Genomic DNA, 230,686 nt, shown 5'->3' with positions numbered 1-230,686 from the left:
GCTGAAGGCCCTACTGCTGAAGAATTAGCACGGGTGAAGTTTTCAGATGTTGCTAACTTCGTTCGTGGCGCTGAACGTATCGGTGGTTTCGGTGGTAAATCTGATTTGTTAGCAGCCGGCGAAGTTTATCACGGCAACCCAGGCTTCTTTAATCAAGAATTTGAAACGCTACGTAACGCCACACCTGCAAATCTTCAAGCTGCAGCAAAACGTTGGTTATCGGATGGCGCTTTCGTCTTAAATGTTGTCCCACAACCGAAGTTTACTACTGCAGAAGCACAAGCTGATCGTTCTAAGCTTCCCGAAGTTGGTGACTTACCAAAACTTGAACTACCGGCCTTGAATACATTTACGTTATCTAACGGTTTAGAAGTTGCTCTGGCAGAACGTCATGACGTACCTACAGTTCAAATGTCATTGACGTTTGATAGCGGCTACGCATCAGACTTTGGTAACAAAGTTGGTACCGCAAGCTTTGCCATGAGTATGCTTCGTGAAGGTACTGAAACTCGTACTTCACAAGATATTGCCAAAGAGCTTGAAACACTCGGTACTAACCTTTCAACCGGCGCTAGTATTGATACCTCGCGCATCTCGATGGATAGCTTAGTCACTAACTTAGCGCCAAGTTTAGATATCTTCGCCGATATCTTAGAAAATGCGTCGTTTAGCGATGATGAAATTGAACGTAAGCGTGCTAACTGGTTAGAAAATATTAAGCGTGAGAAAGCTAGCCCGAACAGTCAGGCCTTGCGTATTCTTCCTGGCCTGATTTTCGGTGACAACCACGCTTATGGTGTGCCGTTAACTGGTTCTGGTACGGAACAGTCAATCACATCACTTTCTCGTGACGACCTAATTAACTACCGCGATACTTGGTTACGTCCTGACAACGCACGTTTAGTTATTGTTGGTGCAACCACTGAAGCTGAAATTAAACCATTGCTTGAAGAAGCATTGGCAGCATGGCAAGCGCCAGCAACGCCGAAGCCAACCAAGCAATTCACTGATGTAGCGATGCAAACTAAGCCACGCGTTTACATCATTGATCAGCCTGGCACGCCACAATCAACTATCTTCGCGGGTCACTTAGCTCCTGCTGATGATGCACCAAATGCTGAGGTTTTAGATGTTGCCAACACCATTTTAGGTGGCAGCTTCACCAGCCGCGTCAACATGAACCTTCGTGAAGACAAAGGTTGGTCGTACGGCTCACGTACTATTTGGTCAGCCTATGATGAAGCGGGTTTATTCTTTGCTTTGGCACCGGTACAAACCGACAAAACCAAAGAATCAATTCAAGAAATTCTGAAAGAATTGAATCAGTATCAAACCAGCAATCCAGCGACCGCGGAAGAGCTCGAGAAAGTTCAAATGAACAAAACAGCGAAGCTTCCAGGTGCGTATGAAACGAAAGGCGCTCTGTTAGGCGCTATCGTTGATACGTTGGACAAAGGTAAAAACATGGCTTGGTTAGAAAGTTACGGTGAACGTGTGAACGCAATTACGGTCGAAGACGTACAAAGTAATGCGCGTGCACTCATCGATACTGACGCGTTGACTTGGGTTATCGTTGGCGACGCGAAGCAAATTGCTGATGAAGTTCGCTCACTTAACCTCGGTGAAGTAACCATGCTTGATAGCGATGGTAACGCTTTGTAATTAGGTTATTCTGCATGTAAGTGTTGGCCGCTCCTCGGAGCGGCCTTTTTTTTGAGCTTTTTCCAATTTTTATTCGTAGCGGTTACACTAACCTTTCAACTTAAAACCATAAGGGATGTAACTATGGAAATGATCAAGACTCGTGCTGCCGTTGCTTGGGCTCCTGGCGAACCACTTTCAATTGAAGAAGTTGATCTGATGCCGCCGCAAAAAGGCGAAGTTCTAGTACGCATTGTTGCGACGGGGGTTTGTCATACCGATGCCTACACCCTTTCTGGCGCAGATCCTGAAGGTGTGTTTCCGGCTATCTTAGGCCACGAAGGCGGCGGTATTGTAGAAGCTGTGGGTGAAGGCGTCACCTCAGTAGAAGTCGGCGATCATGTTATACCTCTTTACACGCCAGAGTGTGGCGAGTGTAAATTCTGTAAATCAGGCAAAACCAACTTGTGCCAAGCCATTCGCAGTACCCAAGGTAAGGGTTTAATGCCAGACGGTACGACTCGCTTTTCAAAAGACGGCAAACCAATTTATCACTACATGGGCACGTCGACGTTTTCTGAATACACCGTTGTTCCAGAAATCGCGCTGGCTAAAGTGAGTAAAGAAGCGCCACTTGAAGAAGTCTGTTTGCTTGGCTGCGGTGTCACTACCGGTATGGGCGCAGTAATGAACACCGCCAAAGTGCAGCCCGGTGATACTGTCGCAGTATTCGGCCTAGGCGGTATTGGTCTATCGGTCATTATTGGCGCGGTGATGGCCAAAGCGAGTCGGATTATCGCTATTGATATCAATGAATCCAAGTTTGATATTGCCAAAAAGTTGGGCGCAACCGACTGTATTAATCCGAACGATTACGATAAGGCAATCCAAGAAGTTATTGTTGATATGACTGACGGTGGGGTCGATTTCTCGTTCGAATGTATCGGTAACGTCAAAGTGATGCGCTCAGCGCTTGAATGCTGCCACAAAGGTTGGGGTGAATCGGTGATCATCGGTGTCGCTGGTGCCGGTGAGGAAATTTCAACACGTCCATTTCAGTTGGTTACTGGTCGCGTATGGCGCGGCAGTGCATTTGGTGGCGTCAAAGGTCGTAGTCAGTTGCCTGATTACGTGCAACGCTATTTAGATGGCGAGTTTGAACTCAGCACCTTTATTACGCATACCATGGGCCTCGAAGACATTAACAAAGCCTTTGATTTAATGCACGAAGGTAAATCCATTCGCTCGGTGATTCATTATGATAAGTAAGGTCAGCGAAACCAAGGCGTTTGGCGGGCGTCAAGTTCGTTATGAACATCAATCCAAGACGCTGAACTGCACCATGCAGTTCAGTGTCTTTTTGCCACCTCAAGCAGAGCAGCATGCCGTTCCAGCGCTATATTGGTTATCAGGGTTAACTTGTACAGATGAAAACTTCAGCAGTAAAGCTGGTGCGCAACGCGTCGCTGCAGAGTTAGGTATTGCGCTGATCATGCCTGATACCAGTCCCCGCGGTGACGGTGTTCCCGACGATCCGGAGCAAGCGTATGATTTTGGTCTTGGTGCAGGTTTTTATGTCAACGCAACGCAGCAACCGTGGGCCAAGCATTATCACATGTACGATTACATAGTGATTGAACTACCCGAGCTGCTTGAACAAAACCTGCCGCTCTCGCAAAAACGCAGTATCAGCGGCCACTCGATGGGCGGCCATGGCGCTCTTGTCATGGCGCTACGTCATCGCGAAATGTACGCTAGCGTGTCTGCATTTGCCCCAATTTGTCATCCAACGGAATGTCCTTGGGGTCATAAGGCTTTCTCGGGATATCTCGGCGATGACCGTGCCGCGTGGTTGAATTATGATGCAACAGAGTTGCTACTTAAGCTACGCCAAGCTCCGCCAATGCTGGTGTCACAAGGGGAAGCCGATAACTTCTTAGTCGAGCAGTTACGCCCTGACGATTTCGCGGCCGCTATTGCCGAGACAGGTATTGACGCTACTTTTGAGCGCCATCAAGGATATGATCATAGCTATTACTTCATTGCGACCTTCATTGAGCAGCATTTGCGTTTTCATGCGCAATACTTACTCTAGTTGTTGATGTTGTATTAAAAATAAATCTGGTCAAATTTTCTGCTCCTTGCTAAGGTAAATTTAACCCTATTTTGGGAATGGTTTTACGTTTACCGACAAGGAGCAGTATATGTCGCCGCGCCGTGCCGCAGCAGCCATAGCGTTTCTTTATTTATTTCTAGGTTATATCTGGATTAGTTTCTCAGATAGATTTCTGCTAACTATTGCGGCGGAATCAAACTACTTAACCGAACTCCAAACATACAAAGGTTGGGCTTACGTAACAATTACCGCTGCCCTGCTATATATTCTCGCCTATCGAGCACTTCAGCGTGAGCGCAACTTATCTGAACGAGACGGGCTCACACTCCTATTGAATCGCCATATGTTTGAACGCGAGCTTGCCAGCGAAATTCAATATGCGCACGACAATCAACAAAATCTAATCGTCATCATGTTGAATATTGATGGCTTTAAACAAGTTAATAGCCATGTGAGCCTTGAAGCGGGTGATAAATTTCTTATAACAGTCGCAAGTGTGCTTCGCGAAGCGTGCCACCAACAGGCTCTGATTGCACGATTTGGCAATGATGAATTTGCGATCGCCTTACCAGATTCAACATGGCCAGATGATGTCATACCGACGTTACAACAGATTCAGCGCCGAATTGCCCACATTCGTGTACCCGAAGCACCTCAACTCAGTTTTACTGCCAGTGCAGGAATAGCGCTCTATCCTCGCGATGGTTCAGGCGCTAATGAATTAATCGATGCGGCCAGCTTAGCGCTTGATCAAGCGCAGCAAACAGATCGCGGAAGCTACAAGCTTTATAACGCAGAATTAAGCGCCATTATGTCAAACAAGGCAAAATTATTATTTGATCTTAAGGTTGCCATTGATAAACGCCAACTCACAGTAATGTACCAACCGCAATTTTGCGTTAGCGAAAATCGTATGACCGGTCTTGAAGTTTTGGTGCGTTGGAATCACCCAGAGCGAGGGCTCATATCACCTTGCGATTTCATTCCATTAGCCGAGCAAAATGGGCTTATTTGGGGCATTACTGATTTCGTTATGCAGCAGGCAATTACGGAACTTACCGAGCATGAGCTGTTATATCGTGACGTGCAGCGGGTCTCTTTTAATGTGTCAGCCGCCGATTTCAATGGCAGTGAGAGTTGTGACCGCTTTCTAGCAAACCTCTCAAAGTTGCCCGGTGATTGGTCAGTGATCGAACTTGAACTAACCGAGAGTGCAGCGTTACTTAATTTAGAAGGTGTGAAACAGGTTCTTGAGAAACTCACAGCAAGAGGTGTGCAAGTATCGTTAGATGATTTCGGTACCGGTTATTCTTCGTTAAATACGCTGCGTTTGTTGCCAATACAGGAAGTAAAAATTGACCAGAGTTTTGTTAAAGATATTGTGCAAAACAAACAAGACGCAAAATTAGTCAAAACCATTTTGGCTATGGCTCAAGCATTGCATCTGCGCGTTGTCGCTGAAGGCGTCGAAACACATGCACAGGCCAATTATCTTATGAAAGCAGGTTGTGAAGAATTTCAAGGATTTCTCTATGCACGACCAATGCCTATCAACCACTTAGTGACATTTATCAAAAACCTTAAACAGCAACAACGTGCGCAATCTTAATCTGGTTTTTGCCCTGATTTTTAGCTTCATACATGGCCTTATCAGCAGCTTTAAGAATGGTCGCAACGTCATAATCTTCGTTGGCATCGTTACAATGACAAATGCCCATTGACAGCGTCACTGGCCAATCATGTTCCGCAAATTCATGCACTAGCCTTTCGCGAATTCGTTCTAAAGCCGTCATCGCATCCTGTAAAGTCGCGCCAACATGAATTGTTGCGAATTCATCCCCGCCAATACGAGCAACCAGATCGTTGGCACGACATGTTGTCGCAATGACATGACCAATTTGCTGTAATACCTCATCGCCCATCTGATGACCATGCGTATCATTAATTTTTTTAAAATCATCCAAATCGATAAAACATACGGCAAATTCGAGCCCATGTTGCTTCAAATCATGAATTTCATTATCGAGAGCTTCGACAAACGCTCGGCGATTCGCTAACCCTGTCAAATGGTCGGTTTGTGCTAATTTGCGCTCGTGCTCAAGCTCGCGTCGAATTTTATCTTCCGTCATCTGCATCGATGTCGCATCACGAACGAATGCAATTGCAAAGTGTTCGCCATCGAAATCGACATGACTGAGCATAATTTCAACATAGATGGTACTACCGTCTTTACGCTGGCCAATAAATTTAAATCCGCGACCCATTGGCCGATTTTGAGCAGAATTGAAGAACGCTTCAACATGCTTTGCATGGTGAGACCGCACCGACTCAGGTAGCAATATATTTAGCGATTGCCCCAACAGTTCGCGGCGTTGTGAATAGCCGAACATTTCGCTAAGCATTGTATTCACAAGGACGAGTTCATTATTTCGATTTAAAATCAGTGCGGCATCAGGTATTACTTCAAGAAGCTCAGCTATCGTTCTATTCGTTTTCATGTTCTTCGTTTATTTTTGTACATCTTGTGATCAGCACGTTGAATCAGTGCTTCGACGGTTTTCGTATCTTTCCCGAATAAAGCATAACCTAGACTAGCCGTTATCGTTATCTCATTCGATTTATATCGAATCGGCTCAATAATAACATCAGCTATTTTCGCGCATTGCTCTGTCACAGTTTTTTCATCGCTGACGCCCATAAGCACAATTAAAAATTCATCGCCACCGATGCGTGCGACTGTATCTGTCGCACGAGTATTTGTAAACATTCGCTGTGCCGTTGTTTTCAGAACTGTGTCACCAGCCTGATGGCCAAATTGGTCATTAACATTTTTGAACCGATCGATATCAACGACAACAACTGCAAATGGTGTTGGGTGTCGCTCATTAATCTGCACTAATGTTTGCAAACGTTCCATAATCATTCGCCGGTTGGCGACATTGGTCAGCGGATCAGCCATCGCCTCGCTGTAGGATGATCGGTACCATGCAAACAATGTAAAGAGCATGATATATAAAGCGACAACAAATGGATATCCGATCAGTCGAATTCTTTGTTGCTCCCAAAAATTGCCTTCAATATGAGAGTCGGTTGAAAGTGCAACAGACCATGTACCATTTGGGAAACGAATTTTTTCAAGAAAATCAGCCGATGCAAAGGTGGTTTCATTTCCGAAAAACACATCGCCATCGGCACCGGTACCATCTCGCCCGCGAATCGCAAGATCATAAAACGCCGCTAAATTGAGTACACCAGTTGCTTCGAATAATCGATTGCTATCGATCACCAGAGCAAGTAAGCCCCAATAGCGCTCTGCATCGCCCTCATGATTGTAAATTGGAATGCGATATATGAGCCCCTCCCCGCCTTGAACAAGCGCTACAGGCCCGGCTAATAATGTTTTTTTGGTGGTTTGAGCTCGCTTAACGACATCTCGTTGTTCCGGATTCCGTTCATAGTCGTAACCTAACACCGCTTCATTACCAACCGTCGGGTACACAAAAGAAATGATATTATCGGGAGCGATTGCTAGGTTACGAACGAAGGTATTGCCGTCGACAATAGGTTGCGCCATTGCACGCCATTGTTGCGGATCACTTTCAGGATGCGTCGCGAGGTAACTTGCAATACCCCAAGTGCTGTAAAGCGCAGCATTTAGCTCTGATTCTAAATCGGCTCTTACCGCGGTAAATTCCGTTTGAAGTTCACTTAATTGCTGAGACTTTACACGCTCTTTGTTCAGCCCATGCAAGTATTCGATTGCCACTAAGGCAAACAGTAGCGAAGCCAAAACTGCGACAATGAAGGAAGCGCGACGCGTTCGAGTTGAAAACACAGGTTCTCCGACCGTTTATTTACTTTCTTAACCATAAACTAAGCCAAGCAATTCGCAAGCTTTACTAGCAAATTTTCGCTTGTATTCATAAACTGAAGCAATCTTTGATTCTGGAGACACCATGCGTCTGTTAATTACTGGATTAGGTATCATCGTTTTTCTACATATAACAGGTTGTGCAACCTACGGTGTTATTGACAACCAATCGCAAACCGAAAACGATGCGCCTAAGAATTACTCGTTAATGAACTACGATGCGAGTCATTCACGCTCCGATAATATAACCCTTGTACTCGCCTTTTCCGGCGGCGGTAGTCGAGCTGCTGCGCTATCCTACGGTGTACTTGAAGGACTTCGTGATACAACGGTTGTTATCGACAACAAAGAAGTCAAATTGCTTGATGAAATTGACATGATCACATCAGTTTCCGGCGGTAGTTTCACGGCGGCTTATTACGGGTTACATGGCGACAAGATATTTGAAAATTTTGAACAAGATTTTTTACGCCGCGACTACGTTACAGAGTGGATGTATGGTGTTGCTAGCCCATTATTATGGTTTTCTAATAAAGGTCGGACGGATATTGCGACACGCATTTATGAACAACGCTTATTCAAAGGTGCAACATTTGCGGATTTGAGCCAACAAAATGGACCTCTGATTCTCATTAATGCCTCTGATTTAGGTGGCGGCATTCGATTCTCATTTATCCAAGAATATTTTGATTTGCTATGTTCAAATATTGCAAGTTTCCCCATTGCGCGCGCCGTAACTGCTTCTTCAGCTGTTCCAGTAATGCTCAACCCGGTGGTTTTAAAGAATCACAAAGGCTGCTACAACTCCGCTCAGAACTATCTTGAAGAACTGGATGAGTCGCGTATCGAGGAAGCTAAATTAGCGCCGCATCTTGTGGAAACCGTACAAACATTACGTAGCTATAAAGACCGCGAGGCACGTAAATATATTCACTTAGTTGATGGCGGTATCACTGATAATCTGGGGCTTATGGCATTCTATGAACTTGTCGAAATTGGCGGTGGCATTGCCAATTTTATGGAGCGTATTGGCAGTAAACCTTCCAAGCGACTGGTAATCATTTCAGTAAACGCATCAACCAAACCACGTTACAATATTGAACATACAAATGAAATTCCCGATATCGAACCTACAATTAGTGCGGTGACCGATACCCAATTACATCGCTACAACTCAGCCACAATCAGCCTTATTCGGCGCAGCATGGTTAGATGGTCAAAGGAGCTCTCAAGTTTTTGGCAGCCTATTGATCCGTATTTTATCGAAATCAATTTTGATGGGGTTCAACAAGAAACGCGGCGTGGTTTTTTCAATCAAATACCAACCCGATTATCGCTCAGCGAAGAGCAGGCGGATGCCTTGACAAACGTCGGTGTTGAATTATTAAAAAACAACACCGACTTTCAGAAGTTACTCGATGATATGAAAAGTGAACAATAAGTCGCTATTGATTACTCAAACGTTGACCAAAAGAAATAGCGTAAGCTGCTGAGCGCATAGGTAGAACGGGGTCATCACTCGGTTCTATTCCACGCACAACACGCATCGGGTCAAAGTTGATTGGCGTGCAATCTTCGCCACCAGCAGCCGTAATGGTTATTTTACCAACATTGACGCGTTCACGGTCTTCAGGCCACAAAACCGACGGATCATTGGTAGGATCTTCTTCGGCACCTATAGTCCAGTGCCAGTCAAAACTCACCTCGCCATCGGCTTCTAGGCGTTCGACTAATCGCTCAGCTAAAAACGTGGTCGGCAACGATTTTTGCTCTTCTTGCGTTAAATAATCATTGCCTGCACTTGGCACTAATTGCCAACGAAACTTTTCGCGCTGTTGCTCACCAGCAACCCAAAACGCATGAATACCGTAATAATCTGCGTTGGTGTATTCGCTTGAAGGCTGCTTATCTTTGTTCCAATCCACAGCGGCTTGCATAGAAGGGTTAGCGGCAATGTACTTCGCAATATCTTCACGAGTGGCCTCACCACGCATGACTTTTAAATTCCACTGTAATAACCCCAGAAAATGATTAGGTGTGCTACCTGAAAACAATGCTGACGTTATGCCGGCAATATTATGTTGCTGATTATTAGGTAATTGAAATTGTATACCAACACCCCGCGTTCCTTGACGCTCATCAGCCTCTGGGTTACCGCCGCCCATTGAGAAGCGTAGTGTGACAGGTACCTCTCCAGAACCAAACAAAGCCGTATCAAAGCGCTCAGTTACCGCTGCCGCTGGTACAAATGTTCCCGCTGCGCAAACACCTTTCGCGTGTGCTTTGCGAATACCTGGATGAACGCCATTCAGTTCTTTAAATACGGCGATGAAATTTTGAGCATTCGCTGAATCTGGCGGTGAATATTTATGATCATCTGCCACAGCTGCAGGTGCTGCGATCAATGCAAAAGCAACAGCCGTAGCCGAAATTGAAAGTGCGTATTTCATGGAAGTAACCTTATTGTTTGAGTCTCATTACTTTAGACCATCAATTACGCTGCCGCTGTATTTTTCGATCAGTGTGATGAGTGTCGCTGTTCTTCTTCAGCTTCTGCAGCTTTTTTGATAAAGAACACAGCATAAAAAACACATAACCCAAGCAAAATAGCGAGGCCAGTAAATGAGAAAAATAGGACTGGATCAGTGAAGAATTCGCGCAAAATATTCATAACCTTACTCCATTTGTGGTTTTATGAATATCTTAGTTTTCTTGTGGTTTTTGATATTGATACATATCAATATTCTGTACTACACCAATTCTGCATGAATCAAAAAGTTTCGAGGGGTTAATTGGTAATTGCAAAACTCGCGAATGGTCACCTCGTAGCCAGACTCCCGCAGGTATTCTGCGCTATCAAGAATTAACATGCTTTCCAATGGTCGCCGAAATACATGGCGCACTAATTCAATACGAGCAACTCGAGAAGACGCCTGCTGCCCTTTCTCTAAAAATAACTGCCAGTCAATAGTTTCCGGAAGCTGAACCTTATGTTGACCAGCCGCCCACAACGCAAAATCTTTAAACTCACCTGAAAACCAGTGTTTTGGCACTGAAGGTAGCGACCGATAATTAAGATCACCAGTCACAAATTGGTAAATTTCTTGATAGGCCAGACGCCATTGCACTTCCATTTGACGTAGTCGTGCCACCCGAGCGCCAGCTGTCACTTGACCTTGCACAGCCAGTTTCAAATGTTCCCTTGTTAAAACAAGCTCATTTGTCTCAATTAACGACTGCGCGCTTTCCGAAAGTCCTTTATAACTATCTGTGGTGGTCAAATGATAGCAACAAGGTGCTATCATCAATTCAGGACAACGCTTTGATATGCCGTCATGGATAAGTTTTCGGTGCAAGTCACCACATGCATGCAACGCGACAGCGCACTCAACATCACGCCAAACAGTTGATAAGTCATCCTTGAGCACATTAGCGTGAACAAAACGTTGTTCGAGCTCATGCTGCCCTGCCAACACTTGACCAATCTCACAGAGTTGCTGCTGCCATTCGACGCTAATAACTGCACGATTTTGGCAAAACGCTAAAAATCGTCCCAAATGACCTTTACCTGAACACCATTCCAGAACCTTTTTATTTCGTTCCGGAAGCTGACAAATAAACGCCTTAATTTGTTCAAGCTTTCGTCCGCCGATGCCATTTTCTAACCAAAATGGCGCGGGCAACTCTCGGTAATTACTTGTTGTTGAAAAGGAAGGTAATTGCTGTACTTCAGAGAACCATGGCGCAAAAAACTCACGTTGTAAAACAAGGTCATTATCAATGTTTGTCAGTTCTTCATCAGAGATATTATCAAGCGCCTGAATAAGACTTCTTGGCCATGTATACGCCGAATAATCAGTATGTTGAAAGGGCAGAAATTGCCAAAATTGACGATAGTTAGCGAGAGTTTCTATGTACTTCGAAAGCATAACTACTTAGTCATGTGCAGGAACGAATAATCGTGTTGAAACGAGCACTTCACCACGAAACTGCAGCATAAACACATCGCCATAATCACGTTCAGTTAATTCAAATTCATTGCCGCCCAAGAGTTTAACAAGCGCCGGTACGGTATTGCTATGACCAACCACCAATGAATTTCGCCGCTCAGATAACAGCGCCTGCGCCAACAGTTCAGATTCAGCGGCCCCATAAGTTGAAATTGATAAATCGAAGAGCTTGGCGGCCGGTTCAGCGGTTTCCTGAGCGCGACGATATTTGGTGGCATAAATTTGCTCAAGGTCGGTGTGCTGGAGGAGTAGCGCAAGATTCTTTGCCCGCGCACGCCCTTTCTCTGATAACTGGGGATCAGCTTGATCCGGAACCTTCTCAGCATGACGCGCCACATAAACAGTGAAAATATCAGCTGAATTCGCCATCGCGTTGCCTCCATAAACCAGAATACACAGCACAAATAACCAGTTTCGCATTTAATCAGATGCCTTTTTCTCGAGCTGCATTGAAATCATCGCTATCACCGTGAAAAGCTCATCGTTCGCGTTGTCGTCAATTAATTCAACACGGTGCGTATCGCGAATTGAGATTAACTTTTCTGAAGCTTTAGCAATCATTTTGTCATTGTGACTGATAGTAAAAGCAAGATCTAACAAATTACCTTTAAACGATGCGCCATCGTATGGTCCGCCAGTAACCCAATATTCCCGTTTAAGCGAAAAAAACTTACGTTGCAGTACCATTTCACCGAGCTGACCGCTAACCAAAAACGTTGGACGAATAGCAAAGCGTTTATGGATAATTTGCGTAAGCTCGTTATCGCTCTTATCAAATATTCGCCAGCGTCGACGTAGAAGCGAAAATTCGCCTTTCCCGTAATAACAAAGTTGCCCCTGCTCATCACTGATATCTATTCGGCCAAACAATGAAATGACTCGAGTCGAAACTGTTAAAGCCTTTGCCATAATCGCCTCTTTTTATTCTTTTTATTGTCGCTTTCGCTAGTAGCTACGCAAAGAGTGCCACAATTTTAAGCTTTTCGGTAGCGATACAAACAGAGCTGCTCGTTTTCTGGCGATGTCACCGTGCCCACAGAATGAAAGCCAAGCTTTGTTAACAAACCTCGCGACGGCGCATTGTCCGGTTTAACAATCGCGTCTAACACCGGCACTTTGCGGTTCTGTGTTATATACTCAAGCATCGCGCTCGTTGCTTCATAAGCCACACCTTTTCCCCGAGCGTGTTTCAATAAGGCATAACCTAAATCTAGGTGCTCTAAATAATCACGTTGAAGCACACTTACAACGCCCAACGGGCGTTTTTCAGCCTTTGAGTGAATTACCCATAAACCTAAATAATCAAACTTCTGCGGTTTAATAACTTTGGTTTTAAGATAATTTTCTGCTTGCTGTTCAGAGCGAACACCTCGGTCACCGATATTCTGGAGAAAGTCAGGATCGTTCAATAAATCAAGTAAGAAAACAGCATCTGCTAAGGACACCTGTCGTAATTCAAGTTGCTGTGTATCAATACGAATTGGCGACTTTGGGTTGCATGACGTCATGGTATGTTACGACTCGATTATAAGTTAAAAACTGCAGGTCGAAAAAGTACAGCGACCCAAACAACCATCATTAAAACGAGCGCAAAAAATACAGCTGCAGAAGCGATGTCTTTTGCGCGCCCACTCAGTTCATGAAACTCAGCACCCACTCTATCTACCACGGCTTCAACGGCCGAATTAAGTAATTCAGTAATCACAACAATAAACAACGTCATGATAAGCAAGAGGCGTTCAACCAATGTGGCCTCAATCAGGAAGGCGACTGGCAGTAAAATCGCGCACAACAGCGCTTCTTGACGGAATGCCGCCTCATATTTCCAAACCGTGGCAATACCCCGTATCGAGTTAAATGTGGCATGGACAATTCTATCAAATCCAGTTTTGTTAGCTTTCATTTTTGACCTTCGCGTTTTTCGATTCTGCGATATTGAACATTATATTTCTTAAGCCTCTCTTAAGAATTTCTCGATAACTTCAACATAGTAAACTGTCTGGGTTGGAGTTCATGCTAAAAGCGCTTAAATCAGGAACAACAAGTTATTATCCTGTCCTGTTGTTTGCAGGCAGTAGCTTTATTATGCTAAGTCTGTTTCGACTTGGCTATTTCATCTTATTTAGCGAACGTATTTTAGCCGTTACAAACCTATCAACTTATTTTTTGTTAGGGCTTCGCGCAGACGCCATTCAAGTCGGCTACTTTACAATTATTCCTTTACTACTTTTTCCATTACTTAATTTCCATCGCTCACATTACCTATGGCTTCGATTTAGCCTGATTTGGTTTGCTATATGCTTTCTTGTGCTGTTGTTCATGGAAGTATCTACACCGGCTTTTCTACTGCAATATGATTCGCGACCTAATCGGCTGTTTTTCGAATATTTACTTTACCCTAAAGAAGTTTTTTCAACGCTATGGGAAGGGTTTCGTGGTTGGCTTATAGTCGGCACCATTGTCATGTGTGGAGCTGTTTATACACTCTTGTTTTTACAGAAGCGAATGTATCATCAACTTCGGTCACGAAAGCCTCACCATGGCGTTGCGTGGTTATTATGGCCGTTTATAGTTGTCGTTACACTTTTTGGAATTCGCTCAACGTTGGCACATCGCCCAGCTAACCCCGCATTTTTCGCGGTTACGAGTGATGCTATGGTGAATTCGCTATTTATTAATTCAAGTTATTCGGTTGCATATGCAGCTTACAATCTCAGGCATGAAGCTAGTGCTAACCGCGTCTATGGTAATCTTAGCGACGATGAAGTCATCGACGTGATAACCTCAGAACCGCACCTGCGGCACGCGCAATTTCCTTTCTCAGATTATCCGACAGTTCATTATCAACCTGCTACGAATAAACGAGAACGGCCTCTAAACATTGTCATCATTTTAGAGGAAAGCCTTGGCGCTACCTTTGTCGAATCACTGGGGGGAATTGCCGCGACGCCCAATTTAGAGCAACTCAAGCACCATGGATGGTGGTTTGAAAATCTTTACGCGACGGGGATTCGTTCTGTTCGAGGTATTGAAGCAGTCGTTTCAGGATTTCTTCCGTCACGTGCTCGCAGCACAGTGAAACTCTCTAAATCGCAGCGGTATTTCTTTACTATCGCTGATACGCTAAAGCGCGAAGGCTATCACACTGAGTTTATCTATGGCGGCGAATCACACTTCGATAATATGGCATCCTTTTTCAGTGGCAATGGGTTCAGTAATATTATTGATCAAGATGACTTTAAACATCCTAAATTTGTTGGAAGCTGGGGTGTTAGCGATCACGATTTGTTCCAAAAACTACATGAACGTCTCATTTACGCCGAGCAAAGACATCAACCGACATTTACGTTAGCGTTTAGTTCTTCAAATCATGAACCTTTTGAGTTTCCTGATGATGAGATTGTCTTATTCGAACAACCGAAAAATACAGTCAATAACGCAGTGAAATATGCCGACCATGCACTTGGCGCTTTTTTTAAACAGGCGATGACCAGTGACTATTGGCAAAACACAGTATTTTTAGTTGTTGCAGATCACGATACCCGAGTCTATGGCGACGAGCTTATTCCACTCTCAAAATTTCACATTCCTGGGATTATCGTAGGCGCTGGTATATCAGCTCGCACAATTACGGCGGTGGCAAGTCAAATTGATCTCGCTCCAACGCTGTTATCACTTGCTGGCGTAAGCGCGTATCTACCAACATTGGGGCAGGATTTAAGCCAAATTGACGTACCACCATCCAACCGAGCAATGATGCAATTTGGCGACAATTTTGGTTGGTTAGAAGGCGATAACTTTACAATTATAACAACGGCAGGAGAGCATCATCAATTTCGCTACGATAAGGCCAATAAAAAGCTTATTTCAACTACCTTGCCCTTAGAACACCAAGCACTAGAACGAATCCAGGCTCACGCAATGGCTTCGTCGATCTTGTATGAACAGCAGATTTACTATGTTCCTAAGTCCCCTGCCCAATAAATCAACCACAACACAACAGAACTCACGGAAAAACTGACATCTAGGTAGAATTTACCCACAAATAAATTGCTTTATGTAAATAATATGCCATTCTAAACCAATGACTTATTAAAACTTTAAGGTTTATCGGTTATGCCGTGGAAGCGAACGCGTTTGTCGTGTACTTTCTGCCTGCTCGTCGGGTTGCTTTCGCACACATTAAATGCGCAAACCAATAACACCCTCATTTTTACCGGCTCCCAGTATTATCCTCCGCTGCAATGGCTCAACGAAAATAATCAGCCTCAAGGCTTTATCGTCGACCTTGAGCAGGCATTAGCCGAATCCGGTGAATTTAACATTGAACAGCGACTAATCCCTTGGAATCAGGCGCTTGAATCGGTGCAATCTGGGCAAGCTGATGCCGTTGCGTTAATTCCATCAGAAGCGCGAAGCGCCTATTTCGATGTCACGGAACCCTTTTATTACGTTGCTCATGGTATTTTTTCGCATCGCGATGGGGTTCAGTTTGGCAGCTTTTCACAGCTCCACGGGAAACGGGTTGCAGTAGCCGCCGGAGCTTTTGCTGAACAACAATTATCAGACAATCCTCAAGAGTTTGACATTGTTCGTGCAAGTGATGAACTTCATTGCTTGCAAATGGTTCAGTTAAAGCAAGTTGACGCCTGCGTTGAAGTGACGACAACGTCACGTCATTTAATCACCAACAACAATCTCGATCTTAGTCAATCTAGCCCTCCATTTTGGCCACAATCTTATGCTTTTGGTGTCAAAAAGGGGAATACAGCGTTACTTCATCGCCTTAACGAACACCTAGCAATGTTACAAGTTAATGGCACCTATCAAGAAGTGTATCAGCGGTGGGTACAACAATTAGAATGGCAAGAGCGAACACTGTCGGATAATTTACGTGCGTTAGGTTGGTTGCTGATTAGCTTGTTATTAATCGCCTCCCTAGGTTTCTTTTGGAGTTACTTACTTAAGAAACAAGTTGCGCGCAAAACCTACCGTATTGAACAAGAACTTGTCGCAAAAACAAAACTACAAAAAAGACTTCACTACCTTTCACAACACGATGCCATAACTGGATTGCTAAACCGCCCTGCTTTTACCGAAAAGCTGGATCAACAAATTCGTTCAGCACCTGAAATTAGCCCAACTGTAGTGGGTATTCGAATTGCCAATATTGACTCTATTACTTCGGTATTTGGTTACGATATTGCCACCGACCTCATGATTGAGTTCGCTGAACGGCTACAAAAAAATGGATTTAAGTATGCGGCGCACTTTGGCGTAGGATTATTTGCCGCAGTTGCCGACTCGAATTTAACCAATGAACAGATTGTTGATCTTGCGCTACAACCCTTGAAGTTTAAGTCGCTTGATTTCGAACCCTTACTCGCTTTCGGGATTATTCGGAATTCACAGCTCAGTCTCGCTGAACCTGTTGGCGCACAAGAGTTGTTGCGACAAGCATTAACTGCGGTATCTGTATCACAAAAAACCCATAAGTTATGGGTCGTCTACACGCCGGGTCTTGAGCCAAACGCTGACGATTTGCGTTTATTAAAAGACTTTCATCAAGCTGGAACGCGTGACTTTTTCTTACATTACCAACCCAAATATAATCTCGAAGAAAATAAGATTACTGGCGCCGAAGCGCTACTTCGCTGGCAGCATCCAACTCTTGGCTTAGTTCCGCCAAGCAAATTTATACCCCTTTTAGAAGAAACAGGGCTCGTCACACAAGTGACTCGTTGGGTAATAAAAGAGACCATAGCGATGATGGAACGACAAAATTTATGTCGTTCCGGTTTAGTGATCAGCGTCAATGTATCAACCCGTGACCTTACCGAACTTGGCTTTGTCAGTTTCATGCGTAATGCTGTTAAACATATCGACCCACATTGTATTCAACTTGAAATTACCGAGACGGGATTAATAGATGATTCTGAACGCGCCCTTTATGTGCTCTCTAAAATGAATGACCTCGGCATTAGTTGTTCAGTTGATGATTTCGGTACAGGGAATTCATCGTTGTCGTATCTGAGTAAATTCCCGGTGTCAGAAATTAAGTTAGATAGAAGTTATGTCTATGATATTGCGAACAACGAACGCAATAATAAAATTGTCCAATCAACCATTGAATTAGCACACACGTTAGGTTTAGCCGTAACGGCTGAGGGCGTGGAAGAGCAAGAAACTGTTGAGATACTGCGCAAAATGAAATGCGAAACTATTCAGGGGTTCGTGCTATCACGACCTATCTCCGAGCAGGACTTAATGGAATTTTTGAAAAGCTCGCCGAAGCTCAAATTTTCAAGCGAGGTTTAATCCCCAATGTTCTGCCGTGCGCTTTACCGCAGCAACATTTTCCGAAGCAAGAATACGTATTGGCGTTTGTTCAAACTTCGGTTCCAGCTCAAGGTTTTCTCGCAGCCAACTGACCATCGCCTCACCGGAATGAATCGTTTTAACGCCACCCCAAAAATTAGATATTTGCTCAGCAATTAACGGAAAATGAGTGCAGCCGAGTAACACTACATTCGGCGTAGCTAAATCTGAAAAATAATGCCGCATTGTTTGTTCTAAAATAGGACCTGAAAACAAAGCTTCTTCGACAATCGGCACAAATAAAGGTGTGGCAATCGCATCAATTTGCGCATAACCAAGATCCGCTATGTGCTGTTGATAAACACCCGAATTAATCGTCGAACGTGTCGCAATGATTAATACTCTCGATTTATCGGCGTCTAAGTTAAGTTGTTGTAGCGCTAAAACTCCCGGTTCCACCACGCCATACACGGGCTTATTCGAGAACTGACGCATCGCTTCAAGTGCCGTGACGCTTACTGTATTGCAGGCGACCACTAAACAATCGACATCCGCACCATTGAAGAATTCAACGGCTTCTAACGCGTAACGGGTTACTGTATTTTTATCTTTATTACCGTACGGTACGCGCGCTGTATCGCCATAATACAATAACTCACTGAAACAGCCGCTGTGTTGTAATGCCTTAGCAACCGTTAAGCCCCCGACACCACTATCGAAAACACCTACTTTCACGAATTATCTCCCCAATAAATGCGGCAGATAAAATACTGTTGTTGCTGATTAAACTCAACCGATATACCGAGTTGCCGCGCCAAGTTTTGCACAATACTTAAACCGAGGCCCGCACCATCCACATCTAAATGTTTACCACGGTAAAAGCGTTCGCTTAAACGGTCTAATTCGACACGATGGTCTTCAACAATGGGATTCTTTATCTGCAGGGTGTTTTTGCTGGAATTAATCTCAATAATTCCTCCGTTCGGAGAGTATTTAATCGCATTATCAATGATATTCGCTAGCAACACGCGCCAATAATCGTTGCTTCCGGTTGCACGAATGGTTTCTGGTAGGTTGACCTCAAAACTAAGTTCGCGCTGTTCAGCTCGGCTGTAATAGTCGGCTACAATTTGACGTACCTCTCTTGCCACGTTGACGTTTTCAGCCTTGGTCGACGGCAATTCAGTTTTCGATAGCAATAGTAAGCTTTCAACAAGTTGGATTAACCGATCTGTGCTGGTTAATAATGCTTCCAGTTGCGCCGTTTCAATTGCTTTTTTACTCGATATGAGATTCTGCAAACTCGCCTTTAAACTAGCCAATGGCGTTCTCAGCTCGTGCGCCGCATCTGCCGAAAAACGTCTTTCTCGGTGAAATGTCTGTTCAATTCGAGCCAAGTAATAATTCAGAGCCTGCTTGACTACCGCAACTTCTTCATCATCGTTGGCTGGCTCGAAAGCACTGTAATCATCAGGGCGCCGCTTACGAAGGTTCGTTGCCAAACGCTGAAAGCTTAAAAAGCTTTGATTGATTGTCCACCAACCTAACCACAGCATGAGTGGCAATAACAATAGCACTGGAACGACCGTATCGATAGCGAGGTCAGTTCGCAATTCCGATCGAAAGCTATCTTCCTGTAACAACAGTACTTGATAGTTTCCGGATGTCATTCCAAAAGCATGCCATAGTCGACCGTCGAGGTTAAACTCACTGAATCCTATTTGAAAAGGCACGATTGCAGGGGAAGGAGCGCCCCGAGTTTCGAGCGACCATGATGATGTCGTGTTGGTGATGCGATACGATAATTTATCTTCGTATTCATGATCACTCACATCACCTATAATCTGGGCACCCGCCTCTCGCTGTTGCTCGGTTATTTGTTCAGGTAAAAATGCGGCTAAAGTTTTTGCCTGTTGCACCATTTCAGCATCAAACAACTCATCAACTTCGTGACTCACTTCATAATAAATCCACAGGGCAGATAAACCTGAGCTGGTTAAATAAACAGCGGAAACAAAGACTAGTATTCGACGACGAATCGATCGGAATTTGGCCTTTAGCGGCGTTATGAGTTGCATTTTAGACGATACCCGATGCCCCGAATGGTCTCTATCCATTCTTTGTGTCCCAGTTTACGCCTTAAATTTGAAACATGCACTTCTAGCGCATTGCTTTCGATTTCATTTTCACCTTGAAATACAGCCGTTTCCAACCGATCTCGACTGAGCACTCGCTCGGGTGCAGACATTAACGTTTTTAGTAGCTCAAACTCTCGTCGCGATAAACTCACCGGCTCATCAGCTACTCGAACATCACGAGTGCTCGTATTAAGCATAATCGGTCCAACCGTTATAGCCGCCGAGGCTTGGCCAAGTTGGCGCCGACAAAGTGCTCGCAATCGCGCCGCCAATTCATTCATATCAAATGGTTTAGTAAGGTAATCATCTGCCCCGGCATCAAGGTGCGCAATTTTGTCATGCACCTGCTCGCGTGCTGTAAGAACTAAAATGGGAATCATCACGCCACGTTTACGCGAGCTACTCAATACTCGTGAACCATCCAAGTCAGGAAGTCCGAGGTCGAGTATCATCACATCGTATTCATTGTGCTTAAGTTCAGAGACAGCAGCGCCTCCTGTGCGTACCCAACACACCGAAAAGTCTCGATCAGACAGCCCTAACTGAACTGCCTGACCAAGTAGAGCATCATCTTCAACGAGAAGAACTCGCATCTAACCTACCTTCTTCGCTATTTTCTTGAGTAGCGCCTCAATTTCCATGCGCCGCTGTGCATCTGCCAGCGCACGCTGTGGTCGCGGCGGTGCTTGCAGTGCTCGCTCAGCAACCTGTTGAGCCTGTGTATAGTTGCCCTGCTCATACAGATAGTCAGCGTAAAAGTAGTTAGGGTCAATACCAGTTGGGTTGATATCAAGCGCTTTAAGAAGATATTCTTCTGCTTTCTTATCATTACCAAAGCCTAGCGGCCATCCTGGCACTTTATAATAGAGCGTTCCGAGACTTCCGTAAGCCGAGCCTTGCAGCGCGCGCGGATCAAGCTCTAAAGCACGTTCCAGGGATTTTCGTGCATCTTTGGCCAAACCGAGTGCACCGAGGCCTCCTTTCGCACCAGCAAAAGTACTTTGGATAATACCTCGCCAAATAAATGCCTCAGCGTTATTGGGTTCGGCATCAGTCCACGCGTGTGCCTCCTTCAATAATGCCTCAAATGCCTTTTCTTGTGGGTCACCCTCAAGAGTATAATTTACTTCTGCCCAGCGACTTTGAATTTGTGCCAGTGTGGTTGCTTGCGCCTGCAACGTAGTTGATACACCAACCATTAAAACTGTCGCCATAACAATCGATGCTAGTTTCATAATAGGGCTCCTTTTGTGAGCTGTTTAAGAAGTCGTCGAGGTTTTTTCATAGTGCCGTCCACCAAGCTCGGTATCAGCCCATTCAGACGCACAAAGAGCTTCTCAGGCCAACCGATTGTGGTGTTTAGTTCACCCTTTTCCAGTTGCTTTACTATCTGTTGCGCCACAAAGTCCGGACTATCTTGAGGTGCGTTGAGTGCTCGATTCATAGCATCCATGATGCCGTCGTTTAACATTGTCGACATGGCGCGTGGCGCACAGTAAAACACACGTGCTTCAATGGGACTGCGTTCGCGCTGCAATGCTTGTGAAAATCCTCGCAGTCCAAATTTCGACGCGTTGTAGAGTGACTGCCCAGGAAAGCCAATTGCACCGAACACCGAACCAATGTTCATAATCCATCCAGAGTCTGGTAATTGCGGGAGTAACAGACGGCATAGCTGCATTGGTCGAATTAAGTTAGTTTGAATAATCCGCTCAATTTCAGTTGGCGGAGCAGTCTCAAATTGTCCAACGAAGGTTACTGCAGCATTGTTAATGAGTGCCGTGACTGGGTGGTCGGTTTGCGCCTTAACATAAGCATCGATCCGTTCGATAAAATCGTCGGCTAACACATCAGCAAGTAAAAATGGTTGCTGCAACGCTGTCGCAAGCTCTTCCAATCTACCAGCACTTCGACCAATCAGTGTTACCCGTGCTCCTTTCTTTGTCAGCTGGCGGCTTAATTCTTGGCCGAGTCCCCCAGTAGCACCCGTCAGTAAGATATGTTGTTGCTGCCAATTCATGTTCATCATGATGCAAGCTCAACCTTCAAAGTTGACAGCTCGTTCGCCAAAGTGGGAAGTGCACGAAACATATCGCCGTAGAGTCGATAGACATGTTTTGCTGTGGTGACGATGGCACTTTGAGCTGCTTCATCAGTCACTTTGTTCATCAGGGTTGCAAAGAATTCGACATGATCTTGGTCGAGGTCACCGTGAGATAACAAATAACTAAACGCCGCATCAGGAAGGTTCAACTGTTCTTTAATTTTTCCGGCTGCTTGAGTCGCCAGTTTAACGCTAGTTCCCTCTAGAACATGAGCCATACCGAAAAATGACGCGGGGTGAACATCGTCAATGCGATGATAAACCAATGCCACCATGCCTGCTGTGCTGGTATGAGGTTCACTTTGCTCAACCCATTTGGGCGATATTCCTGTCACCTTCAGATCGTTGAGTATCCAGCGCTCATGACCGTACTCCTCGTTGATATATTCAATAATGGCGCGACGCATCCATTCATGCTTATGCGAAATGCGGCTACCGGTACGCATTAATAACGGAGTGGTGTGTTTCACATGGTGAAATGCTTGGGTCAAAAAGGCTTGGTATTGCGCCAAGGTGATACGCCCAGATAGTGCGTCTGCAATAATCGGTGCGCTCAGTAAATACTGCTGTTCAGCTTCAGTAGCCTTACATAATTCATTAAAAAAGTTCATAAAATTACCTCGTGCGGCATGGCATTGACGAAAAGAATGGGTTCATAATGTGCACGAATCACGTCGCGACGCAGTCGACCGGTTCCCGTTAGCTGTTCATTTGCGACAGTAAATGGAGTCGAAAGCAGTTTGAATTGATGTATTTTTGCGTAATCAGGTAAATCTCGGTTTATCCGCTCAATGAGCTTCGCGGCATCCATGCCATCCTGATGCGGAACCAGTAATGCTGTGAGCGGTAATTGTTCATCACCTAACACAACCACTTGCGAAATTTCAGGTTCGAGCGCAATTAAACCCTCTAACCATTCGGGGTCAACATTGCGTCCATAAGCAGTCACAATGGTATTTTTCTTGCGCCCCAATAGTTGCAGGTTGCCGCATGCGTCAAATTGCCCTAAGTCGCCAGTGGGAAGCGCTTCTGGATACCATGTTTGCGGTTGATTAAGGTAACCCAACATGCAATTTCCAGACACCCAAACCTCATTTTCTTTTATCTCAACTTTGGCATGAGCTAGCGGTTTTCCGACGGTTCCTGGGGCTGGGTTGATTGGGCTGTTAAACGTCACAACCGAACCGAACTCAGACAAGCCATAGCCTTGCAATAACGGTAATTGAAGTGCATAGGCACGTTGCTCCAACGGCTCAGGAAGACGCGCTCCACCAACCGCGAGCAATTTAAAAGTAGTCGCATCAAGTTGGTTATTTTCCACGTTATGAACTATCGCCGCCAAAAGAGCAGGAGTAAGAATCAAGCTTTGTGCTTTATAACGCTTCAACGCTACACTAAATGAACTTAAATCGAGTGACGATGACCCTGTTATTCCAAGGTTTTCGGGGGAATCAAGAACAACTTCATGCCCCAACCAAAGGCTTAAATACACTCCGGCAACGTTCTCCAGCAATACAGCTAAAGGCATTAAAACGAGATGTCTTTTTGTATTGACGTGGCCAATGCGCTCCGCAAGAGCAAACACGGTTTTGAGCATATTTGCTGCAGACAAACAAACACCCTTGGGTATCCCCGTACTACCCGATGTATACGTGATTTTTGCAGTACCAGTTGGTAGTTCAGCTGACGTTGTTTGAGATAGCGGCTGCATCTTCCCATTAGCTGAAATCACAACGTCTGCGCCGCAATCCCGCAAGACATCAAGGCGTTGTTGGGGCGTGAAAAATGGCGGTATTGGAATACAAACGCGCTCACTTAGAACGATCGCAAGGTCATAAACAACCCAGTTCACGCTATTTTCCATATCCAAAGCGATGCGTTGATAAGGCGCCTGCCTAATTGTCGCTGTCAGTTGCTGAACTCGTTCCCATAATTGTGAATAAGTTAACGTGATGGATTCATCGGCTAACGCATGATGATTGGGTTGCGTTTCGGCATAATCACGCAATCGCTGTACAAAAAGTTCTAGCATGCGATTGCCTTCACGCGCTCTGGTACACCCGAGTTGAGCTTGCTTGGCACGATCAAGTGCTTGCCCTGCGCTACCCAACCGGCAAAGACCATCGGCTGATGCTGGTAGTAATCACCCCAAATAGATTGCAGTGATATTGGGAGTGCTGACTCTCTCGCGAGAGCGAGCGTGGTTAACGTAATACCCAAGCGAGATAGCTTTAAATGGAGGTAACGCGTTGCGGTAAATATTGCGACCTCACGTTTAAGCTGGGTCAGTGCGTTAATAATGGCCATAAAAAGATCTGGAAGGTAGCTTGCCGAAATTGCCGCCATAGAGCCAACTTCAGCGATTTGCAGACGTGCTGGCATCGATTGGTTCGCTACTTTATAGGATTCAACAGGCTCAGCTAAATAATATTCTGAAAACAACGCACGCTGGTCAGCCAGTTGAATGCCACATGCGGCAACCATTTCATTCTCATCACGAACAATTAGCAGTATATCCGGCAAGTTTTGCAAGCAAGCCTTGAAGCTTACCCAATAACGCTCACAAATAAATTGCTCAACTTCACGGCGGCGACTATGAGAACGGTTAATAAGTTCATACTGCATTGGCAACTCCCCTTGAAGGAATAAGCGCTAACGGGTCATGCAGTAAGATTAGGAGGGAAACCTTAAGGAATTCTTAAAAGAAAAATGGAGATTTTGTTACTAGACAACGCAAAGAGGTTCCCTGCGTTGTCTATTTTTTGGAAAATTATTTTAATGTCTTCAACACATCACGAACGAAATCATGCTCATTGAATCCAGGCTCGCCCGCCATATCGTAGCCCCGACGAACCACTACGAGGTTTTCGCTCGGAATAATTACCAGAAATTGCCCACGGTTACCTCGGGCTGCAATCGTATCATTCGGCAGCTCAGGGAAGCGCTCATTATACAGCCACCACTGCGCACCATAACCCGGCGAGGTTTCAGGTGATTGCGCGGGCGCGGGTGTGCTGATGTACGCCAGCCAGTTCTCTGGTAATACGCGCTGATCGTTCCACATACCGTCGTTCAAGTGCAGAATTCCTAATCGCGCTAAATCGCGCGCAGTCGTCCATACTTGCGATGACATAATAAAATCATCATTCCAATCGGTCTCGAGAAAGGTATGCTGCATACCAATCTTTTCCAGCAACGCATCGTATGGGAATTTTAAGTAATCTTCTACGTTATCAAAGCCTTCTCGCACCGCACGCATCACCAACATCGTATCATTATTGGCATATTTCCAGCGCGTACCCGGTTTCACTTCAAGTGCTGTCGTCGTTGCGGTATCAACCACACGACCGCCTCCCATATACACGCGATCGGTGCGATTACCTGCCGCATTGCTATCTAATCCGGACGCCATATGAAGCAAATTCTCAAGCGTAATATGACGACGCGGGTCAAGTGCTGACTGCCAATTGGCAATTGTTGCAGGCGCTTTCACATCGACATCTCGATGCAGCACAGCCGCGCCAACAACACTCGCCGCAATACTCTTGGCAACCGACCAGGTGCGTTGCGATGTCTCCGGCGTGAAGCCATCGAGATAGTTTTCAGCAATAATTTTCTCCGGCGTCGCAATTAAAATCGCTGTGGTGCGTGCACCCGAGCCGTAATGCTTTGAAAATGCCTTTTGAATCACGCCATCAAGCTCTAAATTGCCTGTTACGTGATTAACCGGTTGACGTTCTTGCCAAGGCTCACCAGTGTCTTTCTCAAATGCCGTTTCTGCAAACGGGCGTGACACTTTATCGGCATCTGCAATGGTTGCGCCAACAGGGAGATCAACACAGCCCAGACGAGGTCGCCACACTGAAATGCGTTCGCGCTGACCATCATCATAGGCAACGCGTACCAACTTTTTTTCACGATCAATAACGGCTTTCATGGTCGCTACTTTGTCGGCAACCAACGGATAAATACCAGTAAGCTCATGCTCACGAATCGCTGCTTCGGATTTATGGGCATTAAAGGTTGCGCTGCAGGTGTAACCCGCAACATAACCTGCCGCATAACTATTCTTCGTTGTCTCAGTCTCGTTTCCGTGTGCTACCCCACTAGCCATAACAAACGGGAGAACAAACGACGATAGAATGCGCTTCTGCATAAGCCTTCCTCTTAATTTATTTATTCTGCGTGAATATGCCCACGACCAAATTTATAGTCGATGGTAAGAATAAAATGTTGCAGAACATCATAACCGATTAAACCATCGACTCGGACACTTCCAACACGCGTATTTAGTTCGGCTTCAGCTTCACCAAAGGTCGCATTAACACCCGCTTCAGGTACCGTAATACCCACATTCTCAAGTAAAAACGGCCCGAAACCTAAGGTTGGAATACGAAACATTTCAACGTTGCCCGTTGTATTTACGCCTCTTGAAATACCTTGCTGTAACGGAAATTTCTCTAGCCAACCATGATCTTCTGCCACTTCACGATTGAGGTAAACACCGCTGGTGCTACCGGTATCAAGAATTAGCCACACCTCAGTGTCACCATTTAAATCGACCTTCACAATCGGATCACCAATACCGCGACGTGGGCGCATTGGCAGATTTTTGACATTGGCCATATCAATTGAGTCGTGATCGATAAAGCGCATACGGCTATTCGGATAGTCGAACTGCAACACATATTGCTCGAGTACGGGCGAGCCAAGGATAATCGCAGTATCCTCGCCGCCAAAGTTTAGTTCAACGTAATCTAACTCAAGATTCTGCCCAAACATCTCAGTTTTGACATCACGGTAGGCAATTCGCTCCTTGACTCCGTGAACACCTTGAACGCGTATTTTTCCGCGGTGTTTTCTGGGAGTAACGCCATGCTTTTCAATGAACGCTTGGTTTATACCGTTAATATTGGCGCCGGAATCCATAATGGCCCAGGCTTCAATACCTTCTACGGTAACCTTGACGCGGATGTGACCGTTGTCATGTTCAAACGGCACCCAAGCGGAAACACCAGCCATTGCCGACGTTGAAACAATGAAGCTGATAATGATAAGTAAGTTACGCACAATGAGCATCCTATTATTGTTGTAATAGTTGGATGCTCGTTAAAATTTAGTTACAAGTCAAGTAAATAAATGCAAAGACCGGCCAGTAACCAAACGACACTTAAACCACTCAACACGTTCATTATTTGTGCGCCAACACCTGATGAGCCACCATGATCATGATGATGTTTGTGGTCACTCTGTTCACGATGCTGTTTCCAAAGTAAAACCAACACCACAGTGATAATTAAAAACAGAATGTTCAAGACGAAACCGTAGTTCACCTTAAAGTGCTCTTGCTCTGCGGGAGATGTCCATTGTGACGCATCGGGGAGTAAATCAAACCAATACAAACCGTAATGCATGAATAACGATGCAGCGACCAAACAGACGAACAACATAAGCGCTATATACAACGCCATTTTCCAGCCATAGTAACGCGCATTGATGCGCAACACCGGCCAGACAATGAGATCAGAAAAAATAAACGCCATGACCCCGGCAAAAGCGACCCCCTCACTGAACAGTACCGCAGCTAATGGGATATTGCCCATGGAGCCAATAAACGTGAAAAATGCTGCAATTGGCCCGACGATGGCTTGCTGCAATAACGCCCAAAAGTTCGCTTCAGCATCACCGCCAACACCTAAAAATAGCCACTCAAAAAAACTACTCGGTACAAACGCTGAAATAATACCAGCGACAGTGAAACCGAGTAAGATGTCCTGCCACACCATTTGCCATTCCATGACATATTTGTGGCCCACCTGGCGCCATGTATCTCGCTCAAGTAAATCCGACCAGGCGTTGCCATGCTCATGTTCATCGTCATCTTCGTCTTGACGCGCTTGCTCGATTAGCTTGGTTGGCTTTGTTACCGTAATGTACAGCCACACGAACAGTATCAGGAGTAAGCCGCCAACATACTCCCCCACGACAAACTGCCAGCCTAAAAATATGGATATGACAAATCCAAGCTCTACCACCAAGTTGGTGGATGCCAACATAAAGGCCATCGATGCGCTAAATGATGCACCTTTATTAAACAACGCGCGGGTGGTGGAAAGCGCTGCAAAGCTACATGAACTGGAGATAAAACCAAAGAATGTGCCTAACGACACTGATTTTAAATTATTCTCGCCCATGGCCTGGCGCATACGTTGCTTGGTAATTAATACTTGAATCAAACTACTGATAAAATAACCAAGCACGAATGCCCACAGCGCCATCCAGAAAAATCCAAAACTGGAATAGGCTGATTGACCCCACGTATTCAGAAAGCTGTCCATGTGCGCGCCTTGTGATTGAAAAGTCGTCTTTTTACCGTATCAATCGCAGCAGATGGGGTCAAATTTGACTATTTATTAGGCAGATTGGCGCTTTACAAACTGCGATTTCAACATCATGTCGCCAGCACCATCAACTTTGCAATCGATGTCGTGATCACCTTCAACAAAGCGCTTAATCACCGCTTTTGTACCTACTTTCAATACCAGCGATGAACCTTTCACTTTCAGGTCTTTAATCAGGGTTACTTTGTCGCCTTCAGCGAGTGGCGTACCGTTCGCGTCTTTTACCTGAATGGCGTCATCTTCAACAACCTCATTCGGGTTCCACTCATGACCACACTCTGGGCAAATTAGTAGCGCTTGGTCTTCATACACATAGCTTGAATCACATTTTGGGCAATTAGGAAGGCTCATGGTTTCACTTCTTATTTAACTTAAGCGGTTAACAGTGGCGTGATCATAGCGCTTCAACGGCAGAAATAGAATGGTTCAACCTGAATTCAGCTGTCACGCCATGTTGCCATGCACTCCCCTGTCGAGAATGGAAACTTAATTGAACTCAACTAGACTTAGATACACAAAGTATATGAAAGCTAAATTTACTCCCTCGAGTTAAGGAGGCGTTATGCGACTCGATGCGATATTACGAGACCCATCAGCGGTTTATGACAAACCTGATGACATTCTGAGTGACAGTAACCTCAATGATGATGAAAAGCTTGAAGTGTTGGAGCAATGGGAATTCGACGCTCGCGAATTGCAGGTGGCGGCCGATGAGAATATGCCAGGCCAACAAGAAGCGCCCTTGGATGAAATTCTTGCCGCAAAGAAAAAACTGAAAAGTCGTCAGTAAATTAATGTCCGTTTGCACAGCAAAGGTTGCAAGCCTCTTTCGATAACTGTATAAATGCACAGTATATTAAAATATCCAAGAGGATGAATCATGGCTGTAGTAACCCAATACGTTGTTGTGCGAAACGGAGAGGAAAAAATGACGTTTAACAGTAAAGCTGAAGCCGACGCCTACGACAAAATGTTGGACATGGTGGACGAGCTTCGCCCTCTGCTTGAACGTAGCGAAACCATCACCGATGAAAAAACCATAGAAGACTTGGCGTTCTTCCTTGCCCGCGAACGCGACCAAGTATTGATTGCCCTTGGCGCAAAGAAGCCAGCGAAGAAAGCAGCGCCGAAACCTGCACCAGCAGTAAGCAAAGTCGCATAGCTTTCAACTGCATCACAACAAGAAAACAAAAACGCCGCTCAATGAGCGGCGTTTTATTTGGCTTTGGTGGAGCTGGCGGGAGTTGAACCCATTATTTATCCTTTCAAAACATCTAATTAAATTTAATTGGTTGAATATGAAATAACGGAAGAACTACTCCATTTATGCCTGCTTTGGACAGTAGACCATAAGTTTGCTCTCGCAAAAATGGATATACAATTAAAGGCGCATTACGCTCTGCAAATGTTTCAACATGTTGTTTTGGAAATTTTTCTTCGTCAACTTTGAAAAAACCCGCAATATCGACTCTCATAGCCACTATATTATCTTCAGACTCAATGATTTCCCCATTATCATCAATACCAATTTCCGCTGAAGCCATAACTATAAAAGTCTTAGTTTCCTCGTTATACTTTGAATGACTATGTGAAAATGTAAAATTCTTAATATCTACTTCAACATTTTCGGTAACAGGTCTTAGTAGATCGACATGCAGCCTACGAACTTTCACATCTATCAGCTGAATAGGATGTATTTTGGGCTTATTTGAATCTACTTGTTCTTGTTGTTGCTCCATTTCAAGTCCTTATGCAGCTATTTGGCTGGTATTCAAACCAAAAAAACAGGGGTATATCCCCCCCTGTTCAGAACTACTTACAACCATTTCTTCCGACCTTTTTGTAATCGGCTCAAAGACCATTACTTGCTCGTATTCTTTGTCGACTAAAATTGTTTCAATCTGGTAATGTGACTCTTTTGAGAATAGCTGATGATAGAACCCAAATAAGTCACACTCATGTTGAAAAGCTTCAGTAAAAACCTTGTTTCGAGTATTATTCAGCCGATGCAATAGCTCTTCCTTAGACAAAAGCTTAACTTTGTCCACCACACTATCTAAAATTTGTGATAAGTCTTTATTATCAGCCATGATACACCTCTCTTCCTAAGTCAAATTCTCAGCAACTTAAACATTTTGGGGATACTCAAAACTCATCTCACCAATACATTCAGAGCTTTTTACAATCAATGCAACTGGATTTCCCAATAATTGAAATCTAGCAGTTCGTTTCAATTTACTATTAATTAATGGTATAGATGCTCTAATAATTTCTAGTTGACACTGGTTGTTTTCTTCATACATATCAATAAATAAGTCATATCTTTGGCACAAATTTTCGCCGCTTGGAGATTCCTCATTCAAGGTTTCTTCTACCGACTCAAGAAAATGTATAAATTTTCCCTTCACTTCCTTAGTTTCAAAATCTAAGTACCTTTCAATTTTTGCCTTCAAATCTGCTTTTATCACTGCGCACGAAGGATCTGGCTTATCTCTAAACTTATCCTTATTGCAGCAATGACGCCACCATTCGATAGCTAATTTCCGAGCAAACTCTGAGTTTTTGTATGACTCCCAAAAATAGTGTCCAGTTCCACGATATTGACTATCACCATTTTCACTTAACACGAAGCCTTCTTGTTCTATACTAACCGCATTACTAACACAGGTTCCGTGCAGTCCGACTGCTTCCATGTACATTATACGCGTGCCTTTCTATTTTAGACTAGTGTTAGCTTTAATAAAGCGATATAGGTAACTTATTGATGCAAATTTGTTAATTTATACTCTCAAATTTTTTAACAATGTCAACCCTACTATCAAACTATAGAATCCATCTGCCGTAAACTTTTCTTATCATGCCCCAGTCTTTATGACCTAATTGCCGAGCAACCCACATAGGATTTCCGCCATTAGATAGCATGGTTGAAGCATAAGTATGCCGACACGCATAAGGTTTTAAGTATCTGACTTTAGACTGTTTTAAGGCGGGTTGCCAATAACGTTCGCGGGGTACGCCATCGTACTTCCAACGTTTGCCAGTTTTGGGATCAAGAAATACATAACCGATGCGGTGAGCTAATCGCTTCAAAACAGCCAATGCGTTCTCATGCAATTCGTGTGTTCGGTTACTGCCAGCGGTTTTCGTACCAGCTTTACGCCCTTTCACGATTGATTCACGAATGAAAATCACGCCTCGTTTAAGATCAACGTTATCCCAACGCAGGCCGATTTGTTCACCTGTTCTTAAGCCTGTCCAAAATGCGAACTCGTAAAAGTCACGAGCATAGCCCTCTGGCAGTGCTGCCAATATTCGTTCACGTTCGTCGGCATTGAATGGTTGAACCTCTTCACGCTCCGTTTTCATACGCTTAACGCTTTTCATCGGATTACGCTCAATAATGTCGTCATACACCAAATAATCGAACGCTTGGCTTAATAAGCTATGCACTTCATTGGCGGTTTTGGGGTTTAACCTAGTCTTGCGTTGCCATTCACGAAAATGGGATGGTTTGAAGTCGCATACGCGAAGCTGACCGAAGTTTGGCAAAATGTGGTTATCCATCCGACCGCTATTAGCCTTTAATGTACTATGCGCCCAATTCTTATGGCTTTGCTTGAACCATTGTTCACACATTTCAGCAACCGTGAGTAATGCCGCTTTATTGCTGGAAAGCTCAAACGCTAGCTTACTTTCGGGGAACTCTTCTGCGTAATCAAATTCACCAAAGTCGATTTTCATCTGAACACGATCACGCTTTTGCTTCACAAGCTTGATATTTTCAAGGGTTGGTTCAACGCGAACGGTTTCACGGCAACGTCTACCGTTGAATAGAAATTCCATGCGAATGGAATGTTTGCCAACGCTGATGCCTGGATAAGTAGAGGCTTTCATTTTCTAACCTCTTTCTACCCAGCGTTCGTATTCAACGACGTTGATGAAATACCGACGACCACGCTTGGTGAAATGCTTGGAGATCATCCAGCGACCACTGCGAATCAGTGCATATACAGATTTTCGGGTGAAGCCTGTCTGTTCACAGAATTTATCAAGCTTGACCCATTTTATGGGGCTATTGTTCATTTGAAACACCATGCAACTCGTGGCTATACGCGATAGCCGAACAAAATCACGTGCAATAAGATTCAGGATCGAACGCACGTCGCGAGTGAGGCGGCACTGTTTGTTTCTAAATGATTGGCAATATATCGATAAAGGAGTTTTTTTTCGTGGTAACTGGGGGCTTAAAAGTTTATTCGTTACTCGACAGACATTTAAGGCCATCGGAACTACTGTTGCATGGTGCCCCATACTTTTTTCGTTTCTTCCAAAATGTATATGAGTCTGTAATCTATTTAACTCTGCCAGCCTCAAAGAAAACATAATTCAGGTTTCCTATTGTGTCAACATTTTGTTAACTCTCAATCACGAACTGACTTATCAGCTCTGATTTGGTGTATTGGCTAACGGACGATTGAAACTTAATAATCAATTCAACTTCATCATTCATATCGAGTAAGCCCACCACCACACCAATTTCGCCGATGCTCGGATTGGTTGAGGTTCTTGGATATACGGCACAGTGAATCAGCGATACCGCTTCTTCATGGGAGAAAATCGTCGTTTGCGGATCAATTGGGTTAGTCATTCATTTTCCTTTCATCGTTAACCGTACAGTTATTTACACAAGTCCAAGGCCACTTCATCGATTCACCCGACCTGCGGTCGGCTGAACCGCTTCAGCGGCTCAGTTTAAAATCCAATTGGCTTCATTTATTGGATTAAAAAGTGTCATTTGACATTTTTTTATGTCATTTGATTTGTTTTTTTAATTAAAACCATCAAATGAAACCTCTCATGAATAAGATTTCATTCGTTTCGCTACGTCCATATTGGTTGCAGACAGGGGGAAACCTCTTGCTTAGCAAGCTGCTCTCTCGATATATGGGTTAGTGCAGCATAGGCGCCTCGGTTGTTGGTGGCTCGGGCTGCGGCATGCCATACCATCTGCGGAAGCGTGTCAGCACCAACTGCATGGAGTGACGTATTCCAACGATGCGCGGACGACGTTGTTCGCCATATTGGTTAACATTAGCTAATTCATGATCATCTTGATTCGCTGATGCGCTTGTATACATCGGGTGAACGTCAATTCTCTCCTTGTCACCGACCCCGCCCATCAATAGGCAAAATGCTGCCCAATTTGATGAGTCAGCCGCCAAGCGTAACTTTTCTAGTGTCTTGTCTTTTACTGGGTTATTGAGCCGACGTAGTTCACGCCAAACGGTGACATTCGGCCCACCTATTTGAGCAAACTTTCGTATCCCGTGAGCTGATGCCCAAGCGCGGGTGCGCCTCGCGGCCGAGCGTCCGCCAGCGTCGCACTCCGCTTCGCCTTTTATGCCGTTGATGTTCTTCGCAATGTATTTCGCGAGATAACCCGCTGCTGAACCTTTGCTCGGGTCAATATCGACGAAATTCACACGATATTTTCGAGCGCCCTTTTCATTTGGGCTCTCTTTCAGCGCGTAGTGCTTCACAATTCGTTTTAGCTGTTTGAGCTTGTCAGGCGCGATAAACAGTAAGATGTGCCAGTGTGGTGTGCCATCATGGTTCGGCTCTGCAACGCGCATCCCGTAAGGCGAAATATCGGCTCGCGCGAATTTCGCTCTTATCAGTTGCCAGACGTGGTTCAAATAGTCGTTGGCCTCTTTCGGTGACGTTCCATCGAAATTCGGGTTCGGCTTGCCTGTTGCTTTCAATATAGGATGCATGCGTGACGGTGTACTAATCGTGACCATAACTGCGGCATGATTGAAATGTTGAGCGACTTCTTCAAAGCCACGAACGCGCACCATCCATTCAGCAAAAAGAATGTCAGGGTTTGAAATGGTGTGTTTACTAATCTCGGCAAGGCTTACCTGTTCGCCATTTTCGCAAACAAGCATGCTACGACTCAAAAACTCTTCACTTTTAAGTTGTGACTCTTCAAAACGAGCCAATGTTTTGTCACCACAATAAATGCCCCGATGTGCATTCACCAAGTGCAACAAGCGTTCAAGCTCGGCAATAGCTTCATTGGTTTTGGCGCGAATGCGACGTTTCCAAAACGCTTGGTCACTTAAGCGTTTCAAGATGGCTTCGTCGTCGAACTTCAATTCTCCCAGCTGGTATTTGTTGAATAGCTTTTTACACAGACGCAACGCCATGTCTTTGGGGTACTCACTGCGAATTCTGCGGCATGAAATAGCTTTTTGATTAGCAAATCGGCTATGGCTGTCGGGTTCAGCGAGGTTCAAATCTTCAATTTGTAAGTAGTCTTGAATGTTACGCAGTAGCAGCGCAGCTTGGGCTACATCGTAGTTTTCATGGTCGCGCAAAACACGGTTTAGCAGGGTGTTAGGTACTGAAAAGTTGGCGTCAGGCGTACATAAAGGGGGTGTTTTTTGGCTATTTCGGGGGTATTCAAGGGTACTCGCGCGAACTTGCTCGACTTGCTTAAACAGGCGCAAAGCCTTGTTATTGCTAGGAAAGATAGAGCCAGCACAGTTTGTACTGGCTCTGGTATTGGTGGAGCTGGCGGGAGTTGAACCCGCGTCCGTAATACCTACATCCTCGGTCCTACATGCTTAGTCAGTCTTTTAGTTAATCACCAAGTCGCCGACAGACAGGCTACTTAAGGTGACGATCCCGATTAGTTTTAACGCTTTGGCTACGGGCGAAGCCTCCACGCGAGTCTGCTTTGGGGTGAACCGACTGATCCTAGTCTCACAGACAAAGCGCTAGGGGTCGGACTCAGCGGGTTATTAAGCCGCTAAAGCGTAGTTGTCGTCGTTTGCAACTATTAAGTTGAGGCTTTTTACGAGGCCAGCCTCACCTCGGCATGCACCTTGGGTTTCGTGTATTCCGTCGAATCCAAATCAGCCCCAAGTACTGTTTCAGTCTACACCTATATGGTGGCGCTGTCAGCTATTTCAAGTGCTGACAGCGCAAATAAACACCTTTACTGCCATTCAACCAATAGGTCGACACCTGAATAGGCTTGATAACCTTGCAAGCTGATGTACCAGCGGCCACTGCCCGGATTATCAATCGCACAGGTTTCGTTGTTACCTGAACGATACGGACGACAATCGTAGCTCGACGTCGTTGGCTGTGAACCTTGGCGAACATACAAATCAGCATCGCCGGTACCGCCAGACATGGTCACGTTCAAGCTCGTCATGCCTGCTGGCAAATCAACATAGTAATGAGTCCACGAGCCTGTTGCGCCTGATAAGTCGGTTGCCGAAGCTGAACCGCCCTCGCCGCCACCACTGCTTGGCTCGGTGAACGAACCAGTCAGGTTCACGCCAGAGAAGCTTGAATACGCGCGTACCATCACATGGTAAGTACCCGCTTGTACATTAGAAATAGTACAAGTTTCGGTGTTACCAGTGCGGTATGGACGACAATCGTAAGTTGATGTGGTCGGTTGTGCGCCAAAACGTACATACAAGTCCGCATCACCCGAGCCACCGTTTATGTTGAAGCTCAAATCGGTAGCACCAGCCGGTACATCAAGCGTGTAATAAAGCTCTGTACCTGTACTTGCAGACAGATTCGATTGCGTCACACCGTTGGTTAGTTCACCTTCTGCTGGTGGTTCTTGATCACCTCCGCCTGAACCATCACAGCCGTTAGCGTCGAGGTAATCAATGGCGTCTTTCGCTTGTACTAAACCGTAACCGAACTTGACATCACGTCCCGCAGAGCCGAGATCTTCAGCTGAATCATTCAACGCATCACGAATTTGCGCAGCACTGCAGGTTGGATGATGTGACCAAACTAACGCAGCGACACCGGCAACATGTGGTGAAGCCATTGAGGTACCACTCATATTGCCGTAATTTCCTTGGCTACCCGTCCCTTCTGGATAGGTAGAAAGTACGTTAACGCCCGGCGCAGCAATTTCAACTTGGCTATTCTTTTGTGAAAACGAAGCCAATGCTTTATTGCTATCAACAGCAGCAACTGACATAACAGCGTTATACGATGCAGGATAGGACATCGCATCAGTTGAACTGTATGCAGAGCCGTCGTTACCTGCAGCTGCAATCAATAACACGCCTTGATTAAATAAGTTTTGCATGGCGTTCGCTTCGGTTTGGCTTGAGCCACCGCCACCTAAACTCATGTTCACCACATCAGAGCCGTTGTCGGCACAGGTTTCAATGGCTGCTACTAATGATGATGAATAGCCCCAACCGCTGGCATTAAATACCTTCACAATGTGCATGTTCGGGTTACTGCCAATTACGCCACGTACGCCTAAACCGTTATTTAACGCAGCAATGGTACCGGCAACATGAGTGCCGTGCGGACCACCTTCGTCATACCAGTTTCCCGTGCCGCTATTGTTGGTACCGTTAATGGTATCAAAACGCGTCCCCATATCTTCGTGAGGTAAATCTAAACCTGAGTCAATCACACAGATTTTTTTACCGCCTGCAGCGGCTGAAGCAACGCTGTCGTCAACAAGGTTTGCTTGCACCATATTAATGCCGTATGGCACTGTTTGCGCCATAAAACGACGCTTTTGGTCAACCTCAATGAACTCAACGTTCGGGTTTTTCTCGAAGCGTTTCATATCCTTCGCTGACATTTCAGCGGCAATAGCAAGGTTGTGGCGCATGCTCACTTTGACCTTACCACCGGCTTTCTCAACCATGCTTTTAGCGCGTGCTAAAGCAAGTTCCGAGCGACCACGATTACCAGCGCGCTCAACCGCTTTACTGTTTTCTTTGAACTTAATGATATAACGCTGAGCTTGATCCGACTCGGCAGTCTGTACGACTTGAAGAGGCTGTGCATTTGCGTGTTCTGGAGGCTGCGCGTAGGCAGCGGAAATAGATACTGCCAAAGCTGACAGCGCAATGATGTTTGTTTTTTTCATGCTGTATTATCTCTTTTTATTGTTGTCATTGGCTTATTGCAAGCCAGTGATACACAGCAGCGGCGGGATACGGCATTCGGCTGCAAGAAACTGGTGAGTAAAAATTCACCAGATGTTCAAAGTAGCAGACTGTTTGCCGTTACCGAATAGTAACAAAGTTAAGAGAACGTAAATGAAGTCAGTGACTTACCTTTATAGTGATTGAAGAACCACAGCAGCCTTTTGCTTACGTTTACCAAAACCAAAGGCTCGTCGAAACGTTGCTAAAGGTATTGGCAGATACTGACGTTCTGCCGGAGATTGCCACGGGAAACTATCTTGATCAGGATCGTTTATATACACATAGTGTTCATCTGCTGCACAAATTAGTACCCAGTGAGGCGCCTTACTTTCGTCAAAAACATAAGTACTAATGAGTGCAATCACAAGTTTACCTTGGTGCAGATCATGTAGCAGCTGACTCAGTGTGTAATCACCGACAATAATTGGCACGCCTGCGCGCTTGAGTGCCGCGATATCAGATTCTTGAATGCGAGCCATAATCTGTTTCTTATCAGCACTTCGCACAGAATCAAGTAACAATGGGCCAGCTTCGCTCACGTGTAGTTCCACCGACAAGCCACGCTTAAGTGCAGCTCTTGCAAGCCCATGCGGACCACAACCACCGTGCCCTGAGGTCATGAATATGGTGGTTGCTTCGCGCCAAATCTCAAGCTCTTCGTGATGCGGATCGGGGCTCGCAATGTCGAAATATGCCATCGCCATTAGCAAACTGGCTGGTCCGCATGTAAATTCCGTGGTTTGCGTGCGATAGGGCACTAAGCGCTGATTCCCGTTATCAAGCGCATTCGTTTCAAAGCGCGGTAATAACTTTTGTAGCACCAATGCGTCGCTATCGTCCTCATAATACTCTGGACGAATTTCCATATCGTAGTAACCGGCATGATGATACATCTTCAACGCCGCAGTATTGTCCGTTTTCACCTCAAGGCGCATAAACAGACAATAACGCGCATCCGCATTTTCTTCTGCGGCATCCAGCAATAAACGCCCAACGCCGCGACGACGAAATTCAGGATGTACAGCTAATGAATAGAGACGCGCTAGCTCAGTCGCCTGCCGATACAGAACAATGTAGTAACCAACCACACGACCTTGCCACTTTGCCACTTTGAAGTCGCCAATGTTTTGGTCGATAAAACGCCGAAAACTGCGACGACTAATACGGTCAGTAACAAAGCTTAAATTCTCAATTTGCTCTAAAGCGTCGATATCTTCACGATTCGCTGGAACAAGTTGAAGTTGATTAATATTGAATTGCATACAACAGCCTAAGCGTGCGGGCACGCGCTACGATGAGAGCGTTTATTATACGCTGAAAGTTGAACGAAAAAACAACTATCTGCAAGCAATCCGCTATCGCGCAGACGCTTCGAAAGTGCTAAACTAGCGCGCAAATTTTTTGCCCGAGCTGAGGACCCACCCGTGAGCACTGAAAAACCATCTTTAAGTTACAAAGACGCTGGCGTTGATATCGATGCAGGTAATGCTTTAGTTGAACGTATTAAAGGCGTAACTAAACGCACCAAACGCCCAGAAGTGATGGGTAGCATTGGTGGCTTCGGTGCGCTCTGCGAATTACCAACCAAGTACAAGCAACCGGTTTTGGTTTCAGGAACAGACGGCGTGGGCACGAAGCTGCGCTTAGCCATTGATTTGAAAAAGCATGACACGGTCGGTATCGATTTGGTGGCCATGTGTGTGAACGATTTGATTGTTCAAGGTGCTGAGCCGCTATTCTTCCTCGACTATTATGCAACAGGCAAACTTGACGTTGATGTTGCCGCTGACGTGGTTACCGGTATTGGCGAAGGCTGTGTGCAAGCGGGCTGTGCACTCATTGGCGGTGAAACCGCTGAAATGCCGGGCATGTATGAACACGGCGATTATGATATTGCTGGCTTCTGTGTTGGTGTTGTAGAAAAAGAGCAAATCATTGATGGCAGTAAGGTTGCTCCGGGTGATGCATTGATCGCCCTCGCCTCGTCAGGCCCACATTCAAATGGCTATTCGCTTATTCGCAAGATTTTAGAAGTTAGTGAAACTGACGCAGCAACAGAAATGCTTGATGGTAAGCCGCTTGCCGAGCATTTAATGGCGCCGACAAAAATATACGTGAAATCAGTGCTCGCTTTATTAGAAAAGCATGAGGTACATGCAATTTCTCATATTACCGGCGGTGGCTTCTGGGAAAATATTCCGCGCGTATTACCTGAGTCTGCGAAAGCCGTTATCGATGATAGCAGCTGGGAATGGCCGCTCGTATTTAACTGGTTACAGCACAATGGTAACGTGACCACCAAAGAAATGTACCGTACGTTCAACTGTGGTGTCGGCCTGATTATGGCTGTGCCGCAAGGCCAAGCAGAGCAAGCTGTTAGCTTACTGCGAGAACATGGCGAAGATGCTTGGATCATTGGTCAAGTTGCAGCGCGCACTGCCAACGAAGCGCAAGTTGAAATTCATTCATGAAGCGCATTGTTGTCTTAATTAGCGGTTCTGGCACCAACATGCAGGCCATTGTTGAGGCCTGCAATGCTGGTCGCATAGCCGGTGAAGTTGTTGCTGTGATTAGTAATAAAGCCGGCGTCGGTGGTCTTGAAAAAGCCCAGGCGGCTGGTATCGAAACGGCCGTACTGTCGCATAAAGACTACCCAACTCGAGAAGCTTACGACGCTGACTTACAGCAACTTATTGATGGTTATCAACCCGATTTGGTGGTGTTGGCTGGTTTCATGCGCATTTTAACGCCAGAGTTTACGCGCCATTTTCATGGTCGTATGTTGAACATTCATCCATCGTTGTTACCAAAGTATAAAGGTATTAATACCCATCAGCGCGCACTTGATGCGGGTGATACCGAACATGGTGTTAGCGTTCATTTCGTGACCGAAGAGCTAGACGGTGGGCCGGTTATTTTGCAAGCTACGGTACCTATTTTCCCAGAAGATACCGCAAGTGATTTGCAACAACGCGTGCATACTCAAGAGCATGCTATTTATCCGTTAGTGGTGAACTGGTTCTGTACTGACCGCCTGCGTTTAACGGCAGGCGGTGCTGAACTCGATGGCGAAGTACTGGGCTCTGCTGGTTACGCGGCAGAATAAATCATCTAGTTAATAGCTTTCAGTTGTAGGGTGGCGACTTCATCGCCATCCTCACGTTGCTGCATTTTTACCAATACGAAGTCTAATTCAGGGGCGAACCAGTAGTCGGTTTCACGACGGGAATTTTCGCGAATTCGAGCAACTTTAATTGCTTTCACTTCCCCGTATGGTAGTTGCAACGTTTCTTCGCCAACGCGACGAAACACTAAGTCATCCGCCTGCCCTTTTTCATCAAGTACTGCATACTGATATTCGTCACGCTGACTTTGCACATCAAGTCGCAACTGTTCGATGCTCGCCGCCTCATCCATACGATAAACACTCGCATCTATGTCAGTAGTCTGCTTGCTCTCATTGTTCACGATAACGTGTTGATCATGATCAAATGAACCACTAAAGCCTTTGTTGCGTCCTGTTCCTGAGCGTTTGTAAGTAAATTCGTACGAAGTAACTTGGCCATCTTCAAGGCTGAATTCAGACCAAAAGCGACGACGGTCAGATAAAAATAACAATGAAATTTCGGTTTCTGTGTATAAATTGAAACGTCCATTTTCGTACTTTAATGTACGCACCGCTTCGCCATAATTGCTACCGCCACGCGTGACTTCATAGCGTGTTTCATAGGGCGTTAACTCGGTCAAAGCAAAAACCGCAGTTGAAGCTGTCAACGCAATCATTGCTGCTAAACCTTGGACTAATTTCATACACCTTCCTAACTCATTGTTTCTCAATAAAACGTTTTAACTATAGCTTAAGACATAAACATTGAAAGAAAGTTTAATTATCACCTGCGCTTACGCTTTTATGCTTGAAAAAAGTGATCAAACAGACTACCCTCAACGTACAAATTACTGGTCAGACCTCTAGTAGAACAACGGAGTTAAAAACATGAGCATTGCCTTATGGGTTATCGCTACCCTGCTTGTATTGGGTGGCTTTTTGTATTACCGCAGTTCATTGCTCGTTACGAGCATTGGCCTTGTCGGCATGTTTGCCATTGGTAGTTGGTTCGACATTGTCGGCCCAGTACTGTGGGTATTATTGGCTTTAGTGTTAGTACCATTGAATGTGACCCCGTTCCGTCGTGGCGTCATGTCAAAAGGTATTCTTGGTGCTTATCGCAAAGTCATGCCAGAAATTTCTGAAACTGAAAAAGACGCGATTGATGCGGGCACCACGTGGTGGGAAGGCGAGCTCTTCCGCGGCGCGCCAGCATGGAAAAAGCTTCACAGTATTCAAAAAGCTGAGTTAAGCGCTGAAGAACAAGCATTCTTAGACGGCCCGTGTGAAGAAATCTGCAAAATGATGAACGATTGGGAAGCAACTCACGAGCTTGCCGATATGCCAGAACACGTTTGGCAATATCTGAAAGATCATAAGTTCTTCGCAATGATCATCAAGAAAGAATACGGTGGCCTCGAGTTCTCTGCTTACGCACAATCACGTGTGTTACAAAAGTTAGCTGGTGTTAGCACCATTTTGGCATCAACTGTTGGCGTACCAAACTCATTAGGTCCTGGCGAATTATTGCAACATTATGGTACGAAAGAGCAAAAAGATTACTACTTGCCGCGCTTAGCCAACGGCCAAGAAATTCCTTGCTTTGCATTAACCAGCCCAGAAGCCGGTTCTGATGCAGGCTCTATTCCTGACACCGGTGTGGTTTGTAAAGGTGAATGGGAAGGCAAAGAAATTGTCGGTATTCGCTTAAACTTCAACAAGCGCTATATCACCCTCGCGCCAGTCGCTACAGTTCTCGGCTTGGCATTTAAGCTCTCTGACCCAGATAAATTGTTGGGCGACAAAGAAGAGCTTGGCATTACTGCCGCGTTGATTCCGCATGATACGAAAGGTGTTGAAACGGGTCGCCGTCACTTCCCGCTGAACGTACCGTTCCAAAACGGTCCAGTGCGCGGTAAAGACGTGTTCGTGCCACTGGATTACATTATTGGTGGCCCGGAAATGGCCGGTAAAGGCTGGCGTATGCTGGTTGAGTGTTTGTCGGTAGGTCGTGCTATTACCTTGCCTTCAAACAGTGCGGGTGGCGTGAAATCGATTGCGCTTGCTACGGGTGCGTACTCATACATCCGTCGTCAGTTCCGTTTACCTGTCGGTAAAATGGAAGGTGTGCAAGAAGCATTAGCTCGCATCGGCGGCAACGCTTATTTGATGGACGCAGTAACAACTTTCTCAACCAAAGGAATTGATTTGGGTGAGAAGCCATCTGTTATTTCTGCCATTGCCAAATACCACATGACTGAGAAATTACGTGCCTGTATGGATGACGCCATGGATATCCATGGTGGTAAAGGTATCTGCTTAGGTCCAAATAACTATTTAGGCCGTGGCTACCAAGGTGTACCGGTTGCTATCACGGTTGAAGGTGCCAACATTCTTACCCGTAACTTGATGATTTACGGTCAAGGTGCAATTCGTTGTCATCCTTATGTATTGGAAGAAATGTTGGCATCAGCTGAAACCAACGCTGAAGGCTTGAAGCGTTTCGATAAAGCGATTTGGGGCCATATTGGTTTCGGTATGAGCAACTTTGTTCGCTCGTTGGTATTAGGTTTAGGCTTCTGGCGTTTCACTAGCTCGCCTTTCAGCGACAGCACGGCGACTTATTACAAGCAAATGAACCGCTTTAGTGCCAACCTAGCGTTGCTTTCAGACGTTGCAATGGGTGTATTAGGCGGTTCATTGAAGCGTAAACAGCGTATTTCTGCGCGTTTGGGTGACATGTTGAGCTACCTGTTTATTGCTTCAGCCACACTAAAACGCTTCGAAGACGAAGGCCGTCAAAAAGACGACTTGCCGCTAATGCATTGGGCGTTGCAAGACACCTTGTATAAATTACAAGAAAGCCAGTTAGCCTTGTTGGATAACTTTGGTTTGGTTGGTAAAACCATGAAAGCCATCATGTATCCATTTGGGCGCATCGCGAAGCGTCCTTCGGATAAGTTGGACAGCAAAGTCGCCAAAATCTTGTTATTACCAAACGCAAGTCGTGAACGCCTAGGAAAAGGTCAGTTCTTATCACCTGAAGGTCAATTTGGTTACTTAGAACAAACCCTGCGTGACATCATCGCTGCTGAGCCGCTGTTTGACCGCGTGCGTAAAGCAGCTAATGATCGTCGTATGCCGTTTATGTTCTTAGATCAAGTGGCCCAAAAAGGCAAAGAGCTTGGCGTTCTAAGTGATGAAGAAGTTGAATTGTTGCGTCGCGCTGAGCAAGGTCGTTTGCGCGTCATCAATGTGGATGATTTTGCACACGAAGACTTAATTGCTGGCAAACATGCGCGCGAAGTCGCGTTAGCATCAGCTAAAAAGCAAGATAACGCGGCATAACAACTGCTTATCCTGAATCAAAGGCCAATCCTCGCGATTGGCCTTTTTTATGTGTACAATTCGGCCCTTATTACAATAAAACGACTCGAAATACAGGAGCTGGAATTGCATGACGCAAGCCTCACAACCCACTGAAAAGCGCGGCGCTTTTACGCGTTTCCTCGACACCGTCGAATGGCTCGGTAACCTTCTGCCTCACCCGATTACCCTATTTGCTTTATTCGCAATTGGTATTGTAATCATTAGCGGCATCGCTAGCTATTTTGGCGTAAGTGCTCTTGATCCTCGCCCCGGTGGCGAAATGATTGAGGTGGTTAGCCTAGTCAATGCCGAAGGCTTGCAACGCATTGTGACTGGTTTAGTGACGAACTTTACTGGATTCACACCACTTGGAACCGTTTTGGTCGCGTTGCTTGGTGTCGGTATTGCTGAGCGTTCTGGCTTATTATCCGCCGCTATGCGCGGTCTTGTAATGAATGCGCATCCTCGGGTGGTTACTGTTGCTGTGGTATTTGCTGGCGTTATATCGAATACCGCAGCCGAACTCGGTTACGTCGTATTAGTGCCTTTAGCTGCCATGATTTTCCATTCTCTTGGTCGTCATCCGCTCGCCGGGTTAGCTGCGGCATTTTCTGGTGTTTCAGCAGGCTACAGTGCAAATTTGCTTATTGGTACCGTTGATCCACTGTTAGCGGGTATTACCACCAAGGCAGCCAACTTAATTGACCCTGAGTATTATGTAGGGCCAGAAGCGAACTGGATGTTCATGTTCGTTTCAACCTTCATGATTGCCATTATGGGTACCTTTGTAACGGAGAAAATCGTTGAGCCAAAACTTGGCAAATATGATCCGAAAGAGGCCACAATTAACCTATCTGAACAAAAAATAGAGTCGCTCACCAAGCTTGAGAAGAAAGGCCTAATCGGTGCTGGTTTGAGCTTCTTAGCGTTAGGTATTTTGTTAGCAATTACCATTGTTCCTGAGTGGGGTATTTTACGAAACCCAGAGACCGGTGAAGTAGCAGGTTCCCCATTCCTTAAAGGCATTGTAGCCTTCATTTTTATTACCTTTGCTATTCCAGGTTTTGTCTATGGTCGCATCACTAATGTCATGCGCACTGACCGTGACGTTATCGATGCTATGTCTGAAAGCATGAGCACCATGGGTATGTATATTGTATTGGTGTTTTTTGCCGCTCAATTCGTTGCGTTTTTCGGGTGGACCAATTTAGGCAGTATTTTTGCAATTAAAGGCGCGACCTTCCTGCAAGATGTCGGATTAACAGGTCCATCGGTATTTATTCTGTTTATTCTAATGTGCGCCTTCGTCAACCTAATGCTTGGCTCAGCTTCTGCACAGTGGGCGATTACCGCACCAATTTTTGTACCAATGCTGATGCTGATTGGCTATGCACCTGAAGTTATCCAAGCCGCCTACCGTATCGGTGACTCTGTTACCAACATCATCACCCCAATGATGAGTTATTTCGGCTTAATCCTTGCTGTTGCGGTGCGATATAAGAAAGATACGGGTATTGGCACAATGATTGCGATGATGTTGCCGTATACGTTGGTGTTTTTACTTGGTTGGTCGTCGTTGTTCTTTATTTGGGTGTTTGGATTAGATATGCCGGTTGGTTACTGGGGCACCCCAACCTACTACAACCCTTAAAAGTTCTAATACGATATTAGCTATTAGATATTAGATATTAGAAAAGAGAGGCCGCTGGCAAATTGCTCAGCGGCCTTTTAGTTTTTGGCTAATATCTAATATCTAATATCTAATAGCTGATATCGTCGTTGCTCTTCAGCGCAGGAGGCGATAGATGATGAGTGCCGTCAACCCACAACCGCCCATCACAAACACCATCGCCAACTCATGCTGATGCCCCAACACATTTACCAAAGCCGAAATTAATCCCGCAATCAAAAACTGCAGACTACCAGTGACTGCTGAGGCCGAACCTGCCCGCTCTTGCTGCTCAGCAAGCGCGCCAGCCATCGCATTCGGGAACACCATACCCAAGGTACTGACGTAGAGGAATAATGGCACCAGCACGCCAATTAGTCCGAAATTATTCCAGCCCGCAACAATGAGAAGTACTGAAACGACGGCTAACACCGGCAATGATTTGTTGAGGATTTTGCGTGAATCGCGGCGGCGAAGAATCCACGCGTTTAACTGCGCCATACCAATAATGCCAACAGCGTTAGCACCAAATAGCCAACTGTAATGAGTTGGCGACAAACCAAAATGGTCAATAAAAACCAGTGGCGAGGCAGTGATATAGGCAAATAGACCTGATTGCGCTATGCCGCCGCTTAAGGAGTACCGTAAGAAGCTAGGATCACGCAACACGCTCCAATAAATGGGCAGACTTGAGCGAATTCTCACAGCTGTGTTTGGTGCGCGAGTTTCTGGTAAACGAACATGAACTATGGCGAGACACGCCACAGCAAGGCTCGCCACGATGATAAATATGGCTTGCCAGCCCCATACTGCGGTCACATAAGCACCCGCTAAGGGTGCGAGGATTGGCGCGATTCCCATCACTAAAATTAAGAAACTAAATACTTGTGCCGACGCTTGCGGCGTATACAAATCTCGCACCATCGCACGCGCAATCACGAGCCCCGCACAAGAACCTATGGCTTGTAAAAAGCGCAATACGATTAGGCTTTCTAGATTCGGCGCATAGGCACAGGCTATTGATGTGACAACATATAACACAAGACCAAAATACAATGGTGGCTTACGGCCAAACCGATCGGACGCCGTACCGTAAAGGAGCTGACCAATAAATAGCCCAAGAAAAAACGAGGTCAAGGATAATTCAACGCGATTCGATTCAGTGGAAAAGCTTGCGGCTATATCACCAAAAGCAGGCAGATACATATCAATGGATAACGGCCCAAAGGCCGTTAACAAGGCGAGAACGATAACGGTTAGATCAAATCGAGCTTTGTCCGAAACGTTATAGAGTGTCATTACTCGGCCGCTCGATAGCTTTGTGTGCTATGCGAATTCGGCCGTTTTATTGTTTTTGTTTTGCGGGCCCAATCAACAAATGATTGTGCGTAATTAACATACGTATCTGTCGTACGGCCTTGGGCTGACAACTCACCTAATAGCGCCCAGCCATCATTTCCTGCCGATAAGAAACTATTCGTAATCATGGTATACATTCGATCGGCCTGAATAGGTTGCCAACCACTTTCAGTCAACACCTCAAGCGCACTAATCCGTTGACCGTCAGCGGCACGCATATCAACGTCAAAGCGAATATCCGCGCCATGTGGATAAGCACCATCAGAACCACCTGTTGAAATTGCATACGCCAGTGCCTGTTCGAGCACTTGTTTCACTTCACGCCCGGTAATTTGAACTTCAACTAGGGTATTCGCAAATGGCAATAGGCTATACGCATCAGCAACAGTTAACTCACCAGCATTAATTTCACGGCGTACGCCGCCACCATTTTGCAATGCGAAATCAGCTTGCGGCGCACTGGCCAAAAACGCCTCAGCAACCACGCGATGAGCGTCCGACTGGCGACCTACCCCACACTCAACCGATGCTAATGGCCCCATGCGTTTCAGGCAGAGACGCTCGTCAACTTCCGCTATCACTTGCAAAGTGAGTTCATCGAGCTTCGTGCGATATTGGTCTAGCATGGATTCCGCTTCGGCATTTGGCGCGACAGCAGCAAACTGTGGAAGTTTTTGAATAGCTTCAGGTGCGTCTTCCGCAACCAAAAAGTGAGCTTGTCCGCCACAATCTGCAACCTGATCACCGACAAACGTGATAGCCAGTTCGCCAACCACCTGACTGTACTGCCACGCATGCGCAATACACACAGCTTCACCATCAGCATTTGCTACTTGCATTGGATACGGACCGACACTCGGTAAGCCATAGCGACTAAAATCACCCAGTAAGGTATGCGAGTCACCACCAATTATAAAATCAACCGCTGGCAGGCGCTCAGCAAGCTCAAGATCGTTGCGATATTGGATATGTGTCAATAAACCAATCTTCTCGATACCCAAGCCACGAAGCTCATCGACGTAATATTTCGCTGTTTCATATTCATCAGCAAATACCGTCGTTTTATCCGGTTGTGACGAGTTTTTTGTTTTTACAGCGATATCTAAACCGATCACACCAACACGCTCGCCACCCACGTTATAAACGGCATAAGGTTTAAAGCTATCCCATCGCGTTTTGGCAGTAAGGGGCGACACACCAACTTCAGGCTCGACGTTGGCACCTAGCACAACGGTACCGCAGGTACTCATGCCTAAGAAATCCAAAAACCGTTTCAGCCCTGCATCGCCATTATCAAATTCGTGATTTCCCAAGGCGAACGCATCAAAGCAAATCAGATTCATTAAGGCCGCATCTGCGGCGCCATCGAACAGCGTATAAAACAACGTGCCGGTAATCGCATCACCAGCATGCAAAGCTAAAACGTTGTCTTGGCTTGCGCGAATGTCCGCAATTTTCGTCGCCACTCGCGCAAAACCACCGGTTTCAACCCGATAAGTTTCGCCATCAACCGTTAGCGCTGTGCGCTCCATCGGCAATAAATGGGAGTGATGATCGTTTATATGAGCTACGGTCAGTGCAAAGGGCTGTGGCTCTTGGAGTTGAGCACAGCTCGCCAGCATTAGGCTACTTACTAAAACACAAACCCAAGTTCTCATCATCCCCCCCGTCAAAAACAAAACAGCTATTAGCTATTTGATATTAGATATTAGCGACTGCGTTTTTGGCTTTTTCTAATATCCAATATCCATTATCTAATATCGTCGTTGCTGTTACTTCACTAAGCCGATTTCGCGGAGACGCTCCATCAAATAATCATGCGAACTGATTGGCTCAAAACGCTGCGGATTCTCTTCCGAAATACAGCTCTCCAACGGAGTGATCATCACGTCTGGATTAAAGTGCAAGAAAAACGGAATCGAATAACGCGATTTGTGACTATAAGGCGCTGGCGGGTTGACCACGCGATGGGTGGTAGACGGCAACACACCATTGGTAAGGCGCTGCAACATATCGCCAACGTTACAGATAATGGCGCCTTCAATAATGGTGACTGGAATCCAAGAACCATCTTTAGCGAGTACTTCTAAACCTGGTTCGCGCGAACCGACTAATAGCGTCAATACATTAATGTCTTCGTGAGCGCCAGCGCGCACTGAAGGCGTTCCCTCATCGATAATTGGCGGGTAGTGAAGTGGGCGTAAAATCGAGTTGCCTAAGTTCACTTTATCGTTGAAGAAATCGCGTGGCTGCTTTAGGTAAACTGCTAAGGCTTCCAATACGCGCAAACCTAAAGCGTCCAGTGCATCATAAAGTTTGAGGATTTTGGCTTTGAATTCAGGTAATTCTTGTGGCCATACATTCGGTGTGAGTTGTGGGAACGGTGGTTCGCCATCAATTTCACGACCAACATGCCAAAACTCTTTTAAATCAACGTGCTTGGCGTCTTTGGCAATTTCGGTGCCAAATGGCGTATAACCGCGCGCACCGCCGCCACCAGGAATGTGATACTGCTTTTTCACCGCTTCAGGAAGTGCAAATAGCTCGCGGCTAATATCCAACGCATTATCAATCAACTGCTGGTCAATACCATGCTTGGTAAGTGCAACAAAACCATTGGTTTCATAGCCTTCACCTACGTGTTGTGCGAAAGCATCAAAGTCTTGGCCATACAGGCTCATATCAATATGCGGAATGGATTTCATGAAACGTTTTTCCTAGGGAATGAAGATATCAAAATAGGCGTATATGCTAAGGATTTTAGCCTGTCTAAACAAGGGTAAATCTTGCGTAAACCGCCTTTTGCTTACAATCTTAAGTTGTTACCGTACGATGCAGATTCTAGCAAAAAGTGAGGTAAATCACGATGAAATTGCAACACAGTGTTCTGTCTGTCGCATTATTGACCGCCAGTCTTGCGTTGGCAGGCACCGCCAATGCACAAACGCAACAAAATCAAACGCAAAACCGTGGGCATTCTGCATACAACTACGTTGGTGTTGGCGTTGCTGATCACGATGGCGGCGACAGCATTTTCGTTGAAGGGTCTTACGAATTCAAATCACCTTATGTGGTAAGCGGCTATTTCCGTAACTTTGATAACGATGCGGGCAGCAGCAGTGACGCATTAAGTATCAAACTCAGTCGCTATTTTTGGCTGGGTAGCGGCTTAACAGCCGATGTCGGCGCGCGTGTCGGACATGTTGATTTTGGCGCCGTTGATAGTAACTTCTGGGGCGTTGAGGGTAACGTACGTCAACGCATTGACCAATTTGAATTCTATGGCGGCATTGGTTGGATTGATTACACCGATGGCGGCAGTGATAACCAGTACCAATTCGGGGTGAATTACTACATTGATTCAAATCTATCGGTTGGTGTGGGCTATCAAGATAGTGAATATGGTGACGGCGTTCGCTTCCGCGGTAGTTATCACTTTTAATTAAATGCGCTATGCTGTGGCACATTGATGATCGTTTTGGAGATTCGTTGTGCCGCAGCTTCCTAGCTTTATCCAAATGTATCGCGAACTCGTCGCGATTCCTTCAGTTTCCTGTCTCGACCCAAGTTGGGATACCAGTAATAAACCGGTCATCGATAAACTGGCGACTTGGCTCGAATGTCTCGGCTTTCAAATTGATATTCACGAGCTCGATCATCAAGCCGGTAAATATAACCTTCTTGCTCATTACATTCCCGACGGCGCCGAATCTGGCGGCTTAATGTTGGCCGGACACACGGATACAGTGCCGTGGGACGAAGGTCGTTGGACTCAGGACCCGTTTAAACTGCGAGAAGACAACGGCCGCTTATATGGGCTAGGCACCGCTGATATGAAAGGTTTCTTTGCGTTCGTGATTGAGGCGTTACGCAGTACCGACCTCCGACAACTTAAAAAACCGTTATATATTCTTGCTACTGCCGATGAAGAGACCACCATGGCAGGCGCCCGTGAGCTTGATGCGTTTGGTCACTTGAAGCCAGATTTTGCCGTCATTGGTGAGCCGACGTCGATGACTCCGGTTATTACCCACAAAGGTCATATGACTGAAGCGGTACGTATTACAGGTAAATCAGGACATAGCTCGAATCCAGCGGCTGGTATTAATGCTATCGAGATCATGCATGACGTGATAACTGAACTCCGCGGTATTCAAAAAGAGTTTCAGGAGCGCTATCACGATGATGCATTTGCGGTACCCTACCCAACACTGAACTTCGGTGCCATTCATGGCGGCGATGCCGCTAATCGCATCTGCGCATGCTGCGAGCTACATATCGATATGCGCCCGCTGCCCGGCATGAATATTAGCGAACTCTATGGTTTGATTGATCATCGCTTGGCAGCGGTGAAAGCGCGTTACCCCGGAGCGGTATGCCTCGAGCACATGCATGAACCAGTACCAGGATATCGTTGTGATAAAGATGCCGAAATTGTGCGCTTGGCAAGCGAGTTGACGGGTAATGCCGCACAACCAGCGAATTACTGCACCGAGGCCCCTTTTGTTCAAGCACTCGGCTGCCAAACCATTGTGATGGGACCGGGAAACATTGCGCAGGCGCATCAACCGGATGAATTCATTCTCATTGATGAAATAGCACCTGCGCAAAATCAGTTGCGAGCGCTTATTCGTCAGGTTTGCATGTAACTGCGAGCATTCGTGCCACGGGGCCAAAGCTTTTCCGATGAACCGGACACGGCCCGTGCTCGGCCAGAGCTTCTAGATGAGCTTTCGTTGGATAGGCTTTGTGCTTGGCGAAGTCATAGTGTGGATAGAGCTCATGCCATGCCAGCATTTGTCGATCTCGTTCTACTTTTGCCAAAATGGAGGCAGCACCAATACAAGCTTCAAGCGCATCACCACCGACAATAGCCTCAGCTGGCACACTCAACTGAGGCAATTTGTTGCCATCCACAAGTACTTTTTCAGGTTTCACCGGCAATGCTTCTACGGCTCGTTTCATCGCCAGTAACGACGCCTGCAAAATATTAATGGCGTCAATTTCATCAGCGTTGCACTGTGCAATTGCCCAATAGAGTGCCTTTTGCTTTATTTCGGCACTTAAAGCTTCTCGCTTTTTCTCAGACAACTTCTTCGAATCGTTGATGCCTTCAATTGGATTATTCGGATCGAGAATCACAGCGGCGGCTACCACTGGTCCCGCGATTGGTCCGCGTCCCGCTTCATCGGTTCCACAAATCATGTTTTTCGTCTTGTTGTTGCTGGTTGTTACGGTATGATACTTTCGTCTCATACATAATAACAATACAACAAGGGGTTTCCTCATGAGTGATTCTAACGAATCAGTTACATTCCTCAACCGCATGCTCGATAAGGTTGAGAAAGTCGGTAACAAACTTCCTGATCCAGCCGTGATGTTCTTTGGGCTATTAATCATCGTTTGGATTTTCAGTTTTCTGCTTTCTGGCATTGAGTTCGATGCTGTTCACCCGCTTACCGGTGAAAATGTTGGCATAACGAATTTGCTGGCTGGCGATCAAATGGCCAACTTTCTAGCCAACATGGTTGGCACCTTCATGGGTTTCGCACCTTTAGGCGTGGTACTTGTCGCGATGCTGGGTGTCGGTGTTGCTGAGCGAAGTGGTTTTATTAACGTTGCCATTAAACTGATGCTGAATGTCACACCAAGACAATTGCTAACTCCAGTCTTGATTTTGGTCGCCATTGTGAGTCATACCGCGGTTGATGCGGGCTACGTTCTGGTGATTCCATTGGGCGGTGTGATTTTCTATGCCGCTGGTCGTCATCCATTAGCAGGTATTGCAGCCGCATTTGCCGGCGTTTCTGGTGGTTTCAGTGCCAACTTCGTCCCTTCGGCCATTGACCCGTTGCTTGCTAGTTTTACGCAAAGTGCTGCTCAAATACTTGACCCAGCCATTCAATTAAACCAACTGAATAACTACTTTTTCACCGCTGCATCTTCTATTGTTGTTGTCATCGTCGGCTGGTACCTCACTGACCGTGTAATTGAGCCACGCCTTCAGCGCACTGCTACCATTGATGGTGATCAAGAAGATATGCCAGTTCTTGATGATGTTACACCACGCGATCGCAAAGCTTTCTTTATCAGCGTCTTTGTAATGGTGTTAGGTTTAGTGGGATTATTTTTTGCAGCTATTGCGGAAAATACTCCGTTAGCTGATGCTGAGGGCAATCTTGATTCATTTACTGCACCATTAATGCAAATGATTGTGCCACTCATCTTCTTGCTGTTTATCATTCCAGGCATTGTGCATGGCTTCATCTCAGGTAGTTTCAAGAACTCTCAAGATGTGATTAAAGCGATGTCAAAGTCAATGGAAGACATGGCTTACTACATGGTCATGGCGTTCTTCTGTGCCCTATTCATTAAAGCATTTGGTGATTCAAATCTCGGTACCCTACTATCCATTAAAGGTGCGCAATTCTTAAGCTCGTTACAATTAAGCGGCGGCGTGACCATGGTTGGTATTATCATTTTGGTCGCGTTCATTAACCTGTTTATTGGTTCGGCATCGGCCAAATGGGCGTTAATTTCACCAATTTTCGTGCCGATGTTAATGCAGTTGGGTTACTCGCCTGATTTAACGCAGGCTGCGTACCGCGTCGGTGACTCAATCAGTAATATCATCACGCCATTGTTGCCGTACTTCCCGCTCGTGGTACTTTATTGCCAGCGCTACGTTAAAGGCACAGGTATCGGCTCATTGGTTGCAATGATGCTACCATTTACCCTGACATTGCTCGTCGTTTGGTCTGCATTCTTAATCATCTACTGGATGATTGGTATTCCACTCGGTTTCCAAGCGAATTACGTTTACCCAGCAGGCTAACCAATGCGTTACTTCCAAGGTAAAACTGTCTGGCTAACCGGTGCCTCTTCTGGCATCGGTTTAGCCATGGCGCAACAACTCGCTGAAGCGGGTGCGCATTTAATTCTTACTTCGCGTCGCCACGATGCACTTGAGCAAGTTCGTCAATCATTGGCGCACCCGGAACGCCATCAAGTTCTGGCTCTCGATTTGAGTCAGCCCGAACAGGCTGCATTAATGGCAAAGGATGCACTCGGTGATCAGATCATTGATATCTTGATTAACAACGCTGGCGTATCTCAGCGATCGTTGATTTTAGAGACTGATATGTCCGTGTATCGACAACTAATGGAAATCGATTACTTTGGTGTTATTGCGCTAACTAAGCTGGTCTTACCGCGCATGGTCGAACGCCGCGCCGGCCAAATCGTAACAGTCTCAAGTGTGGCGGGCAAAGTTGGCACAAAGCTTCGCAGCGGGTATAACGGGGCTAAGTTTGGTGTTATCGGTTTTATGGATTCGTTGCGGGCAGAAATGGCGCAGTATGGCTTAACTGTCACCTCAATCTTGCCTGGCTTTATTAATACTCAGGTTGCTCACAATTCGTTAACCGGCGATGGCACCGCGTTAGGTCATGAAGACCCAGATAATGCCGGTGGTATTTCAGCCGAAGAATGCGCACGCAAGTCGCTTGAAGCGATAGCGAAGCAAAAAGCAGAAGTGGTTGTCGGTTCAGGACTTTCCAAACTCGCACCGTTTCTACAACGCTTTTTCCCTGGCTTAGTTCGACGAATGATTGCTAAACGGTAACGATACGGTTACGACCCTGCTCTTTTGCCGTATATAGAGCTCTGTCAGCATTTTTAAGTAGTTCGGCAGAGCTCTCTTCTTTGGTCAATTCGGTAACCCCGATGCTCACCGTAATTCTAGCCTCTTCAAAATTCTCAACACGCAAATTTTCTATCGCAACGCGAATACGTTCAAGCACCAATACGGCGTCAGCGAGCATCGTTTGCGGGAAAATAATTGCAAATTCTTCGCCTCCCCAGCGCGCAACACCATCCACTTCACGGACTAATTGTTGCAATAGTTCGGCGACTTGTTTTAACACCACATCACCACCGGTATGCAAATAGGTGTCATTAATTTGTTTAAAGTAGTCGATATCAATTAAAGCAACGCTGAGTGGTGTGTTATAGCGACGACTATTTTGCACCTCATGGTCTAATTGCTGATCAAATGAGCGACGATTCGCAAGCCCCGTTAATGTGTCTTGTAATGCCATCGCTTCAAGTTCTTGGGTTTTCTTTTGCACAAGTCGTTGCAGGCGTCGTTTCGTATGTTGAAGTGATCGAATTCGTAAATGAATTGCGAGGCTCACCAACAAAATAACAACGAGAGAAAAAATGAACCAAAACCACGGTTTCTGATAGAAGTAAGCAGATTTATTGAGCGTCACTGCGGTTACCGGCGACCATTCACCACCCGGATAACGGCTACGTACCATAAAGGTATATTCACCGGGAGCAAGGGCTGTATAGGCGGTTTCCAGCTGATTGCCACGATCAATCCAATGTGAATCGTAACCAACTAGCCTTACTTGATATTGCAACGCCTCGGGCATGTGATAGCCAAGCGCAACATATCTAAATTCGGTACGAGTATTGTCTGCAGAAATAAGCCTTTCAACATCAATTTCACCCTCATCGGTGATTATCGATTCAATGACTGGTGCTGGAGAGCTTCGACTATATTTATCGACAGCTTCCGGATCGACCTTGACGGCGCCAAGCGCTGAGGCAAACCATAGGTGGCCATTTTTATCAACCACTGAAGCGGGGCCGCCAGTAGTCAATTGACGGCTGACCATGCCATCAACTTCCGTGAAAAGTTGATACTGAATCGTCAATCGGTTATCGATCATCCAGCGTTCAAGATCAGCCTTGGCAACGCGAAGGATACCTCGAGCGCCGCCCAGCCATAGGTTATCTGCGGCATCGAAATTAATCGTAAATGTCTTATCGAAAGGTAGACCATCGCGGCGCGACAACCACTGCCAATCATTCGTCTTTAACGAGCGAGTGAGCATGCCATGATCAGTAGCAAACCAAATTCGACCATTGTGAAAGGTACCGGAAAAAATATTACTAGCGCCGGTAAATGAAGCTAATTCAACAGGTTCCGGTTGCCAATTGTGATCCTCCAACGGCTTAAAATAAGTTAGCGACAACGTCGAACTAACCCACAGTGCCCCTTCGCTATCCATCGTTACAGATGAGACGAAATCGGCCGCCATGCCGTCAGCTGTAGTATAATGCCGAACTACTTCAAACGCCCCCGACTTTGTACGAACTAAATAAAGTCCACGCGCGGTACCAACTAACAAAAGATCGGTTTGCTCTAACGGCAAAACCACCCGAATTTCGTTACTTGCAAATCCTTGCTCGCGGCTCAATTGTGCCGTTATCTTGCCGTCGATTAGTTGGAGTAACCCTTCGGTATAGCTCCCAACATAAACAATGTCATCTTTGCCATGCGCAAGACTTAAAACCGACAAAGCCGAAAGTTTCGGATCGCTTTTCAAAGCTTCAAATGCTATCCAGTCATTCGATGTCGTTGTTTGTCGACTGATACCATCGTTGGTACCAACCCACACTCGCCCCATGCTATCGGTATTTACTGACCGAACATAGGCGCCTTTCAATCCATGGTGAGGTGTAAAGCTGCGGAATAATGCCTTGCGTAATTGCACTAAACCGCCATGAGTACCAATCCAAATTGTCCCGTCGTTATCTCGATAAATATCGAGTACGTGTGAATTAGGTAACCCATTTTCAATACTTAACCAATCTTCAGAGTGCTGGCAGAGTCGCCCGACCCCTCTGGTAAAGGTGCCAATTAATAAACAACCTTCACTGGTTTCACTTAGCGCAGTTACACGATCCTTCATGGCGTATGGCCAAGGGATAAAATCTGAGGCTTGCGGGGGGAGATAAAATAAGCCGTCATCATTTGCCACAACAATTGTGTCATTGCTAAGCATCGTTAGCGCCCGCACTTGAGCTTGCGTTATCGACTTTATTGCAATAAATGAATCGGTTTTCTCGTCGTAATAGGCAACGCCGCGTCGCGTTCCCACATATAACCTCGCATCATGGCTTTCGCTTTGTGAAACGGCAAATAATCGAAAGGTGAAATCTGTTGGTAAGCCATTACGTTCTGTGTAGTGAACCGGTTCCTCGCCTTCCTTTAATCGATAAACCCCTTTCGCTGTTGCCGCCCAGCGAACCTCGTTGTAATCAACAACGGTATCAAATACAAAATTCTCGCCAATAATTTCGGGTGTCCAGTTATTGTTACGGTAAGTAACAACACTTCCGCGCGGACCGCTAAACACTATTTCCTGACTCGATTCATCGTAATCCACGCTTAAGGCACCAGCTTCACGCATTTTAGTGACTGTTGTGTCATCGTAAATTCTGAACGAGCGCCCGTTGTAGCGCACTGGACCTTCCCACGTCGCAAGCCAGAGGTAACCCTCATGCGATTGCGTAATTCGATTTATCGAGTTATGTGGTAAGCCATCACGAGTGTTCCAACTGCGCAAGGCATATTGATTTAAAGGAATTGAGGATGTTTCTGGTGATTGGTTAAGAGGGAGCGATTCCGCAGCTGCCAGCGCGATGGTACTAAATATGGCGAACGTGCCAAGTAACCCATAGCGCCAAAAGTGCATTATCGACACTCCCTGTTTGTTTATTATTATTAATTGACCATTTATCTACAACACTTCAAACGGAACCTTTGCCAATTCTTCTAGTGTTGGCTTGGCTAAATAATACCCCTGAAACAAATGAATACCAAGATCTAACAAACAATCTAATTCTTCTTTGGTCTCAATTCCTTCGGCTAAAACTTGTGTTCCTTGTAATCGGCACACATTTGCGACATCTCGTACTATCTTTTGCTTATCGTGCGATTGATCAATGTCTCTTATCAGTTGCATATCTAGCTTCAAAATATCAGGCCGCAAGTCCGTCAGCCAATCCATTCGCGAAAATCCTGAGCCGTAATCATCAATGGCAGTTTTGAACCCGCGCTTCGAATAGCTACTAAATATTCGTTGCAAATGGTCTTTGTCGATAATTTGTTCGCTTTCCGTAACTTCAAATATCAATTTCGTCATATCAAACGCGTACATATCAGCCGCTTCAATTGTCGCTTTGATACAAGTTTCTGGATTATAAACAGCATTTGGTAGGAAATTGATATTTAGAAACGTATCGCAACCCAAACGAGCGGCGGTTTCAATAGCTTTCACACGACAAGCTTGGTCAAAATAGTAACGATTGCTTTCATTCACGCGTTCGAATACCCAACCAGCCCCCTCCCCCTGAGGACCACGCACAAGAGCCTCATAAGATACGATATGCTGCTTGTGCCAATCGACAATTGGTTGAAAAGCCATGCGAATTTCAAAACCAAGTGATTGACCACTTAAGCAATCTCGGCAGGTTTGTTGTTTAATCGAGTCAGGAAAATCCATAGTTGCCTTTACGTTTATTTAACCGAAAACCAAGTTATCGTCACATATACGTTTTGCTTTAGCAATTTAGTTTTATGAACAATAAAAAAGGTCAGCAAGCTGACCTTTTTGTATGACTAATTATGAGACAAGTCGACTATTTCATATGGACTAACATGCTAGTTGGGTCTTCTAAAAACTCCTGCCAGCGTTTGTTAAAGCGCGCAATCGTGCCACCATCAATAATACGGTGATCACCAGACCAACTTGCAGTCATAATTTTGCGTGCAACAACCTGACCTTGCGCATCAAAACGCGGTAGCTCTTGCACTTTGCCTAAGGCCACAATCGCTGCTTCAGGCTTGTTAATGATTGGCGTTGCAACTGTACCACCAATAACGCCGATATTAGAGATGGAAATGGTTCCGCCTTTCATATCTTCTTGCGCCACGCGGCCTTCACGAGCCGCTTGGGTTAAACGAGTCACTTCCTGCGCTACTTCGATAATGCTCTTGTTTTGTACTTGCTTAACATTTGGTACTAACAAGCCAATCTTGGTATCTACGGCCATGCCAATGTTATGGTCGTCAAAATAGGTGATTTCGGTGCAATCATCATTCACTTGCGCATTCATCACAGGGAATTCTTTCAACGCAAGCGATAAGGCTTTTATAAAGAAAGGCATCATCGTGATGCGAATACCGTCATCGGCATAACGTTCTTTCAATTGTTTCTGCAATGCCATCACATTGGTCAAATCAAATTCGTCTGCATAAGTGAAGTGCGGAATAGTGCTGACCGACTTCATCATTTGCTTAGCCATGGCGGCTTTTACGCCACGAATCGGTTCAACGCGAGTACCGCCAACTTTTGGCTCACTGGTGCTAGTTGCTGCGGCGGATGTGGTCGCAACGCTCGCTTGGTCACCCTTCGCAAACGCTTCAACGTCTTCTTTCATCACGCGACCTTTCGCACCTGAGCCCGATACCTGACTAATATCCACATCCAGTTCGCGGGCACGACGACGCACCGCAGGGCTGGCAATTGCTTTACCTTGACGCGCTGCAGTTGGCGCTTCGGTAGTGCCTGCTTGCGGCTTATTGCTTACAGCTGTTGATTCTTTCTGGCTCGAAGCTGCCGGTGCCGACTGATTCGTATCAGCAGTAGATGCACTGCCGGCCACACGAATTGCAAACAATGGTTCGTGTACCTTGGCAATATCACCTTGTTTGTAATACAGCTTCTCAACAACACCATTTTCTTTCGCAGGAATTTGTACCAAGGCTTTATCGGTCATCACATCAACCACCGGCTGATCTTCTTCGATAGTGTCGCCTTCTTTCACCTGCCATTCGACAATTTCACACTCAACAATACCTTCGCCGATATCCGGTAAAATAAAGTCAGTAACTGTGCTGCCTGAGTCACCTTGCTTTGGAGTAGCCTCTTGCTTCGGCTCGGCTGCAGCTGGTTTATTCTCTGAACTAGAATCACCACTGTCGATTGCGAATAACGGCTCATGCACCTTAGCGATATCACCTTTTTCGTAATAAAGCTTCGCAACAACACCGTCTTCTTTGGCTGGAATTTGCACCAAAGCTTTATCGGTCATCACATCAACCACCGGCTGATCTTCTTTAATGCTGTCGCCTTCTTTAACCAACCACTCAACGATTTCGCACTCGACAATACCTTCGCCGATGTCTGGTAAGATAAAATCTTTACTCATATCAAAGGCCTCTTAGTAAGTCATCGAAGCTTTAATCGCTTCGTACACTTTCAGGTGATCCACAAAGTATTCTTTCTCGTGGCTTAACGGATATGGCGTGTCCAAACCGCACACACGAGCGATAGGCGACTCAAGGTACAAGAAACATTCGTCTTGAATGGTTGCCGCCACTTCACTGGCGAAGCCGCCGGTAATTGGTGCTTCTTGCGTAATCACCAAACGACCTGTTTTACGCACCGATTCAGCAACGGTGTCAACGTCCCATGGGAGGATGCTGACCAAATCGATCACTTCACAATCGATACCGTCTTTCGCCGCCATTTCTGCCGCTTTTTCGGCCATTTCAACCTGTGCGCCCCAAGCTAATACGGTAATATCTTTACCTTCTTTCACCACATCAGCTTTGCCAAGTTCAAGGGTATACTCTTCCTCTGGTACTTCACCGACAGACGCGCGATAAAGACGCTTCGGCTCCATAAACAACACTGGGTTTTTGTCGAAAATCGCACTCAACAACAAGCCTTTTGCCATATACGGGTTACGTGGCATCACAATCTTTAAGCCCGGCGTATGCGCAAAGTAAGCTTCTGGTGATTGTGAATGGTAGTGACCACCAGCAATACCACCACCGTATGGCGTACGAATAGTCAACCCACCCACGTTAAACTCGTCACCAGAACGATAACGGAATTTCGCCGACTCATTCACAATTTGGTCAAACGCTGGGAAGATGTAATCACCGAATTGAATTTCGGCAACCGCATAACTACCTTGCGATGCTAAACCGTTAGCAAAACCTAAAATGCCCTGCTCAACCAGCGGCGTATTGAAGTTGCGATGACGACCGTACTTCTCAGTTAAACCAGAGGTTGCACGGAATACCCCGCCAAATGCACCGGTATCTTCACCAAAGCTATAAACTTTGTCACTTTTCGCCATCGCGATATCAAGCGCATTATTGATGGCTTGTAAGAGATTCATCTTGGCCATTATTTGTCACCCCCATCAATACGCGACGCAGTTTTCGGATAAGCTTCCGGGTATTTGCGAATATGCGCTTTCAGCGCCTCAAGTTGTTTCTTGAGATGCTTCGGTGGCGTGTCATAGACGTCTTCGATAATCTCATCAATGTGTGGCACCGGCACAGTTTCAGCTGACTTCAAGGCCGCCAATACTGCTGCTTTTTTCTCATCATAGTTCTTCTGTGCTTCGTCTTCGCTAATCCAACCTTGGTTCTGTAACCATTTTTGGAAACGTACAACCGGATCTTTTGCCCGCCACGCATCTTCTTCTTCGCGGGTACGATAGCCAGTTGGATCGTCTGACGTGGAGTGCCCCGCCATGCGGTAGCTCATTCCTTCAATCAGTACCGGCTCATTTTCTTCAACGGCTAATTTACGCGCCATTTGCGTTGCCTTATACACAGCAAAAAGGTCGTTACCATCCACACGAATGGTTTTCATACCGTAAGCAACACCGCGCGGTGCAATACCGTCGCCGGCGTACTGTTCGCCCTGTGATGGCGTTGAAATGGCATACCCATTGTTACGGCAGAAGAAAATCGCTGGCACTTTATAAACCGCAGCCATATTTAATGCTGCGTGGAAATCGCCCTCAGAGGCTGCGCCTTCGCCAAAGTAACAAATGGTACAGTTGCCCGATTTATCCATCTTTTGGCCATATGCATAGCCGGTCGCCTGAGGAATTTGAGTTGCCAATGGCGATGCGATAGTCATGAAATTCAACTCCGCACAGCCGTAGTGAACTGGCATTTGGCGGCCTTTACCAAGATCGCGCTCGTTCGAGAATAACTGGTTCATGAACTGCTCTACCGTAAAGCCACGAAACGCCAATGCGCCCTGCTCTCGGTATTGCCCCATGATCATGTCATCGTCACTCAGCGCAGCAGCTGAACCAATACTGGCTGCTTCTTCACCCAACGACGACAAATAAAAGCTGATCCGGCCTTGGCGTTGCGCAGCAATCATGCGCTCGTCCAAAATGCGGATAAATTGCATCGTGTCGAAAATCTTAAGCGCGAGCTCTTTGTCCATTTCTGGCTGCTCTGCACCTTTACGAATGGTACCGTCCTCAGCGAGGATCTGTAGCATTGGAATCTTCAGCGCCGAACCGTCAATAAACTGCGGTTTGGTCACGATGTCCAACTGATGTTGTTTATCTTTCGCCATAACTTTCTCGTTCTAAGAAAAATTGCGCACACTTTACCTTTACGTCAACTGACATGCAAACAAGGTGCGTCATAAAAAGTTAAAAATCAGACCAGTTTCAAGTTCTCAACTGGCATGGGTACAACGGTCAGTAAAGCGCGCTGTCCGAGCGCCACTTTGGCATTCGGGAATATAATTCGTTCGCCTGGTTGCTCTACTGTATATTCATTTTCACCATCAACCGCCAACAGATGACCTAACTCAAACTCGGTAAAATTAGCGACATTATCAGCAAAGTTCAGGCGAAAGTCTTCGGCGGTGCGGTCTATAGAACGGCTTACGTCGTATACGTGATGACGGTTGCTATCAAATTTCGGGAGATCCAATTCACTTGTACTAATAAGTTTACGGAACATCGTGTCAGCATCGGTAAATCGACTCATATCATTTTCGCCAAATGGACGAACCTTACCCAATTCGACCGTGAACGCATCGGCATTATGCTCGCGAACACTGTAATAACTGAAGGTAGTGGTAGGTGCTTGATTCAATAAGATCGTATCGACGCCGCATTCAGCTAAGAAAGTCAGCTGCTCCTTCTTATAAGGGCCACCATGAGTAAATGGATATACCGCAAACTTTTCATGAGCTGAGTCTCGAATTGCGGTATGCAAATCGTAGTGATAGCGACGCTGCTGTTTAAAAAAGCGTGAAACATACTGTTCTAGTTTTGCCGCACGACGATGCTCTGGTGTATCACCTTGCACATGAGCCCCACTAAACAATCGATTCATATTCACATCAATAAAACGAGTACCGTTCACAATCGCTGCGGGATTAGCAATTAGGAATAACGTCCGGTGTGTGACCGCCAAATTATCTGCGAGGATATCCGTAATCATATCTCGCACAATTTCAATGGGAGCCGTTTCATCACCGTGCACCGCACATGAAAAGATAACATCTTTATCGCCCGGCTGATCAGGTTCAACCGCTATCACCCCCGCATCCCAAAATTCAATTCGAGCCGATTTAGTTCGCATTGCTGTGCCGACTAGCGATTCCCCCTCATAGGGGCCAAGCACGTCTGGCAAATCAGGCAAGGCTTGCCCAGTGGCTTCAAAATAACTCGCAATCGTCCACTTCAATACATCAAGTGTCACTGTGATTCTCCATTTTCTTTGATCGGGCCTGGTTCCCACCCTTTGGTCGCTAGCAGGGCTCTAAGTACTTTTGAACGGTACTCACGACGATAAAGCACCGCCACGACAACTGCCGTCGAAGCAATAAATAAATACGGATGAATAAACCAACATAAGTATGCTAGCGCAAAATAATACGAGCGCAGTCCATTGTTATATTCATGGCCAGCTTGGTCGATCACTTTGGCAGCTTGTCGCGCAAATATTTCACGCTGTTCGTCGGTAAATTCGGTTGAGCGATATTGCGGAGCCGCTCCCATAAGCACCGAGACAAAACCGAACTGCCGAATCGACCATGTAAATTTGAAGAATGCGAATACAAACAGTAACGATAGTACCGCGAGCTTGAATTGTACTTTGTCGGGAGCGGTATCAGCGGTGTACGGAATCGATTGCAATACTTCAACCACCTTATCGGCCGACGCTAACAACGTAAGTACACCAGCCAATACCAGAACAGTTGATGAAGCGAAGAACGTTACCGTGCGTTCCACATTCCCAAGCAGCGCCGCATCAGCAATCTGATGTTCTTTGCGGGTGAGGGTTCGCATCCAATCAATACGAAGTTGGCGTAAAATGTGAGAAAGACTGTAGGTAGTACGGGCTCGCAATCGTGCAAATTGGGTATAGATAACCCAGACGGACACAAAAAACAGCAATGCGACGATATCAATAAGCGCCAAGTTCATGCATGACCTTCCTGTGACTAAACGCTAGCAGCATTATTGCTGCTAGCATCTATTAGTGTAAGGTCAATAGTTTAACATTATGTGACGGAATTTTGTTGTTCTGATTTCGGTTCTGGTGGCTTGGTCAGACCATACCAACTTAGCATAGTCTTCATACCGCGACGCATATCGTTCAAGATCAGGTATAAACTTGGTACCAGCAACAACGTAATGACTGTTGCAAAAAGAATACCGAAGGCTAACGAAATCGCCATTGGAATCACCAGCTGTGCCTGCATACTCTTCTCAAGCACAATCGGTGCAAGACCGAAAAACGTTGTTAATGAGGTCAAAATAATCGCACGGAAGCGGGCCACCCCGGCCTCAGTAACGGCTTTTCGCAAACTCTCACCGTCAGCTCGGGCGCGGTTAACATAATCAACCATCACCAGTGAGTCATTCACCACAACCCCCGCCAGCGCAATAATACCGAACAAGCTCAGAATGGAAATTGGCATACCCAAAATCCAATGGCCAACTACCGCGCCAATCATGCCAAATGGTATCACCGACATGATGATCAACGGCTGGCTATACGATTTCAATGGAATTGCCATTAACGCGTAAATAGCAAATAGTGCCAACATAAATCCAAGCGCCAGTGAATTGGTCGCTTCGGCTTCATCTTGTGATGCGCCTTCAAGTTGGAATCCTACCGAAGGATAGCGATCAAGAATCGGCTGAATTTTGTCTTCCCGAACTTGGCGAACAATATCAAATGGCTGCACTTTCTCTTTATCGACGCGAGCACGCACGTTTACTGAGCGCTCACGATTGATGCGTGTAATGGTGTTATAGCCTTTCGCAAAGCGTACGTCAGCTAACTCGGTAAATGGAATTAATGAACCATCCGCAGTGCGTAGCTTCATATCTTCAAGATTACCAACTGACTGACGCTCCGACAGCGGGTAGCGCACCATAACTTTCACTTCTTCGTCATTACGTTGAATTCGCTGTGCTTCAGCACCATAGAAAGCGTAACGTACTTGGCTCGCTAGCTCTTGCAGGGTGATCCCCATCGCTGTCGCTAGCGGTTTCAGTTCAAGAATAATTTCATCGTTACCTTCGCCAAAGGTATCTTCGATATCAAAAACGCCGTCGAATTGGGCAAGATCTTGCTTCAATAACGTTGCCGCTGCGGCGAGCTCCTCAAGGTTTTCACCGGTTAGCTGAAACTCAACGTCAAAACCACCGCCGCCGCCAATACTTCCTTGGAAGTTTAGCGCTTTCACACCGGCAATTTCGGGGGTCGATTCACGCCAATTATTGATAATCGCAAACCCGTCAAGGTTACGGTCTTCGCCCTTTTCAAGTTCAGCGAAAACGGTGCCGCTGGTGGTTCCATTCATCCACACGTTGACATGTTTGATAATGTTTTCGCCATCATCTTGCTCAGCTTTCTTATCCACATCAAGCAATGCTTGCTCAACTGTCTGTAACGTGCGAATGGTTGACTCTTCAGAAGCGCCAGGTTGCATCGTTACATTGGCTTGAATGAAGTCGCTCGGAATATTTGGGAAGAATACCCAGCGCACTGTACCACCGGCGATTAAACCAATCGAAAGAATAAACAAGCCGATAAAAGCAGCCAGCGTGGTGTAACGATAATGTAGGCACTTCTTCAAGAACGGTTGATAGTAAGTCTTAGCAAAATAGAGCAGACCATTAGAAATTTTGTTACGGACACGCTGGAAGCCATTTTGCTTCTCATTACCGCCTTTGGAGAATTTCATGTGTGCAATGTGGGCCGGCAGAATAAACTTTGATTCAACCAGTGAGAACGCCAAACATAAAATAACAACCCACGCGATGGATTCCCAAATGGCGCCCATGCCACCTTCAACCATGAGCATCGGAATAAACGCCACCATGGTGGTGAGTACACCAAACGTTGCCGGCATGGCCACTTTCTTCGCACCAATCACCACGTTATCAATTGATTTGCCGTTCTTTTCAATCTCAGAATAGGCACTTTCCCCAATAACAATGGCGTCATCCACCACTATCCCCAGCACCAATATAAAGCCAAACAGTGAAATCATATTGATTGATATGTCAAACATGGGGAGTGGCATGAGTGCGATGGTTCCTAAGAAACACAAAGGAATACCAATCATGACCCAGAATGCGAGGCGAAGCTGCAAGAATAACGCCAGCATAATAAACACGAGCGCACCGCCGAAAAGCATGTTGTCGATCATTAAATCGAGTCGACCTTGGAGGTAATACGATGAATCACCCCAGTGCGCGATTTGAACTTCTGGAGGAAGCTCTTTTTGCTTGCGGTCAATGTAACTCTTCACTAACTCTGCAGTTCTTAAATCATTTTGATCGCCAACTGAGTCAACACGCACGAAAGTCGACATTTTACCGTCAAATTGTGTGAACCGACGACGCTCAATAAACGCATCTTGTACGGTTGCAATATCGCCCAAAGTCAATCGGGTGCCGTCTGGACGTTTGATCAAAACGATTTGTTCAAACTCATCACCAACATAGGCTTGATTATTTGCGCGTAGCAAAATATCGCCGTTCGGCGTGCGAATTGAACCCCCTGCAACATCTAACGAGGTTCCACGAATGGCTGTGACAATATCTTGGAAGGTCAAGTTATAGCGTTGTAAATCAGCTTCAGAGATCTCTACTGAAATTTCGTAATCACGAGCACCCACCACGTCAACTTTGGTTATACCGCCAATATCTTTAATGTCATCACGAATTTGTTTGGCGAGTTCTTTCTGCGTGGCTTCATTAACATCACCGAATACACTAATCCAAATCACCTGACGTTGCGGTCGAATTCGATAAATATTTGGTTTTTCGATCTGTTGAGGAAAGCTAGGAATGGCATCAACGAGCATTTTAATCTCGTCCATGACGACCTGGACGTCGTAACCACTTTCAACTTCAATTGAAACGGAGCCGTTGCCTTCACGGGCAGTGGAAGTAACCCGCTCGATACCATTCACGTCTTCAATGGCATCTTCAATACGAACTAATACACCTTGTTCTACTTCTTGCGGCGCAGCGCCCGGAAACGGTACCTGAATACTAATGATATTCAGCTCAATTTCAGGGAACATTTGCTTGCGCACCTGTCCCACCATGAAAATACCAGTGATGATGATCAATGCCATTAATAGGTTGGCGGCAACAGAGTTATTCGCCCACCAAGCAATAATGCCTTTTTTCGGGTCGATATCGTACTTACTCATTGTCGTTACCTGCTACACCTTCAGCTGGCTGCTCTTTGGTTTCTTGCTGCTCGATGATTGGATCGCCCGGAATTCGCACTTTCATGCTTGGTAGCGCATTCGATAACTGAGTCAATACAACCAAATCGCCACTCTCTAAACCGTCATTGATCACCACATGTTGCGCTTCTGAACGAACGATATTCACCTCACGCTGTTCTAAACGCCGCTCTTCATCCACAACCCACAACGTATTATTAATGGATAAAGCATACCGCGGCACTCGGAATACTTGCTGTGCTTCAATACCATCAATGACCAACTCGACAAAACGGCCGAATCGTAACGGCACTGGATGACGGTCGGTTTTCTGATTGTATGGGTCTTCCACTTCCACAACGCCGTATATCACACGACTATTTTGATCAAGAACACCCTCACTACGAACAAGCTTTCCGTGCCAAGTGTATTTTTCACCCGCAACGTCACTAGTCAATGCGACATGAGGGTAGGCACCATCATGATTCGCTTCAGGTAAATCAATATAAGCCAGATCACGATCACTTAAAGGTACACGAATCTCCGCAACTTCTGAGCCAAACAGGGCACCTACTTGCGTATTCACACTGAGAAACTGACCAATATCGACATTTTTATTCTGTAGGATGCCGTCGTACGGCGCACGAATGACGGTTCGATCGAAGTCTCGTTGCGCTTTAGCTACCGCAGCTTCCGCTGATTGAACAGCAGCAACCGCACTTGCTACCTGAGGTTCACGTATACCTAATGCTGGAATCTCGCCCATTTGGAGCGATTCCCACTCATCTTTGGCGACTTGTGCCCGCGCACTTTCTTCAGCCAACGCGGCTTTCGCTTGAGCCAGTGACGCTTTCGCGCTTTGTAGCGCTACGCGATAATCATCTGGGTCAATACGGATAATCACATCGCCTTTCTTGAAAAAGCCACCATTTACAAAGTTATCCGAAACTTCAATAACTTGCCCACTCACTTGCGTAACCAAATTGGTCATATGCTTAGGCTTCACGTTCCCTTGTCCATTGACTTGAAAACGAATATTTTCAGGTTGTGCTTCAACCACCTCGACTAGCACTGGTGGTCGTTCAGTACTGCGCTGCGGCGGCTTAGGACGTAAAACTGTCATTAAAATCAATAATAGAATTGCGACAATTAAAATGAGAGGGGGTAATAGTGCGCGTTTCTTAAAGGCCATAACATCCCAGTTCCGTAAGTTAAAATTCTTAAATTTATTTCATACCGTATAGTATGACGAAATCTTGCCATCGCCGTTAGTAACAATGTGTTAGCAGTTGTAAACGAGTCGGGATCTAGCCTTTAGCCGTTTAATAAATAGCTCTCCCCAGCTTCTATTGCTCGCGGTCCACCGGATAATAATACGATGTCATCGTTCATCAATTCAAAGTCACCATGAACTTCTGTAAATTCTTCTTCCCCTCGGCGTACTGATTTTATTTGTAGATTCAGATCATCAAGACCTAATTCGATCAATTTTTTACCGCAGGCATAAGCATTCCTTGGCAGTGACACAGCATGTAAAAACTGCAATCGATCAAGTTTTTCAGGGTCCATATCGGTAGTCTCGCCCGGATAGAACCCATGCATGTCACCATAATGCGAGCGACGCGCATGATCCAATCGTGAAAGAATTTTCCGAATTGGAACTCCAGATCGACTTAGAATTTGCGAAACTAACATGAGACTTGCTTCTAGGGTATCGGGTACCACTTGGGTTGCGCCGGCTTCCATCATGGCTTTGAGTCGCATATCATCACGGCTCCGAACAATAATTTCAGCGTGATCATTAAGATTTCTAATTGCTTTTAAAACATCAAGCGCTCGCTCATCATCTGCAAAGCTAATAATAATGAGCTCTGCTTCATCCGCATGAACTGCTTTTAAAATATCGCGGCGGATGGCGTTGCCAAAGAATACTTTTTGACCACCAGCAACAGCTTCTTGAACTCGCTTCGCATCATGATCAATCGCTAAATAATCAATGCCTTCGTTACTTAAAAATCGAGCGATGGTTTGACCTACACGACCAAAACCAAGAATAAGTACGCGGGAATGTTCGTTAGTTGGATGCGGTAGATTTTCTTCGTCCAGTTGTGATATCGGACTAATAATATAACTCACAAAAGATTTGCATCGTTGAATTACTAACGGCGTTAACGCCATGCCAAACACGCCAACACCAACTAAAATTGAGGCTGTCGTCTGATCGAATAGTTTAAAGCTCAAAGCAAGTGATGCCAGTACAAAACCAAACTCTCCCATTTGGAATAACATCAATCCAGATCCCCAAGCATCTTCTTTGCGTTCGCCCATTAATACGGCCAGAGTTCGTATAATGAGTAGCTTTACGATTCCAACGCCAAGAACAACTCCAATAATCCAATGTATATTTGCGACAAAAACATCAAGGTCTAACTGCATACCGACAGTAATGAAAAATAGACCCATCAATATGTCTCGGAAAGGTCGAATATCAGCTTCCAACTGGTGTTTATATTTACTTTCTCCTAGCATCATCCCAGCTAAAAATGCTCCTAAAGCCATTGATAAGCCAAATAAGTGAGTCATACCACCAGCTACCAAGGCGACCAATAATGTTGCTAACACAAACAGTTCATCAGTTCGCAACTTGGCAATTTCACGAAATACATGAGGTAATACCCATTTACCGATCGCCATCAAGACCAAAACTACTCCAGTTCCCTTCAATAAGGCATAGCCGAGGCTTTCCCACATGGAAATATCGTTATTTGACGCCAGTAAAGGAATCACAATCAACATCGGTACAACGGCGATATCTTGGAATAACAGCACGGCGACTGTCATTTGGCCTTTTTTAGAAGTAAGTTGAGAAGATTCACCAAGTTGCTTTATAACCACGGCTGTTGAGGACAGAGCTAGAGTACAGCCAATAATAAATGCACTGACCCAGTCATCAACAAAATATACAGCCAGTAACGCGAACAAGGTCGTACAAATCACGACTTGCCCTGCCCCCAAACCGAATACCTGACCGCGCATTGCAATCATTTTGGGGAGAGAGAATTCGAGACCAAGTGAGAAGAGTAAAAGGACAATACCGAGCTCTGCTACAAAGTGGTACTCATCTGGGTCAGCGATCCATTCCATAACATCAGGACCGGCAATAATGCCAGCCGTTAAATAGGCTAATATTGCCGGTAGTTTGACTTTTCGAAATGCCCAGACCAATACGACAGCAATCGCCAACAACAGTAAAACATCAGTAAACCCGCTATTCACAGTCACTCCCGCAGTCGATACAAACCAACGCATATAAGCGACAAGCCAATTAGCGTGGTTATTTGAATGGTTTCACCGAGTATAAAATAAATTAAGATCAATGAAATAAATGGGCTTAAAAAAATCAACGTTGAGATTTGTGCTGTTTTCGTGGCTAATCGCATTGCAGTAAGCCACAAGAAAAAGGTGATACCCATTTCAAAAAGACCAACGTAGATCCCTGCCCATATTCCCTGCCAGCTAAGATTGAAATAATTTATTCCTGAGTCAGCACTTGAACTAAGGAGATTAAACAGTACTAGCCAGCCACTTCCCCACGCAAAACACCAAAATAACGCAGGTACCGGTTTATCCGTATTCTTAGTGTTTATCAGCCAGTAGCTTGCCCAGAGTAAGGTGCTAAACAGAGCGAGGCCGATACCAATCCAATTCGTTTGTGCGAAGTCCCAATTGCCTCCAGTCGCGATTAAGAAAACGCCAGCATAGGCTAATAGCATAGCAAACAGTTCTTTTGCCGTGAGTTTTTGATGCAAAAACGGCACTGCTAGAAGCGACATGGTGATTGCCCAAGTGTAATTTATGGCTTGAGCTTGCTGCGCAGGTAATTGGTTGTATGCCGCAAACAACACCCAATAGTAGGCGGCGGGATTAATGAAGCCTTGTAACGCATAGAAACCGAAACGTTCACGCCCTACTTGCCAGACTTCGCGCCAACGTTGTTGCACTGACAAAATGACGGCAAACGTTAGCAGGCTAGTAAAGGCAGCAATTGTGAGTAATTGCAGTGGCGTTAAATAACGTAGTGCTAACTTAAAAGCCGTTGCGACGGTCGACCAAAGCAACACTGCGGCAAGTGCGTAGAAAATGGCTTTACGCTGATCCATATTGTTCCTTGAACAAAATGACGAAGTCACACAACCTAGCGTGACTTCAGAGTAAGAACAAGTAGTCTGTCTTTGTTATCGGCGGTAATCCGCTTCACTGCACAGTTAGCCCATTCAACACAAGGGCTGGCGTCATTGGTCGTCAATAGCATTTGCGTGCGTAACTGTTCCAGTTGCGCATACGACGGAATCGCAGCTTGCTGGTGTTGCAACCAATATCGCAAAACACCACGTTGCAATTGTTCATCTGTATGTTGTAGCCAACGCGTTGCTAAGCGGCCCTGACTATCAATATGGGGGCGAACACGATCGTCCAACAATTGCTCCATAAGCTGTTGCGTCTCACTACAAAGTTGCGCACTTCGCAGTACCGCTTGACCAAAATGTGGCCAACGCTGCTCTAACTTTGGAATCACTTCATGACGTAAAAAATTTCGCTCGATGCTCGTGTCATAGTTGGTATCATCTTCAATCCAGAACACCTCGCGCGCATTAGCATAACGATAAATTTCTTCTTTGCTGATATCTAACAACGGTCGCAACCACGTTTGTCCGCCTTTTTTGCTCTGCATCGCCATCGCCGCTAAACCTTTGGGCCCTGCGCCACGTTTGAGTTGCAGTAAAAAGGTTTCAATTTGGTCATTGCGATGTTGGCCAAGTAAAAAAATAGCATCGGCGTCAGCAAGTTCACTCAAGCGCTGATAGCGCGCCTCGCGCCCCGCAGCCTCTTTACTAATACGACTACCGGACGGCACTTGTAGCGGCTCGCAAATCATCGGAAAATTTCGACGTTGGCAGTCTTCAACGAGGCCTTGCGCCCAATCACCCGAATTCGGATGAAATGCGTGATCTAAATGCACGGCCAAAAAATTGAACTGTGGAGATTCGGTGCGAAAATGGTCAGTTAAATCAAGTACAGTTTGCGAGTCCGCCCCTCCACCGAGGCACACGACAATTTGCTGGTGTGGCTTCGGTTCTAGCGCTAACAGACGTTGCTTAAACAACGTATAAAGGGGATCAGTGTTGCCACTGTCCCCTTTATTATTCGTTGTCGATGTCGCATTATTCAACGCGCATCACTCCAGTTTAACAATAACCAAATGACATCAGCTTTTGATAACGCTGCTCGAGGCGAGCTGCGCTATCTAGATTCACCAATGAGTCGAGGTCTGCTAGTAATTGTTTCTTCAATCGACGCGCCATTTCTTGATGATCCCGATGCGCACCACCAATCGGCTCTGCAATAATTGAATCAATTAAGCCTAGCTCTTTCGAACGTTGTGCAGTTACACCCATTGCTTCAGCTGCTAAAGGAGCTTTTTCGGCGCTCTTCCAAAGAATCGATGCACAGCCTTCCGGTGAAATAACCGAGTAGGTCGAATATTGCAACATATTCACGCGGTCACCCACGCCAATAGCTAATGCCCCGCCCGATCCACCTTCACCGATAACGGTACAAATAATCGGCGTATTCAAACGTGCCATGACTTTTAAATTACGAGCAATCGCTTCCGATTGACCACGCTCCTCAGCACCGATACCAGGGTAAGCGCCCGGCGTGTCGATAAACGTGATAATTGGCATTTTAAAACGCTCAGCCATTTCCATTAAGCGCAACGCTTTGCGATACCCCTCAGGCTTTGGCATACCGAAATTACGGCGAATTTTCTCTTTTGTTTCACGGCCTTTTTGATGACCAATAATCATCACTGGTTTGCCGTCAATACGAGCCGTGCCGCCAACAATCGCTTCGTCGTTCGCAAATGCACGGTCGCCAGCCAATTCGTCAAAGTCTTCAAAAATGTGTTGAATATAATCAAGCGTATAAGGACGCAACGGATGACGCGCTAATTGTGCGACCTGCCAAGCACCTAAATCGCCAAAGATCTTTTCAACTAATTGCTCACGCTTCTCTTGAAGCTTTGCGATTTCTTCTTCGATAGAAATATCGAAATCACCTTTTGCGCCAACCGCTTTTAATTCTTCGATTTGCGCCTGAAGTTCTGCAATAGGCTGTTCAAAATCTAAAAATTTAAGACTCATTATGGCTCCCATTTGCCATTAAAATTCGAGTTCAACCGCTTGTTGACCAAGCTTTTGCTGTAACTCATACATCAATTCATCGGTTGGGGTCACATACCATTCTGTGGCCGCCACATAGTCTGCCGTTAAATCGGGGCGCACATAACGGATGTGCAACGGACACGAGCCCTGTTTAAACGGCTCAATCAGTTGTTTTAACTGAGCGAGACCTTGCCCTTCTAATTGTTCTTGACGCACTGTTAACCGCAACGTTTTTGCATATTGCTCACGCATGCCGACAATCGTCATCACCTCTCGAGCCGTCATTGTATTGGCAGAGGAGTAATCATCAAAGCTGACCTCTCCTTTTACCACTAAAATTTGGTCTTTTTCGAGCAGATGTTGATAATTTTCATAATCTTTAGCATAAAAACGCACATCAAATCGCGCGGTTTTATCATGTAAGGTGACAATTGCCCAACGTTGATTCTGTCGATTCAACATTGTGCGCACGTCGACCACGAGTCCTGCCACCGTTGTCGTTTGATCGCGCCCAGTTGGACGTACATCAGCCAACACGCAGGGCACATAATTCTTCAGCTCTTGGCGGTACCGATTTACCGGATGTCCAGTTAAGTATAGCCCAAGAGTTTCGCGCTCGCCCTCTAGCCACATTGCCTCAGGCCATGGCGGTACTTGCACAAACTCATGTTCAATCTCAACATCATCGGCAGCCGAAGTGAGTACGCCGAATAAGTCGCTCTGGCCAATCGCTTCTGCTCGGGCGTGTTGTTCCGCCTGACGCATGGCTTTTTCAAGCGTTGCCATGATAGTCGCTCGGTGTGGGCCTAATGAATCCATAGCGCCAGCTTTGATTAATTTCTCAAGCACGCGGCGATTGAGCTTTTTCAAATCAACTCGACAACAAAAATCAAAAAGATCGGTAAATGGTCCCTCTTCGCGCGCTGCAAGAATTGCCTCAATCGGACCTTCACCCACACCTTTTATGGCACCAATGCCATAAACAATTCGCTGCTGTTCATCTACGGTAAACTTGTAACGTCCAACGTTCACATCTGGTGGAAGAACTTTCAGCCCCATGTTTTCGCATTCATCCACTAAGGTGACAATTTTATCCGTGTTGTCCATATCAGCTGACATGACAGCAGCCATAAATTCAGCCGGATAATGCGTTTTCATCCATAGCGTTTGGTAAGAAACTAAAGCGTATGCGGCCGAGTGCGACTTGTTAAAACCATAACCCGCAAATTTTTCAACGAGGTCGAATATTTTTATCGCCAACTCACCATCAATGCCATTTTTCCGCGCGCCTTCTTCAAAAACCGCACGCTGCTTCGCCATTTCTTCTGGTTTCTTTTTACCCATGGCGCGTCGCAATAAGTCCGCGCCACCGAGCGAGTAACCTGCGAGTACCTGGGCAATTTGCATTACCTGTTCTTGATATAAGATAACGCCATAAGTTGGTTCTAGAATCGGCTTCAGGGATTCGTGTTGATAATCTTTATCCGGGTACGAAATCGCTTCGCGCCCATGTTTACGGTCAATAAAGTTATCCACCATGCCGGATTGCAGCGGACCAGGTCGGAACAAGGCAACGAGGGCGATAATATCTTCAAAGCTATCGGGCAGAAGCTTTTTGATGAGCTGCTTCATTCCAGATGATTCAAGCTGGAACACCGCCGTCGTCGCTCCCTTTTTCAATAACGAAAAACAAGCGGGATCATCGAGTGGAATGTGATTAATATCAATTGGTGGCTGACCGTCGCGTTGACGATTAGCATTCACCATATCTAACGCCCACTGAATAATAGTGAGGGTACGCAGACCTAAGAAATCAAATTTAACCAGCCCAGCAGCTTCCACATCGTTTTTGTCGAACTGTGTTACCGGTTGTTTCCCTTCTTCGTCGCAATACAACGGCGAGAAATCAGTAATGCGTTCAGGCGCAATCACAACGCCACCAGCGTGTTTGCCGGCGTTTCTCGTTACCCCTTCAAGAATCCGCGCCATGTCGATTATTTCACGAACATCATCATCTTGTTCGTACATTTCAACTAAGCGTGGTTCAATTTCAAACGCCTTCTCAAGTGTCATTCCGGGATCACCCGGTACCAACTTGGTAATTTTATCGACAAAACCATAGGGGTGACCGAGTACGCGACCGACATCACGAATCGAAGCTTTGGCCGCCATGGTGCCAAATGTAATAATCTGCGATACAGCTTCACGCCCATATAATTCCGCTACGTGATCAATAACCTCGTCACGGCGGTCCATACAAAAATCGATATCGAAATCGGGCATCGAGACCCGTTCCGGATTCAAGAATCGCTCGAAAAGTAAGTCGAGTTCGAGTGGATCGAGATCGGTAATTTTCAGCGCATAGGCCACGAGCGAGCCGGCACCTGAACCACGCCCGGGTCCAACAGGAATATTGTTATCTTTGGACCACTGGATAAACTCCATAACGATTAAGAAATAACCCGGAAACCCCATCTGGTTAATAACATCGAGTTCAATCTTAAGTCGCTCATCATAAGGCTTGCGTAATTCTGCACGCTGCTGAGGATCAGGGAATAACACTTCTAATCGTTGCTCAAGACCTTCTTGTGATTTTTTCACCAAGAAATCTTCAGGTGTCATACCACCGGTAGGAAATTCTGGTAGAACATATTCATCAAGTGTAACCGTCACGTTACAACGCTTAGCAATTTCGACGGTATTGGCAAGCGCTTCGGGAATGTCCGAAAATAACTCAGCCATTTCTTCGGGGCTTTTTAAATATTGCTCTGAACTGTATTTCTTGGGCCGGCGCTTGTCGTCAAGCGTGTAGCCATCTGATACCGCAACACGTACCTCATGAGCTGTGAAGTCTTCAGGACGTAAAAACATGACTTCATTGGTTGCCACCACCGGCGTTTCGGTTGCGGCTGCTAACGCAACGGCTGCATGAACGTATTCGTCCTCGCCTGGGCGTCCTGTGCGTTGTAATTCAAGGTAAAATCGATCGGTGAAATGCTGCTGATAAAACTGAAGTAGTTGACGCGCTTCATCTTCACGATTCTGCAGAATTTTCCGACCAATATCGCCTTCTCTACCACCCGACAGGAGGATTAATCCTTGCTGGTGCTCAGCTAACCATTCTTTGTTGATACAGGGTTTACCGCAACGATGACCGGCCAAGTAACCACGACTAATAAGCTGGGTCAGTTGTTGATAGCCAGCATTGTTCATGGCTAATACGGTTAATCGAAATGGTTCTTCCTGAGCGTCTGTCGTCCAGCCTTCTGGTAACACCCACAAATCGCAGCCGATGATTGGTTTTAAGCCTTTATCATGCGTTGTGCGATAAAAGCGAACCAAGCCACACATATTCATTTGATCGGTTAACGCAAGCGCAGGCATCCCCATCGCTGCGGTTGCTTCGCAAATAGGTTTTACCTTCGCTAAACCATCGATCATTGAGAAATCGCTGTGAATGCGCAGGTGAATAAATTGAGGCGGTTGGTTTACATCGCTCATGCGTTACTTCATACAATCCTTAGTCATCATTTGCCTATTGTGCCGTATGCGTTAGTGTATGTCATGTAGTGATTTTAGCCTTAACGAAACCCTGTAAAAAATGGCTAAAATCTGACTAAAAGTTGAAAGGTTGTTATAGTATTTCTGAATTGAATCACTAAGTTGAGCACAATGCCAGATTCTAGCTTTGTTGAATACGATAGTTCAAAACAGTCACTTCAATTGAGTGGCTCGTGGACGTTTGAGAATTATCTAAGTATCCAGAAGTCGCTACGCAACATTCCTGCCGATAATACCATTAAGACAATTGATTTCAGTCAGCTAGAACGACTTGACCTTAACACGGCGAGTTTAGTTGCTGAATTCGTTTCACCGTCGACTCTTGAGAAGCTTGTTGCATCAACACAACAGTTAAACCCTCATCATCGCGATATCTTTCAGCAACTCTTGCGTGCCTATCAGAACCAGCAAACAAGCTCAAGCGAAGCGAAGCAGCCATGGTTTGCCTTTATCTCGCAGTTGGGGGCTTGGGTCTCATGGCAAAGTTATCAATTCATTATTCTTGTGAATTTTATTGGTCGTGTGTTACTCACCACTTTGGCCGTGCTACCGCGTCCAACACGATGGCGATTTACCTCATGGTTCTTTCACATGCAACAAGCAGGCTTAGCTGCCATTCCCATTGTCGCCTTGATGGCGTTTTTAATTGGAGCCGTTGTCGCTTTTTTGGGGGCCACGGTTTTAAAAGATTTCGGAGCCGCCATTTATACCGTCGATTTGGTTGCGTTTGGCTTCATGCGTGAGCTCGGGGTGCTGCTGGCAGCTATATTGCTGGCCGGTCGAACCGCTAGCTCATTTACCGCTCAAATAGGTGCCATGAAAGTTAATGAAGAACTTGATGCTATGCGTGTCGAAAAACTCGACGCCGTTGAGTTATTGGTTATCCCTCGTATTTTAGCCCTGCTAATTATGTTGCCCTTATTAAGTTTCGTATCGACTTTAGCCGGGTTGCTCGGTGGCGCTGCGGTAGCTATCGCGAGCCTAGATATTTCACCAACACAATACTTGTCAATTTTAAACGAAGTGCCACTACGGCATTTTTGGGTTGGCCTGAGCAAAGCCCCATTTTTTGCCGTTGTCATTGCCATCATTGGCTGCCTTGAAGGCTTCAAAGTAACCAACAGCGCCCGCTCCATTGGCGAACATACAACCTCGAGTGTCGTTCAAGCGCTGTTTGCGGTTATTTTGCTTGATGCTATTGCCGCCTTGTTTTTTATGGAGATGCAATGGTAATGAATGACTTACAACCGATATTATCACTTGAGGACATTACCAATCGATTTGGCGCAACAGTCATTCACGAGAATCTTAATCTCGACGTGAATACGGGAGAAATATTGGGATTAGTCGGAGGTTCTGGTGCCGGCAAATCTGTACTTTTGCGAACCGCTATCGGGTTGCATAAGCCAGTTGCCGGTTCCATCCATCTTCGTGCCAAGCAAGTTGGCGTGTTATTTCAGCATGGCGCTTTATTTTCATCATTGACCGTTATCGAAAACGTTGCCTTACCGCTTTTTGAGCACACTTCATTGTCGCGAGCTCAAGCACTACACCTTGCCAGCTTGAAACTTGCTTTAGTCGGGCTTGATCAGGCAGCTGGTGCACGCTATCCGGCTGAGCTATCCGGTGGCATGATAAAACGCGCCGCATTGGCACGTGCTTTGATTCGAGAACCAGACATGCTATTTCTTGATGAACCAACTGCTGGACTTGATCCAATTAGTGCTGCAGCATTTGATCAGCTCATTTTGACTCTATCCAAGGCTCTTGGCTTAACCGTTGTCTTGGTCACCCATGATTTAGATACGTTGCATGCTATTTGTGACCGGATTGCGGTGCTTTCTGACAAACAAATTATTGCTATCGATACGCTCGCCAAGGTGGCGGAACATAAGAATGACTGGATTCAATCCTATTTCCATGGTCCGCGTGGGCGTGCCATTATCGATAAGCCGCCATATTCACAACACTCAAGTCTTACCGTGGAGAATTAACTCATGGAAACAAAAGCGCACCATATTATTGTTGGAATTGCGACACTAGCAATTCTTCTGGCGGGACTTGCATTCACGCTTTGGTTAGCGAAAGCTGACTCTGAGCAAGCCTACAAAAACTACGATGTACTCTTTGAAGAACCGGTCTCAGGTTTGACGGTCGGCAGTCCAGTTCAATTTAATGGCATTAGTGTTGGCGAAGTGACCCAATTGAGTTTAGATAAAAACGACGCGCGCGTGGTACGAGCACGCATTCGCATCACTGCTGAAACCCCCATCACCAAGGCAACCAAAGCTTCACGAACATTATTAAATATTACCGGTTCAAGCGGAATCGCACTGGAGCAAAGCGTTGCAAGAAGCGAACCGATCAACAACCAAAACGGTATTCCTGAAATTGTTGCTGAACCATCTGAGCTCACCCAATTACGTTTGAATACCGAGGAATTGTTCGTCAATGTGAGTCAGGTTATTAACAACGCGAATCGGCTTTTTTCTGAGAATAATATGCAAGCCATTGAATCAATTCTTGCCAATGTTGATACGTTTAGCGGTGAACTAGCTGAGCAATCGCAGAACTTCGCGTCAGTGCTCGACAACTTGGAAAACAGTACTAGGCAACTGAATGATTCATTAATTACTTTAGAGAGTGAATTAACTCAACGTAGTGACCCCCTCTTTAATAAAGCCGAAGAAACGCTCGCCAATTTGGCAGATGCCAGTAATCAGCTTAATGAATTGATGCAACATAATCGTGGCAATATCGATGCTGGCATGGCCGGTATTGCCGAAGTTGGCCCAACCCTACTCGAGCTGCAAGTTACCCTTAAGCGCCTTAATGCGATTGCTGCGCGCTTCGAAACTGAACAGATGAAGGAGTATCAACCGTGAAGCTAAACAATATCATGATGGCTGTTGGCCTAGTCTTCGTTTGTGCAGCGTGCAGCGTGATACCTGAGGCTAAACCAATCGATTTTTATACGTTACAACCAGCTTCGGTTAATCAAAGCGAGTCAGTCAAGTTATCTCATATTCGCGTTGCGGAGCCAGAACTCAACGACGCTCTGCAGCTCGAGCGTATTGTTCGAATCACTGCCGATGGTAGCATCTTGGCCTACCCGAATGCGAAATGGAGCACATCTATTGCCACCCTCTGGCAAAGCTGGATGCTCGATGCATTGTGGCGCGATAGTCGCTTTGAACACATTAGTTCAAGTCAGCAAGGGTTTGATAGCGATTGGCAAGTTTCAGGGCGACTACAAGCGTTTCATATTGAGGAAACAAATTCCGGTTCGGTCGCTGTAGTACGCTACGATGCGCAGTTGGTTAATACCAAACAGCGTAAAGTGACGAAGAGTGAGAGTTTCGCTGCACGGATTCCCCTCAGCGGAGATGAAACCGATCACGCAATTAATGCGTTAAGCGCAGCAAGCTCAGAAGTTGGTGAGCGTTTACTTGAATGGCTTGCGGCGTCATCCAATTGACGCCGCGAACTTATATTACTGGTTTGAGGTTCTTAACTAAACGTACCGACAAACGCTTGAATTCCCTCTTGCTTTAGAGCATCTAAAGCTTCTTCAAGTGCCGCGGCATCGGTTTCAAAATGATCTTCCCAAACTGTCGAATTATTATCGGCATCCACAATTTCAAGAATCCAGTTACTGTCTTCGGTGCGATAAATATCAATGCTAACAGTTAAACCGTCGGCAGAAAAATCTTGGCATAACGGGCTTTGAATATAGTCAACCGCGTCAGTCATATCATGTCCTTTTTGAACTCATTGGTAGAATAAGCGCGCATTCTAGCACCATCTGAAAAAAATTTGATAACTATCATTGATTAATTTTTAAACAGAACCATATTAAATCTCGTGTTGAAACGCTCAGCACATGATGCCATTTAAATTGGAGGTCATTATTATGAATGATTCTAATTTGTCTCGGTTAGCTCCTTGGAATTGGTTTAAGCATGAGAGCGATAAACCACAACAGGGTAACCGTTCTAGTTCACTAACCCCTTTCTCTCGTTTCCACGATGAAATGGATCGGCTTTTAAATGATACGTTCAAAACCTTTACGGTGCCTCGATTATTTGACGAACATAACGCCGATTTTTGGAAGAATACGGACGTTATTTTTCGGCCTAAAGTTGATATTAGTGAATCACCTGAGCAATACAGTATTAGTGTTGAATTGCCAGGCGTTGAAAAGAAAGACTTGAAGCTCTCAGTGGAAGGAAACTACTTGACTATTCAAGGCGAAAAACGCTCTGAAGAAACCAGAAAGAATGATAATTACCATACCATAGAGCGCCGATATGGACATTTTCAACGCGTTCTAAATTTACCTGACGACGCAAAAGCAGATAGTGTTTCTGCAACATTTAAAAATGGTGTTTTACATATTTCTATCGGCCGAGATAAATCGAAGTCAACGTCTGATCAACGAGAGATTCCCATCTCCTAATAAAAAGGGCATCCACATGGGATGCCCTTTTATTACGCCATTTTTCGGCGAGGTTATAGGTTCGCTAATGCGTTATTTAAAGTTGCTGATGGGCGCATTGCCTTATCAACCAAATCAGCATTTGGTTGGTAATATCCACCAATTTCAACTGACTGACCTTGAACACCGTTGAGCTCTTCAACAATCTTCGCTTCGTTCTCATTCAAGAATTTAGCGAGTTTACCAAAGCGCTCAGCCAAAGCAGTGTCTTTGCTCTGTGTTGCAAGTGCCTCTGCCCAGTACATGCCGAGATAGAAGTGGCTACCGCGGTTGTCTATCTGACCAAGTTTGCGCGCTGGCGATTTATCATTTTCTAGAAATTTCGCTGTTGCTGCATCAAGTGCATCGGCAAGAATTTGTGCACGCTCATTGTTATTGCGCTGTGCAAGATGCTCAAGTGATGCTGCCAACGCGAGAAACTCACCAAGTGAATCCCAACGCAAGTAGTTCTCTTCAACGAACTGCTGAACGTGCTTCGGTGCAGAACCACCAGCGCCCGTTTCAAATAAGCCACCGCCGTTCATCAACGGTACAATTGACAACATTTTCGCAGAAGTACCCAGCTCAAGAATTGGGAACAAATCCGTCAAATAGTCACGCAACACGTTACCAGTAACAGAAATGGTATCTTTGCCGTCTTTCATACGCGCCAATGTGTGTTTGGTCGCTTCAGTCGGAGCCATAATACGCAAATCTAGGCCGTTAGTGTCGTGCTCTTTTAAGTACTCATTTACTTTTTTGATTAGCTCGGCATCGTGCGCACGATTTTCATCGAGCCAGAATACTGCTGGCATACCGCTTAAACGTGAACGGTTGACTGCTAACTTAACCCAGTCACGAATTGGTGCGTCTTTCACTTGGCACATACGCCAAATATCGCCTTTCTCAACATCGTGAGAAAATACCGTTTCTCCCGCTTGGTTTAAAACAACCACGGTGCCATCAGCAGGAATTTCAAAGGTTTTATCGTGAGAGCCGTATTCTTCAGCTTTCTGCGCCATCAGACCAACGTTTGGTACAGTACCCATGGTTGATGGGTCGAATGCGCCGTGTTCTTTACAGAAATCGATGGTCGCTTGATACACGCCGGCGTAACAACGATCAGGAATCATCGCTAGCGTATCTTGTGTTTTGCCTGCACGGTTCCACATCTTACCGCCATCGCGAATCATTGCTGGCATTGATGCATCAATGATGACATCACTTGGTACGTGCAAGTTAGTGATTCCTTTATCAGAATTCACCATCGCTAACTCTGGCTGTTGGTCATATACAGCTTGGATATCAGCTTCCACTTCAGCGCGTTGATCTGCTGGCAGTTCAGCAATTTTCGCTAATACATCACCAAAACCATTGGTTGCGTCTACACCTAATTGTTTGAACAAATCGGCATGCTTTGCAAAAACATCAGCAAAATAAACCTTCACTGCATGACCGAACATGATTGGGTCAGAAACTTTCATCATGGTGGCTTTTAAGTGCAGCGACAATAATACGCCTTGCTCTTTAGCAGCTGCGGTTTCTTTTGCAAAGAACGCTTGTAACTGTGCTGCACTCATGCGCGCCGCATCGACAACTTCGCCGGCTAATACTTTAACTGAATCTTTCAGTACTGTTTGACCAGCTGGGGTGTTTAATACAATTTTAAGATCGTCAGCTTGAGCAAACGTGGTTGACTGCTCGCTACTATAAAAATCACCGTCGCTCATATGAGCAACGTAAGTTTGTGAGTCTTTTGACCAGGTCCCCATGCGATGCGGATGCTTCTTCGCATAGTTTTTAACCGAAGCAGGTGCGCGACGATCTGAATTACCTTCACGAAGTACTGGGTTTACGGCAGAACCTTTGATTTTATCGTAACGTGCTTTGACATCACGCTCTTCATCGGTTTGCGGTTCAAACGGATAGTTTGGAAGATTATAACCTTGGGCCTGCAACTCTTTGATTGCTGCAGTTAACTGTGGAATCGACGCACTGATATTCGGTAACTTGATGATGTTAGCTTCTGGCGTCTTAGCCAATTCACCAAGCTCAGCAAGAGCGTCACCAATACGCTGCTCGGCTTTTAAATACTCTGGGAAATTCGCAATAATACGACCAGCTAACGAGATGTCACGGGTCTCAACAGAAACGCCAGCAGCATCAGTAAACGCACGAATAATCGGTAGCAACGAATAGGTTGCTAAACGTGGTGCTTCATCAGTTTCGGTATAAATAATCTTTGAACTATCAGTCGACATAGTGATTCCTATTCATTAGTTCAGGACAGAAAAAAGTGGCCCGAATTATAGCAGGATATGCCGGTAATCACTAGCGCTTAGCGATTAGTCAATCACGACATTGTTCAATAATTCATCAACTAAGAAGTGACATTGCTGATAAATATCGAACAAGTCGCCGTGTGCTTCAAGCGAGTTTTTCATAGCCAGATCGTACTCAAAGTCGAGAATTTTCGTTAAATAATTCCCAAGATCGCCGGTATGGTGCAGTACGGCTTCGCGTACATTCTCCGAGATGTGTAAGTCTTGTAAAAACGTGTCTTTGTCGATGCCCACTAGAACATCAGAACCCGACAACAGGCCAACCAAAAATGCCGGACCTGAAAGTCGGTTGAATGGGTCTTTTTTACGTGCAAGTTCACTACACATATAAGCGCGGGTAAGAACCAATTTGGTTTTTGTTGGTGCCTGACCTTTCACCGATACAATTAGCAAAACCCATTTACGCAAGGGCTCTAAGCCCAACAACATCACCACCTCTTTTAACGATTCAATTTGTCGTGTGAGGCCATAGTATGGACTATTTGCAATGCGCAATAGATTCACAACTAACACGGGGTCAGTTTGCAACGCAGCAACAATCTCATAAAGTTCGGGGTCTTCGCTAAATAACTGATTAATCACTAAGGTCAATTGTGTCGCGGCGGCTGACGGAACACGCTTTCCTTCAACCGTTGTTGGACGCGCTAAGTAATAACCTTGAAACAAATCAAAACCGAGCGCTTTATACTCTTCATAAGTTGTTTCATCTTCGATACGTTCGGCAAGCCACAACACGTTTAGGTGCTGAAGTTCTTCGAATCGCTGTCGAGCTATATCAAGGGGGGTTTTCTCAATATCAACCTTAATAATTGATGCGTATTCTAGAAGCGGCGTCCAACTATCCTGAAACTCGAAATCGTCTAGAGCGAAACGGAATCCTTTATCAACCCAACGTTTAATAGCATCAACAATTTCGGGGGTTGGCTCGATACGTTCAACCAACTCGACAATCACATGGTTTGGCGCTAACGGTAGGAATAAACCCGACAGAAGAAACTCTGTTGAGACATTGACGCAAACTGGCAGTTTTACGTGCTCGACGTAATCTAAAAGTCCAGTGCAGAGATTATATAAAACTTCACTGGTTGCAACACTGTCACCAACCTCAAATGCGCTAATACCGTTTTCGTGACGGTACAACAGTTCATGCGCATAAACTTCATTATGACGGTTATAAATAGGCTGCGACGCAAATAAAATCTCGGACATATTTGTACTCGATAGATTACAATTTATTTACCATCCTATATATCAAAAAAAGGAGGACAGAGCTAGCTCCGTCCTCCTTTTGCTATCGTTCTTTACGATGTTAGAACTTGAAGTTCACCTTCGCATAAACAAATGCACCACGTGGGTTATGAACACTTGAGGCATAACCATAGAGGTCTCCATCTCCATCACCAATTGCAAATGGCGGTTCCTCATCAAGTACGTTATTCGCGCCAAATGTTACTCGAGTGGTTTGGCTAACATCGTAACGCATTTGCAGATCAAGCAGCATCATGGCATCAACCGTGCGCGCTTCACTCGCCTCAACGTCTTGCGGTGACTGATAGTCTTCAAACTCGCCGATATAGGTCACAATGGCAGTTGCGCCCCACGCATCACGGCTCCAATCAACGCTACCAATCCAGCGATGCTCTGGGTAGTTATACTCACCCGCATAATCAATGCCGTTCTTCTCAAACTTTGTCATATAGGACCAATCTAACGCGAATTTCAGATCGCCCATATCATCCAATGACATCAAATAGTTTGTTGATAAATCAAGACCACTCGCTTCTTGAGAGCTGATATTGATGTAACTGTTATATAACGTTGAAAGAGAACCGAGTTCTTGCCCTGGCAACGGATCTAAACGAACACAAATGGTACTATTTTGATCGTTACATTCTGCCTCGTACACTAACTCGAAGTCATTGCGGTCAATTTTGTTATCTTGGGTAATCGACCAGTAATCCGCACTGATATCCCAAGCGTCATTGATTTGCCACACGCCGCCAATATTCCAGCTTTCAGATTCTTCTGCCTCCAGATTTGGGTTACCGCTGAAGACAATGGTGTAATCGGTTGCGGCACAAGCTGGATTACTTGGATCAGGCGTCGGACAACGATAGGTATCGGTAAAGAACTGCGATACTTGCGAAGGTCCTAAGCCGATTTGCGCAAGCGATGGTGCACGGAACCCAGTACCTGCCGAAGCGCGCAAGGTAAAGTCATCACTCACGAACCATTGAATTTTACCTTGTGGGTTAGTGCTTGAACCAAAGTCGCTGTAATCATCGTGGCGTACCGCTAAGGTAAGCTCCACAGTATCCGCAACAGGAACCAAGAACTCTGCATAGGCAGCCCATTGATCACGTTCGGCCTGAGCCGATACCGATTCGGTACCAAAAATAAGTCCCCGTTGGAACTGGTCATCTGGCGTATCAACAACATCTTCTTCACGGTATTCAAAGCCGGCGGCCATTGATACATAGTTATCACCTAATTGAAATAATTCACCGGTAATACTGCCATCGATCGCGGTCAGATGAGATTCACCACGACGAACAAGACTAGTCGTAATTGCATCAATCACTTCAGGATCGTTGGTCACACCGCCAAATGGATTGTATCGACCCGCATTAATTTCTTCTTGCAGGAAATCAGTACGCACCCAACCTTGGTCTTTACTACCTGTTTGTAAACCACGGCTACGCGCCTTGGTTGCTGATACATCCCAATCCCATTCGCCGAGCATACCGCGTAAACCGGCTACGAAGCGCAATGTGTCTGATTCGATATCCCAAACACGGTTGCCCGCATCTACCGTACGATAACGATCAATCGTTACAAACTCACCCCATGGATTGTTAGGGTGATCTGCTGGTACATAAAGACCCGCATCACCATCTAACGGCGTTGCTGCACCACCTGCTTTAGAGGTATTGTGCTGTGCAGAAAATTCGATGTAGGCATCAACATTCGCGCTTACTTCAAAATTCGACATGACCATGGCGCCGACACGTTCGGCCTCAGGCCACGTCATGGTTGCAGGACCATAGTCGTAGACACAGTACGGCCCAAAAGCATCTTCACTTGGGCAACTCGGATCAATGGTAATTTCACCATTTAATACATAACTTCCTGGGAAACCACGTGATGAACGGAAATCATTACCGCCATACGGAGCTTGGTTCGCAGTACCAAAGCGCCCCATTTCACTGCCCATAATCGACGTGTTTCGATAATAGTCAAAGATGACGGTTGTGTTATTACGTCCAGATCCTGTTCCCCAGACCGTACTCATCGACGTTTCATCGTAGCTCGGACCCGTGGTACCACCGTGACTTAAACTCACTTCCATGCCATCGAAGTCTTTACGCAAGATAACGTTGACCACGCCTGCCACTGCATCCGAGCCGTATAAAGCTGACGCACCGTCTTTCAAAATATCGATTCGTTCAATTGCCGATACAGGTATCGTATTAATATCGACAAACGAATTAGCAACGCCTTCTGCAAAGGCGGATACGTTGACGCGGCGACCGTTAACTAAAACTAAGGTTGCGTCGGCGCCGAAGCCACGCAAACTCACTGCTGCGCCACCATTAGCGGTTGAATCCTGGCTATTGCCACGGGTTGAAAAAGTCCCAGTACCAGCCGCCGGAGAACGTTCAAGAATTTGTTGAAGATTTGAGAAGCCTGAGGCTTCAATATCATCGCGAGAAATAATATCAATCGGAGAAGCTGTTTCCATGTCGGTACGGTTGATTCGCGACCCTGTCACAATAATCCGTTCTTGTGCCTCATCGACACTCTGATCTTCTGATTGATCTTGAGCTACAGCAACGCTTGGTAGCAATGATGCTACCGCAAGCGCACTCAACGATAAGTTAAATGACTTAGCTAAACTTGTCATAATAATGTTCCCTGGTTGTTTCATTCGCGTGACCAAAACGGTCACGTTTATTTATGATGCTTTTTCGATAAAAATCAAATTTTTAAGTCATAACATCATGTTAAAGAGATTATTCAGGTAATTATTAGACAAAAAAAAGGGGTAAAGCCTAAGCTTTACCCCTTTTTAACTTTGTATTTTTGTTAATCAATTTTCGGTGTCGTTAACCCACGGCGCTCAAGTAGAGCTTCGCCAGTTGGCTCTTGTCCACGGAAATCAATATATTGCTGCATTGGGTCTTTGCTGTTTCCTTTTGACAAAATAGTGTCACGGAATTTCTGACCATTTTCCAACGTCAAGCCACCTTGCTCTTGCATATATTTGAATGCATCGGCAGCCAAAATTTCAGACCACATGTATGCGTAGTAACCAGCTGAGTAGCCACCAGCAAATACATGAGCAAAGAAGGTTGACTTGTAACGCGGTGGTACTGCATCAATGGCAACACCATTGCGCTCTAAAGCAGCACTTTCAAATGCAGCGATATCGTCAATGCTCGAGGCCGCTTCTGGCGATAACGTGTGATACTCGAAATCTAACAGGGCAGAAGCAATGTACTCAAGCGTATCGTAGCCCATGTTGAAATTCTTCGCTGCCATTACTTTATCTAACAGCTCTTTTGGCATTGCTTCGCCAGTTTCATAGTGTTTCGCGAAGTTGTTCAACACTTTTTCATTCAACATCCAATCTTCTTGGAAGGTTGAAGGAAACTCAACATAGTCACGTGATACTGACGTACCCGCTAATGATGGGTACATAACGTCAGAGAACATACCGTGTAACGCATGTCCCATTTCATGGAACATCGTGCTCACTTCATCAAAACTCAAGAAAGTTGGACCTTCAGAAGCTTTTTTGATGTTCTGGTTGTTTAAGATCACCGGTTTTTTATCAAGCAAATTTGATTGACTGACGAATGAACTCATCCATGCGCCACCGCGCTTACCATCGCGAGTAAACCAATCGCCATAGAACAAGCCTAACGTTTCACCATTCACGTCTTTAACTTCGTAAACGCGAATATCGTCGCCGTAGGTTGGAATATCATCGCGTTGGACAAACGTAATACCGAACAGTTGGTTCATCGCAAAAAATACGCCATCTTCAACCACGCGGTTAAATTCAAAGTATTTTTTCACTTCTTCTGAATCTAACGCATACTTTTCGGCACGAACTTTTTCAGCGTAGTAAGCCCAATCCCATGGCTGCACTTCAAAGTCACCGCCTTCAGCATCAATCATCGCTTGAATTTCGGCTTTTTCCGCTTCAACGTTACTGACTACAGCTGGAACCAGATCACGCAGCATATTTTGAGCTGCTTCAGGTGTGCCCGCCATACTTGTTTCAAGAACGTAATCGCCCCAGTTGTCGTAACCTAACAGTTGTGCTTTTTCAGCACGTAGCTGAGCTAAACGCTTCACTAACGGACGGTTGTCAGTTTCCGTATTACCGGTACCCCGATATGCCGATGCTTCCCATACACGCTGACGTAGTTCACGATTTTCTAAAGAAGAAAGAACCGGCTGGCGGGTAGTATTGGTAATCGAGATGGCGTATTTGCCCTCGTGACCAGCTGCAGCTGCTGCATCAGCAAGTTGTTTGATTTCTGCATCACTTAAACCTGCGAGCTGAGCTACGTCATCAACAATAACTGTATTCTCTTTCGCAAGATTCATTAGGTTACGTTGGAAATCAGTTGTTAATGATGAGATTTCGCTGTTAACTTCACGAATCTTCGCTTTCGCATCATCATTTAATTCCGCACCTGAACGTACGAAACCTTTGTAAGTATCTTCAACTAAACGCAACGCTTCGCCTTCAAGGCTGTCACGATTATCGTAAACCGCTTTAACACGCGCAAAAAGCTCAGGGTTCAACATGATGTTGTCACGATGCGCTGCCATTTTCGGAGCTAACTCGCCTTGTAGTGCACGAGTATCATCGTTACCGTTAGAGCCTGCGACGTTATAGAACACCGAAGAAACGCGACTCAACAAGGCGCCAGAGCGCTCCATTTCTACAATTGTATTTTCAAACGTTGGCGCTTCAGGATTCGTTGCAATCGCTTCGATCTCTTTCGCATGTTCTGCCATACCGGCTTCGAATGCTGGTTTGTAGTGCTCAAACTTAATTTTTGTAAAGTCAGGAGCATGATATGGCAGCGTGCTCTCTGCATAGAATGGATTACTTTGATTAAATTCAGCAGACGTTGATTGCTGAGTCTGTGATTGTTCAGTTTGTGCAGTGTCAGTCGCTTGCTGAGTTGCTTCTTTATCTGAACATGCGGCAACCGTTAATGCCGCACCAATAGCAACAGCGATTAGGCTCTTGCGCATAATGATTCTCCCTTGTGGTTGTATTTAACCTTACTAATGTACCCCTCCTAGCAACCACGCTCAAGAGCCGTTCATGGCACAATTGTAACAATTTGCCCCAATCTACAGGCTTCTAGGCTACTTCTTGCACAGGAATGAGCTGACTTAAGCCGTATTTTGCGCGAGCTTTATCGCAATGCGGGTTGGAACCATTGACTGAAATATCGAATTCACGACATGGGCTAGGTCGATTGGCGTAAATCGAACAACTGACTTGTTGTCCAATTTCACCTTCAAGCGCCACACAGCGAGGATTTTTCTGATTGGTGCCTTGCATGCACAAAAGATGAGGATGAAAAGATTCGGTCAGTTCGCTTGGAACATAGCCTTCAGGAGCGCCAGTAGCTTCGCCCCAATAAAACGACACACGATAAGACGCGCAGCAAGCCCCACACGTCAAGCAGGCATTAGCCAAACTCATCGCACGACACTCCAAAAAGAAAGCATAATCGTTTGAAATGGCGGAGCGGACGGGACTCGAACCCGCGACCCCCGGCGTGACAGGCCGGTATTCTAACCAACTGAACTACCGCTCCGCAGCGGTATGAAACCAATTTTAGGAAAGTGGCGGAGCGGACGGGACTCGAACCCGCGACCCCCGGCGTGACAGGCCGGTATTCTAACCAACTGAACTACCGCTCCGCTTTCCTAATTCCGAGTTTCCCGGATGGGTCCCCCTGAATGCGGAGCGAATATTACGAGCGCCGGATTCTATCGTCAACCTTTTTTTTCAACTTTTGATTCGTTTGCATGAAAAATCGTCAAAACAGTCAAAAACAAGATGTTTTATGACCAAATCGAATTCTCAATTAACTTTAAACGAGCTTGATGTTGTTGCTCTTCTTCAGCCGTTGCCCGCACGACTTTCAGTGGCGGCTTATTTTCAATACGTGTCCAACCACTGCTTTGTGCACCTTGCGCATTTTTGTTTTGTGCTGCTAATTCAAGTTTGGTTTGGCCACCTGTCATCATCAGATAGACATCAGCCAACAACTCCGCATCTAACAATGCGCCGTGGAACGTACGATTAGAGTTATCAATGCCATAGGCTCGACACAGAGCGTCGAGGTTGTTTTTCTGCCCTGGTCGCTTTTCACGCGCCAGCATTAAGGTATCAAGGACTGTACAGTAATCTGTTGTTTTCCCAATCCCGTTGCGAAGCAGTCGAAATTCATGGTCAATAAACCCCACATCAAACGCTGCGTTATGAATCACTAACTCAGCACCCTCAATAAATGCGAGGAATTCGTCCGCGATTTGCGCAAACACCGGCTTGTCTTCAAGAAATTCATTTGTAATACCGTGAACTTCTATCGCTTCTTGTTCAACCACGCGCTGCGGATTGATATAAACATGGAAGGTGCGACCGGTAAGCTTTCGACGAATCACTTCTACCGCACCAATTTCAATAATGCGGTGCCCTTGTGCGGGGTCTAAACCTGTGGTTTCTGTATCAAGAACTATCTGTCGCATGGTGATTCCGTTATTCGTTATTCGTTATTCGTTATTCGTTATTCGTTATTCGTTATTCGTTGTTAGTGTGCTTGTTTTATCGAATTGGAACAAGTAAATACATTTAAAATTATCTAACGCACTTTAATCTATATATCTGTTAGACTCGGTTTTTCGAATGACGAATAACGAATAACGAGTAACGCTCTCATGTCTAAGAAAGTGCATATCTATACCGACGGCTCATGCCTTGGCAACCCTGGTCCTGGCGGGTACGGAATTGTTATTGAGTATGGTGAACATAGAAAAGAGCTGTCTGCTGGCTACAAATTAACTACCAATAATCGAATGGAAATGCTAGCCGCGATCAAAGGTTTAGAAGCGCTTAAAAGACCCTGCGATGTGATCTTAACCACCGATAGTCAATACCTGCGTCAGGGGATTCAAACGTGGATACATAACTGGAAGAAAAATGGATGGCGCACATCCGCTAAAAAACCAGTAAAGAATGCCGATTTATGGCAAGCACTGGATGCAGCCTGCCAACGTCATACAATTCGTTGGGACTGGGTAAAAGGCCATAACGGTCATCCGCAAAACGAACGTTGCGATGAATTAGCCCGCGCCGCCGCTGAAAGTTCAAAGCTTCTTGACGACACGGGATTTGTACCGAATGATTAATTACTCGCCAGCCACCTGCGGATATTTAGCCTCTTCCCAAGCTTGCATACCACCAGCAACTGAAATCACTTTAGCTTGATCGAATCCCATACGAACAAGTGATTCCGCGGCTAAGGCTGAGCGCCCCCCTGATCGACAAATCAAATAAAGCGGCTCTGCGGCAATACGCTGCAGTGCATCGTCATAACCTGCTACTGCTGGGTGTTGATTAATCTGCATTTCTAGAACACCTCGCGGCATATTTACGGCTTGGCGAATATGACCAGCGGCGAACTCACCTGGCTCACGCACATCGACCACGCGTGCGCCTTCAGCAATCTTTTGCTGCAATTCGTGAACATCAATTTCAGAAACATTTGAACGCGCCTGTGCGCATAACTCCTGTGAACTTAACATCAACAACTCCTATTTAGGTTCCATATCAGGTGATTTAATTCGGTTCGCTAACGGTACTGCATTCACGTGCGGCTTAGCTCGCTGCTTGTGACGAATCACCGTTAACGGAAACTCTCGTTTTCTAGCGACGATGTAGTACATGGCACCAACTTGCGGAATGAATCGAGATACATGCGTTAAACCTACGCTCGCCGAAGCCGTTTTCGATAACATCATCGTTGGTGCAACATAACCGCTATCAATAATTTCAAAATTTAACAGAGCTAGCCAATCATTAATACGTGCTTTACTAAAATACCGCCCACACCAAGGTAATTTTTTTACATTTGCTGGCCATACACCAGTCATAATGGCTGGGCTGAGTGGGTTAAAGCCCGCTAAAATAATATGCCCATCAGCAATAAGACTGCGACTTAACTCTCTTAGTACTTGGTGTGGATCTCGCTCAAATTCAAGTTGACCGATCATCATGACCGCATCAAGTACCCCCTCAGCAAATGGCCAGTATTCAAGATCGGTTCGGATATTAGCTTCCCCGGTAAGAGCTGCTGAAAATTGATGTTGAACGCGCAAGTCTGGTAGCTCTACGCTTTTGGCGAGTTGCCCAACGCGGGCAAAGTAATAACCAAACACCTTGGCACAATGCGGTGCCAATGCCTTACTCAATTCCGCCCTCATCCACTCACCATGAGGTAGTTGCAACCAACTAGTTGGAGCCGTCGCGGCGCTCGCCCGACGTGCTGGCATTAACATCATTGCTTGCCCCCTTTATAATCTGCACCTATAAAGTGTTAATACCCATTTAACTTTTAGGTGACTTCATGCATGTAGCGGCCATTCCTGCCTTTGATGATAACTACATTTGGGCAATTCAGCCATACACTGGTGCTGACGCGATTATTGTTGACCCAGGCGAAGCTGAGCCTGTACGCGATTGGTTACGTGGCCACGATGTAGGGATTATGGCGTTCTTTATTACCCACCACCATTGGGATCATACCAACGGCTTAATCGATCTATTAAAAGATCATCGAGTTCCGGTTTATGGACCTAAGGGCGGACATATTCAGGGAGTCTCTCATCCATTAGACCACCTTGACCGATTTTCAGTTGCTGGGGACGATCGCGAATACACCGTATTTAGCACACCTGGACATACCCTCGACCATATTTGTTTCTATACCCCTGGCCATGCTTTTGTCGGTGACACATTGTTCTCAGCTGGTTGTGGACGCATGTTTGAAGGTACTCCTGAACAGTTTCACAAATCTTTACAGTGCTTAGCTGAACTCCCCGACTCAACCAACGTCTATTGTGCTCATGAGTATACTGCCGCAAACCTCGAGTTTGCTCTTGCTGCCGAACCTGAAAACCAGGAAATCCAGCAATATAGCGAGCAGGTGAAGGCATTACGTGAACATGGGTTAAAGACATTACCCAGCACAATTGGCCTCGAAAAACAGATTAATCCGTTCTTGCGGGCAACAACGGTTGACCATTTTGCTCGATTACGACAGTGGAAAGACCAGTTCTAATCCCGTAAACTGCCAGCAATTTAGAGTTTTGGAATGATTACATGAAAAAATGGTTAGCTATCGCAATATCTTCAAGCATTCTCAGTGGTTGCTCTTCTTTTCCGTGGCAAAATGAATCGGAAGCGGTCGATGTAGCCGTACAAACAATACCGGAAGTGCCCGTTGCATCGCCGGTTGATGAAGATTCCGAAACGAAGCAAGAAACTATTAGCGAAGTGGCCGAGGTTGAATTAACGCCGCAACAAGAAGCTGATTTGTGGTTACGAATTAAACGGCAGCTTACATTCGAAGCGCCAGAAGTTCCGCGCCTCGTCAGTCAACGTAACTGGTATCTCAATAATCCAACGTACATGGAACGGGTAGCTAAGCGCGCACAACCTTTTATGTATTTAATTGTTGACGAAATAGAGCGACGTAACATGCCCCTCGAATTGGCATTGTTACCGATAGTCGAGAGTGCGTTTGACCCGTTCGCATACTCTCACGGTCGTGCCGCAGGTGTTTGGCAATTTATACCCGGAACAGCACGCCATTATGGCCTCGAGATCAACTGGTGGTATGACGGACGCCGCGATGTTTACGCAGCGACCCATGCGGCGCTGGATTATTTGGATGCACTGCAAAAACGTTTTGACGGCGACTGGCTGCATGCGCTCGCAGCTTATAACTCGGGCGAAGGTCGCGTCGCTAACGCCATTCGTAAGAATAAACGAGCAGGCAAACCAACCGATTTTTGGTCGCTCGATTTACCGCGCGAAACCCGAGCCTATGTGCCTAAATTGCTTGCATTAGCCGATATATTGAAAAACTACGATGACTATGCGCAGCACTGGCTCCCTATCGACAATAAACCGTATCTAGCGATAGTTGAAGCGCAAAGCCAAATCGATTTAGCAAAAGCAGCGGAAATGGCTGAGCTCGACTTAGACACGTTACATCATTACAACTCGGCGTATAACCGCTGGGCGACCGACCCAATTGGTCCTCATCGGTTATTACTTCCGGTTGAGCATGCCGAGAAACTGCAAGCGTGGTTAACAACGGCAGATAACAAAGACCTTGTTCAGTGGACACGTCATAAAGTGAAATCTGGCGAAAGTTTGCTCGTTATCGCCAAGCAATACCACACCACAGCGAAAGCGATTCAGCAGGCTAACAATATTTCAGGGCATATCATTCGCGCTGGCGATCATTTACTCGTGCCGGTTGCTACCCGTGATCTCGATGATTACAGCTTATCTGCAGACCAACGATTAGTGACCAAACAGTCACAGTCTCGAGGTGCTTACAAAGTTGAACACGAAGTTGTGCGTGGCGACACGCTTTGGGATATTAGCCGAGAGTACAATGTCAACTTACGTAAATTAGCAAGCTGGAATGGCATGGCACCGACCGATCCGTTGCGGCCGGGAAGAAAACTTGTCGTCTGGTTACCGCAATCCGAAAAGCCATCTGGTGTGGTTCGCAGTCTCAATTATAAAGTTCGTTCCGGCGATTCGCTTGCTCGTATCGCATCGAGATTCAATGTCACAATTAATGATATTGAGAAGTGGAACCAAATTAGCCGTAGTAATTATTTGCAACCGGGTCAACAACTCAAGTTATATGTCGATGTAACCCGGCTCAATACACAGTCTTAAGAATTACTTGAGGAGGTCGATTAAATCGGCCTCACTCAAAATTGTCACGCCCAGTTGCTCCGCTTTCGTTAGTTTAGAACCCGCATTATCACCAGCAATAACCGCTGTTGTTTTTGCCGACACACTTCCCGAAACTTTTGCCCCTCTCGCTTGCAGTGCTTGTTTCGCCTCATCGCGAGTCATTTGCGTTAACGTACCTGTTAAAACATAAGTATTTCCAGACAATGTCGCTTCACTTTCGGCAAGTTTTTCAACGGCAGGCCATTGAATTCCAAGCTCAATTAACTCGTCAATTACTTGCTGATTATGCGGCTCTCGGAAAAACTGATATATATGACTAGCAACTATCGCTCCGACATCATTAACTTGCTCTAGCTGCTCGAGTGTGGCCTCAGCGATAAGGGATAACTCACTAAAGTGAGTTGCTAAGTTAGCCGCAGTAGCTTCGCCAACTTCTCGTATGCCGAGAGCGTATAAAAAGCGCGGTAATGTTGTTTGTTTACTTGCACCGATAGCAGCAACTATTTTTTCAGCAGATTTTTCCCCCATCCGCGGCAAGTGAGCCAGCTCACGTACACGAAGACGATATAAATCTGCGGGCGACTTAACCCAGTCACGTTCTACCAGTTGTTCAATTAATTTGTCACCCAACCCATCGATATCCATCGCCTTACGTGATGCGAAGTGTTTTAACGCCTCACGACGTTGGGCTGCACAGATAAGTCCTCCAGTACAACGAGCCACGGCCTCACCTTCGGCACGTTCGATATGCGACTCACATACGGGACAATGTTGCGGAAATACAATTAACTCGGCATGTTCAGGACGGCGTTCATGAACCACCTGAACAACTTGCGGAATTACATCACCGGCGCGGCGAATAATCACTGTATCGCCGATACGAATGTCGAGCCGCGCTATTTCATCAGCGTTATGCAACGTTGCATTTGAAACGGTCACCCCGCCCACAGCCACTGGTTCCAAGCGAGCGACTGGCGTAATTGCGCCGGTACGTCCTACTTGAAAATCTACGCCCCGAATAATGGTTAGTTCTTCTTGAGCTGGGAATTTCCATGCGATTGCCCATCTCGGCGCTCGCGATACAAAACCTAAATCATTTTGCAAAGCAATCGAGTTTACCTTGAGCACAATGCCATCTATTTCGTAGCGCAAATTTTCACGGCGCTGCAGAATATCCTGATAGTAGGTGTAACATCCTGTGGCCTTTTCAACGACCGTAATTTCCTCACTAATTGGCAACCCCCAACGCTGTAATTGCTGTAAACGCTCAAAGTGCGTTGGAGCTAACTCAGAATCTTCACTAACGACACCCATGCTATATGCATAAAAATGCAACGGTCGACGGGCGGTAATACGACTATCAAGTTGGCGTAAGCTGCCGGCCGCAGCATTACGTGGATTGGCAAATGTTTTCTCGCCAGCGGCAGCGGCCTTTTGATTGTATTGTTCGAAGGCATGGGTTGGCATGAACACTTCGCCACGCACTTCGAGCCGCACCGGAAAGTCTTCTACAAGTTGCAAAGGAACATTTCGAATCGTGCGTACGTTGGCGGTAATATCTTCACCGGTTTGTCCGTCACCGCGCGTGGCAGCACGAACCAGTACACCCTTCTCATAAAGGAGACTTACTGCAGCACCATCTAGCTTAGGCTCGCAACAAAATGCAATATCATTGGCGCTATCAAGGCGCTCAGTAATTTTTTTTACAAACGCATTAAACTCTTCTTCTGAAAATGCGTTATCAAGGCTCAACATCGGTGTTTCATGTTCAACCTGAGTAAAAGCATCTAATGCCTGCCCACCGACTTTTTGCGTGGGTGAATCGGGATGCCATAACTTTGGATAATCCTGCTCTAATTGCTGCAGCTCTCGGAACAACCGATCATATTCTGCATCGGGCACTGAGGGCTCATCAAGCTCGTAGTATTCACGGTTATAGCGAGTTAAGAGGTCACGTAAATAAGCGGCACGCCGCTCTTGTTCTGGCGACGCTTGCGACGCATCATCAAATAAATCTTTGGTCATGACTAGTTTTGCTTAATTAGACGTTTACGTTCGAACTCGCGGATACGCTGATGAATGTGCTGCAAGGCCTGCCGCGTTAAAGGATTGCGATGTTCGTCAAGTACTTGACCGCGACCTACCGCCGCAGCCAGTTTCACCGCGGCGTTGTGCATCATGTTAAAGGCCTGCAATGAGTTACTTTTAATCGGCAACGCCAAAAATAATGCGACACCTTCTGTATGAAATGTTTCGATGGTATCGATATTGAAGCTGCCTGGGTTAAACATGTTCGCTAGACTAAAAAGTACAGGGCCATTGCCAGCCGTATCAACATGGCGATGGAAAATATCAAAGTCACCAAACTTAAAGCCAAGTTCGGTCATTTGCTGTAATAAGATTGCCCCTTCAATATTACCCGTTACGTGCAATACGATAACCTCTTCAGGTTCTTCGGTAATAATCGGTTCGTCATCATTGCGCTCAAGCGGCAAATCCATACTTTGCTGCGCTGGCTGCGGGCTTGTTTCGGCCTTTTCTGCTTTCTTCGGTGCTGGTTTCGGTTCAGTCTTCGATGTTGATGAACGTGCGTGAACCTCCTCCGCTTCGACATTGACTTCAGGCAAATCTAACTCGCCGTCGTCTTCGGTGGCACGTATTGTTGGAGTTGCAGATTGCGGGCGCTCTTGTTTTGGTGTTATCGGTTTTTCAGTCTCCGAGGCATCGCTGCGCCGCTCAGGCTTGTTGATGGATGTACCGCTCTCAGCTGAAGTACCCGCCGTGCGTTTAACAACCCGTACTTCGCCAATACCATCATCATCAAAATCACCTGCACTTGCCCGCTGGCGTTTTTGTTCAACGGCTGCCGCGCGCTCACGTTGAAGCTTTTCATTACGGCGAATCGTCCACACACCATGCCCCACAATTGCGGCAATTAGCACTAATCCGATGATACTAAACACAATCTGCATCGTACTCATAACATGCTACTCACTTGCTTATTCGTTTTTATATTAGGACGCTTCTGTGAGCGCCACGGCTTCGTCTATATCCACTGCGACTAGCCGTGATACGCCGGCTTCTTGCATGGTAACCCCAGCCAAATGCGACGCCATCTCCATCGCCACCTTATTATGACTGATATAAATAAATTGAACCGTCGCCGACATTTCTTCGACGAGTCGACAGAAACGCCCAACGTTGGCATCATCCAGAGGCGCATCCACTTCATCAAGTAAACAGAACGGCGCTGGATTCAATCTAAAAATTGCAAAAACTAATGATAAAGCTGTTAATGCTTTTTCACCACCCGAAAGCAAATGAATTGTGCTGTTTTTCTTTCCGGGTGGTCGCGCCATAATCGTGACACCGGTTTCGAGCAAATCATCGTCGGTTAATTCGAGATAAGCACTGCCGCCGCCAAACACTTTTGGAAATAGCTCCTGTAAACCACTATTTACCGCATCATAGGTTGCTCGAAAACGCTGGCGCGTTTCTTTATCAATTTTACGAATTGCAGTTTCAAGCGTTTCTAAAGACGATGATAAATCTTCATGTTGTTGATCTAAATATTCTTTTCGATCTGCCAGAACTTCTGCTTCTTCAATGGCAGCTAAGTTAATAGCACCCAAACGTTGAATCGCATTCTGTAAACGCTCAAGTTCTGCTTGCCAAGCTTTTTCATCAGCTTCTTCTGATAGCTGCTCGAGTACCGGTTTTAACGGTTGCTGCATTTCTTGAAGCACAGCCAATACGTTGCGCGTGCGTTCCTGTAACGCTGCTAATTCCATTTGGCTACTTTGCAGTTTAGCGCGTACTTTCTCAATTTGCCCTTGCACCCCTTGTGCACCGGAACTAATTTCTCGAATTTGTGCCTCTTGCTCACTAAGACGATTCGCCCATTCTCGACGCTCTTCATCGACTTGTTCTCGCCGTTGAATAAGCTCTTCGAGTTGTAACGCCAACATTTCCAATTGCTCCTGACTATCAACGTCAGGTTCGCCTATCATTTTGAGTTGCTCTTGAGTTTGCTGTTGCTGAGCTTCGATTCGACTCATCAGCGTTTGCAAATGATGTCGTTGAGACTCAATTTGCTGAGCTTGTAACATTAATTCCTGATGCGTCTTTTGCGCCACGTTTAACGCATTCTGGGCTTGCTGGCGAGCGGCTTGAAGTTGAGCGCGACGCTCTTGCCAATCCCCGTCGTCGCGATGCTGCTGCGGCTCATGCAACAACTCATGTTGCTCCGACAATTCTTGCAGTTCAACCTGAAGTTCTTCAAGCTTCTGTTTTAACACGACTTGTCGCTCTTCAAGGTCGTGCTGCTTACCAACCACGATATCGCGTTGCCGCTGTTGCCACTGAAGCTTCTCTGTACAACTAAGCAACTGCCCTTGAATTTCACTTAACTGTTCACGCTGCTGCTCACGTAACTGCTGTAATTCGGCATTTGTTGACTTCGCTTGTGCTAGCGTTTCATTTACCGCCATGAGTTGCTGTTCAAGTTTGTCTAACTCAACAACGACGGTCTGTAACTCTTGTTGCTGCGCAATCTGGCTATTTTCGGCCGCTACTTGCGGTGCTTGATAACCAGCAATAGACCAGCGCTGTCCTAACTGATTAATCATTGCGACAGAGGAATCATCAGCCGCCGCATTGATATCGCCAGAGCAGCTGATCTGATTGAGTATCTGCCAGTGTCGTAGCGGCCCCGAAACTTGTTCAGCTAAACTGCCTTGATTAACTTTCTCATTCTGTAATACAACAAGCTTGGCGCCCAAATGGTTGGGCCAATGCTGTGGACGGTCTTTCAATACCCAAGCGTCGAGCCAGTCGCCCACGACCTGTTCAGATGCTAACTGCCAGTCTGCATTAACTTGAAACAGCTCACGTACTTGCCCTAGTGGCTCAATGCCTTGCTCTAGCAGCCACTGGCGAACAGCCGTTGGCCAATCCTCCGCTTGCGCTGCTTGAAGTAAATGCTCAAGCGAGCTTTGCCGCCCTATCAATTGTTGCTGTGTACTTTGGAGCTGATCTCGTTGAACGTTAAGCTGTTCGATATTGGCGACGGTAGCGGCGATCCTTGCATCTGTTTCGCGCAATTGCTCCTGGAGTTCTTCGCGGGTAAACGATAATTCGTCCGTTTGTTGTTGTAATTTAGTATCCGAAACTTCGGCAAGCTGTTGCTGCAGCTCGATTAATTCGGCGGTGGTACGCTGTAATTCATCTTGGTGACGTTGTATCTGATGACCCACGCGTTGCTGTTGCAGTTGCACTTGTTGCTGCTGGTCGCGCTGGCGCTGCAATTCATTTAAATGGATTTGATAGTCATCCTGCCACTGCAACCACGCCTGCTCTTCTAATTCGAGTCGAGCTTGAGTTTCTTGCAGCTGTTGCTCAGCCAATTCCACTTCTGGTGCAAGTTCCTCGCGCTGCTGTTCAAGTTCCTGCCACTGCGCTTTATCATCTTGTAACGTCTGTTCGAGCTGGGTTAGCTCTGCCTGCAGCTGGTGTCGACGTTGCTCGCGCTGCTGTTGCTGCTGACGCACCCCTTGCAACTCATGTTCATGACGAGTGATGTCATTACCAAGCTGATAGAACTGCTGTTGAATAGCATCTAATTTTTGTTTGGTTTCTTCGGCTTGCTCACGCAGTTCTAGTGTACCGCGCTCACTACCGCGTTGCTCAGCTAACCAACGTTCAAGCTCGGTTTCTTGCTCACGAATCGTCGCTCGAATTTGTTCAGCTTGTTGTTCTTGTGCTAGCCATCGCAACGCTTGCAACTCAGCTTTGTATTTTCGTTCTTGTGCTTTGAGGTCTTTATACCGCCGTGCCGCGGCAGCTTGTCGCTGCAGTTTGTCGAGTTGGCTACCTAACTCATCACGAACATCATTTAAGCGATCAAGGTTATCACGGGTGTGTTGCATGCGATTTTCGGTTTCGCGCCGACGTTCTTTATACTTCGAAATGCCCGCCGCCTCTTCAATAAAAATTCGCAGCTCTTGTGGCTTAGATTCAATGAGTCGCGAAATCATACCTTGTTCGATAATGGCATAACTACGCGGGCCGAGGCCGGTTCCTAAGAATAAATCGGTGATATCACGACGACGGCATTTACTGTTGTTGAGGAAATAATCTGAACGGCCATCGCGGGTAACCAAGCGCTTGACTGAAATCTCCGCATAATTTGCATACTCGCCCTGAATACGCCCCGATGCATTGTCGAATACCAGTTCGACACTTGCTTGAGAGACCGGTTTGCGAGAGCTTGAGCCATTGAATATGACATCCGTCATGGCATCGCCACGCAGATTTTTCGCCGAGCTCTCTCCTAGAACCCAGCGAACCGCATCTATGACGTTTGATTTGCCACAACCATTAGGCCCAACTACGCACGTCATCTGATGTGGAAATGGAACCTTGGTGGGGTCTACAAACGACTTAAAACCAACCAGTTTAATATGTTTTAGGCGCATTTATAATCGTTGTCAGTTCGCTACCAAAAAGAAGAAACATCCCGTGTTTAAACATCGCATCGACATTAGCAGATAATCCGCAATTTTGTAATAGCTTTACACGTTCTAGAATGATTAACTAACGCTTACATTTTCAAGAAATTAGTAATCGTTTCGCAGGTTATAATCAATCCATCTACGTTGGTAAACTGTTTGATAACCAGTCAACGCAGCAAAAAATCATTCGATTGATTAAGGAATCATCATGCAAGTCTATAGCGAATTTGGCGGTAGTTATATTCAGCGAGGGTTTGAGCTTGCCTTTCAAAAAGGACTGCGCCGCTACGTACTTATTCCACTGACTATCAATATTCTTCTCTTTAGCGTCGCTATTTACGCAACATTTCATTACACCACAATCGGTGTTGAAAAATTAATGGCATGGTTACCAAGCTATTTATACTGGCTGGAAGTCATTCTATGGCCCCTTATTGTGATTGGCATTGTATTAATTTTTGCACTGACCTTTACTAGTGTCGCCAACATCATTGCATCGCCATTCAATAGTCTGCTCGCTGAACAAGTTGAACTTAAGCTTACTGGCAAGGGGCCTATTGATGGTGGCGTTGCCGGAATGATTCGAGACATTCCCAGAATTATCATGCGCGAATTTCAAAAAATTCTTTATTTTCTTCCACGCCTCATCGGCTTTGGTCTATTACTGCTTTTTGTGCCTATTTTAGGGCAAATTTTGTGGTTCCTATTTGGCGGTTGGATGATGACTATTCAATATGCCGACTACCCTTTTGACAATCACAAAGTTCCATTCAGAACAATGCGCTATGAATTGTGGCAACGCTCTGGTAAGAGTTTGTCATTTGGCTGTATCGTCGCTGTGCTATCAAGTATCCCATTGATTAATTTGATGATGATTCCAATTGCTGTGTGTGGCGCAACAGCAATGTGGGTGGATCACATACAATCTGCGATGAATGAGTCTAGTAATCAATAACGGGAATGACTATTATTTTTATAACAATAATTGAACGTTGCACTTTGAGATGAAATATAAAGGATTATTACTCAGTTTTATTATGATGTTAGCGGGTTGGGCTTGGCCCCACTCAGCTAAGGCCGACCCACACGAGATTGTATGGGCCGCAAATATTGCTCCGCCCTTTCACATCGTGACAGGCCCTTATGCCAAACAAGGGCTTTGCGATGCGTTAGTCGACGCATTTATTGAAGCGATGCCCAATACCAAACATAAAATTGAATATTTACCGCAGCTACGAATTGGTATGTTGTGGGAACAGGAAAAAAACATCTGTTTTCCATGTATGATTCATCGAGCTAACGAGCAAAGGCTCATTGCTTTTTCAGATCCAACCCACAATTACCCTACGCACGGCATTATTACTCGACCCAGTCTCGTTTCTGAACTCACTGAGAAGTATGGCAATCCCATTGATCTGGAGCGCTTACTTCAAGATCGAATGTATCGTTTTGGTCAACCCGTTGGCCGACTTTATGGCAAATTACAGCCCTTACTCGAAGAACATATCATTGGTACGACGCAGCACATCGATGTTTCGGGGGATACTGCAAATACCAGCATGATGTCGATGATACTTAGTAAACGTTTGGATTTTACAATCGATTACCCAATGGTAGAGCGATTTTATGAAGAGACCGAAGGTCGTTCTTTAGCATTTATTCCGATCTCTCAGCTAGCCAACGACGTCATCGTTGGAGCTGTTGCTTGCACGAAGAATGCTTGGGGCGACGAAACAGTGCGACGCATCAACGAGGTTATTCCCGAAGTGCAAAACAACCCTCACTTCAATCAAGCACAAGGGCTTTGGCTTGAAACTAGTGCCAGTAGCAATTAGCACCAGTTAAAATAACCATGATATAATTGCGCTCGATTGTTTATTTGTAACTAATTGAGCGCACCATGACCGTTGAAAAATTCCAGCCTACTTCCGTTGCATCCAATGAAGCTACTGCACGAATTGGCTTTGTCAGCTTAGGCTGCCCGAAAAACCTAGTCGACTCCGAACGAATTCTCACCCAGCTTCGTACCGAAGGTTACGACATTGTAAATAGCTACGATAACGCTGACATGGTCATTGTGAATACCTGTGGCTTTATTGATTCTGCAGTGCAAGAATCACTCGATGCTATTGGTGAAGCGCTTAACGAAAATGGCAAGGTGATTGTCACCGGCTGTCTTGGCGCAAAAGACGATGAAATTCGGGAAGTGCACCCGAATGTGCTTGCCATCACTGGTCCTCACGCGTATGAGGAAGTCATGGGTCACGTTCATCAATACGTACCCAAACCGGCGCAAATCCCTTTTGAGAACCTCGTACCTGAAACAGGGGTGAAACTAACCCCGCGCCATTTTGCGTACTTAAAAATTTCTGAAGGCTGTAACCACCGCTGTACATTTTGCATAATTCCAAGCATGCGCGGTGATCTTGTCAGCCGACCTATCGGCGATGTATTAAGCGAGGCACAACGTCTTGCTAATGCAGGCGTTAAAGAGTTACTGGTCATTTCACAAGACACCAGCGCTTATGGTGTCGATGTGAAACACAAAACCGGGTTCTGGGAAGGTCAACCAGTTAAAACCAGTATGCTCGCGCTATGCGAAGCTCTTGGGCAACTAGGAATTTGGGTTCGTCTACATTACGTATACCCATACCCAAGCGTAGATGACGTGATTCCATTAATGGCACAAGGTAAACTACTGCCGTACTTGGATATTCCTCTACAACATGCCAATAAGCGTATTTTGAAGCTAATGAAGCGTCCAGGTTCGGCTGATCGCACGTTAGAGCGTATTCGCAAATGGCGCGAAATCTGTCCAGATCTAACCATTCGCAGTACTTTCATTGTAGGTTTCCCTGGAGAAACTGAAGAAGAATTTGAAGAGTTATTGCAATTTTTACGCGATGCACAACTCGATCGCGTTGGTTGCTTTACCTATTCCGATGTTGAAGGCGCCAAAGCCAATGAATTGCCTGACCCAGTTCCGGAAGAAGTGAAGCAGCAACGTTATGCTCGCTTTATGGAAGTTCAACAAGAAATTAGCGCAGCGCGCCTACAGGCGAAGATTGGTCGTACGCTGAGCGTTTTAATTGATGAAGTTGATGAAGAAGGTGCAATTGGTCGTAGTTATGCCGATGCGCCGGAAATTGATGGCTTAGTGTATTTAAATGGTGAGTTTAATGTGCAACCGGGCGATCGGGTCGATGTGTTAATTGAGCACGCCGATGAGTACGATTTATGGGGTACCGTACAACGTTAAAGACTCTCTTGCGTTGTCTAGAATAAAAGCCTCGCCACTCATTTAGTGGCGAGGCTTTTTTACTTGCCTTTAAATTTTCTGACACTATGATTAAGTGACATTGTTTCGAGGAAAATCATGAACCATTATTTTGCGCTACGCAACGCGCAACATACCGTTACAACACTTACCTTACCTATTTGAGCCGGGCGTAATCGGATACGTCCGGCGCGCATGGCTGAATCTCCAAAACGTACAGAATTAACCATAAAATTTCCTATAGACTAACGCCTACTTAGCATGATGCTTGCTGGTAGCTATGTTGTAACGAATGAGTTGTTACGAATAAGTCAGATTGACGACATCGCCACTAAATTGTTTAAGAGAGTATGTGATATGAATCAACAACCTGAAATTATGATTACGAAAAAAGATCTCGGTCAAATTGAGTCATTGTTGGCGACAACAAAGCCTTTACCTGACTGTGCAGATGAATTAGAGGGTGAGCTAGCTCGTGCAAACGTTGTAGCGAATGATGCATTACCAGCGAATGTTGTTGCGCTAGGTAGTAAGGTAACCTTTAAGATAATTGCTACAGGAGCAACCTTTACCAAAGTGTTGTGTTTACCGTCTGATGTGAGCCAGATAGATGAGGGAATTTCGGTATTCGCACCAATCGGAGCGGCTATCCTTGGTTTATCAGAAGGGCAACAGATCGATTGGGATAGCCCACGAGATCAGCAGCGCATTGAAATTATCAAAGTTGCGCACAATTAACTTGTGCGCGTTCTTTAATCGTTATCAGCGTCGTCAGTGTCGCCATCGTTAAGCAACTTATTATCAATTTGCTTCGATGTTTGAACCCCAAGTTTACGGAAGTTTTCAACACGTCCAACCAAATTGCCACGCCCCGTTGAAAGCTTGTTCATAGCGCCATCATAGTGTTTGCGTACGCTATCAATGGCGTTGCCAATCTTCTGCATATCGTCAATAAAGCCGACAAACTTGTCATACAATTTTGCTGCTTCAGTGGCAATGACTTGCGCATTTTGATTCTGGTATTCGTACTGCCAAATATTGTTCACTGTGCGCAATGCAACCAACAGATTGGTTGGGCTGACAAGCATTATGTTGTTGTCTAATGCCAATCGAATCAACTCGGGGTCACGATCAACGGCAAGCAAGAACGCTGGTTCAATAGGGATGAACATCAATACATAATCAAGCGTACGTACGCTGTCCAGCTGTTGATAATTCTTTTTACCTAGCCCTTTGATATGGTTACGTAAAGAGTTGACGTGCTCAGTCAGTGCTTGGTCACGCTCACTGTCATTATCGCTGTTGAAATAGCGCTCATAAGCGACTAATGAAACCTTTGAATCAATCACGACATCTTTGTCGTTTGGTAGGTGAACAACCACGTCCGGTTTAAAGGTTTTTCCATCGTCGTCTTTATGATGTGACTGGGTATGGTATTCATTTCCCTCAGTTAAACCTGATTGCTTCAAAATTCGTTCGAGTACAACTTCACCCCAAGTACCTTGCGCCTTCGTATCACCCTTTAGAGCTCGAGTTAATGCTTCGGCTTCCGCCGCCATTTGCTTATTCAAATCACGTAACGAGTTCACCTGAGCAGTTAGTTCAGAACGCTGTTTCAGCTCTTCAGTATATTGCTGAGTAACCTGATTCTTGAATGCTTCCAACTGCTGTTTGAACGGCGCTAACGTTGTTTCTAGAGTTTGCTTACTGTTCGCCTGCAGGCGCTCTGATTTTTGCTCGAAAATTTGCTGCGCTAAACGTTCAAACTCTTTCTTCAAACGTTCTTCACTAGCCTCCAACAATTTTTGCTTTTCTTCAGCGCCTTGCAGCTTTGCACTTAAATCAGCACGAACGCCGGCTAGCTCGGCTTGTAAATCACTCCGTTGCTGCTGAACTTGCTGTAATTGTTGCTCACGCTGCGCCAGCCGCTGTTCATAACTAGCTTGCAACTGCTCGTTTTGCTCTCGTAGCTGTTGCAGTTGGTTTTCAAGGAAGCTTTGCTGTTGCAAAGCTTCCTGTTGCAGCGATTTATTCCGCGGCGCAAGAACTAACCACACCACCAGCCCAACAATCGTTGCAGCCGAAGCAACGGCTGCAATAAGTTGCCATAGCTCGAGATTAAGCATCAGCGGCTTCCAGTTTCACACGCCAAATAGCAGGACCGGTCTCATGCGCATTCTCACCAGTACTATCAACTGCCACAGTCACCGGCATGTCTTCTACTTCAAATTCGTAGATGGCTTCCATACCGAGATCTTCAAACGCCACAACACGCGCCTTCTTAATTGCTTTCGCAACAAGATAAGCAGCTCCGCCAACGGCCATCAAATAAACCGCTTTATGTTGCTTAATGCTTTCGACTGTTGCTGGACCGCGCTCGGCTTTACCGATCATGCCTAAGATGCCGGTTTTATCGAGCATCAAGTCGGTAAATTTATCCATGCGCGTTGCTGTTGTTGGGCCCGCAGGGCCAACAACTTCATCGCCGACCGGATCAACTGGACCAACGTAGTAAATGAATTTATTAGTAAAATCTACCGGCAGTTTTTCACCGCGATCGAGCATATCTTTAATCCGCTTATGCGCAGCATCGCGACCGGTAAGCATTTTGCCGGATAACAGAACCGTTTCACCGGTTTTCCAAGTCTCAATATCCGCTTGCGTCACGGTATCCAAGTTTACGCGGCGCGCATCGTCACCTAATTCAAACGTAATATCCGGCCAATCTTCTAACTTTGGCGGCTGCAAATCTGCAGGGCCCGAACCATCGAGCACAAAATGCGCATGACGGGTAGCTGCGCAGTTAGGAATTAGCGTCACCGGCTTTGATGCGGCGTGCGTTGGTGCAGTTTTAATTTTCACATCCATCACGGTGGTGACACCACCTAAGCCTTGTGCACCAATACCTAACTTGTTCACTCGATGATAAATTTCTAAGCGTAATTCTTCTTCAGCGTTTTCAGGGCCACGGTCAAGCAGTTCTTGAATATCGACGGGATCCATTAATGCTTCTTTGGCCAACACCGCAGACTTTTCCGCAGTACCACCAATGCCTAAACCGATCATGCCTGGCGGGCACCAACCAGCGCCCAATTTGGGCATGGTTTCAACCACCCAATCAGCAATATTATCGCTTGGATTGAGCATGACCATTTTTGATTTATTTTCAGAGCCGCCACCTTTGGCTGCAATCATTACCTCAACCTTATCACCTGGCACCATATCGATATGCACAACCGCTGGTGTGTTATCGCCGGTGTTTTTACGCGCGCCAGCTGGGTCAGCAACAATGGATGCGCGCAATGGGTTTTCTGGGTTGGTGTAGGCGCGTCGAGTGCCTTCATCCACCATCTGCTGTACCGTCAAGTCAGTTTTATCCCATTGCACACCCATTCCCACTTTTACGAAGCAGGTCACAATACCGGTATCTTGGCAAATTGGACGATGCCCTTGCGCTGACATACGCGAATTGGTTAGAACTTGGGCAATTGCATTTTTTGCCGCTTCGCTCTGCTCGCGGTGATAAGCCTTCTCAAGAGCTTGAACAAAATCTAATGGGTGGTAGTACGAAATGTACTGTAGAGCATCAGCAATACTCTCGATAAAATCTGCCTGACGAATTGTGGCCATGAATACCTCGGAACTTAGCTTGGTTCGAATTTCAAGGGGTAACGTAAAGTTGACGCTATCATAGCGTTTTGTCGGCTGGCTGACTAGTTTCGTTAACGCTTCCGCTAAGCAGATTATGGTATGCTGGTGCGCATATTAGCAACGGAGAGAATGTTGTGCCCTTACAAGCAGTTCAATTAACCATTTCCGATTCTTTTGTCGAACTATTTCGGCGCTGCAAAGATGAACCTATGGCGCTATTTCTAGATAGCTGTGAGCATGCTGCGGGTCAATGGGATTTTATCTTCCGTCAACCTCAACAAATCATAACAGCAGGCGCAAATTGGCCACGTGTACTTGAAGATGCGTTAGCCACACTCCCTACCTACCAAGGGCCAAGTGAACTGCCATTTCAAGGCGGATTAGCCGGTGCTTGGAGCTATGATGCCGGGCGCGCATTAGAAACCTTGCCATCTGAGGCACGAGCAGACATCACACTGCCTGAATTAAGTGTTGGGCTCTATACGCAGGCACTGATGCGTCATCGTCAGTCGGGCGAAACGTGGCTTTTGGCGCCGCAAGAAGAACTTGAGACAGTAAAACAGTTCTGGTTATCCCCGTCGCCGCAGTCACCCAACCAATTACCATTTCGGTTAATGACATCATGGCAAAGCAATATGTCTGCTGTTGATTACGCCGATAATTTCGCGCGTGTCCAAAGTTATTTGCGCGCTGGCGATTGTTATCAGATTAATCTTGCCCAACGATTTACCAGTTTATACGAAGGCGATACTTGGCAAGCCTACGAGTTACTTCGACAGCACAACAATGCCCCCTTCTCGGCTTTTATGCAGCTTGAACAGGGCTCGCTATTATCACTATCTCCAGAGCGATTTCTTGCTATTGATGAACATGGCCACGTCGAAACCAAGCCGATTAAAGGTACACGTCCACGCGCGGCCGATGCAGAACAAGATCGTCAGCTTGCTGAAGCCTTACAATGCTCAAGTAAAGACCGCGCCGAAAACGTCATGATTGTCGACTTATTACGAAATGATTTGAGCCGCTTATGTTTACCTAACTCAGTGAAAGTACCAAAACTATTTGCCATTGAATCTTATCCAGCAGTCCACCATCTCGTGAGCACGGTTGTCGGCAAATTAGGTTCAACCGATGAAAATATCCAGTTACTTGCGGCTTGTTTTCCTGGTGGCTCGATTACCGGTGCACCTAAAATTCGGGCAATGGAAATTATTGATGAACTCGAGCCACACCGTCGTAGCTATTATTGTGGAAGTTTTGGTTACTTCTCACAGCACGGCCGTGCCGATACAAGTATCGCTATTCGAACCTTAGTGGCTACTCGCACAGATGATAAACAAGGTGCTGTGCACTGTTGGGCCGGCGGAGGTCTTGTAGCGGATTCAGATTGCGCCAGTGAATATCAAGAAACTTTTGATAAAGTCGCCCGCATTATCCCTGTGCTCAGTCAACAGTTTGGGGCAAATTCGTCATGACTCGCGATGAATTCTTGCGCCGCTTTCAACTGCATCCGGCCCCCTTTATTCAGCGCCCGTTGATTAAGCGCTTGCGCCCTGCGGCGGTATTAGTAGCGTTATTTGAGCAACAGGGTGAGTTACATGTGATACTGACTCAGCGTAGTGCACAATTACGTCATCATGCCGGCCAAATCAGTTTCCCAGGCGGACGCCAAGAGCCGCATGATGCAGATTTATACGCCACAGCAGTGCGTGAGGCCCAAGAAGAAATTGGTTTATTACCAGAAGATATAACGCTAGTGGGACAACTTCATGATTATCCGGTCATCAGTAATTTTCTAATTCGACCTTATGTGGTGCTCATTAATCCAAGTCAGCCATTGCAACGTGATCATCGCGAAGTTGCTGAAATCTTCACCGTACCCTTACGTGAAGTCTTGCATCAAAACAAACATTTTGTATACCGATTAAGGCGTTTCATATACGATCAGGTATACTTTATCCCGTATCAGCAAAGAAACATCTGGGGCGCTACCGCTGGAATTTTGCGTGAACTAGCTGATCACGTGTATCCTGAGCGACAACTTATTTATCGTCCTTTAAACGACTAATGGAAGCATAGTTAATTTATGATCAGTGTGTTTGATATCTACAAAGTTGGCATCGGTCCTTCAAGCTCGCATACCGTTGGGCCAATGCGCGCCGCTTATGAGTTTTTGTTAGCCGCAGATAAAGCGGTTGGGCTATCAAATGTCGATGGCATTGTCGTTGAATTATTCGGCTCATTGGGACAAACCGGTAAAGGGCATGGAACTGGTAAAGCTGTCATTCTTGGGTTGGCTGGTGAGCAACCGGAAACTGTTGATACAACAACTGTTGATGACTTTTTAAAGCGCACCGAAGAATCACAGCGATTGGCGTTGTTGGGTCAGCATGAAATTAAATTTCCGCGCGAAGGTGCAATAGTTTTTCATCGCCGCAAAACCATGCCACGTCATGCTAACGCGATGGAGTTACGTCTCTACCAAGGTAATGACGTTGTCTACAAAGATCTCTATTACTCGATTGGCGGCGGTTTTATTGTGCGCGATGCCGATTTTGAGGAAACCTTAGAAGAAGCAATCGAACAATCGTCCAAACCAATTCCTTACCCTTTTGATAGTTGCGATGAGCTACTCAAGCACTGTAATGAGCACGGCTTACGTATTAGCTCACTGATGCTAGCAAACGAAAAAGTTTTCCGTAGCGAAGACGAAATTCGTAAAAATCTTATGCACATCTGGAAAACTATGGATGAGTGCATTGATCGGGGTATTCGTACCGAAGGTATTTTGCCAGGCGGCCTCAAAGTACGTCGTCGTGCACCAGGTTTATATCAACGATTAAAAAACGAGAAATCGGCTGACCCAATGCAAACGATGGATTGGGTTGATCTGTTCGCTCTTGCTGTAAATGAAGAAAATGCTGCCGGCGGACGCGTGGTAACAGCGCCGACTAACGGCGCCGCCGGAATTGTTCCGGCGGTGATGAAGTACGCCGATAAATTTATTGCCCCGTTAGATGAGGAAACCGTCGTTCGCTTTTTACTGACCTCTGCAGCTATTGGTATTTTATACAAAAAGAATGCCTCTATTTCTGGTGCCGAAGTTGGTTGCCAAGGTGAAGTTGGCGTAGCTTGTTCAATGGCTGCAGGCGCGTTAGCAGAACTGATGGGTGGCAGCGTGAGTGCCGTTGAAAACGCCGCAGAGATCGGCATGGAACATAACTTAGGTCTTACCTGTGATCCGGTTGGCGGTTTAGTTCAAGTGCCATGTATTGAGCGAAATGCGATGGGCTCAATCAAAGCGATCAATGCCGCTCGGCTTGCCCTACGCGGTAGTGGTGATCACAAAGTATCCTTAGATAAAGTAATCAAAACCATGTGGGATACTGGAAACGACATGAAAACCAAGTATAAAGAAACCGCTCGCGGTGGGCTCGCGGTAAATATTATTGAGTGCTAACTCTGTGAATGTTGCGCTGCCCAATTATAAGGTGGGTAGCGCAATATCGCGAAACAACCGATCAATTTCATCCTGTGAGCGTTTCGTCATTGCTGTTTCAACTAACGAACGATTTAAATGCGGTGCGAAACCTTCCATAAAGTCAAACATATAACTGCGCAAAAAGGTTCCTTTACGGAAACCAATTTTTGTCGTACTTGGCGCAAACAAATGAGCCGCTGGAATGTTCACCAAATCAGCATCGTTTTTCTCATCAATTGCCATGCTAGCAACGACACCAATACCTAAGCCCATTCGCACATAAGTTTTAATAACGTCGGCATCTGTTGCCGTGAACACCACGTTCGGCTTAATTCCTGCTTCATTGAAAGCACGGTCGAGTTCTGAGCGTCCAGTAAAGCCATGCACATAAGTCACAATCGGATAGTCACCAAGATCCGTAATGGTTATTTCATCAAGTTTACCTAACGGATGACCCGCTGGTGTAATAATCGAGCGATTCCAGTGATAGCACGGCAACATAATCAAATCTTGATAGAGGTGCAGTGCCTCGGTCGCAATCGCAAAGTCTGCTTTCCCCTTGGCTGCGGCTTCACTAATTTGTTCAGGAGACCCCTGATGCATATGTAAACTCACATTCGGATAACGCTGCATGAAGCCTTTAATCATATTAGGCAAGGCATAGCGTGCTTGAGTATGCGTTGTCGCAATATTAAGTTTACCTTGGTCGGGTTGCGTATACTCTCCGGCGACTGCTCGAATCGCATCTACCTGCGACAATACCTGGCGAGCTATCGAAATAACCTCTTCACCAGCTGGCGTCACCTGAGTTAAATGCTTGCCGCTACGTTCAAATATCTGAACACCAAGTTCGTCTTCCAGCATGCGTACCTGCTTGCTAATACCCGGTTGGGAGGTATACAAGCTATCAGCAGTCGCTGAAACATTCAGATTATGATTTAATACTTCGACAATGTAACGCAGTTGCTGCAACTTCATGGCATCGCTCATTCGTGATAAATTGAAAAGCACTTATGCCAAAAATATATAACACCTCGGCTATTTATTCCAAGATGAATTTGAGGAAATTGTGAGCAGTTTACAGGAACAACTTAAAAAACTTGGTTTCCAGCAAACCGAAACGACCGCTGAAAACGCAACGGATGACGCTTCTTTACCCATCGATAAATCTCAGGTTGTTCGTATTCAACGCCAGACGAAAGGCCGTAAAGGGAAAGGTGTTACCGTTTTATTCGACCTCCCGCAGCAATCAGATTTACTCGCTGACTATGCCTCACAATTACGCAAAATCTGCGGCGTTGGTGGCGCGGTGAAAGATGGAACCATTGAGCTGCAAGGTGATCAGCGTGAAAAAGCAAAACTTTGGTTAGAACAACGTGGCTTCAAAGTGAAATTAGCTGGTGGCTAACCTCAAAGCACGTATTTGAATGAGACCGTTCGGGTTTCTGAATCCCAGTGTAAATCGGTTGTCATTTGCCGCAGTAGTTCTAACCCTCGACCATGGCTTTTCTCGGTAAAATTCGGTGATGTCGATATTTCTGCCGCTCCGCTGCCATTATCAGAAACACTCACTGTGAGTTCTTTCGAATTAGGTTCGAAGTGAACGCGAATACGAATCTCGCCACGCTGAAGTGCATGTAAGCGCTCAAGCCGAAGTTGGTAATATTCAGCAAACCCTTCAGGATCTTGCTTCATCGCCGAATCAAGCGCTAATAACCCATGTTCCAGCGCATTATTAAATGCTTCAGCTAAAAATAAATAAATGGTTGTTCGATGGCGACGAAGGTGTGGCAACTGACTCAAGGCCGACAGAATATGAGCAACTGGGTCCACAGTCGTTAGGTGTTCGGGATGTAATACCGATTCAAACACAAATGGGAGGCCAAATTGTTCTGGCTCGACTTTTACTTCACCTAAACCAGTTGGACGGCAGCTTAAGATAGCGAGAGATAAGTCATCGTGTAAGGGGGTTTCACCACGGAAACGCTCAAGCTCATCAACTAACGAAGTAAAATCTTCTGTCCGAGGATACTTTGATAACAGCATTTCGAGTGCTTCCGAACCCAAGAATTTATGCTGATGCCCAAGTAACTCGGTTACGCCATCGGTAAACAAGGCGATTGAGCTGCCTTTTGGTGCCCGAAACGTTGCTACACGGCTATCAAATTCATCATCATCGACCACCCCCAGAGCCATATGCGCTGGACTTAAACGCTTTAAAATTTCGCCTTGTTCATCAAACAATAAGGCGGCCGGCATCCCGCCATTCCAATAAGTTACTCGCTCACCATTAGCAGATAATTCCAATAAAATTGCCGCACAGAACATGTCATCAGGCAACAGACGGCTCATACGGTAATTAAACTCGGTGACCATTTCTGCAACCGATACGCCGCGATCAGACATGGCGAAAAACGCCTGTGATAGCGGCAACGCACCGGTGGCAGGAGCTAATCCGTGTCCGGTAAAATCTGCCATAAGCATGTATATGTTGCCTAGTGGTCCGGGAGCTATCAGGCAAAGATCGCCATTAAACTTTGAAACAGGCGTTAAATAGGTATGAACGTGAGCATACTCAAGATAATTTCGACTCAACGCATTTTGGAATATGTGTTCAACAAGCTGGTGTTCACGATCGACGCGAGCTTTATGCCAAGCCAATGATTGTTTTAATCCATCCAGTTGATCATGTGCCACTTGCAACTGATGCAGATAATTAAGACGCTGTTGCAGCAGGTTGGACGCCAATGGCCACAGTAAGGCGTCAGTCGCAAACTGCCCGAGCTGCTGAAACACTATAGGGCTATCGGTGATGAGAATACTTTGAGTACTGCTTGATTGTAACAGCGCGCTTATTTGTGCTACTTGAGCTTTTTCGCCAGCCACAACAAGGTAGAGGACTTTCTCATTTGGTGCTGACAACGTAGCCACCTGCTCAATTGAGCAGGTACTCACCGCGAAAAGTTGATATGAACGCAACTGCGCATTGACGTCGCGCGCCAAGTCAGAGCCGTCATCAATCACATAAACGTGCATCGATTGAGCTGCTGACTCATAAAAACTACTCATCTTTATTCAATGACAAATAATTTATCGAAACGAGAAATATCTAAAATGCTTCTTACTTCCGGTCGACAATTGATGATGTGAATCCCTTTAACCGATTTCCCTAGTGATTTACGCATATTAAGCAGCATACCTAACGCAGAGCTGTCCAAATATTCAGTTTCTCGCAAATCAATAAATACCGTAGGCTGTTGATCTCCGACGTTACTGTAGGCCTGACGAAACTCTTGGACCAAACCGAAATCGAATTTTCCTTTGATGGCGATAATCAGTTCTTTTCCGTCATTGGCAAACTGGCGGTGTAATGGCATCGTTTCTTCCTTTTTAGATAGCTTTGCGTAAATACTGCCAATTACTGTTAACTAACACAATACTTACTTTTTGATACTGTTGCGAAAACACAAAAAAAGCCAGAACAAATGTCTGGCTTTTTGCAGGACTTGCCAATTAAGCAATTCTTTATGGCTTTTGACGATATTTTTGATACAGCTGGTTATGACGATTGTTAAGATCAACCTCTGCACCATCAATAAACATCAGTTGTACTTTTTGGCCAAGTTGATCCATGACATCACCATCAGAAACAAACAGTGATGCATTCTTACCAACTTCTAAAGAGCCAATTTTGTCGGCAACTCCCATAACCTCAGCTGGTTTTAAGGTAATCGCGGCCAATGCTTGCTCTTTATCAAGACCATAAGCAACCGCATTCCCTGCAGCAAAAGCAAGGTTACGGATATCCCAGAAGCCGGTTGAATAGGCAATAGCAAAGTCAACGCCAGCAGCAGCAAGTGCAGCTGGTGTCGCATAGGCTTGGTCATAGGCTTCGTCATGGCGTGTTGGCAAGCCATACGGTTCACCATAGACTACGGAGATATCCTGTGCAGCAAGTTTGTCGGCAATCCGCCACGCATCGCGTGCACCAACAAGAACGAGTTCAAAGCCCCACTCTGATGCCAGTTCGATAGCTTGCTCCATCTGACGTTTGTCATGCGCATGAACAAACAGCTTGCTTGTTCCGTCAAATAGACCTGTCATCGCTTCCCAGCGTACATCAGTGCCATTAAGTTCGTTGGCCTGTTTGGCATCGTAGTACGCTTTTGCGTCAATAAAAGCAGCTTTCAATTTTTTCAAATCTTCGGCATTTGCTTTACGTTGCTCTTCAGGCGAACGACGCTCCCACCACGACGTGTTGATACCAACCCGTGGCCAATTAACGTGAACGCCAACATTCAGTGCTTCAGCAGCGTCCTCGAACGTCCAACCGTCGGTTTGCAGCAAGCTAGAACGACCAGCAATTAAATTGCGCTGTGGCACAATTTCTGCGTGAGTAATACCGTTATGGCGAACCGTCGGGATAACTTCAGAGTCAGGGTTGTACGCTGTGTGCCCACTCACTTCAGGAGTAATGTCACCCACCTCACTCATGTCATTCGTTGCACGTACCGCGGCCAACTCAATCAAGCCTAACGTGGTATCCAATGCAACAATGCCTGGATAGACTTGTTTACCCGAGACATCGATAACGCGAGCGTTTTCCGGTACCGATAAATTTGCACCAATTGCGGTAATTTTACCGTTCTCGAACAACAAATCGGTATCCGTCATAACACCATTTGTGACGGTATTTAATGTTCCGCCTTGCAGCAATACCGGTTGCTCCTGAGTTTTACCAGGAACCATATCATGAGCGACTGCTGCCGCACTCAAACTTGCAGCAACAACGGCTGTTAATAACTTTTTCATAGTTGCTCTCCTTGATGTGCGTGCACATGTTGATGGTCGCCATGAACTGTAAATTGATCACTCCAAACGTCGTGATTATCTTCACAATGCCACGTTGGCTGTGGTTTTTTATAGCCATTGCCGTTACCGTTCTTAGCGCTTTCAGGGCTACGTAATAGCTTCTGAATCAACTGCTGTTTCTCGGTTTCAAGCTCAGCACGCAACTGCATATCACGTTCACGATCGAAGTACTTGCGAGCATTAATCCAAGTCTCTTCCACTGACGCGTAAGCGCTTAATGGATGATCATTCCAGATAACAAAATCAGCATGTTTGCCTTCTTTGATGCTACCTACATACTGATCAATTTTTAGTTGCTTCGCAGGATTCAACGTGATCATTTGTAACGCGTCGTGCTCCGACATGCCACAGTACGTGACTGATTTCGCCGCTTCAGTATTTAGTCGGCGTTGTAAATCATTGCTGTCAGAGTTAATGCTGGTTAACACGCCCTTCTCAGACATTAAACATGCATTTTGTGGAATCGCATCGTATACCTCGAATTTAAACGCCCACCAGTCGGCAAAGGTAGAGCCACCGGCACCGTGTTTCGCCATTTCCGAGGCTACTTTATAGCCTTCCAATATATGCGTGAATGTGGTCAGGGTAAAACCAAACTCTTCCGCTAAACGAAGAAGCATTAAAATTTCTGACTGAACATACGAGTGAGCATGAACAAATCGTTCACTGCGCAGAATCTCGAGCAATGTTTGCAAACGATAATCTGGACGCGGCGGTGCGGTTTTTGCTTTTTCGCTACGGCTCAATTTCTCGTACGCATCCATACGTTGCTTGTATTCTCGAGCCGCAGTAAAGCCATCGCGCATAACCGCTTCGACACCCATGCGTGTCTGCGGGTAACGGACAGTAAAGGTTGTGCCCCAGTTACTTTGCTTAACGTTTTCACCTAGCGCAAATTTGATGCTTGGCGGCGCTGCGTCAAACTTCAAAGTATTCGCGTCGGCTCCCCAGCGCAGCTTAATTACTTGCGCTTGTCCACCAACAGGGTTGGCAGAACCGTGCAGTAATTGCGCCATGGTCGTGCCACCAGCAAGCGAACGATAGATATGAATATCATCTGGGTTCACCACATCACCAATACGAACTTCGGCCGTAATCGCTTCTGAACCTTCGTTGACACCGCCTTCGATAGCGATATGCGAATGTTCATCGATAATACCAGGAGTGACATGCTTACCGGTGCCATCAATCACGGTATAGCCCGATGGCGTGCGTAGGTCTTTACCAATGCGATAGAACTCACCGTCACGAATTAGAACATCGGTGTTTTCCAGTACGCCAGCTTCATCTGCAGTCCAAACTGTCGCATTTTTAATGTGTACATTCTGACGCTCAGGTAATCCATCTAAACCGTAAGCAACATTTGGGAAGGTAACCTTGCCAACATATTCTTTTTCGGTATTCGACGAACCTTCTGCTTGCTGTTCACCCGCCGCAGTGCGGCTTGCAGCAAGCGGAAGTTCGCGTCCATCTGGTGCAATCGCAACACCGGTGTAACCATCAGCTGAAGCTTGCTCAAGGCGCATACGCCAAGCGCCATCTAAACCAGCAAAGTTTGCGTCAACGACAAATTCAACAGCTGAATCGCTACGCTTCGCATCACGAATTTTATTGCTATTAAATTCACCTGAAATTGACTTACCTGACTTTAAGACAAGTTCTGCTTGTTCATTCGCAACGGTAACGACTAATGTGCCGGCAAAATTTGCTTGATGAAGTGGCACTAATTCAACTTCATTTCCTTGTAACCACACTGATTTGATCGTGCCGTTGGTAAATAAATCCCCCTCAGCAATCACAAAATCGGCCATGTAACCTGGTGCCAATTTACCGGCTTTATCGCTAACACCGGCTATTTGCGCTGGCACAGTAGTCAATGCTGCAAGCGCCTTATCAGCATCCAGACCATGTTGAATGGCACGGCGCAAATTCGGCCAAAAATCATCAGCCTTCTTTAATTCGCTTAATGTGAATGAAAAGTCGATGTCTGCTTGAGCAAGCGCAGCTGCGTTGCCTGGTGCTCGTTCCCAATGACGCAGGTCAGCTAAACTTACATCCAAATGGTCATCCACACCTTTCACTTCAGGAGCGGCAGGGAAGTTTAATGGCAGAATAATCGATGAGTTGGTGTTTTTGATCGCATCGAGACGCGCATATTCATAACCTGAACCCAAATAGGTTACTGGTACTTGAAACTGTGAAAACACATCATGCGCGCGAAGTAATGAGCGATCATCAGAGATCTTAAACACCATCCCCTCTTGCTCTACATTGGTGAGTTCAGCCAGCGCCGCATTGTATTCAACACGCCCATTGTGTACATCTTTACCATTGGCTTGCTCATACCAGTTCGCATCTGAAAGAGTTTGACGAATAAGTGCAATAGAACCCATCAAAGAGGATGGATATTGTTGCAGCGAAGAGCCCTTATCGAACGAACCAAAATGACGAGCGCGTGGGTTATAAACCGCATTATTGGCGATAGTATCGGCCAATGAAACGGTTACCGCCTGCCCCTGAAAGATGCCATCTAATCGCGCACTTTGTACGGCGGTGAAGCCTTGATTAATGTAATCTTTAGCAGCTTTACTATCCGTCGCGAACTTATCGACCCAGTCAACTTGCGAATGGATTGCGTCGTTTGCAGCGTTGCCACCTTCGCGTTTATTGTTATATTGCGGCGTAGTGCTTCGATATGGTGGACGATCTGGCTTCTCGACCGCCGGAACACCATAATTACTGTAGGCGTCAATAAAACCTGGATAAATAGTGTGTCCACTTGCATCAATCACGCGCGCACCTTCTGGAGCACGATTATTTCGAGCAACCGAAACGACCTTGCCATTTTTAATTACTAGTGTCGCATTTTCGAGTTTTTTACCTGGTTCTGTCACAATCGTCGCATTCTGTAATGCTATAAATGTGGACGAATTATCGTGTAAACCCCGCACTGGTGTTGTTTGCGAAGCCGCTGCCACTAACGGCAACGCTGCGCAAACTGACAATGCCAGTTTACTGAGATGCTTAATCCCGTTCATCTGGTTCCCCTTTTATGATTTTTACGGTTATCATGGTCACATTAATGGGGAATGATGACTCTGCGCAATCCATTTAAGGATGAAAAGCGTATTGCAGTCGTTAAACAACACAATAAGGAGAACAACATGAAGTCAGTGTTCAAAATCGCAGGCAGTTTCTTAAGTATTGTGGCACTAACTGTATCAGCAAGCGCTTTAGCACAACACGCTTTCAACGATGCAGACAAAGCCGTTGAATATCGTCAAAAAGCATTATCCATCATGCAGAATAACTTCGCTGTGATGGGTGACATGGTAAAAGGTGATATTGAATTTGATGGCACGATTTTCGCTGAGCGTGCGAATGACTTCGCCGCTTTAACCAGCATCCCTTGGATCGGTTTCAGTCAAGAAGGTGCCATGCCAGGTAACAATACCGATGCGTTACCGGCTATTTGGGATAACTGGGAAGATTTCGTCGAACGCTCCGAGCAATTGCAGCAAGATGCCAAAGCGCTTCAACAAGCAGCTAACGCAGGTGAGCAAGGCGCAATTCGCGATGCATTCATGGCAGCCGCTCGCAATTGCAAGGGCTGCCACGACCAGTACAAAGATTAATTAATCCAGAAGAACAACGCAGCAGCGATTACCGCTGCTGCGATTATGCCAACAAGTCCTGACACTAGCTTTGGTGCAGAAACACCTTCACGATAGCCATGAACCATCGCGCTGATCAAATTAATTCCGCGAATTCGGTAAAGCACAATGGCGATAATATGTAGAATAGCCACGGCAGCTAGTACATTAAAAATAGTTTCGTGAACCTCACCGGCAAGCTCACTCACTTCGCTACTAACGCTACTGGCTAATGGCCCTGAAAAGAAAATATCGTCGCTTGAAAACAAACCTGTTCCGAACTGTATCAATAACAATATCAACAGCGCTACAACAGCCCAACCTCCGGCTGCGTTGTGGGTGTTTGACGGTTGATATTTTCCCGCTTTGAATTCTGACAGATGCTCCGCAACAGCTTTGGGCCCTTTTACAAAGCGCGAAAAGCGAGCTGATTCACTACCCCAAAAGCCCCATAAAATTCGTGTAATAACCAATGCACCTAATAGTCCTGCAAGTTGCAAATGGCGCTCCATCAGGCCTTCTTCTGCGGTGTACCACATAAGAACGATTAGAATTACCATCAGCCAATGGCTTAATCGAACGAAGCTATCCCAAATTTTTACCCGTTGCATTTTCAGTCTTCCTTCTGTTCAATACACTATGATTCTTTTGGCAGTATAGGATACAACAATGACCCAATCAGTGAATAAAGTATTAATTGTTGACGACGATTATATTTCGCTCGAAGTATTAAGAGCGATGGTGCAGCAGTATCCTGTTGAAGTTATTACCGCTGAAACTGGGAAAGAGGCTGTTAAGTTAGCCGTGGAACAGCGCCCCACTCTCGTACTTCTCGATCATGAATTACCCGATATTGATGGTATCGATGTGTACTGCAAGATTGTCGCCGACCTTGGCGCTGAAGCACCACGCGCAGCAATGATTACCGGCCATCAGCAAGAGGACTTCGCGCAGCGATGCACTGCTGCGGGCATAGATACTTGCTTACATAAGCCAGTCAGCCCTAAACAGCTAGCTGACCTGCTTCGTATCGCCAGCGACCTCAAGTAACCGTTGGCTTTCGGTTAAAAACTTCTGGGCGAAATCGCCGAAATAATCGCGCACATGCTCGAAGCGACGGATGAATTCGGCTTTATTGCCTTGTTCAAGTTCCGTTAATAACTGATCGAATAAGCGAACGTAACGGCGCAGCATCATAAAGTTATGCGGATCAGACAGAATGATGTCAGCGTAGAGGTTCGAATCCTGAGCAAATAAACGCCCTACCATCATCAGCTCAAGTCGATAAATTGGCGAACTCAAATCAAGGAGCTGCTGCACATCGACTTGCTCGTGGGCTAAGTGAGCACCGTAGACAAATGTCGATAAGTGGCGTAATACCTGCACGAACGACATTGCTTGGTCGTGTTCGGTTGCATCGATAAATTTAATCTGTGCTCCCCAACGTTCAATGCTTTGTAACAACCACTGATAATTCTCTTCATCGCGCCCGTGACAGGCCACCATGAGTTGCTTTGCGAGAGTTGCCTGTTGCGGACCAAACATTGGATGAAGTCCAATTACCGGCCCACTATGTTTCGCCATCATTGCTGCGAGAGGCTTTTCTTTGATGCTAGTTACATCGGCGAGCACGCAACTGGGCGGTAATACCGGTAAGTCAGCAATAACATCAACAGTGGCTACAACAGGAACAGCAACCAAGACCAGATCCGCTTGAGCGCAATAAATCTCCGCCATTTCCCAATTATCTTTCTCGATAATATTGACGGTTGCACCGGCCGACTCGAATAAACGCACAAATAACTGACCTAATGCACCTGCACCACCAACGACTACGATCGACTTACTCTCTAAATGCACATCGGCGGCTTGCTGTTGCTGATAAGATTCTCGAATAACCCGACGCAATACATCTTCAATCAACTCAGGAGACAACCCCATTTGCAGCGCCTGCTCGCGTCGATTAGCGAGCATAGCGGCTTCACGCTCGGGTACATATAACGGCTGTCCAAGTTTGCGTTTTACCACACCAACCTGACTGGCGAGCTGACGTCGCTGCAATAACAACCGCACTAATTCACTATCCGTGTCGTCAATTTGTTGACGCAATACTTCAAGTTGCTGTTGTTCGTGCTTCGAATTCGACATGTCCTCAACTCCACAGGCCAATTTAGTGTGTATTAGCGCATTTGTACCATAAAAAAACCCGCCAGCGGCGGGTTTTTTCGAATAAGCTTGATGCTTATTAAGACAACTTCTCGCGGATACGCGCAGATTTACCTGAACGCTCACGGAGGTAGTAAAGCTTAGCACGACGTACCGCACCTTTACGCTTCACAACAATGCTATCTACAATTGGGCTATGTACTTGGAAAGTACGCTCAACGCCTTCACCGTTCGAGATTTTACGAACAGTTACTGCGCTGTGTAAGCCACGATTACGTTTTGCGATAACCACGCCTTCAAATGCCTGAATACGCTCACGGTTACCTTCAGTTACCTTAACATTAACGACCACTGTATCACCCGGCGCGTACGCTGGAAGGTCGCTTTTCAATTGCTCGTCTTCGATCGCTTTGATCAAATTTTGATTTACTTTTGCCATGATAGCCTCACTTGCCTAGATTAACTGCCCGAACCTGTATCAGAGGCATCTTGATGTTGCTGGATAAACTCATCCAACAACTGCCTCTGCTCGTCAGTCAGAGCTAGGTGTTTTAACAATTCAGGACGTCGCAACCAAGTTCTCCCAAGAGATTGTTGCAAACGCCACTTGCGTATATTTTCATGGTTTCCGCTTAACAACACAGCGGGAACCGCCTCACCATCTAAAACTTCCGGTCGTGTATAGTGTGGACAATCTAGTAAGCCATCGGCGAATGAATCTTCGCTAGCTGAATCTTGATGCCCTAAAACACCGGGAATCAATCGCGCTACCGTGTCAATCATCACCATGGCTGGCAGTTCGCCACCACTTAACACGTAATCTCCAATCGACCATTCTTCATCAACGTGACGAGTAATTACTCGTTCATCGATGCCTTCATAGCGACCGGCGATTATGATGAACTTGTCATGCTGCGCTAATTCATGAGCGCCAGCGTGGTCAAGTTTGCGACCTTGAGGTGACATATAGATCACCTTGGTATTGGCACCGAGCTGTTGTTTAGCTGCTGCAATCGCGTCTGTGAGCGGTTGCACCATCATCAGCATTCCCGGACCTCCGCCGTAAGGGCGGTCATCAACAGTGCGATGCCGATCGTGGGTAAAATCACGTGGGTTAATCAGTTGGATATCCAACACCCCATCGCGAACTGCCCGACCAGTCACACCGTTATCGGTAATGGCCTGAAACATTTCAGGAAAGAGGCTGATAACCCCAACCTGTAATTTCGCAGTCATTAAAAGTCCGACGGCCAATCCACAACAATACGTTTGTTTTCTTTGTCAACTTCTTGAACATACTGACTCTGAATAAACGGAATCAAACGCTCTGAGCGACCAAATGCATCGTTGCTATTCGCTTTCACCACCATCACATCATTTGATGCTGTGGCCATAATCTGGTCAACGACTCCCATGTTATAACCGTCAGTATTTACCACGGCCATACCAATCAAATCGCGCCAGTAAAATTCATCCTCTGGCAATTCAGGTAGTAGCTCTACATCGATGATAATTTCCGCGCCTGTTAACACATGGGCTTGGTCACGATCTTCAACGCCGGCTAACTTTGCAATCAGTCCTTTATTGTGTCGACGCCATTCTTCGACTTGAACTGGTTGAGTTTTACCTTGCTTAACTAGTTGCCAAGGGCTGTATTCAAAAATGGCTTCCGGATCATCGGTATAGCTTTGAACTTTAATCCAGCCTTTTACGCCATACACTGCGCCTAGTTGACCAACGACGACGGTTTCAGCAGGAGTATTCATAGCCACCTATAATACGGATTTAAATCATTAAGCTGCGCTACGCGCGTCTTTTACAAGCTTCGCTACACGCTCAGACAGTGATGCACCGTTAGATACCCAGTGATCAACACGATCTAAATCAACGCGCAGTTTTTCTTCCTGGCCACGAGCGACCGGGTTGAAGAAGCCTACGTTCTCAATAAAACGACCGTCGCGGGCATTGCGACTGTCAGTAACTACCATTTGGTAGAATGGGCGTTTTTTAGCGCCACCACGTTGTAAACGAATGGTTACCATTACGTTCCTCGATACAGTTTCTAATGTTAAGTAAATAAAAAAGTCTCCGACCGGGGTCGAAGAGGTCGTGGAATTTACCCGAAATTTAGTCCGAATGCAAGTTTTTACTAGCCTTTCGGGAACATTCCTGGCGGCAATTTACCACCCATTCCGCCAAGGCTGCGCATCATCTTCGCCATACCGCCGCCTTTCATTTTCTTCATCATTTTTTGCATTTGCATAAATTGCTTCAGCAATTTGTTCACGTCTTGTACTTGTGTACCCGAACCAGCTGCTATTCGACGTTTGCGCGAGCCTTTAATTAAGTCGGGGTATTCACGCTCTTTGGGCGTCATGGAATTAATAATTGCTTCCATACGAACGGTCATTTTGTCGTCAAGCTGACCTTTCACTTGCGCTGACATCTTGCCCATTCCTGGAAGTTTGTCCATGAGCCCCATCATGCCGCCCATATCGCGCATTTGCGCTAATTGGTCACGGAAATCCTCGAGTGAGAACTTCCCTTCTTTCATGACCTTCTTCGCTACTTTCTCGGCTTTGCTTCGATCAACCTTGGTTTCGAGTTCATCAATCAGTGATAACACATCGCCCATTCCCAAAATGCGCGATGCGATGCGATCGGGATGAAACGGCTCCAGAGCCGTGTTTTTCTCGCCAACCCCCAAGAATTTAATCGGTTTACCAGTGATATGGCGAATCGACAATGCCGCACCACCGCGCGCATCACCATCGGCTTTCGTCAAAATCACGCCGGTTAGCGGCAATGCTTCACTGAATGCTTTTGCCGTATTGGCGGCATCTTGCCCCGTCATTGCATCGACCACAAACAGTGTTTCTACTGGATTGATAGCTTGGTGTAACGCCTGAATTTCGGCCATCATGGCTTCGTCAATTGCGGTACGACCGGCAGTATCCACTAACACCACATCGAAAAACTTCTTCCGTGCGTGATCGATAGCACTTTGTGCTATTGCAACAGGCTTTTGCTCTGTACTGGAAGGAAAAAATTCTACTTCCACTTCTGCGGCTAGCGTTTCAAGCTGTTTAATAGCGGCGGGACGATAAACGTCGGCGCTGACCACGAGTACTTTCTTTTTCTGTTTTTCGCGCAAGTAACGCGCGAGTTTGCCGACACTGGTCGTTTTACCAGCCCCCTGCAAACCGGCCATTAAAATGACAGCCGGTGGTTGTGCCGCTAAATTAATTGGAACGTTGCCATCGCCCATGGCATGTTCGAGTTCTTTTTGGACAATTTTCAAGAATACTTGACCTGGAGTAAGGCTTTTATTCACCTCAACCCCAAGCGCTTGCTCTTTAACTCGACTCACAAATTCACGCACTACCGGCAGGGCAACGTCAGCTTCTAATAGCGCCATCCGCACTTCGCGCAGGGTGTCTTTGATGTTGTCTTCGGTGAGTCGGCCTCGACCGGTGATATTTTTCAACGATTGCGACAATCGTTCGCTTAAATTCTCAAACATGCGAATCTGCTCACTCTCTGTTGGCACTTATGTGTTGGCGATTATGTCGATATGGCGGCGAGTATATCGCAAATCAAGCAAAGTTTCCTGATCCTATTGGGTTTAGTCTCGACAATGCATATACTTGGAGCATTCCAATTTTTAGACACAGTGAAATAATAACCGCCATGACCATATTGCTTCTACTCAGTGTTGCGCTTTATGTACTTTCAGCCATTTTACTGTGGCGCAATTTGGTGCGGGCGAAACCGGCATCGTGGACATTATTAGTGGTTCCTTTGCTGGCTATCCTGTCTCATTTAGCACTGTTGTGGGGGTATTTGGAAACCGACCACTTTGATCACCTCAACATCACCACCAGCTTAAGCACTGTGGCGTTGCTGCTTGCAAGTTTAACTCTGATTCGCAACCGTCGAGCCGGCGGCTTGTTATTGAGCCCTATTATATATGTTTTCGCGGCAGTAAGTGTCATTCTGATGGTTGTTAGCCCAGCCAACTGGGGCGCGCAATTGAGTGAGGCCAACGGTTTAGTTGTCCATATTCTTTTATCGTTATTAGCCTATGCCGTATTAATGTTAGCCACCTTGTACGCAATTCAATTGCTCTACCTAAATTATGTGTTAAAACATCACCGCTCCCAAGCTTTGACCGGTTATTTACCACCATTGATGACGGTTGAACGGTACTTTTTCCGTCTATTAAGTGCCGGAACAGTATTGTTGGCGATTGCTATAATCAGCGGATTTATCTTCCTTAACGATATGTTTGCGCAAGGCCAGGCGCACAAGACGGTACTTAGTCTCGTGGCTTTTGTTTTATATGCTGTCGTGATATTTCTGCACCAAGTAAAACAGGCGCGCGGTAAAACCTTAGTGACAACGAGCGTCATCGCAAGTGTCATTTTATCACTAGCCTACTTTGGCAGTCGTTTCGTCAAAGATATTATACTTTCGCTATAGTTTATGGCTTAAATACTATCGAAGTGCTTGACTTGTTAGCCTAGCTGGCTAAATTAGTCGTTCAGTTTTAAGTTATAGGAATATTTTTTGGACGAGATATCCACCTCGACCCTACTTATCATTCTTGGGGTTTTATTGCTGCTTTCGGCCTACTTTTCTGGTTCGGAAACTGGAATGATGTCAGTCAACCGTTATCGACTTCGACATCTCGCTCAACAAGGTAATGCCGGAGCCAATCGCGTCCAATATCTGCTCGATCGTCCTGATCGTCTCATCGGCCTTATTCTGATTGGCAACAATTTGGTCAATATTGCTGCGTCTGCAGTAGCCACAATCATCTGCTTGCGCTGGTTTGGCGACGCTGGGATTGTGGTCGCAACCTTTGGTTTAACACTGATTGTTCTGATATTTTCAGAGGTCACGCCGAAAACGATTGCTGCGCTACATCCGGAACAAGTTGCATTTCCAAGTTCGGTCATTTTGAAGCCACTTCTTCGTGTCATGTACCCGCTTGTAGCCGCCGTAAACTTTATTACCAATGGTTTTATGCGACTACTTGGCATTAATCCGAATGGGTCTTCAGGACAAGATGCACTGAGCTCTGAAGAGCTACGTACCGTGGTGAATGAAGCAAACTCAATGATACCTTCGAGCCACCAAGAGATGCTGCTCAGTATTCTCGACTTGGAAAAGGTAACGGTTGAGGACGTCATGATTCCTCGCGCGGAAATTTCCGGAATTGATGTGCAAGATGACGTCAAATCGATCATCAAGCAGCTTAGCCAAGCGCAATACACGCGCATTTTGCTGTACCGTAACGAAATTGACGATGCCGTAGGCTTTCTGCATGCGCGTGACATTATGCAAATAATGACAAAAAACACTGCCGACCTAGATAAGTCAGAGATTGTGCGTGCGGCTCGAGATATTTACTACATTCCCGAGGGTACGCCACTCAACGTGCAGCTATTGAAGTTTCAACGAAATAAAGAGCGCATCGGGCTTGTTGTTGATGAGTATGGCGACATTCAAGGGCTTGTCACCTTAGAAGATATTCTTGAAGAGATAGTTGGTGACTTCACGACAAGCATTACCCCAGCCCCAAGCGAAACCACGCAAGTACAACCCGATGGTTCGGTGTTAGTGGAAGGCGTAGCCAATATTCGTGATTTAAACAAAGAAATGAATTGGGAGTTGCCAACCAACGGTCCGAAAACTGTTAGCGGTTTGATTATTGAAACACTTGGCGATATTCCACAGCAGGCACTGTGCTTGAGAATAAATGGTTATGCGATGGAAGTTATCGAAAGCAGTGATAACCTCGTCAAACTCGTTCGATTCATGCCCGAAAAATAGCGCTTATTAGAACAATAAGCGCCACAACCATCCGCGTTTTAACTCATCTTCGCATTGGCGCAATTGCGCGCCATAGCGACCGGCTCTCGCCTTAACTCGTTCAGCAGTTTGCATCAACCAGCGTTTTTTGCGGTACGTTTGCCGTTGATAGCCGCCCCATCCTTCGTGATAATTCAAATACTGTGCGTAAGCATCCCACTTGGATACACCATTAATTTTTTGGCTTTTTGAAATAAACCAGCCCATAAAATCGATGGCATCTTCGAAATCATCACGCGACGACCATGAATTGCCAGTTTCACGAACATAGTCGTCCCAAGTTGCAGTTTTTGCTTGAGAATAACCGTAAGCGCTACTGACGCGTCCCCATGGAATTATCCACAAAATATAATCCCGTGGCGGTACCGCATCGTGCTTAAATGAGCTTTCTTGATACATCATGGCCATGGGAACCTGAATCGGAACTCCCCACTTATCACGCATATCAGCCGCAGCATCATACCAATCACGCTTTTCTTCGAATATTCGACACAAATTCTCAGGCTCTTCAGGCGGCGCCGAAGCACACCCTGATAGAATCAGAGATGCAAGAATAACGGTAAACTTAACCTTCATTTTTTAACAATCCGGCGACTGACATGCAGCACGGCGGAAGTACTCCTCTAAAAATTCATCGAAACTCGTATTAGCGTCTTGTTGCTCTAATTCAGCCTGCGCTGCAAGCGATGCATCACGTAAACGATCAAATTCAGAACGGCTAAAATATTGTAGCGGCTGGTCCCTCAGTTGCTGCTTATACTGACGTGCCAATTGCATACCAAACTTACTGTTATCCATCTGGTTATCTAATAAATAAGATAAAAATTGACCAGACAAGGTTAACTCTGGATTCAAGACACAACGATATTGCTGTGTCACTGTATCACTGTATTCGCTGCCACCGTGGGCTACATCCATAACTTTTGCAATTTGCTGTAAGTCGGCGAAAATATCTTCCAACCAATCGGAGATCGGACGTTCATAATTGTTGTCATTCAGTGTTAATCGAGGATTCCGACCGTCCATCACCACCCGATTAAAATTCTTATCGGTGATAACCTGTTCTTCCCAGCTCATCGGCTCACTTGGTCTGATCGCACAGTACATTAATAGTAAATCTAGGAACCGAATTTGCTCAGCGGTAATTCCGACTGGACTAAAAGGGTTCACATCTAATGCACGCACCTCAATGTATTCAACACCACCACGTTCTAAAGCCTGCGTTGGCGTTTCACCAGAGCGCGCTACACGCTTTGGACGAATGGCCGAATAAAACTCGTTTTCGATTTGTAAAATATTATTGTTTAACTGGCGATACTCGCCATCGACTTTAACACCGATTTTGCTAAACCTTGCCGATTCCTTTGTAATGGCTCGACGCAAGCCTCTCACATATTCTTCCAATGTGTTGTAAGTGATTTTAAGGTCAGCTTGCTCTTTATTGGTATAGCCTAGGTCACTCATTCGAAGTGACGTTCCATATGGCCGATATACTGTGCCTTTGCCCATTGATGAAAACTCAATGTTATCTTCAGTATGTTGTAAAAACGACTTACAAATGGCCGGCGATGCGCCAAATAGATAAGGGATCAGCCAACACACGCGTTTATAATTACGAATCAAGTGAAAGTATCTTGTCGACACAAAGTCCTGATTAAACGGCTTGTTTTCATGTTGGGCTAGTATTGCTAATAACTCATCCGACAAACTAAAGTTAAAATGAACGCCAGCAATTATCTGCATTCCGCCACCATATCGATAAGTCAGACCTTTGCGATAGAGTGTCTTCATTTTACCTGTATGTGAACTACCGTACTGTGCAATCACAATGTCTTCAGCTGAGCCGACAAAACACGGCATGCTGAGCGGCCACAGCAACTCATCCCCTAACTCTTGATATGTGACCTTATGAATATCTGATAATTGCTCGAGGGTAACCGCAATATCGCTAGCGACCGGCGTAATAAACTCCATAAGCGTTTCAGCATAATCAGTAGTAATTAGCGGATGTTTAAGAGCCGATCCAAGTGCTTTCGGATGTGGACTCGAAGCTAATTTACCCTGCTCGGTAATACGCAAAGTTTCGCGTTCCACGCCACGCTGAATACCTCGTAAGGCTTGAACGTGCTCGGCTTTGGCGAGAGTCGCCAACAGTTCGGCAAATTGTGACTGCAAAATTTTTCCTGCCTTATCTCATCGAGCCATAAGTTATGGCGAAATATTACTGGTTTATAAACGGTTAGTCTATGTTAGTCGATCACTGTTAAACATTGGCAGTACTGGGCTTGCATGGCATGATAGTACAACTAAAACATATCAATGTTGATTTGAGGCAGTTGATGCAAGTTTCACGTAAGTTAAAACAGTGGCTTTCTAAGTACCGTCGCCGCGCCCAACACGGTGCGGCGAAAACGGCAACGTCTTCACCATCACTGTCGATTGCCGAACGTGAACGTGAACTCCAAGCGGTTGCTGCTGCGAATCAAGCGAAAAGCGAATTTTTAGCGAATGTCAGCCATGAAATCCGCACACCGATTAATGCCATATTGGGCATGACTCAATTAAGTTTGAAAACCGATCTTGATGATCAACAGCGTAGCTATTTACGCTCCATTGAAAGTTCATCGCGTATCTTACTCGGCATTGTGAATGACTTGCTCGATTTTGCGAAAATCGAAGCTGGTAAGCTAACTATAGAAGCCATCCCTTTTGACCTCGAGGAAGTACTTGCGAACCTCGCAGATATGTTTGCTTATCGCGCTTACGATAAGAATCTGGAATTCATTATCAACTTACCTACTAATATTCCGACCCGCCTTATTGGCGACCCGTTGCGATTAAATCAAGTATTAGTCAACCTCGTTAGCAATGCCATCAAATTTACCGAAGATGGCGAGATTGTAGTTGCCGCAACGTTACTCGATATTGACTCTGATAATGTTTATTTACGTCTATCGGTAACCGATACCGGAATTGGTATGGACGAAGCGCAACGAGCCCGATTGTTCGATGCTTTCACCCAAGCTGATGCCTCAACCACAAGACGTTTTGGCGGCACTGGTCTTGGTTTGGCAATTAGTCAGCGTATCGTCAAATTAATGAATCAACATGGCCTTGGCGTGATCAGTTCATTAGGTCAAGGTTCAACTTTCTTTTTGGAAATGCGCTTTCCATTGCAAAAGAATCAAGATGATTCTAGTCGTGATTCACTTATTAATCGGTTACAACAGAAACATGTTCTTGCTATCGAAGATAACTTGACGACACGAGAAATGTTGACTGAATTATTGCGAAGTTACTCTGTCAATGTTGTGAGTTGCCGCACTGCCGAAGAGGCCTTGCAACTGTTAGAGCAACATGATTTTGATGCAGTCATCGTCGACTGGCAACTTCCTGGTATGAGTGGTTTAGAGTTTTGCCAAGAACTCCTGTGCCAAGACACGACATTACCGCGGCTCATTCTTGCAACTAACTACCACGCTAAAGATATGATTGAACAAGCGCGAGAAATAGGCGTTGCCGAGTATATTGTTAAGCCATATACCAGCTCGGCCCTATTACGCGTGCTCTGCTCAGCGTTAGCTATATCGGGGCAACCATCAGTTCCTGTCGCATCAAACCGACTTGAGGAACTTTGCAGTGCGCCAGTGTTGCTAGTTGAAGATAATGATATTAATCAAATGATTGCCAAAGAAATGCTTCAACAGGCGGGATTAGTAGTTGATGTCGCGCGCAACGGTGAAGAGGCGGTGGCGATGGTGAGAGCAAAGCCCTATGCCTTAGTTTTTATGGATATCCAAATGCCGGTTATGGATGGACTAACTGCCGCCGAGAAAATTCGTGGTTTCTTTTCTTATCAGCAGTTGCCAATTATTGCTATGACGGCCAATAGTAGCGGCGAAGATATCGAACGTTCGTTGGCCGCTGGAATGCAAGATCACATCAGTAAACCAATTGATGAAGGAACCTTGATTGAGGCACTTGAAAAATGGTGTGTGCGTGGTCGCTACACAAACGACGACAAACCACCTGCGGCATCACATCCAATTGTCGAAACACCGGAACACGTGTCTTACCCAAATCACAATGGCATCGACTTTAATGGTGCACTTGAACGGCTCGGGCATAACTTAACCCTATACCAAACTCTCGTTGAACGACTCTATAGCGATTATCACCAAGCCCCTCAACAAGTCGTTGAGTTCTTGTCGAAAGGCCAACATGATCAGGCTAAGCGCTTTTTCCATTCATTGAAAGGTGCTGCGGCAAATCTAGGCTTGACCAAACTGTCAAAAGTAGCGGCAATTCTGGAGCAAAGTATGTCATCAGGCGCTGTCAACGAGGTTGCCGATAACATTACGCGACTCGATCCATTGCTTGAACAAGCCAGACAGGCTGTTGCTGATCTCGTGCTGTGGCAGCAGCGCCAACAATCATCAGGAAAACAATCATGACTCGATTTTTGTTTTTGATTCCACTTATTTTAAGCGTTGCTTGGTTCGTTTATTTGAGATTACATGGATGGACATTACGACAAGGCTTAAAGGGTTTTATCTATATCGCAGTTTTTAGTGCATTTATTGCTGTTTTTTACACGCTTATGTTGTGGTTAACGGGAAGGTGAATTCCCCCTTCCCATTAGCCAAATCGTTTTGAGTCAGGCTTTTTCAGCCTCCTCGCCAACCTAATGTCACCCTACCAAAGCAAGCAATATACCGGCAGCTACTGCGCTTCCGAGAACACCAGCTACGTTCGGCCCCATTGCATGCATGAGCAGGAAGTTTTGTGAATTCGCCTCCAAGCCAACTTTGTTGACAACTCGTGCAGCCATCGGCACCGCTGAAACACCTGCGGCACCAATAAGAGGATTAATAGGTTGTTTACTAAACTTGCCCATCACTTTCGCCATGAGCACACCTGACGCTGTCCCGATGCCAAAAGCAACAGCACCGAGCGCTAATATACCGAGTGTTTGTAACGATAAGAATTCTTCAGCAGACAGTTTTGAACCAACTGCAAGCCCAAGAAAAATCGTGACAATATTAATCAGTTCATTTTGCGCCGTTTTGCTCAATCGATCGACCACACCCGCTTCGCGCATTAAATTACCTAAGCAAAACATACCTACCAACGGCGTTGCTGTAGGCAGGAACAATAGTGTGAGAAACAGCACCGCGAGTGGAAATAAGATCTTCTCGCGACGAGCAACCGGGCGTAACTGCTCCATTTGAATTTTGCGTTCCGCTTCAGTGGTCAACAACTTCATAATCGGCGGCTGAATAATTGGAACTAGCGCCATGTATGAATAAGCAGCGACTGCGATAGCACCGAGTAAATCAGGACTCAGCCGCGAGGCAAGAAAAATCGCCGTCGGCCCATCAGCGCCACCAATAATCGCGATGGCTGACGCATCCGCAAGAGTGAAGTCAAACCCCGGTAGTCCGTTTAGTGCAATCGCACCAAGCAAAGTCGCGAAAATACCAAATTGTGCGGCTGCGCCAAGCAATAGGGTTCGTGGGTTGGCCAGCAGCGGACCAAAATCCGTCATTGCTCCAACACCCATAAAAATGAGTAGCGGAAATACGCCAGTCTCAATACCAACGTAATAAATGTAATACAGCAAGCCGCCAGGCTCAGTAAAACCGGCTTGAGGAATATTGGCTAGAATGGCACCAAAACCTATTGGCAGTAACAATAGCGGTTCAAATTTTTTGTGAATCGCTAGGTAAAGTAACAGGGCTCCCACCAACATCATGATGGCGGCCCCCCAAGTAAATGCTGCAATCGCTGTGCTATCCCACAACGTCATTATTCGGTCCATGAATTACTCCAAAGTCAGTAAAACGTCGCCAACATTCACGCTATCACCTTCTTTGGTAGTCAGCGTAGCTACTGTTCCATCGTGCTCAGCCTTAATATCAGTTTCCATTTTCATCGCTTCAAGAATAATAAGAACATCACCTGCCTTAATTTGTTGGCCTTGCTTCACCTGAACTTTGAAGACGTTACCCGCAAGTGGTGCTTTTATTTCTCGACTCCCGGCTGCTGTGGCCTTCGATGACTCTGGTGTCGATTGCGCTGCTGATGTCGATACTATTTGCCCAGATGGAGCAACCTCAACAGTAAATGTTTTTCCATCCACTCGCACATCATAAACTTCAGTTGTGCCGGTAGTTTTAACAGCACTTTCTGATTGTGATGTCGTCGCTGAAGCGTCCGCTTCGGTATTCGGAGCCGGCTCAAACGCGTCTGGGTTGCCACGATTTTTGAGAAATTTGAGACCTATCTGTGGGAACAGTGCATAGGTTAAAACATCATCGATTTCATTTGATGCTAACTCAATGCCATCAGCTTTTGCTTTTTCTTTAAGCTCTTTTGTTAGTTTTTCTAACTCATCATCAATCAAATCAGCTGGGCGGCAAACAATAGGTTCTTCACCATCTAATACACGTTGTTGCAGTTCTTTGTTTACTGGCGCAGCTGTTGCTCCGTATTCACCACGAAGTACACCACGCGTCTCTTTTGAAATAGACTTATAACGCTCGCCGCTCAGCACATTTAACACGGCCTGGGTACCGACAATTTGCGATGTTGGCGTTACTAATGGAATAAACCCGAGGTCTTCACGCACACGAGGGATCTCTTGAAGAACCTCATCAAACTTATCGGTTGCACCTTGCTCACGTAATTGGTTTTCCATGTTCGTGAGCATTCCACCTGGCACTTGTGCAACTAAAATTCGAGCATCAACACCTTTCAGCGAGCCTTCAAACTTGGCGTATTTTTTGCGAACTTCGCGGAAGTAACTCGCAATATCTGTAAGGTCTTCGAGATCTAATCCTGTATCTCGTGGTGTACCCTCAGTCATCGCAACAATCGTTTCTGTTGCGGAATGACCGTAAGTCATACTCATTGAAGAGATAGCGGTATCCAACATATCGATACCCGCATCAATAGCTTTTTGATAAGTAGCAGTGCTTAAACCAGTAGTCGCATGGCACTGCATAGCAATTGGTATCTTCACCGTCTTTTTCAACGCCGAAATTAACTCGTATGCAGGTTCTGGACGCAGTAAACCAGCCATATCTTTGATGCACAACGAATCACAGCCAAGCGCTTCAAGCTCCTTCGCCATTTCCAACCATTTATCCAAGGTGTGTACCGGACTTACCGTATATGACATTGTACCTTGTGCATGTCCGTCGACTTCTTTCGCCGCTTTTATTGCGGTTTCTAAATTACGCACATCATTCATCGCGTCAAAAATTCGGAAAACATCAACGCCATTTTCTTTCGCCCGCTCCACAAAACGACGCACCACATCATCAGCATAATGACGATAGCCCAACAAATTTTGGCCTCGTAGCAACATCTGCTGAGGTGTTTTAGGCATTGCCTTTTTTAACTCGCGAATACGCTCCCACGGATCTTCACCTAAATAGCGGATACAGGAATCAAATGTCGCTCCCCCCCATGATTCCATTGACCAATAGCCCATCTCATCAAGCTTTGCGGCAATCGGTAACATGTCATCCAGACGCATGCGTGTCGCTAATAGCGATTGGTGAGCATCGCGTAATACTAATTCAGTCAACTTCAAAGGTTTAGTCATGAAAGCACTCCTTACTTTTACGAACGACGCTGGCGACGATATTGATGAATTGCGGCTGAAATAGCAGCAAGCTGCATTGCGCTTGGCTGCTGCTCACCAGATGATTGAGTTTGCGACTCGACTTCCACTTTACCTGCGATAATGCGTAAAAGGCCCATCGCACCAATTAAAAGCGTTAAAAACACAAAAACGGTGATCATACCCGTCACCATAACCATGAAAGCTTCTGAGATGAGATTCGTCATGCAACGCCTGCTTTTGTTGAGTTTGTTGTTTTAATCCTAATCTAACTTCAGGATAACACAATTTATTTACAGGCAGGGTTTAGCAAAAAAATAGACAATATAAGTGCGAGAGATATTAGATATTAGATATTAGATATTAGATATTGGATATTAGATATTAGATATTAGATATTAGATATTAGATATTAGATATTGGGTATTGGGTATTGGGTATTGGGTATTAGGTATTGAGTATTCGGATGATGTATCGGGTATGTAGGCTTTAGCTAATATCAAATATCTAATAGCTAATATCGCTCTTGGTTTTAGGGAAGTGGCGCACTCGGGAGGACTCGAACCTCCAACCGCTCGGTTCGTAGCCGAGTACTCTATCCAGTTGAGCTACGAGTGCGCATTTCAATTTTGACTGTCAACAAATGGCGCACTCGGGAGGACTCGAACCTCCAACCGCTCGGTTCGTAGCCGAGTACTCTATCCAGTTGAGCTACGAGTGCGTTGTTGACAAATGGCGGTGAGGGAGGGATTCGAACCCTCGATAGAGCTACAAACCCTATACTCCCTTAGCAGGGGAGCGCCTTCAGCCTCTCGGCCACCTCACCGCTTACTTGTGGCGTTGAATTCTAGCGATGTTGACAAATATGTCAAACGATTTTTTGGAATTCGCTGATCGTTTGTGGGATTTTTAAGCATCTGGACGAAAATTCCAACACAACGGTCTATTTTCAGGCAAATTCAAAACGCTGCAGGAACGCTCTAAACGCAAAAAGCTGACTTTCTAAAGTCAGCTTTTTCGCGCAAATCTTATTCTTTATCGGTCTTCTCGCCGTCTTGGTGCTCAGCTTGAATACGCATATAAATTTCTTCTCGGTGAACAGAGACGTCTTTCGGTGCGTTTACCCCAATTCGCACCTGATTCCCTTTTACACCCAATACAGTGACTGTGACCTCATCACCTATCATCAAGGTCTCACCCACTCGGCGGGTTAAGATCAACATTAGCCTACTCCTTCCCTACTTCTGTTTTCCATACGGTTCAGTATAGAACATTACCGCACTATCAGCCTGTCTAATTTACTGCCCCATCGAATATATCACAATTGTTATACGATTCACTAGTTGATTGCGTATTTATTCATCCAGAATAAAATGAGAATGTTCAGTTTACCAATTAAAGCTTACTAACACACTCTCATTTGCCCTAAAGCCATCCGCATCGCTGTGCAACTTATCGCAATAATGATTCAATTTTTTCTTTGGCAACATTCAATGCTTGGCTCAAGTTGTTCACTTCGGTTCCACCTGCTTGCGCCAAATCTGGTCGACCGCCGCCTTTACCGCCGACTTCCGCTGCAGCGACATTAACAACGTCACCCGCTTTTACACGGTCAGTAAGATCTTTGGTAACACCAACGATCAGACTCACCTTTTCATCAGCGGCTAAACCGAGAACCACTATGCCTGATTGTAGTTGATTTTTTAAATCATCAACCATATTCCGCAGAGCTTTCGGTTCAACATTTGAAACTTCTGCAAGTACCACTTTTACGCCACCGATTTCTAAAGCGTTGCCAATTAAATCAGAACCCGCTTGTGAAGCAATTTTCTGATTCAATTCATCAATAGTACGTTCAAGCGCACGACTACGATCAATATGTTGCTGCAATCGTTCGCTAACATGCATCACATCCGTTTTCAGCATCCCGGCAGCTTGGCGAAGTTGTTGCTGCTGTTGCAAGGTAAACTGCACAGCGCCGGCACCTGTTACCGCTTCTATTCGACGTACGCCGGAGGCAATGCCCGCCTCCGATACAATTCGGAACATACCAATATCACCCGTTTGGGTAACATGTGTGCCACCACAAAGCTCCATGGAGAAATCGCCCATAGTCAACACGCGCACATCGTCATCATACTTTTCACCAAACAAGGCCATAGCGCCTTGTTTTTTGGCTTGTTCAATTGGCATGACGGCAGCTTTAACAGCGTGATTCTTATAGATCTCTTCGTTCACTTGACGCTCGATAGCATCAAGTTGCTGTGGTGATACCGCCTCAAAGTGAGAAAAGTCGAAACGTAAACGTTCCGCGGTAACGAGTGAACCTTTTTGTGTTACGTGTTCACCTAACAAGTTGCGAAGCGCTGCATGCAACAAGTGGGTTGCCGAATGGTTACGCTTCACCGCTTGGCGGCGTTCCGCATCCACATGGGCTGCAACTTTATCACCAAGCTTCAAGGCCATCGCGGCCTGACCATGATGAGCAATTGCTTTACCAATATATTGGGTATCTTCAACGATAAACTCACCACCATTCGCAACGAGCTTACCTGTATCGCCAATTTGACCACCACTTTCAGCGTAGAAAGGAGTGCGCGATAGTACGATAATCCCCTTGCTACCAGCAGCTAGTTCCTCAACAGATTCGCCATCAACAAACATTTCGACAATTTCACTTTCGTCGGCTGTTTCGGTATAGCCAGAAAACTCCGATTTTTGCGCCGACTTCAGGCGTTGATTGTAATCAACACCAAAATTAGATGCCTGCTGAGCACGTTGGCGTTGTGCTTCCATGGCTTCGTTGAAGCCATCCTCATCGATGGTTAATCCTTTCTCACGCGCTATATCAGCGGTTAAATCCATCGGGAAGCCATAGGTATCGTAAAGTTTAAATACCAGTTCGCCGGGTAACACGGTACCCTCTAAGCTTTCCAACGCATCGTTTAGAATACTGAGTCCGCGCTCGAGGGTTTTACCGAACTGCTCTTCTTCACGCTGCAATGCTTGTTCGATTACCTTTTGTTTCTCTTGCAACTCAGGGTAAGCGTCCCCCATCTGCGTTACGAGGCTCGCAACGAGCTTATAGAAGAAGTTTCCCTTAGCGCCGAGCATACTACCGTGGCGCACGGCACGGCGAATAATACGACGCAATACATAGCCACGACCTTCATTTGATGGCTGCACACCATCTGCAATCAAGAAGCTGCATGAGCGAATATGATCAGCAATGACGCGTAATGATTTATTGTTTAGATCATCGGTGCCAATCACTTTAGCGGCATCGCCGATAAGCGCTTGGAACAGGTCAATCTCATAGTTGCTGTGAACGTGTTGGAGCACTGCGGCAATTCGTTCAAGCCCCATGCCGGTATCCACTGAAGGCTTTGGTAATGGCAATAAGGTTCCGTCTGCCTGACGGTTATATTGCATGAATACTAAGTTCCAAATTTCAATGTAACGGTCGCCATCTTCCTCAGGCGTTCCCGGCGGTCCGCCCCAGACATCATCGCCATGATCATAGAAGATTTCCGAGCATGGACCGCAAGGGCCGGTATCACCCATCGCCCAAAAGTTATCTTTAGCACCGATACGAGAGATTCGATCGGTAGGGACACCAATCTCTTTCGCCCAGATATCGTAAGCTTCATCATCTTCAGTAAAAACGGTCACCCACAGCTTTTCTTTCGGAAGTTTTAATTCTTCGGTGAGAAATTCCCAAGCGTATTGAATGGCTTCGCGTTTGAAGTAGTCGCCAAAACTGAAGTTGCCTAGCATTTCAAAAAAAGTGTGATGGCGCGCGGTGTAGCCAACATTTTCAAGGTCATTGTGCTTACCACCAGCGCGTAAACAGCGCTGAGATGAAGTTGCACGCGTGTAGTCGCGGTGCTCATCGCCCAAAAATACGTCTTTGAAAGGCACCATTCCGGCGTTGGTGAATAACAACGTTGGGTCGTTACCTGGGATTAATGATGCTGAAGGGACGCGATGATGGCCCTTGGTAGCGAAGAACGCGAGAAACGCTTCACGAATTTCCGCACTGGTCATTTGCATGGACTACTTCCTACGACGTTTTGGGTAAAAAATGGACTAAAATATTAGGCGAAATGCTACCACGAAAGAAACGGCTAAACTAGTCTGCATCAGCGTTAGCTTGACGATCAAGCGCCTGTTTTATCTCACCGAAACTGTAACCACGTTGCATCAAGTGGCGAATCATTTTGTCGCGCTGTTTTTGATCTTGCGGCGGCGTTTCACCAAATTTTTTAATTAAACGCTCATAACACGCCTGATTCCAATTGGGCTGCTCAGTTTGCAAAATATCTTCGATTAACTCGCTCGATAGACCTTTTTGCGGAGCACGAGCCATTATTTTTCGCACGCCATCTCCCTTGGCGATACATGCTCGAACCCAAACTTGTGCGAAACGATTATCCGATTGCCAGCCGTTTTCTTGCGCTTTAGTCAGAACCATTTCAATAATTTGGTGGTCGAAACCTCGTTGTTTTAACTTCTGTTTTAGCTCTCGGGCACTATGTTCTCGACGCGCTAGCAAACGGATGAGCGTTTCTTCTGCTTGAAGTCTTTCGTTTTCAGCTGTCATATTGATGTGTTATCAACCGTATTTGGAGGCGCTATGTTACTTCGCCATGCAATTATCTTGAGTTTATTTAGTGTAATTCTCGCCGGCTGCCAACCGCCAAGCTCCGACATGACGCGAACCGTTAGCGTGACTGGGCATGCCGAATCACTGGTGGCTCCTGATCAAGCCAAATTGACTATCAGCGTTAATCGCGATGGTGCAGAACTTGCCGATATCAAACAACAAATTGATCAAGTTTCGGCATCAATCATAGCATTTCTTCGCGAACAGCAAATAGATGATGCGGACATCACGTCTTTCAAAGTAAGTGCCAGTCCGGCATACGATTACCAGGATGGCAAACGTGTTGCTCGTGGATTCACTGCTACGCGCCAAATCCAAATCACGCTGCGAGACCTGACGCAATATGACAGTATTGTCGATCAAGCTTTACAGGCGGGCGCAACACACATCATGAATGTTGAGTTTATCATCAGTGAAACTGACAAAATTTATCAGCAATTACTTGCCTCAGCGGTCGAACACGCGCGTCAAAAAGCAAGCAATATGACGAGCGCTGCTGGCAGCACACTCGGCGAGGTTATTTCTATCCAAGAGAGTAGTCACGCGCCGGCTGTCAGTCAGCAAGCGATGATGCGCATGCAAGAAGCTGCCGACGTTAGCTTACCGGGCAAAAATGAATTAAGAGCACAAGTCAGCGTCACTTATCGTATACGTGATTAAGGCGTTGGCAAGGTCATACAATGCAGTGCCCCACCGGCTTTTATGAATTCATCGGCTGCAGCACCAATGATTGTAAGTTGTGGTGCTGAACGCCGTAAAATTGCGAGTGCCTCGGCGTCAGTATCTAAACCAAATTGTGGCACCAGCACAACGTTCCCTGTGCGCACAAAGTTAACGTAACTTGCCAGCAGTGGAGCCTTGCCTCGTGGAAGCACGCCAGCTTGCTCGCGAATACTCTGATACTCACTTAAAACAGGTGTAATCGCTTCCGGTTGAGGCACCACAATCACCTTGAATAGTTCACCCTTTGCATTTGTCCAGCGCCGCGCTACTTCAAGTTGTTGGATATAATCATCGGTTAATGATGATGCTGCATTCGGTAGGCTAACCACAATGGTATTGGCGTCTAAAAACTGCACTTGGTTATCGGCATGACCACCGGTTTCATCGGCGGGGTGAGCAAAATGCAACCAATAAAGGTGAGTTATTTGAAGCTCAGCTTTCAGATACGTTTCAATGTCTAAAGCTGACCAAGTTGGATTATTTCGAATGACGCTTACACCATGAATGACCGCTGTACCAGCACCATCAGTGCTGATTGCACCGCCTTCGAATACCAAGTCATGGGCACGGTAAGTGACTTTCAATTGATGTGCTAAACGCTCAGCAAACAATTGATCATCGTGAAAGTTGGGGTACAGACCATGCCATGCGGAAAATTTGAAACCATGTGCAACGAGCGTTTGCGTGTCGCTGCGAGCCCATAGCGGACCGATATCACGTGGCCAAGCATCATCATACTTCATGGAAAAAAGGGAAAACTGATTTGATATACGCTGCTGGACCGCATCGTATTGATCGGGATGAACGCCAATAACAATATTCTGATAAGGCTGAAGGCGTTCCGCGAGTTGCAACAACTGACGCTGTGCAGGCTCTCCGTTATCACGCCATACATCGTTACGAAAAGGCCACAGCGCTAGCAGTGGCCCATTCAGTTGCCAATCAGCCAACAGACTCATGAGCGTGTTCGTTGACGTCCATTGGGTTTACGTTTTTTGTTGGCGTTCGTCCGCGATGACGGTTTACCAGATGACGGCGCTTTACCACGCGGACTGCTTGGCTTACGTGGGTCTCTGCGCGGAGCTTTTCGTTGCTCCGGGGTAGGCTCTTCAACATTTGCTCCGGGACCGCGTTGTTGCAGCTTTTGCGCATTAATTCGACGCGCACGTGAATAGCGTTTCTGCCGTGACTCACCTTGACGCGGATCGATAAACGTACGGGTTTCTTCAGGCAACCCAACCAAGTCGCGTAGATAATTAATATCTTTTAGGGATAGCTCACCCCAGCCACTTTGAGGTAAGCCTTGTTCTAATTTGATATTCCCGTAACGAACACGAATTAGCCGGCTTACTTGCACGCCCTGTGACTCCCACAAACGGCGAACTTCGCGGTTACGACCTTCCGTTAACACAACGCGAAACCATTGATTCATGCCTTCGCCTCCACCACGTTTAATTTCTTTAAACGCAGCAGGACCATCTTCCAATTGAACGCCTTGCTTCAACTTTCGCATCATTGCATCAGTAACTTCACCAAACACACGAACTGAATATTCTCGCTCAATTTCATGGCCCGGATGCATCAATCGATTGGCTAGTTCACCATCAGTGGTGAATAACAGTAGACCCGATGTGTTCACATCTAAACGACCCACTGCTACCCAACGCGCGCCTTGCATACGGGGTAACCGATCGTACACCGTTGGGCGGCCTTCCGGATCGCGTCTTGTACACAATTCACCTTCTGGTTTGTGGTACATCAATACGCGACAGACAACATCTTCTGGCTGCTTGATGCTCACTTCGCGACCATCAATGCGCACAACCGCATTGGTATCAATTCTTTCGCCTAATGTGGCGACCTGGCCATTGACGCTTACGCGCCCAGCAGCAATCATCGACTCCAACTCACGGCGCGAACCATGACCAGATCGGGCTAGTACTTTTTGCAGTTTTTCACTCATGGTGGATATTACTCTGTATTTGTCGCTGTCTCAGCGGTTATCTCAAGTTTAATCTGAGCGGTCTGCCCGGCATTGCTGCCTCGCTCGGGAGGTTCCGGAATTGCAGGTAATTCAGATAAATCGTGTAAGCTAAAATAATCTAAAAACTCATTCGTTGTGGCATAAAGCTGCGGGCGCCCAGGTACTTCACGATGACCAACTACTTTGATCCATCCCCGTTCTTGCAACGTCTTCATAATATTGGAACTGACGCTGACCCCACGGATTTCCTCAATGTCGCCGCGAGTAATCGGCTGCCGATACGCAATTAATGCAAGCGTCTCTAATAATGCCTGTGAATAGCGCGGAGGCTTCTCTTGCCACAAACGACTTATTATACCACCCAATTCCGCGCGCGTCTGAAATCTATATCCAGACCCAACTAAAATGAGTTGCACACCACGTTCTTGATAGTCGCTCTGCAATTCGCGCAGTACGTCTTTTAGTTGTTTTTTCGTGACGTTTTCGGGGGCAAAATGATCCGCAAGCTGTTGCTCACTCAACGGTGATTCGGCAACAAATAGCAATGCTTCAATAGCCTGTTTAAGTTGTTGAATCTGCATAAACTTGCTCTCGATTTGTCACATGAATTTCGCTAAATGCATCGACCTGAGTTACTTCTACTAATGCTTCTTTCACGAGTTCCAAAATAGCTAAAAAACTAACAACAACGCCAGCTCGCCCTTCTTTGGGCTCAAAAATATCTCTTAATCGGAGCCGTTTTTTTGTCTGCAACAAATCTAAAATACGGCTCATCCGCTCGCGGGTCGATAATTTTTCTCTTTGTACATGATGATGGTTCTGCAACTTAGCCTGAGCCAACGCTTGACTAAAGGCAACAGCAAGTTCAGCCAGAGTTACTTCTGGCAACTGCTGTTCAATTAATTCCTGTGCATCAGTCTGTGCGTGCGCTACAAAATTATCGCGCCCGGTTTGTGGCATTCCATCAAGATGTTCCGCGCCTTGGCGAATGGCCTCGTACTCTTGTAATCTTCGAACGAGTTCAGCTCTCGGATCGTGTTCATCCTCGTCCTCAGCTGGCGGCCGTGGTAACAGCATGCGACTTTTAATTTCAGCCAGCATGGCAGCCATCACCAAATAATCTGCCGCCAACTCTAATTTCAAATCTTTCATCATATCGACGTATTCCATGTACTGTTTGGTAATGGGCAGTATTGGAAGATCGACAATATCGAGTTTTTGACGGCGAATTAAATAGAGTAACAAATCCATCGGCCCGGAAAAGCTCTCAAGTATTAGCTCAAGCGCATCCGGCGGAATATAGAGGTCTTCGGGTTTTTCAATCACTGGCTCACCACGGACAAAACCCAGCGGCAGTGATTGTTGTTGAGCGATAGTCACGTCAGCGTTGCTCATCGCACTTTATGCATCCACAAATGGCGAAATATCGCCAGCACCTTCCCGAACTACTTTGACTGCGTCGTCGGCTAAGTCAATCACGGTAGTTGGCTCTTCACCACGATGCTCACCATCAATGATCAGCTCAACTTGTTGGTCTAATCTTTCGCGAATCTCATAGGGATCAGACTCAGCAAACTCATTATCGTCGAGAATTAAACTCGTCGACATTAATGGTTCACCCAACGCTTCAAGTAATGCTATAACAATTGGGTCATCCGACACCCGAATACCGATAGTTTTGCGTTTCGGATTCAGCAGGCGCTTTGGGACTTCTTTGGTACCTTTCAAAATAAAAGTATAAGCTCCCGGTGTATTGTTTTTAAGCAGCCGAAACGCTTGGTTATCAACACGCGCGTACGTCGACAACTCTGATAAATCACGGCACATTAGGGTGAAGTGATGGTCTTTATCAATATTTCGAATACGACAAATGCGTTCCATGGCATTTTTGTCACCAATACGGCAACCTATGGCATAGCCTGAATCGGTTGGATAAACCACCACACCACCCTGCAAAATAATCTCAGCGGCCTGTTGCATCAAGCGCTTCTGCGGGTTTTCTGGGTGTACACTAAGGTATTGGCTCATAATAATTAAATTTGTCTCATTGCGGTTGCTTTAACACAGCCTATTTATACTGCTTACCATAGTGTCCATATTGGCACACAGCGCTCTGGTAAACAAAGATTTTTACCTAACTCACGCCAGCGTGCCGGATAATGAAAATCAGAGCCAACAGAGGCTGCCAGGCCAATTTCTTCAGCAAACGTCGCCAATGCTTCGCGCTGACCGGGTGATTGTGTGCCAATGGCAACTTCAACACCGGTTACGCCGACCTGTTTAGCCTCGGTTAATAAGCGCCGTAACCATTTATTACTCAATTGATAAGCATGAGGATGTGCGATTACCGTCACACCGCCAGCGGCCGTAACCGCCGCCACCGCATCGGCTAAGTTCACCCATTGCGTGGCAACATAAGCTTGCTGGCCTTTCCCCAAATAACGCCGGAATGCCGACTCAAACGAGCTGACCCAATCACCTTCAACCATGGCATCGGCAAGATGCTTGCGGGTCGGCATCGTCATAGCCTGTGCCATTGGCGGTTGTACATCAATGCCAGCTTTGTGAAGCTTCGCTACCATGGCTTGGTAGCGGTCGCGACGGCGTTGTTGTTGCTGCGCCAATAGCTGTTCCATGCTTGGTGCATCGGCGTTAAAGTTCAGCGCCACCAAATGAATTTCGAAACCTTCCCACGAACAAGTGATTTCTGTACCCACAATGAGTTTTAAAGGTAGCTGGTGTTGTGCAATAAACGCTTGTGCCACGGCAACACCACCTACCGAATCGTGATCAGTTATCGCCAAATGCGTGACGCCCTGCTCACAGGCGCGCTGAACCAACTCTGCGGGGCTTAATGCACCATCAGAATAGTAACTATGACAATGTAAGTCATAACATGGTGTCACATCAGATGCTGGCTGCAAGCTCGGCTCCTTGACGAATGGCTCGTTTCGCATCGAGTTCGGCGGCAACATCTGCGCCACCAATTAAGTGCACCGATACGCCCTTTTCTTGTAGTGCGTCATGTAACTCGCGCTGTGGCAATTGCCCGGCGCATACCACAACGGTATCAACGGCAAGCAGTTGCTCGGTGCCCTCAATTTCAATCCATAAGCCTTCGTCAGTCACTTTCTTGTAAGTAACACCGGCAATCATTTCCACGCCTTTTTTCTTCAGCGTCGCACGATGCACCCAACCCGATGTTTTACCCAATCCCGCACCTACTTTGGAGGTTTTGCGCTGTAATAACCACACCTCGCGTGGGCTATGTTCAGTCGCCTGAGGCATTAATCCACCGCGATGTTCATAACTTTCATCAACTCCCCATATTTGCGACCACTCGCGAACATTTAGGGTTGGCGAATGTTCAGTAGTTAGGTATTCCGCTACGTCAAAGCCAATACCGCCAGCACCAATTAGAGCTACTTTATGACCGACCGGTTTGTGATCACGAAGTACATCGAGATAGCCAAGAACATTTTCGTTGTTAATGCCTGGAATATCTAATTCACGAGGCACGACACCAGTAGCCAATACAACCTCATCATATCCGCCTGAACTCAAATCATCAGCTGTTTGACGCGAGTTTAAGTGAACGTTGACACCGCTATCTACCAGACGATTTTTAAAATAACGAATAGTTTCGTGGAATTCTTCTTTGCCTGGAATCTGCTTGGCATAGTTAAATTGACCACCGATGTCGCTTGCGCCGTCGAATAAATCGACATGGTGTCCGCGTTCTGCTGCGCGGCAAGCAAACTCGAGTCCTGCCGGGCCCGCTCCAACAACGGCAATGCGTTTAGCTTGTGCAACCGGAGTAAAGACTAACTCACTTTCATAACAGGCTTGCGGATTGACCAAACAGCTTGCCCGCTTATTTTCAAAAACGTGGTCAAGACAGGCCTGGTTACAAGCGATACAGGTATTAATTTTGTCGGCTTCATTGCGATTGGCTTTTGCAACAAAATGCGGGTCGGCAAGCAAAGGACGCGCCATCGACACCATATCAGCTTCGCCATCAGCTAAGATTTTTTCCGCAACTTCAGGCGTGTTGATGCGGTTGACGGCGACTACCGGAATAGATAGTTCTTGTCGAACTTTTGCGGTAATCCAACTAAATGCAGCACGCGGCACTGAGGTCACAATGGTTGGCACTCGAGCCTCATGCCAGCCAATACCACTATTGATAATGGTTACCCCGGCCTGTTCAACAGCCTTACCGAGTGCGATTACTTCATCGTAAGTATTTCCGTCCGGCACTAAATCGAGCATTGATAAGCGGTAGACAATAATAAATTCTTGCCCTACCGCTTCGCGAATGGCCTTGATAATTTCAATGGCTAAACGACTACGGTTCTCAAAAGAGCCGCCCCAGCGATCCGTTCGCTTGTTTGTTCGCGGGCAAATAAACTGGTTGATTAAGTAGCCTTCGGAACCCATCACTTCCACACCATCATAGCCGGCCTTCTGCGCCAACTTAGCGGCACGTGCAAAATGGCGAATCGTGGTGAGAATTTGCCGTTCGCTCATCGCTCTCGGTGCAAATGGGTTAATTGGCGCTTTGATTTTACTCGGAGCGACAGAAAATGGGTGATAGGCATAGCGACCGGTATGCAAAATTTGCATACAAATCTTGCCGCCCTCAGCGTGCACAGCCTCGGTTACTTTGCGGTGTTTTGCCACATGCCAAGGCTTGCTCAGTTCACTACCAAAAGGGCTCACGCGGCCGCGAAAATTCGGACTAATACCGCCAGTGACAATTAACCCAACGCCGCCTTTCGCGCGCTCGGCATAAAAGGCGGCGAGTTTATCAAAGCCATTTTTCTCTTCTTCAAGCCCGGTGTGCATCGAGCCCATCAACACGCGGTTCTTGAGTTGCGTAAAGCCTAGATCGAGAGGCTGAAATAAATGCTGGTATTTTGTCGTCACAGTGACCTCAACTTAAACAACTGTTTGAATAGGGTCACTGTACTCATTTTTGCTCAAAAATAATAGCCTATATTAATGTTGAAACGGGTGTTGGTATCCGTAGCATTGCCGCTCATGGAGCCACCAACAAACGGTTGATTACGTGCTGTCACCAAATCAAAGTAGGTGTACAAACCGCCCGCTGAAACCGCAACGCCTAGCACATTCATTAATGTATCTTCGGAATAAAAACGTTTATCGGTCATCAAGCTAAAATCATTGTAAAACGTTAAGTTGGTTACCGGGCCCCATTTCACTGGAAGACTGTACGCGATGTTTGCTGAGTACAAGGTAGCTTTCGTTGGAATGGTATCAAAGTAATTGTAGGCGCCCACGACAATGCCTGCATTCGTAACATCCATATCGTAATCGTATTGCGTGACTTGCCCCATGAACGTCCAGCGATCGTAGTTATAAAGACCATGAACTGCCCAAGCAATACGTTCGCCAACATTATCAACGCCATCATTCATGTCGCCCCACTGCACTGATGCGCCGAATTCTGCTGAACGAATATCGTCAAACGACCATTTACGCACACCGCGTAATGCCCAGCTATTGGTTTCGGCAGCGAGAACAGTCGGATCATCATACAAACCTTCATCAGGGATCCGAATACCAACCGCATCGTAAGCGTAACGATCCGATTTATTCGTTGCTAAACCGTCTGCACCACCGAGCTCATCCGATTTAAAGAAGGCAATGTCAAAATCCCAGTCGGCATCGCGATAACGCATTTTCGCACCGATATCGTGGTCATCTTCTAAGCCAACGTAAAAGTTTGAACTAAAGAAATAACTGTTTGAGTTATACGGGGTGTTACCAAATGGGACCTTAGTCACACCTAACTGCCCCTGCCAGTTTTCAGTGAAGTTATACCCAACCCATGCATGCTGCACGACATCCATATATTGGAACCAGCGATATTGGGCCGACAGAATTACATCGCCAATTTCACCACTGTAATCAATTCGAACCAGATCAAAATCGAAATCACCGCCGCGATCTTTCAAAGGATCATTATAATCTTCCCATACGTATTGAGCCCGAACGGCGCCTCCAATGCGAATCGGATCATTCTTCGCGTCTTGGACATCTTCTTCTAATCGTTCTACTCGTGCTGCTAAGGCCGAACTTCTTACCTCACGACGCGGCGCAATTTCTTCCTGTTGTTCAGATTGCTGTGCTTGTTCTTGCTGCTGCGAAGCAACACGTTGCTCTAGATCGACAACGCGTTGTTTTAACTGCTCGATTTGTTCAATTAGCTGCTGTAACTCTTCAGTACTTGTCAACTCATTTGCCTGACCAAACGCACTTGGTGCGGTGATCAAAGTCGCCATCGCTACGGTTAACAGTTTCAATTTCATAGTCTGTTCCTTAACGCAGAACATGCAGGAAATGCATGTGTTTGTGGTAATGATCGATGATATCTCCTATCACTGCATCACGTGACCAACCTAAAATATCGTAATCCTGACCGCCTTCACGTAGGTGAACTTCGGCGCGATAGTATTTTTGTTCCTCAGGTGCGTCTTGTTGCTCTCCCTCGGCATAAATAAACGCGGGTTGAATATGTGAAGCAAGCTCAACTTGATATATGAAATCGATTTCATCACCATGAATCACACGAAACGTCTTGAGGTTTTTATCCTCAATCTGCAAGGTGACAGTTAGCCCGCTGGCTTCCATTTCCTCGGCAACATCTTTAAAAGCAGGTTCTACCACTTGTAATAAGAAACGTTGCCCGACTGACTTGCTAGGAAAATCGATAATGTTATGTAAGCGTTCGCGCCAATTCTTATTGCTCTGTGATGACGCAGTTAAATAGTTATTTTGTAATGTATCTTTTTTATGAACGTCTACGCGCAAGGCTTGGATCAGTCCATAAGTTGCCACAAGAAGAATGATCGTAAACGGCAGCGCGCTAGCGATGGTCATAGTTTGTAGTGCGCCTAAACCACCAGCCAAGAGCAGAATAATAGCGACGATTCCTTCTCCGCTCGCCCAGAATATACGTTGCCACGCCGGTGTATCATCGCGACCATTGGAGCACAGCATATCGACTACCATTGAACCCGAGTCGGATGAAGTGACAAAGAAAACGACAACCATAAGCGTCGCAACCACACTCAAGAAACTACTCCACGGAAACTGCTCCAAAAAGGCAAATAGAGCAATCGATACATCGTTTTCAACCATTTCACCGAGCGACACAACGCCCTTATTAAGAATCATATCTATGGCTGAGTTACCGAAAAATGTCATCCACATGAGCGTGAAGCCGGCAGGTACCAATAACACACCTAAGACGAACTCACGAATCGTGCGTCCACGCGAAACGCGCGCAATGAATAAACCTACAAACGGTGCCCAACTTAGCCACCACCCCCAATAAAAGACGGTCCAACCGCCAATCCAATCGGTTTTTTCATAGGCAAACAGGTTGAACGTGTTATTGACGAGTTCAGACACATATGAACCCGTATTTTGTACAAATGCTTGTAAGAGGAATACGGTTGGCCCAAGTAACAAAACAAACACCAGCAATAACACGGCAAGAATCATGTTTAGTTCGGACAATCGACGGATACCTTTATCCAAGCCAGTGGTAACCGAAATAACTGCAAGTAAAGTTACACCAATAATCAGCAATACTTGTACTGTGTCAGAAACCGGAACATCGAATAGGTAATTAATACCAGCGTTAATTTGCGTCACACCATAACCTAAGGATGTTGCTACCCCGAATACGGTACCGATCACCGCAAACACGTCAACAACATGACCGATGGGGCCATATATTCTGTCACCAATCATAGGGTAAAGCGCCGAGCGAAGCGTAAGCGGTAAGCCATGCCGATAAGCGAAAAATGCGAGAATTAATGCGACAATGGCATAGATAGCCCAAGCATGAAGGCCCCAATGGAAGAATGTAATCTTCATCGCCTCACGAGCGGCTTCGACACTACCTGCCTCTGCTACTGGCGGAGCTAAAAAGTGCATCACTGGTTCGGCTACACCGAAAAACATCAAACCGATACCCATCCCTGCGGAGAACAACATTGAAAACCAGGTGATTTTTGAATAATCGGGAGCAGAGTGATCAGGGCCGAGCTTAATCGCACCCATTTTCGAAAAGCCCAGATAAAGAACGCTCAGAAGTATAATTGCGACGGCAAGCACATAGAACCAGCTACCATTCTCAATAATGGCTGCCTGAACGGTTTGAAACCAACTATTCGCTGTTTCTGGGACAATGGCTGCGAATAATAAAATCACAATGATTAAACCGGCCGCACTATAGAATACAGGGGGATTCAGTCTTGCAGGAGCGTTAGTATCGTTCATTCTATGTCCTTGCTTGAATTGAAAAACTTTCGATTATTATAGCGTTGATTGAGAAAATTTCCTGAACACAAAAAAAACGACCACCCGAGGGTGGTCGTTTATTAATCACGTTATTAAGTAATCGGTTAGATTACTTCAGCGCGCTCTACAATCTCAACTAGTGCCCAAGACTTCGTCTTAGATACTGGACGAGTTTCGCGAATAATCACGGTATCGCCAGCTTTACACTCGTTGTTTTCGTCGTGTGCGTGTAACTTGGTGGTACGGGTAATGTACTTACCATATACCGGGTGTTTTACACGGCGAGTTACAGCTACAGTGATAGACTTGTCCATCTTGTCGCTAGTAACACGACCTTGCAGAGTACGAACACGTTTTTCTTCAGCCATTACGCACCTGCCTTCTGATTCAAGATAGTTTTCACACGTGCGATATCACGACGCACTTGCTTCAACATGTGAGTTTGATTCAGCTGACCAGTGGCTGCTTGCATGCGCAGGTTAAACTGCTCACGACGCAAACCTAACAACTCTTCGTTCAGCTGCTCAACGGTTTTTTCTTTCAGTTCGTTCGCTTTCATTACATCACCGTCCGAGTCACAAAGGTGGTTTTGAATGGCAGCTTACGTGCCGCAAGGTCAAACGCTTCACGCGCTAACTCTTCCGAAACACCGTCCATTTCATACAGGACACGACCTGGCTGAATTTGAGCTACCCAGTATTCCACGCTACCTTTACCTTTACCCATACGCACTTCAAGAGGCTTCTGAGTGATTGGCTTGTCAGGGAACACGCGGATCCAAATTTTACCTTGACGTTTCACGTGACGCGTCATGGCACGACGAGCCGCTTCGATTTGGCGAGCAGTCATACGACCACGCTCAACCGATTTCAAACCGAAAGTACCGAAGCTGACCTTGTTACCTGCTTGCGCCAGGCCGCGGTTACGGCCTTTGTGTACCTTACGGAATTTAGTACGCTTTGGTTGTAACATATCGTATCTCCTTACTTACGGCCTTTAGGGCGTTTTGCTGGAGCTGCTGGCTTTTCTTCAGCAACTGGCATGCCGCCAAGAACTTCGCCTTTGAAGATCCATACTTTGATACCAATGATACCGTAAGTGGTGTTAGCTTCAGCGGTTGAGTAGTCGATATCCGCACGCAATGTGTGCAATGGAACACGACCTTCGCGGTACCATTCGGTACGTGCGATTTCCGCGCCGCCTAAACGGCCACTAACTTCAACTTTGATACCTTTGGCGCCAAGACGCATGGCGTTTTGAACCGCGCGCTTCATTGCACGACGGAACATGACACGACGCTCTAGCTGGCCAGCGATGTTTTCAGCAACCAGTTGTGAATCAAGCTCAGGCTTGCGCACTTCTGAGATGTTGATTTGCGCAGGAACACCAGTCAGTTTAGAAACTGCTTGACGCAACTTCTCAACGTCTTCGCCTTTCTTACCAATCACAACACCTGGACGTGCAGTGTGGATAGTCACGCGGATGCTCTTCGCTGGACGCTCGATGACGATACGTGAAACTGACGCGTTAGCCAGTTCTTTGTTCAACATCTTGCGAACCAAGTGATCGCTGTGCAGGTTATCAGCAAAATCTTTCGTATTCGCGAACCAGGTTGAATTCCATGGTTTGGTGATACCTAGGCGAATACCATTAGGATGTACTTTCTGACCCATAATTTATCTCCTAGCTATCTGATACAACCACAGTAATGTGGCTGGTACGCTTAAAGATACGATCAGCACGACCTTTCGCACGAGGCTTGATGCGTTTCATGGTTGGACCTTCGTCTACCATTACTTTAGCAACTTTTAACTCGTCGATGTCGGCACCTTCGTTGTGTTCAGCATTCGCGATAGCTGACTCCAACACCTTCTTCAGCAGCACAGCTGCGTCTTTAGGGCTGTAGTTCAGAATATCCAGAGCTTTCGCTACTGGTAATCCGCGAATCTGATCCGCTACCAAACGGCCCTTTTGCGCAGAAAGCTTGGCAAACTTGTGAATAGCAATAGCTTCCATCTTATGTCTCCCTTAGCGTTTCTTCGCTTTCTTATCAGCGGCGTGGCCACGATAAGTGCGGGTTGGTGCGAATTCACCAAGCTTGTGACCAATCATTTCGTCAGAAACGAAAACTGGTACGTGCTGGCGACCGTTATGAACAGCGATAGTTAAGCCGATCATATCAGGGATAATCATTGAACGACGGGACCAAGTTTTAATTGGCTTTTTGTCCCCGGCTTCCAACGCTTTCTCCACCTTATTCAGTAGGTGAAGGTCGATAAATGGACCTTTTTTAAGAGAACGTGGCATGTCTAATCCTCAACTCTTATTTGTTGCGACGACGTACGATGAACTTATCAGTACGCTTGTTCTTACGGGTCTTATAACCCTTAGTCGGAGTACCCCAAGGAGTAACCGGATGACGGCCACCAGAAGTACGACCTTCACCACCACCGTGTGGGTGATCAACTGGGTTCATCGCCACACCACGAACGGTAGGACGAACACCACGCCAGCGCTGCGCACCAGCTTTACCCAATTGACGCAGCATGTGCTCTGCGTTACCTACTTCACCGATGGTTGCACGGCAATCCGACTGAATGCGGCGCATTTCGCCAGAACGCAAACGTACAGTTACGTACGCGCCATCGCGAGCTAGAAGCTGTACTGACGCACCAGCTGAACGAGCCAACTGAGCACCTTTACCAGGCTTCATTTCGATAGCGTGAATCACTGAACCCACTGGGATATTGCGCAGTGGAAGTGCGTTACCGCTTTTAATCGGTGCATCTGAACCAGATACGATTTGATCGCCAGCTTTCATGCCTTTTGGAGCAAGAATGTAGCGACGCTCACCGTCTGCATACAGAACCAAAGCGATGTTCGCTGAACGGTTTGGATCATATTCCAAACGCTCAACTTTCGCTGGGATACCGTCTTTGTCGCGTTTAAAGTCGACCATACGGTAGTGATGCTTGTGACCACCGCCGATGTGACGAACAGTAATACGACCATTATTGTTACGACCGCCTTTTTTGTTGTTTTTATCCAACAACGGGGCGTAAGGCTTACCTTTGTACAGGTCTTCGTTAACCACTTTAACTACGTGGCGACGACCTGGAGACGTAGGCTTACACTTAACTAATGCCATGTGAATTCCTCCTGTTACTCAGCGCCGCCGACGAAGTCGATGTCCGCACCTTCTTTCAGGGTGACATACGCTTTTTTCCAGTCGCTGCGCTTACCGAAGCGCATGCCGGTACGTTTGGTTTTGCCTTTTACGTTCACAGTGCGAACGCTATCAACCTCAACTTCAAACAACTTTTCTACAGCTGCTTTAATTTGCGGTTTAGTGGCGTCTTTCGCTACTTTGAACACGACAGTGTTAGCTGTTTCTGCAGTCACAGTAGACTTTTCAGAAACGTGAGGAGCCAGAATTACAGTCAGCAAACGTTCTTCGCGCATCATGATAATACCTCCTCGATTTGCTTCACTGCGTCAGCAGTCATCAAAACTTTTTCAAAAGCAATCAAGCTTACAGGGTCAAGACCTTGAACGTCGCGAACGTCAACTTTGTGCAAGTTACGTGCGGCTAAGAACAAGTTCTCGTCAACTTCTTTAGTCACGATAAGAACGTCGTTCAAATCCATTGACTTCAGCTGAGCTGCTAATGCTTTAGTTTTTGGTGATTCAACACCAAACTTCTCTACCACGATTAAACGGTCTTGACGAACAAGTTCAGACAAGATGCTTTTCATCGCACCGCGGTACATTTTCTTATTTACTTTTTGGTCGTGGCTGCGTGGTTTCGCTGCAAACGTAGTACCACCAGAGCGCCAAATTGGGCTACGGATAGTACCTGCGCGAGCGCGGCCAGTACCCTTCTGACGCCATGGCTTTTTGCCACCGCCAGATACTTCAGAACGCGTCTTTTGTGCTTTGGTGCCCTGACGAGCGCCCGCAGCATAAGCAACGACTACCTGATGAATCAGAGCTTCGTTGAACTCACGTCCAAAGGTAGCTTCGGAAACTTCAAGAGCGCCTTTTGCGTCTTTTAATGTTAATTCCATCACCATTCTCCTCAGACGTTACGCCTTAGCCTTGACTGCTGGCTTGACGATTACATCGCCACCAATAGCACCAGGGACAGCACCGCGAATCAGCAACAAGCCACGCTCTGCGTCAACACGTACAACGTCAAGCGTTTGTACAGTTACTTGCTTGTTACCCATTTGACCTGCCATCTTCTTGCCTTTGAATACCCGACCAGGAGACTGGTTTTGACCAATAGAACCCGGCGCACGATGCGACAACGAGTTACCATGGGTAGCGTCCTGAGTACGGAAATTCCAGCGCTTAACAGCACCTTGGAAACCTTTACCTTTTGAGGTACCGGTAACGTCTACTTGTTTGGTGTCTGCAAAAATCTCAACAGTGATTTCAGAACCTACTGCAAAATCTTCACCTTCACCGTTCTCTAGGCGGAATTCCCAGAGACCGCGACCTGCTTCAACACCCGCTTTCGCGAAGTGACCAGCAAGTGGTTTAGTAACGCGGTTTGCTTTTTTAGTACCTGTAGTCACTTGAAGCGCGCGATAACCGTCAGTTTCCTCAGATTTAACCTGAGTCACACGGTTTGCTGTCACTTCGATCACAGTAACAGGTACAGAAGCGCCGTCTTCTTGGAAGACGCGAGTCATTCCTACTTTACGACCGACTAGACCAATAGCCATTGTTAAAACCTCTCGTGTGTAATCCTATTACTGCCCGCTTAGCCCAGGCTGATCTGTACATCAACACCCGCTGCAAGGTCTAAACGCATTAATGCGTCTACAGTCTTGTCAGTTGGGTCCATGATGTCGATCAAACGCTTGTGGGTACGGATCTCGTACTGGTCACGCGCATCTTTGTTCACGTGTGGAGAAATCAACACGGTGAAACGTTCTTTGCGTGTAGGTAGTGGAATTGGGCCACGTACCTGAGCACCAGTGCGTTTTGCAGTCTCAACGATTTCTGCAGTCGACTGGTCAATCAGACGATGATCGAACGCTTTCAAGCGAATCCGAATTCTTTGATTAGCCATAAAAAATCAAAGCCTCAATTAAAGAGCATTTAAAAAAGAGCACAGAAAAAAACCGACACCCTGGCAGCATACCGGGCGTGGCATTTTCAACGAAAAATCCATTCAATCCCCTATCGGGACTGCTGTGGCAACCTAACACAGCTGTGAGCGCTCCAAGGAGTTCATCAACTGTGGCCGCGAATTATACACTTTTGAAGGGAAAAAGCAAGGCCGATATTAGCTGTTAGATATTAGATATTAGCGGGTTTAGAGTTGATATTGGAAAGAGAGAAAAGTGCGCTATTAACCGAGTTTCGAAATTAAAGATCTAATATCGAATATCTAACAGCTAATAGCGCTCTTGCTTTTAGTGGTTGGCGGCGTAGTCTTCTACTTCGCGCCACACACGTACAAAGTTCTTATACAGAATCTTCTCAATTTCTTCTTCACTGTAGCCCCGGTCAAGAAGCCCTTGAACCAAGTTTGGATAAGTTGAGACATCCTTCAAGCCCACCGGCAGTGAGTCACCAACACCGTCGTAATCCGAACCAATACCTATGTAATCAATACCAACGAGGTTTTTCACATGGTCAATATGGTTCAGCACTTCTTCAAGGGTCGCGAACGGGAACGGATTTTTTGCGCGTACTTCAGCGATGCGCTTTTCAGCTTCCTCGCTGCCTTCTCCATATTGCTCATTGATCGCAGCAATTTGCTTACGAACGATATCGCCGTATCGGTTTGCTTGCTGCGTAACAAACGATGAGCCGAAGTTGATCATGATAACGCCGCCATTTTCGGCGAGGCCTTTGATCATCTCGTCACTCATATTACGCTCAAAACCTGGCGTATATTTACGTAGTGAAGAATGCGATGCGATAACTGGAACTTGCGAGAGCTCGACGGCTTGCCAGAATGCTTCGTCCGACACGTGAGAGATATCAATCATCACCCCGACGTTGTTCATTTCTTTTACCAGCTCTTTGCCAAATGGACTTAAGCCATTCCATTGACGGCGAATATCGTATGATGAATCTGAGATGTGATTCGACTGGCTGTGTGCCAAGGTAATATAGCGAATACCTCGATTATAGAATTCGTGGAGGTTGTTTAAGTCGCCTTCAATTGGCGAACCGTTTTCCATACCAAGGGCTAAAGAAATAACGCCGCGCTCTTGTTGCTGCATCACTTGATCGACACTATATGCCATAGCAAATTTTTGCGGGGCTCGCCAAGCTAAGGCTTCCATACTATCAATAAGCTGATGCGCTAATTGATAGCTAGCTCCTGGCGTTTGTTCTAATTGCGCTGGAATATAAATCGACATGAACGGAACATTCAAACCGCCCTGCTTTGCACGAGGGTAGTCGAAGTCACCACGTTGTGTTGCGCGTGAAACATCTTCCCAATCGTTATTTAATCGATATGGCACATCAATGTGTGTATCAATAATTAAATTCTTCTGCGCAATTTCATGCGCTTTGTCACTAGCTGTATACTCTTGCGCTGTGGCAATAGTTGTTAGACTCAGGGCGCCAACCAAACCCAACATAAGTGGCTTATTCACGCAGTAACTTCCTCTTATTATAAGAATTAACGGTGAAAATCAGCCTACCACATGTTTATATTGTATTCACTCGGATTTGTCGACGCTTATCGCAGCAGTAGCGATGACGACCGCACCAGCAACCACGGTACCCAATACTGGTGCTGCCATCATCGCGACAAGAAAACTGGATTGCATCCACATGCTGTTATTCCTCGTTACCGGCAATTAAGTCAACGGCAACTTCAGCCACATTAGTCAACATGCGTGATGGATCTAATGCAAATTTTACTTCAGCAATATACTGCATCAACTCAAGTTGGTTTTTTGATTTAACTTGCTGACGCGTGTTGCTAACTTCTTGTGAAATGCTTTCTTTTAAAGACAATTGTAAATTACTGTCTGTTTGTTTTTCTTGTGCTTGCGCTGAACCGAACAATAAAGCAGAAGCTACAACGATTGAAGTGATTGTGGTTTTCATGGGTAATCTCCTAGTTAGTATTCGTGGACTAATTATTTAGTCGCTAGGAGATAAGCAAAGGTTGTGCCAACTTTGGCGGGTGACGCTAAAAAATTTATTTATTCTTTATTTTTCAAAGGCTTGTATATTTTCTTTTTAATTAAAAGTGATCATATACCCGAGCTTCACTGATGTGCAGTTAACTTGTTTCAGTTGTGAAATTAGCCAATTTTTCGGCAAAAAGCGTACGGGCTGATACAACTTCATGGTATGCCGCCTCCAAAACAGGACGCGCAGCAGTAGCTTGCGGACCAAGCTGGCTGAGTACCTGTCGCCACTTTTTAGCACCAGGCCCACCTTGAAACAAACCAATCATATGTCGTAATACATGCCATGGTCGGCCGCCTTGCTCCACATGGTGATCGGTATAGGCAATCATTGATTCAATAACCAACTCGACGTCAACCTGACGATTATGTCCGAGTAAACCGTCAAACTCAGTTAACAGATATGGATTTTGATAGGCTTCACGGCCAATCATTACGCCATCAACATAGTGTAGATGCTGCTTGATTTCGGCAACACTTTTAATGCCGCCATTAATAGATAGGTGCAAATGCGGGTAACGCTCTTTCATGCGATATACACGATCATAGCGAAGCGGTGGAACGTCCCTATTTTGTTTCGGGCTCAAGCCTTTTAGCCAGGCGTTACGTGCATGCAGAGTAAAATGCTGGCAACCGGCATCCATTACCGGCTCCATAAACGCTTGAAGATACTCGTCACTATCGTGTTCATCAATGCCAAGTCGAGTTTTGACCGAAACAATCGTATTCGGTGCGGCATCGCGCATCGCTTTAACGCATGCTGCTACAATTTCCGGTTCGGCCATTAAGCAGGCGCCGAAACTACCGTTTTGCACTCGATCTGACGGGCAACCAACATTGATATTTACTTCTTGATAACCACGTTCAGCTGCTCGCGCAGTGCACTCAGCCATGGCCGCAGGGTCGCTACCACCGAGCTGAAGAACCACGGGTTGCTCTTCAGGGTTAAACTGCAAAAAGTCCATTTTCCCGTGAATAATTGCGCCCGTAGTCACCATTTCAGTGTAAAGCACTGACTTTTGGGTCAATAACCGATGAAAATACCGACAATGCCGATCAGTCCAATCTAACATCGGCGCAATTGCAATTAATTTGTCGGCATCATAATAGGTCATTGTACTTCTTCACTACTGGTTCAATTCGAGCGCGCGATTCTACCACTCTCTACTAGTGAGGGCTAGCCACAACCGGAGCCCGTCGTGCCTGCGTCATCAATTCAAAAGCATGTGCGGCTTCAATCAAAACACCCTCACTACGAGCGGTGCCGAAAAAACTTAATCCAACTGGCATGTGCTGAACAAAACCCATCGGCACAGTAATATGAGGATATCCAGCAACTGCGGCCGCCCCACTCGCTGAACCGGTAAAATGATCACCATTAATTAAATCAATTTTCCATGCCGGTGATACAGTCGGCGCAATAAGCATGTCTAAGTTATGCTCTTTCAAGACCGCATCGATACCTTCTTTGCCCGCTTTGCGTTTAGCATCAGCCTTAGCTTGCTTATAATCCTCATGGTCAGCTTGGCGAGCGACTGACATTTCGAACAATTCTTGTCCAAACCATTTCATGGTGACGCCTGCATGTTCCTTGTTTGCAGCAATAAGGTCTTCCAATGAACTAAAATCCGGATGCGGGCTCTGTTCAAAGTACTCGCGCATGCCATGAGCGAACTCATACAGCAAAACGGTATATTCATCGCCACCCCAATTGCGTCCATTTGGAAATCTGAGGTCATCAACAATAATGGCGCCAGCTGCTTCTAGCTCCTCAATCCGACGATTAAACACGCGGTCAAGCTCGTTATTGTAGCCAGCTAGCTCGCGCATCACACCAATGCGCTTTCCTTTCAAACCATCGGTTTTTAGATGTTCTACATAATTGACTGTGTCGTTATAACTCGCGGCATCGCTTTTATCGTAACCCAGCATCGCCATCATTAGATGCACGGCATCGGCGACACTACGAGCCATTGGTCCGGCCGTATCTTGACTTGCAGAGATCGGGATAATCCCATCGCGACTGAGTAAACCAACCGTTGGTTTAATGGTCACAATGCCGTTAATGGCAGCCGGACAAACAAGACTACCGTCCGTTTCAGTACCAACCGCAACTGGAATAAAGTTAGCGCTCACTGCGGCAGCTGAACCCGAACTAGAGCCACAAGCGGTGCGTGACTGATCATATGGGTTCTTAACTAAACCACCCAAACTACTCCATCCAGAAGACGAATTGGTCGAGCGAAAGTTCGCCCATTCACTTAAGTTGGCTTTACCCAGAATAATTGCACCGGCTTCGCGCAATTTCGCCACAATAAAAGCATCGTTGGGTGGCATATGGTCACGCAATAAATAAGAACCTGCGGTGTTAGCTAACCCGTCAGCAGTATCAATATTATCTTTCAACAGTACAGGAATACCGTGCATTGAACTGCGAGTTTTCCCGGCTTCACGCTCGGCATCGAGCTGCTTGGCTTGCTGTAATAGCTTCTCACGCTCCTGCACAGACAAAACCGCTTGAAGTTCGGCACCATCACGATTGTGTTGGGCAATTCTATCCAAGTACCGTTCAACCAAAACAACACTGGTCAATTCACCACGGTTTAATTGGTATTGAAGTTGTTCAATTGTCGGATCATCAGCCGCCCATGAATTCGCACTGAACAATACAAAAAACGCCAACCAACAAAGTGCTTTTATTGTTTTCATTTATATTCCTTTCAAGTCACTGACAGATGGCGCTTTGCGCCTGATGAAAGCGATGATAAACTGCTGCTCATGAACACACAAGAAACCCAGCGCCTCGTCAATAAGGCCGAACAACTATGTGAACAACGTGGCGCCCGCTTAACGCCGGCACGCCGCGAGGTTTTTGAGATCCTTGCTGAACAAGAAGGTGCTATTGGTGCTTACGACCTGCTTGATAAACTCAAAGCAGCGGTACCGAATGCTAAACCGCCAACCATTTATCGCGCATTAGATTTCTTGCAAGAGCAGGGTTTTGTTCACAAAATCACATCGTCAAATAGCTACGTATTATGCAGCCATTTTGACCACCAGCATCCGGTACAAATGTTAATTTGTGAGCGTTGCGGATCGGTGCAAGAGATACAATCAGACGGTGTATATGATGCGCTGAAAAAGCAGGCTGAGGGACAAGGTTTCTTAGTTGCTTCGCAAACCATTGAGGCGCACGGCCTCTGCAAAGACTGCCGTTAATAAAGCGAGCGGGCCTAGTAATCAGGCCCGTCTGGCATATCAATCTTCGCTAAATTATCAAAGCGCGAGTAATGTCCTTGGAATTTTAGCTTCACACTACCAATAGGACCATTACGCTGCTTACCAATAATCACTTCCGCTACGCCCTTTTCTTCACTTTCTGGATGATAAACTTCATCACGATAGATAAACATAATCACGTCGGCATCCTGCTCAATTGAGCCTGATTCACGTAAATCAGAGTTAACCGGCCGTTTGTTGGTACGTTGTTCCAACGAGCGGTTCAACTGCGACAAAGCAACAACAGGCACTTCAAGTTCTTTCGCTAACGCTTTCAATGAGCGAGAGATTTCAGCAATCTCAAGCGTTCGGTTTTCTGACATACCTGGCACGGTCATTAACTGCAGATAATCGACCATAATCATCGAAAGACCACCACTCTCGCGATAAACACGTCGTGCTCTAGAGCGCACCTCAGTCGGGGTTAATCCAGATGAGTCATCGATATAAATATTATTCTTATCTTTGAGAATATTGATTGTTGAGGCGATACGCGACCATTCGTCTTCTTCGAGTCGCCCAGTACGAATTCTAGTTTGGTCCACATGGCTTAGTGAAGCGAGCATACGCATCATGATTTGTTCCGATGGCATTTCTAAACTAAACACAAGAACGGGTTTCTCAGCGCGCATCGCAATGTTTTCAGCTAGGTTCATTGCAAACGTTGTTTTCCCCATCGATGGACGCGCTGCGACAATAATGAGATCCGACGGTTGTAATCCAGCTGTCATTTGGTCGAGATCGTAGAAGCCGGTTGAAGCGCCAGTAATACCATTATGATTTTTACTACGGCTAAGTTCGTCAATTCTATCGATAGTTTTCTGCAGAATTGGCGAGATTGGTTGCGGCCCTTCATTCTCGTTGGTACGTTTTTCGGCAATCTGAAAAACTTTGCTTTCGGCAAGATCAAGAAGTTCGCTGGAAGTTCGGTTTTGGGTGTCAAAACCAGATTCGGCAATTTCATTGGCCACTGCAATCATTTCTCGCAACACTGCGCGCTCGCGTACAATCTGCGCGTAGGCTCTAATGTTTGCTGCACTTGGCGTGTTTTTGGCAATCTCACCTAAGTACGCGAAACCACCAACATCTTGAAGTTCGCCTGAGGTTTCCAACACTTCAGATACTGTGACCAAGTCAATCGGTTGGGTACGCTCGGCTAAATGATGCATGGCTCGATAAATAAGGCGATGCCCGCGATGATAAAAATCATCCGCAATCAATTCCCCAGCAATCGTATCCCAGGCCTGATTATCCAGCATCAACCCACCCAGAACTGATTGCTCTGCTTCAATCGAATGGGGAGGCGTTTTTATTGCATCTAGTTTGGCATCTTTTATTTTTTGCTGTCCTTGCCGTGAATGCTTATCGCTGCGCTTGTCTGCCATGAATGTCCCAGTGAACTAATTTGAACGACCAAGCGAAACTATACAAAATGATGCCTCAGTAAGAAAGCGAATCAGCATAATTTTGCTGATTCGCTTCTTCTCATTCCAATCAATTACTTTTTAAGAACGATGTCACCGCTGACCGTACGGAAGGTCATTGAGCCGCTACGCTCGCCCAACTGCAAGCTAAGGCGTTGGCCAATGCCGAAGGGTGATTCTTCTGCTTGTTGTTGTGTTAAGTGATTATGGATAGCGCCACCAGCACTTGTTTTAGCATCGATATCGGCGTCAATAGACCCCTTGAACAGCATATTGACTTCACCGCTAACACTCTCAACGCTCACTCGGCCTTCACGAGCTACTTCTAAGTTTGCATCGATATCACCGCTAACACTATTCACCTGAAGTGACTCGATACGTTGCAAGCGTAACTCAATATCACCAGAAACAGCTTCTACACGCACAACCTTGGCATTTGTTTTTGCGGCCAAGTCACCACTCACGCTGGAATAAGTTGCACGTGAGCTATCACTGCCATGGTCCTTCACATCGCCACTCACGCTGCGTAGTGCTAGTTCTCCGGCAAGACCTTTTCCTTCGATATCGCCGCTTACAGACTCAAGCTGTGCGTTACCAACAAGTTGTGAAGCCGCAATATCTCCGCTTACGGTATTCGCCGTTACGGCTGATTTAAAGTTTGACACTTTAAAATCTACTGATACGCCGCGAGCTTCTACTCTAGCGGTTTCCGGTAATGTTATTGTCAGATCGTTACCATCGTTATCGTTGTAATTACCACGCTTTGGCATTTCAACTTTAATCGTCAAGGTATCGCCGTTTAACTCAAAAACAAATTTCTCAGCGTGTTTGTCCAAGCGACCAGTAACGTGGGCAACATTATTTGAACCACCTCGAATATCCACTTCGCCACGCATTGTATCAATAACAACGCGTGCATTTGCTGGAATGTCTAGTTTCTGGTCAACTCGTTCGCCCTGAGCCTGTGCTGAAAACGATAGCGCGATTACAACGGCGCCAATCAACATATTAAATACTTTCATGGTCGTACTCCTGTTACACCTGCTGATAGGTGCGTGGTTGTTGATACATAACTTTTAATAAATCGAGTTCTTGCTGATGCAGCCATTGGAGAAACTGCCACAGCTCACTATTATCCGGATCGAGTCGCAATTGCTCTGTGACTTGCACAGCAGCGCTACGCAATTGTTCAAGCTCAGATTGCAGCTCTGAAAAAGTAGGTTGTAAACCAGCATCTTCATAGTTCGCTAAAAGTATCTGGCGTTGTTGTTGATGCTGCTGCGTCACCATGGTCAACAGTTCAAGCTGTTGCCCATTGACGGTTGTACTGACTGAATTCATCGATAAGCTCAAGGTAACGCCAACAATGACAAATATCGAAGCCGCCGCACCAGTGAACCACACCCAGTAATTGCTAGGTTTACGTTTCAACGTGACTTGACTGCGACTGATACTCGCTTCAATACCACGCCAAAGATCTCGCGGAGGGGTTACTTCACGGTTTTCAGCGATGGCTTGTTGGATAAGCGCATCAAGCTCTTGAGCTCGGTTATCATGCGTTGTCATAACTTAGCCACTCCTCTAATAATGTTCGGGCGCGAAATACCTGCGCTTTGCTAGTGCCTACTGCTATACCTAACTCCTCGGCCACGTCTTCATGGCGCATTCCCTCTAAACAATGCAGCACGAAAACCCAGCGCATCTGTAACGGAAGTCGTTTTACTAAGTGATCCAGTTGGTTTAAGTCAGCACTATCTTCTTGCACCAGTTGCTGTTCAAATTGCGCTTGGTTCTCGCCAGCTAATTGCAACTTGCTGAGACGCTTCGTTTGTTTACGCAATTCGGTTATTGCCACACGTGTCGCGACAGTATGTAACCACGTACTAAACTTGCTCTCACCGCGAAATCGTTCGAGATTCTTCCACAGCTGAATAAACACTTCTTGCGTCACATCCTGAGCGGCATCATGATCGGCCGCGAGTCTCAGTACCAAACCGTAAACTCGGCGATGGTGCCGTTCATAAATTTCTCGAAACGCCTGGAGATCGCCAGCACCGGCTTTTTTAGCAAGTGCGATGTCAGGATCATCAAACTGCGTTGTTGTTAGTATTTGGGCTGTCACTGTTAGTCCTTGATTCAGTTGGTACAGCTAAGTGTTATTTCTCGTACCTAGTATGTCGTCACTAACCACATTATGGTTTACACGATTTAAAAAAAATCCAAAAAAAAAGCTGCCCGAATGGACAGCTTTCTTAAATTGATAACTGCGACTCAATTAGTCAGCAGCAACAACCTGTAACTTCACAGTAGCAAATACGTCTGAGTGCAAGTGCAACTCGATGTCGTATTCACCAACTTCACGCAAAGTACCGTGTGGTAATAATACTTCAGCTTTCACAACTTCAACGCCTGCAGCAGTTACTGCATCCGCGATGTCGCGAGTACCGATTGAACCAAACAACTTACCTTCGTCACCAGCTTTAGAGCTAATCACAACCGGCTCAAGTGCATTGATTTTTTCTGCACGTGCTTGCGCTGCTGCTAACTCTTCTGCCAATTTAGCTTCAAGTTCAGCACGACGCTCTTCAAATACTTTGATGTTCGCTTCGGTAGCAGGAACTGCTTTACCTTGTGGGAACAAAAAGTTACGTGCATAGCCAGACTTAACTGAAACTTGGTCACCCAAGCTACCTAAGTTGGCAATTTTGTCTAATAGAATGATTTCCATTGTACGCTACCTCTGAGTTTCTGAGATCGTTCGCGATGCCGGCTTACTGATGTGAATCAGTGTAAGGCAGCAACGACAAGTAACGTGCACGTTTAATTGCACGCGCCAACTGACGCTGGTACTTCGCAGAAGTGCCAGTGATGCGGCTAGGAACGATTTTGCCACTCTCAGTGATATAGTTTTTCAGAGTAGCGATATCTTTGTAATCAATTTCTTTAACGCCTTCAGCCTTAAAACGGCAGAATTTACGGCGACGGAAAAAACGAGCCATGATGGTCTCCTCAAATCTTCACAAGTTGCTGGGCGTGTAGTACTAATTTGCCAATACCGTTTTTATCTTCTATTCGATTCAAAAAACCAGTGGCTTGTACTGCAGTTCCAACCTTTAATTCGTTTGCCCATTGCGGTGCTTTCTCGCCACTTAAAACCACAGTAATTCTGACATAACTGCGACGTGGGAGACCGGCTTCAATTTGTTCAGAAATATGTTCTAAGACAAATCGTAAGTGGCTAATGCCAGCCGGACTGTGCGTCAATTGAGGCGGTTTGATAATCTCGCCGCTTACGCAATAGTTATTTTGCACAGGCTCCACAATAGTAGACTCAGTGAGTTACGGCTTATGCCGCTTCGCTGTCGTCTTGCTCTTCGTTACGGCTTTCGCTCTTACGCGGCTCGTCTTTCTTGCTCAATGGAGAAGCTTCAGTTTCCGCTTCTTTCTTGCGCATGATCATGCTGCGTAATACCGCATCGTTGTAACGGAAAGCTGTTTCCAGCTCTTCAACAACTTCAGCAGTCGCTTCGATGTTCATCAACACGTAGTGTGCTTTGTGCAACTTGTTGATTGGGTATGCCAACTGACGACGGCCCCAGTCTTCTAAACGATGAATGGTACCGCTTCCCTGTTTGATGGTCTCGCTGTAACGCTCGATCATGCCAGGGACTTGCTCGCTCTGGTCTGGATGGACCATGAATACGATTTCATAATGACGCATTTCTGCTCCTTATGGTTCATAGCTACTGACTGGCTCAGTCACACCCTCAGCAGCAAGGAACGCTTTTTTAAATGAATAAAATACTTCAGACTGATTTAAGCGGCGGGATTTTAGCCTATAACGCCTGCAATCACAAGCTTGATTGCACTTTATGGCCGTTTTCAACAAGCTCAATTAATATTTTGACGTACTGCTCCGGCAATGCGCCAAAGGTTTCCATCTGCCCTTGCACTTTAAAACGTTGTATCGAAGAGCTTGTGTCACTTTCTGTTGGCGCGCTCAACTGCCCTGACAATTGCAGTAAATCAGCAGCTTCAACCGTAACATTGAGTGTCCAGGCATGGTCTTGTGGTTGATCGAGCAATCGCCATTCATGACGGCTTTCGATTCGTTGTTCTACATCAAACAGAACATCTTCTAACTGCGGATTTTTAGTACCGGTAACCTCGTAGGAAACATATAGGTACGGCTTGTTTGAGCGCTTGCCTGGATCAAGATCGCCAACGGGCAACCATGCTAGTGCTAACATGGCAATCACTAACCCCGCGAGTAATAATGGCCGCCAGCTACGCTTAATTGCCATGACGTTGCCTCACCGCCTCATACAAGCAAACACCGGTAGCGACAGACACATTTAAGCTACTGACGGTGCCTAATAATGGGATTTTAATGAGCTCATCACAGGTTTCCCGTGTCAACCTGCGCATACCGTCACCCTCTGCACCCATTACAATAGCGACAGGCCCTTTAAGGTCGACAGCATAGAGTTCTTGTGTAGCTTCACCAGCCGTACCAATCACCCACACTTGCTTATCTTGCAACTGTCGTAAAGTACGCGCCAAATTCGTTACCTGGACAAACGGTACGGTTTCGGCCGCACCACTTGCCACCTTGCGGACCACTGGTGTAATCGATGCCGATTTGTCTTTTGGAACAATCACGGCAGTAACCCCAGAGGCGTCGGCAGTGCGTAAGCAAGCACCTAAATTATGCGGATCAGTCACACCATCGAGAACTAGGAACAGCGCGCGTTTCCCGGCTTTGTCACATAGGCTATCCAAATCATTCTCGGTTAACTGCGGTGCTTCAAGCGCAGTAATGGCGATTCCTTGGTGATTACCACCTTCGGTTTTTTTATCGAGCGTCGCCTTTGGCACAAATTGGACGCGTAAACCTAATCGCTGAGCTTGGCTGACTAATAACTGTAACGGTTTATCTTGACGCTCTCGGGTGGCAAATACTTCGACCAAACGCTCTGGGTGCTGCTCTAACAAAGCGCGCACCGAATGCATGCCAAATATGGTGACTTTTTTACTCATGATAATTATTGACTCACTTTCTTACTTTTTTGTTTTTTGGCTTCTTACCTTTTCGCGTCGCTTCGGTCGCTTTTCGCTTCGATTTGATTCGCGCTTTAGTCGCTTGTTTTTTCTGCTTCTTACTAGTAGCAGAAGGCTTGTTGCGCTCGCCACGCGTACTCGGATGGTGCCCTTCCGGCATGCGATTTTTACCCATCGGGCTTTCCGCTGACAACAAGTCTAAATCGATTTTACGTTCATCCAAATTAACCGATTTGACACGGATGCGGACTTTATCACCTAACCGATAAACAATTCGACTATTTTCACCAATGAGCATCTGCTTTTCGCCGTCAAATTGATAATAGTCGTTGGAAAGGTTACTGATATGCACTAAACCATCAATTTGCATGTCATCAATACGCACAAACAAGCCAAAATTAGTCACCGCGGCAATCACACCACCAAACTCAGAGCCAATATGGTCTTGCATGTATTCACATTTGAGCCATTCATCAACTTGACGCGTTGCATCATCGGCGCGACGTTCAGTCATTGAACAGTGCGCTCCAAGTTCATCAAGTTGTTCATCCGGATACATCCAAGCGCCCTCTAGCGCCGGACTGGGCCCTTGTTGTTTCTTCAACAGCGCCTTAATTGCTCGATGCAAAATTAAATCTGGGTAACGACGGATGGGCGAAGTAAAGTGCGCATACTCATCAAGCGCTAATCCAAAATGTCCCGCATTATCCGGGCTATACACCGCTTGCTGCATCGAGCGAAGTAACATCGTTTGAATCAATTCAGCATCAGGACGTTCAGCCACCTGTTGTAAAACTTCGGTGTAGTCGCGTGAACTCGGATCATCTGACCCTTTCATGGTTATTCCTAGCTCTGCTAAGAAACTTCGAAATGCACTTAAGCGCTCAGTTGATGGTGGCTCATGCACACGGAACAGCGCGCCAGCCTCTTCATGCCCTTCTATCAGTCGAGCCGTGGCGACATTCGCCATAATCATACATTCTTCAATAATGGTGTGAGCAACATTTCGACGCACTGGCTCAATTGATTCAATTTTCCGTTGAGCATTGAAGATAAAACGCGTTTCTAATGTTTCAAATTCAATTGCAGCACGCTGTTGGCGTGCTTTTTTAAGCACTTTAAACAATCCATGTAGATGGTCGATATTCGTCATCACATGATCATATTCAGCACGTAACTTCGGATCACCATCGAGAATTGCAGCAACTTTGGTATAAGTTAGTCGCGCATGTGAATTCATTACTGCCGGATAAAACTTCGATTTTTGTAGTTTACCCCGCGCATTAATTTCCATTTCAGCGACCATGCAAAGCCGGTCAACATCTGGATTTAATGAACACAATCCATTGGAAAGTTTTTCCGGTAACATGGGAACAACAAAGTTCGGGAAATAAACCGAGTTTCCGCGCTCAAAAGCATCTTTATCTAATGCCGTGTTGGGACGCACATAGTAGCTCACGTCAGCAATCGCCACCCATAAGCGCCAGCCGTCGCCATTAGGCTCGGCACACACTGCATCATCAAAGTCACGAGAATCATCACCGTCTATGGTAATTAACGGCAACTCGCGTAAATCGATTCGCCCTTCATAAGCTTCTGCTGGAATCGTCTCACCAAACCGAGCGAGCTCTTGCTCAACGCCAGCAGACCACGTGTTTGGAATATCATGTTCGCGAATGGCAATTTCAATTTCCATGCCGGGTGCCATGTGTTCACCAAGCACCTTTGTGATCGTGCCGAGCGGACTACTACGTCGAGTCGGTCGTTGGGTAATTTCAACCACCACAATTTGCCCATGCCGTGCTCCGGCTGCCTGACCTTCTGGAATAAGAATGTCTTGGTTAATGCGGCTATCATCCGGTACAACCATGCCAATGTTATGCTCGACAAAATAGCGTCCGACAATGTCGCCTTGGCGAGGTTCGATAACCCGCACCACACGCCCTTCAACACGGCCTTTACTATCGGTACCTTGCTGCTGCACCAACACTTTATCGCCGTGCAAAACGTTGTACATTTGATGATGAGGAATGAATAAATCAGCCCCACCCTCATCCGGACGACAAAACGCAAAGCCATCGCGGTGGCCAATAATTCGACCTTTTATCAAATTCATTCGGTCTGGCAAACCATAGGCGTTAGCTTTGGTATAAATTAATTGGCCATCACGCTCCATAGCCCGTAGCCTGCGTTTTAAGCCTACCTGTTGACGTTCGTCACTGAGCTGAAATTGTTCGACAAGTTCTTCAAATTGCATGGGCTTGAGACGAGCTTTCACAGCGTCTAGGAGCTGCTCGCGCGAGGGAATTTCTACTTCGTATTCGGGGGTATCTTTTTCTTTAATTGTCATAATTTCTCATATTAGCAATGCGTTCTTGCATTGAATGAATAACCTAAGCATAACAGGTTATTCGTTATTCGTTATTCGTTATTCGTTATTCGTTATTCGTTATTCGTTATTCGTTATTCGTTATTCGTTATTCGTTAAAGATAAGACTAAAGCCAAAGAACGCAAGTTCCTTGCAGCAAAAGAAATTCCGAAACAAGATTGTTGTTGAAGTACCGAACAGCGAAGCGGACGAAGAGCGTAGCGCACGAACAACGAAACACGCTTTTGCACTTGTCTTTTCGAATAACCAGTAACGAATAACGTCTTTAGGAAGTGGTGCCTAGGGTCGGACTCGAACCGACACGGGTTTTATCCCGGCGGATTTTGAATCCGCTGCGTCTACCAATTTCGCCACCCAGGCACTGGGGACTTTTGCGCTAGCTTGGCTAGCTGAAGTATGGTGCGCATTATACTGAACCATTACCGTCAATCAAGACATTTTAGTGAACATTTGTTCGTTCGATTATTTCATAACCATATTCATTTAAAAATTAGTGTTCCACGGTAAGTTTTGGTTAAGATAGCTGCCATCAAATGAGCAGAGAGGCCAATACACAGCCATGACCGACCAACCCGAAGATTTAAATCAACAAGCTCCTCGAACCACCGCTCAAATTCATGCGAGTTTCCCCAGCGCTGGATTTCTTCGGCGCATAGCCGCCATGGTTTATGACTTACTTGTTGCCGTTGCAATTTTAATGCTCGCCTCGGGCATTGCCATGTTGCTACCTGCCATATTAAGTAAGATGGGTATTATTGAACTGACTGAATCGTTCACCGCCGCAGATTGGCTCAATCAAACGCCCCTTTACGGTATCTATTTAATAACCGTGCTGGGATTATTTTTTGGTTGGTTTTGGTGGCGTAGCGGACAAACAATTGGCATGCGTGCTTGGCGACTCAAAGTACAACAACGTAATGGCCACCGATTAACGAAAAAACAGGCACTGATTCGCGTTCTAACATGTGCATTCGGGCTTGGGAATTTATGGGTTTTAGTTGATTTTAAAAATCGTCGAGCATGGCATGACTATGCCGCTGGAACCGAGCTCGTAACCCTCTCAAAAGAAGCCAATCAACTGTATTATTGGAAAGAGTTGTAAGGTTCTCACGCCGCGGCTAACTTCCGCGGCGCCCCATCATCCAAAGTGCCCATCCCGCAAATATCAAGCTTGGCAACAACGCTCCTAAAACTGGCGGTAGCTGATACACCTGAGCCATCGGACCAAATATTTCGTTGCTAACATGGAAACCGAAGCCAGTGATAACACCCAGTAAAATACGAGCGCCCATGGTTGTTGAGCGTAACGGCCCAAAGATAAATGACAACGCTACAAGCAACATCACAGCAACGGTCATTGGCGCCAATAATTTTCGCCAAAGTGCTAACTCGTAGCGATCGGCAGCCTGACGATTACTTTCTAAATAATCGAGATAATCCAATAACCCCCGAATTGAAAGTGATTCAGGTTTTACCGTTACAACGCCAAGCTTGTCTGGGGTCAAGGATGATTGCCACATAAACGTTGGTTGCGAAGACTGAATAATTCGATCAAGTGTGTATTGGGTTTTGGTCACTTCCATAAGGCGCCATTGATCGGCAGCATAGGTGGCTGATCGGCCTTGGGTTATCGACTCAAGTTCGTTATTTTGGTCAAAGTTATAAATAGTGACGTCACGAAGCCGACCCGTGTTTTCCACTTCACCTATATTGACAAAACTAAGCCCATCTCGTGCCCAAATCCCTTGCTGTGCAGAAATTAGACTGCCGCCTGATATTGCACGGGCGCGAAGTTCGCGACCGTGAGATTCGAGCTCGGGCGCAATCCACTCGCCCATCGCCATAACAGCTAGCATCATAATTACTGCAGCCTTCATCACTGAACCGACAATATTCAATCTCGAGCGACCGGCCGCGAGCATAACAACAAGCTCTGAATTGCTCGCTAGCATTCCCATCCCAATCAAGCCACCTAAAAGAGCAGCCATTGGGAAAAACACTTCAATATCTCGGGGTAAACTGTACAGCACAAATAATCCGGCATCGGCTACCGAATAGGTGCCTTTACCCACTGACTTTAGCTGTTCCACAAAACGGATCAGACTTGATAATCCACTCAGTACCGCCAAACTCAGTAACGAGGTAACGAGTACAGAACGTGCAATGTAGCGATCAAGGATAGAAAACATTAACGTGACCTCTTCAGCTTAGCCATTGCTTTGAGCCCCCAAGGCCGACCTTTGCCGATAAGTATTATTCCGCAAATAAGCAGTAAAATATGAATCCACCACAAACCGATAGCTGGATGAATTGCCTCATCGGCAACGGCTGAACGCGCCGCCATTAACGTCAAAAAGTAGCCAAGATAAATCAGCAACGCAGGTGCCATTCGCGCAAACTTGCCCTGACGCGGATTAACACGGCTCAGCGGCACCGCAATGAGTGTTAAAAGAGGCATTGCTAGCGGAATTGCAATACGCCATTGCAGCTCAGCCTGAGCTTCAGCATCCTGCTCACGCATAAGCTCGAGGGTACTGTAAGCCTCTAATTTGCGAATATATTCTGAGCCTTCTTGTTCTTTAATTTGCAGTTGATAATCGTCAAACTGCATAATTTGGAATTCACCTTCAATAAAACTTTGCGCGTAACGCATACCATTGTTCAAAACCAAGGTTTGCGCGCCTGTGTCGGCGGCAATAACACTGCCGCGATCTGCCATAACGACACTTCCACCTATTACTTGGTCATCTTCGTCACGCAATGACTGTGCTACAAAGACTTCGTCAAGGTCGCCATTTTCGTTGAGACCTTGAACATAAATCACCGCTTTTTGGTTACTGGCTTGTTGAAAGCGTCCAGGCATAATCACGCTAAGCCCACTTTCACTTCTCGCTTTTTCTTCCACGACACGTTCTTGTTCTAGTGACCATGGTACTAAATAAAGTGTCAATGTTGCCGTGATAATAGCCAACACAATGGAGAGCACGAGTGTTACTCGGGTGACATACCACTCACTGACACCGCAAGCATGCAAAACGGTCATTTCATTATCTGCATAAATGCGACCATGAGCTAACAGGATGCCAAGAAAAAGACTTAGTGGAAGGATTAATGCAGCAAGCGCAGGAAGATTCAGACCAAGTAGCTGGATCACAATATTGCTTGGAATTTCACCCGCTGATGCATCAGCCAATACGCGAACAAACTTCTGACTTACAAATATCGTCATCAACACCACCAATACGGCGATTTGAGACTTGAATGTTTCACGTATTAAATAGCGAAATATGCGCACTGAAACCCACTCTTAACATTGCTTTTTACTGGAAATGCTGCGAATTTTAAGTAAACTTGTCATTTTCACAAGAATTATTCTACGACAGCGATCTACTGTCAACCGCAGCAAACGGGAGCACATATGGAGTTCAGCGTAAAAAGCGGCAGTCCTGAAAAACAACGTTCTGCCTGTGTCGTGGTCGGTGTATACGAACCACGCCGCCTATCCGGTGTAGCAGAGCAACTCGACAAAGTGAGCGGTGGTTACCTGAGTAACCTATTACGCCGCGGCGATCTCGAAGGCAAATCAGGCCAAATGCTACTGTTACACAACGTTCCTAATGTATTTAGCGAGCGCGTACTGCTCGTTGGTTGTGGTAAGGAACGCGAGCTCGATGAACGTCAGTATAAACAAATTATAGAAAAAACCATCCATACTTTGAACGAAACAGGTTCTATGGAAGCGGTTTGTTTTCTCAGTGAGCTGCACGTTAAAGGTCGCGATACTTACTGGAAAGTCCGCCAAGCCGTGGAAGCGGCGCAAAGTGGTTTGTATACGTTCAATCAGTTGAAGACCCGCAAAGAAGAGCCGCGTCGTCCTCTGCGCAAGCTAGTTTTCAACGTACCAACTCGCCGCGAGCTCCCGCTCAGCGAAAAAGCGATTACACATGGGTTAGCGGTTGCTAAAGGGATGTCGATTTGTCGCGATGTAGCTAATATGCCACCCAACATTTGTACACCTCGCTATTTGGCTGAACGCAGTAAAGAGTTGGCGAGTAACTATGACAATATGTCGTTTACGGCGGTCACCGAGCAAGAAATGGCTGAGCTTGGTATGAACGCGTACCTTGCTGTTGGCCGCGGCTCTGAAAACGAATCCGTATTAAGCTTAATACATTATCAAGGTGCCGCAAAAGAGCACGCTCCGATTGTATTAGTCGGTAAAGGGCTAACCTTTGATGCTGGCGGTATTTCCATAAAGCCTGCAGCCAATATGGACGAAATGAAATACGATATGGGTGGTGCCGCGGCCGTATTAGGTACTATGCAAGCCATCGCAGAGTTACAACTACCGATCAATGTAATTGGCGCCATCGCTGGTTGTGAAAACATGCCAGATGGCCGTGCTTATCGCCCAGGTGACGTACTCACTACCATGAGTGGCCAAACGGTTGAAGTATTAAACACTGACGCTGAGGGTCGCCTCGTGTTATGTGATACGCTGACTTACGTTGAGCGCTTTGAACCAGAAGCTGTTGTTGATATCGCCACCTTGACTGGAGCCTGTATTATTGCTCTTGGACATCATGCTAGCGGATTAATGAGCAGTCATAACCCGCTTGCTCATGAATTGCTATCAGCCTCTGAACAAAGTGGTGATCGTGCATGGCGGTTACCGTTATGGGACGAGTATCAAGAAGCGCTCGACAGTCCATTTGCCGATATGGCAAATCTTGGTGGACGCGATGCCGGAACAATTACGGCTGCTTGCTTCCTATCTCGATTCACGAAGAAATATCATTGGGCCCATCTCGACATCGCTGGCACAGCGTGGCGAAGTGGTGCCAAAAAAGGAGCAACCGGTCGACCAGTCGCTCTGTTAACGCAATTCATCATTAACCGCACCGCCTCTGGCGAGCAAGATTAAGCTGAGCACATTATGGCGCAGGGCATTTTTTACGTACTCGATGGACTCAACGAAGAGCAACAACGACAGTTCTTCTGCGAGCGTATCGCGCAAGCCTGGCGCGAGTTTCGCAGTGTGCGCGTTTGGTGCCCTGACCAAAGTACTGCTGAGCAGCTAGATGAAGCACTATGGCAAGCGCCAGCAGATGCCTTTGTGCCGCATAATCTCGTGGGCGAAGGGCCTGCGCAAGGTGCGCCAGTCGAGCTGTGTTGGCCGCAGGCTAACGTTCCGCAACGACGCACAGCAGCGGTCGTTAATTTGATGGCTGACATACCAAACTGGCAAGGCGCTCGACTTATTTTAGAACGTGTTCCCTCAGCAGAAAGCGAACGTCAAGCAGCACGAGAAAGATATAAGACTTATCGTCATCAAGGTGTTGAGTTACAAACCGTAAATGCATCTGAGCAGATAAAATCATCAACCAAATAGAACGAAGTGAAGGTTTCTATGGATAAAACGTATTCCCCGCAAGCCATTGAGCAAGCGCTCTACAAAAATTGGGAAGAGCAAGGTTATTTCAAACCGTCAGGTCACGGCGATTCATATTGCATTATGATTCCGCCGCCCAATGTTACTGGCAGCTTGCACATGGGACATGCGTTTCAGCACACCATTATGGATACGCTGACGCGGTACAAGCGAATGGACGGCTACAATGCGCTTTGGCAAGTAGGCAGCGATCATGCTGGTATTGCGACGCAGATGGTTGTTGAGCGCCAACTTGCAGCTCAAGGTGTTACCCGTCAAGAGCTTGGTCGCGAAGCCTTCATTGAAAAAATTTGGGACTGGAAAGCGAAATCTGGCGGAACCATCACCTCACAAATGCGTCGCCTTGGCGATTCAGTTGATTGGGATCGCGAACGCTTCACTATGGACGATGGTTTATCCAATGCTGTGAAAGAAGTGTTCGTTCGGTTACACGAAGAAAACCTAATTTACCGCGGTAAGCGTTTGGTGAACTGGGATCCGAAACTGCAAACAGCTATTTCTGATCTGGAAGTCGAGAACAAAGAGCAACAAGGTCATATTTGGCATTTACGCTACCCTCTTGCTGACGGTGCAAAGACTGCAGATGGCAAAAACTACTTGGTCGTTGCTACGACACGCCCTGAAACCATGCTTGGCGATGTTTGTGTGGCCGTACACCCTGATGACGAGCGGTATCAAGCCCTTATCGGTAAGCACGTACAACTACCGATTGTTGGACGCAAAATTCCGATCATTGCCGATAGTTACGTCGATCAAGAGTTTGGTACCGGTTGTGTGAAGATTACTCCAGCTCATGACTTCAATGATTATGACATTGGTAAACGTAACAATTTGCCAATGATTGCTGTGTTAGACAACCATGCACATATCCGAGTACAAGCCGGTTTGTATACCCCAACAGGCGAAGAGCTGCCAAGCATTGATGGCTTCGATGGTACGCTTCCAGCCGATTATCAAGGTCTAGAGCGCTTCGAAGCACGCAAGAAAATTGTCGCTGATTTTGATGCGCAAGGCTTGCTCGACAAAACTGAGCAACATACGAATAAGGTTCCGTATGGCGACCGCGGTGGCGTGCCAATTGAGCCGTATCTAACCGACCAGTGGTATGTACGGGTCGCACCTTTAGCCGAAGTTGCGACCAAAGCGGTTGAAGATGGCGAGATTCAATTCGTACCCAAGCAGTATGAGAACATGTATTTCTCTTGGATGCGGGACATTCAAGATTGGTGTATTTCTCGCCAGTTATGGTGGGGACATCGCATTCCAGCTTGGTATGACGAACAGGGTAATGTTTATGTCGGCCGCGATGAAGCTGAAGTACGTGCCAAGCATAATTTAGGCGACATCACGCTCCGTCAAGACGACGATGTGCTCGACACTTGGTTCTCTTCTGCACTGTGGACGTTCTCAACGCTCGGTTGGCCAGAAAATACGGATGACTTAAAAACCTTCCACCCAACCGATGTATTGGTGACTGGTTTTGATATTATTTTCTTCTGGGTTGCCCGCATGATCATGATGACCATGCACTTCCTAAAAGATGAGAATGGTAAACCACAAGTGCCATTTAAAACGGTATACGTCACCGGCCTCATTCGTGACGAAGAAGGCCAAAAAATGTCGAAGTCAAAAGGCAACGTGCTTGACCCACTCGACATGATTGACGGGATCGATTTGGAATCATTGGTACAAAAGCGTACCGCGAATATGATGCAGCCGCAGCTTGAAGCAAAAATTAAAAAGCGGACTGAAAAGCAATTTCCAGAAGGTATTTCTGCACACGGTACTGATGCACTACGCTTTACCCTAGCGGCATTAGCTTCAACCGGTCGAGATATCAATTGGGATATGAAACGTCTGGAAGGTTATCGCAACTTCTGTAATAAACTTTGGAATGCTAGCCGTTATGTGCTGATGAATACTGAAGAGCAAGATTGCGGTACCAATGGCGGCGCAATGGCATTATCGCTAGCGGATCAATGGATTATTGAACAGTTTAACGACACCGTGAAGCAGTTCCGTAGTGCGCTTGATAATTACCGATTTGATCAAGCGGCGAGTATTGCTTACGAGTTCACCTGGAACCAATTCTGTGATTGGTACTTGGAGTTAACCAAGCCCGTACTCTTCAACGGTACCGCCGAGCAACTTCGTGGCACGCGTCACACGTTAATTACCGTGCTTGAACAGTTGTTACGTTTGCTACATCCGTTACTGCCGTTCATTACTGAGGCCATTTGGCAGCGCGTTGCGCCACTCGCTGGCGTTAGCGGCGATACCATCATGCTACAGCCATATCCGCAAGTGCAAAGTCAACAGTTTGCGACAGCGCGAGATGATATGGAATGGTTGAAACAAGTCATCGTAGCGGTACGCAATATTCGTGGCGAAATGAACTTGTCACCAAGTAAGCCATTACCTGTATTGTTTAAAAATGCCGATGACGTTGCTCGTCAGCGACTTGAAGAAAACGCTAACTTCTTAAGCGCGTTGGCAAAACTTGAATCTGTCACTTTCTTGGACTCTAGCGATGAAGCGCCAGCGAGCGCCACTGCTTTGGTTGGCCGTATGGAAATTCACATTCCGATGGCAGGCTTAATTGACACCGCAGCAGAGTTAGCTCGTCTTGATAAAGCGATTGAAAAGGCTCAAAAGGAGTTTGATTTGTTTACGCGTAAGCTAAGCAATGAAAACTTTGTTAGCAAAGCGCCAGCTGATGTTATTGAGAAAGAACGCGCCAAGCAAGCTGAAGCCGAGGAAACACTCCAACAGCTTCAACAGCAACGCGCTAAAATAGCCGCACTTTAATCTAGCACATTAAGCTGCACTCACATTTTTAAGCGAATGCGAGTGCAGCTACAACGGCAATCAGTGCCGCTAGCATTGGGATAACAACGGTCACCACAAAAATATCTTTATACGCTTCTTTATGGGTTAAGCCCATGAGGGTCAGTAACGCAATCACTGCCCCCGAGTGTGGCAACGAATCCAAACCGCCTGCCGCAAGGTTAGCGATACGATGCAAAAGCTCTGGTGCCACACCAGCCTCAAGATACGCAGGCGCTAAACTTGACATAAAAATCTGTAAGCCGCCGGATGCAGAAGCAGTGACACCTGAAATCAAATTCGCCGAAACAAACACAGAAGCCAACGCTGGCATGTCTAACGCGAGAAGCCATTGCGCAAATGCATGGAATCCCGAAGTTTGAATAACAACCCCACCAAATCCAATCACCGCTGCCGTATTGATTAGCGGAAGCAGCGCATCGTCAACACCTAAGCCTGCTGCTTTAACAAACTGCGAACGCACTTGCGGAAACAGAATAAAGCACAAAGCACTGCCCACGAGTAAAGCAAAACTTGCCCATAAAACCGGTTGCGTCGACGCAAACTTTTGCCAATCACTATCGATTCCAAAACTTTGAAGCGCTCGTGGTAATACGATTGTTGCTAATACCAGAAGGATTGGCATTAATGACATCCACAGCCCAGGTAGGGCCTCACCGGGTTTGGGAGCTAATGCGGCCATATGCTGGTCTTTGTCATTCGCAATGTAGTCTTCGCCCTGTTGCTGAGCGCGCTGCCACTGCCTCTGAAGGTACCACATTCCTAAACCAGCCATCACCAGCGCGGCTAATACGCCGTACCAGCCTCCGGCAAAAAGATCAGTCGATAAACTACGTGCGGCAATAACATTATGTATCGACGGCGTGCCGGGTAGCGCGGTCATGGTGAAGGTTCCCGCCCCAAGTGCTATTGCTGCCGCATAAAGGCGTCGAGGAATATTTGCGGTGCGCATTAAGGTGACGCCAATTGGATACATGGTAAACATCACGACAAAGACGACCACACCACCATAAGTTAATACAGCACAAACGAGCATAGCGATAAGTAAAGCGCGTTTTTGCCCCAACCTATTGGTTATTCCAACGGCGACGCCTTGAGCGGCATGACTTGTTGCCATAATGCGCCCAAATAAGCCACCACACAGAAATAATAAAAGGAAGTTGCCAGCAAAACTAAAAGCCCCGGATGGGCCAAACGGAAAATGTTTTAGAAATATGTCGGATATGGGTAGGTGATTGGTAACGCCAATCACCAACACCGACAACAGCACTGCCAAAAGAATATTAACGCCGCGTAACGCCAATATAATGAGTAAAACGAGTCCAATAATGAGTCCCAAATCACCTAACATAATGTCATGCCCTTCTATTATTGTTCTTAGCGGGCGCGGTGATTATGGAACGTCGCTATTCTTCTTCGTCGTCCTCACCGAAATACGTGCCCCAGCCGTCGTAATCGACACCGGCGATGTCTGCTATTTTGGTCACTTCTTTGGTTTGCGCCTGCAAAACTTCTGCTTCAAGTTTTACCTCACTCACGGCAACAAATGCAAATAAACGCGAACCATCGTCCAACTCAAATTCATCGGCATCATCAACATGATAGCCTACCTTTACCAGTTCTACGGCTGCTTTTTCGAGCTTGGTAAAATCAGAGCTGACTAAGTGATGCTCAATCTGGAATTTTTCCTGTGGATCAGCGCCATCAGCAATCAGTGCGGCGACTGTTTCATCGCTTTGCTTCAATAACTCAGAAAGATCGTTAGCCATGCGTTGTTGTTCCTTGCGCTAATTCGTGATCAAGTTCACTAATTTTAGACTGCATCAGTTCGTGACAGTGAGCGGCTAAAGCGCGAATTGAATCGGCGCTGTAGTTCGCAATTTTAACTGGCTTAAGCATTTCAATAACAACCGTACCATTGTTCCAACGATTCAGTTTAATGCGGCCATGCAAATTCGATACGCATATTGGAACGATGTCGACTCCCGCCTGCATTGCAGTGCGAAATGCGCCGGTTTTAAACGGTAGTAGACCACGCCCATAGCTTCGCGTACCTTCTGGGAATAAGAGAATTGAGAGCTGACGTTTACGAATCGCCTCTGCAGCTTGCTCAATTGTACCGTGTGCACGACCTTTGTTCTTGCGATCGATCAGGATATTTCCTGCAAGCCAATAGAGCTGACCGAAGAAAGGTATCCACTTCAAGCTTTTCTTACCAATACTTACCGTACTTAACGGCATTGAGCGCGCTAATGTAAAAATATCATAGCTATTTTGATGATTGGCGATGTAGACATAGGGTCCGCCTTTTGAAATTTCATCCGGAACTCGAATATCAAGCTTGACCCCTAACAAACGATGCATCCGACCGTACCAATGTGCGGCAACAGCAGTATTGTTTCGATGAAATGGTCGGAACACACAGAACAGCAATAACAGCGTACTGCCAACAACTATGAAAACGCCTAACAGTACTATACGTAAAACAGCCAGCATGTAGTCTCCTTAATCACTAATGCTCGCTAGTATAACCTGTTAGGCGTCGAAAAACGTCCGATCAGTCCTGATTTTCGACAGTTATTGCATCAACACGCTGCAATCCTCGTGGTAATTTATTCCCACGACGACCGCGCTCACCGCGATAATGCTCTAAATCAGACGGTTTCAAGGTCAACTTCCGTTTTCCTGCCAGCAAGGTAATTGCTGAATCAGCCGGCACTACAGCGGCCGCAACCACGTATTCTTCACGTGATTGTGCGCGCAGAGCAGGAATACTCAGCATTTTATTGCCTTTGCCTTTTGCAAGTTCAGGCAAATCGCGAACTGGGAACAGCAACATACGTCCTTCATTTGATACGACGGCCAGAAGGTCGCTTTCAACATTTGTAACTGTGCTTGGCGGCAGTATTTTAGCACCAGTTGGTAGATTCAATATTGCCTTACCATTCTTATTCCGACTAACTAAATCGCCGAACTTACAAATAAAGCCATACCCAGCATCGGATGCTAACAAGTACCGCTGTTCATCTTTTGCCATGAGCACTTGGTCAACCGTTTCGCCAGCAACCATGCTAAAGCGCCCGGTAAGCGGCTCACCCTGCGTACGCGCCGACGGCAATGCATGCGCTTCGCACGAATAGCTGCGCCCCGAACTATCAAGGAATACCACTTGTTGATTGCTCTTACCTACAGCTTGCGCTAAGAAGTTATCGCCCGACTTGTAGGCTAAGTTTGCACCATCAACATCGTGTCCTTTCGCGGCGCGCACCCAGCCTTTCTTCGAAAGCACCACGGTAACAGGCTCAGCTGGTGTCAAATCACGTTCACTTAGCGCTTTTGCTTCTTGGCGTTCAACCAACGGCGAACGACGATCATCACCGTACTTTTCCGCATCGGCGAGAATTTCTTTACGAATGAGGGTTTTCATGCGGCGATCTGAGCCAAGCAGGAGCTCAAGTTGCTGACGCTCTTTCTCTAACTCCTCTTGCTCACCTTTTAGCTTAAACTCTTCCAGTTTGGCTAAATGACGCAATTTCAATTCTAAAATAGCTTCTGCTTGCGTATCGGTTAAACCAAAGCGCGCCATCAGTACGGGTTTTGGCTCATCTTCATGACGGATGATAGCAATCACCTCGTCAATATTGAGATATGCAATGAGCAAACCTTCCAAAATGTGCAACCGCGCTAAGATTTTGTCGAGTCGATACTGAACACGACGAGTCACGGTTTCCTGACGGAACACCAGCCACTCTTTGAGCACATTAAGAATTGGTTTTACTTGTGGGCGACCATCAAGACCTAACATGTTTAAATTCACACGGTAGTTTTTCTCGAGGTCTGTTGTCGCAAATAAGTGTTGCATCATTTGCTCAACATCAATTCGGTTAGAACGTGGCACAATCACTAAACGGGTTGGATTTTCATGATCTGATTCATCGCGCAAATCAGTAACCATTGGCAATTTCTTAGCCTGCATCTGCCCTGCAATTTGCTCGAGTACCTTTGCACCTGACGCCTGATGTGGCAGAGCGGTAATGACGACTTCACCATCTTCCATGTGATATTTTGCCCGCATCCGAATGGTGCCGCGCCCCGATTCGTATATCTTCACAATTTCGTGATGTGGCGTGATCACCTCAGCGTCCGTTGGATAATCCGGACCACGAAGATGTTCCATAATTTCGCTTAAATCGGCGCTAGGCTTCTCTAATAAAAGCGCACAAGCTTGCGCAACTTCTCGAACATTATGCGGCGGTATGTCGGTTGCCATACCAACGGCAATACCCGTAACCCCATTTAACAGAATATGTGGTAAACGAGCCGGCAACATGCGAGGCTCTTTCATGGTGCCGTCAAAGTTTGGCGTCCAATCAACGGTACCTTGCCCCAGCTCGCTTAACAAAACCTCGCTAAAACGCGATAAACGCGCTTCAGTATATCGCATCGCAGCAAATGATTTCGGATCATCTGGCGACCCCCAGTTTCCTTGCCCATCAACTAACGGATAGCGATACGAAAATGGTTGCGCCATCAGTACCATGGCTTCATAACAAGCACTGTCACCATGCGGGTGAAACTTACCTAGTACGTCACCGACGGTACGCGCTGATTTTTTATACTTTGCTAGCGCCGATAATCCCAATTCAGACATGGCATAAATAATGCGCCGCTGAACCGGTTTCAAACCATCGCCAATGTGCGGTAATGCGCGATCCATGATCACATACATGGAGTAATTGAGGTACGCGTCTTCAGTAAATTTGCGTAACGGGAGTTGCTCTAAAGCATCCATAGACATGTGAATAATTCTCCTTAAAGCTCGGCCAAGTCGACTAAGTTGCCTTTACTTTCCAACCAGTCGCGACGGTCACCCGAACGTTTTTTGGCAAGTAGCATATCCATTAACTCTTCTGTCGCTTCAGGTTCATCAACGGTCAGTTGTACCAAGCGACGAGTATTCGGATCCATGGTGGTTTCACGCAATTGCAATGGATTCATCTCACCCAACCCTTTGAAACGCTGAACGTTCACCTTGCCCTTTTTCTTTTCCGCTTCGATGCGATCTAAAATGCCCTGCTTTTCGGCTTCATCTAATGCGTAGAACACCTCTTTGCCAACGTCTACTCGGTACAATGGAGGCATTGCCACATACACATGACCATGATCAACCAGAGCTCGGAAATGTTTGACGAATAATGCACAGAGCAAAGTCGCGATATGCAAGCCGTCTGAATCAGCATCGGCGAGAATACATATTTTACCGTACCGCAGTTGCTCCAAATCGTCAGAGTTAGGATCAACCCCTAAAGCGACCGAAATATCATGAATTTCTTGCGAGCCTAGAATTTGATCAGACTCAACTTCCCAAGTATTGAGAATCTTACCGCGTAATGGCATCACCGCTTGGAAATCACGATCACGGGCTTGCTTTGCTGAGCCACCTGCCGAGTCACCCTCGACTAGGAATAATTCGCCGCGAGCCGGATCTTGGGTCGCGCAATCGGTCAGCTTACCGGGTAATGCAGGCCCCTGAGTTACTTTCTTCCGCACCACTTTCTTGCTGGCACGCATCCGTCGCTGGGCGTTGTTAATACACAATTCAGCGAGTTGCTCAGCCTGCTCTGTGTGCTCGTTTAGCCACAAACTAAACGCATCTTTTACCACCCCAGAGACGAATGCGGCGCACTGACGAGATGACAACCGTTCTTTGGTTTGACCAGCAAACTGCGGATCTTGCATCTTCACCGACAAAATATAAGCACAACGATCCCAAATATCCTCTGGCGTTAATCTTACGCCACGCGGCAACAAATTACGGAATTCACAAAACTCTCGCATGGCGTCGAGTAAGCCCTGACGCAAACCATTCGCATGGGTTCCGCCTTGAGGCGTTGGAATTAGGTTCACGTAACTCTCGGTGACACCTTCACCGCCTTCTGGCAGCCATGTAACGGCCCAATCAACGGCCTCATCATTGCCAGCAAAGGCTCCAATGAATGGCTCTTCAGGTAGCGTTGGTAGTTCACGAACAGCCTCTACGAGATAATCCCGCAAACCATCTTCGTATAACCACGTTTGCTCTTCATTATCGACGAGATTCCGGAAGGTAATTTTTAAGCCTGGGCACAATACCGCTTTTGCACGTAATAAATGCGTTAATTTCAGTACTGAAAACTTGGGAGAATCAAAATACTTCGGATCTGGCCAAAAACGCAGGTTCGTACCGGTGTTGCGTTTGCCGACAGTGCCTGTCACCTCGAGTTCAGAAACCTTATCACCATTCTCAAAGGCCATTTGAAACACTTGACCATCACGTTTTACGGTTACGTCTACTCGAGTGGATAACGCATTTACAACGGAGATACCTACCCCGTGCAAACCGCCCGAAAACTTATAGTTCTTATTAGAAAATTTACCACCAGCGTGAAGCTTGGTCATGATCAGCTCCACCCCAGGCACACCTTCTTCAGGGTGAATATCAACTGGCATACCACGACCATCATCTTGCACTTCTAATGATTGATCAGGGTGTAACGTCACCACCATTTCGCGTGCATGGCCAGCTAGAGCTTCATCAACACTATTGTCGATGACTTCTTGGCCTAAGTGGTTGGGGCGCGTGGTATCGGTGTACATTCCCGGTCTGCGACGGACCGGTTCGAGGCCATTGAGGACCTCTATCGCATCGGCTTTGTAATCTGACATGCGCTAATTTATCTCGTGTTGCACGGAATCGTTGTTATAGGAATGCCCATATACTGTTACAGGACGTCGAGAAACTCAAGCACAGCTGGTAAGTAGCGCGGAAAATCAACAAAACTGTGATCACCGCCTTGCTCAACAAGCATTCGCTGAGTTCGATAATAGTCTCGGGCGAGCCGATAATCCAAACGCTCGTCGCCAGCTTGAAGCAGCACCATTAACTCCACATCTTGCGAGAACTGCTGCTCTGCTGCAATCAAAACTTCACGATCGTGAGAATCGAGTCGGTAATGTTCGTTGGTATAAGGGTGAACGCGCTCAGTTACCTCTTCCGGCATCCAACTGTAAGGTCGCACCGCTGGATTAATCAGAACGCCGCGAACATGGCGTTGGCGCAATTTACTCACAACATAATGCGTCCAGAATCCCCCCAGCGAGCTTCCCATCACCGCTTTAATTGGACGATGTTCAATCAGGTCATCAAGCAACGCTCGTATTTCGGCCATGCGTGATGGCTGCTGCGGAGCGTATAGCAAATCGGCACCGGCGCCATGCGCTTTCAAATAATCTTGTGTTTGAATGATTTTTAAACTGCCCGGCGAACTTTCAAATCCGTGTAAATACAGCAACAAGGCTTAAACCTCCTGGAAATAGCCATTCGCTCGAATAAGTTGGAGCCACTCTTGCAAAAAGTGATTCACTTGATGTTTTTCATCGGCATGGTACATGCTTGGATTTGGCACGTCATAACTGGCCTGTAATCGAGAAACGCCTTGGCTTCTGACCACTTCAGCGAGCTGAGCATCGTGATAGAGACGCACATCTATTTGCGTCTCTCGCAATCCTGGCAACTGCTTTAGTAACGCCTGCTGTTCAATTCTCACTTCCGTTGTATAGGGTGCTGTTTCTAGCACTGTCACCGCAAAGCGTAATTGCTGCCCAACCTTGATGACTTTCGAGCCTGATTGCTTGACGCCAGCAACCATTGGGCGCAACGCAGCATAGTTGATTGCCGCGAGCCGTTGTAAGGCTGCGAGATCAAACTTATAGCGTTTTCGAATCACATCGGTTGTCATAAATCCTCGAACTGGCGTTTATGTAATTGCAACCATTGTAGCCCAATCACGCTCGCCGCATTGTTAATTTTTCCTGCTTCTAACAACTGCACCACGTCACCATAGGGCAAAACATGTACGCGGATATCTTCATTTTCTGTCGCCAAACCGGCGTGGCGAGCTGCTTTATCGCTATCAACTAGTGCAATGTATATCGAAATTTTCTCGGTACATCCGCCCGGTGTGGATAAGTAGGTAAGAGCGTAATGTAAGCTATTCGTTGCTAACCCAGCTTCTTCTTGAAGTTCACGATGAGCTACCTGCTCCGCCGTCTCATCGTTACTATCGTACATGCCAGCAACAAACTCGAGCAACCATGGCGAAGCATCCGTACCTAACGCGCCAACCCGGAACTGCTCTAACACCACGAGTGCATCTTTTTGTGGATCATAGGGCAACACTACCACAGCATGCCCTCGGTCCATCACTTCACGCTCAAATACTGGCGACCAATCGCCCTCAAATAAGCGATGCTGCAACCGTAATTTATAAAGACTAAGAAAACCCTCTCGTATCGGTGTTTTCTCAATAACTTTTACGTCATTTTGATTATATTTTTGCACAAGCAACCTTTTCTCGTTGTTTAACGTCTTATGTACTCGATTGAACGCGAAATTGATTCATAACAATTGTAAAAAAAACCATCTTTGGCACATAATTAGTTACACTTGAACCTACTCTGTTGCAACTGGCGCCATGCATTTAAATTCGTTTCACAGTAAACTAGTAAACATTCACGAGTGTATGTAAAATGGCAGCCAGTTTTTTGGCAAGATGATGCTTTCAAATAATTAGGACACCCTATCCATGAAAAAGCACGTATTATCAGTTTTAGTTGGCTTAACGCTAAGCGCGACCAGTACTGTCGCCTATGCCGACGACCTTGCACAAGTTTTCCAGCTTGCATTGCAGAACGATCCTACACTACAACGAGTTGATGCTCAGCGTCGCGCCGCACAAAAAGGTATCGATATCACCAAATCAGCTTTTTGGCCGCAGGTGAGTTTCTCGGCTGGTTACTCACGCTCAGAATCAGAGAGTGCAAATTATGATTCTGTTGCGCAAAGTTTTATTGTTATTGATAGCGAGAACCGCGGCTGGAATGCTGGGGTAAACTTAACCCAAACGGTTTTTGATATGAACGTTTGGGATCAAGCTGCATTAAGCGAAAAGCAAGCTTACCAAGCTGAAGTAAATTACCTAAGTGAGCGTCAGCAATTGATGATTCGCGTAGTGAATGCCTATTTCACGGTTCTGGAGCGCATAGACGACTTAGAGTTCGCAACTGCTGAGAAAAAAGCAATTGAACGTCAACTTGAACAAACCAAGCAACGCTTCTCTGTTGGCTTAACCGCGATTACCGATGTGCACGAAGCTCAAGCACAATACGACACGTCGGTGGCGTCAGAAATCCAAGCGAAAAATGCCGTTGAAATTGCACAAGAATCATTGCGCGAAATCACGGGTCGTTATCATCAAGATTTAGCTCAGCTAAACACCGAAACTTTTTCGCCTGAAAGCCCAGAGCCAGCGGATGCCATGCAATGGGTAAAAATTGCAGAAGACAAGAACTTACAGTTATTGGTTCAGCGCGTGTCGGTTGAAATTGCTGAGCAACAAATTGATTTAGCGCGCAATGGTCACTTACCAACCGTGTCGTTAAATGGTTCATACTCGACTCGCGACACCACCACCACGGCACGCGGTAACGAAATTGATATGCCACGGATGGATTCCAACTCGATCGGACTCTCTTTGAATGTGCCGATCTTCACCGGTTTCCGCACGTCATCTGAAGTTGACCAAGCGCGTGAAAACTTTGTCGCCTCAAGCCAAGAGCTTGAGGGAGTTCGTCGCGGTGTCGAACGTCAAGTTCGCAACGCTTATTATGATGTTGTCGCTTCGCAATCAACAATTCGTGCGTTCGAACAAGCGGTTGTTTCAGCTGAGAGCGCGTTGAAAGCCACGCAAACTGGTTTTGAAGTTGGTACCCGCACAATCGTCGACGTATTGAACAGCACCCGCAATTTGTACAATGCTCGGCGTAATCTATCGAGCGCCCGTTATGGATACATTCGTCAGTATTTGACTCTGAAACAAGCTTCAGGTCAGATTAGCGAACAAGATTTAGTAGCCATTAACGCAAGCTTGATTAATGAAAATAATTGAAAAACCGCACTTTGAGCCACGGTTTTTATTACCGAAGTACTGGTTAACGTGGCTTAGCGTCGGCATTCTCTACACCATTTCTTGGCTGCCATATCGTTGGCAGCTAGGAATGGGCAGAGGTTTAGGTCGACTATTCTATCGTTTCGTTCCTCGCCGCGCAGGCATTGCTCGCCGCAATCTCGAATTGTGCTTTCCGAATATGTCGCCTAGCGAAATCGAAACGCTCGTTCGAAAAAATATGCAGAATACTGGTATCGCCTTCTTCGAAACGGGCATGGCTTGGTGGTGGCCAGATTGGCGCATTCGTCGTAAATTACATGTTCACGGCGAAGAACATCTTCATGCAGCCCAAAAAGATGGCAAAGGCGTTTTGCTGTTACTGTTTCACTTCTTGAGCCTAGAAGTTCACGCCAGATTACATGGTTTCGTTAAACCAGCCGTAGGCCTTTACCGACCGCATAACAACGCAGTAATGGAATACCTACAAACGTTAGGACGCGGCCGATCAAACAAATACATGATTCCGCGCACCGACGTGCGGAGCATGCTACAAGCACTCGATCAAGGTGAGATTGCCGGCTACTTGCCAGACCAAGACTATGGCCGCAAGCGCACTGTATTTGCACCACTATTTGCCGTTGAGAAAGCCAGCACCACGACCGGCACGTTGTTATTTGCAAGCAATGCGAATTGCGCAGTATTACCGGTAACTTGTTTTCGACGCGATGACGGTTCTGGGTACGATATGACGTTTTACCCTGAGTTCGAGAATTTCCCGACTGGAAATGACATCGATGATGTCACTCGCGTCAACCACATGATTGAATTTGCCATTCAGCAAAAACCTGAGCAGTACATGTGGATACATCGACGCTTTAAAACGCGACCGAACGAAAGTGACCCCGACCTTTATAAACCTTAATCCGCTAACCAATGTCGCCATGCTTGAATAACAGTATGGCGATATTCTTCTAAGTCCATTCGTGTAACATTACCACGGTCATCAAGCGCTAACTGATGAATCACTTCACGTTCGGAAATATAAGCTTTCATTAGCTCCTGTGCGCGTTCGGCACTCATTAACCCGACCTGTGCAGCACCTTCTAATATGCGAATATTATCGGTAAATTCAGTTAACGTCGGATGTTCCGGAGCGAAACGTAGCACTAAATATTGAACTAAAAACTCTAAATCAGTGATACCTCCTTCGCCCTGCTTAACGTCAAACTCCTGCCCTTCTACTTTGGCATGTAAGTGCTCGCGCATTTTTTCACGCATACTAAGCACTTGCTTTCTCAGTTCCGCTTCATCACGACTTTGACAGAGCTGTTGCTGACGTATTTCTATTAGCTTTTGACACAACTCAGGACTGCCGAAGACTGGACGCGCTCGCACTAAAGCTTGTAACTCCCAAGTCCAAGCGTCTTCACGCAGATAACTGGCAAAAGTATCCAAGCGCGATACTAACAAACCGGCTTTACCCGACGGTCGTAAACGCATATCGACTTCATACAACGTACCCACCACCGTTCTTGTGGTAAACAAATGCAAAATACGCTGCGCTAAACGAAGATAAAACTGTTGAACCTCAATAACTTTGGCCCCGTTAGTTTCGCCTGAATAATCTGAGTCAGTAATAAATACTAAGTCTAAATCAGAGCCATAGCCCAGCTCCAAGCCGCCGAGCTTGCCGTATGCCATCACAGCAAACCCCATATTGTCGATATCACGACCAGGAGGCACGCCGTGTTTCTCCGCTAACTGAAACCATGCTAAACGCACAACTTTTGCAATAATTGCTTCAGCAAGATAGCTCAGGTGGTCACTGACTTTCATAAGCGGTAGCGCACCACTTATATCAGCCGCAGCAACTTTCAGTTGCAACACTTGACGAGCCTGACGTAGCGCATCCATTTGCGCCTCAAGTTCTTGTTCTTGCTCTGGTAGTCGCATCAAAAACTCATCCAAGAGCGACGGATAATCTTCCAATTTAGGTAGTTGATACAAATGTTGTGGATCAATTAACTCATCGAGCAGCAGCGGATACAACGCAAGTTGATGAGTTAACCACGAGCTGGCACGGCATAACTTAATAAGTTGCTCGCGTGCACCGCTATTTTCAACTAACAACTCAACATACGCAGTACGTGTCATTATCTTTCGCAATACTTGAAGCACGCGCTCGAGTACAGAATCGGAATCAGCAAATTGCACAATCCGCTCCAGCAACAATGGAACCAAACGCGCCATTGCCTTACGCCCACGGGGGCCTGAACCGCGCTTACGAACATCCATCCGTAACTGATTGACTTGTTGCCATATGAGTTGCGCCGTGGCTTTCGCAAGGCCAACATCAACAAGAACGTCGACTGCCGTATCATCTTCAATCATATCCTGCCACAGCAGCTGTAGTTCCCCTGCTTCTTCGTCTTCAGCATCAGGATCGCCAATTACCTGACGGAAGTGCTGATGAACTTTTACCATCGTCGTCTTAATTAACTCATCCACTTTCTGCCAAGGCTGCTGATAAGCCAAGCTAATACGCTCTTGCAATGCCTTCTCTGTAGGTAAGGTTTGCGTTTGTTCATCGTTGAGTTGCTGTAGCACGTGCTCCATTTTGCGCAGCACGGCATAACACGCCAGCAACTCATCAACCGACGATTGCGGAAGAAGCCCGAGTTCGGCAATGGCTTGGTAGGCTTGATAAATCGACTGAGTTTGTAATTGTCGTTGCTGGCCGCCACGAATAAGTTGAAAAACCTGTGCAATGAACTCGATTTCGCGGATGCCGCCGGGACCTAACTTGATGTTGTGTTCGAGCCCTTTTCGTCGCGTTTCCTGAGTGATTAAACTCTTCATTTTACGTAATGCATCGATCGCGGAGAAATCGATGTAGCGACGATAAACAAATGGCCGCAGTAACGCTGATAGCTGTTGCTGATAGTTGGCATCAGCGCCGATGATTCTTGCCTTCACCATGGCATAACGTTCCCAGTCTCGACCCTGCTCTTGATAGTAGTATTCGAGTGCCGACAAACTGGCAACAACCGGGCCTGATTGACCAAATGGACGAAGTCTCAAATCAACCCGGAACACCCGCCCATCGACAGTGATTTGATCAAGCATACTCACCAAGCCTTGGGCAAGTCTGGTGAAGAACACACTGTTCTCAATTGGTTTACGCGGATGGTCCGTTTCACCTTGCTCTGGATAACAAAATATAAGGTCAATATCGGATGAAAAGTTGAGTTCGCCGCCGCCCAATTTGCCCATCCCAATGACTAACAACGGAAGTGCATCGCCGTGCTCGTCACGCGGCGTGCCAAACCGGTCACAAAACCGCGGATACAACCACGCTAATGAACTGCTAATAAAAGCATCTGCAGTCGCGGTAATGTGCGCTAACACATCCTCTAACGACATTTGTTGCAGTAAGTCGGCTGCCGCAATGGTGGCGTACCATCGTTGCCTTAATTGCCGTACCAGTTTATTCGCTTCAGCCTCGTTAGTGCAGTGCTCTAAACTCGCATTTAACTTGGCTTGATAATCGCTCGGTTGAGGGAGAACAACTTTTTCCCCCTGCCACTCGATGGCATCGGGATATTGCTCGAGTACACGAGCGACAAATTCACTAATTGATGTTACCCGCGCCAACTTATCCACAGTTACAGTATCCAGTACGGCTCTTGTTTCAGTGCAGCTCTGCGCGAGCGCTCCAAGGCGTATAGCAGTGATTCAAGTTGTACCTCTTGCCAACTCAACAATTTGTCTGTGTTGATGTCGTCGGTATCTTTAATCGCTTCGCGTAAGAGCTTCAAGGCCATGATTTCTCGAATGCCACGCAGCATGTCTTGCCATGGTGCACGAAAACTTTCGCGGTCTTCAGCATCGAACAAATAACCCACGCAATACCCCAGTTGCAACGAGCTTTGTAACTGCGGTAGCAGTTTTAAATATTGATCTGCACGCATTTCGTCATGACGCGTAAACGCTTCAACAACCTGTTGCCAATCTTCACGCAAGCGCTGTGCCGCCCATTGCTTTAGTGGCAATTGTGTTAGCTGCTCGTGGCGAGGCTGCTGCGCACAAAGTTCGCCCAGCTCGAACAAAGTAAGCTGATAATCATCGCGTTTGCTGAGGTTAATGACTAATTCCAATTGAACCGCATGTTCTTGCTGCTCAAGAATTTCATCGTACAACTTTTGATTTTGCTCAAGTGCGCGGTGGTAGGCGCCATCTTCGGCGGTTAGCTCATTGAGTCCGTCGTAACGACTTAACCACCCGAGATGCCCCAACATTTGCTCTAATCGCACAATGTGATCACTTACATCAATTTCAAAAAGAGCGAGTTGCTGTAGCACCACTTTACATAAACGAATACCGTCGGTAATTCCAGCCACAGCACGCACGCTCGGTTGTTCATTTAAACATGCGTCATTGTGTTGCCAGTATTGCAACGCATACGCAAGAGCGCGATATAGGCCGCTACCAGCATCATCGTTTGGTTGCTGGCGAACAAAGTGAGCATGCGTAAATGGCTCTAACACAGATTTTTCTGCCAACAAATAGCCGCGAGCAGCCTTACTCAAGCTGCCCACTCGTGCGTTAACTCGCGTAATAAAACGTCGCGCAAACTTATATGCTTGAGCTATCTCGCCACCTTGAACCTCTAGCTCAACTTCGCAAATTGGTCGCACTTTATCGTTAGCAATAACCTGACCTTCGTCGAAAACCAGTTCAATTACGCCATCACCGCTTGCTATTTGCCAACGATGCCGGGTGAAATCGGTACGAAATATTTCGGTAAGCTCACGCTGTATATCAAAAACTGGGAATTCGTCTGGCCAAATATCTTCTTCAAACAACGTCAAATCAGGTTCGTCGCGGGTTACTACGACATTGTATTCAGGGCGAGAATGCATCCCCCCAAGCACTTGGCCAGCTAGCTTAATGGTTTGTTCACGCTCATCACCACGGCGACGAATACGTAAACCGATGTCGTGCTGACGCAATTGCAGATCCGGCGTGTCAAAGTACGCATTGCTTAATTCCAGTTGGCTGGGTTGCGTTTCTTTGGCTAGCTGTTGGCACAATGCCAGAACCGCATCTCGCTTAGCTGGTTCTACCAGTAACTTTAGTTCGATTTCTTGACTCACGAGTGGTCTCTTACACGTTGATTTTGCTTGTTTCATACGGTACTCGTACTCAATGTGCGGGTCAACTTAAATGGGCTTGACAGCTGTGTTTAAAAAATGCACCGTGGGCGCGATTTAGAGAATTAAAAAAATGTGATCAGACTAGCTTTACGCGCGCCAAAAAAGTCATATACTGGCGCCCGAAATATGTCACCGCCAGCCTTGGGCTGAGTCCAACAGGAGATGCTATGTTCAAAGCGAGTGAAGTACTTGCGGCTCAGTATACCGGCGCCGACCTTGGTCGACTCCAACAAGCAATAACTGCCAACTATTTGGTAGATGAAGATGCTTATTTGCGTGAGCTATTGCCTTTAGTCCCTCAAGAGGATTCAAATCTTGATGCGGTTACTCAGGCAGCAACCGATTTAGTAAATAAAGTTCGCGACCGTGCTGACGGCGGTGGCGTTGATGCGTTTTTGCAAGAATACAGCCTTGATACCAAAGAAGGTATTATTTTGATGTGTCTTGCAGAGGCCTTGCTACGTATTCCAGACGCCACCACAGCTGATGCACTCATTCAAGACCGTTTGTCCGGCGGTGATTGGCAAAAGCATATGGGACAAAGTGCGTCGTGGTTGGTTAATAGCGGCACATGGGGGCTTGCGTTAACCAATTCGATGATTAATCCAACCGGTCAGCCAATGGAAACGCCACGCGGTGTTTTTCGTCGCATGGTTCGTCGGCTGAGTTCACCAGTAGTACGCAAGGCAACCTATGCCGCTATGCGCATCATGGGAACGCAATTTGTTTTAGGTCGGACAATTCAAGAAGCTCTCAAAAACAGCCGTAATAATCGCGACAAAGGCTATACACATTCATACGACATGTTGGGTGAAGCAGCATTAACTATGACTGATGCGCGCCGTTATCACGCCGACTATGTCAACTCAATCAAAGTGGTTGGGAAAGAGAATTTCAATAATCCGAACGCACCGCGACCGACAATTTCAATCAAATTATCTGCGTTACATCCGCGTTATGAAGTGGCCAATCATGAACGGGTTCTTACTGAACTCGCTTCAAGCTTGACCGAATTGGTGAAACTCGCGAAAGAAGCCGACGTTGGCGTGAGCATTGATGCCGAAGAAATGGATCGCTTAGAACTTTCACTCGAACTGTTCGAGAAAGTTTATCGCAGTGGTGTCTGTAAAGGTTGGCCGCGTTTTGGTTTGGTTGTACAAGCTTATTCAAAGCGCGCATTACCCGTATTATGCTGGGTAACCGCTTTAGCTCGTGAGTGCGGTGATGAAATTCCAGTACGTCTCGTAAAGGGCGCTTATTGGGATACTGAGATTAAACTGTGCCAAGTAAACGGCCTAGAAGGCTATCCTGTTTATACTCGTAAAGCGAATACCGACGTATCTTACTTAGCTTGCGCTCATTATTTGATGAGTCCGGCAACCGATGGTGCTATTTATCCACAATTTGCAACGCACAATGCGCAAACTGTTGTCGCTATTCGTGAGTTAAACAACAAGTACCAACGTCGAATTGAGTTCCAACGTTTGCATGGAATGGGTGATGATCTTTACGATACGTTGCTTGAGCAAGACCCGAAAGTTACGGTTCGTATCTATGCTCCAGTAGGCGCTCACAAAGACTTACTTCCGTATTTGGTTCGCCGCTTACTTGAAAACGGTGCAAATACTTCGTTTGTGCACAAGTTAGTCGACCCTGAAACGCCGGTAGCCGAGCTCACCGAACATCCGCTTCGCACCATGCTGAAGCATGAGCATTTCGCAAACCATAAGATTCCATTACCGACGCAGATTTTCAGCGATCGGAAAAACTCGTTAGGATTGAATATGAACATTCACTCGCAAGCTGATGATTTTATCAACGCCGTTCATCAATATCGTGATAAGCAATGGCAAGGTGGACCAATTGTTAACGGTGATGTGGTTGATGCGCACCACCGTGTTGCTATTCACAGCCCACAAAATACCAGTCAGCAGATTGGTACCATTTGTTGGGGTGACAAAGCTTTAGCCGAGCAAGCATTGCAAAGTGCTAATGCCGCTTATCGCCGTTGGCGCGATACCGATGTTGAAGTGCGAGCAGCCTCACTCGAGAAACTGGCTGACTTGATGGAAGCTAATCGTAATGAACTGATTGCCCTGTGTACCATGGAAGCGGGTAAGAGTTTACAAGATGGTATCGATGAAGTTCGCGAAGCAGTCGATTTCTGCCGTTATTATGCGCAACAAGCTCGTGAACTTATGGGTGACGGCACCACCTTGCCAGGTCCAACAGGCGAAACCAACGAACTATTTTTGCAAGGTCGCGGTACGTTTATCTGTATCAGCCCGTGGAACTTCCCTTTAGCAATCTTCATGGGACAAGTAGCAGCGGCTTTAGTTACCGGTAACTGCGTGATTGCCAAGCCAGCTGAACAAACAGGTTTGATTGCCTTCCGTGCTGTTCAATTGGCATTAGAAGCAGGCATTCCTGGTGACGTTTTACATTATATGCCGGGTAGCGGTGCTGAAGTTGGTAGTTTCTTGGTGTCACAAGAAGATATCGGCGGTGTCTGCTTTACCGGTTCAACTTACACCGCGCAATCAATTAACCGCGCATTAGCCGCTCGTACCGGTGCAATCGTGCCATTGGTTGCAGAAACGGGTGGTCAAAATGCAATGTTGATCGATTCAACTGCATTGCCAGAACAAGCCGTTACCGACATCGTTGCCAGCGCCTTCAAGAGTGCCGGTCAGCGTTGCTCTGCGCTACGCGTATTGTTTGTTCAAGACGATATTGCTGACCGCGTGATTGATTTGCTCAAAGGTGCCATGGCTGAACTGAAGGTTGGCGACCCAATGTTGCATGAAACTGACGTCGGCCCAGTGATTGATGGTGTGGCGAAAAGTAATCTCGAGCAGCACATCAATGATATTTCGCAAGCAGGCCGCTTAATTGCTCGTGCCCCAATGCCGGAATATACCAATGGCGGTACTTTTGTGGCGCCAACTGCGATTGAAATCGATAGCATTAATCAGCTCGTTAAAGAAAACTTCGGTCCAATTTTGCACGTTATTCGTTACAAAACGAGCGAACTTGATCAGGTTATCGAGAGCATCAACGGTACTGGTTTTGGCTTAACATTCGGTATTCATAGCCGCAATGAAACCTTTGCAGCAGATATCGCGCGTCGTATTGATGTAGGTAACGTGTATATCAACCGAAATCAGATTGGTGCTGTAGTTGGCGTGCAACCGTTTGGTGGGCGCGGCATGTCAGGTACTGGCCCGAAAGCGGGTGGTCCACACTACTTAACTCGCTTTGTGACTGAAAAAACGCGCACCAACAATATAACCGCTGTTGGTGGTAACGCTACCCTGTTGTCGCTAGGTGACTAGCGACAACACGTTATTGCGCTGAGAACACAATAAGTGGGCGATTAAAACTCGCCCACTTCGTGTTGATACAGGCTCTCACTTCCGTCCTCAATAGCTCCAATTAAACCGTGAATACGCGGCAAAATACGAGCCATATAGAACTTCGCTGTCTTCACTTTACTTGCTAAGTACGGGCGCTCATCAACTAATGGCTGAGCAACCTTGGCCATGCGTAGCCACATATAGGCAAATGCCACATAACCGACCAAATTTAGATACTCAACGGCGACGCTATTGATGATGTTTTCATCTTGCGCCACACGCTCCAGCACATGTTTTGTAACCTGATTAATTAATTGCGTCGCTTCCGCAAGTTGTTGATATTCTTTTTCTAAACCGGCTTCGGGCTCAGCCAATAAGGCTTGAATATCGTCTAGCAGTGGTTTGAGTAATTCACCACGCGAACCCGCAACCTTGCGGCCAAGCAGATCGAGTGCTTGGATACCATTAGTCCCCTCATAAATTTGAGCAATACGAGCATCTCGAACTAACTGCTCTTGTCCCCACTCACGTATAAACCCATGACCACCAAATACCTGCTGACCAATAACCGTCGTTTCAAAACCGGTGTCGGTTAAGAACGCTTTGGCAACCGGTGTGAGAAGTTGAACCAGTGCTTCCGCTCGTGCTTTTTGTTGTGGATCTTGAGCGTATTTCGCAATATCTAATTGTTGCCCAACGTAGGTTGAGAATGCCCGACCGCCTTCGACGAAAGCTTTCATCGTCAACAGCATACGGCGGACATCACCGTGTACAATGAGAGGGTCGGCTTCTTTATCAAGTTCACGTGTTGCCTTGGCACCGCGCCCTTGAATACGGTCTTGTGCATACTCTAAAGCGTTCTGGTATGAACGGGCGGCGGCGCCTAAACCCTGAATACCAACGCCGAGACGTTCATAGTTCATCATCGTGAACATGGCTGGCAGGCCTTGATGAGGCGCACCAACTAACCAGCCCTTGGCGCCGTCAAAGTTAAGTACACAGGTCGCTGAAGCATGAATCCCCATTTTATGTTCAATCGAGCCACAGTTAACGCCGTTACGTTCGCCAATCGCTCCGTTTTCATCAACGAGAAACTTCGGAACGAGGAAAAGGCTAATACCTTTGCTGCCAGCTGGTGCGTCAGGTAACTTCGCAAGCACCAAATGAATAATGTTTTCGGCAAGATCATGCTCGCCGCCAGTGATAAAGATTTTGGTACCTGAAATGGCAAAGCTACCATCGTCATTTGGTACGGCTTTGGAGCGAATAATACCTAAATCAGTACCGGCATGTGGCTCAGTTAGACACATTGAACCGGTCCACTGACCAGCAATCATTTTCTCGAGATAAGTAGCTTTTAGAGTGTCGTCAGCGTGCTGATCGATGGTCATGATCGCACCGGCGGTTAGACCTGGATACAAAGAAAACGAAATATCTGCTGCACACAGCATTTCTTCGTACTGAGCTGATACGCTTTTCGGCAAGCCCATGCCGCCAAACTCAGGGTTTGCGGTAACCCCGACCCAGCCGCCTTCGGCGAGTTGTTTAAAGTTTTCTTTGTAGCCTTTTGGTGTTGTCACCACGCCATTCTCAAATGACACGCCCTGTTCGTCAGCGGCGCGTGCGTTTGGCGCAATGAGGGTCTCAGCTAGCTTGGCGCCTTCATCAATAATCGCAACAGCGGTTTCAATATCTAATTCTGCGAGTTCACCGAACTGAGCCCAATCTTTATCAACTTTAAAAACGTCCTGCAGCACAAACTGCATATCTTCACGTGGAACACGATAATCCGCCATAACAACACCTCTTTGCTGACGATGATTTCACGCTGAAATCAAACAGTAGATTTAAACAGGTGTTTTAATAACAGATTCGTTATGGCTTTGTCCAGTCTTCTAAAGCCGGTTGTTGAAAAGCTTGATCATTCTTTGACAACACCACATGAGCAGGTGCGATAGCTAAAATAGTTAATCCCTGATAGCTCTCACCTTCAAATAAGCGTACACCACCGAGTTCAATCCAGCGCGAATTTGGCCGCGATGAGTACTGATGTCCATCATAGGTAAAACTTGGCACTGAACGCTGAAAGCTTGGGCTTAACTGTGATAACGCTGGTACCACACTTAAGTTTTCCCCTTGCTCGCCTAATGCACTTTCAAAAGCACTAAGCATTTCAGGAGAAATTTGCTTGAGGTCAATTGCTTGATTGGAATTTACTACAGAAGTGTTGGCTTGCCGCTCTGCCGTGCTAATGAGTTCATCGCCTTCCTCCGCGTCACCTGCTGGCTCCGACTCTTCCTCAATACGCCAATTGGGTTGAATTACGGACGCCACAGCTCCTAATTGATAGCTTGGGGAGACAGTCGGTGACTGAATCTCTTGTGACGCGACTTCAGATTCGGCTATTCCAGAGAGAAATTGCTGACTGATGAACCATCCTGCAATGATCGCCATGATGATGACCAAGGTGGAAATGATCGCTTTTGCGAACGTACCGGTACCCTGTTGTGCTGATTGCAAAGAGATAGTTCCAGGCTGTTGAATCAACGGCGATTGTTGATTGCGCAATGCTTTAAGTACTGATGACATTAACGCACCTCCGAGTTTTTCGATTTAGCTAATCGCGGTCCTGATTCATTTTCGTTTGCACTCAACCATGCTAACGTCAACGCATCCAGTTGCCCTGTCACTTTCACACCAGCTTGCTGTTGCACATGACGCACTTGTTCCGCTATACCATCGCGTCTATCAACCCCATGCTCGCTCAGTTGTCGTGCAAGCCATTGTTGATATACCGATTGTTCAGCGTCGGCATCGACGTCGAAATACCCCGGGGGTTGCGCAATTACGATTACGAATTCTCCAGTCCAATCGTTGTTTGGTGACGCATCAACATCATTCACAAACTGATAGTCACCGTTCTTCAGCGTCAACAGCGCTGGTAGCTCAGGAATGAGAATTTGATCCAAGCGAGCGCTTGCACCCACGCAGAGTAGTTCGAACGACTGAATCCATTCACAAAACGCTTGTTCTTGTGGCGGATTCGGCAGCTTCCAAGCGCTTGCCATTAATTCAATGCCGCTTCTTATTGGTGTCGTCTGTTCCACCACGGGTTGAGCAATCTCAGCTTGACGCCAGTACCAATTCGCAGCTCCAGTTAAACCAGCAATTACAACCCCCGCAACGATCAACTGCAGCCAACTTCCTCTGGATTTTTCTTCGCGTTGAGGCGACGGACCATCTAACTCCTTCGCGGCAATTTGAATGTGACGTACCGAGACCACGGATTGCTGTTCGTTATACGCAGCCAGCAAGGCGCGGTCACAGAGCAAATTGAGTCGGCGTGGAATCCCTTCACTGGCGAGATGTACTTTTTTGACAGCTTTTTTATCGAACAACCCACGCTGTGCACCGGCTACTTGCAACCGATAATTAATGTATCGCTCCGAGTCAGCTAACTGCAGCGGTAATAAGTGGTACCGAGCTGTAATGCGCTGCGCGAGTTGACGAAGTTCACGACGGCGGAGTAGATCCTGGAGTTCTGGCTGACCGATGAGAATAACCCGTAACAACTTGTTCTGGTTAGTTTCTAAGTTGGTAAGTAACCGCAACTGCTCAAGCACTTGTGGCTGCAGATGCTGAGCTTCATCAATTAACACCACACACTGCTGATTTTGAGCATGAGCCTCAAGTAAAAATTGGCTAAGTTTATCGGTTAATTGCTTTGCTGTTACTTGGTTTTTGTTGTATTCAATACCAAACTCATCACAAAGGGTTGCCAATAGTTCATCTGAGTTCAGCATTGGGTTCAGGATAAATGCAGTGCGAGTCTGTTCCGGCAACTGCTCCAACAGAGCACGAGATACAGTTGTTTTACCCGTGCCGACTTCGCCAGTCAGTAATATAAACCCACCACTGCCCTGCAAACCATAACTGAGGTGCGCCAGCGCTTCTTGATGGCGTTCGCTCAGATATAAAAATTGTGGATCAGGTGCAATTGAAAATGGCTCGGTATGCAATCCAAAATAATTAAGATACATGGCAACTTCGCTGCATTAATAGTTATAGTGTGAAACAGTGTAACGACTCGCTTGCATCAGGGCTAGTGATTCGCGATCATCATTAAAAAGCAAAAGGAGCAATTGTGGAAGTTTATCTCGTCGGTGGTGCAGTTCGCGATCAACTCTTAGGTAAGACCGTACACGAACGTGACTACGTGGTTGTTGGCGCGCGACCAGAAGAGATGCTTGCTCAGGGGTATCGACAAGTAGGGAAAGACTTCCCCGTGTTTCTACACCCGCAAACTGGCGAAGAGTATGCGCTTGCTCGAACAGAGCGCAAATCAGGGCAAGGTTATACTGGTTTCACCGTTTACGCCGCACCCGATGTCACCTTAGAAGATGATTTGATTCGTCGCGATTTAACGATTAATGCGATAGCGCAAAAAGCCGACGGCCAACTCATTGATCCGTTCGGCGGTCTTAGCGACCTCAACAATCGCAAACTTCGTCATGTTTCGCCGGCTTTCGCTGAAGACCCATTACGAATTCTTCGTGTGGCTCGCTTCGCAGCCCGTTTTGCTGATGACGGTTTCACTGTTGCCGATGATACGTTAGCACTGATGCGTCAAATAAGCCTCAGCGGTGAGCTTCAAACTCTCGCTGCTGAGCGTGTGTGGCGGGAAACTGAAAAAGCAATGGCGACCATCACACCGTATGTTTTCTGGCAAATACTGCAGTCCTGCCAGGCACTTGAACCTTGGTATAGCGAGTTGAAAAACTCAATTGATATCGAGAAACTCAAAGTTCAAATGGAGAACATAGGCGCTAAACTTAACAGTACTAATGCTTGGGCGCTTAGTTGTTACTCACTATCCATGACCGAGCTTTCGCAACTCCACGAACGTTTGAAAGTGCCCAACTCCTATACCGATATCGCTGTTGCTGCCCGCAAAGTCAATTGGCAACAATCACAACAGATTGATGCCACATGGGCGTTTCACGCCATTGGCAAAGTTGATGGTTGGCGTCGTCCGAATATTGTGCAAGAACTATTCATTCTGTGGCATGCGTTGGGTATGACGCAGGCAGATATTGAACGTATTCAACTCGCATATACACAGGCGCAACAGGTTAAGGCTGGCAATGTCATCGAGGCGGCTAAGCATCGTGGTCGTGAGTTAAAAGGCCCAGCCATCGGTGCGGCTGTGAGCGCAGAGCGTTTAGCTGCAATGCGCCACAGCTGGCATTCATCTAAATAAAGAATGCGAATAACACCGCGCCGAGTGCTAATCGATAGATAACGAACGGCAACATGCCCATACGGCTGATAATCTGTAAAAACACGTGAATACACACGTACGCAGCAACGAAGGATGCGACAACGCCAAGGATGATCGCAGACCAAGCAACGGCTTCAGGCTGTTGCACCAACTTCAAGCCTTGGTAGCCTCCGGCCATAATAATAATTGGAATGGATAGCAAAAAACTAAATCGAGCGGCGTCGGTTTTTGTAAGGCCGAGCATCATTCCCGCGGTCATGGTAATTCCTGAGCGCGACGTGCCAGGAATCAATGCTAACGCTTGTGCAGCACCAATAATCAGTACTTGTTTTAACGATAGTTGTTCGATTGTCTGCTGTTGCGACGCGCGCACATCGGCGTACCAAAGTAACAAACCAAAAGCGACGGTACTGGTGGCAATCACCAATGCCGAACGAGCAAAGTTTTCAATTAGGTCATTACCAAGCAAGCCAGCCAGACCAGCGGGAACCGTACCCCAAATAATCAACCAGGCTAGACGACTATGAGCATTATGCTGTCCGCGCAAACTTCCGAACCAATTCACCAATAGTTGCCCGACTTCCTGACGAAAATACAGCACAACCGCCAGCAACGTACCAACATGCACTGCGACATCGAAAGCGAGCCCTTGATCTTCCCAACCAAACAACTGCGACGGCAAAATCAGATGCGCCGAACTCGAAATCGGTAAAAACTCCGTTAGCCCCTGAATTAAGGCAAGAATGATGGCTTCCCAAATGCTCACAGTACAAATATCCTTCTAATTTGAATCATCAATAACTAGATGTGGTAGCGGGTCAAACGCTAAGAATATCGGCTCTAGTTTTTGTTCACCAGAATAATTTGACCAATGTTCGGTAAATGTTTTATTCGTAACGGGATGACGAAGTGTGGGACTTAATTCTGCTAGAGGCCATAACACAAATGCGTTCGTTAATATTTCTGCGCGAGGTAACTGAACCGGTGCGTCGCTAATGACGGCGTCAAACATCAACATATCAATGTCTAATGTCCTGGGACTAAATCGCGCTGCACTGCCGTCATGACCATGCGCTTTTTCAATCGCCTTACACGTTGCTTGAATGGCTTCAATCGATCGATCTGTTTCGACACAGGCGACTAGGTTGTAGAAGCGACTACCAGCAAATCCAACCGAATCACTTTCAAACACTCTTGAGACGAACAACGGATGTTGTTTGCTGGCAAAGGCATCATGCAGTGCTCGCACGCCGGCCTTGATATAATGTTCTCGGTCGCGATTACTCCCGATACCAAACCAAACCCAACTCACTATGCTTGCCTAACAATTTCAACAGCAGTTTGACGAGCTGCAGCAACTGCTTGCGGCTTACTGACCTTTACTCGTACGCGTGGCGTTTTAAAACGCGCTAACACTAGGGTTGCAATTTCTTCAGCAACGGTCTCGATTAGCGCACGCGGACGCTCTTGAACAAGTTTAATAATCGCTTGGCTCAGTGCGTCATAATCCAAGGCATCTTGGAGCTGTTCAGACTGGGCCGCCTTGCGGTTATCCCAATCCATCTCTAAGTCTAAAATGAGCGGTTGTGTCTGTTCATGTTCCCAGTCGTAAACGCCAATAAATGCATTTACCACTAAGCCTTCAATGAAAACTTTATCCATGCAAGAGTCCGTATCAATAGAAATTCAACGCTAAAGCACTTATGCTATGGGTTTGCATAGTAACGGAAAGCGAATCAGAAGCAAACGGCTACTGACACCAGCACGTGTTTTAATGACAAGATAAGTGAACCAACTTAAGTGAGCCAGCTATGGGTGCCCTGATAATATTAGCGATCATATCAGCCTATTTGTTCGGCTCGATTAGTAGTGCGGTGCTTATTTGTCGCTTGTTTGGCCTGCCCGATCCACGAACTTCCGGCTCCAATAATCCAGGTGCCACCAACGTTTATCGCCTAGGCGGAAAGATTCCTGCCGCTTTAACCTTATGGTTTGATGTGCTCAAAGGTATGATTCCGGTATGGGGCTCTTATTTTCTGGGGATTGAACCGTTTTACCTCGGTATCATCGCCGTCGCGGCCTGTCTGGGACACATTTTCCCACTCTACTTTCACTTTCGCGGTGGTAAAGCCGTCGCCACAGCACTTGGCGCAATGTTCCCCGTAGCATGGGAAATGGCTTTATTACTCATTGCAACTTGGTTGGTGGTTTTTCGAATTAGTCGGGTGTCATCTATGGCTGCACTCGTTACGGTAAGTCTTGCACCGTTCTATGCGTTCTGGATAAAACCGCAGTACACGGTGCCAGTGATTATGATCTCAGTATTAATCATGTGGCGCCATCAATCTAATATTGTTCGATTACGTAGCGGACAAGAACAGCGTACTCGTCGCAACGATTAAAAACCGAGTTACGATGAGGCACCACTCGGTTCAGATAGTTCAGCTAGAGGCCAACGCGGGAACGTTTTTACTTTAATATCCGTACGTTCACCTGCAAGCAAGCGCTGAGCACCAGCAAAAGCGATCATCGCCCCATTATCAGTACAAAATTCAGGTCGAGGAAAGAATACTTGCCCACCAATGCGTTGTGCAAAGTCTGCTAGCTGCTCCCGTAAATGTTTGTTTGCACTCACGCCACCAGCAATAACCAGTCGTTTTAGGCCGGTCTGCTCTAGCGCACGGCGACATTTAATCACCAACGTATCAACCACCGCATCCTGAAATGCTCGGGCGACGTCCGCCAGTTGTTGCGGCGAACCATCGGTACTCGCAATGGTATTCGCGGCAAAGGTTTTTAATCCGCTAAAGGAGAAATCAAGCCCAGGACGGTCGGTCATTGGTCGTGGAAACTTGTATTTATTGGGTAACCCTTGCTCGGCCATTTTCGCCAGCCGTGGCCCACCGGGATAATCGAGTCCCATCAACTTGGCGGTCTTATCGAAAGCCTCACCAGCAGCATCATCAACTGACTCTCCCAACAATGTATATTTGCCAATACCATCGACTTGAACTAGCTGGGTATGTCCACCAGAGACTAATAAAGCAACAAATGGAAATTCTGGCGGGTTTTCTTCGAGCATCGGCGCTAATAAGTGCCCTTCCATATGGTGCACTGCAATTGCCGGCACATTCCAACCAAAGGCTAAGCTGCGACCAATACATGAGCCCACTAACAAGGCCCCAACGAGCCCTGGCCCTGCGGTGTAGGCAACGCCATCAATGTCTTGAGGTTGTAAATTCGCTTGGGTTAAAGCCGCTTGAATAAGCGGTAGGGTTTTACGAACATGGTCGCGCGATGCCAGCTCTGGCACCACACCACCGTAATCAGCGTGCAACTTAACTTGTGAATACAACTGATGAGCCAACAAGCCATGCTCGGTATCGTAGATAGCAATACCGGTTTCATCACAGGAGGTTTCTATTCCAAGTACACGCATGACAAGCCTCAAAAATCTGGTGTAAAAAACGGCGCACAGTTTACCCCAGATTTTCGTCAAAGTCAGTCGAGATCAACCGTTGCTCCCTGCAAAGCGCTGTCATCATCACTTGCATTACTATCGCCACTCAGTTTAATACGCAAGCGCAAATCGTTTGGCGCGTCAGCATGACGCAAGGCTTCGTCATAACTAATACGACCAGCTTTGTAGAGGTCGAATAGTGCTTGGTCAAAGGTTTGCATACCAAGCTCGCGCGATTTCGCCATTATCTCTTTAATTTCACCCATATCATTGGTTGCAATTTTTTCCGCAACAATCGGGCTATTTAATAAGATTTCAATTGCTGCGACACGCCCACCGTCAATGGTTGGAATTAACTGTTGCGCGACGATACCGCGGAGGTTCAAAGACAAGTCAAACATCAACTTGCCGATTTTTTCCTTAGGTACCATGTGCATGATGCGTTCAATCGCTTGGTTGGCGTTGTTAGCGTGCAGTGTGGCCACACATAAATGACCGGTTTCCGCGAAGGTAAGTGCGTACTCCATAGTTTCTTGCGAGCGAATTTCACCCACCAAGATGACGTCAGGCGCTTGACGCAATGAGCTTTTCAACGCGGCTTCAAACGATTCCGTATCACTGCCGACTTCCCGTTGCGTGATCATTGACTTCGCGTGTTCATGAACAAATTCGACGGGATCTTCAATTGTTAAAATGTGACCTTTCGAATGCTGGTTTCGATAACCGATCAATGCTGCCAACGTGGTCGATTTACCGGAGCCTGTGGCACCGACTACCAGCATTAATCCACGTTTATTCATAATTAGCTTAGTCAGTACTTCTGGTAGCTTCAGCTCTTCCACTGTTGGAATTTCGGTAACAATACGACGGACCACCATTCCCGCACGTTGGCGTTGCCAAAATGCACTCACCCGAAAGCGGCCGATACCTTCACGAAATATCGCAAAGTTGGCTTCCTTTTCATCCATGAACTCATTCAGATGTTTAACACCCAACGCTTCTTTGACAATAGCTAGCGCCGCATTGTCACTGAGTCTTTGTTCGGTCAACGGTGTCAATTCACCATTAATTTTTGCACTTGGCGGTAAGCCCGCGGAGATAAATAAATCCGAGCTATTGCGTTCCACCATTATTTTTAAAAGTTTATCTAGAACCATGATTAGAATGAGTCCTTGTTCGCGGCTTTGGCCTTCGCATCGGCACGAGAAACGAGGCCTTGGTTCAACAGATTCTGCAAGCATTGGTCTAATGTTTGCATACCATGCGCCGCACCGGTTTGAATCGACGAATACATTTGCGCAATTTTATCTTCACGAATGAGGTTTTTAATGGCTGAAGTCGCAATCATGATTTCGTGCGCAGCAACACGACCGCCACCGACTTTCTTCAGTAGCGTTTGCGAAATAACTGCGCGTAATGATTCGGACAACATTGAGCGAATCATCGGTTTCTCGTCGCCAGGAAACACATCAACAATACGGTCAATGGTTTTCGGCGCTGACGTGGTGTGTAGGGTACCAAACACCAAGTGACCGGTTTCTGCGGCGGTCATTGCTAGGCGGATTGTTTCAAGATCACGCATCTCACCCACAAGTATCACATCAGGGTCTTCACGTAATGCAGAGCGCAGTGCGTTATTAAAACTGTGTGTATCACGGTGCACTTCCCGCTGGTTAATCAGGCTACGCTTGTTTTTGTGCACAAATTCAATCGGATCTTCGATGGTTAAAATATGATGATATTTATTTTCATTAACGTAATCGATCATGGCCGCTAATGTTGTCGACTTACCTGAACCTGTTGGCCCTGTAACCAACACTAAACCACGCGGATTATCTGAAATAGTCTTGAATATCTCTGGCGCACCCAACTGTTCCAAGGTGAGCACCTCACTTGGAATGGTTCGAAATACAGCGCCAGCACCACGATTCTGCACGAATGCGTTAACACGAAAACGGGCTAAATCAGGAACTTCAAACGAGAAGTCGCATTCTAAGTTTTGTTCGTATTCTTTACGCTGGCGGTCGTTCATGATGTCGTATACCAGCTCTTGCACCTGCTTGTGGCTTAGCGCTGGGATATTTATTTTACGAACGTCACCGTCTACCCGTATCATAGGAGGCGAATCAGCTGATAAATGTAAGTCTGACGATTTATGTTTAACAGCGAAACTGAGTAACTCAGTGATATCCATATAACAGCCTCTTGTAAGTGAGTTTTAGCAATTGATGAATAGCATAGCTGAACGCATAAAAGAAGTCCGTAATGAAATTGCTCGCGTCTGTGAACAATACCAACGTAAGCAAAATAGCGTGAAATTAATTGCGGTGAGTAAAACCAAACCCGCGGCAGATATTGCTTCTGCGTATCATGTTGGACAACGTGATTTTGGTGAAAACTATGTTCAAGAAGCAATTGCAAAGATTATGCAATTGTCAGAGTACGACATCACTTGGCATTTTATTGGCCCAATTCAATCGAACAAAACGCGAGATATCGCCGAGCATTTTGCGTGGGTTCATAGTGTTGATCGCGCAAAAATCGCGCGTCGTTTAGCGCAACAACGCCCAGCAGAAATGCCACCGTTAAATGTTCTCATTCAAGTCAATATCGATGATGACCAAGCAAAAGCCGGTGTAGCGCCCGAAGAGGTTGCCGAGCTCGCCGCCGTTATCAATGACCTTCCACAAATACAGCTGCGCGGGCTAATGACCATACCGGCGGTGCAATCCGAACCGAGTGCTTCAGCTTCAAGTTTCGCTGCAATGCAGCGGTTGTTTTTAGAGTTACAGTCCCAATATAAACAAGTAGATACCTTATCGATGGGTATGAGCGCTGACTGGCCCTATGCGGTTGCGGCTGGAGCAACCATGATACGAATTGGCACAGCAGTGTTTGGCGCTCGAGTAAATACACCAAAAAATACAGGAGACCCTGCATGACAACTTCGCCTCGTAATATCGCCTTTATCGGCGCTGGAAATATGACTCAAAGCATTGTTGGAGGCATGGTCAAAAGCGGTTATCCCAGCGATAAAATTTATGTCAGTAATCCAAGTCCAGAAAAACTCGAGAAACTGAAAAGCTCCTTAAACGTACACACCAGTCAAGATAATCAAGTGGTCGCTGAAGCGGCGGACGTCATTGTGCTATCAGTGAAACCTCAGCTCATGGCCGACGTTTGTGCTGCATTGAAGAAACAAGTTTCTAATCTTTCTGAAAAGCTCATTGTGACCATTGCTGCTGGTATTCGTATTGAGAAGTATCGCCAATACTTAGGGGATGACATTCGTATGATTCGTGTCATGCCCAACACGCCTTCATTAGTTGGCAAAGGCATGTCGGGTTTGGTTGCTGACGATCGCGTTTCAGAGGCCGATAAAGCATTTATCACCGAGGCATTTGATGGCGTCGGCGCGACATTGTGGGTAGCTGACGAAGATCAGTTAGATATTCTTGGCGCGGTTGCAGGTAGCGGTCCTGCTTACTTTTTTGAGTTTATGGCAAGTTTACAAAAGGCGGCAACCGCACTTGGATTTGATCGTGACAAAGCGCGGCAGATGGTGCAACAAACCGCTTTGGGTGCCGCTGAAATGGCTATCGCTAGTGAGCTTGAGCTCGAAGAGTTACGCAAACAGGTGACCAGCAAGGGCGGATCGACGGCCAAAGGCATCGAAGTTTATCAAGCCGCAGATATTGATGACATTTCCGGTCAAGCAGTAAAAGCAGCTGTGCAGCGCAACCAAGAAATGGCTAAACTGTTTTAATTAAATTATTTAGAGAACCTATATGAACGCGTTACGCTTTTTGGTCGAGATTGTCTTTGATTTGTTCCTGATTGTTGTGCTGCTGCGCATATGGATGCAGGCTGCGCGAGCTGATTATTTTAATCCAATGAGTCAGTTTGTGGTAAAAGTCACGAACCCCATTATTAAACCGCTGCGCAGCTTTCTGCCCATGGTTGGTCAGTGGGATATTGCGAGCCTCGTTCTCGCCTACTTGGTCGGCATTGGTAAAATTCTTGTACTTTCCAATATCGCGGCAGGAATGACGCCGATGTTCAGCGATACCTTACTCATGGGCCTGGCTGTTGTGGTATTCCAGTTCCTTTCATTGCTGTTTTGGTTGGTGATCATCATGGCGATCATGAGTTGGTTTAATCGTGGATACAACCCAATGATGGCGATGATTGAGCAGCTTACGCAGCCATTCTTGGCGCCAATTCGTCGAGTTATCCCGCCTATTGGTGGCCTCGACCTGTCAGTGTTGGTTTTGATTGTTGCGATTCAATTTGTACGTATCTTGCTAAGCAACCTCTTTGGCATAGGAATGGGGTTATGAAACACATTATTATCAGTATCTTAACTGCCTTGCTTGTTGTGGTTGGTGTCAGCGATGTGAAGGCAGAACAAAGCAAGCGCCTCGGGCCTTGGGAAGTGCATTACAATGCTTTTAATTCGACCTTGCTACGTCCTGAAATGGCAAAGCAATACCAGCTTTCGCGTAGTGAGACACTAGCGACGTTGAATATTTCAGTATTAGATGCGACGGTAGCCGGTAAACCAGCACAGCAAGTTGAAATTTCAGGTTATGTCATGAACCCGTTGAGTCAGCAGCAAACCCTAGAATTCAACGAAGTCATTGAAGGCGATGCGGTATATTATCTTGCTCAAACGCGTTTCTCTAATCTCGAAACGTTGCGTTTTTTTATAACGATTAAACAAGGTAATCAAACGCAAGAGTTGCGCTTCCACAAAGAGTTTTGGAGCAACTAAGATTTGCAAAGATAAATCGAGGCCAACGAACTAGTTGGCCTTCTCTTCAAGTAACTTGACACCCACCTGCCGGATAAACCCATCATCAGTGACTTCGCGCACGGTCAGCAAAACCAACCCAAGTTGTAATTGGTCACCAATAACAACGCGACGATGGAACTTCTGTGTGAAGTAATCGTGTAGTGACATAGCCAGCAATTTGGTATCCAGTTGGCCAACTGGGTAGAAGCCGGCAACATCTTGCATTAATAGATCGCCACGTAAAGTGAAGTCACCGAAGAATTCGCTGCTTTGCAATTCAGTTGCCTTGCCTCCGGCGGCAAGAACTCGGCTAATAGCATCAACATGCTCCAGCTTAGCGACAACAATCACTGTATCGCCCTCTTCCAAAACCGGCTGGCTTTTCGGCAATAGCCACTCACCTTCGCGAATGATCCCGACAAACTCGACATCAACATTCCAACGCAGCTCATCCCACCGATGATCGCAAGCCGGTGAGCGTTCACTAATCTGATAAGCCCATACTTCCATTGGATCTTTACTGCCCAAACGATCTAACGGCATGCGACGGTCAGGCTCCGCTGGCGCAGGCACTTCAAGCCCCAACCAGCGCGCCATTGGCGCTAACGACCAACCTTGAACAATTAATGACACCATCACCACCATAAACGCAATGTCGAAATAGAGTTCTTGATTTGGCACACCAGTCAACCAAGGATACAGCGCCAAAATGATCGGAACAGCTCCACGTAATCCCACCCAACTGATAAATACTTGTTCACGCCAAGGGAACACGAAAGGAATTAGACTCACTAAAACAGCCAATGGACGCGCCACGAATATCATCAATACGGCAACACTCAGCGAAAGCGTCCAGTGCTCCATAAGGTGAGATGGGGTCACCAGTAACCCTAATATCAAAAACATCATGATTTGACTGAGCCAAGCCAAACCATCTTGTACTTGTAAGATATGCGGTAGTTGCGGCAAACGGGAGTTGCCTATCTTGTATCCCATTAAGTACACAGCCAAATAACCACTACCACCAATGCCCGACGCGATCGCAAAAATAACGACGGCAAATGCTGCCGCTAGCAATGGGAAAAAGGAAAACTGCACTGAAATTTTTTGTGCCATCCAAACAAATGCTCGCCCACCTATCCAACCGGCCAAATAGCCGATAACAACCTGTTGAACAACATCAAGGCTTATCCAAGCCAATGAAAAACTCTCAGCTGATGCAATAATTGAAGTTAAGGTCATGGTCAGAATAATCGCCATCGGATCGTTAGTTCCCGATTCGATTTCGAGCGTTGAGGCGACCCGCTGCTTTATACGTAGGTTCTGAGACTGAAAAATACTGAATACGGCGGCGGCGTCGGTTGAACTTAGAATGGCACCGATGAGAAGTGCTGTTGGCCAGGGTAAATCAAACAACCAAACCACTCCGGCGGCGGTGATTGCACAAGTTAGTGCAACACCCACGGTCGCCAAACTAATCGCCGGCCACAAAGCGACACGAAAACGCTCTTTATGTGTTCGCATACCACCATCAAAGAGAATGATCACCAGAGCTAGTGAGCCAATAAAAAATGCTACTTCAGGATTACTAAATTCAATGCCGAGCACGCCTTCTTCACCCGCCAGCATGCCAACCACCAGAAATGTGAGTAGCAGTGGTGCGCCGAGTCGATTAGAGACGACAGCTGCGAGTATGCTGATTAACAACAGCGATCCCATCAACAGCATGATTCCAGTAATGCTGGCCAAATTTTCTCTCCTTGGTCACGATGCCCTTGACCCGTATAATAACAGGCAAATACAAATTACGGGTGAAAAGTTCATGCATGAATTAGTCTTAGCAACTGGTAATAAAGGTAAAGTAGCCGAATTAGAGGGGCTTTTAAAACCATTAGGTTGGCAGGTAAAACCACAGTCACAATGGAACTTTGCTGAAGCCGAAGAGACCGGTTTAACCTTTGTTGAAAACGCCATTCTAAAAGCACGTCATGCAGCGCAACACACCGGTCTTCCAGCATTGGCTGACGATTCAGGTTTAGCTGTTGCGGCACTGCAAGGCGCACCTGGAATTTACTCAGCTCGCTATGCAGGTCCAGGTTGCACCGATCAAGATAATATCAATAAATTACTCAGCGCATTAAAGGACACTCCAGAAGCAGAACGTCACGCGAGTTTTCATTGTGTTCTCGCATACTTACGTCACGCTAATGACCCGACTCCTATTATTTGTCATGGTCGCTGGGATGGAATAATTGCAGCAGCACCTCGCGGTGAACAGGGCTTTGGCTATGACCCGATATTTTGGCTCCCCGATCTCCACTGCACAGCAGCTCAGCTTAGTACCGAGCAGAAACAGCAATTAAGTCACCGTGGTAAAGCTCTACGCCAGTTTGTCGCGCAATTGCAGGCATCTCTATGAGCCAGTTAAAACTGCCACCATTGTCATTGTACGTTCACATTCCTTGGTGCATACAAAAATGTCCCTATTGTGACTTTAACTCACATGCCTTAAAACACGATATTCCCGAAACAACCTATGTTGCGCGCCTATTGGATGACCTGCGTGCTGACTTAGCTTGGGTTCAAGGACGAGAGCTCACGAGCATATTTATTGGAGGCGGGACACCCAGTTTATTTCGCGCGAATAGCATCAAGCAACTTCTAGACGGCATCGCGAAACAAATACCACTCGAAGCAAACTGCGAAATCACCTTGGAAGCTAATCCTGGTACGTTTGAAACTGAACGTTTTTCCGGCTTTGTAGATGCGGGCGTGACGCGACTTTCGATCGGCGTGCAAAGTCTCCAGCATGAGCAGCTTGAAGCCTTAGGCAGAATTCATGACCCACAACAAGCAATAGCAGCTGCCGCTCACGCCTCCTCCTTGCCGCTGAAAAGCTTTAACCTTGACCTAATGCATGGACTTCCCGGTCAATCACTTAAGGATGCGATGGCTGATTTAGAGGGCGTTATCGAGCTTAATCCACCGCATATATCTTGGTATCAGTTGACCATTGAACCTAATACCGCGTTTGCAAGCCGACCTCCGCAACTACCCGAAGATGATGAATTATGGGCAATTCAAGAACAGGGGCATGAAAAATTAATCGCAGCTGGTTACCAACAGTACGAGGTGAGTGCGTACGCTAAAAACGGGCACCAAAGTAAACACAACCGTAACTATTGGATGTTTGGTGACTACCTCGGAATAGGATGCGGCGCACACAGTAAGATTACGATACCCACAACGGGGGAAATTATTCGTTGTGAAAAAATAAAGCACCCACAGGGGTATCTCGATTTAACTCGGCCATTACGATATCGACAATGGCTTGTTACGGCAGATGAGCGCCCTTTCGAGTTTTTTATGAATTATTTTCGATTACTTGAGCCGGTGCCTAAATCAGCTTTTGAAGACTTCACTGGTTTACCATGTTCAATTGCTGACCAGCTTCTAGAAGAAGCGCTACAAAAGCATCTCGTCGTCGATAAAGGGCGCTATTGGGAAACGACCCAACTTGGTAGGCGTTATCTCAATAGCGTATTGGATTTATTGGTATGATCCCGAGCGAGTTATTCAACTCGTTCAAATTTCATATCCCAAACGCCATGACCAAGACGTTCGCCGCGCTGCTCAAATTTTGTTAGCGGGCGCTCGGCAGGTCTTGGAATGTAGGTATTGTTTGCTGATAAATTGCGCCAACAGCGCGCCGCATTCATTACCTCTAACATATGTTCGGCGTAGTTTTCCCAGTCGGTTGCCAAGTGCAGAACACCCCCAATGGCCAACTTCCGGCGTAGCAATTCAACAAACTCAGGTTGAATAAGACGCCGCTTGTGATGACGCTTTTTGTGCCAGGGGTCTGGAAAGAAAACCTGCACCGTCGCTAAGCTTCCATCGGCAATACAATCTTCGAGAACTTCCACTGCATCATGTTCAAACACACGCAAGTTCTCGAGACCTGCATCTTCAGCATCCATTAAGCATGCGCCAACACCAGGTCGATGTACTTCAATGCCAATAAAGTTCTTTTCTGGTGCAGCTTGCGCCATAGCGACCAATGATTTTCCCATGCCAAAACCAATTTCCAGCACAGTTGGCGCTTGGCGCTCAAAGACTTGCTCGAGATCAAGCATACCTTGGTCATGGGTTAATCCCATCTTTGGCCAACTGCGCTCAAGAGCGGCTGCCTGACCTTTGGTTAAACGGCCTTCGCGCTTTACAAAGCTGCGGATTTTACGAATGTACTTTCCCTCAGCTTGGGCTTTTTCTAAATTCTCGGAGCTCATGATGCCTCTACGTTGTGGTGCGCGAATAATGAATAAGATAAGTTTAAATTTGCGGTGCTCATTATGCAAAAAGGCACGCCAAACGCAAGTTTGGCGTGCCTTTATCTTCTACAGAATAGTTAAATTATTCTTTTACAGGAACCTGTTTAGTCACAGACATAACAGCTTCAATACGGCGATTCTTCGCACGATTTTCTGCTGAATTGTTTGGATATTTCGGACGGCTCTCACCGTAACCTTCTGTTGTTACACGAGAAGCAGCAATACCAAAATCATTCACCAAGCTATCACCAACAGCCTTCGCACGACGTTCAGATAATTGCTGATTGTACGTTGCCGCACCAGTATCGTCAGTATGACCTTCAATAACGACATCTAGCTGTGGGTACTCTTTCAAAAACTCAGCTGTTTCACGAATATCCGATTTCTGAGAATCAGGAATTTCGTCTGAATTCAGCGCAAATGTTACAACCAATTCGCGAGTGACCGTTTCGTTGGCGTACATAACACAACCGTCAGCATCAACTTTGAAGCCAGCCTGTGTATTTGGGCATTTATCCATATCGTCATTAACGCCATCACCGTCTGAATCAACGACAGCCGGAGCAGCTGGAGCTGGTTCAGGCTCAGGTGCTGGAGCCGGCTCCGGTTTGGTATAAGTAGACTCTGATGCGCCGCCAAAATAATAGCGAAGCCCTGTCATCAACATAAACTCGGTAAGGTCACCGTCGCTTTGCTGCACTGCGCCTTCGAAAGAGATGGCCCAGTTGTCATTCAAAAACTCTTTATAACCCGCACCAACACGTAAGAAACGGTTGCTAATATCACTGAATTCAGTTGAGTTAATACCTACCGCACCATAAAAATTCGAGGTGAAGTTATAAATTAAATCCACACCGTATGCACTACCAGTAGAGTCGTCGCTAGAAGTCTCTAGATCACCACGCAGGTAATCATAGTAAACACGATAACCCCACTCTGGGGTAAACTGATAGCCAAGCTCTAAACCACCCATGAGTGAATCGAAACCACCACCAAATGTTTGCACTTGATTATTTTCGATAACACGACGGTCAGAGTCTGTGCCGAACACCCCAATGCGCGGACCAACATAAATGCTACCCGGCTCATCGCCTTGGAATGCCATAACTGGTGCAGCCATTAATGAAGAAATGACTGCTGCTGATACCATTGATAACCGTTTCATGAGATGCTCCTTGTGTTTTCTCATAGGCCGATTTACGAACGTGGCTGCATTATAGTACAAATGCAGGAAAAAAGCCTGATTCAACGGGGATTTACCGATTTTTTGCGACTTTTTTAACCAATAACTTACAAAAATTTCATGATTGATAAGACTTCTAGCCCCACTACTACGCCGATTGATCCCGTAGAGTTCAGTGAAACCTTAACTTTATGGCAAAAAACACATGGTCGGAATGACTTACCCTGGCAACAGGATGTAACGCCATATCGCGTTTTAGTTAGCGAGCTCATGTTGCAACAAACTCAGGTGGCTACTGTCATCCCTTACTTTGAGCGTTGGCTACAACATTTTCCCACTGTCGTAGCATTGGCCGATGCTTCCGAAGATGAGGTGATGACTCAATGGCAGGGACTGGGGTATTACTCGCGTGCCAGAAACTTGCATAAAGCGGCAAAGTTTGTTGTGCAAGAAATGAACGGGCAACTACCCGATAATATTGACGAACTCAGAGAAGTTCCCGGTGTTGGACCTTATACCGCCGGCGCAATTTCGGCGTTTGCTTTTAATAAACCAGCTGCGCTAGTCGATGGAAATGTTAAGCGACTATTCAGTCGCTATTTTGGTATTGAAGGCGACATTTCGTCAGCAAAAACCAACAGAACAATTTGGTCGTATGCAGAAAAGTACACACCAAAAGCCGACAATCGCCGCTATGCTCAAGCACTACTTGATCTCGGCGCGACCATCTGTACGCCTCGGTCCCCGGATTGTCAAAGGTGTCCAATAAAAACCAGCTGTAATGCCTATGCAACAAATCGCACCCAAGTTCTTCCTGAGAAAAAAGCAAAGAAAAAAATACCAACGCGTCATGGCTATTTCTTGCTCGACCTATCTGATGAGGGTGTGATGCTAACGCAACGCTCAGGTGACGGCATATGGCCTCGACTATGGTGTCTACCAGAAGTATTAGAACCATTAGAAAAAGCACATCTTCACGGAAGCTTTAAACATGTGTTTTCACATTATAAGCTCGAGGCACTGGTTTTCTCGCAGCCCGTAGCACAAGGTGGCGTACGAATACCGTTAGAGCAATTGGATAACTATGGATTACCTACCCCAATTCGTAAATATCTTAATACGTTGCGTACATAACTATCAGCAATTAAAGCGTCAGTAAGTTTGCATTCACTGACATCGGCACCGTAAAATAATCCTCTAATTTAAAGCCGAATGAGGTTGTCATGAGCCGTACCGTATATTGTGAATACCTGAAGAAAGAAGCTGAAGGTTTAGACTTTCAACTCTATCCAGGTGAGCTTGGTGAGAAAATCTTTAATAGCATTTCAAAGGAAGCATGGGCTGAGTGGCAAAAGAAACAAACCATGTTGATTAACGAAAAGCGTTTAAATCTTATGGACCCGCAAGCTAGAAGTTTTCTTGAAGAACAAATGAAAGCTTTCTTATTTGAAGGCAAAGAAGTAGATATTGAAGGCTACACCCCACCCACAAAATAAACACCTCTAAAAACCCCGCTTTGCGGGGTTTTTAATGTTTATAAAAAGTAAAGTTTCATTTCACTAAAGCCCTATTTCCTTATCTTATGCCTTATATAGTGGGCATTTCCTTCACTTATCCCTCTGAACTAGAGAAAGCACCCCAAATCTGTTAGACTACATACGAATTTTTCAAGAGGGAGAAGTTATGGAAATGCCTTCCTGGCAACGTGCTGTTCTAAAAGTCGGCAGTGCGTTGATTGCGCCAGACGATACAGGAACGAGCAGTAAATACTTATTAGCTATCGCTCGATTTATTATTGAGTGTCACGAACGCGGACAAGAAATCGTCCTCGTTTCATCAGGTAGTGCTGCAGCGGGCAGAAAACATATTAGTTTCGATGGCGACAAGCTTCCGGTGACCATAAAAAAAGCGATGGCTGCTGTTGGACAAAACGACATGATGGCCAACTGGTCGCGGTTTTTTGACTTCCCGTGCGCACAGGTTTTGATGACCCACGGTGATTTACGCGATCGCGCTCGCTATGTCAGTGTTCGAAACACCCTTCGCACATTGTTAGAACACGATGTATTACCCATCGTGAATGAGAACGATGCATTAGCTACCGACGAAATGAAGGTAGGCGATAATGATAACCTGGCTGCAATGGTAGCGACCCTTGTAGACGCCGATGCATTGTTCATTTGTTCTGACATAGATGGCTTGTTTGATGCCGATCCGCGAGTAAAACCCGATGCGAAAAAAATTCCAGAGGTAAATGAAATTACCGAGGAAATTTTTGCATTAGCCGGTGGAACCACAAATAAAATTGCAACGGGTGGTATGCGTACCAAGATTGAGGCAGCTGAAAAAGCCACCTCTCATGGTATTGATACGTACATCGTTAACGGCCGCAAAGGAGAAACCTTCGAACACTTATTACAGGGCCAAAATCCTGGAACATTGTTCAAGCGCCAGCAAGATCCGATGAGCAATAAAAAACATTGGTTACGGCATACGTTAATTTCACAAGGCGAGCTCGTTATTGACGAAGAATCTGCAGTAGCGCTTAGCCGCGGAGAGTCGTTAACAACGAGTGGCATTGTCGACGTTCAGGGCGACTTCAATCGCGGCGATGCCGTTGTGATTCGTAGCGGGAGTACAGCCGAGGCTATTGGCAAAGGTATCTGCCAATACAGCTCACACGAACTAATGCATATCAAAGGGCAAGAAATTAGTGATATAGCCGAAGCGTATGGCTACAGCCCAATCTCAGAAGTAATAGAAAGTAATGATTTAATGATACTGGAGGACGAATGAGTACTCAGTTAGCTGAACAAATTTCACAACGCGCAGCAGTTGCTGCCCGCGCAGTCGCCAATTTATCAGAAGCTAAAAAGAATCAAGTATTGCAGCGTATGGCTGATGCCATTCGCGCAGCGAAAAGCACTATCTTAGCGGTTAATGAAAAAGACATGGCTGCGGGGAAAGAAAAAGGCTTATCAGAAGCGATGCTTGACCGGTTGCAACTGAATGATGAGCGCATTGAGGGCATGGCGAGCGCCATTGAGGAGATAATCGAACTCTCCGATCCAGTTGGTGAACGCAAACATTTTGAGACTCGCCCAAATGGTATTCAGGTCGATAAAATGCGTATTCCGCTAGGCGTAATCTGCATGATTTATGAGGCACGCCCGAATGTGACGGCCGACGCTGGAGCTCTGTGTTTCAAATCTGGCAACGCTGTTATCTTACGTTGCGGTCGAGAAGCCATAGAAACGAGTAAGGCTATAGCGGATGCACTGCATCAAGCACTTCGCGATAGCGAATTGCCAGAAGACGTTATTACTGTTGTTCCTTCGCCTGATCGCGATTTGATGACAGAGCTACTCAAGCAAGACAAGTACATTGATTTAGTCATTCCTCGGGGTGGCGAAGGCTTGATCCATTTTGTCAGTGATAACAGTAAAATCCCTGTTATCCAGCACTACAAAGGCGTATGCCATTTATATATTGATAAAGATGCGGATTTAGATAAAGCCCTCAATATCTTGCTGAATGGTAAAACTCAACGTACAGGGGTGTGTAACGCGCTTGAAGGTTTAGTCGTGCATCAAGATATCGCTCCGAAGTTTTTACCGGTTGCAGCAAAAGCCTTGGCTGAGAAAAACGTTGTCATTCATTCAGACAATGCATCAGCATCTTACTTTGATAGTCCTGATGTCATTGCAGAGGATGCTTTTGGTGAAGAGTATCTGGCTTTAGAAATTGCGGTGAGAACCGTCAAGGATTTCGACCAAGCACTTGATCATATTCATCACTTCGGCAGTGGCCATACTGAAGTAATCGTCACTGAGAATAAAGAAGCTGCCGACCGCTTTATTCGTGAAGTCGATTCAGCGGTGACAATGGCAAATGCTTCTTCACGGTTCAGTGATGGCGGTCAGTTAGGCTTAGGTGCTGAAATTGGTATTTCTACCAGTAAATTGCACGCATACGGCCCAATGGGGTTACAGGCACTGACAACTGAAAAGTTCGTGGTGACCGGTACTGGGCAAATTCGCGAGTAATTTACTCGCGTCTGTAGCCGTGTAACCGCCTTAAGCAGTCACGTTAGCTATAGGCATCGACTAAAAGAGGCCAATCTCGTGTTTCATTAAAATGAAATGCTCGGTTGGCTTCTTTTGCTTTGGTTAGTTCTTTATTAAACGAACGTAGCAAACGTTGTAGATTGGCTTCTCGCCATTCGCCTTCCGCTTTAAATCCACACTTATCAAAATCGACAATCCAGCACTTGCCGTTATCATCGAGCATGATGTTGTGGCAGTTCAAATCAGAATGATAAACACCTGCACTGTGCAACTCACGTATTGTTCTACCAACTTGTTGCCACTCTGAATCAGTGAGAGACCGTTGCAGTAGTAACTTGAATAGGTCTTGCGCATTAGGAATAACCTCAACCAAGATATCAGCGCGATATCCCCAGACTGGTGCTTCTACATACCGAGCTGCAACTGGCCGAGGCACTGGAAGTGCTAACTCTCGTAATTTCAGCAGTAGCGAGAACTCAGCCATGGCACGACTATTAGCAATTGGCTCACGTTTGAAGCGATCTTTATTCACCTTTCCAACCAGGCCACCGCGATAATAATGCCGTAACAATAAACCGTGCTCTCCTGCATCCACGAAGAACGCTGTGCTCCGCCCTGTCGCCGAGCCCTTCACTTTATTCTGACTCTGCCAAAAACTCGCATCAAAGTGATCTGATGTACAACCATCCAAAATGCTCGGGTCATACCAAATTTCCATTTTGTCGTTCGGCTTAGCTGTTTTTATCATTGACATCGTCCTCACTTTCTCGGCGTTGCGTGCAAACGGCGCGAAGCGCTCAATATCCTGTAAAATAGCTTCCGTTGCGCCTTGATCGTTGGCAAATTCATCAAATGCATGGTTTGCATGTTGCGTAGCTTGCTGCGGGTGAGCCAGCCATTCATTCCACGCAGCGGCTAACGCTTTTGCATCAGCAACTATATGAACACCATCCACCGCTTTTAAGCGCTGATAAATTTCATCAAAATTGAATACATGCGGACCGGAGATTACTGCTGTATGGGTCGCGATTGGCTCAAGTGGATTATGCCCACCTCGTTCAATCAGGCTCCCCCCAACAAATGCAGCATCGGCCACGGCGTACCATAACAATAACTCACCCATTGAATCCGCAAGAAAAACTTGATGAGATGGTTGTACAGTTTGCGCGGTACTGCGGCGCACATAACTAAACTGCTGCTGTTCTATTAACCGAGCCACTGAATCAAATCGCTCAGGATGACGAGGCACGATAATTAACAGTGCGTTGGGATGTTGCCCTAGTACCGAGCTAAACGCTTCAAGAATTTGCGCATCTTCACCATCGTGAGTGCTTGCGGCAACAAGAACCGGTCGGTTTAATTCATCGCGCCAGCTCTTAGCTTGTTGATGTATTTCATCGCTGACCTGAAAATCGTGCTTTAAATTTCCGCGTACAGCGAGTTTATCATTCGGTACTTTAAGCGCTTCAAAGCGCTCAGCACTCGCATTCGTTTGTGCAGCAATAAAGTTCACGCGCTGCCAGATTGGACCAAGTAGCCAAGCATATTTCTGATAGCTTTTTGCTGACCGCTCCGACATACGAGCATTAACAACTAAAACAGGTATGTTTCGCAGGTGGCATTGCTCGAGCAAACACGGCCACACTTCGGTTTCAAGCACGATAAGTAAGCGCGGATTAAGTTTACTCACAAACCGCTTCATTGCTCCGGGTGTATCAATCGGCAGGTAACTATGAAAGACACGCTCACCAAACAGCTTCAGCGCCATTTCCGCAGCTGTCGGTGTCATTGATGTCAACGTCACCGAAAGATGCGGGTAAGCGCGTAAGACACGTTCGATAAGCCCACGGGCAGCTACCGTTTCGCCAACTGACACACAATGAATGACAATGCCATCGCGAACTTGTGGCGGAATTTTCTGAAGTGCGAGGCGCTCACTCCAGCGTTCTCGATAAGCCGAAGCCTTCGCTCCACGCAACCAGAGATAAATAAATACCAATGGCGTCGCAAAGCGAATAAGCAGTTTATACCAAACAGTCATTAGCGCTTAACGCCAGTACTCTTTGATCCATGTTGTAGGAAGTACCTTGCGGTACCATTTACCACTGCGTCCAGCTATCGCATCGTCAGGATGTGGGCGACCATGGAAAATGATTACCTTGGCGCCCTCAGGAATGCGTGGCTGTTGAAAGAAACTCAATGGGAATGGACGTAGACAATGACGTTTGAAACTGCGACACCATTGCGCTGGCCAATATTTTAATTTTCCCTGACGCGCAACAAACTGCGTAATGAATTCCTGCTCATTGCGAACATCTTTACGTGAGCCAACTGGATCTGCTTTCAGATGTTCTAGAGCATCAACATGAGCACCAATATTAAAACGAAATACCGAGGTATTTCCGGTAGCATCGGATTTATCCCATTCTTTAATCACCAAAAACTCGCCTTCTGGCTCAAAGAAATCATCCAAACTTCCTACAATGACAATATCAAGATCCAAGAACAACGTTGGCCCTTGTAAATCGTAAAGTGGATTCGCGAAACAGGTCAATTTCAACCAGCCGTGGGCGAATGTCCATGGTTTACGCTGGTCAAAATCTTCAAATCCGATTTCTGGAATTGGCTTTACTTCAACCTCGTCGCGAATTCCTTCTGCGTCATCTGTGAAGCATACAAAACGGTATGGCAATGAAATATTGCGACTCACCATTGAGTACAGTGTATTGACATAGTCAGAGCCGTACTTGTTGCCCCACTTGATACAAATAATATTAACTGGCTGCATGATGTTCCTGCCTGAGGGTTAACTAATTTAATAGACGCATAATGCCAAATTTTCGGTGATCTCGCTATGCTAAAACACGTATTTAGCATTGATTCCCTATAACTTAGCGTAGATTTAACAGATGGCCACTCATTCGTCGTCCTTATCTTTTGGTGATATCAGTTTTAATCGCCTACCAAATGATTCAATTACCACCTTAGCACTTGTTTTAGGTGATCAATTGAATGCTGGTCATAGCTGGTTTAAAACGATTGATCGCAATCGACTATTCGTACTGATGGAAGTACGCGAAGAAACCGACTACGCCAAACACCACATTCAGAAAATTGTTGGGTTCTTCGCTGCGATGCGTCATTTCGCGCAAGCATTAAGCGCGGCTGGACATCACGTTTGTTACCTATCACTAGATGATCCGAACAACCGTCAGAGTGTTACCAAAAACTTATCCGCGCTGCTTCAGCGCCTTCCTCGTACACGACAAGTTCAGCTCCAACAACCCGATGAGTATCGTGTTGATGAGTACCTACAAGCTTGGGCTGGGCAGCAGTCGGTTGAAGTACAATGGTATGACAGTGAGCACTTTTTAACCCAACGCAGTGTGTTAAATGACTGGTTCCCAGGTAAAGAAAACTTCTTAATGGAATCGTTCTACCGCAGGGTTCGCCAACAAACTGGCTACCTCATGGAAAACGATAAACCAATAGGTGGTAAATGGAATTTTGATAAAGACAATCGTAACAAACTGCCCAATCAACAAGATGTTGCCAAACCATTATTGTTTTCCCACAACGTAAGCGACATTATCGCTATGCTGAAAAAAGCAGGCGTTGAAACCATCGGTGACATTGAACCGCAGCGATTCATTTGGCCAACGTCACGGCTCGAATCGAGGCAACTACTCGACTTTTTCGTGGAAAACCTACTAGAAAATTTTGGACGCTATCAAGATGCTATGCACACGGAGTATTGGTCGCTTTTTCATGCGCGTTTGTCATTTTCACTAAATACCAAAATGCTCAGTCCTCGCGAAGTTGTCGAGAAAGCAATTTCCTATTGGCAGAACAATTCATCTCGAATAAACATCGCACAAATTGAGGGATTTGTACGTCAGATCATTGGTTGGCGAGAGTTTATTCGGGCTATTTACTGGCATCACATGCCTTACTATTCCACCACCAACTTTTTTGAAAACAAAGCCCCTTTGCCAAGTTATTACTGGACCGGCAAAACACACATGCTGTGCATGGCAAAAAGTATTCAGCAATCGCTTGAATTTAGCTATGCACACCACATTCAACGGTTAATGATTACTGGCAATTTTGCACTGCTTGCGAACGTGAACCCTGACGAGGTCGACGCTTGGTATTTAGGAATTTATATCGACGCCTTGCAGTGGGTCGAGTTACCAAATACACGCGGCATGAGTCAATTTGCTGATGGTGGAGTTCTTGCCACCAAACCCTATGTATCGAGCGGTTCTTACATCAATAAAATGTCGAATTACTGTCAGCATTGTCACTATGACGTCAATCAACGTGTCGGCACAAATTCATGCCCTTTCAACAGTCTGTATTGGCATTTTATAGATTCTCATTACGAGCAACTTAGCAAGAATGCGAGAATGGGATTAATCTTAAGCCAATGGGATAAACGAGATAAGACAGATAAACAAGAACTATTGGAGCAAGCGCGCTTGTACTTAAACCAAATTGATTCGTTATAAACGGAGTTGATAGAAACGCTAAAAAGGAAAAAATATGAGCAGATTTATAGTTATCTTACTCACCAGTTTTTATATCGTCGGTTGTAGCAGCAATCCAACACCGGTGGCTCCGGTAATTGATAAGTTTGAAGCGACGAAATACCTAGGCACATGGCACGAAATTGTTCGCTTACCACATAGCTTTGAAGAAGGATTAGAACGTGTTACAGCTGAATATCGGCTCAATCAGGACGGTACCATTGAAGTCACTAACCGCGGCTACAATACCGAGCTTGGTGAATGGGAAACAGCAATTGGCCTTGCCAAGCCTGTCGATACGGCCATGTATAAAGTAACATTCTTTTGGCCATTTTATGGTGGTTACTACATTAGTGAATTGCAAACAAATGACGCTGGAGAATACTCATTGGCGGTCATTACGAGCGATAGCCATGATTATTTTTGGGTGCTCTCACGTACACCAAATGTACCAGAAAGCGAACTTGAGGAAATAATGAAGAAAGCTGAGGCTTGGGGGTATGACACCAGCCTGATGATTCGAGTGAACCATCAGGCCGGATATCAATAACGCTTACTGAGCGCGACGCGCGCGACGTTCGCCTGGATTACCGCGTCCGCCTTTATTATCACCACGACGTTGCGCACCTTTAAACGGTGGACGTTCGCCGGCAGGTGGACGTGGACGACGAGTAATTTGCTCACCTGGAGCTAACTCGAGGCCCATCTGTTGTTGACGTACACGCGCACGTTGTAATACGCGCACAACAGCTGTCGGCATGCCTTTTGGTAGCTCAACCAAGCTATGGCCGTCAAATAACTGAATTTGACCGATAAAACGGCTATCCATATCAGCTTCGTTGGCAATTGCACCAACGATATCTTGTGGACGAGCACCGTGCTCACGACCGACTTGAATGCGATAAGTGTCAAACTCAACGTTCGCATCACGACGATCTCGAGAGCTGCGTTTTTCGCGACCATCACGACTATCGCGGCTATCACGAGCATCACGTTTGCCACGACGTTCAGTACGTTCTTCAAATTTACGTGGCGCCGGATCATCCGCAATAATCAACGGACGCTGCAAGTTTTGCTGAGCTAACAAAGCGGCAGCAATTTGCTCTGCCGACAAACCCGTGTCAGCTTGCATTTTGGCAATGATTTCGTTCAATTGGTTAAATTGACCACCAGCAACCGTCGTTACGATTTGCTCTTGCAGTTTCTGTTGGCGATGCGCACTCAATTCTTTCGCATTCGGAACTTCAAAGTATTCAATAGTTCCGTTGGTTAAGCGCTCATAGGTGCGAAGCAAATGCTTTTCTTTGTTGCGATAGAACAAAATCGCTTCACCACTACGTCCGGCACGGCCGGTACGACCAATTCGGTGAACATAAGATTCGCTATCACCTGGTAAATCATAGTTCACAACGTGCGTGATTTCTGGCACGTCAAGACCACGCGCTACCACATCCGTTGCTACTAAGATTTCGATACGACCGCTACGCAATTGCGCCACAGTTTGCTCGCGCTGTGCTTGGTTCAAGTCACCACTTAATGGAGACGCTTTAAAACCAGATGCTTGCAGTTGCTCAGTAACATCCATGGTGTCTGAACGCGTACGTACGAAAATCAATACGCGCTGATACTCTAAGGTTTCGAGCAAACGCGTTAACGCTTGCATTTTACTCAAGCCACGCACTAACCACGCGCGTTGACGAATCGTCGCCTTCGCTTTCTCAATGGCTGCAATTTGAATATTTAACGGTTGCTCACCCGCTTCGGTAACAAGGAAAGTCTTCGCTAATTTACGAATTGCCGGAGGCATGGTCGCCGAGAATAACGCGCGCTGTGCTGTGTTCGGCACTGCGCCCATGATGGTTTCGATATCGTCAATGAAGCCCATGTTGAGCATTTCATCGGCTTCATCAAGCACCGCTAAACGCAAAGCGCTTAAGTTCAAAACGCCTTTGTTTAATAAATCGAGTAAACGACCTGGCGTTCCCACAACAACATGAGCACCGCCGCGTAACGCTTTAATTTGTGGACCAAAAGCTGCGCCACCATAAACGGTAGCCACTTCAAGACCGCGCATTTGCTGTCCGAATTCGGCTACAGCTTCAGCAACTTGAATCGCAAGCTCACGAGTCGGTGCAACCACCAACATCTGTGTCGCGCGTTCTTTGGTATCAATCGCAGACAAACCTGGCAAACCAAACGCAGCCGTTTTACCGGTACCGGTTTGCGCTTCGCCAAGCACGTTCTTGCCTTCAATCAGGGCAGGAATTGCTTGTAACTGAATTGGCGTCGGTTGGGTGAAATTCATTTTTTCTAGCTGTTTAAGCACAACAGCAGGCAGGGCCAGATCGGCAAACGATTGGCCAGTCATTACTTCAGACATATTTTTCTCACATGTTTCTGTATTGCATATATAAGGGGGATATACGCCCAGCTACAGAACACGATGAACACTCTGGCAGGAATTTAGGCGCTGTTTACCCCAGCATATTCAGGGGTAAGTCCGCTCCCATCAATAGCGGTAATGACCCTGAGGCGGCGAACTATACGCTAATTGTTAAATAAACACAAGGTAAACTAGCATTGAAGTTCTGACGTATAAGCCTAATACTGAGTTATACATTCAAAAATTGGGAGTAGTCATGTCAACACATACCATGCGTTCACTCGTTCAAACCAATGCTTTCATTGATGGTCATTGGATACCAACCGATAAACGATTCGAAGTGACCAACCCAGCCACTGGAGAGACTCTCGCTGAGGTTGCTGACGGCGACGCAACCATGGCTGAACGCGCAGTGGAGGCTGCTCATAAAGCCTTGAAGCATTGGCGTGAAAAAACCCCGAAACAGCGAGCTGACCTGTTGCGCCGCTGGTATCAAAGCATGCTCGATAATAAACAAGCACTTGGTGAATTAATGAGTGCTGAGCAAGGCAAACCGATTGCCGAAGCCATCGGAGAGATAGAATATGGCGCCAGCTTCGTGGATTGGTTCGCTGGTGAAGCTGAACGTTGTTACGGGGATATTTTGCCCGTTAGTGCAAACGACAAACGCAGTTGGATTATCAAGCAACCGATTGGCGTATGTGCTGCCATCACGCCGTGGAACTTCCCCAATGCGATGATTACGCGAAAGGTTGCTCCCGCCCTTGCTGCAGGTTGCACAATTGTTGTTAAGCCACCACAACTAACGCCGCTTTCAGCATTAGCCCTTGCGCAACTTGCTAGTGAAGTAGGCATTCCGGATGGCGTAATTAATTTTGTGCCAACAACACAGTCAAAAGAAGTTGGCGAAGTATTCACTCAACATCCTCGTGTTAAGAAATTTACCTTTACCGGCTCAACTGCAGTCGGTAAAGCACTAATGGAACAGTGTGCGCAAACCATGAAAAAAGTTTCACTTGAGTTAGGAGGTAATGCACCATTCATTGTATTTGACGATGCTGATATTGATGAGGCAGTTCGCGAATTAATTGCATGCAAATTCCGTAATGCAGGCCAAACCTGCATTAGCGCCAATCGTGTTTTAGTGCAAGAAACCGTGCACGAAGCATTCATTGAAAAATTACAGAGCTCATTGGCAACAATCAAAGTTGCTCCTGGCGATGCAGAAGAAGTGGACTATGGTCCCCTGATTAACTCTGCTGCAATAGACAAAGTTGAAGAATTGCTTAAAGATGCGCAGCAGCATGGCGCTAAACTTGTCACCGGCGGCAAAGTTCTAACAGAACTGGGTGAGTTATTCTACGCCCCTACTTTAATCACTGAGATAACGCCGGCAATGCGTATTGCACAAGAAGAAATATTTGGCCCGGTTATTGCCGTACAAAAATTTACCGATGAGGCGCAAGGCATCGCGCGCGCAAATGATACACCTTTTGGTCTA

207 protein-coding genes, 6 tRNA genes and 1 other RNA gene (2 of these 214 only partly in view) are annotated in these 230,686 nt (G+C 46.3%); 62 read left to right on the top strand and 152 right to left on the bottom strand.

All coding sequences use genetic code 11. From position 1 onward, the window contains the following. From LG272_RS06525 to LG272_RS06510, 4 genes are all read left to right on the top strand, one after another. Positions 1–1,662 carry the 3' portion of a M16 family metallopeptidase gene (locus LG272_RS06525; protein ID WP_404407426.1) on the top strand. 1,119 nt of this gene lie to the left of the window's left edge, so 1,662 of the gene's 2,781 nt are visible here — the last part of the coding sequence; its start codon lies off the left edge, out of view; the stop codon is at positions 1,660–1,662. A gap of 123 nt (positions 1,663–1,785) precedes the next feature. Next, positions 1,786–2,910, top strand: a complete 1,125-nt coding sequence (locus tag LG272_RS06520; protein WP_404407424.1) for an S-(hydroxymethyl)glutathione dehydrogenase/class III alcohol dehydrogenase — start codon at positions 1,786–1,788, stop codon at positions 2,908–2,910. Continuing rightward, positions 2,897–3,736, top strand: coding sequence for an S-formylglutathione hydrolase (gene fghA / locus LG272_RS06515; protein WP_404409976.1), 840 nt, complete (start codon positions 2,897–2,899; stop codon positions 3,734–3,736). The genes LG272_RS06520 and fghA overlap by 14 nt, the downstream gene beginning before the upstream one ends. 109 nt (positions 3,737–3,845) lie before the next feature. After that, positions 3,846–5,366: a putative bifunctional diguanylate cyclase/phosphodiesterase gene (locus LG272_RS06510; RefSeq protein WP_404407422.1), complete on the top strand. Its 1,521-nt coding sequence runs from the start codon at positions 3,846–3,848 to the stop codon at positions 5,364–5,366. On the opposite strand, the gene LG272_RS06505 is transcribed toward LG272_RS06510, so the two are convergent. Continuing rightward, on the bottom strand, positions 5,338–6,255 hold the full coding sequence (locus tag LG272_RS06505) for a GGDEF domain-containing protein (protein WP_404407420.1): 918 nt from the start codon (positions 6,253–6,255) through the stop codon (positions 5,338–5,340). The two genes, LG272_RS06510 and LG272_RS06505, sit on opposite strands and share 29 nt — an antisense overlap. Next, the gene (locus LG272_RS06500) at positions 6,252–7,592 is read right to left on the bottom strand and encodes a diguanylate cyclase domain-containing protein (protein ID WP_404407418.1); all 1,341 of its coding nucleotides are present in this window, start codon (positions 7,590–7,592) and stop codon (positions 6,252–6,254) included. The genes LG272_RS06505 and LG272_RS06500 overlap by 4 nt, the downstream gene beginning before the upstream one ends. A gap of 121 nt (positions 7,593–7,713) precedes the next feature. Here LG272_RS06500 and LG272_RS06495 point away from each other — a divergent pair, with 121 nt between their 5' ends. After that, positions 7,714–9,069, top strand: a complete 1,356-nt coding sequence (locus LG272_RS06495) for a patatin-like phospholipase family protein (RefSeq protein ID WP_404407416.1) — start codon at positions 7,714–7,716, stop codon at positions 9,067–9,069. Between the two features lie 4 nt (positions 9,070–9,073). Here the strand turns inward: LG272_RS06495 and LG272_RS06490 are convergent, their stop codons facing one another. The 7 genes from LG272_RS06490 to LG272_RS06460 all read right to left on the bottom strand — a co-directional run bounded on the left by LG272_RS06490 (position 9,074) and on the right by LG272_RS06460 (position 13,541). Beyond that, entirely contained in the window at positions 9,074–10,078 is a 1,005-nt protein-coding gene (locus LG272_RS06490; RefSeq protein ID WP_404407414.1) for a catalase family peroxidase, read from the bottom strand. A gap of 68 nt (positions 10,079–10,146) precedes the next feature. Continuing rightward, entirely contained in the window at positions 10,147–10,299 is a 153-nt protein-coding gene (locus LG272_RS06485; protein WP_404407412.1) for a DUF3149 domain-containing protein, read from the bottom strand. A gap of 79 nt (positions 10,300–10,378) precedes the next feature. Then, positions 10,379–11,557: a methyltransferase gene (locus LG272_RS06480; protein ID WP_404407410.1), complete on the bottom strand. Its 1,179-nt coding sequence runs from the start codon at positions 11,555–11,557 to the stop codon at positions 10,379–10,381. 6 nt (positions 11,558–11,563) lie between these two features. Next, entirely contained in the window at positions 11,564–12,058 is a 495-nt protein-coding gene (locus LG272_RS06475; protein ID WP_404407408.1) for a SixA phosphatase family protein, read from the bottom strand. After that, positions 12,059–12,547 carry a hypothetical protein gene (locus tag LG272_RS06470; protein WP_404407406.1) on the bottom strand — a complete coding sequence of 163 codons (489 nt, stop codon included), beginning with the start codon at positions 12,545–12,547 and terminating at the stop codon, positions 12,059–12,061. Between the two features lie 65 nt (positions 12,548–12,612). Further along, a complete protein-coding gene (locus tag LG272_RS06465; protein ID WP_404407404.1) occupies positions 12,613–13,146 on the bottom strand; it encodes a GNAT family N-acetyltransferase in 534 nt (177 codons plus the stop codon). A gap of 17 nt (positions 13,147–13,163) precedes the next feature. Continuing rightward, the gene (locus LG272_RS06460; RefSeq protein ID WP_404407402.1) at positions 13,164–13,541 is read right to left on the bottom strand and encodes a diacylglycerol kinase; all 378 of its coding nucleotides are present in this window, start codon (positions 13,539–13,541) and stop codon (positions 13,164–13,166) included. 110 nt (positions 13,542–13,651) lie between these two features. On the opposite strand from LG272_RS06460, the gene LG272_RS06455 reads away from it, so the two are divergent. Together LG272_RS06455 and LG272_RS06450 are read left to right on the top strand one after the other, a co-directional pair. Continuing rightward, positions 13,652–15,622, top strand: coding sequence for an LTA synthase family protein (locus LG272_RS06455; RefSeq protein ID WP_404407400.1), 1,971 nt, complete (start codon positions 13,652–13,654; stop codon positions 15,620–15,622). Between the two features lie 132 nt (positions 15,623–15,754). Then, positions 15,755–17,956 (top strand): EAL domain-containing protein, encoded by a 2,202-nt coding sequence (locus tag LG272_RS06450; protein ID WP_404407398.1) that lies wholly within the window; start codon positions 15,755–15,757, stop codon positions 17,954–17,956. Here LG272_RS06450 and murI read toward each other — a convergent pair. The 12 genes from murI to LG272_RS06390 form a co-directional block, all read right to left on the bottom strand. After that, positions 17,942–18,691: a glutamate racemase gene (gene murI / locus LG272_RS06445; RefSeq protein WP_404407396.1), complete on the bottom strand. Its 750-nt coding sequence runs from the start codon at positions 18,689–18,691 to the stop codon at positions 17,942–17,944. The two genes, LG272_RS06450 and murI, sit on opposite strands and share 15 nt — an antisense overlap. Continuing rightward, positions 18,688–20,034: a histidine kinase dimerization/phospho-acceptor domain-containing protein gene (locus tag LG272_RS06440; RefSeq protein ID WP_404407394.1), complete on the bottom strand. Its 1,347-nt coding sequence runs from the start codon at positions 20,032–20,034 to the stop codon at positions 18,688–18,690. The genes murI and LG272_RS06440 overlap by 4 nt, the downstream gene beginning before the upstream one ends. Continuing rightward, complete coding sequence (locus tag LG272_RS06435; RefSeq protein ID WP_404407392.1) at positions 20,022–20,687, bottom strand: response regulator; 666 nt, start codon at positions 20,685–20,687, stop codon at positions 20,022–20,024. Before LG272_RS06435 ends, LG272_RS06440 begins: the two co-directional genes overlap by 13 nt. Further along, the gene (locus tag LG272_RS06430) at positions 20,688–21,329 is read right to left on the bottom strand and encodes a tetratricopeptide repeat protein (RefSeq protein WP_404407390.1); all 642 of its coding nucleotides are present in this window, start codon (positions 21,327–21,329) and stop codon (positions 20,688–20,690) included. Further along, positions 21,326–22,123 carry an SDR family oxidoreductase gene (locus LG272_RS06425; RefSeq protein WP_404407388.1) on the bottom strand — a complete coding sequence of 266 codons (798 nt, stop codon included), beginning with the start codon at positions 22,121–22,123 and terminating at the stop codon, positions 21,326–21,328. The genes LG272_RS06430 and LG272_RS06425 overlap by 4 nt, the downstream gene beginning before the upstream one ends. Beyond that, positions 22,120–22,809 (bottom strand): TenA family transcriptional regulator, encoded by a 690-nt coding sequence (locus LG272_RS06420; protein ID WP_404407386.1) that lies wholly within the window; start codon positions 22,807–22,809, stop codon positions 22,120–22,122. The genes LG272_RS06425 and LG272_RS06420 overlap by 4 nt, the downstream gene beginning before the upstream one ends. Then, positions 22,806–24,230, bottom strand: coding sequence for an AMP-binding protein (locus LG272_RS06415; protein WP_404407384.1), 1,425 nt, complete (start codon positions 24,228–24,230; stop codon positions 22,806–22,808). The genes LG272_RS06420 and LG272_RS06415 overlap by 4 nt, the downstream gene beginning before the upstream one ends. Continuing rightward, a complete protein-coding gene (locus tag LG272_RS06410; protein WP_404407382.1) occupies positions 24,224–24,823 on the bottom strand; it encodes a thermostable hemolysin in 600 nt (199 codons plus the stop codon). The genes LG272_RS06415 and LG272_RS06410 overlap by 7 nt, the downstream gene beginning before the upstream one ends. 145 nt (positions 24,824–24,968) lie before the next feature. Then, positions 24,969–26,354: a serine hydrolase domain-containing protein gene (locus LG272_RS06405; protein ID WP_404407380.1), complete on the bottom strand. Its 1,386-nt coding sequence runs from the start codon at positions 26,352–26,354 to the stop codon at positions 24,969–24,971. A gap of 20 nt (positions 26,355–26,374) precedes the next feature. Next, entirely contained in the window at positions 26,375–27,268 is an 894-nt protein-coding gene (locus LG272_RS06400; RefSeq protein ID WP_404407378.1) for an aspartyl protease family protein, read from the bottom strand. Positions 27,269–27,318: 50 nt separating this feature from the next. Continuing rightward, a complete protein-coding gene (locus LG272_RS06395; RefSeq protein ID WP_404407376.1) occupies positions 27,319–28,536 on the bottom strand; it encodes a permease in 1,218 nt (405 codons plus the stop codon). A 75-nt stretch (positions 28,537–28,611) separates the two neighbouring features. Next, the gene (locus tag LG272_RS06390) at positions 28,612–28,950 is read right to left on the bottom strand and encodes a zinc ribbon domain-containing protein YjdM (RefSeq protein ID WP_404407374.1); all 339 of its coding nucleotides are present in this window, start codon (positions 28,948–28,950) and stop codon (positions 28,612–28,614) included. Positions 28,951–29,161: 211 nt separating this feature from the next. Between LG272_RS06390 and LG272_RS06385 the strand changes: the two genes are divergently transcribed. Both LG272_RS06385 and LG272_RS06380 read left to right on the top strand, forming a co-directional pair. Beyond that, entirely contained in the window at positions 29,162–29,389 is a 228-nt protein-coding gene (locus LG272_RS06385; protein ID WP_404407372.1) for a hypothetical protein, read from the top strand. A 90-nt stretch (positions 29,390–29,479) separates the two neighbouring features. Then, a complete protein-coding gene (locus tag LG272_RS06380) occupies positions 29,480–29,761 on the top strand; it encodes a YebG family protein (protein ID WP_404407370.1) in 282 nt (93 codons plus the stop codon). A 112-nt stretch (positions 29,762–29,873) separates the two neighbouring features. On the opposite strand, the gene LG272_RS06375 is transcribed toward LG272_RS06380, so the two are convergent. The 10 genes from LG272_RS06375 to rimI form a co-directional block, all read right to left on the bottom strand. Then, a complete protein-coding gene (locus LG272_RS06375; RefSeq protein WP_404407368.1) occupies positions 29,874–30,338 on the bottom strand; it encodes a hypothetical protein in 465 nt (154 codons plus the stop codon). A 9-nt stretch (positions 30,339–30,347) separates the two neighbouring features. Continuing rightward, entirely contained in the window at positions 30,348–30,689 is a 342-nt protein-coding gene (locus tag LG272_RS06370) for a hypothetical protein (protein ID WP_404407366.1), read from the bottom strand. Between the two features lie 36 nt (positions 30,690–30,725). After that, on the bottom strand, positions 30,726–31,298 hold the full coding sequence (locus LG272_RS06365; RefSeq protein WP_404407364.1) for a hypothetical protein: 573 nt from the start codon (positions 31,296–31,298) through the stop codon (positions 30,726–30,728). Positions 31,299–31,422: 124 nt separating this feature from the next. Then, positions 31,423–32,493, bottom strand: a complete 1,071-nt coding sequence (locus LG272_RS06360) for a tyrosine-type recombinase/integrase (RefSeq protein ID WP_404407362.1) — start codon at positions 32,491–32,493, stop codon at positions 31,423–31,425. Between the two features lie 3 nt (positions 32,494–32,496). Then, positions 32,497–32,682: a hypothetical protein gene (locus tag LG272_RS06355; RefSeq protein WP_404407360.1), complete on the bottom strand. Its 186-nt coding sequence runs from the start codon at positions 32,680–32,682 to the stop codon at positions 32,497–32,499. Between the two features lie 331 nt (positions 32,683–33,013). Continuing rightward, entirely contained in the window at positions 33,014–33,247 is a 234-nt protein-coding gene (locus tag LG272_RS06350) for a hypothetical protein (protein WP_404407358.1), read from the bottom strand. 301 nt (positions 33,248–33,548) lie between these two features. Continuing rightward, positions 33,549–35,111, bottom strand: coding sequence for a replication endonuclease (locus LG272_RS06345; protein WP_404407356.1), 1,563 nt, complete (start codon positions 35,109–35,111; stop codon positions 33,549–33,551). A 56-nt stretch (positions 35,112–35,167) separates the two neighbouring features. Continuing rightward, positions 35,168–35,527, bottom strand: a transfer-messenger RNA (tmRNA) gene (gene ssrA / locus LG272_RS06340). Between the two features lie 75 nt (positions 35,528–35,602). After that, positions 35,603–37,534 (bottom strand): S8 family serine peptidase, encoded by a 1,932-nt coding sequence (locus tag LG272_RS06335; RefSeq protein ID WP_404407354.1) that lies wholly within the window; start codon positions 37,532–37,534, stop codon positions 35,603–35,605. A 192-nt stretch (positions 37,535–37,726) separates the two neighbouring features. Further along, complete coding sequence (gene rimI, locus LG272_RS06330; protein WP_404407352.1) at positions 37,727–38,857, bottom strand: ribosomal protein S18-alanine N-acetyltransferase; 1,131 nt, start codon at positions 38,855–38,857, stop codon at positions 37,727–37,729. A 162-nt stretch (positions 38,858–39,019) separates the two neighbouring features. On the opposite strand from rimI, the gene purM reads away from it, so the two are divergent. Together purM and purN are read left to right on the top strand one after the other, a co-directional pair. Continuing rightward, positions 39,020–40,066, top strand: a complete 1,047-nt coding sequence (purM, locus tag LG272_RS06325; protein ID WP_404407350.1) for a phosphoribosylformylglycinamidine cyclo-ligase — start codon at positions 39,020–39,022, stop codon at positions 40,064–40,066. Continuing rightward, the gene (gene purN / locus LG272_RS06320) at positions 40,063–40,701 is read left to right on the top strand and encodes a phosphoribosylglycinamide formyltransferase (RefSeq protein WP_404407348.1); all 639 of its coding nucleotides are present in this window, start codon (positions 40,063–40,065) and stop codon (positions 40,699–40,701) included. Before purM ends, purN begins: the two co-directional genes overlap by 4 nt. A gap of 5 nt (positions 40,702–40,706) precedes the next feature. Here the strand turns inward: purN and LG272_RS06315 are convergent, their stop codons facing one another. Beyond that, complete coding sequence (locus tag LG272_RS06315; RefSeq protein WP_404407346.1) at positions 40,707–41,405, bottom strand: DUF3108 domain-containing protein; 699 nt, start codon at positions 41,403–41,405, stop codon at positions 40,707–40,709. Positions 41,406–41,589: 184 nt separating this feature from the next. Here LG272_RS06315 and fadE point away from each other — a divergent pair, with 184 nt between their 5' ends. Next, the gene (gene fadE / locus LG272_RS06310; protein ID WP_126758509.1) at positions 41,590–44,049 is read left to right on the top strand and encodes an acyl-CoA dehydrogenase FadE; all 2,460 of its coding nucleotides are present in this window, start codon (positions 41,590–41,592) and stop codon (positions 44,047–44,049) included. A 109-nt stretch (positions 44,050–44,158) separates the two neighbouring features. Further along, positions 44,159–45,721 (top strand): AbgT family transporter, encoded by a 1,563-nt coding sequence (locus tag LG272_RS06305; RefSeq protein WP_126758508.1) that lies wholly within the window; start codon positions 44,159–44,161, stop codon positions 45,719–45,721. 135 nt (positions 45,722–45,856) lie between these two features. Here LG272_RS06305 and LG272_RS06300 read toward each other — a convergent pair whose 3' ends face one another. From LG272_RS06300 to LG272_RS06290, 3 genes are all read right to left on the bottom strand, one after another. Continuing rightward, positions 45,857–47,038, bottom strand: coding sequence for a multidrug effflux MFS transporter (locus LG272_RS06300; protein WP_126758507.1), 1,182 nt, complete (start codon positions 47,036–47,038; stop codon positions 45,857–45,859). After that, positions 47,038–48,759: a 5'-nucleotidase C-terminal domain-containing protein gene (locus LG272_RS06295; protein WP_404407343.1), complete on the bottom strand. Its 1,722-nt coding sequence runs from the start codon at positions 48,757–48,759 to the stop codon at positions 47,038–47,040. Before LG272_RS06295 ends, LG272_RS06300 begins: the two co-directional genes overlap by 1 nt. A gap of 111 nt (positions 48,760–48,870) precedes the next feature. Then, a complete protein-coding gene (locus LG272_RS06290) occupies positions 48,871–49,803 on the bottom strand; it encodes an isopenicillin N synthase family oxygenase (RefSeq protein WP_126758505.1) in 933 nt (310 codons plus the stop codon). Between the two features lie 161 nt (positions 49,804–49,964). Here LG272_RS06290 and LG272_RS06285 point away from each other — a divergent pair, with 161 nt between their 5' ends. Together LG272_RS06285 and argE are read left to right on the top strand one after the other, a co-directional pair. Continuing rightward, a complete protein-coding gene (locus LG272_RS06285) occupies positions 49,965–50,540 on the top strand; it encodes a hypothetical protein (RefSeq protein ID WP_126758504.1) in 576 nt (191 codons plus the stop codon). 76 nt (positions 50,541–50,616) lie between these two features. Then, complete coding sequence (gene argE / locus LG272_RS06280; protein ID WP_126759342.1) at positions 50,617–51,747, top strand: acetylornithine deacetylase; 1,131 nt, start codon at positions 50,617–50,619, stop codon at positions 51,745–51,747. On the opposite strand, the gene rnhB is transcribed toward argE, so the two are convergent. Continuing rightward, entirely contained in the window at positions 51,725–52,303 is a 579-nt protein-coding gene (gene rnhB, locus LG272_RS06275; protein ID WP_241967919.1) for a ribonuclease HII, read from the bottom strand. The two genes, argE and rnhB, sit on opposite strands and share 23 nt — an antisense overlap. Positions 52,304–52,385: 82 nt before the next feature. On the opposite strand from rnhB, the gene LG272_RS06270 reads away from it, so the two are divergent. Both LG272_RS06270 and LG272_RS06265 read left to right on the top strand, forming a co-directional pair. Continuing rightward, positions 52,386–53,933, top strand: a complete 1,548-nt coding sequence (locus tag LG272_RS06270) for an AbgT family transporter (protein WP_404407340.1) — start codon at positions 52,386–52,388, stop codon at positions 53,931–53,933. A gap of 3 nt (positions 53,934–53,936) precedes the next feature. Continuing rightward, a complete protein-coding gene (locus tag LG272_RS06265) occupies positions 53,937–54,722 on the top strand; it encodes an SDR family oxidoreductase (RefSeq protein ID WP_126758501.1) in 786 nt (261 codons plus the stop codon). Here LG272_RS06265 and LG272_RS06260 read toward each other — a convergent pair. The 14 genes from LG272_RS06260 to dnaE form a co-directional block, all read right to left on the bottom strand. Next, on the bottom strand, positions 54,712–57,648 hold the full coding sequence (locus tag LG272_RS06260; protein ID WP_404407338.1) for a diguanylate cyclase: 2,937 nt from the start codon (positions 57,646–57,648) through the stop codon (positions 54,712–54,714). The two genes, LG272_RS06265 and LG272_RS06260, sit on opposite strands and share 11 nt — an antisense overlap. Before the next feature lie 45 nt (positions 57,649–57,693). Then, positions 57,694–58,458: an EAL domain-containing protein gene (locus tag LG272_RS06255; protein ID WP_404407336.1), complete on the bottom strand. Its 765-nt coding sequence runs from the start codon at positions 58,456–58,458 to the stop codon at positions 57,694–57,696. A gap of 136 nt (positions 58,459–58,594) precedes the next feature. Continuing rightward, positions 58,595–60,166 carry a dihydrolipoyllysine-residue acetyltransferase gene (locus LG272_RS06250; protein WP_404407334.1) on the bottom strand — a complete coding sequence of 524 codons (1,572 nt, stop codon included), beginning with the start codon at positions 60,164–60,166 and terminating at the stop codon, positions 58,595–58,597. A gap of 12 nt (positions 60,167–60,178) precedes the next feature. After that, positions 60,179–61,156, bottom strand: coding sequence for an alpha-ketoacid dehydrogenase subunit beta (locus LG272_RS06245; RefSeq protein WP_404407332.1), 978 nt, complete (start codon positions 61,154–61,156; stop codon positions 60,179–60,181). Beyond that, the gene (locus LG272_RS06240; RefSeq protein ID WP_126758496.1) at positions 61,156–62,355 is read right to left on the bottom strand and encodes a thiamine pyrophosphate-dependent dehydrogenase E1 component subunit alpha; all 1,200 of its coding nucleotides are present in this window, start codon (positions 62,353–62,355) and stop codon (positions 61,156–61,158) included. Before LG272_RS06240 ends, LG272_RS06245 begins: the two co-directional genes overlap by 1 nt. Positions 62,356–62,441: 86 nt before the next feature. Next, positions 62,442–63,428: a succinylglutamate desuccinylase gene (gene astE, locus LG272_RS06235; RefSeq protein WP_404409975.1), complete on the bottom strand. Its 987-nt coding sequence runs from the start codon at positions 63,426–63,428 to the stop codon at positions 62,442–62,444. Positions 63,429–63,493: 65 nt separating this feature from the next. Beyond that, a complete protein-coding gene (locus LG272_RS06230) occupies positions 63,494–64,225 on the bottom strand; it encodes a DUF599 domain-containing protein (RefSeq protein ID WP_126758495.1) in 732 nt (243 codons plus the stop codon). A gap of 77 nt (positions 64,226–64,302) precedes the next feature. Then, positions 64,303–67,479, bottom strand: coding sequence for an efflux RND transporter permease subunit (locus tag LG272_RS06225; RefSeq protein WP_404407329.1), 3,177 nt, complete (start codon positions 67,477–67,479; stop codon positions 64,303–64,305). Then, entirely contained in the window at positions 67,472–68,689 is a 1,218-nt protein-coding gene (locus LG272_RS06220) for an efflux RND transporter periplasmic adaptor subunit (protein WP_404407327.1), read from the bottom strand. The genes LG272_RS06225 and LG272_RS06220 overlap by 8 nt, the downstream gene beginning before the upstream one ends. Positions 68,690–68,811: 122 nt before the next feature. Continuing rightward, entirely contained in the window at positions 68,812–70,806 is a 1,995-nt protein-coding gene (locus tag LG272_RS06215) for a monovalent cation:proton antiporter-2 (CPA2) family protein (RefSeq protein WP_404407325.1), read from the bottom strand. Then, on the bottom strand, positions 70,776–71,657 hold the full coding sequence (locus LG272_RS06210) for a DMT family transporter (protein ID WP_404407323.1): 882 nt from the start codon (positions 71,655–71,657) through the stop codon (positions 70,776–70,778). The genes LG272_RS06215 and LG272_RS06210 overlap by 31 nt, the downstream gene beginning before the upstream one ends. 35 nt (positions 71,658–71,692) lie before the next feature. Then, on the bottom strand, positions 71,693–72,727 hold the full coding sequence (tilS, locus tag LG272_RS06205; protein WP_404407321.1) for a tRNA lysidine(34) synthetase TilS: 1,035 nt from the start codon (positions 72,725–72,727) through the stop codon (positions 71,693–71,695). A 16-nt stretch (positions 72,728–72,743) separates the two neighbouring features. Beyond that, a complete protein-coding gene (gene accA / locus LG272_RS06200) occupies positions 72,744–73,700 on the bottom strand; it encodes an acetyl-CoA carboxylase carboxyl transferase subunit alpha (RefSeq protein WP_126758489.1) in 957 nt (318 codons plus the stop codon). An 18-nt stretch (positions 73,701–73,718) separates the two neighbouring features. Further along, positions 73,719–77,222: a DNA polymerase III subunit alpha gene (gene dnaE, locus LG272_RS06195; protein ID WP_126758488.1), complete on the bottom strand. Its 3,504-nt coding sequence runs from the start codon at positions 77,220–77,222 to the stop codon at positions 73,719–73,721. A 171-nt stretch (positions 77,223–77,393) separates the two neighbouring features. Between dnaE and LG272_RS06190 the strand changes: the two genes are divergently transcribed. The 4 genes from LG272_RS06190 to LG272_RS06175 are packed head-to-tail and all read left to right on the top strand — an operon-like array spanning position 77,394 to position 80,760. Beyond that, a complete protein-coding gene (locus LG272_RS06190; RefSeq protein ID WP_404407318.1) occupies positions 77,394–78,515 on the top strand; it encodes an MlaE family ABC transporter permease in 1,122 nt (373 codons plus the stop codon). After that, complete coding sequence (locus LG272_RS06185; RefSeq protein ID WP_404407316.1) at positions 78,509–79,276, top strand: ABC transporter ATP-binding protein; 768 nt, start codon at positions 78,509–78,511, stop codon at positions 79,274–79,276. The genes LG272_RS06190 and LG272_RS06185 overlap by 7 nt, the downstream gene beginning before the upstream one ends. 3 nt (positions 79,277–79,279) lie before the next feature. After that, positions 79,280–80,167 (top strand): MlaD family protein, encoded by an 888-nt coding sequence (locus LG272_RS06180; RefSeq protein WP_404407314.1) that lies wholly within the window; start codon positions 79,280–79,282, stop codon positions 80,165–80,167. Then, a complete protein-coding gene (locus LG272_RS06175) occupies positions 80,164–80,760 on the top strand; it encodes an ABC-type transport auxiliary lipoprotein family protein (protein ID WP_404407312.1) in 597 nt (198 codons plus the stop codon). Before LG272_RS06180 ends, LG272_RS06175 begins: the two co-directional genes overlap by 4 nt. Before the next feature lie 32 nt (positions 80,761–80,792). Here LG272_RS06175 and LG272_RS06170 read toward each other — a convergent pair whose 3' ends face one another. Then, entirely contained in the window at positions 80,793–81,035 is a 243-nt protein-coding gene (locus LG272_RS06170) for a hypothetical protein (RefSeq protein ID WP_404407310.1), read from the bottom strand. A 160-nt stretch (positions 81,036–81,195) separates the two neighbouring features. Between LG272_RS06170 and LG272_RS06165 the strand changes: the two genes are divergently transcribed. Continuing rightward, entirely contained in the window at positions 81,196–81,741 is a 546-nt protein-coding gene (locus tag LG272_RS06165; protein WP_404407308.1) for an Hsp20/alpha crystallin family protein, read from the top strand. Positions 81,742–81,794: 53 nt separating this feature from the next. Here LG272_RS06165 and LG272_RS06160 read toward each other — a convergent pair whose 3' ends face one another. From LG272_RS06160 to dnaQ, 8 genes are all read right to left on the bottom strand, one after another. Continuing rightward, on the bottom strand, positions 81,795–84,020 hold the full coding sequence (locus LG272_RS06160) for an NADP-dependent isocitrate dehydrogenase (protein ID WP_404407306.1): 2,226 nt from the start codon (positions 84,018–84,020) through the stop codon (positions 81,795–81,797). Between the two features lie 84 nt (positions 84,021–84,104). Next, entirely contained in the window at positions 84,105–85,310 is a 1,206-nt protein-coding gene (locus LG272_RS06155) for an EAL and HDOD domain-containing protein (protein ID WP_404407304.1), read from the bottom strand. Positions 85,311–85,410: 100 nt separating this feature from the next. Beyond that, positions 85,411–88,005, bottom strand: a complete 2,595-nt coding sequence (locus LG272_RS06150; protein WP_404407302.1) for a TonB-dependent receptor — start codon at positions 88,003–88,005, stop codon at positions 85,411–85,413. Between the two features lie 182 nt (positions 88,006–88,187). After that, positions 88,188–90,380, bottom strand: coding sequence for a M3 family metallopeptidase (locus LG272_RS06145; protein ID WP_404407300.1), 2,193 nt, complete (start codon positions 90,378–90,380; stop codon positions 88,188–88,190). Between the two features lie 112 nt (positions 90,381–90,492). Beyond that, a complete protein-coding gene (locus tag LG272_RS06140; RefSeq protein ID WP_404407298.1) occupies positions 90,493–90,840 on the bottom strand; it encodes a YkgJ family cysteine cluster protein in 348 nt (115 codons plus the stop codon). Between the two features lie 38 nt (positions 90,841–90,878). Continuing rightward, positions 90,879–90,955, bottom strand: a tRNA-Asp gene (locus LG272_RS06135). Between the two features lie 29 nt (positions 90,956–90,984). Further along, positions 90,985–91,061: transfer RNA gene (locus LG272_RS06130), tRNA-Asp, on the bottom strand. A gap of 144 nt (positions 91,062–91,205) precedes the next feature. Continuing rightward, positions 91,206–91,892, bottom strand: a complete 687-nt coding sequence (dnaQ, locus tag LG272_RS06125; RefSeq protein ID WP_126758476.1) for a DNA polymerase III subunit epsilon — start codon at positions 91,890–91,892, stop codon at positions 91,206–91,208. 189 nt (positions 91,893–92,081) lie between these two features. On the opposite strand from dnaQ, the gene rnhA reads away from it, so the two are divergent. Next, positions 92,082–92,552 (top strand): ribonuclease HI, encoded by a 471-nt coding sequence (rnhA, locus tag LG272_RS06120; protein WP_126758475.1) that lies wholly within the window; start codon positions 92,082–92,084, stop codon positions 92,550–92,552. Here rnhA and LG272_RS06115 read toward each other — a convergent pair whose 3' ends face one another. Continuing rightward, entirely contained in the window at positions 92,553–92,948 is a 396-nt protein-coding gene (locus LG272_RS06115; RefSeq protein WP_126758474.1) for a rhodanese-like domain-containing protein, read from the bottom strand. Between the two features lie 9 nt (positions 92,949–92,957). Further along, positions 92,958–93,704, bottom strand: a complete 747-nt coding sequence (locus LG272_RS06110) for a methyltransferase domain-containing protein (protein ID WP_404407295.1) — start codon at positions 93,702–93,704, stop codon at positions 92,958–92,960. A 65-nt stretch (positions 93,705–93,769) separates the two neighbouring features. On the opposite strand from LG272_RS06110, the gene gloB reads away from it, so the two are divergent. Beyond that, on the top strand, positions 93,770–94,483 hold the full coding sequence (gene gloB, locus LG272_RS06105; RefSeq protein WP_126758472.1) for a hydroxyacylglutathione hydrolase: 714 nt from the start codon (positions 93,770–93,772) through the stop codon (positions 94,481–94,483). 41 nt (positions 94,484–94,524) lie between these two features. Beyond that, positions 94,525–96,123, top strand: a complete 1,599-nt coding sequence (locus LG272_RS06100) for a LysM peptidoglycan-binding domain-containing protein (protein ID WP_404407292.1) — start codon at positions 94,525–94,527, stop codon at positions 96,121–96,123. Positions 96,124–96,126: 3 nt separating this feature from the next. Here LG272_RS06100 and ligA read toward each other — a convergent pair whose 3' ends face one another. The 3 genes from ligA to smc are packed head-to-tail and all read right to left on the bottom strand — an operon-like array spanning position 96,127 to position 102,620. Beyond that, entirely contained in the window at positions 96,127–98,169 is a 2,043-nt protein-coding gene (gene ligA / locus LG272_RS06095; protein ID WP_404407290.1) for an NAD-dependent DNA ligase LigA, read from the bottom strand. Between the two features lie 2 nt (positions 98,170–98,171). Beyond that, positions 98,172–99,125: a cell division protein ZipA gene (zipA, locus tag LG272_RS06090; protein ID WP_126758469.1), complete on the bottom strand. Its 954-nt coding sequence runs from the start codon at positions 99,123–99,125 to the stop codon at positions 98,172–98,174. 33 nt (positions 99,126–99,158) lie between these two features. Next, a complete protein-coding gene (smc, locus tag LG272_RS06085) occupies positions 99,159–102,620 on the bottom strand; it encodes a chromosome segregation protein SMC (protein ID WP_404407288.1) in 3,462 nt (1,153 codons plus the stop codon). A 244-nt stretch (positions 102,621–102,864) separates the two neighbouring features. On the opposite strand from smc, the gene cysZ reads away from it, so the two are divergent. The 4 genes from cysZ to rnk all read left to right on the top strand — a co-directional run bounded on the left by cysZ (position 102,865) and on the right by rnk (position 106,671). Continuing rightward, the gene (gene cysZ / locus LG272_RS06080) at positions 102,865–103,611 is read left to right on the top strand and encodes a sulfate transporter CysZ (RefSeq protein ID WP_126758467.1); all 747 of its coding nucleotides are present in this window, start codon (positions 102,865–102,867) and stop codon (positions 103,609–103,611) included. 49 nt (positions 103,612–103,660) lie between these two features. Continuing rightward, positions 103,661–104,491 carry a hypothetical protein gene (locus tag LG272_RS06075; protein WP_404407286.1) on the top strand — a complete coding sequence of 277 codons (831 nt, stop codon included), beginning with the start codon at positions 103,661–103,663 and terminating at the stop codon, positions 104,489–104,491. A gap of 65 nt (positions 104,492–104,556) precedes the next feature. Next, a complete protein-coding gene (gene rimO, locus LG272_RS06070) occupies positions 104,557–105,915 on the top strand; it encodes a 30S ribosomal protein S12 methylthiotransferase RimO (RefSeq protein WP_404407284.1) in 1,359 nt (452 codons plus the stop codon). A gap of 375 nt (positions 105,916–106,290) precedes the next feature. Next, positions 106,291–106,671: a nucleoside diphosphate kinase regulator gene (rnk, locus tag LG272_RS06065; RefSeq protein WP_404407282.1), complete on the top strand. Its 381-nt coding sequence runs from the start codon at positions 106,291–106,293 to the stop codon at positions 106,669–106,671. A 14-nt stretch (positions 106,672–106,685) separates the two neighbouring features. Here the strand turns inward: rnk and rmuC are convergent, their stop codons facing one another. Both rmuC and LG272_RS06055 read right to left on the bottom strand, forming a co-directional pair. Beyond that, positions 106,686–108,059: a DNA recombination protein RmuC gene (gene rmuC / locus LG272_RS06060; protein ID WP_404407280.1), complete on the bottom strand. Its 1,374-nt coding sequence runs from the start codon at positions 108,057–108,059 to the stop codon at positions 106,686–106,688. Next, entirely contained in the window at positions 108,052–109,563 is a 1,512-nt protein-coding gene (locus LG272_RS06055) for a fumarate hydratase (protein WP_404407278.1), read from the bottom strand. The genes rmuC and LG272_RS06055 overlap by 8 nt, the downstream gene beginning before the upstream one ends. A 155-nt stretch (positions 109,564–109,718) precedes the next feature. On the opposite strand from LG272_RS06055, the gene pabB reads away from it, so the two are divergent. From pabB to LG272_RS06040, 3 genes are read left to right on the top strand one after another with little or no spacing between them, the layout of a single operon-like run. Then, positions 109,719–111,059 (top strand): aminodeoxychorismate synthase component I, encoded by a 1,341-nt coding sequence (pabB, locus tag LG272_RS06050; RefSeq protein ID WP_404407276.1) that lies wholly within the window; start codon positions 109,719–109,721, stop codon positions 111,057–111,059. Beyond that, the gene (locus LG272_RS06045; protein WP_126758460.1) at positions 111,056–111,652 is read left to right on the top strand and encodes a CoA pyrophosphatase; all 597 of its coding nucleotides are present in this window, start codon (positions 111,056–111,058) and stop codon (positions 111,650–111,652) included. Before pabB ends, LG272_RS06045 begins: the two co-directional genes overlap by 4 nt. An 18-nt stretch (positions 111,653–111,670) precedes the next feature. Continuing rightward, positions 111,671–113,044, top strand: coding sequence for an L-serine ammonia-lyase (locus LG272_RS06040; RefSeq protein ID WP_404407273.1), 1,374 nt, complete (start codon positions 111,671–111,673; stop codon positions 113,042–113,044). A 24-nt stretch (positions 113,045–113,068) separates the two neighbouring features. On the opposite strand, the gene cysB is transcribed toward LG272_RS06040, so the two are convergent. After that, positions 113,069–114,043 (bottom strand): HTH-type transcriptional regulator CysB, encoded by a 975-nt coding sequence (gene cysB / locus LG272_RS06035; protein ID WP_404407271.1) that lies wholly within the window; start codon positions 114,041–114,043, stop codon positions 113,069–113,071. Positions 114,044–114,134: 91 nt separating this feature from the next. Between cysB and LG272_RS06030 the strand changes: the two genes are divergently transcribed. Then, positions 114,135–114,473 (top strand): translation initiation factor, encoded by a 339-nt coding sequence (locus LG272_RS06030; RefSeq protein WP_198678541.1) that lies wholly within the window; start codon positions 114,135–114,137, stop codon positions 114,471–114,473. 2 nt (positions 114,474–114,475) lie between these two features. Here LG272_RS06030 and LG272_RS06025 read toward each other — a convergent pair whose 3' ends face one another. The 4 genes from LG272_RS06025 to LG272_RS06010 all read right to left on the bottom strand — a co-directional run bounded on the left by LG272_RS06025 (position 114,476) and on the right by LG272_RS06010 (position 120,975). Beyond that, positions 114,476–116,134 carry a SpoIIE family protein phosphatase gene (locus LG272_RS06025; protein WP_404407269.1) on the bottom strand — a complete coding sequence of 553 codons (1,659 nt, stop codon included), beginning with the start codon at positions 116,132–116,134 and terminating at the stop codon, positions 114,476–114,478. A 2-nt stretch (positions 116,135–116,136) separates the two neighbouring features. Beyond that, positions 116,137–116,442 (bottom strand): STAS domain-containing protein, encoded by a 306-nt coding sequence (locus tag LG272_RS06020; protein WP_126758456.1) that lies wholly within the window; start codon positions 116,440–116,442, stop codon positions 116,137–116,139. A gap of 148 nt (positions 116,443–116,590) precedes the next feature. Then, the gene (locus tag LG272_RS06015) at positions 116,591–117,877 is read right to left on the bottom strand and encodes an amidohydrolase family protein (protein ID WP_404407267.1); all 1,287 of its coding nucleotides are present in this window, start codon (positions 117,875–117,877) and stop codon (positions 116,591–116,593) included. Next, positions 117,874–120,975, bottom strand: a complete 3,102-nt coding sequence (locus LG272_RS06010; RefSeq protein ID WP_404407265.1) for an amidohydrolase family protein — start codon at positions 120,973–120,975, stop codon at positions 117,874–117,876. The genes LG272_RS06015 and LG272_RS06010 overlap by 4 nt, the downstream gene beginning before the upstream one ends. 126 nt (positions 120,976–121,101) lie before the next feature. Between LG272_RS06010 and LG272_RS06005 the strand changes: the two genes are divergently transcribed. Next, entirely contained in the window at positions 121,102–121,572 is a 471-nt protein-coding gene (locus LG272_RS06005; protein ID WP_126758453.1) for a cytochrome c, read from the top strand. On the opposite strand, the gene LG272_RS06000 is transcribed toward LG272_RS06005, so the two are convergent. Further along, positions 121,569–122,201 carry a cytochrome b/b6 domain-containing protein gene (locus LG272_RS06000; RefSeq protein WP_404407263.1) on the bottom strand — a complete coding sequence of 211 codons (633 nt, stop codon included), beginning with the start codon at positions 122,199–122,201 and terminating at the stop codon, positions 121,569–121,571. The two genes, LG272_RS06005 and LG272_RS06000, sit on opposite strands and share 4 nt — an antisense overlap. 58 nt (positions 122,202–122,259) lie before the next feature. On the opposite strand from LG272_RS06000, the gene LG272_RS05995 reads away from it, so the two are divergent. Continuing rightward, complete coding sequence (locus LG272_RS05995) at positions 122,260–122,640, top strand: response regulator (RefSeq protein WP_404407261.1); 381 nt, start codon at positions 122,260–122,262, stop codon at positions 122,638–122,640. Here the strand turns inward: LG272_RS05995 and tyrA are convergent. The 6 genes from tyrA to ffh form a co-directional block, all read right to left on the bottom strand. Beyond that, positions 122,602–123,738, bottom strand: coding sequence for a bifunctional chorismate mutase/prephenate dehydrogenase (tyrA, locus tag LG272_RS05990; RefSeq protein ID WP_404407259.1), 1,137 nt, complete (start codon positions 123,736–123,738; stop codon positions 122,602–122,604). The genes LG272_RS05995 and tyrA overlap by 39 nt on opposite strands. A 97-nt stretch (positions 123,739–123,835) precedes the next feature. Continuing rightward, a complete protein-coding gene (gene rplS, locus LG272_RS05985; protein ID WP_092854254.1) occupies positions 123,836–124,195 on the bottom strand; it encodes a 50S ribosomal protein L19 in 360 nt (119 codons plus the stop codon). A 20-nt stretch (positions 124,196–124,215) separates the two neighbouring features. Continuing rightward, the gene (gene trmD / locus LG272_RS05980; protein ID WP_126758450.1) at positions 124,216–124,992 is read right to left on the bottom strand and encodes a tRNA (guanosine(37)-N1)-methyltransferase TrmD; all 777 of its coding nucleotides are present in this window, start codon (positions 124,990–124,992) and stop codon (positions 124,216–124,218) included. Continuing rightward, complete coding sequence (rimM, locus tag LG272_RS05975) at positions 124,992–125,522, bottom strand: ribosome maturation factor RimM (protein ID WP_126758449.1); 531 nt, start codon at positions 125,520–125,522, stop codon at positions 124,992–124,994. The genes trmD and rimM overlap by 1 nt, the downstream gene beginning before the upstream one ends. A gap of 27 nt (positions 125,523–125,549) precedes the next feature. Beyond that, the gene (rpsP, locus tag LG272_RS05970) at positions 125,550–125,798 is read right to left on the bottom strand and encodes a 30S ribosomal protein S16 (RefSeq protein WP_055438631.1); all 249 of its coding nucleotides are present in this window, start codon (positions 125,796–125,798) and stop codon (positions 125,550–125,552) included. Between the two features lie 107 nt (positions 125,799–125,905). Further along, on the bottom strand, positions 125,906–127,279 hold the full coding sequence (gene ffh, locus LG272_RS05965) for a signal recognition particle protein (RefSeq protein WP_404407256.1): 1,374 nt from the start codon (positions 127,277–127,279) through the stop codon (positions 125,906–125,908). A 167-nt stretch (positions 127,280–127,446) separates the two neighbouring features. Here ffh and LG272_RS05960 point away from each other — a divergent pair, with 167 nt between their 5' ends. Together LG272_RS05960 and LG272_RS05955 are read left to right on the top strand one after the other, a co-directional pair. Continuing rightward, entirely contained in the window at positions 127,447–128,238 is a 792-nt protein-coding gene (locus LG272_RS05960; RefSeq protein WP_404407254.1) for an inner membrane protein YpjD, read from the top strand. A gap of 87 nt (positions 128,239–128,325) precedes the next feature. After that, complete coding sequence (locus tag LG272_RS05955; RefSeq protein WP_126758446.1) at positions 128,326–129,594, top strand: HlyC/CorC family transporter; 1,269 nt, start codon at positions 128,326–128,328, stop codon at positions 129,592–129,594. Positions 129,595–129,600: 6 nt separating this feature from the next. On the opposite strand, the gene LG272_RS05950 is transcribed toward LG272_RS05955, so the two are convergent. Together LG272_RS05950 and gshA are read right to left on the bottom strand one after the other, a co-directional pair. Then, complete coding sequence (locus LG272_RS05950) at positions 129,601–130,209, bottom strand: hypothetical protein (RefSeq protein ID WP_126758445.1); 609 nt, start codon at positions 130,207–130,209, stop codon at positions 129,601–129,603. A 3-nt stretch (positions 130,210–130,212) separates the two neighbouring features. Then, entirely contained in the window at positions 130,213–131,808 is a 1,596-nt protein-coding gene (gene gshA, locus LG272_RS05945; protein WP_404407251.1) for a glutamate--cysteine ligase, read from the bottom strand. Between the two features lie 119 nt (positions 131,809–131,927). Here gshA and LG272_RS05940 point away from each other — a divergent pair, with 119 nt between their 5' ends. Beyond that, positions 131,928–134,087 carry a response regulator gene (locus tag LG272_RS05940; protein WP_404407249.1) on the top strand — a complete coding sequence of 720 codons (2,160 nt, stop codon included), beginning with the start codon at positions 131,928–131,930 and terminating at the stop codon, positions 134,085–134,087. A 236-nt stretch (positions 134,088–134,323) separates the two neighbouring features. Here LG272_RS05940 and LG272_RS05935 read toward each other — a convergent pair whose 3' ends face one another. The 9 genes from LG272_RS05935 to LG272_RS05895 all read right to left on the bottom strand — a co-directional run bounded on the left by LG272_RS05935 (position 134,324) and on the right by LG272_RS05895 (position 141,866). After that, the gene (locus LG272_RS05935; protein WP_126758442.1) at positions 134,324–135,454 is read right to left on the bottom strand and encodes a sodium ion-translocating decarboxylase subunit beta; all 1,131 of its coding nucleotides are present in this window, start codon (positions 135,452–135,454) and stop codon (positions 134,324–134,326) included. 3 nt (positions 135,455–135,457) lie between these two features. Next, positions 135,458–137,245 (bottom strand): sodium-extruding oxaloacetate decarboxylase subunit alpha, encoded by a 1,788-nt coding sequence (oadA, locus tag LG272_RS05930; RefSeq protein ID WP_404407247.1) that lies wholly within the window; start codon positions 137,243–137,245, stop codon positions 135,458–135,460. A gap of 17 nt (positions 137,246–137,262) precedes the next feature. Next, positions 137,263–137,490, bottom strand: a complete 228-nt coding sequence (locus LG272_RS05925; protein ID WP_126758440.1) for an OadG family protein — start codon at positions 137,488–137,490, stop codon at positions 137,263–137,265. Between the two features lie 314 nt (positions 137,491–137,804). Further along, positions 137,805–137,881: transfer RNA gene (locus LG272_RS05920), tRNA-Arg, on the bottom strand. Positions 137,882–137,907: 26 nt separating this feature from the next. Beyond that, positions 137,908–137,984 (bottom strand) — tRNA-Arg (locus LG272_RS05915). A 12-nt stretch (positions 137,985–137,996) separates the two neighbouring features. Next, positions 137,997–138,089, bottom strand: a tRNA-Ser gene (locus LG272_RS05910). A 202-nt stretch (positions 138,090–138,291) separates the two neighbouring features. Next, a complete protein-coding gene (csrA, locus tag LG272_RS05905; RefSeq protein WP_092854232.1) occupies positions 138,292–138,486 on the bottom strand; it encodes a carbon storage regulator CsrA in 195 nt (64 codons plus the stop codon). A 229-nt stretch (positions 138,487–138,715) separates the two neighbouring features. Then, positions 138,716–141,316 (bottom strand): alanine--tRNA ligase, encoded by a 2,601-nt coding sequence (gene alaS / locus LG272_RS05900; protein WP_404407244.1) that lies wholly within the window; start codon positions 141,314–141,316, stop codon positions 138,716–138,718. 79 nt (positions 141,317–141,395) lie between these two features. Then, entirely contained in the window at positions 141,396–141,866 is a 471-nt protein-coding gene (locus LG272_RS05895) for a regulatory protein RecX (protein WP_404407242.1), read from the bottom strand. Between the two features lie 33 nt (positions 141,867–141,899). On the opposite strand from LG272_RS05895, the gene LG272_RS05890 reads away from it, so the two are divergent. Continuing rightward, positions 141,900–142,589: an SIMPL domain-containing protein gene (locus LG272_RS05890; RefSeq protein WP_404407240.1), complete on the top strand. Its 690-nt coding sequence runs from the start codon at positions 141,900–141,902 to the stop codon at positions 142,587–142,589. Here the strand turns inward: LG272_RS05890 and LG272_RS05885 are convergent. The 24 genes from LG272_RS05885 to LG272_RS05770 form a co-directional block, all read right to left on the bottom strand. After that, positions 142,586–143,611, bottom strand: coding sequence for an agmatine/peptidylarginine deiminase (locus LG272_RS05885; protein ID WP_404407238.1), 1,026 nt, complete (start codon positions 143,609–143,611; stop codon positions 142,586–142,588). The two genes, LG272_RS05890 and LG272_RS05885, sit on opposite strands and share 4 nt — an antisense overlap. Further along, entirely contained in the window at positions 143,608–144,615 is a 1,008-nt protein-coding gene (gene rluB / locus LG272_RS05880; protein ID WP_404407236.1) for a 23S rRNA pseudouridine(2605) synthase RluB, read from the bottom strand. The genes LG272_RS05885 and rluB overlap by 4 nt, the downstream gene beginning before the upstream one ends. 8 nt (positions 144,616–144,623) lie before the next feature. Next, positions 144,624–145,217: an SMC-Scp complex subunit ScpB gene (gene scpB / locus LG272_RS05875; protein ID WP_126758434.1), complete on the bottom strand. Its 594-nt coding sequence runs from the start codon at positions 145,215–145,217 to the stop codon at positions 144,624–144,626. After that, positions 145,198–146,031, bottom strand: a complete 834-nt coding sequence (locus LG272_RS05870; protein WP_404407233.1) for a segregation and condensation protein A — start codon at positions 146,029–146,031, stop codon at positions 145,198–145,200. Before LG272_RS05870 ends, scpB begins: the two co-directional genes overlap by 20 nt. Positions 146,032–146,037: 6 nt before the next feature. Beyond that, positions 146,038–146,664, bottom strand: coding sequence for an L-threonylcarbamoyladenylate synthase (locus LG272_RS05865; RefSeq protein ID WP_404407231.1), 627 nt, complete (start codon positions 146,662–146,664; stop codon positions 146,038–146,040). A 53-nt stretch (positions 146,665–146,717) separates the two neighbouring features. Next, positions 146,718–147,560 carry a PHP domain-containing protein gene (locus LG272_RS05860; RefSeq protein WP_404407229.1) on the bottom strand — a complete coding sequence of 281 codons (843 nt, stop codon included), beginning with the start codon at positions 147,558–147,560 and terminating at the stop codon, positions 146,718–146,720. Next, a complete protein-coding gene (locus LG272_RS05855; protein WP_126758432.1) occupies positions 147,544–149,565 on the bottom strand; it encodes an NADPH-dependent 2,4-dienoyl-CoA reductase in 2,022 nt (673 codons plus the stop codon). The genes LG272_RS05860 and LG272_RS05855 overlap by 17 nt, the downstream gene beginning before the upstream one ends. A gap of 53 nt (positions 149,566–149,618) precedes the next feature. Further along, complete coding sequence (locus tag LG272_RS05850; protein WP_404407227.1) at positions 149,619–150,971, bottom strand: carbohydrate porin; 1,353 nt, start codon at positions 150,969–150,971, stop codon at positions 149,619–149,621. Positions 150,972–150,981: 10 nt separating this feature from the next. After that, positions 150,982–152,952: a BCCT family transporter gene (locus LG272_RS05845; RefSeq protein WP_404407225.1), complete on the bottom strand. Its 1,971-nt coding sequence runs from the start codon at positions 152,950–152,952 to the stop codon at positions 150,982–150,984. A gap of 125 nt (positions 152,953–153,077) precedes the next feature. Further along, entirely contained in the window at positions 153,078–153,341 is a 264-nt protein-coding gene (gene rpsQ / locus LG272_RS05840; RefSeq protein ID WP_092854207.1) for a 30S ribosomal protein S17, read from the bottom strand. Further along, the gene (gene rpmC / locus LG272_RS05835) at positions 153,341–153,532 is read right to left on the bottom strand and encodes a 50S ribosomal protein L29 (protein WP_055438609.1); all 192 of its coding nucleotides are present in this window, start codon (positions 153,530–153,532) and stop codon (positions 153,341–153,343) included. The genes rpsQ and rpmC overlap by 1 nt, the downstream gene beginning before the upstream one ends. Further along, a complete protein-coding gene (gene rplP, locus LG272_RS05830) occupies positions 153,532–153,945 on the bottom strand; it encodes a 50S ribosomal protein L16 (RefSeq protein WP_092854205.1) in 414 nt (137 codons plus the stop codon). Before rplP ends, rpmC begins: the two co-directional genes overlap by 1 nt. Positions 153,946–153,956: 11 nt before the next feature. Then, positions 153,957–154,646 (bottom strand): 30S ribosomal protein S3, encoded by a 690-nt coding sequence (gene rpsC, locus LG272_RS05825; protein WP_092854203.1) that lies wholly within the window; start codon positions 154,644–154,646, stop codon positions 153,957–153,959. 10 nt (positions 154,647–154,656) lie between these two features. Continuing rightward, a complete protein-coding gene (gene rplV, locus LG272_RS05820) occupies positions 154,657–154,989 on the bottom strand; it encodes a 50S ribosomal protein L22 (RefSeq protein ID WP_055438606.1) in 333 nt (110 codons plus the stop codon). 12 nt (positions 154,990–155,001) lie between these two features. Continuing rightward, the gene (gene rpsS, locus LG272_RS05815; protein WP_026860408.1) at positions 155,002–155,280 is read right to left on the bottom strand and encodes a 30S ribosomal protein S19; all 279 of its coding nucleotides are present in this window, start codon (positions 155,278–155,280) and stop codon (positions 155,002–155,004) included. A gap of 16 nt (positions 155,281–155,296) precedes the next feature. Next, complete coding sequence (gene rplB, locus LG272_RS05810; protein WP_092854201.1) at positions 155,297–156,121, bottom strand: 50S ribosomal protein L2; 825 nt, start codon at positions 156,119–156,121, stop codon at positions 155,297–155,299. Between the two features lie 14 nt (positions 156,122–156,135). Beyond that, positions 156,136–156,438, bottom strand: coding sequence for a 50S ribosomal protein L23 (rplW, locus tag LG272_RS05805; RefSeq protein WP_092591572.1), 303 nt, complete (start codon positions 156,436–156,438; stop codon positions 156,136–156,138). Then, entirely contained in the window at positions 156,435–157,040 is a 606-nt protein-coding gene (gene rplD / locus LG272_RS05800; RefSeq protein WP_092854199.1) for a 50S ribosomal protein L4, read from the bottom strand. The genes rplW and rplD overlap by 4 nt, the downstream gene beginning before the upstream one ends. 18 nt (positions 157,041–157,058) lie before the next feature. Then, positions 157,059–157,703, bottom strand: a complete 645-nt coding sequence (gene rplC / locus LG272_RS05795) for a 50S ribosomal protein L3 (RefSeq protein WP_156266812.1) — start codon at positions 157,701–157,703, stop codon at positions 157,059–157,061. 38 nt (positions 157,704–157,741) lie between these two features. After that, positions 157,742–158,053 (bottom strand): 30S ribosomal protein S10, encoded by a 312-nt coding sequence (gene rpsJ, locus LG272_RS05790; RefSeq protein WP_008488677.1) that lies wholly within the window; start codon positions 158,051–158,053, stop codon positions 157,742–157,744. Between the two features lie 346 nt (positions 158,054–158,399). After that, positions 158,400–159,584 (bottom strand): dipeptidase, encoded by a 1,185-nt coding sequence (locus tag LG272_RS05785; RefSeq protein ID WP_404409974.1) that lies wholly within the window; start codon positions 159,582–159,584, stop codon positions 158,400–158,402. 202 nt (positions 159,585–159,786) lie between these two features. Then, positions 159,787–160,059 (bottom strand): hypothetical protein, encoded by a 273-nt coding sequence (locus LG272_RS05780; protein ID WP_126758429.1) that lies wholly within the window; start codon positions 160,057–160,059, stop codon positions 159,787–159,789. A gap of 178 nt (positions 160,060–160,237) precedes the next feature. Beyond that, positions 160,238–161,260: a tRNA dihydrouridine(20/20a) synthase DusA gene (gene dusA, locus LG272_RS05775; RefSeq protein WP_404409964.1), complete on the bottom strand. Its 1,023-nt coding sequence runs from the start codon at positions 161,258–161,260 to the stop codon at positions 160,238–160,240. Positions 161,261–161,312: 52 nt separating this feature from the next. Beyond that, positions 161,313–162,854, bottom strand: coding sequence for an amidase (locus tag LG272_RS05770; RefSeq protein ID WP_126758427.1), 1,542 nt, complete (start codon positions 162,852–162,854; stop codon positions 161,313–161,315). A 69-nt stretch (positions 162,855–162,923) separates the two neighbouring features. Here LG272_RS05770 and zur point away from each other — a divergent pair, with 69 nt between their 5' ends. Then, complete coding sequence (gene zur / locus LG272_RS05765; protein WP_126758426.1) at positions 162,924–163,364, top strand: zinc uptake transcriptional repressor Zur; 441 nt, start codon at positions 162,924–162,926, stop codon at positions 163,362–163,364. Positions 163,365–163,378: 14 nt separating this feature from the next. On the opposite strand, the gene dnaB is transcribed toward zur, so the two are convergent. The 12 genes from dnaB to LG272_RS05705 all read right to left on the bottom strand — a co-directional run bounded on the left by dnaB (position 163,379) and on the right by LG272_RS05705 (position 172,659). Continuing rightward, complete coding sequence (gene dnaB, locus LG272_RS05760) at positions 163,379–164,809, bottom strand: replicative DNA helicase (RefSeq protein ID WP_126758425.1); 1,431 nt, start codon at positions 164,807–164,809, stop codon at positions 163,379–163,381. A 113-nt stretch (positions 164,810–164,922) separates the two neighbouring features. Beyond that, positions 164,923–165,870 carry a DUF4097 family beta strand repeat-containing protein gene (locus LG272_RS05755; protein WP_126758424.1) on the bottom strand — a complete coding sequence of 316 codons (948 nt, stop codon included), beginning with the start codon at positions 165,868–165,870 and terminating at the stop codon, positions 164,923–164,925. Between the two features lie 13 nt (positions 165,871–165,883). Then, on the bottom strand, positions 165,884–166,414 hold the full coding sequence (locus LG272_RS05750; RefSeq protein ID WP_404409963.1) for a hypothetical protein: 531 nt from the start codon (positions 166,412–166,414) through the stop codon (positions 165,884–165,886). Continuing rightward, positions 166,401–166,970, bottom strand: a complete 570-nt coding sequence (locus LG272_RS05745) for an RNA polymerase sigma factor (protein ID WP_241967915.1) — start codon at positions 166,968–166,970, stop codon at positions 166,401–166,403. Before LG272_RS05745 ends, LG272_RS05750 begins: the two co-directional genes overlap by 14 nt. A 153-nt stretch (positions 166,971–167,123) precedes the next feature. Then, positions 167,124–167,576: a 50S ribosomal protein L9 gene (rplI, locus tag LG272_RS05740; RefSeq protein ID WP_126758422.1), complete on the bottom strand. Its 453-nt coding sequence runs from the start codon at positions 167,574–167,576 to the stop codon at positions 167,124–167,126. A 43-nt stretch (positions 167,577–167,619) separates the two neighbouring features. After that, complete coding sequence (gene rpsR / locus LG272_RS05735) at positions 167,620–167,847, bottom strand: 30S ribosomal protein S18 (RefSeq protein WP_006956988.1); 228 nt, start codon at positions 167,845–167,847, stop codon at positions 167,620–167,622. Positions 167,848–167,857: 10 nt separating this feature from the next. Continuing rightward, positions 167,858–168,160, bottom strand: coding sequence for a primosomal replication protein N (priB, locus tag LG272_RS05730; RefSeq protein ID WP_241967914.1), 303 nt, complete (start codon positions 168,158–168,160; stop codon positions 167,858–167,860). Positions 168,161–168,194: 34 nt separating this feature from the next. Continuing rightward, the gene (gene rpsF / locus LG272_RS05725) at positions 168,195–168,569 is read right to left on the bottom strand and encodes a 30S ribosomal protein S6 (RefSeq protein ID WP_126758420.1); all 375 of its coding nucleotides are present in this window, start codon (positions 168,567–168,569) and stop codon (positions 168,195–168,197) included. A 130-nt stretch (positions 168,570–168,699) separates the two neighbouring features. Beyond that, positions 168,700–169,152, bottom strand: coding sequence for a hypothetical protein (locus LG272_RS05720; protein ID WP_404409962.1), 453 nt, complete (start codon positions 169,150–169,152; stop codon positions 168,700–168,702). After that, positions 169,142–169,888 (bottom strand): 23S rRNA (guanosine(2251)-2'-O)-methyltransferase RlmB, encoded by a 747-nt coding sequence (gene rlmB / locus LG272_RS05715; RefSeq protein WP_126758418.1) that lies wholly within the window; start codon positions 169,886–169,888, stop codon positions 169,142–169,144. The genes LG272_RS05720 and rlmB overlap by 11 nt, the downstream gene beginning before the upstream one ends. Positions 169,889–169,901: 13 nt before the next feature. Then, complete coding sequence (gene rnr, locus LG272_RS05710) at positions 169,902–172,259, bottom strand: ribonuclease R (protein ID WP_126758417.1); 2,358 nt, start codon at positions 172,257–172,259, stop codon at positions 169,902–169,904. A gap of 313 nt (positions 172,260–172,572) precedes the next feature. Next, positions 172,573–172,659: transfer RNA gene (locus LG272_RS05705), tRNA-Leu, on the bottom strand. A 199-nt stretch (positions 172,660–172,858) separates the two neighbouring features. Here LG272_RS05705 and LG272_RS05700 point away from each other — a divergent pair. Continuing rightward, the gene (locus tag LG272_RS05700) at positions 172,859–173,401 is read left to right on the top strand and encodes an RDD family protein (protein WP_126758416.1); all 543 of its coding nucleotides are present in this window, start codon (positions 172,859–172,861) and stop codon (positions 173,399–173,401) included. 16 nt (positions 173,402–173,417) lie between these two features. On the opposite strand, the gene lptG is transcribed toward LG272_RS05700, so the two are convergent. Together lptG and lptF are read right to left on the bottom strand one after the other, a co-directional pair. Beyond that, complete coding sequence (gene lptG / locus LG272_RS05695; protein ID WP_126758415.1) at positions 173,418–174,488, bottom strand: LPS export ABC transporter permease LptG; 1,071 nt, start codon at positions 174,486–174,488, stop codon at positions 173,418–173,420. Beyond that, positions 174,488–175,594 (bottom strand): LPS export ABC transporter permease LptF, encoded by a 1,107-nt coding sequence (gene lptF / locus LG272_RS05690; protein WP_404409961.1) that lies wholly within the window; start codon positions 175,592–175,594, stop codon positions 174,488–174,490. The genes lptG and lptF overlap by 1 nt, the downstream gene beginning before the upstream one ends. A gap of 123 nt (positions 175,595–175,717) precedes the next feature. Between lptF and pepA the strand changes: the two genes are divergently transcribed. Genes pepA through LG272_RS05675 form a run of 3 tightly spaced genes read left to right on the top strand, consistent with a single transcriptional unit; the run spans position 175,718 to position 180,559 of the window. After that, positions 175,718–177,223: a leucyl aminopeptidase gene (gene pepA, locus LG272_RS05685; RefSeq protein ID WP_404409960.1), complete on the top strand. Its 1,506-nt coding sequence runs from the start codon at positions 175,718–175,720 to the stop codon at positions 177,221–177,223. A 12-nt stretch (positions 177,224–177,235) separates the two neighbouring features. After that, positions 177,236–177,691, top strand: coding sequence for a DNA polymerase III subunit chi (locus LG272_RS05680; protein WP_126758412.1), 456 nt, complete (start codon positions 177,236–177,238; stop codon positions 177,689–177,691). An 18-nt stretch (positions 177,692–177,709) separates the two neighbouring features. Next, complete coding sequence (locus tag LG272_RS05675) at positions 177,710–180,559, top strand: valine--tRNA ligase (RefSeq protein ID WP_404409959.1); 2,850 nt, start codon at positions 177,710–177,712, stop codon at positions 180,557–180,559. Positions 180,560–180,587: 28 nt separating this feature from the next. On the opposite strand, the gene LG272_RS05670 is transcribed toward LG272_RS05675, so the two are convergent. The 8 genes from LG272_RS05670 to LG272_RS05635 form a co-directional block, all read right to left on the bottom strand. Continuing rightward, positions 180,588–181,949, bottom strand: a complete 1,362-nt coding sequence (locus LG272_RS05670) for a GntP family permease (protein WP_126758410.1) — start codon at positions 181,947–181,949, stop codon at positions 180,588–180,590. Between the two features lie 55 nt (positions 181,950–182,004). Then, positions 182,005–182,367, bottom strand: a complete 363-nt coding sequence (rraB, locus tag LG272_RS05665) for a ribonuclease E inhibitor RraB (protein ID WP_404409958.1) — start codon at positions 182,365–182,367, stop codon at positions 182,005–182,007. Then, positions 182,360–183,094: a 1-acylglycerol-3-phosphate O-acyltransferase gene (locus LG272_RS05660; RefSeq protein ID WP_404409957.1), complete on the bottom strand. Its 735-nt coding sequence runs from the start codon at positions 183,092–183,094 to the stop codon at positions 182,360–182,362. The genes rraB and LG272_RS05660 overlap by 8 nt, the downstream gene beginning before the upstream one ends. 61 nt (positions 183,095–183,155) lie before the next feature. After that, positions 183,156–185,396 carry a DNA topoisomerase IV subunit A gene (gene parC / locus LG272_RS05655; protein ID WP_404409956.1) on the bottom strand — a complete coding sequence of 747 codons (2,241 nt, stop codon included), beginning with the start codon at positions 185,394–185,396 and terminating at the stop codon, positions 183,156–183,158. A 14-nt stretch (positions 185,397–185,410) separates the two neighbouring features. Continuing rightward, on the bottom strand, positions 185,411–187,303 hold the full coding sequence (gene parE / locus LG272_RS05650; RefSeq protein WP_126758406.1) for a DNA topoisomerase IV subunit B: 1,893 nt from the start codon (positions 187,301–187,303) through the stop codon (positions 185,411–185,413). A gap of 56 nt (positions 187,304–187,359) precedes the next feature. Next, complete coding sequence (locus LG272_RS05645; protein ID WP_404409955.1) at positions 187,360–187,932, bottom strand: YqiA/YcfP family alpha/beta fold hydrolase; 573 nt, start codon at positions 187,930–187,932, stop codon at positions 187,360–187,362. Positions 187,933–187,935: 3 nt separating this feature from the next. Next, positions 187,936–188,376 (bottom strand): DUF1249 domain-containing protein, encoded by a 441-nt coding sequence (locus LG272_RS05640; protein WP_126758404.1) that lies wholly within the window; start codon positions 188,374–188,376, stop codon positions 187,936–187,938. Continuing rightward, complete coding sequence (locus LG272_RS05635; protein ID WP_404409954.1) at positions 188,373–188,978, bottom strand: NUDIX domain-containing protein; 606 nt, start codon at positions 188,976–188,978, stop codon at positions 188,373–188,375. Before LG272_RS05635 ends, LG272_RS05640 begins: the two co-directional genes overlap by 4 nt. Positions 188,979–189,222: 244 nt before the next feature. On the opposite strand from LG272_RS05635, the gene tolC reads away from it, so the two are divergent. Together tolC and lpxL are read left to right on the top strand one after the other, a co-directional pair. Further along, entirely contained in the window at positions 189,223–190,584 is a 1,362-nt protein-coding gene (tolC, locus tag LG272_RS05630; protein WP_126758402.1) for an outer membrane channel protein TolC, read from the top strand. Further along, positions 190,571–191,506, top strand: coding sequence for an LpxL/LpxP family Kdo(2)-lipid IV(A) lauroyl/palmitoleoyl acyltransferase (lpxL, locus tag LG272_RS05625; RefSeq protein ID WP_404409953.1), 936 nt, complete (start codon positions 190,571–190,573; stop codon positions 191,504–191,506). The genes tolC and lpxL overlap by 14 nt, the downstream gene beginning before the upstream one ends. Here the strand turns inward: lpxL and glnE are convergent. Further along, the gene (gene glnE, locus LG272_RS05620) at positions 191,503–194,247 is read right to left on the bottom strand and encodes a bifunctional [glutamate--ammonia ligase]-adenylyl-L-tyrosine phosphorylase/[glutamate--ammonia-ligase] adenylyltransferase (protein WP_404409952.1); all 2,745 of its coding nucleotides are present in this window, start codon (positions 194,245–194,247) and stop codon (positions 191,503–191,505) included. The genes lpxL and glnE overlap by 4 nt on opposite strands. 2 nt (positions 194,248–194,249) lie before the next feature. Then, positions 194,250–195,740, bottom strand: a complete 1,491-nt coding sequence (locus tag LG272_RS05615) for an inorganic triphosphatase (protein ID WP_126758400.1) — start codon at positions 195,738–195,740, stop codon at positions 194,250–194,252. A 227-nt stretch (positions 195,741–195,967) separates the two neighbouring features. On the opposite strand from LG272_RS05615, the gene putA reads away from it, so the two are divergent. Next, a complete protein-coding gene (gene putA, locus LG272_RS05610) occupies positions 195,968–199,135 on the top strand; it encodes a bifunctional proline dehydrogenase/L-glutamate gamma-semialdehyde dehydrogenase PutA (protein ID WP_126758399.1) in 3,168 nt (1,055 codons plus the stop codon). 41 nt (positions 199,136–199,176) lie between these two features. On the opposite strand, the gene LG272_RS05605 is transcribed toward putA, so the two are convergent. From LG272_RS05605 to LG272_RS05595, 3 genes are all read right to left on the bottom strand, one after another. Next, positions 199,177–200,952 carry an acyl-CoA dehydrogenase C-terminal domain-containing protein gene (locus tag LG272_RS05605; RefSeq protein ID WP_404409951.1) on the bottom strand — a complete coding sequence of 592 codons (1,776 nt, stop codon included), beginning with the start codon at positions 200,950–200,952 and terminating at the stop codon, positions 199,177–199,179. Positions 200,953–201,031: 79 nt separating this feature from the next. After that, on the bottom strand, positions 201,032–201,745 hold the full coding sequence (locus LG272_RS05600) for a general secretion pathway protein GspB (protein ID WP_404409950.1): 714 nt from the start codon (positions 201,743–201,745) through the stop codon (positions 201,032–201,034). Next, a complete protein-coding gene (locus LG272_RS05595) occupies positions 201,745–203,196 on the bottom strand; it encodes an ExeA family protein (RefSeq protein ID WP_126758396.1) in 1,452 nt (483 codons plus the stop codon). Before LG272_RS05595 ends, LG272_RS05600 begins: the two co-directional genes overlap by 1 nt. A 104-nt stretch (positions 203,197–203,300) precedes the next feature. Here LG272_RS05595 and LG272_RS05590 point away from each other — a divergent pair, with 104 nt between their 5' ends. Further along, the gene (locus LG272_RS05590; RefSeq protein ID WP_404409949.1) at positions 203,301–204,416 is read left to right on the top strand and encodes a CCA tRNA nucleotidyltransferase; all 1,116 of its coding nucleotides are present in this window, start codon (positions 203,301–203,303) and stop codon (positions 204,414–204,416) included. On the opposite strand, the gene LG272_RS05585 is transcribed toward LG272_RS05590, so the two are convergent. From LG272_RS05585 to folB, 3 genes are read right to left on the bottom strand one after another with little or no spacing between them, the layout of a single operon-like run. Continuing rightward, positions 204,409–205,203, bottom strand: a complete 795-nt coding sequence (locus LG272_RS05585) for an undecaprenyl-diphosphate phosphatase (protein ID WP_404409948.1) — start codon at positions 205,201–205,203, stop codon at positions 204,409–204,411. The two genes, LG272_RS05590 and LG272_RS05585, sit on opposite strands and share 8 nt — an antisense overlap. Before the next feature lie 15 nt (positions 205,204–205,218). Then, on the bottom strand, positions 205,219–205,749 hold the full coding sequence (gene folK / locus LG272_RS05580) for a 2-amino-4-hydroxy-6-hydroxymethyldihydropteridine diphosphokinase (RefSeq protein ID WP_404409947.1): 531 nt from the start codon (positions 205,747–205,749) through the stop codon (positions 205,219–205,221). Next, positions 205,749–206,099, bottom strand: a complete 351-nt coding sequence (gene folB / locus LG272_RS05575; RefSeq protein ID WP_404409946.1) for a dihydroneopterin aldolase — start codon at positions 206,097–206,099, stop codon at positions 205,749–205,751. Before folB ends, folK begins: the two co-directional genes overlap by 1 nt. A gap of 149 nt (positions 206,100–206,248) precedes the next feature. On the opposite strand from folB, the gene plsY reads away from it, so the two are divergent. Further along, positions 206,249–206,839: a glycerol-3-phosphate 1-O-acyltransferase PlsY gene (gene plsY / locus LG272_RS05570; protein ID WP_404409945.1), complete on the top strand. Its 591-nt coding sequence runs from the start codon at positions 206,249–206,251 to the stop codon at positions 206,837–206,839. Between the two features lie 8 nt (positions 206,840–206,847). Here plsY and tsaD read toward each other — a convergent pair whose 3' ends face one another. The 3 genes from tsaD to LG272_RS05555 all read right to left on the bottom strand — a co-directional run bounded on the left by tsaD (position 206,848) and on the right by LG272_RS05555 (position 210,091). Next, complete coding sequence (tsaD, locus tag LG272_RS05565) at positions 206,848–207,876, bottom strand: tRNA (adenosine(37)-N6)-threonylcarbamoyltransferase complex transferase subunit TsaD (protein WP_126758390.1); 1,029 nt, start codon at positions 207,874–207,876, stop codon at positions 206,848–206,850. A 62-nt stretch (positions 207,877–207,938) separates the two neighbouring features. Next, the gene (locus LG272_RS05560) at positions 207,939–209,054 is read right to left on the bottom strand and encodes a PilT/PilU family type 4a pilus ATPase (protein WP_404409944.1); all 1,116 of its coding nucleotides are present in this window, start codon (positions 209,052–209,054) and stop codon (positions 207,939–207,941) included. A gap of 2 nt (positions 209,055–209,056) precedes the next feature. Next, complete coding sequence (locus LG272_RS05555; protein WP_126758388.1) at positions 209,057–210,091, bottom strand: type IV pilus twitching motility protein PilT; 1,035 nt, start codon at positions 210,089–210,091, stop codon at positions 209,057–209,059. A gap of 34 nt (positions 210,092–210,125) precedes the next feature. On the opposite strand from LG272_RS05555, the gene LG272_RS05550 reads away from it, so the two are divergent. The 4 genes from LG272_RS05550 to LG272_RS05535 are packed head-to-tail and all read left to right on the top strand — an operon-like array spanning position 210,126 to position 212,671. Further along, positions 210,126–210,839 (top strand): YggS family pyridoxal phosphate-dependent enzyme, encoded by a 714-nt coding sequence (locus tag LG272_RS05550; RefSeq protein ID WP_404409943.1) that lies wholly within the window; start codon positions 210,126–210,128, stop codon positions 210,837–210,839. Next, positions 210,836–211,663 carry a pyrroline-5-carboxylate reductase gene (gene proC / locus LG272_RS05545; RefSeq protein WP_126758386.1) on the top strand — a complete coding sequence of 276 codons (828 nt, stop codon included), beginning with the start codon at positions 210,836–210,838 and terminating at the stop codon, positions 211,661–211,663. Before LG272_RS05550 ends, proC begins: the two co-directional genes overlap by 4 nt. 22 nt (positions 211,664–211,685) lie before the next feature. Beyond that, the gene (locus tag LG272_RS05540) at positions 211,686–212,237 is read left to right on the top strand and encodes a YggT family protein (RefSeq protein ID WP_404409942.1); all 552 of its coding nucleotides are present in this window, start codon (positions 211,686–211,688) and stop codon (positions 212,235–212,237) included. After that, positions 212,234–212,671 (top strand): DUF4426 domain-containing protein, encoded by a 438-nt coding sequence (locus tag LG272_RS05535; protein ID WP_404409941.1) that lies wholly within the window; start codon positions 212,234–212,236, stop codon positions 212,669–212,671. Before LG272_RS05540 ends, LG272_RS05535 begins: the two co-directional genes overlap by 4 nt. A gap of 30 nt (positions 212,672–212,701) precedes the next feature. Here the strand turns inward: LG272_RS05535 and LG272_RS05530 are convergent, their stop codons facing one another. Next, positions 212,702–214,441 carry a potassium/proton antiporter gene (locus LG272_RS05530; protein WP_276567241.1) on the bottom strand — a complete coding sequence of 580 codons (1,740 nt, stop codon included), beginning with the start codon at positions 214,439–214,441 and terminating at the stop codon, positions 212,702–212,704. A gap of 73 nt (positions 214,442–214,514) precedes the next feature. Here LG272_RS05530 and rdgB point away from each other — a divergent pair, with 73 nt between their 5' ends. Both rdgB and hemW read left to right on the top strand, forming a co-directional pair. Beyond that, the gene (rdgB, locus tag LG272_RS05525) at positions 214,515–215,111 is read left to right on the top strand and encodes an RdgB/HAM1 family non-canonical purine NTP pyrophosphatase (protein WP_404409940.1); all 597 of its coding nucleotides are present in this window, start codon (positions 214,515–214,517) and stop codon (positions 215,109–215,111) included. Continuing rightward, positions 215,108–216,253: a radical SAM family heme chaperone HemW gene (hemW, locus tag LG272_RS05520; protein WP_404409939.1), complete on the top strand. Its 1,146-nt coding sequence runs from the start codon at positions 215,108–215,110 to the stop codon at positions 216,251–216,253. The genes rdgB and hemW overlap by 4 nt, the downstream gene beginning before the upstream one ends. Positions 216,254–216,264: 11 nt before the next feature. Here the strand turns inward: hemW and trmB are convergent, their stop codons facing one another. Continuing rightward, complete coding sequence (gene trmB, locus LG272_RS05515) at positions 216,265–216,984, bottom strand: tRNA (guanosine(46)-N7)-methyltransferase TrmB (RefSeq protein ID WP_241967959.1); 720 nt, start codon at positions 216,982–216,984, stop codon at positions 216,265–216,267. Between the two features lie 121 nt (positions 216,985–217,105). Continuing rightward, positions 217,106–218,188, bottom strand: coding sequence for an OmpA family protein (locus LG272_RS05510; protein ID WP_404409938.1), 1,083 nt, complete (start codon positions 218,186–218,188; stop codon positions 217,106–217,108). Between the two features lie 138 nt (positions 218,189–218,326). On the opposite strand from LG272_RS05510, the gene mutY reads away from it, so the two are divergent. From mutY to LG272_RS05490, 4 genes are all read left to right on the top strand, one after another. After that, positions 218,327–219,340 carry an A/G-specific adenine glycosylase gene (mutY, locus tag LG272_RS05505; protein WP_404409937.1) on the top strand — a complete coding sequence of 338 codons (1,014 nt, stop codon included), beginning with the start codon at positions 218,327–218,329 and terminating at the stop codon, positions 219,338–219,340. Between the two features lie 89 nt (positions 219,341–219,429). Continuing rightward, complete coding sequence (locus LG272_RS05500; RefSeq protein ID WP_126758378.1) at positions 219,430–219,702, top strand: oxidative damage protection protein; 273 nt, start codon at positions 219,430–219,432, stop codon at positions 219,700–219,702. Positions 219,703–219,889: 187 nt separating this feature from the next. Further along, a complete protein-coding gene (gene proB / locus LG272_RS05495; RefSeq protein ID WP_404409936.1) occupies positions 219,890–221,002 on the top strand; it encodes a glutamate 5-kinase in 1,113 nt (370 codons plus the stop codon). Further along, positions 220,999–222,252: a glutamate-5-semialdehyde dehydrogenase gene (locus LG272_RS05490; protein WP_404409935.1), complete on the top strand. Its 1,254-nt coding sequence runs from the start codon at positions 220,999–221,001 to the stop codon at positions 222,250–222,252. Before proB ends, LG272_RS05490 begins: the two co-directional genes overlap by 4 nt. Before the next feature lie 43 nt (positions 222,253–222,295). Here the strand turns inward: LG272_RS05490 and waaA are convergent, their stop codons facing one another. Both waaA and LG272_RS05480 read right to left on the bottom strand, forming a co-directional pair. Further along, complete coding sequence (waaA, locus tag LG272_RS05485; RefSeq protein WP_404409934.1) at positions 222,296–224,314, bottom strand: lipid IV(A) 3-deoxy-D-manno-octulosonic acid transferase; 2,019 nt, start codon at positions 224,312–224,314, stop codon at positions 222,296–222,298. A 6-nt stretch (positions 224,315–224,320) separates the two neighbouring features. After that, entirely contained in the window at positions 224,321–225,061 is a 741-nt protein-coding gene (locus LG272_RS05480; RefSeq protein WP_404409933.1) for a glycosyltransferase, read from the bottom strand. Between the two features lie 121 nt (positions 225,062–225,182). Between LG272_RS05480 and LG272_RS05475 the strand changes: the two genes are divergently transcribed. Together LG272_RS05475 and LG272_RS05470 are read left to right on the top strand one after the other, a co-directional pair. After that, on the top strand, positions 225,183–226,784 hold the full coding sequence (locus LG272_RS05475; protein WP_404409932.1) for a cryptochrome/photolyase family protein: 1,602 nt from the start codon (positions 225,183–225,185) through the stop codon (positions 226,782–226,784). A gap of 34 nt (positions 226,785–226,818) precedes the next feature. Next, on the top strand, positions 226,819–227,352 hold the full coding sequence (locus tag LG272_RS05470; protein ID WP_126758372.1) for a lipocalin family protein: 534 nt from the start codon (positions 226,819–226,821) through the stop codon (positions 227,350–227,352). Positions 227,353–227,355: 3 nt separating this feature from the next. Here LG272_RS05470 and LG272_RS05465 read toward each other — a convergent pair whose 3' ends face one another. Further along, complete coding sequence (locus LG272_RS05465; protein ID WP_404409931.1) at positions 227,356–229,182, bottom strand: DEAD/DEAH box helicase; 1,827 nt, start codon at positions 229,180–229,182, stop codon at positions 227,356–227,358. Positions 229,183–229,441: 259 nt separating this feature from the next. Here LG272_RS05465 and LG272_RS05460 point away from each other — a divergent pair, with 259 nt between their 5' ends. Then, positions 229,442–230,686, top strand: the 5' portion of a protein-coding gene (locus LG272_RS05460) for an NAD-dependent succinate-semialdehyde dehydrogenase (RefSeq protein ID WP_404409930.1). Its footprint extends 213 nt past the window's final position; 1,245 of the gene's 1,458 nt are visible here — the first part of the coding sequence; it begins with the start codon at positions 229,442–229,444; its stop codon lies beyond the right edge, outside the window.

The organism is Pseudidiomarina marina (assembly GCF_044807045.1).
Taxonomy (GTDB): domain Bacteria; phylum Pseudomonadota; class Gammaproteobacteria; order Enterobacterales; family Alteromonadaceae; genus Pseudidiomarina; species Pseudidiomarina marina.
This window is presented reverse-complemented; position numbering and strand designations above follow the sequence as displayed.

What these genes read in the sequence shown, in the direction of transcription:
- smc (WP_404407288.1), bottom strand. Translation starts at nt 102,620, where the DNA reads ATGCGCCTAAAACATATTAAACTGGTTGGTTTTAAGTCGTTTGTAGAC.
- mutY (WP_404409937.1), top strand. Translation starts at nt 218,327, where the DNA reads ATGATTGATAAGACTTCTAGCCCCACTACTACGCCGATTGATCCCGTA.
- rluB (WP_404407236.1), bottom strand. Translation starts at nt 144,615, where the DNA reads ATGAGTGAAAAACTGCAAAAAGTACTAGCCCGATCTGGTCATGGTTCG.
- rnhA (WP_126758475.1), top strand. Translation starts at nt 92,082, where the DNA reads ATGTCTAAGAAAGTGCATATCTATACCGACGGCTCATGCCTTGGCAAC.
- rpsP (WP_055438631.1), bottom strand. Translation starts at nt 125,798, where the DNA reads ATGGTAACCATTCGTTTACAACGTGGTGGCGCTAAAAAACGCCCATTC.
- LG272_RS06000 (WP_404407263.1), bottom strand. Translation starts at nt 122,201, where the DNA reads ATGCAACGGGTAAAAATTTGGGATAGCTTCGTTCGATTAAGCCATTGG.
- rnk (WP_404407282.1), top strand. Translation starts at nt 106,291, where the DNA reads ATGAATCAACAACCTGAAATTATGATTACGAAAAAAGATCTCGGTCAA.
- tolC (WP_126758402.1), top strand. Translation starts at nt 189,223, where the DNA reads ATGAAAAAGCACGTATTATCAGTTTTAGTTGGCTTAACGCTAAGCGCG.
- alaS (WP_404407244.1), bottom strand. Translation starts at nt 141,316, where the DNA reads ATGCAAATGACCAGTGCGGAAATTCGTGAAGCGTTTCTCGCGTTCTTC.
- LG272_RS06360 (WP_404407362.1), bottom strand. Translation starts at nt 32,493, where the DNA reads ATGAAAGCCTCTACTTATCCAGGCATCAGCGTTGGCAAACATTCCATT.
- rplI (WP_126758422.1), bottom strand. Translation starts at nt 167,576, where the DNA reads ATGGAAATCATTCTATTAGACAAAATTGCCAACTTAGGTAGCTTGGGT.
- plsY (WP_404409945.1), top strand. Translation starts at nt 206,249, where the DNA reads ATGGGTGCCCTGATAATATTAGCGATCATATCAGCCTATTTGTTCGGC.
- LG272_RS05550 (WP_404409943.1), top strand. Translation starts at nt 210,126, where the DNA reads ATGAATAGCATAGCTGAACGCATAAAAGAAGTCCGTAATGAAATTGCT.
- LG272_RS06375 (WP_404407368.1), bottom strand. Translation starts at nt 30,338, where the DNA reads ATGGAGCAACAACAAGAACAAGTAGATTCAAATAAGCCCAAAATACAT.
- LG272_RS06210 (WP_404407323.1), bottom strand. Translation starts at nt 71,657, where the DNA reads ATGGATCAGCGTAAAGCCATTTTCTACGCACTTGCCGCAGTGTTGCTT.
- lptG (WP_126758415.1), bottom strand. Translation starts at nt 174,488, where the DNA reads ATGTTTTCTATCCTTGATCGCTACATTGCACGTTCTGTACTCGTTACC.
- rimO (WP_404407284.1), top strand. Translation starts at nt 104,557, where the DNA reads ATGACCGTTGAAAAATTCCAGCCTACTTCCGTTGCATCCAATGAAGCT.
- LG272_RS05540 (WP_404409942.1), top strand. Translation starts at nt 211,686, where the DNA reads ATGAACGCGTTACGCTTTTTGGTCGAGATTGTCTTTGATTTGTTCCTG.
- LG272_RS05510 (WP_404409938.1), bottom strand. Translation starts at nt 218,188, where the DNA reads ATGAAACGGTTATCAATGGTATCAGCAGCAGTCATTTCTTCATTAATG.
- LG272_RS06160 (WP_404407306.1), bottom strand. Translation starts at nt 84,020, where the DNA reads ATGTCGACTGATAGTTCAAAGATTATTTATACCGAAACTGATGAAGCA.
- accA (WP_126758489.1), bottom strand. Translation starts at nt 73,700, where the DNA reads ATGAGTCTTAAATTTTTAGATTTTGAACAGCCTATTGCAGAACTTCAG.
- LG272_RS06510 (WP_404407422.1), top strand. Translation starts at nt 3,846, where the DNA reads ATGTCGCCGCGCCGTGCCGCAGCAGCCATAGCGTTTCTTTATTTATTT.
- LG272_RS06015 (WP_404407267.1), bottom strand. Translation starts at nt 117,877, where the DNA reads ATGAAAAAGTTATTAACAGCCGTTGTTGCTGCAAGTTTGAGTGCGGCA.
- LG272_RS06520 (WP_404407424.1), top strand. Translation starts at nt 1,786, where the DNA reads ATGGAAATGATCAAGACTCGTGCTGCCGTTGCTTGGGCTCCTGGCGAA.
- LG272_RS06505 (WP_404407420.1), bottom strand. Translation starts at nt 6,255, where the DNA reads ATGAAAACGAATAGAACGATAGCTGAGCTTCTTGAAGTAATACCTGAT.
- LG272_RS05480 (WP_404409933.1), bottom strand. Translation starts at nt 225,061, where the DNA reads ATGCAGCCAGTTAATATTATTTGTATCAAGTGGGGCAACAAGTACGGC.
- cysB (WP_404407271.1), bottom strand. Translation starts at nt 114,043, where the DNA reads ATGAAGTTGCAGCAACTGCGTTACATTGTCGAAGTATTAAATCATAAT.
- LG272_RS06425 (WP_404407388.1), bottom strand. Translation starts at nt 22,123, where the DNA reads ATGATGAACATGAATTGGCAGCAACAACATATCTTACTGACGGGTGCT.
- purN (WP_404407348.1), top strand. Translation starts at nt 40,063, where the DNA reads ATGAAGCGCATTGTTGTCTTAATTAGCGGTTCTGGCACCAACATGCAG.
- LG272_RS06380 (WP_404407370.1), top strand. Translation starts at nt 29,480, where the DNA reads ATGGCTGTAGTAACCCAATACGTTGTTGTGCGAAACGGAGAGGAAAAA.
- LG272_RS05850 (WP_404407227.1), bottom strand. Translation starts at nt 150,971, where the DNA reads ATGAAATTGAAACTGTTAACCGTAGCGATGGCGACTTTGATCACCGCA.
- rimI (WP_404407352.1), bottom strand. Translation starts at nt 38,857, where the DNA reads ATGCAATTCAATATTAATCAACTTCAACTTGTTCCAGCGAATCGTGAA.
- proB (WP_404409936.1), top strand. Translation starts at nt 219,890, where the DNA reads ATGGAAATGCCTTCCTGGCAACGTGCTGTTCTAAAAGTCGGCAGTGCG.
- LG272_RS05720 (WP_404409962.1), bottom strand. Translation starts at nt 169,152, where the DNA reads ATGGCAATTAAGCGTAGCTGGCGGCCATTATTACTCGCGGGGTTAGTG.
- LG272_RS06040 (WP_404407273.1), top strand. Translation starts at nt 111,671, where the DNA reads ATGATCAGTGTGTTTGATATCTACAAAGTTGGCATCGGTCCTTCAAGC.
- LG272_RS05890 (WP_404407240.1), top strand. Translation starts at nt 141,900, where the DNA reads ATGTTACTTCGCCATGCAATTATCTTGAGTTTATTTAGTGTAATTCTC.
- LG272_RS05750 (WP_404409963.1), bottom strand. Translation starts at nt 166,414, where the DNA reads ATGACAACGCATGATAACCGAGCTCAAGAGCTTGATGCGCTTATCCAA.
- LG272_RS06150 (WP_404407302.1), bottom strand. Translation starts at nt 88,005, where the DNA reads ATGACAAGTTTAGCTAAGTCATTTAACTTATCGTTGAGTGCGCTTGCG.
- parE (WP_126758406.1), bottom strand. Translation starts at nt 187,303, where the DNA reads ATGTCAGATTACAAAGCCGATGCGATAGAGGTCCTCAATGGCCTCGAA.
- LG272_RS06220 (WP_404407327.1), bottom strand. Translation starts at nt 68,689, where the DNA reads ATGGCCTTTAAGAAACGCGCACTATTACCCCCTCTCATTTTAATTGTC.
- LG272_RS06350 (WP_404407358.1), bottom strand. Translation starts at nt 33,247, where the DNA reads ATGACTAACCCAATTGATCCGCAAACGACGATTTTCTCCCATGAAGAA.
- LG272_RS05950 (WP_126758445.1), bottom strand. Translation starts at nt 130,209, where the DNA reads ATGAAGGTTAAGTTTACCGTTATTCTTGCATCTCTGATTCTATCAGGG.
- cysZ (WP_126758467.1), top strand. Translation starts at nt 102,865, where the DNA reads ATGCAAGTCTATAGCGAATTTGGCGGTAGTTATATTCAGCGAGGGTTT.
- rpsC (WP_092854203.1), bottom strand. Translation starts at nt 154,646, where the DNA reads ATGGGTCAGAAAGTACATCCTAATGGTATTCGCCTAGGTATCACCAAA.
- LG272_RS06475 (WP_404407408.1), bottom strand. Translation starts at nt 12,058, where the DNA reads ATGCGAAACTGGTTATTTGTGCTGTGTATTCTGGTTTATGGAGGCAAC.
- rplC (WP_156266812.1), bottom strand. Translation starts at nt 157,703, where the DNA reads ATGGCTATTGGTCTAGTCGGTCGTAAAGTAGGAATGACTCGCGTCTTC.
- LG272_RS06055 (WP_404407278.1), bottom strand. Translation starts at nt 109,563, where the DNA reads ATGGCCACAATTCGTCAGGCAGATTTTATCGAGAGTATTGCTGATGCT.
- rnhB (WP_241967919.1), bottom strand. Translation starts at nt 52,303, where the DNA reads ATGATTTGTGGAACCGATGAAGCGGGACGCGGACCAATCGCGGGACCA.
- LG272_RS06430 (WP_404407390.1), bottom strand. Translation starts at nt 21,329, where the DNA reads ATGAAACTAGCATCGATTGTTATGGCGACAGTTTTAATGGTTGGTGTA.
- LG272_RS05535 (WP_404409941.1), top strand. Translation starts at nt 212,234, where the DNA reads ATGAAACACATTATTATCAGTATCTTAACTGCCTTGCTTGTTGTGGTT.
- ffh (WP_404407256.1), bottom strand. Translation starts at nt 127,279, where the DNA reads ATGTTTGAGAATTTAAGCGAACGATTGTCGCAATCGTTGAAAAATATC.
- LG272_RS06420 (WP_404407386.1), bottom strand. Translation starts at nt 22,809, where the DNA reads ATGAACTTTTTTAATGAATTATGTAAGGCTACTGAAGCTGAACAGCAG.
- tyrA (WP_404407259.1), bottom strand. Translation starts at nt 123,738, where the DNA reads ATGTCGAATTCGAAGCACGAACAACAGCAACTTGAAGTATTGCGTCAA.
- LG272_RS06025 (WP_404407269.1), bottom strand. Translation starts at nt 116,134, where the DNA reads ATGAGTAGTTTTTATGAGTCAGCAGCTCAATCGATGCACGTTTATGTG.
- LG272_RS06370 (WP_404407366.1), bottom strand. Translation starts at nt 30,689, where the DNA reads ATGGCTGATAATAAAGACTTATCACAAATTTTAGATAGTGTGGTGGAC.
- LG272_RS05940 (WP_404407249.1), top strand. Translation starts at nt 131,928, where the DNA reads ATGATAGTACAACTAAAACATATCAATGTTGATTTGAGGCAGTTGATG.
- LG272_RS05995 (WP_404407261.1), top strand. Translation starts at nt 122,260, where the DNA reads ATGACCCAATCAGTGAATAAAGTATTAATTGTTGACGACGATTATATT.
- LG272_RS06355 (WP_404407360.1), bottom strand. Translation starts at nt 32,682, where the DNA reads ATGAACAATAGCCCCATAAAATGGGTCAAGCTTGATAAATTCTGTGAA.
- pepA (WP_404409960.1), top strand. Translation starts at nt 175,718, where the DNA reads ATGGAGTTCAGCGTAAAAAGCGGCAGTCCTGAAAAACAACGTTCTGCC.
- dnaQ (WP_126758476.1), bottom strand. Translation starts at nt 91,892, where the DNA reads ATGCGACAGATAGTTCTTGATACAGAAACCACAGGTTTAGACCCCGCA.
- LG272_RS06045 (WP_126758460.1), top strand. Translation starts at nt 111,056, where the DNA reads ATGACTCGCGATGAATTCTTGCGCCGCTTTCAACTGCATCCGGCCCCC.
- LG272_RS05670 (WP_126758410.1), bottom strand. Translation starts at nt 181,949, where the DNA reads ATGTTAGGTGATTTGGGACTCATTATTGGACTCGTTTTACTCATTATA.
- rraB (WP_404409958.1), bottom strand. Translation starts at nt 182,367, where the DNA reads ATGGCTAACGATCTTTCTGAGTTATTGAAGCAAAGCGATGAAACAGTC.
- LG272_RS06140 (WP_404407298.1), bottom strand. Translation starts at nt 90,840, where the DNA reads ATGAGTTTGGCTAATGCCTGCTTGACGTGTGGGGCTTGCTGCGCGTCT.
- rpsS (WP_026860408.1), bottom strand. Translation starts at nt 155,280, where the DNA reads ATGCCACGTTCTCTTAAAAAAGGTCCATTTATCGACCTTCACCTACTG.
- LG272_RS06170 (WP_404407310.1), bottom strand. Translation starts at nt 81,035, where the DNA reads ATGACTGACGCGGTTGACTATATTCAAAGCCCGTTATGCCAAGATTTT.
- rpmC (WP_055438609.1), bottom strand. Translation starts at nt 153,532, where the DNA reads ATGAAAGCGAACGAACTGAAAGAAAAAACCGTTGAGCAGCTGAACGAA.
- tsaD (WP_126758390.1), bottom strand. Translation starts at nt 207,876, where the DNA reads ATGCGTGTACTTGGAATAGAAACCTCCTGTGATGAAACCGGTATTGCT.
- LG272_RS06155 (WP_404407304.1), bottom strand. Translation starts at nt 85,310, where the DNA reads ATGTCCGAGATTTTATTTGCGTCGCAGCCTATTTATAACCGTCATAAT.
- LG272_RS05600 (WP_404409950.1), bottom strand. Translation starts at nt 201,745, where the DNA reads ATGTCATCAGTACTTAAAGCATTGCGCAATCAACAATCGCCGTTGATT.
- LG272_RS06470 (WP_404407406.1), bottom strand. Translation starts at nt 12,547, where the DNA reads ATGGCAAAGGCTTTAACAGTTTCGACTCGAGTCATTTCATTGTTTGGC.
- LG272_RS05755 (WP_126758424.1), bottom strand. Translation starts at nt 165,870, where the DNA reads ATGAAAGTATTTAATATGTTGATTGGCGCCGTTGTAATCGCGCTATCG.
- LG272_RS05465 (WP_404409931.1), bottom strand. Translation starts at nt 229,182, where the DNA reads ATGTCTGAAGTAATGACTGGCCAATCGTTTGCCGATCTGGCCCTGCCT.
- LG272_RS06385 (WP_404407372.1), top strand. Translation starts at nt 29,162, where the DNA reads ATGCGACTCGATGCGATATTACGAGACCCATCAGCGGTTTATGACAAA.
- fadE (WP_126758509.1), top strand. Translation starts at nt 41,590, where the DNA reads ATGAGCATTGCCTTATGGGTTATCGCTACCCTGCTTGTATTGGGTGGC.
- rdgB (WP_404409940.1), top strand. Translation starts at nt 214,515, where the DNA reads ATGCATGAATTAGTCTTAGCAACTGGTAATAAAGGTAAAGTAGCCGAA.
- zipA (WP_126758469.1), bottom strand. Translation starts at nt 99,125, where the DNA reads ATGAGTACGATGCAGATTGTGTTTAGTATCATCGGATTAGTGCTAATT.
- LG272_RS06145 (WP_404407300.1), bottom strand. Translation starts at nt 90,380, where the DNA reads ATGCGCAAGAGCCTAATCGCTGTTGCTATTGGTGCGGCATTAACGGTT.
- LG272_RS06180 (WP_404407314.1), top strand. Translation starts at nt 79,280, where the DNA reads ATGGAAACAAAAGCGCACCATATTATTGTTGGAATTGCGACACTAGCA.
- parC (WP_404409956.1), bottom strand. Translation starts at nt 185,396, where the DNA reads ATGTCTATGGATGCTTTAGAGCAACTCCCGTTACGCAAATTTACTGAA.
- LG272_RS05885 (WP_404407238.1), bottom strand. Translation starts at nt 143,611, where the DNA reads ATGAGTCTGTTGGCTGATTGGCAACTGAATGGGCCACTGCTAGCGCTG.
- LG272_RS06300 (WP_126758507.1), bottom strand. Translation starts at nt 47,038, where the DNA reads ATGACACTCTATAACGTTTCGGACAAAGCTCGATTTGATCTAACCGTT.
- LG272_RS06230 (WP_126758495.1), bottom strand. Translation starts at nt 64,225, where the DNA reads ATGAACTTGGCGCTTATTGATATCGTCGCATTGCTGTTTTTTGTGTCC.
- LG272_RS05960 (WP_404407254.1), top strand. Translation starts at nt 127,447, where the DNA reads ATGACCATATTGCTTCTACTCAGTGTTGCGCTTTATGTACTTTCAGCC.
- LG272_RS06215 (WP_404407325.1), bottom strand. Translation starts at nt 70,806, where the DNA reads ATGCGTTGGTTTGTATCGACTGCGGGAGTGACTGTGAATAGCGGGTTT.
- LG272_RS06460 (WP_404407402.1), bottom strand. Translation starts at nt 13,541, where the DNA reads ATGAAAGCTAACAAAACTGGATTTGATAGAATTGTCCATGCCACATTT.
- csrA (WP_092854232.1), bottom strand. Translation starts at nt 138,486, where the DNA reads ATGTTGATCTTAACCCGCCGAGTGGGTGAGACCTTGATGATAGGTGAT.
- LG272_RS05675 (WP_404409959.1), top strand. Translation starts at nt 177,710, where the DNA reads ATGGATAAAACGTATTCCCCGCAAGCCATTGAGCAAGCGCTCTACAAA.
- LG272_RS05935 (WP_126758442.1), bottom strand. Translation starts at nt 135,454, where the DNA reads ATGGACCGAATAATGACGTTGTGGGATAGCACAGCGATTGCAGCATTT.
- LG272_RS06020 (WP_126758456.1), bottom strand. Translation starts at nt 116,442, where the DNA reads ATGCCATTACACCGCCAGTTTGCCAATGACGGAAAAGAACTGATTATC.
- LG272_RS05595 (WP_126758396.1), bottom strand. Translation starts at nt 203,196, where the DNA reads ATGTATCTTAATTATTTTGGATTGCATACCGAGCCATTTTCAATTGCA.
- LG272_RS06365 (WP_404407364.1), bottom strand. Translation starts at nt 31,298, where the DNA reads ATGTACATGGAAGCAGTCGGACTGCACGGAACCTGTGTTAGTAATGCG.
- LG272_RS06410 (WP_404407382.1), bottom strand. Translation starts at nt 24,823, where the DNA reads ATGCAGTATGAACTTATTAACCGTTCTCATAGTCGCCGCCGTGAAGTT.
- LG272_RS06185 (WP_404407316.1), top strand. Translation starts at nt 78,509, where the DNA reads ATGGTAATGAATGACTTACAACCGATATTATCACTTGAGGACATTACC.
- dnaB (WP_126758425.1), bottom strand. Translation starts at nt 164,809, where the DNA reads ATGGCAGACAAGCGCAGCGATAAGCATTCACGGCAAGGACAGCAAAAA.
- LG272_RS06285 (WP_126758504.1), top strand. Translation starts at nt 49,965, where the DNA reads ATGAAATTGCAACACAGTGTTCTGTCTGTCGCATTATTGACCGCCAGT.
- LG272_RS06395 (WP_404407376.1), bottom strand. Translation starts at nt 28,536, where the DNA reads ATGGACAGCTTTCTGAATACGTGGGGTCAATCAGCCTATTCCAGTTTT.
- LG272_RS06005 (WP_126758453.1), top strand. Translation starts at nt 121,102, where the DNA reads ATGAAGTCAGTGTTCAAAATCGCAGGCAGTTTCTTAAGTATTGTGGCA.
- LG272_RS06390 (WP_404407374.1), bottom strand. Translation starts at nt 28,950, where the DNA reads ATGAGCCTTCCTAATTGCCCAAAATGTGATTCAAGCTATGTGTATGAA.
- LG272_RS05500 (WP_126758378.1), top strand. Translation starts at nt 219,430, where the DNA reads ATGAGCCGTACCGTATATTGTGAATACCTGAAGAAAGAAGCTGAAGGT.
- waaA (WP_404409934.1), bottom strand. Translation starts at nt 224,314, where the DNA reads ATGACTGTTTGGTATAAACTGCTTATTCGCTTTGCGACGCCATTGGTA.
- LG272_RS06190 (WP_404407318.1), top strand. Translation starts at nt 77,394, where the DNA reads ATGCCAGATTCTAGCTTTGTTGAATACGATAGTTCAAAACAGTCACTT.
- LG272_RS05870 (WP_404407233.1), bottom strand. Translation starts at nt 146,031, where the DNA reads ATGAGCAACGCTGACGTGACTATCGCTCAACAACAATCACTGCCGCTG.
- LG272_RS06265 (WP_126758501.1), top strand. Translation starts at nt 53,937, where the DNA reads ATGCGTTACTTCCAAGGTAAAACTGTCTGGCTAACCGGTGCCTCTTCT.
- proC (WP_126758386.1), top strand. Translation starts at nt 210,836, where the DNA reads ATGACAACTTCGCCTCGTAATATCGCCTTTATCGGCGCTGGAAATATG.
- zur (WP_126758426.1), top strand. Translation starts at nt 162,924, where the DNA reads ATGAACACACAAGAAACCCAGCGCCTCGTCAATAAGGCCGAACAACTA.
- rpsR (WP_006956988.1), bottom strand. Translation starts at nt 167,847, where the DNA reads ATGGCTCGTTTTTTCCGTCGCCGTAAATTCTGCCGTTTTAAGGCTGAA.
- LG272_RS06490 (WP_404407414.1), bottom strand. Translation starts at nt 10,078, where the DNA reads ATGAAATACGCACTTTCAATTTCGGCTACGGCTGTTGCTTTTGCATTG.
- rplV (WP_055438606.1), bottom strand. Translation starts at nt 154,989, where the DNA reads ATGGAAGCTATTGCTATTCACAAGTTTGCCAAGCTTTCTGCGCAAAAG.
- rlmB (WP_126758418.1), bottom strand. Translation starts at nt 169,888, where the DNA reads ATGAGTAAAAAAGTCACCATATTTGGCATGCATTCGGTGCGCGCTTTG.
- LG272_RS06305 (WP_126758508.1), top strand. Translation starts at nt 44,159, where the DNA reads ATGACGCAAGCCTCACAACCCACTGAAAAGCGCGGCGCTTTTACGCGT.
- rplD (WP_092854199.1), bottom strand. Translation starts at nt 157,040, where the DNA reads ATGGAATTAACATTAAAAGACGCAAAAGGCGCTCTTGAAGTTTCCGAA.
- LG272_RS06335 (WP_404407354.1), bottom strand. Translation starts at nt 37,534, where the DNA reads ATGAAAAAAACAAACATCATTGCGCTGTCAGCTTTGGCAGTATCTATT.
- LG272_RS06440 (WP_404407394.1), bottom strand. Translation starts at nt 20,034, where the DNA reads ATGCAACTCATAACGCCGCTAAAGGCCAAATTCCGATCGATTCGTCGT.
- scpB (WP_126758434.1), bottom strand. Translation starts at nt 145,217, where the DNA reads ATGCAGATTCAACAACTTAAACAGGCTATTGAAGCATTGCTATTTGTT.
- rplB (WP_092854201.1), bottom strand. Translation starts at nt 156,121, where the DNA reads ATGGCATTAGTTAAGTGTAAGCCTACGTCTCCAGGTCGTCGCCACGTA.
- LG272_RS05845 (WP_404407225.1), bottom strand. Translation starts at nt 152,952, where the DNA reads ATGAACGATACTAACGCTCCTGCAAGACTGAATCCCCCTGTATTCTAT.
- folB (WP_404409946.1), bottom strand. Translation starts at nt 206,099, where the DNA reads ATGGATAAAGTTTTCATTGAAGGCTTAGTGGTAAATGCATTTATTGGC.
- rplP (WP_092854205.1), bottom strand. Translation starts at nt 153,945, where the DNA reads ATGTTACAACCAAAGCGTACTAAATTCCGTAAGGTACACAAAGGCCGT.
- LG272_RS06295 (WP_404407343.1), bottom strand. Translation starts at nt 48,759, where the DNA reads ATGATGAGAACTTGGGTTTGTGTTTTAGTAAGTAGCCTAATGCTGGCG.
- LG272_RS06435 (WP_404407392.1), bottom strand. Translation starts at nt 20,687, where the DNA reads ATGCGAGTTCTTCTCGTTGAAGATGATGCTCTACTTGGTCAGGCAGTT.
- trmD (WP_126758450.1), bottom strand. Translation starts at nt 124,992, where the DNA reads ATGACTGCGAAATTACAGGTTGGGGTTATCAGCCTCTTTCCTGAAATG.
- LG272_RS06405 (WP_404407380.1), bottom strand. Translation starts at nt 26,354, where the DNA reads ATGCAGAAGCGCATTCTATCGTCGTTTGTTCTCCCGTTTGTTATGGCT.
- LG272_RS06270 (WP_404407340.1), top strand. Translation starts at nt 52,386, where the DNA reads ATGAGTGATTCTAACGAATCAGTTACATTCCTCAACCGCATGCTCGAT.
- LG272_RS06075 (WP_404407286.1), top strand. Translation starts at nt 103,661, where the DNA reads ATGAAATATAAAGGATTATTACTCAGTTTTATTATGATGTTAGCGGGT.
- hemW (WP_404409939.1), top strand. Translation starts at nt 215,108, where the DNA reads ATGAGCCAGTTAAAACTGCCACCATTGTCATTGTACGTTCACATTCCT.
- LG272_RS06240 (WP_126758496.1), bottom strand. Translation starts at nt 62,355, where the DNA reads ATGGCGAAAGATAAACAACATCAGTTGGACATCGTGACCAAACCGCAG.
- LG272_RS05785 (WP_404409974.1), bottom strand. Translation starts at nt 159,584, where the DNA reads ATGTTGGGTTTGGTTGGCGCCCTGAGTCTAACAACTATTGCCACAGCG.
- LG272_RS06260 (WP_404407338.1), bottom strand. Translation starts at nt 57,648, where the DNA reads ATGCACTTTTGGCGCTATGGGTTACTTGGCACGTTCGCCATATTTAGT.
- LG272_RS06290 (WP_126758505.1), bottom strand. Translation starts at nt 49,803, where the DNA reads ATGAAATCCATTCCGCATATTGATATGAGCCTGTATGGCCAAGACTTT.
- LG272_RS06480 (WP_404407410.1), bottom strand. Translation starts at nt 11,557, where the DNA reads ATGCTTTCGAAGTACATAGAAACTCTCGCTAACTATCGTCAATTTTGG.
- LG272_RS05700 (WP_126758416.1), top strand. Translation starts at nt 172,859, where the DNA reads ATGACCGACCAACCCGAAGATTTAAATCAACAAGCTCCTCGAACCACC.
- rpsF (WP_126758420.1), bottom strand. Translation starts at nt 168,569, where the DNA reads ATGCGTCATTATGAAATCGTATTCATGGTCCATCCAGACCAGAGCGAG.
- LG272_RS06415 (WP_404407384.1), bottom strand. Translation starts at nt 24,230, where the DNA reads ATGCTAGAACTTTTTGTACAGCGATTGCGTGATTATGCCGAAACGCAA.
- rimM (WP_126758449.1), bottom strand. Translation starts at nt 125,522, where the DNA reads ATGAATACTCCTGCTGAAACCGTCGTCGTTGGTCAACTAGGCGCAGTG.
- LG272_RS06495 (WP_404407416.1), top strand. Translation starts at nt 7,714, where the DNA reads ATGCGTCTGTTAATTACTGGATTAGGTATCATCGTTTTTCTACATATA.
- LG272_RS05895 (WP_404407242.1), bottom strand. Translation starts at nt 141,866, where the DNA reads ATGACAGCTGAAAACGAAAGACTTCAAGCAGAAGAAACGCTCATCCGT.
- LG272_RS06450 (WP_404407398.1), top strand. Translation starts at nt 15,755, where the DNA reads ATGCCGTGGAAGCGAACGCGTTTGTCGTGTACTTTCTGCCTGCTCGTC.
- dusA (WP_404409964.1), bottom strand. Translation starts at nt 161,260, where the DNA reads ATGACCTATTATGATGCCGACAAATTAATTGCAATTGCGCCGATGTTA.
- LG272_RS05490 (WP_404409935.1), top strand. Translation starts at nt 220,999, where the DNA reads ATGAGTACTCAGTTAGCTGAACAAATTTCACAACGCGCAGCAGTTGCT.
- LG272_RS06250 (WP_404407334.1), bottom strand. Translation starts at nt 60,166, where the DNA reads ATGAGTAAAGATTTTATCTTACCAGACATCGGCGAAGGTATTGTCGAG.
- LG272_RS06455 (WP_404407400.1), top strand. Translation starts at nt 13,652, where the DNA reads ATGCTAAAAGCGCTTAAATCAGGAACAACAAGTTATTATCCTGTCCTG.
- oadA (WP_404407247.1), bottom strand. Translation starts at nt 137,245, where the DNA reads ATGACTAAACCTTTGAAGTTGACTGAATTAGTATTACGCGATGCTCAC.
- lpxL (WP_404409953.1), top strand. Translation starts at nt 190,571, where the DNA reads ATGAAAATAATTGAAAAACCGCACTTTGAGCCACGGTTTTTATTACCG.
- rmuC (WP_404407280.1), bottom strand. Translation starts at nt 108,059, where the DNA reads ATGCTTAATCTCGAGCTATGGCAACTTATTGCAGCCGTTGCTTCGGCT.
- putA (WP_126758399.1), top strand. Translation starts at nt 195,968, where the DNA reads ATGTTCAAAGCGAGTGAAGTACTTGCGGCTCAGTATACCGGCGCCGAC.
- LG272_RS05925 (WP_126758440.1), bottom strand. Translation starts at nt 137,490, where the DNA reads ATGACGAATCTCATCTCAGAAGCTTTCATGGTTATGGTGACGGGTATG.
- LG272_RS06010 (WP_404407265.1), bottom strand. Translation starts at nt 120,975, where the DNA reads ATGAACGGGATTAAGCATCTCAGTAAACTGGCATTGTCAGTTTGCGCA.
- LG272_RS06465 (WP_404407404.1), bottom strand. Translation starts at nt 13,146, where the DNA reads ATGACGTCATGCAACCCAAAGTCGCCAATTCGTATTGATACACAGCAA.
- LG272_RS05770 (WP_126758427.1), bottom strand. Translation starts at nt 162,854, where the DNA reads ATGAAAACAATAAAAGCACTTTGTTGGTTGGCGTTTTTTGTATTGTTC.
- LG272_RS05640 (WP_126758404.1), bottom strand. Translation starts at nt 188,376, where the DNA reads ATGACAACCGATGTGATTCGAAAACGCTATAAGTTTGATCTCGCAGCC.
- LG272_RS05865 (WP_404407231.1), bottom strand. Translation starts at nt 146,664, where the DNA reads ATGAGCCAATACCTTAGTGTACACCCAGAAAACCCGCAGAAGCGCTTG.
- rplS (WP_092854254.1), bottom strand. Translation starts at nt 124,195, where the DNA reads ATGGCAAAAGTAAATCAAAATTTGATCAAAGCGATCGAAGACGAGCAA.
- rplW (WP_092591572.1), bottom strand. Translation starts at nt 156,438, where the DNA reads ATGATGCGCGAAGAACGTTTGCTGACTGTAATTCTGGCTCCTCACGTT.
- LG272_RS06245 (WP_404407332.1), bottom strand. Translation starts at nt 61,156, where the DNA reads ATGGCCAAGATGAATCTCTTACAAGCCATCAATAATGCGCTTGATATC.
- LG272_RS06255 (WP_404407336.1), bottom strand. Translation starts at nt 58,458, where the DNA reads ATGGATTTTCCTGACTCGATTAAACAACAAACCTGCCGAGATTGCTTA.
- gloB (WP_126758472.1), top strand. Translation starts at nt 93,770, where the DNA reads ATGCATGTAGCGGCCATTCCTGCCTTTGATGATAACTACATTTGGGCA.
- rpsQ (WP_092854207.1), bottom strand. Translation starts at nt 153,341, where the DNA reads ATGGCTGAAGAAAAACGTGTTCGTACTCTGCAAGGTCGTGTTACTAGC.
- dnaE (WP_126758488.1), bottom strand. Translation starts at nt 77,222, where the DNA reads ATGAGCGATGTAAACCAACCGCCTCAATTTATTCACCTGCGCATTCAC.
- LG272_RS06315 (WP_404407346.1), bottom strand. Translation starts at nt 41,405, where the DNA reads ATGAAATTAGTCCAAGGTTTAGCAGCAATGATTGCGTTGACAGCTTCA.
- ligA (WP_404407290.1), bottom strand. Translation starts at nt 98,169, where the DNA reads ATGACCAAAGATTTATTTGATGATGCGTCGCAAGCGTCGCCAGAACAA.
- LG272_RS06115 (WP_126758474.1), bottom strand. Translation starts at nt 92,948, where the DNA reads ATGTTAAGTTCACAGGAGTTATGCGCACAGGCGCGTTCAAATGTTTCT.
- LG272_RS06165 (WP_404407308.1), top strand. Translation starts at nt 81,196, where the DNA reads ATGAATGATTCTAATTTGTCTCGGTTAGCTCCTTGGAATTGGTTTAAG.
- LG272_RS05780 (WP_126758429.1), bottom strand. Translation starts at nt 160,059, where the DNA reads ATGAAAACCACAATCACTTCAATCGTTGTAGCTTCTGCTTTATTGTTC.
- rpsJ (WP_008488677.1), bottom strand. Translation starts at nt 158,053, where the DNA reads ATGGCTAATCAAAGAATTCGGATTCGCTTGAAAGCGTTCGATCATCGT.
- LG272_RS05475 (WP_404409932.1), top strand. Translation starts at nt 225,183, where the DNA reads ATGGCCACTCATTCGTCGTCCTTATCTTTTGGTGATATCAGTTTTAAT.
- rnr (WP_126758417.1), bottom strand. Translation starts at nt 172,259, where the DNA reads ATGACAATTAAAGAAAAAGATACCCCCGAATACGAAGTAGAAATTCCC.
- argE (WP_126759342.1), top strand. Translation starts at nt 50,617, where the DNA reads ATGTATCGCGAACTCGTCGCGATTCCTTCAGTTTCCTGTCTCGACCCA.
- LG272_RS05680 (WP_126758412.1), top strand. Translation starts at nt 177,236, where the DNA reads ATGGCGCAGGGCATTTTTTACGTACTCGATGGACTCAACGAAGAGCAA.
- LG272_RS05555 (WP_126758388.1), bottom strand. Translation starts at nt 210,091, where the DNA reads ATGGATATCACTGAGTTACTCAGTTTCGCTGTTAAACATAAATCGTCA.
- LG272_RS05605 (WP_404409951.1), bottom strand. Translation starts at nt 200,952, where the DNA reads ATGGCGGATTATCGTGTTCCACGTGAAGATATGCAGTTTGTGCTGCAG.
- LG272_RS06485 (WP_404407412.1), bottom strand. Translation starts at nt 10,299, where the DNA reads ATGAATATTTTGCGCGAATTCTTCACTGATCCAGTCCTATTTTTCTCA.
- LG272_RS06100 (WP_404407292.1), top strand. Translation starts at nt 94,525, where the DNA reads ATGAAAAAATGGTTAGCTATCGCAATATCTTCAAGCATTCTCAGTGGT.
- LG272_RS05560 (WP_404409944.1), bottom strand. Translation starts at nt 209,054, where the DNA reads ATGGTTCTAGATAAACTTTTAAAAATAATGGTGGAACGCAATAGCTCG.
- LG272_RS06110 (WP_404407295.1), bottom strand. Translation starts at nt 93,704, where the DNA reads ATGATGTTAATGCCAGCACGTCGGGCGAGCGCCGCGACGGCTCCAACT.
- LG272_RS06225 (WP_404407329.1), bottom strand. Translation starts at nt 67,479, where the DNA reads ATGAGTAAGTACGATATCGACCCGAAAAAAGGCATTATTGCTTGGTGG.
- LG272_RS05660 (WP_404409957.1), bottom strand. Translation starts at nt 183,094, where the DNA reads ATGCTGGCTGTTTTACGTATAGTACTGTTAGGCGTTTTCATAGTTGTT.
- LG272_RS05470 (WP_126758372.1), top strand. Translation starts at nt 226,819, where the DNA reads ATGAGCAGATTTATAGTTATCTTACTCACCAGTTTTTATATCGTCGGT.